The sequence below is a fragment of the Plantibacter cousiniae (nom. nud.) genome (genome assembly GCF_977070315.1).
This window is the reverse complement of the sequence record NZ_CDRVEU010000001.1, coordinates 57672-287380: the sequence shown is the minus strand read 5'-3', so window position 1 is coordinate 287380 and position 229709 is coordinate 57672. Positions and strand designations below refer to the sequence as shown.

Sequence of the window (229709 nt, the reverse complement as noted above, 5' to 3'; positions counted from 1 at the left end):
AGATGAACGAGATCGCCATCAGCACCAATGCGACGGTCACCGCCGGTTGCAGGACCTTGGTCCAGAATGCCAGCCAGTAGCGGCCATTGCTCAAGCCCTGATCAGCCAGGTAATGCGCGTAGCTCCAGAGGCCGCTGATGGACAGCGACTCGGGCGGCATGATCACCGTGCTCAGCAGTTGTGGGCTCAGCGCCACGTCCCAACGCTCGACCGGGGTGTTGATGACCTTGGTGCTGCCGTCATTGAAGTGCGTGGTGGTGACGTCCTTCAATTCCCAGTAATCGGTTTTGAAGTTGGCCTCTTTGGCAAAGCTGGAGGTCAGCATGTGGCGCTGATCGTCGAAACGATAACGTGTCACACCGAGCATCAGGCCATTGGGCTGTACCGTGTTGATGTGGATGAACTCATCGCCCTGGCGGTGCCACAGACCATGACGGGCGCTCTGCGCATCACCTGAGCCCTGCGCCAGCGAGCGCGCGGCCTGAGCCTGGTTCTCGGCGTAGGGAGCGACGTATTCGCCGACCAGCACGCCCGCGATCATCAGCAGCAGCATAGGCTTCATGACCGCCCAGACGATGCGCCCGATGGACACACCCGCCGCACGCATGATGGTCAGCTCGCTGCTGCTGGCCAGCGTACCCAGACCGATCAGGCAACCGATCAGGGCGGCCATCGGCAAGGTGTCGTAGACACGACGTGGCGCCGTCAGCATGACGTAGCTGAGGGCATCCGCCAGTGTGTAGGTGTCGCTGATATCGCCCATCTCGTCGATGAACGCGAACAGCGAGACCAGACCCAGAATGATGCCCAGAACCGCGAGAATCGCCAGCAGGACGCTTTTGCCAATGTATCGATCAAGCTTGACCACGAGTCACCTCCGTGACGCTGCGACGACTCGCCATCTTCAGACGCAGAGGCTCCCAATAGAACAGCAACAGGCCGATGGACAGGTAGATGGCATGCACCCACCACATCCCCAGACTGAGTGGCAGCTTGCCTTTCTCCAGCGAACTGCGCACCGAAATCAGAATGGCCAGGTACGACATATACAGCAGGATCGCCGGCAGCAGTTTCAGGTAACGGCCCTGACGCGGATTGACCCGTGACAGCGGAATGGCCATCAGTGTCACGATGAACACCGACAGCGGCAGCGAAATACGCCACTGCAACTCGGCCACGGAACGCGGTGCCGGGTTGCCGATCAGCTCGCTGGTCGGAATGGCTTCACGGTCGGTGATTTCTTCACTGATTTCCGGCTTGGGCAGCATCGCCCCGTAGGTGTCGTACTTGATCACGCGATAGTCGGCCGCCCCGGGATTGCCGTCATAGCGATAGCCGTTCTCGAGGATCAGGAAGCGACTGCCGTTGGGCCGTACCTCCTGGTGGCCCTTCTCCGCGACCAGCACGGTGATGCCGTTGTCCTTGCTCTTGTCGCTGGACATGCGCTTTTCAGAGATGAACACACCGGCCAGTTGCGAGCGGTCTTCCGACAGCTCCTTGGTGTAGGTGATGCGCGTACCGTCGCGCAGCGCCTGAAAACGGCCCGGCACCAGCGTGTCGAACTCGGTCATGGCGTCCTGCTGATTGATCAGCAGCGAAAACTGCGTAGCGCCCTGCGGAGCCAGGCTGAAGCTCAGCCAGGCAACCAGCAGACCGACCAGCGTGGCCGGCCCCATGGTGATGGCCAGCAGACGCTGCTGACTCATGCCGGTGGCGGCCAGTACGGTCATCTCGCTTTCCAGGTACAGGCGTCCGTACGCCATGAGGATGCCGAGGAACAGGCCAAGGGGCAGAATGACCTGCAGAAAGCCCGGCAGGCGGAAGCCCATGATCAGGAACAGTACGCCCGGATCGAGTGCACCGGACGCGGCCTGCGCCAGGTACTTGATGAAGCGTCCGCTCATGATGAAGACCAGCAGTACGGCGCTGACCGCACTCAAGGTAAGCAGCACTTCTCGGGACAGATAACGGAAGACAATCAAACCAGACACTCCAGAGTTGTCAGGCTCAGGCAGCCAAACAGGGAAAATTTGTGAGCCACGGCAACCAGAGCTTCACGCCGAAAAAAGGCGTGGGCCTCAAAAAATATGCGGCATTATCCTGTGATTGTGTGTTTCTGTCACTGCGCACCGGGGATAGTTCGCACATAGACGCCAGACAGGCAGCTCTGCGGGGTTGTCAGCAGTCGTGCAGCGGGGTCAAACTGCAAGGCTTAGCGCAGGCATCGCCCCTGGAAACACTCAGGCCATGCCGCGTACGACATTTATATTGCGACTCTCATCGTCTATTCGGGGACCCCACATGGAATTGGTTGTTAAAAGCGTAAGCCCAGAAACCTTGAAAACCGCAACGCTGGTGGTCACCGTCGGTGAAAGCCGTGTACTGGCCGGTGCGGCCAGGACGGTGGATATCCTCAGCGGCGGAGCCATTTCGCTGATCCTCAAGCGCGGCGATCTGGCCGGCAAGGTCGGCCAGAGCCTGCTGTTGCACAATCTGCCCAACATCAAGGCCGAACGCGTGCTGCTGGTGGGTACGGGCAAGGAAGACGAGCTGTCGGACCGTCAGTTGAAAAAACTCGTCGGCGCAGCGCTCACCTGCCTCAAGGGCCTGGGCGGGACCGATGCAGCGATCGCGCTCGATGACCTGGCGGTGAAAAACCGCGACACCTATGGCATGGCTCGTCTGCTGGTCGAAGCCCTGGCCGACGGTGAATACGTCTTCGACCGCTTCAAGAGCCAGAAGGCCGAAGTTCGCGCCCTGAAGAAAATCACCCTGCTGACCGACAAGGTCAAGGCGGCCGATGTCGAACGCGCGTCGACTCACGCTCAGGCAATCGCCACCGGCATGGCACTGACCCGCGACCTCGGCAATCTGCCGCCGAACATCTGCCACCCGACCTACCTGGGCGAAGAAGCCAAGGCGCTGGGCAAGGCACACAAGAACCTGAAAGTGGAAGTCCACGACGAGAAGAAACTGGCCGACCTGGGCATGGGTTCTTTCCTCGCGGTAGCACAGGGCAGCGCCCAGCCGCCGCGCCTCATCGTCATGAACTACCAGGGTGCCAAAAAAGGCGACCAGCCGTTCGTGCTGGTCGGTAAAGGCATCACCTTCGATACCGGCGGCATCAGCATCAAGCCTGCCTCGGGCATGGACGAGATGAAGTTCGACATGTGCGGCGCTGCCAGCGTGTTCGGCACCCTGCGTGCGGTGCTCGAATTGAAGCTGCCGATCAATCTGGTGTGCATTCTGGCCTGTGCCGAAAACATGCCGAGCGGCACCGCGACACGTCCTGGCGACATCGTCACGACCATGAGCGGCCAGACCGTCGAAATCCTCAACACCGACGCCGAAGGCCGTCTGGTGCTGTGCGATGCACTGACCTACGCCGAGCGTTTCAAGCCGCAGGCGGTCATCGATATCGCAACCCTGACCGGCGCCTGCGTCGTTGCACTGGGCGGCCACACCTCCGGCCTGCTGGGCAATAACGACGCGCTGATCAATCAGTTGCTCGACGCGGGCAAACAGGCCGATGACCGTGCCTGGCAGTTGCCGTTGTTCGATGAGTATCAGGAGCAACTCGACAGCCCGTTCGCCGACATCGCCAACATCGGCGGCCCGAAAGGCGGCACCATCACCGCGGCCTGCTTCCTGTCGCGCTTCACCAAGGCCTACCACTGGGCTCACCTGGACATCGCCGGCACGGCATGGCTGAGCGGCGGCAAGGAAAAAGGCGCCACCGGGCGTCCGGTTCCGCTGCTGACCCAATACCTGCTCGACCGCGCCGGCGTATAAAAAGAGACCCTGGCGTATCGACTGCTCAGTCGATACGCCTCCGGTTCTGGAACCCACATGACTCAAGTCGACTTCTACATCCTGCCCAGCGCCGATCCTGCGGCCCGCCTGGACTTTGCCTGCAAGCTGACGGAAAAGGCCTGGCGCCTGGGTCACAAGGTCTATCTGCATTGCAGCGATGCTGCGCAGCGTGAGGACCTCGATGCCCGGCTCTGGCGTTTCAGAGGTGAAGTGTTTCTACCCCATGGCGACGCCGAGAGCGATCACGATGCTGCCGTGGTACTGGGCCTGGGCGACGACTCGGGCGAACACAGTGACCTGCTGGTCAACCTCGACCTGAGCATTCCGGCCTTCTTCAAACGTTTCGCCCGCGTGGCCGAAGTCGTTGTCGAAGACCCCGCCATACGTCTTGCCGCACGCGAGAGTTTCCGTTCCTATCGCGAACAGGGCTATCCTCCGCAAGATCACCGACTGCAGCGCCTTTGAGGACACGATGGATACTTCAAAAAAAGCTGAATCCGCGCACTTGCTGAACGACCTCGAGTCGATCCGCCAACTGCTCGGCGATGACCCCGCTCACTCCCCCGTGTCGAACGACACGGCTCGTCCCGAAGGCCAGATTCCCCTGTTGTTCGATGTCGTCGGCGCTCGCCCCGACGCGGCGTATCAACAGGACTTCGACGAAGACGACATCCCGACGCTGACACCTGATGCCCATACAGCGCCCGCCCCGCAGGTGCAGCAGACAGCCCAGCCGCAAGCGCAGCCCAACCCTGATGCACTGTTACATCTGGACAGCGAGTTGCGCGCAGCCGCGCAATTGATCATGCAGGACGTGATCGACGACTTCGCCCCGCATATCGAAAACGAAATCAAGCGTCGGCTGGAGGCAAGGCTGGAGCGGCTATTGGCGCAGCAGCAGAAGTGAAGTTTCTGGCTCGGGACCCGCACCTCGGGTAACTGACTGCGAGCGTATCAGAGCCGCCAGCGGACCCTCGGACCACTCGCCGCCTACTGACTGATCTGCCAGTTGTGGCCCGGCACTTATGGCTTGTCGCTGGCCGTCAGGTCTATACTTACCGGTTTCCGAATCAATGCCACAGGTTCCCGCCGCGCATGGACAAGACTTACCAGCCGCACGCCATCGAAACTTCCTGGTACCAGACCTGGGAGTCCGAGAACTACTTCGCTCCGCAAGGCGTGGGTGACTCGTACACCATCATGATCCCGCCGCCGAACGTCACCGGCAGCCTGCACATGGGCCACGGTTTCAATAACGCGATCATGGATGCACTGATCCGTTTCCGTCGCATGCAGGGCCGCAATACGCTGTGGCAACCGGGCACCGACCACGCCGGCATCGCCACGCAGATGCTGGTCGAGCGTCGTCTCGAAGCGCAAGGCGTAAGCCGTCATGAACTGGGCCGCGAGAAGTTTCTGGACAAGATCTGGGAATGGAAAGCCGAGTCCGGCGGCAACATCAGCCGTCAGATCCGCCGCCTGGGCTCGTCCGTCGACTGGAGCCGCGAGCGCTTCACCATGGACGACGGCCTGTCCGAAGCGGTGAAGGAAGCCTTCGTGCGCCTGCATGAAGACGGCCTGATCTACCGTGGCAAGCGCCTGGTCAACTGGGACACCAAGCTGCACACCGCCATTTCCGACCTCGAAGTGGAGAACCATGACGAGAAAGGTCATCTGTGGAACCTGCGTTATCCACTGGCTGACGGCGCAAAGACCGCCGAAGGTCTGGATTACCTGATCGTGGCCACCACTCGCCCGGAAACCATGCTCGGTGATGCCGCCGTCGCCGTGAACCCGCAGGACGAGCGCTACAAGGCGCTGATCGGCAAGTTCGTCGAATTGCCTCTGGTAGGCCGCCGCATCCCGATCATCGCGGATGATTACTGCGATCCCGAATTCGGCACCGGCTGCGTAAAAATCACCCCGGCCCACGATTTCAACGACTATGAAGTCGGCAAACGCCACAACCTGCCGCTGCTGAACATTTTCGACAAGAATGCCAACGTATTGCCCGCCGCTCAGGTGTTCAACCTCGATGGCACGCTGAACGAAAGCGTCGACGGCAGCCTGCCTGCGGCCTACGCCGGCCTGGACCGTTTTGAAGCGCGCAAGCAGATCGTTGCCGCATTCGATGCCGCCGGGTTGCTGGTCAGTGTCGATGATCACGCCCTTAAGGTGCCGAAAGGCGACCGTTCCGGCACCATCATCGAGCCGTGGCTGACCGATCAGTGGTACGTCTCCACCAAGCCATTGGCCGAGCCTGCGATTGCCGCTGTCGAAGACGGCCGCATCGCGTTCGTGCCCAAGCAGTATGAAAACATGTACTTCTCGTGGATGCGCGACATCCAGGACTGGTGCATCAGCCGTCAGCTCTGGTGGGGCCACCGCATTCCGGCCTGGTACGACGAATCCGGCAAGGTTTACGTCGGCCGCGACGAGGCCGAGGTCCGGGCGAAAAACAACCTGGGGCCGGAAATCGCGCTGCAGCAGGACAACGACGTACTGGACACCTGGTTCAGCTCGGGCCTGTGGACCTTCTCCACACTCGGCTGGCCGGAAAAGACCAAGGCACTGGAGACCTTCCACTCCACCGACGTACTGGTCACTGGCTTCGACATCATTTTCTTCTGGGTCGCCCGGATGATCATGCTCACCATGCACCTGGTGAAGAACGAGGACGGTACGCCGCAAGTCCCGTTCAAGACCGTCTATGTGCATGGTCTGGTGCGCGACGGTCAGGGCCAGAAGATGTCCAAGTCCAAGGGCAACGTGCTTGACCCGCTGGACATCGTCGACGGTATCGACCTCGAAACGCTGGTAGAGAAACGCACCAGTGGTTTGATGCAGCCGCAACTGGCGAAAAAGATCGAGAAGCAGACCCGTCAGGAATTCGCCGACGGCATCGCCAGCTATGGCACCGATGCCCTGCGCTTTACCTTCTGCTCGCTGGCGTCCACCGGTCGCGACATCAAGTTCGACATGGGCCGCGTCGAAGGCTACCGCAACTTCTGCAACAAGATCTGGAACGCGGCGCGCTACGTACTGGACAAGGGCGAGGACTGCGGCCAGAACGGCGAAGCGGTCGAACTGTCGCTGGCTGATCGCTGGATCATCTCGCAGTTGCAACGCACCGAAGCCGAAGTGACCCGCCAACTGGATCAGTTCCGCTTCGACCTCGCTGCCCAGGCATTGTACGAGTTCATCTGGAACCAGTATTGCGACTGGTATCTGGAGCTGTCCAAGCCCGTGCTGTGGGACGAAACAGCGCCCGTCGAGCGTCAGCGCGGCACACGCCGTACGCTGGTCCGCGTTCTGGAAGTCGCGCTGCGTCTTGCGCACCCGTTCATGCCGTTCATCACCGAAGAAATCTGGCAGCGCCTCGCGCCGCTGGCCGGTGCGCAAGGCAAGACCATCATGCTGCAACCCTGGCCGGTGGCCAACGAAGCACGCATCGATCAGGCGGCCGAAGACGACATCGAATGGCTCAAGGGCCTGATGCTCGCCGTGCGTAACATCCGTGGCGAGATGAACATCGGTCCGGGCAAGCCGCTGCAACTGTTCCTCAAGAACGTCAGCGCCGAAGATCAGCGTCGTTTGAGCGAAAACGATTACCTGCTCAAGAAGCTCGCCAAGCTCGAATCCATGACCGTACTGACCGAGGGCGCAGAAGCCCCGCTGTCCGCCACCGCGCTGGTCGGTGACATGGAAGTGCTGGTGCCGATGGCCGGGCTGATCGATAAAGGGGCCGAACTGGCGCGCCTGGACAAGGAAATCCAGCGTCTGCAAGGCGAAGTGCAACGCGTCGGCGGCAAGCTGTCCAACGCCGCCTTCGTCGACAAGGCACCGCCTGAAGTCATCGCCAAGGAACGCGCCAAGCTGACCGAAGCCGAACAGGCACTGGGCAAGCTGGCCGAGCAACACGCGCGCATCGCCAGCCTGTAAGATGGCCAGAAAAGCCAGCCCGATTATGGGCTGGCTTTTTGTTATCTGAACTTCTGTACTGACTTATTCGCGAGCAAGGCCTGTCACGCCGAAGGCGACACGTCGCTTGCTCGCGAATAAGCCAGGCAACTCAACCTCACGGCTGACAATCGAATCCATGCCCGATACCCGCAAACCACCGCGCAAGAAGCCTCAGCGGCCAGCCAAACCTGCTGCGCCGCGTGAAAAGGCCACCTTGCACCCGCGCAATCGGCATCAGGGCCAGTACGACTTTGCGAAGCTGATCAAATCCAGCCCCGAACTGGCAGCCTTCGTGATCCTCAATCCTTACGGCAAGGAAAGCATCGACTTCGCCAATCCGCAGGCGGTACGGGTGTTCAACCGCGCGCTGCTCAAAGCGTTCTATGGCATTGCCCATTGGGACATTCCGGCCGATTACCTGTGCCCGCCGATTCCGGGGCGCGCGGACTATCTGCACTTCCTCGCCGACCTGCTGGCTGAAGACCATGAAGGCGTGATACCCCGCGGTGCATCCATCAAGGCGCTGGACATCGGCACCGGCGCCAATTGCATCTACCCGCTGCTGGGGCATAGCGACTATGGCTGGCAGTTCGTGGGTTCGGACATCGACAGCACCGCCATCGCCGCAGCCACCACCATTGTAAAGGCCAATGGCCTCAGCAAGGCCATCAGCGTGCGCCAGCAGGGCAATCGCAAGCAAATCCTGCTCGGGTTGCTCGACAGCAGCGAACGCTTCCACGTGAGCCTCTGCAACCCGCCCTTCCATGCTTCGCTGGAAGAAGCGCAGCGTGGCAGCCAACGAAAATGGCGCGCACTGGGCAAGGCGGATCCCAAGCGCAAGCTGCCGGTTCTCAACTTCGGCGGGCAATCTCAGGAGTTGTGGTGCGAAGGCGGCGAGATTGGCTTCGTGACCCAATTGATTCAGGAAAGCGCCACATTGCCGGGCCAGGTGGTGTGGTTCAGCACCCTGGTGTCCAAGGCATCCAACCTGCCGCCGATCCAGAGCGCCCTGAAAAAAGCCGGCGCGCTTGAAGTGAAGGTAGTCGAGATGGGCCAGGGCCAGAAACAAAGCCGCTTCGTGGCCTGGACCTTCCTTGACAAGGCACAACGCACACCCCACTGATAGGGCTATCGTGCCGCATCGACTATCGTGCGACGCCACGTCGGCAGGCCTTAATCTCGATTATCGTGCGACGCTCTGCGTCGGCATGCCGTTCTGGACGCTCTGCGTCCTCTCTTGAGTGTGCCGTGCGGCACAGATCTGTGATCAGACGCCCACAAAAAAGCCGTGCCCGGTTAACCGGTGCACGACTTTTTCACAGCAAGCGGTTGCTTACTTGTTGATCGAGTCGGTCAGCACTTTGGCTGGAACGAACTTGATAACTTTCTTGGCAGCGATTTCGATGGCAGCGCCAGTCGAAGGGTTGCGGCCAGTGCGAGCCGGACGCTCTGCAACTTTCAGTTTGCCGATACCTGGCAAAGTGATTTCCACGCCGTTTTCCAATTGGTCGGCAACAATTTGGCCCAATTGCTCAAGAGCATTACGCGCGGTGGTTTTTGGCGCGTCGATAGCTTCAGCGATATCGGCGATCAATTGGTCTTTAGTAAGAGCCATGGTGGTGTTCCTTCCCTATCAAATTCATTTGGATTGCAGAGCGCAACGTCGGCCCGTGGCCAGGCAACGAACCTGGCCACCCGCTAGCAGCCACGATTAATCGCGAAAGTGTAGATACTGAAACCGGGTAATGGTTCGACCTACGTGTGCGCTAACTGCATGCTTGACGCGCTAAGTGCGCAAGACCGCGCAAAACTAGCACAGAGCCGGGCAAATATCCGCCTCTACCTATCCTTTTGGTCAGGTTTTAATGCTAATTGCACAAAAAACACCCAGCAAACACTCGCTGCAGGCGAAAACCAGCCTGCCCCGGGCCATCAGGCGCATGCGTGCGTTACACTGGGCACCTTGCAATGAGCCGCACGCTCTTCACCTTTTTCAGCCGAGAAGCCCATGCCGATCCGTCACTGCATCGTCCACCTGATCGAGAAGAAACCCGACGGTACGCCCGCTGTTCTCCATGCACGCGACTCCGAACTCGCTGAGTCCCAGGCCATCGAGAACATGCTGGCCGACCTCAACGAAAGCTATAACGCCAAACAGGGCAAGGCATGGGGCCTGTTCCATCCCGAGTCCGGCGCACATCCATTCAGTGGCTGGCTGAAGGAATACATCGACGGTGGCAGCGACTTCACGGCGTTCTCGCGGGTGTCGGTCGAGCACCTGCAAAAGCTCATGATCTGGCACCTGGAGAACGTTAAATATTTGTGCTATGCCTTACAGACATTTAGACGCTCAGGCGCTTCAAAGGCTGCTTAAGGTCCCTTAGCTCTGCCTGAGAGCACGATAGGCGCCGATACTGGGGGCCGCAGATGGAACTTGTGTGGGCTACTGAAGATTTGGTGATCGACGGGCAACCCTATCCAGGATTCCCTATTCTGCTCTGGGGCTCGATGGAGAGTTGCGCACCCGCCAATCAGTTCTTCCGACACTACTTACTTCGTGGAGCTATTGGCTCCAAGCGGTCCTGGCCCAGTACCGGACGCGCCCTATACGACTTCTTCAGCTTTCTTGAAGCTCACAACATTAGCTGGCTCGACGTAGAGCGTGGCGAAGCCAAAAGCCTTGCCGCGGCCTATCGGGACTATTGCTTGACGACATGCAAGCTGGCACCGAACACCACTCGCCAACGCCTGACTTACATCTGCAAGTTTTACGAACATGCGCTGGAGAAGGGTTGGGTGAAACGTCTCCCCTTTGCCCACGAGGAACGCGCCGTACGGAGCAGAAAAACCTTCCTTCAACATGTCGACGGCAGCGGCGGCATGACTATGGCAAACGACGTGATGCCACGCAGGCAGAATGCTTTGCCCAAGTTTTTGAGCATGCCTGAGATCAAGTTGCTCTTGGCAGCAGCGGAAAATCCCCATCACCGAATGATGATGCGCCTCGCTTTGCATACGGGCCTGCGCCGGGAGGAAATCGCAACCTTCCCACTGGCCTATGTTTTCGATCCAGACAAGGCACAAGGAAGAGAGCGTAACCTGCGCATCTGTCTCGACCCCTTTGACGGAAGCGGCATGGCGACGAAGGGCAGCAAGCCGCGAACCATTTACCTCAGCCGCGCGTTCATCGCCGAACTCTATCGCTACGTGGCCAAGGTACGTGGGGAGCGCGTTTCACTGAGCAAGCCCCCGCAAAAAGCGCTATTTCTCAACCAATTCGGGGCCCCCTATGCAGAGGATGGCAAGAGCCTCAACCGGATCATCAGCGAAGCCGGTATGCGGGCTGGTATTAAAGTCCATACGCATATGCTCCGGCATACCTACGCTACGCACACGCTGGTCAGCCTTCAGCGGAACCCCGCGAACGGACTGGATCCCCTTGTGTTCCTTCAGGGACAACTCGGTCACAGCTCGATTCAGACGACTATGGTGTACCTGCATCTGATCAACGAAATGGCCGACGAAGCCGTGCTGGCCTATGACGATGAGTTGAACACACTGGCGGGGACAGCCTGATGAGCAAGCGCAAGGTGTTTATCATGACCGACCTCAGCGCTCCCCAGGTCGAACACCACCACGACGCGGCCGGCAATGTGACCATCCTGCCCCAGTCTATCTCTGAGATAAACAGTATCGTCGAGCTTGGACTGAATACGTCTAGGAGTCGTCGCTTCGACTTTGCTCGCTGGTACGGCGTCGGCATTGATACCATCACTTACGCATGTCAGCGCCAAATCGAACGCTTCATGGCCGGGCAGGATGGCGCCATCACCTCCACCACCGTGGCAGGCTACTGCGTAAATGGACTGCGCAACTTCCTCGACTGCTGCATGCTGCGGGCAATCGGTTTTGGCCGTGACTTACTTTTGACCGACATAAACCGGGACTTGATCGACGGTTACCTCGGGCATCTGGCGGGGCTAGGCGTAGCAACAACGTCTCAAAAGGCGCTTTACACGCAAACTAAGCCGGTACTACTTGCCTTGGGGCGACGTGGGCTGATTCCTCTGATCGCCTCCGGCGATATGGCCACCTTCCCAAGCACGCCCTTCCCGAATAGTAACCACAAGTTCAAAAGCGAGACCGCATTAACCAACACAGAACGACAAGCCTTCACTGCGGCATTGCGGCAAGCCATCAAACCGATATGGACCGAAGGCGTGTCTGTTACCGGCGAGCTGCTAGCCATCGCACTGTTGGTTGTGGCGCTGCACACCGGACGTAATAACACGCCACTCTTGGAAATGGGCCGTAACTGCCTACGCCCGCACCCGAAAGATGACACGGTATTCCTGGTTCTATGGAAGCGGCGAGGATACAACACCAGCAAGGTGGCGCTCCGCGCCGAGACGGACGTCGAACAGCTTCTTGAATCCACGCCGAGCGTAAGAACCAGCGTGGAATGTCTGATTCGTCGAGTGATGGTCTTGACCGAACCTCTGGATGCGGAGGCTCCGGCTGACCTCAAGGGCCGGGTATGGCTGTATCGCACTCGCGCCGCGAAAAATGTCGGCGACGTCACAGCATTGAATTCAGCAGCGGTGGCAGTCGCTGTAACCCGACTTGTAGCTAAATATAGTCTGACCGACAGCGATGGGGAGCCGCTGCGCATTAACATCTCACGCCTGCGCAAGACGTTCGCCAGCAGTATATTCGAGCTGACCGGCGGAGACGTCGCAACCACCGCCGCCGCACTAGGAAACACCCTTCAGATCACCGACCAACACTATCTAGCGCCCACTGAAGAGGCCCGTCGCAACTGGCAGTTCATGGGAGAGGTATTGGTACAGGAGTTACGGACTCGGACCATCGGTACAACTTATCGAGACACTCCCATGGGACGCTGCGCCGACCCGGAGAACGGCCACTACGCTCCTAAGCGAGAGGGTGCGACTTGTATGAACTTCATCAACTGCCTGCGCTGTAAGCACTACGCGGTGACCGCCGAAGATTTGTACAAACTGTTCAGTTTCTACTTTCGCGTGCTGTCCGAACGCTCGCGCATGGATAAAAGGCTCTGGGCACGGCAATACGCCCACATTCCCCGCTTAATCGATCACTACATCATTGACGAAGGGCTGAGGCGCGGCACTTTCAAAGCCGCAGCGGTGGAAGCCGCACGTGAGCATGCTCGCACCCAGCCACATCCGTTCTGGTCGATTGATCTGATCGATAGCCTGGAGGTATTTGCATGAACGACAACCTTCTAGCAGTACCGCTTTGGGACGCCGTCACAGCGCAACCTAGCGATGTGCGAGGACTCCACGAACGCGACACCTTAATCATTAGCGCGACCCAAATTGATGGGCTTTGGGTCATCCTCAGCCGGTATGGCGACGACATCTGGCAGCTCGACGGCTTCAGTAGCAACGTGCCGGCCTGCGAGAAACGAATGGATTTCAACCTCGTACCACTGGTGTTTCGAGCGGTTATGAAAGCGATGATGTACCGCTACCTACGACGTGGGCGCCGAGGGGGCTCGCGGCCTAAAGGTAGCTCAATGAAAAGTTTTTTCTACGCAACGCTGCCATTCTTACGCCATCTGGCGGCACTTAAGCTCAATCATGTTGGCGCGGTGACACCTATGGTCTGCGCAGTCTATGTGAATACCTGCAAGGCGTACCGGCAAATCAGCCGACATCATGGCAAGCCACTATCGCAACGTGGATTGGAAGACCGCTTAAAGGCAGTCGAAGCGCTCTATGAACTTAGTCAATACACCGACGACCGAATGCCGATGCACCCCTGGCCCGATACTTCCGCGAAGGCGTTGGCGGGGCTTACCCGTCTTGGCGCTCAAGAAAGCAAAACGCCACTGATGCCCGACGATCTGTTCTGCTCTCTATTCGAGCGAGCCTACCAGCAGGTTGAGCGCGGTCAACAACTGCTTGACCTTCGCGATGCACTACATGCGCTCACGGTGCAGCGAAAGGGGCAACCATACACAACAGTCAATGTTGCAAAGAACCGCCACCTGGATGCTCTTGGTTGGGAGGGTGGCCTGAAAACACTCAACAAAGCACTGATTGATTTGCGTACGGCCTGTTACATCATTCTGGCCAGCACCTCCGGCTGCCGCAACCACGAGCTGGCGAATGTACAATCGGGTTCGCACTTGCGCACCCAAGACAATCAGGGCACGGTCTTCCACTGGATGCGTTCAAGCTCGAACAAGACCGATGAGGGCATCCATCACTGGATGGTCCCCGAGGCGGCTGTACGCGCGCTGCGTGTGATGGAGCGCTGGGCCCTGCCATATCAGGCCATGATCACCGCCGAACTCCTGCGGCGACGCCGGTCTAACCCGTCTGATTCGCAGATCGTCGAGGCAAACAAACATCGCCATGCGCTCTTCCTCGGCGTGGCTCAGGGAGGCGACCAAGTACGCACACTTTGCAACGCTACTTGGAACTGCTACCTGAAGGCGTTCGTTAAAGATTGCGGGCTGAGCTGGAACCTTAGCAGCCATCAATTCCGCCGCAAGTTCGCCAACTACGCCGCGCATAGCCGCTTCGGTGACTTGCGCTACCTCAAGGAACATTACGCGCACTGGACGCTGGACATGACTTTACGCTACAGCATGGACGACAGCTGGGGGCAGCATCTGGATCTTGAGCTGTATACCGACATTCAGACCGAGTTGGATGGCATCAAACTCGGCGTGGTAGACGACTGGTTCGGTGACTCGCCTCTGGCCGGGGGCTATGGCCGCACCCTCAAGCAGTGGCAACGAGAGCCGCAGAACTTGCTGATATTCAAGGATCATGCCTCGATGTTGAAGTCCATTGCCGAGAGCACTGCAATTCGTAGCAATGGACATGCTTGGTGCACGGCGGACAATGACGGATGTATCGGCAATACCCTAGAGCGCACAAGATGCGGCAACTGCAATAACGCCGTGATCGGGAGTAGGCACACGGCGATCTACCAGCGGCTCTACGAGGAGTTGAAAGGTCTGCTGCATTGCCCAGACATTGGCGACGGCGGCCGCCAACGCGTTGAGCGCGACCTGACTCGATGCCATGACGTACTAACACAGTTGGGCATGCATCTGGAGACTCCGCTCGCATGAAGTCCACGAAAAAGCAAGCCCACTACAAGCCGGCTGAGGATCGCGAAAAGGATCTGCGGCTCGCCCTTTATCGTATCCAGAAAGGTCGCCCCCATTTCGGGGAAACCAAGATTACTATCGCCGCAGTCGCCCGCGAGGCAGGCGTATCAACAGCGTTGATCCACAACTACTACCCAAAGGTTGCTGAAGCTATCCGCGAAGCTCAGGGGCGGTCCAGTCGTACTGTACGTGATATGAAACATCACGACTTGATTGCTGAGCGCAAGAGATCCGCAGCCTTCCGTCATGAGATAGAGGAACTGCGGGCCAAAATCGCCAGTCTCGCGTCCTTCAACGAAATGCTATTGGACGAGAACCGTGTGCTCAAAGCCAAGGTGAGCGACAGTAAGGTGACGGATCTGAGTTCAGCGGCGTTTTAACTGATCAATGAGTTGAGTTGGCAAGCCTTTAATGATCAAGGTACCGGCGGCTTCGTCGTATTCGATCTTTTCGCCCAGTAAGTGCGCCTCGAAGCTGATCGACAGCCCTTCGGCGCGCCCGGTGAAGCGGCGAAACTGGTTCAGGGTGCGTTTGTCGGCCGGAATCTCTGGCGACAAACCATAGTCACTGTTTCGGATGTGATCGTAGAACGCCTTTGGGCGGTCCTCGTCGATCAGGCTAGAGAGCTCTTCGAGAGTCACCGGCTCGCCAAGCTTGGTCTGCGTGGTGGCGTAATTGACCAGGGTCTGGGTCTTCTCCCGCGCGGACTCCTCTGGAAGGTCCTCTTTTTCGACGTAGTCACTGAAGGCCTTCAGCAGAGTACGGGTCTCGCCCGGGCCGTCGACTCCCTCCTGACAACCGATGAAGTCGCGGAAGTACTCTGAGACCTTCTTGCCGTTCTTGCCCTTGATGAACGAGATGTACTGCTTGGAGTTCTGGTTGTTCTTCCACTCCGACAGGTTGATCCGCGCCGCGAGGTGCAACTGGCCGAGGTCCAGGTGGCGCGACGGGGTCACGTTCAGTTCGGCGTTCACCGCCACGCCTTCGCTGTGGTGCAGCAGGGCGATGGCGAGATATTCGGTCATGCCTTGCTGGTAGTGGGCGAACAGCACATGGCCGCCGGTGGAGAGGTTGGATGCCTCCATGAGCGTCTGCAAATGCTTTATGGCCACGCGGCTGAAGCTAGTGAAATCCTGACTACCGTCGAAATACTCTTTCAACCAGCCGCTGAACGGGTAAGCGCCGGACTCTGCATGGAAGAACCCCCAGGCCTTGCCTTGTTTGGCGTTATAGCTGTCGTTGAGGTCAGCCAGCAGGTTCTCGATGGCGACCGACTCGGCAAGCTCGGAGTCGCGGGCGTGGAGAACTGCAGGTGTGCCGTCAGGTTTTTTGTCGATCAGATGAACAATGCAATGACGGATAGGCATCAGAGCGTTTCCTGTATGGGGAGTTATCAAGAAAATCTGCACGGAGTAGACAGACGGAAGCGTTGCTTTAAGCGCGGTATCCACCGGCAGTGCAAGACGCGTTACGCCAACTATCATGGGGCAAGATCGGTAACTTTACTGTAACAGCGGACATCCTGCTGCCGAGGATGCCCCTCATGATGTGAGGGCCGCTCAGGACCTGCGGGAAATTAAGCCCCACATCAAAGCTCAGCGCCGGCTTAGTACCATTGGCCTGCCGCGTCATGGCGCTGCATATCGTCAGGCGCCAAGACTGGCATCTGCAACTGATAGCGACGCGATCCATTCCTGCGCTATTCTGAACATTCTCCCAATGGCCAAGTGCCCATCGCCGCTTCAAGGAATGAACCTCGTGCGTATTGAGTCTGTAAGCTTGTCTGGATTCCGCTGCTTTGGCCCGAACCCCATCACCGTAGATGTTTCGGTAGAAATCACGACCATTGTAGGTCCGAACGCAGCGGGAAAAACCGCACTCTTGCACGCCATGCTGAAGTTGTTTGGGGTGACTCGAGCACAGCGCACAATTCTAAGGTCAGATTTCCACTTAGGGCCTGATGATGACCCTGAGAGTCGTGATTCCAAGCACCTCTTCATTGAGGTTTCGATCGCTTTTCCAGAACTAAAAAATGGCACCGCAACCGCAGAAACGATCGCACCGTCGTTTAAGCATATGCTGATTGATCGCGCAGAAAAGCCGCCTATATGTCGTATGCGCCTAGAAGCGCAGTGGGATGACGACGGGACGGTTGAGGGCGAGGTCTCACAAGAGCTCTTCTGGGTCGATACGCTCGATGAACAACCGGAAAATGACAAACGCCACCCCGTCGCGGTGGCAGACCGTGGTCTGATCCAGCTTTACTACACGCCGGCCAGTCGTGATGCGGCCGCGCAGACCCGAGCGACTACCGGTGCATTAGCTGCTCGTTTGTTACGTGCGATTGAATGGTCATCCGATACGGAGGATGCAGTTCAAGAAGCCACAGAAAGCCTAACGGCTGCTTTCGAAGATGAATCTGCAATCGCCGCTATAACTAAAGCGCTTCAAACTCGATGGTCTGATCTTCACGATGAAGTTGTTGATACGAATCCTAGGCTTAGCCTAGTGAGCCGTCGCTTTGAGGACGTCGTCAACAAGATCGCTGTAGTGTTTGAACAGGGAGCCGATGGGCGTGAGCGCGGGATTGAGGCCCTCAGTGACGGTCAGCAATCACTCTTCTATTTTGCGCTGGCAGCAGCTGTATTTGACTTGGAGCGAGAGGTCGTCGCTGGTTCAGTTGAGGGCTTCCGTGACAATGCATTGCGTATTCCCGCACTCTCCATTTTCGCCTTGGAGGAACCTGAAAACCACCTTTCTCCCTATTTCTTAGCGCGCATCATTCGTCAGGTCCGATCTTTAACCGACCAGAGCCGCGCGCAGGCCATCATCACCAGCCACTCACCAGCAGTGCTCAGTCGCGTGAACCCGCGTGAGGTGCGTTACTGCCGATGTGAGCCTAAGACACGGGTCTCGACTGTCAAAAAGATTAGGTTTCCAGTCAACGAGGTAGATGCGAGCAAATTTGTTCGGGGAGCCATGCTGGCGTATCCGGAGCTCTATTTCGCTCGATTTGTACTGCTTGTTGAGGGAGATTCTGAAAGGATCGTTCTGCCAATTCTGGCCGAAGCGCTCGATTTGCTGATTGATCCGGCCTTCGTTGCCATCGTCCCCTTGGGAGGGCGCCATGTGCAGTATTTCTGGCGTTTGCTAAAACACCTGGGTATCCCTCATGCCACCTTGCTCGATCTAGACCTTGGCCGTGATGGCGGAGGGTTTGGTCGGATTAAAACCGCCATTCAAAAGCTAATTGAGTTTGACGTGCCAAAAACCGCAGTACTTAAGATTGATAAAGGCATTTTGAGTGATACAGATCTTGAAGAAATGCACGAGTGGTCAACTACTGGTGATCACGCAAACCTCCAGGCATGGATTAGCAACAACTTGAGGCCGCATGGTGTGTTTTTCTCTGCGCCTTTGGACCTCGACCTAGCCATGCTTCAGGCATTCCCTGACGCGTATGCGGGAATCATCCCAAAAGGAGGCGGACCGCGCATGGCTGAGGAAAAGGCCGCCGATGCTGTACTAGGCACCGCAGGTCCGGGACTCGGCGCTTACACAGGTCCGTTCGAAGTGTATAAAGCGCTGTTACCGGCTTACCGATACCACTTTCTCACCAATAGTAAGCCGGCCACCCATTTGGCAGCGCTATCGCGGGTAAAGCAGAAGGACCTACGTGAAAAAATGCCGGCAGTTCTAGCTGAGGTGCTCAAGCACATAGAAGCTTCATTGAGGCGCGACTAGTTATGGCCGTTTCGTCACTTCGAGTTCGACCAGAAGATTGGACGCCGATTGGGGTAAAATCTCTTGAAGCCAATGCTCTTAAAGTCGTCAGAGCGGGCATAAATCAATCCGTCATAGCTGGCCCAGGGGCAGGTAAAACCGAGCTACTGGCACAGCGTGCTGCCTTTTTACTCCAGACGGAGGCCGCACCAACGCCCCGGCGGATCCTCGCGATTAGTTTTAAACGCGACGCAGCCTCCAATCTAGCTGCTCGCGTCCGTAAACGTTGCCATAGCAGTCACGCCAGCCGATTCGACTCTATGACTTTTGACGCATTTGCAAAAGGGCTTCTGGACCGCTTCGGCCAAGCGTTACCCGAATTCTGGCGGCCACGCCCAGGTTACGAGATAACTACATACTACGAGAGAGATTATAGAAATTTTCTAGATCTAATTGCGGGATCTCCTCCAGGGGATATAGGTACGAAAGCCTCTCTGCGCGCGATTGGGGCGAAGTCGTTCGAGCGAAAGCACCTGCTGGGAGCCCCCCTACCCGTTGCGGCTTGGCCTAAGCCCGACGTCGCTCAATGGGCGATGGCGCGTTTTTGGCACTATTCACTACACGAAGGCAAGAAGAGTGTATTGACGTTCCCTATGATCGGCCGACTAGTAGAGCTCCTACTTCGAATCAACCCTATGGTGCGGGAGGCACTGCGACTCACGTATTCGCACTTATTCATGGATGAATTTCAAGACACAACTCAGGTTCAATACGATCTTGTGCATACAATTTTCTGTGGCACTGACACAGTCGTTACTGCTGTAGGTGACAACAAGCAGCAGATCATGCGCTGGGCATTGGCCATGGATGATCCCTTCTCCGAGTTTGACGCAGATTTTGGGGGACTTCGAACGACACTCTTCAACAACTATCGATCATCCCCTGACTTGGTTCGTATCCAGCACGTGCTAGCTCAGGCATTAGATTCAGGCGCGATGGAGCCGATATCCCAAACCGAAGGTACGATTGATGGGGAGAGCTGCGTAATCCTCGACTTTCGAAGCCCAAAAAATGAAGCGCGACATCTGGCTAAAACTATTTCAGCGGCCATTGCTGACAAGAAACTGCTCCCTCGCGATTTTGTCGTACTCGTTCGGCAGAAGGCCGGGGACTACGCAGATGTATTGAGACCAGCTTTTGAAGCTGAAGGCCTTTCACTAAGAAATGAGGCTGGAACTGCTGGACAAATCATGTTGCAGGAGTTGATGACCGAGGATCTGTCTAAGCACTTAGTTTCGCTTCTCCGTCTCGCAATGAACCCGCGCGCTGGACGCCACTGGTCTAACTGCCAGACATGGCTCGCTTTATTGCGCGGCGTGGCAGCCGATGAACCTGGCGCTCAGCAAAAACTAGCGACTGACTTGGACGCGTTCGCAAGAGCCCTCAGCGCGAACTACCCCACCCCTCCAGGCGATGAAGCTACATCAAGGTCATTGGTGACCGAGGTGCTGAACTTCTTAGGCCGTGAGCGTCTTAGCAGCTCCTATCCTAGCTATGCACACGGGGACTGGCTAGACACGGTTATAGATTCTGCAGTGAAACATTTATTAGATTGCTCTTTAAACAGTATCGACTGGTGCGCCACCCTAGATGCCTATGAAGGTCTCCACGCCGTACCACTTATGACCATTCACAAAAGTAAGGGGCTTGAATACCACACGGTCATATTCGTGGGCTTGGACGATGGTGCGTGGTGGAGCTTCTCTAATGATCAGATCGAAGCTACAGCAGGCTTTTTTGTCGCATTTACCAGAGCCAAGCAACGAGTCATCTTCACATACTGCAAGGATCGCGGTACTAGAACTAAAATCGCAACGCTTTACAATCTCCTAGAGCTAGCTGGAGTACGGATAACCTCTGTTTACTAGGCGTTAGTAGCAACGAAGTGGCGAAAGTGCGTTAGTCATAGCTAACGCACTGAATTATTATGGCAGGCCAAGAAATCACACCACAGATCAGGAGGCCTGTGCCGACTTGGCCGAAAACCCTTAGCGCATGCGATGGGTTTTAATTTTTTTTGTGCCTCTCTCTCGCTCAGCACCAAGGACTCCATCACAAACAAGGTTAGGTTCCTCATGCAGTTTTCAAGCGCATCACAAAAAGTCAAGCGATGAGTTTCCTGAGCTTCAACTACAAGTGGTTCGAAGCTATCAAGGAATAGACTCCTCTCAAGAATATACTCGTCATCTTGAAAGGTCCCAAAAATAGCCTCTAGAGATTCATCTAGTTTTTTAGCATAAGCTACAGTGTAATAACTCCCATGATGCACTAGGCGATTCCTGATGAGATTAAGCAAACTCCAGGTTTTTGAAAGAGTCTCAAAATTTGCAAAAAACTTACTACGCTCCGCTAGCTTAATCGTGAAAATATCAAAAATCTTCTTGGCTTCTAGGACCTCTCTCAACTGCCGGGAGATTGCTTCTGCCGCAGAAGACTTTTCTCCGCCTACTTTACGACCAATTTCATTCCAATGAAGCCTGCTCAAGGTTTCCTCAAATAGGCCAAAGTAGCTCAAGTAAGCCGAGGAATTCAGAGCCGCCAATATAAGCTCTCTATTAGATAGCCCTACCTCATTGGAGCGCTCCTCAAAAATGTTACTGAAAAATGTTCGACCCTCATTATCTTGAACCATTATGCCTGGGTCGATCATAGCTGCGCGGGAATAATCGCGGAATATTTTTCGCCTGTGCTCGGAGCGTTCTGGCAGTTTCTGGATAAATTCATTAACGTCAGTATCTATATCTTCCCGGCTGCAACCCTCATAAGGGCCTGGCGTTAAAACCCCCTGAGAAAATACAGCGGGAACGGTGATCAGCGTATAACTTATCAAGAAGTTTTTGTAGTAGTAAGGGTCATTTGACTTGGCAGGTAGAACATCACAAAGAAAACTTGCAATTGGAAGCATAAACCTTATCCCTAGTTTATTGGTTTCGAAATTCCCTGTCGCGCCATACCTTCACAAAGACAAACTAAGGCGCAACGCAGCTCACCAATCCATATTAAAGCATTTCCCGTGCAATAGGTTACTGATTGGTATCCGTCCGGCCAAGTCATCTAGTGGAAGAAAGCAACTGCCTCTTCCGATCAACGCACATTATGGCGATGGCTGAGGTCGTCTTTGATGATGCAACAAGGTCAAGCGGTGGCTGTGGAAGCCCAAGAGGCGTTTGTTTGGTTCGACACCAATGCAGTCGCCCACAACTCAGCAAGGGACAAGCCAGTTTGAAAAAATATTGTTTCACGTCTCTGAAGGCTTCGCGTTATGACTCCGTGACGGATAATAGTGACTGAGCCACCCTCTTCCTGCCTCAATGTGGAGGCCAAGCCATAAATACTATTGCTATATAAGTTCATTAGGGTTTCATGGTGCAGTGACAGAGCGATCAAGAAGAAAGAAATCGCTCACATCTGCGTCGTTGAACCAGAACCCGCGCCCTTCAGGCGTGCTGCCGTTTCTCCGACCTGCCCCATAGAGCGACGAAGTCAAGACAACCTGAATAAACTCCACCATCTTCTGCAGCTTTGCATCGGACTGGCTCACAAACCCTAAGGGCACGTTGTACCGGTCTGCGCTTGGCACTACCCATTGGTACGTCGCCGCGCCGAAGATGCCTGGGATCAGTAGAACTTCGAAACACTCCTGCTTGGGTTGGTATGGGCCAAGAAATACGCGACTGAAACCTGCATCGAGTAGATGACGTGCGCGCTTGACGAGGCGATCCCTATGTTCCTCTTGGCGGCAGGGCGCAATGGCAACGACTTCCAGCGTTGTGCCCAAGCTCTCTTTGAGCGCAGCCTGGATGCTGTCAATTAGATCGCGAACCAGGCTAGTGCGCCCCCATAGATCAGAGTCCGGGATAGTCCAGAAGATAGCCGCTGGCCGCTCAAATTTTGTAGCCCGCTTGGATGCAGCGAGGGCTTCACTCAGTCCATCCAAAAAACGGGACTGGCATTTGGGCATATACGGAGCACCAAGAAGCGCTTGGCTATTGCCAGCATCATACATTTCGCCGTTCGCCTGGCCATGCACATCGCGTACATACCGCCCAAAGTCAATCACCTGGTCTTTCCGCAGGCCGATTCGCCCGTCAGGTTTGATTAATGTGGTTCTCTCCCCACTAGCCTGCGCGGGCAGCAAATATCGCGAGAGCAGTTCATCGTCGAAGAGCTCAATGAAAGTGCGCAGGTGATTGGTCCGGGTTGAGAGGGCGGCGATCCGGTCGGATGTTAGGGTCCGCACCTGCGAGCGTAGTGACTCAGGCAGAAGTTCGAACTGCGTGTCGATTTCAAACGCGACGTTGCCCTCGACGTCTACTTCGAAGTGGACGGGAAGGGGGACGCTGAACGGGCGCCCAGCGCGAATCTCGTCCACTTTGTAGCAAGCGTAAGCGCGCTTGTTTTCATCTTCCTGTTCGAAGCGTTCGATATCGATGAAATGCTTGTGAAACGCGGCCTCTGCCCTATCAATTGTCTTGCCTTCTGTAGGGTCGTCAGTGTTCCAATTAAGCTCCAAGGCATTGTCCCAGTAGCTGCTCGATAGCGCCTTGGGCAGTGGCGTGTAACTCAACAGTTCGAAGACGGGTCGGCTTTGCCGCTCAGCGATTCTTGTGAAGCGCGGCATTCCTTCTGATGAGCCCGCGAAGCGCGATTCAGCATAGGAGGTTAATGAAATGCGTCCATGGGTCTCCCCAACGAGACCTTCCTCTCGCAAGAGTTCAAGCAGATTCCGGACCTCGCTCGCGGAGAGGCCAAAATACTCTCGCAGCGCCCCAACCTCCAGAGGACCGCTCAGGTGCAGTAAACGCACTGCGAAGTCCGTCATGACGGGAACCTGGCGGTCGATTGAGACATGACAACGCACGCTGAAAAGCTGCGCCGGAATCGCTACTGCGACGGTATTGAAACGCTCACGCATTGGACAGGCTCCGCTTCAATTCTTTGGATGGTACAAACGTGGCCAGTTTTTTCTCCGCGAGGCATTCGACTTCGTCGAGCACGCTTTTCATCGGTGTTTTCGTCCGGGAGCGCCACATCGCCGAGGAGGTCACGATCACAAGCCGGTCCTTTGCTCGAGACATGGCAACGTTGATGCGCTCTGGATCGCTTAAAAAACCAACGTTCTCGTTGGTGTCATTGCGCACAACCGAAAGCACGATGATACGATTTTCCTTGCCCTGGTAGCTGTCAACAGTACCCACTGAGAAGCAGTGACGAAGCCCGGATGCCCATTCAGCTTGCTCGAGCTTATTCAGGATCAAGTCGCGCTGATCTGAGTACATAGCGATGACTCCGATTATGGGCTCGTGGACACCTTCCTGCGCTTGGACCGCCTCCAAGAAATCAACTGAGGTTAGAATTGCTCGAACCACTTCCACCACAGCCAAGGCTTCCTGCTCGTTCACGAGCGCACCTTCGTGAGTACCAGCGGAACGGTGGAAAGCCTCTCGGCCCTGATCTTGGGTATCTACCCACACAACCTGCGAGGCGAGAAATTCGGGCAGCTTCTCGTACTCTGCCCCTGGAGGCGCACGTCCCACCTCAAGTGCATCCGCGTAGAAGCAGTGCGATACAAGTCGGTTGATGTGCTCCGCCATACGGTATTGCACGCGTAGTGTTCTTCCCACCGACTGGCCGTAATTCGATGAAAACGCACGTTGGAAATTGTTCATCCGCCGGAAGTCCTTTCGCTGCATCCCTAATAGGGCTGACGCTTGGTCCTCAACGGCGCGGGGGTACGACGGCGGCAGTTGTAAGTGATCGCCCACCAGTAGCACGCGCTTACCCGCTTGCATCGCGACAACGAGTTCCATCGGCGATGCCCGTGCGGCCTCGTCGACGATGACCCAATCGTAGGGAACTTCTGTGATGCCCAATGCCTGCTTGCCAACTCCTACGCAGGTGCCTGCCACAATGCTGGAGCTGCGCGCAAGGAAAGCTGTGTAGTTGGATCGTGGGCTACGTAGCACCTGGGAAAACTCCATCGACAGATGAGCGATCTGCTCTAACCGAGCGCATTTAGCCGGACTCGGTGAACCGTGCTGTTGAGCCAACGATTCGAGTTTTTTGCCTATTAAGCCACGTAGGCTGGCCGCGTCATTTCCGGTCGATGCCTGAATGCCGAACTGACGCTCCGCGACTTCGACGAACACCCGCCTGAGCCGTCGTAAATGCTCCTTAGCAGAGGAGTCCTTACTATCGGTCTCGTCTATCGCGTGTATAAGACGGTCAATACTTTGGAGCATCGGACCCAGTGCGATGTGAATCTTCGTTGCGGAGCGCACGTAGCCTTCTGGAAGTCCCATAGCCACGCCCGCTGCTCGCACACGATCCGTGATTTCTGCTTCGAAGCTCTCGCGGTAGCGCTGACGTAGCGAATCCTCTTGGACGTTACGGAGCCCGGGCGATACCATTGATTGAAGGCCGATGCGTACCATAGGCACATCCATGCTCGACGCGCGCAGCGAACCAGCCACCTTGTCCATGGCATTGTTCACGGCCTCATGAGATTGGCTAACTAGCAAGATGTTATGCGCGAGCCCTTGCGACAGCAACAGGTGAACAAACGACGCAATGAATTTGGTCTTCCCTGTTCCTGGCGGTCCCTGCAGCAGTGAAATTGGGCCATGGGACAGAGCGGTCCGCAATGCCTCTTCTTGGGAGGAGTTCAGTTCGTATTTGCTGAGGTCACCTAAGTCGATCGCGACGTGGCACTTCGGCATTCGTTCGGTGTCCGGATCGAAGTAGTCAACAAGTGAAGGAATAAGGCTTCCTCCCGCGAGCACGCGCTTCATTGCCGCGACCCGCCGCTCAGACGCTGCCTTTTCGAAGGTACCACGGACGTGCAAGGTGTCTCCTGCCTTCGGCGAGAAGCGTATATTCTTGGAGCGCACCCGCATGACGTCGCGCCCGAGGTCGGGTGAGACCCAGCCAACAGTAAACCATCGCTCGCTGCCGTCGATCGCGCCTACGCCGCGTTCCATCAGTTCGATGCCTTCACCCTCCGAGAAATCGAGTACGCCCGCCTCGCAGTTGAAGGGGATGAGCCACTCCTCGCTATCCGGCGAAAATTGCTTCGCCCCCTGCCGTACCGTAATCTTTATGACGTTCATCTCATCGGTATCGGATAGCGCGGTCCAGAGTGCTGTAGCCGATACTTTTTGCGAGGTCGAGCCCCCAGACTGGCGTGCGTAGGGGTCAACACCGAATACCGGCGCCGCGTCATTGCCTTCCAGATCGTCCAGAACATTCACGCGGTAGAGTTCGTACAGCAAACCGGCGAGTGCGGTGACGTCGGTCTCCTCCGCAAAGGTGACTTGAATCTCTCCGCTCAGAGAGAAGGCCTTGCTGCGGTGGGCACTGACGAAATCGATATGGTCGACATCCTTAACCGCGCAGCCAAGCACAGCGTCCTCTTTTGGGTCGTATTTGATGTAGAGTTCTTGCCGCACTCCGACGATGTTAAATCGAACGTGCCCAGTCTCGGGATGCCGGGTCGCGCGTACCGAGTATTCGCCATTGTTGGAGACCAAATCCAAAGACGAAGAATCATTACGACCGCGGCGCTTTAGGATTGCCTTGAACGTTGAGATTGAACGCTGCTTTGGGTATAGCTCGCCCTGCAGCGTTTCGGCGAGCAGGTCCAGCGGCGGCAATGTGTCTACCAGCTCAATGGCCCGGTTGACGTCGCTTCGCGTGGCCGCGAAATCCTCAGGCAACAGTGTCAATACAAGCGTGCACACTGCAAACGCGTCACGGTGAAGAGAGGATGCGCACTCCAGAGCCGGAGGCACCGTACCAACCGTTACTCCTTCGTCTCCATCGGCGCTTAGGTCTGGGATGTCTACCAGCACGACCTGCGGCAGCTGTGCCTCCGCCGTCTGCGACACGATGATGTTGTCCGCTTTCACATCGCCGTGGGACAGCCCCAAGATATGAAGACGCTGCACGGCATTAAGCACTGCGTGCGCGACGAGCGCACGATGCCGCCCCTCTGGGTTGTTTGACAGCCACTCGGTTAGCGTCTCACCTTCTGCCCATCGCGTTACCAACATTAAGCCAAACATGCTCAAGCCGAAATCCAAGACTTCCGGGGCTGCATCGAACCCTGACTGCCGCATAGACCTAGCCTGCTGAAGGAAAGCGAGCAGACGAAGACTGCGGGCTAGGTACTTCGGGTCGTACTTGAGTTGTGGCCAGCACTTCACCAGTACCCGCTCACCGTTCTGCTCCGACTCGTAAACCATCTTGGTGGGATGAGTCGAAATAGTATGCTTAATGGGGAAGGTTATCAGGCTGGCGTCAGTCTCGTAGCCCTCAAAATCTCCAGCACAGACGTCTGTTCCAGCATCAACCGACAAACAATCGTTCAACGCGTCGAGCGCCTCGGAAGCATTGCGATAGCGCGTTTTAGGATCCAGGTCCATGGCTTTTGCGTACCACGGCGCCAGAGCTGGGACGACGAGTGTAACTGCATCGTCGTAGACCGGTACGTTGTTGAGTCGCTCTAACTCTTGGCTCTCCAGCATCTCGTAGACCAGCACCCCAAGCAGGAATACGTCGCGAGCGAAGGGGTCAATTGAGCGAGCTTGTGCAGCGACGCCTTCATCTTCCGGCAGTTCGATAGACCCGGTTTCTAGCTCGATACGATGAACGCCTACGGTCTGTGCCTGGGGCACCCGCGCGGCAGCAAATGTAGACAGGATCACACGGGACGGTTCGACCACCCACAGCGTACGTTTAGTGATGTCGCGATGAGCAATCCCCAGTGCGTGTAGTTTCGAGAAGCGTGCCAGGATGCTTTTAGCCAGTAAGCGTCGATCTTGCTCGCTCTTGTTGCTGTTGCGCTCTAAGTGCTCGGAGAGACGTTCAATACCCGTAGGAAGTCGGTACGCTTCGATGAAGTTAGTAGTGATGTCGTCAGCCGTCGCCGAACCGACCGGTTCTAGCAAATCTTCGTGAAGCTCAGGGGCTTGGACACGTAGCGCCTCGTTCAAGCGTAGCTCGCGAAGGCCGATTGTCTGTCGCTCGACGGTGGACGTGCCGCCGGCGGCAAGCTCTTCAAAATTCCACTTACGCAGTAGCGCTTTTGAACTTCGGTTCTCCTGATGCTCGGCGAGGAACTCCGACCAAATATTGCGTGGGTGTACGTAGTCCGCCTGATCCTCAATCTGCTCAAAGCCATGCAGTACGGTGCGACGTTTGAGCACTGACGGGTTGAAATTAGAAAAAATGGTGTTGTACTTCTGAAGGTGTGGCAAGGGGTTTGCGGAGCGATAGGTCCATTTAGAAGGAATATCGGGGAAGCGCGTCTCGTAGCGTGTCCTTTCGGAAGCCGTACGAACGAACTCGGGGAGCGTTGTGACGAAGCGCAGCTGCTCATCTGGAAAGCTAATCAACCGGCACTTTGGATGACACAACACTACCAGCGACTCAATGAAGGGCACCTTCAGGGAAGGAATCTTCTCCTGAATGAGCTGCTTCAAAGCACGGGCCTTGTTGTCTGTTGTATCGACAGGCGACGGCATGGGAGCCCCGCGATGAAACCACTGACCGGACGAATACGTAATGTCGCCGGACCAGTTTTTTAACTCTACTACCAGGATCCTATTGCTTGTCAGCAACAGCAAATCGATATCGAGTGGTTGCTTGGAACCTCGCGTCACCAACCGAAATGCTGCATAGGCTCCCCATTCGCGGGGTAGCTTCGCTTCGAGCTCGCGCAAGGCGGCATGCTCGACCTCCAAAACTCCTCGAGGGCTGAGATAGTTGATACGCAAGAGACCTCCCTATCCTAATTTATTCGCCAGCCATCAACCCTTGAAGACTCGCTCAACACTTGCATTGTGCCATTACGCTCACGAGCTGTGCCATAACGCATTGGAAGACCTTTAGATCCGAATCAAGCACCAGGCATGCCATCTGAATGGAACAGACTCTACCTGACGGCAGCTCAAGCAGAATGGATTTCCGTGTAGCAGCCATCTTTTTAAGTTAAAGCCACTGACCTTCTCTCAAAAGAATTCCGAAAAATAGTTACATGAGGTAAATAACTGATTTACATTAGATAAACCACATATAACAGTTAGGGAGGTTCCGGAACTCATGGAAGAATCCAATCTGTCAGTGGGTGGCCACGTGCTGTTTGCCCATTATCAGCAAGGCATGACCGACTACCTGGCCATCGCCCTGCTGCACCACAGCGAAGGCGTGGCAGTGAATGCCGAACTGGACGTGACCCCGTCCCGACACCTGGACCTTGGCCAATTGCACCTCGCCGCCCGGATCAATATTTCCGAGTGGCAGAACAACAAACAGTCCAAGCAATACATCTCGTTCATCAAGGGCAAGAACGGCAAGAAGGTTTCCGAGTACTTCCGCGACTTCATCGGTTGCCAGGAAGGCGTGGATGGCCCCGGCGAAACCCGCACCCTGCTCAAGGCGTTCAGTGATTTCGTTGAAAGCGAAGACCTGCCGGAAGAATCGGCTCGCGAGAAGACCAAGACCTTGGTCGACTACGCCAGCAGTCAGAGCAAGATGGGCGAACCGATGGGCCTGGAAGAGCTGTCCGAGCTGATCGACGAAGATCGTCCGCGCGCGTTCTATGATCACATCCGCAACAAGGATTACGGCCTGTCCCCGGAAATACCGGCGGATAAGCGCACCCTCAACCAGTTCCGCCGCTTCACCGGCCGCGCCGAGGGCCTGTCGATCAGTTTTGAGGCCCACCTGTTGGGCGACAAGATCGAATACGACGAAACCGCCGGCACCCTGATCATCAAGGGGCTGCCGACGCAACTGACCGACCAGTTGAAGCGGCGGTAATCAACATGCTGCTGCGCACCCTGAAGAAGTTCGCCCTGATCATGCTGGTGGTGGTGATTTACCAGAACTGGGGCAGGATCGAGAATTTCGTCAACCCTCCCCCGGCAGACGTCGCGCAGCGCTACAGCCAGGCAAAAGTGGTGATGTACGCCACCGACTGGTGCGGCTACTGCAAGCAGACCCGGCGTTTTCTGGACAACAAGGGGATTGCGTATCAGGAGTTCGACATCGAGAAGTCGGAAGAAGGCCGCAAGGCCTATGAAGCGCTGGGCGGCAGAGGCATCCCGCTGATCGACGTCAACGGCACGCTGATCAGGGGGTTTGACCCGGATCAGATACTGGCGGCGCTGAAGTAGCCTACCTGACTATTGTGCCAATGCTCTGCGTCCTCCTTGCGACGCAGAGCATCGTAGAACCTCAGCGCTTCTCGATCCGATAGCCCATTCTCGGGAAGTGTACGTGCACGACACCTGCACGTTCGTCCTCGCGGCGCAGGATCAGTTCTTCGCGGCCGGTAAATACCAGCTCGCCCTCAACCGCTTCGACGCCATAGTCGACTGCAGAAACCGCGACCTTGTCGCCTGCCTTGAAGCCATTTGGATCGACGAAGGTTTCATCCGGCAACGACGCAGGCGTGGCGTTTCTGGCGATGTCGATGGCATCTGCCGAGCTCAGGTCGCTGAACGTGCCATGGCCAAAACCCAGCACACGATCGAGCCAGGCCCTGACACTCGGATAATCATCGACAAAGGGTGCAGTGACCGGCGTCTGCTTGAGAAACCACAATGTATGGGCGACCGAGAAATCGGCAATCGACGGTACGCCGAACAGGAAGTCACCGCCGTGCGAGAGTTGCAGTTCCAGACGCGACATCAGCGTAGGCCATTGGTGTTTGACCTGCTCCACAGGCGGGCGCGACGCAGTGCCGCCGTTGAACAGCGTCGAACGGTCGGCGACGAACGCCTTGGCGGCGTCTGGCGGCACCTTGGCAAAGCGCACAGCCATTGATTCAGGCTGAAACACCAGGCTCACGGCATGCATGAACAACACCGAATCGGCCCAGGCGGCCAGGCCGGCAACCGTGAACTCCTGCCCCTTCGGATAAAACGCCGGCGACGCTTTTTCCTGCTCCAGACGCCGCGCCATCAGCGCAGTGTCACAGTAGATGTCCGCACCCGCCTGCAACACCGGGGTTCTGCGATAACCGCCCGTCAATGCAGTCAGGTCAGGCTTGGGCATGATCGAAGGGATAGTCACCGAACGCCATGTGAGGCCTTTGAAGCCCAGCATCAGGCGGGCTTTTTCGGCGAACAGCGACGTGGGGTAGTGGTGAAGGATCAACTCGGACATGTTCAGCCTCTGTGCACATGGGAAAAACACAGCTTAACCCGCAGCACCCTGCCCGCACACAGCTTCAAACTGATGGGACGGCATCACGCTCATGGATCGATGACGTTGCGTAGCTGGCAGCCAACGCCTCTTTGGCGCTTTTTTTGAGCTTCTTGATCAGCCGCTCATGGCGCAACGCCTCGCCCTTGCTGGGCCATTGTTCAACGTAGACCAGTGCCATCGCCGGACTCGAAGAGAAAAAGCGCGCGCCCTTGCCGCTCTGGTGCATAGCGAATCGGCGCTGCGGATCATCACTGATGCCACAGTACAGCGAGCCGTTGGCAGCGCGCACCAGATAGACAAACCAGGGTTTGCCGACCGCCTGTTCGGCAGTCGGCGCACTCGCGGTGCTGGCAACCTCAGGCACGGCGATTCTCTGAAAAGGTCTTCAGACCCTTGAGCGCCTGAGCCCTCACGGCATTGCGTACCAAAGGCGTCCAGCCAAGCAACAGGCCCTTCAAACCCAGTGCCTGACGCGACCAGCGCCATATGTCGAAATGATCGTGATGCTCGCAGATCTTGCCATCGCGGAACACGAACCGGGCCTGAATATCGTTCACCACCGTGCGCCCGGTCTGGCTGAACAGGTACGTCGCCACCCAGTGCGCACTGCCAGTCTGGTCATCGGCTCGCACCTGATCGAAGACCACCGAGAAATTCTTCGCCCGGGAAGTCAGCATGCGCCACATGTCGCCGACCTGAGCGCCACGCAATTCACCAAAGGCCGGGTCGCTGAACAGCACGTCATCGGTATAACAGGCACTCATCGCCTCGGCATCCAGCTGCGCAAACGCCTCATAAAAGCGGGTGATCAGTGCGCTGTTGGCCTGACTTTGTTCCTCGTAGTTCATGCGTGCACATCCCTTGGCGAATTATCCGTGCACGATAAGCGGCGCCGCTGAAAATGGCGAGGGTTGATGGCGCATCAGCCATCACTTTTACCTGTCCGGATAACGATTTCGCGCTGCACTGAACGCCTCTGAATTTTCAATCACCCAAGTCCACAGCGGAATCATTTGTACCAGCAGCCCCATGCCCAGGTCGGTCAACGAATATTCCACCCTGAGCGGCTTCTCGCAGTAGTCATGACGGGTGATCAACCCGTCCTGTTCAAGCTGGCGCAAGGTATGAGTGAGCATGCGCTGAGTGACACCGTGCAGCTTTCGGCGCAATTCGGCATGGCGCAAAGGGCTGCTGACGCCGAGGGCATGTACCACGCCCAATGACCACCGGTTTCCGGCGTGGCCGAGAATATCGCGCTTGAGACCATCCTCATCATCGCTGAGCGCAGCACAGGCCGCTTCGGAGCGTCTGACCACTTCCTGCGCGTCCAGCCCGCCCGGTATCACCGATGTGCCTACTTTTTGTATGTCGACAGGCATGCCAGCATCTCTCCCGCCTGAATTGAAAGACTGTCCAAAGGGGTCACCATGCAAGCCGATAACGCAAACGTCAAACAACGCATTCTGGTAATAGGCGCAGGAGAGCTTGGGCTCGCCGTGCTGCGAGGGCTGGTCGAGAAAGCCGGAGCATATGACTTGAGCATTGCCGTGCTGCTACGCCAGAGCAGCTTGAGCACTCAAGCGCCCGCCAAGCGTGTGGAAATCGAAGAAATCCGCGCGCTGAACATTGCCATCGAAACCGCCGATCTGGCCGATGCCACCGTGGACGAACTAGCCACTGTCATGAAGCGCTATGACACGGTAATCAGTTGTGCGGGTTTTGCCGCTGGCCGGGGCACTCAACGCAAACTGACCGATGCGGCGCTCAAGGCCGGCATAAAACGCTACCTGCCCTGGCAATTCGGCGTTGACTACGACCTTATCGGCCGGGGCAGCCCTCAGGATCTGTTCGATGAGCAACTCGATGTACGAGAAAAGCTGCGCGCCCAGCAGCAAACCGAGTGGGTAATCGTTTCGACCGGTATGTTTACAAGCTTCCTGTTCGAACCCGCGTTCGGTGTCGTCGATCTGCAAGGCGGTCGGATCAATGCGCTGGGCAGCCTCGATACGGCCGTGACAGTCACCACCGCAGAGGACATTGGCAGGCTGACTGCTGCCATCGTGATGCACGAGCCGCGCATAGTGAATCAGGTGGTGTACACCGCTGGCGACACATTGACGTACGCCGGGCTGGCCGATCTTGTGGAGCGTGTCACGGGGCGCGACATCGAGCGGCACGTATGGAGTGTTGCGCAGTTGCAGGCCGATCTGACGGAAATGCCGGATGACAATCTGCGCAAATACCGGGCAGTCTTTGCCATGGGCCGAGGCGTGGCATGGGACGTCGCCCGTACCTACAACGCGAAATCAGGGCTGAGCGTCACCAGTGCCGAACAATGGGCCCTGGCCAATCTGGCTCAGACCTGAAGCAGCTCAAGCCCGGTCCTAACGATCAACAATCATCGAAAATCAAACCTTCTCGCTACTGACCTGCACCTGCAGCGCCCGACCGGCACCCATGCCCGCGATGATGGCGCCCAGCCCGAGTACCGCGAAGATCCAGCCAATCGCGCTCCAGCTGCCGGTCATGTCATGCACCACGCCCACGGCAAACGGGCCGGTCGAGGCGATGGTGTAGCCGAAGCCTTGCGCCATGCTCGACAGATTGGCAGCGACATGTGAGTCACGCGAGCGCAGGACGATCAAGGCCAGCGCCAGACTGAACGTGCCGCCCTGCCCGATCCCCAGCAGAATCGCCCAGCCCCACAGACCGCCGAGTGGCGCGTACAGGCAGCCGAACAGGCCGATCAGGGTCAGCGACATGACCAGCATAATCGCCAGACGCTGATCCTTGCCGCGTGTGGCCAGATAGGGCACCGCCAGCGCGCTGATGACTTGCGCGATGATCGAGCCGGACAGCAGCAGACCGGCCTGGGTCGGCGTCAGGCCGCGACCGATGAGGATCGACGGCAACCAGCCGAAAACGATGTACGACAGCGACGATTGCAGGCCCATGTACAGCGTGACCTGCCAGGCCAGTGGATCACGCAACAAACCGCGGACCCGGTAGACATCGCGATGCGTGCCATGCACCTCACGCGCCTGCGGAAGCCACAGCGCTGCGGCAATCAGCGCAGGAACCAGCCAGAAACCCAGGCCAATCTGCCAACTGCCACCAACGTACTGACTCAGCGGCACCGTCGAACCCGCTGCAATTGCTGCGCCCAGGCACAAGGCCATGGTGTAGACACCGGTCATGGCTCCGGCCTTGCGCGGGAAATCACGTTTGACGATACCCGGCAGCAGCACGCCGATGATTCCGATGCTCGCGCCCGCCAGCAGACTGCCGGAAAACAGCCCGATCTGGCCAAACAGACTGCGCACTGCCAGACCTGCTGCCAGCGTCAGAAGCACCACCAGAACCACGCGCTCACTGCCAAACCGGCGGGCAAGAATCGGTGCCAGCGGCGCGAACAAGCCCAGACACAGGACCGGCAAGGTGGTCAGCAGTCCGGCTTCGGCGGCGGACATGCCGAGGCTGTCTGAAACTGTATTGAGCAGTGGCGCAATGCTGGACAACGCTGGGCGCAGGTTGAGGGCAACCAGCACCAGGCCCAGCAACAGCAGCCAGGGGCGCTTCAAAGCAGAATGGGGTTGATCGGTAGTCGGTTGGGGGCTGGGTTGAGCCTTGGCAGTCATCAGTTTCTCGGTCATCAGGTATGTCGACCCTTTTCAGGGGGTCGGTATCCTGTTGGAGAATCATCGCGAATACAAGGTTCAGCGTAATTGCATACAACCCGAACAGCACCGACAGGCATAAAAAAACCGGGCACATGGCCCGGTTTCCTTGTTCAGCAGATGTCCACTCAGTGAATGATCTGGCTGAGGAACAGCTTGGTACGGTCGCTCTGCGGGTTATCGAAGAAGTCGTTCGGCGCAGCCTGTTCGACGATTTCGCCCTTGTCCATGAAGATCACCCGGTTTGCCACGGTACGGGCAAAGCCCATCTCGTGGGTTACGCACAACATGGTCATGCCTTCTTCAGCCAGACCGACCATGGTGTCGAGCACTTCCTTGACCATTTCCGGGTCAAGCGCCGAAGTTGGCTCATCGAACAGCATGATTTTCGGCTTCATGCACAAGGCACGGGCAATCGCCACACGCTGCTGCTGACCACCGGAAAGCTGACCCGGAAACTTGTGAGCCTGCTCCGGAATACGCACACGCTCCAGATAGTGCATGGCGATTTCTTCAGCCTTCTTTTTCGGCATGTTACGCACCCACATTGGCGCCAGCGTGCAGTTCTGCAGGATGGTCAGGTGCGGAAACAGGTTGAAGTGCTGAAACACCATGCCCACTTCACGGCGAATGGTTTCGATCTGCTTCAGGTCCGAGGTCAGCTCGGTGCCGTCGACAATGATACGGCCCTGCTGATGCTCTTCCAGACGGTTGAGGCAGCGAATGGTGGTCGACTTGCCCGAACCCGACGGGCCGCACAGCACGATACGTTCACCCTGACGCACATTCAGGTTGATGTCCTTGAGTACATGGAACTGGCCGTACCATTTGTGTACGCCCTCCATGCGGATCATGCCTTCAGCGCCCAGAGGCTTATTGATAACTTCACTCATCACAAAACTCCTAACGCTTGTGGCCTGTGTCCAGCTTACGTTCCAAATGCATGGAATAGCGGGACATACCGAAACAGAAGATCCAGAACACCAGGGCCGCGAAGACGTAGCCTTCAGTGGCCATACCCAGCCATGCCGGGTCGGCGGTAGCCTGCTTGACGCTGTTGAGCAGGTCGAACAGACCGATAATGATCACCAGACTGGTGTCTTTGAACAAGGCAATGAAGGTGTTGACGATGCCGGGAATAACCATCTTCAGCGCCTGCGGCAGGATCACCAGCCCCATGCTGCGCCAGTAACCCAGGCCCATCGCCGAGGCTGCTTCGTACTGGCCCTTGGGAATGGCCTGCATGCCGCCACGCACCACTTCGGCAATGTACGCGGACTGGAACAGGATGACGCCGATCAGCGCACGCAGCAGCTTGTCGAAGTTCATGCCCTCTGGCATGAACAGCGGCAGCATGACCGACGACATGAACAGCACGGTGATCAGCGGCACGCCGCGCCAGAACTCGATGAACGTCACGCACACCACGCGCACAGCGGGCATGTTTGACCGACGACCGAGCGCCAGAACTATACCCAGCGGCAAGGCACCGACGATACCCACGGTAGCGATCACCAGGGTCAGCATCAGACCGCCCCACTGGCTGGTCGGTACGTTGGTCAGACCGAACGCGCCGCCATGCAGCAGGTAGAACGCAACAACCGGATAGATCACCAGGAAGGCGATACCGTAGACAGCCTTGCGCGGAAACTTCGAAATGAACAGCGGCGCAGCGCCGACGATCGCCAGGATAGCGGTCAGGTCGACCCTCCAGCGCAGCTCATTGGGAAAGTAGCCGTACATGAACTGACCGAAGCGCTGCTCGATGAACACCCAGCAGGCGCCCGCCTTGGTGCAGTCTGCCTTGGTCGTGCCGACCCAGTTGGCGTCCAGCAGGGCCCAACTGATGATAGGCGGCACGACCAGATAGATCAGATACAGGGAGAACAGGGTCAGCAGGGTGTTGATCCAGCTGGAGAACAGGTTCTGCCGCATCCACGCCATCGGGCCGAACACTTTGCCCGGTGGTGGCATATCAGGTTTGAAAGTATGAGTTGTCATGCGCTTTTCCTCACCGCTCGATCAGCGCAATGCGCTTGTTGTACCAGTTCATCAGCAGGGAAATGCTGATACTGATCGCCAGGTACACACTCATGGTGATGGCAATGACTTCAATCGCCTGCCCGGTCTGGTTGAGCACCGTACCGGCAAACAGGGAAACCATTTCCGGATACCCGATGGCTGCTGCCAAAGAAGAGTTTTTCGCCAGGTTCAGGAACTGACTGGTCAGCGGCGGAATGATCACGCGCAGCGCCTGCGGAATGATCACCTTGCGCAGCGTCGGCCCAGGACGCAGGCCCAGTGAGCGGGCAGCTTCGGTCTGGCCGTGGCTGACCGACTTGATGCCGGAACGCACGATTTCAGCGATGAACGCCGCGGTGTAGATGGTCAGTGCCAGGGTCAGGGAGATCAGTTCAGGGATCAGCACCCAGCCGCCCGTGAAATTGAAGCCCTTCAATTGTGGCAGTTCCCAATGCACCGGGCTGCCGAAGATCAGCATGCTCAGACCGGGGATGACCAGCAACAATGCCAGGCCGACCCAGAACTTGTGAAACGGCTGACCAGTGGCTTCGAAGCGTTTGTTGGCCCAGCGCACCATCATGACGATGGCGATCACGGCAACAACCAGACTGACCAGGAAAGCCCAGGCGCCTTCGGCAGGCAACGCTCTGGGCATGTTAAGCCCGCGGCTGCTGACGAAGAACATGTCCAGATAACCATGCGCCTGACGCGGACCGGGCAGCGTGAGGAATACGGCGGTGTACCAGAACAGGATTTGCAGCAGTGGCGGAATGTTGCGGAAGACTTCGACATACACGGTGGCCAGCTTGCTGATCATCCAGTTCGGAGACAGGCGAGCGACACCAATGACAAAGCCCAGCAAGGTCGCCAGGACAATACCGATAACCGACACCAGCAAGGTATTCAGCAAACCGATGACGAACACACGGGCATAACTGTCCGCTTCGCTGTAGTCGATCAGGTGCTGAGCAATACCGAAACCGGCACTGTTCTCAAGAAAACCGAAGCCCGAGGTAATACCACGGTGTTGCAGGTTGGTCTGGGTGTTGTCGAAGATGAACCAGCCCAACGCGATCACCGCCACGACAGTGATGATCTGAAATAACCACGCGCGCACTTTCGGATCGCTCAGAGAGAGCTTTTGCTTGGGTGCGACGATTTGCTTTTCCATGAAATGCCCCAGGAAAAATCCAACAGAACAACGCCCGACAGGCTGGGAAGCCTGTCGGGCGCCGGGTCAATCAACGAATAGGTGGAGCGTACTGGATGCCACCGGCATTCCACAGGGCATTCTGACCACGCTTGATTTTCAGCGGGGTGCCTTCGCCCAGGTTGCGTTCAAACACTTCGCCGTAGTTACCGACCTGCTTGACGATCTGCACGACCCAGTCTTTCGGCAGCTTGAGGTCCTTGCCGTAAGTACCGTCGGCGCCCAGCATACGGGCTACGTCGGGGTTCTTGGTCGACTTGGCTTCAGCTTCAACGTTCTTGGAAGTGATTTTGGCTTCCTCGGCGTTGAGCATGGCGAACAGGGTCCAGCGAACGATCGAGAACCAGTCTTCGTCGCCTTTACGTACGACAGGGCCCAGAGGCTCCTTGGAGATCACTTCAGGCAGAACAATGTAATCGTCCGGCTTGGCCAGCTTGCTGCGCTGTGCGTAGAGCTGCGACTGGTCGGAAGTCAACACGTCGCAACGGCCGCCTTCCAGCGACTTGGCGCTTTCGTCAGAGGTGTCGAAGGTGATCGGGGTGTATTTCAGGCCGTTCGAACGGAAGTAGTCGGAGACGTTCAGCTCGGTGGTGGTACCGGCCTGGATGCAGATGGTTGCACCGTCCAGTTCCTTGGCGCTTTTCACGCCCAGCTTGTTGTTTACCAGGAAGCCGATACCGTCGTAGTAGGTAACGCCGGTGAACACCAGGCCCATGCCCGCATCACGGGAACTGGTCCAGGTGGTGTTACGCGAAAGGATATCGATCTCGCCGGATTGCAACGCGGTGAAGCGCTCCTTGGCGTTCAACTGGCTGAACTTGACCTTGGTGGCGTCGCCGAACACAGCGGCTGCAACGGCGCGGCAGACGTCAGCGTCGATACCGGTGATCTTGCCGGTGGAGTCCGGAACGGAAAACCCTGGCAGGCCATCGCTGACGCCGCACTGGATGAAACCCTTCTTCTGAATAGCGTCAAGCGTGGCACCGGCGTTGGCAGCCCCGGTCACACCGAATGCGGCCAAGGCGGTGACGACAGCCAGGGTAGATTTCAACATCTTCATTCAAAAACCTCCAGTTTGCTCTTTGTTGTGTAGGTGTCTCAGTCGCGTCGCACCTTTGTGAGGCGCTAATGACCCGTGCTGGCTTATTTTTGGGTCATGCAACGCTGGGCCTGAATCATGAATTGCCTGCAGGATCATCCCGTCATTCGTCTTCATCATTCAGAATCGGCCCCGTGGACTGAAACCCCATGATTTTCCCGGACCGGAGCGGTACAGGTTGAATCGTGCCGCGAATCCTGACGCATGGACTCCCGAGCTGCTTTTCGATCGCTATAAGTAATAGCCTTATAGTGTTACCGAACGATGTGAGCGACTCGACTCCAGTCCTGCTGTAGCAAAGCCCGTACCAGCATGCTGGCTAAGTCGAATTAGCGACAGGTCAAGACAAAAACTTGTAACCTTGCGACATCTTCTTTCATTTTTAATCTACCCGCGCACCTTATTAATGCGCTCAAAAAGAGCCCGCGCACACAAATGGAGCAGTCATGAGCGATTCTTTGATCATTGAACCTTCCAGCCCCGCCGACGCCTGCGTTATCTGGCTGCATGGATTGGGTGCCGACCGCTATGATTTTCTGCCGGTCGCCGAGGCGCTGCAGGAGTCGTTGCGCACCACCCGCTTCGTACTGCCTCAGGCACCGACGCGCGCCGTGACCGTCAATGGCGGTTATGAAATGCCCAGCTGGTATGACATCAAGTCCATGAGTTCAGAGGCCCGGGCCATTGATCATGATCAGATGGAAGCCTCGGCGCAGAAGGTGCTGGACCTGATCGAGCAGCAGCGCGACAGCGGCATCGACCCGGCGCGAATCTTCCTGGCCGGTTTTTCCCAGGGGGGCGCGGTGGTCTTGCACGCTGGCTACCGTCGCTGGCAGGGCCCATTGGGCGGCGTACTCGCGCTGTCCACTTATGCCCCTACATTCAGCAACGAGATGACCCTGTCGGCGAGTCAGCAACGCATCCCGGCCTACTGCCTGCACGGCAAGCACGACGCGGTTGTGCATTACCCAATGGGCCGCGCCGTCTACGACCACCTCACCGCCCAGGGTGTAACCGTTCAATGGCAGGAATACCCAATGGAGCATCAAGTGTTACCGGAGGAAATTCGCGACATCGGCGTCTGGCTGGCTGAACGGCTTCGCTGAAGCGCTCTGAGCCCCTTGCGACGGACCGCTTTTGTAGCTCGCCATGGATGGCACTACGCCGAGCACGGTTCTTGCTTTACACTGCTCGGCGTACATTCCTTAACCAATTGATGAGATGACCGTGCTCAAAGCACTTAAAAAGATGTTCGGTAAGAGCGAGGCTGAGCAGCCTGCGCCTACTCCGATAACCTCTATTCCCACCTCTCCCGCTGCCACAGGCGACACACCGGATCATGCTGTCCAGACTCAGGCTCTGGACACAACCAGCGAGCCCTCCAAAGCCAGAGCGCCGCGCACCGACAAGCCGAGGGCCGAGCGCCCGCGTCGCGAGCGCGTGACAAAACCGCCCGCGCCGGCCTGGAAACTCGAAGATTTCGTCGTCGAACCCCAGGAAGGCAAGACCCGCTTCCACGACTTCAACCTCGCGCCTGAACTGATGCATGCGATTCAGGACCTGGGTTTCCCGTACTGCACACCGATCCAGGCGGGCGTACTGGGCTTCACCCTCAAGGGCAAGGATGCGATCGGACGCGCCCAGACCGGCACCGGCAAGACCGCTGCGTTTCTGATCTCGATCATCGAACAGCTGACCCAGACGCCGCCGCCTGCAGAACGCTACATGGGTGAGCCGCGCGCGCTGATCATCGCACCGACCCGCGAGCTGGTGGTGCAGATCGCCAAGGACGCCGCCGACCTGACCAAGTACACCAACCTGAACGTCATGACGTTCGTCGGTGGCATGGACTTCGACAAGCAGCTCAAACAACTCGAAGCACGGCACTGCGACATCCTGGTCGCCACGCCTGGCCGCCTGCTGGACTTCAACCAGCGCGGCGAAGTGCATCTGGACATGGTCGAAGTGATGGTCCTCGACGAAGCCGACCGCATGCTGGACATGGGCTTCATCCCGCAGGTACGTCAGATCATTCGTCAGACGCCGCACAAGGGTGAGCGCCAGACCCTGCTGTTCTCCGCGACCTTCACCGAGGACGTGATGAACCTCGCCAAGCAGTGGACGACGGACCCTTCGATCGTCGAGATCGAATCGCTGAACGTTGCCAGTGACAACGTCGAACAGCATATCTATGCCGTCGCCGGCGCCGACAAGTACAAGCTGCTCTACAACCTGGTAACCGACAATGGTTGGGAACGGGTGATGGTCTTTGCCAACCGCAAGGACGAAGTCCGGCGCATTGAAGAGCGTCTGGTGCGCGATGGCGTGAACGCGGCGCAGCTGTCAGGCGATGTGCCTCAGCACAAGCGCATCAAGACCCTTGAAGGCTTCCGCGAAGGCAAGATCCGCGTGCTGGTCGCCACCGATGTGGCCGGTCGCGGCATTCACATCGACGGCATCAGCCACGTGATCAACTTCACCCTGCCCGAAGTGCCGGACGATTATGTGCACCGCATCGGCCGTACCGGTCGCGCCGGCGCCGATGGCGTGTCGATCAGTTTTGCCGGTGAGGATGACTCTTACCAGTTGCCCGCCATCGAGGAAAAACTGGGCCGCAAGATCAGTTGCGAGACACCGCCGACTCATTTGCTCAGGGCCGTGGTACGCAGCAACGCCTGATGCTTACTTCCAGCGATCAGCCGCTTGGTGATCGCTGTGACGACCTTCCACCCAGCGCGTGCCTTCTGACGTGTTTTCACGCTTCCAGAACGGCGCGCGGGTCTTGAGGTAGTCCATGACGAAATCACAGGCTTCGAACGCCGCCTGACGGTGCGCGCTGGCAACGCCGACGAACACGATCGGCTCGCCAGGCTCCAGCGCCCCTACCCTGTGCAACACATCGACGCGCAGCAACGGCCAGCGCTGTTCGGCCTCGGTAACGATTTTTGCCAGTGCCTTTTCGGTCATCCCCGGATAGTGCTCCAGAAACATGCCGGACACTTCGCGCCCTTCATTGAAATCCCGAACATAGCCGACAAAACTGACCACTGCGCCGATGCCGAGGTTGGCAGCATGCAGCGCGTTGACTTCAGTGCCTGGGTCGAAGGCTGCCGCCTGGACGCGAACGCTCATCATCAACCTCCTGTCACGGGCGGAAAGAACGCGACTTCATCGCCATCGGCCAACGGCTCGGTCGGCTTGCACAGTTCCTGGTTGCGAGCACACATCAGGTTCTGTTCGGCAAGCACCTGCCAGGCCTCGCCACGCTGCAGCAGCGTCTGGCGCAACGCATCCAGCGTAGCGAACTCGCCTTCGACGGACTCGTTGTCCACGCCCAGGACTTCACGGTAACGGGCAAAATACTGGACCTGAACCTTCATGACGATACCTGTGCCTGATCGGCAATGAAGTGACCGCTCTTGCCGCCCAGCTTCTCCAGCAGCCGGACCGACTCGATGACCATGCCCCGGTCTACGGCCTTGCACATGTCGTAAATGGTCAGCGCGGCAACGCTGGCGGCCGTCAGGGCTTCCATTTCCACACCGGTCTGCCCGGCCAGCTTGCAGCTCACGGTGATGCGCACGGCATCATCACCCTCCGCGGCGAGGTGGACCTTGATGCTGGTGAGCATCAATGGATGGCAAAGCGGGATCAGATCGCTGGTTTTCTTCGCCGCCTGAATACCGGCGATACGTGCGACGGCAAACACGTCACCCTTGGGATGACCACCGCTGACGATCATTTGCAGCGTCGTCGGCAGCATGCGCACAAAGGCTTCGGCCACCGCCTCACGGGACGTCACGGCTTTATCCGTGACATCAACCATATTGGCGCGACCCTGGGAATCGAGATGAGTGAGCACAACGTTACTCCTTGGCAGAAGCAAGAAGTGTAGAGGGAGTGGCAGTTACACGCTACAAGCCGTGAGCTGCAAGCAAGGAACCCATTCACACATGGGCTCCCCGCATGCATCTGATTTACAAATGACTCTCCGCGTATTCGGCCAGTATCGAGCGTGGCACGCCCTGCAGGGTGATGTGCACGCCGTTCGGGAAGTCCTTGAAGCGCTCCGTCAGGTAGGTCAGCCCGGAACTGGTGGCCGACAGGTAAGGGGTGTCGATCTGCGCCAGGTTGCCCAGGCAGACCACTTTGGAACCGGCACCGGCACGGGTGATGATGGTTTTCATCTGGTGCGGGGTCAGGTTCTGGCATTCATCGATCAGAATCAGACTTTGCTGGAAGCTGCGACCTCGAATGTAGTTGAGGGATTTGAACTGCAACGGCACCTTGCTGAGGATGTAATCGACACTGCCATGGGTGTTTTCGTCATCCATGTGCAGCGCTTCGAGGTTATCGGTGATAGCGCCGAGCCACGGCTCCATCTTCTCCGCCTCGGTGCCGGGCAGGAAACCGATTTCCTGATCCAGCCCCTGAACGCTGCGGGTGGCGATGATGCGCCGATAGCGCTTGGTGACCATGGTCTGCTCGATGGCAGCGGCCAGGGCCAGAATGGTTTTACCCGAGCCCGCAGCGCCTGACAGGTTGACCAGATGAATATCCGGGTCGAGCAACGCAAACAGCGCCAGCCCCTGATAGATATCGCGCGGCTTCAGCCCCCAGGCCTCCTGATGCAGCAAAGGCTCCTGGTGCATGTCGAGAATCAGCAGTTCGTCGTTCTTGACGCCTTTGATCCAGCCGACAAAACCCTGCTCATCGACAATGAACTCGTTGATATGAACCGCCGGCAGCATTTCAGTGAGCTGCACGCGGTGCCAGGTACGACCACGCTCCTGACGCGTATCGACCTTGCTGACGCGGTCCCAGAACGAACCGGTCATGTCATGGTAGCCACGCGACAACAGTGAAACGTCGTCGACCAGTTGGTCTGTACTGTAATCCTCGGCAGCAATGCCACAGGCGCGCGCCTTGAGGCGCATGTTGATGTCTTTGGTCACCAGCACGACGCTCAAGTCCTTGTTGCGCGCATGCAGGTCAATCAATTGGTTGATAATGATGTTGTCGTTCAGGTGCTCGGGCAGCAGGCTGTTGGGTTCCTCGCGTTTGCTCATCAAAATCGACAGGTAGCCCTTGAGCACGCCTGTACCACGATCGATGGGCACGCCCTTCTCGACTTCCTCAGGCGAAGCTTCGCCCAGGGTCTTGTCGATCAGACGGATGGCCTGACGGCATTCGGCAGCAACCGAATGTTTACCGGCCTTGAGTTTGTCCAGTTCCTCCAGAACCGTCATGGGTATGGCGACGTGGTGCTCTTCGAAGTTCAGCAGTGCGTTTGGATCATGAATCAATACGTTGGTATCGAGCACGTAAAGGATTGGCTGGTTGGTGGAAGGGGTGCGTCCGTGGTCATCCATACTCGCTCACCTTTGTAGAAGCCGGGCGACGCAGAACCACGACAGTACTGCGCCACGAAAAGGCCGCCGGATTCTCCCCTTCAGGCAGGGCAGAAATGTCGCTCAAGGTGGGTCTTGGAAGACGCCACCTGTGTTGCAGGTTTCGGCGGTCTGTATTCGTAATACAGCAAAAGGGATGACAGAAAAAAGCTCTTTGACAGTTTTTTGAAGTTTATTTCACAGCCTGACGAATAGGACTTGGCGGACGTACCCCGCACGTTTAAAGTCGGAAGTCCGCCCACGCCGAATCTGCCTTCATTCCCCTTCCGGCGCAGCCTCTTCACTGCTCTGCAGCCCTTGTTCTTCGGGCGCTTCAGAGATATTTCGGCAATCGTCCCAGATCAACTCGCTTTGCGCGGTATTGGCCAGCAGCAATGGCAGCGCCGACTGCGCCTTGTTGGCCACATCGTGGAATACCACCGTCCCTTTGCGCCAGAGCAGCATGAGTGTCAGTACACGGTCGCCCACCTGCTCTGCAGAAAGCCTTCCAGTGTCGTCTTCGGCGTCGATATTCCACAATGACACGCGCAAATGCTCGGTGCGGAAGAAGTTGCCGCTGTCGGCACGTCGATGGCCATAAGGAGGGCGAAACAGCGGCACGAAGTTGTCCGGCAACACCTGCTGAACCAGTGCCGCGCTGCGTTGCACTGAATTCTGCCAGTCCAGCCACTGACTGTGCGAACGGTACTCCCAGCCCTGGATGCCCACACACTGCTGGCGATACAGCGCCTGCAAACCTGCAACCGACGTGCTGTCGAGACGCTCCTGAAGACTCTTGCCCAGCACGAAGAAGGTGGCGGTCATTTTCTGCTGGCGCATAAAGTCAGCCAGCCAGTCGGTACCACCGTCGGCCGGGCTCGGGCCACTTTCGAAGTTGAGCATGAAGGTGCGATCCGGCATCTCGTCGCCGCTCATCTCATCGGAGTTGTAGCGTTCGATCTCGCTGCTGGTCTGCGGAAACAGGGCTGCCATGAACAGCAGCTCGTTCAGATAACGCTGGTGGAATGCGGCGCTGGGTCTGGCCCAGTTGGCGTAGAACGAATCGTTGGATACCTGGTATTCCTCGGCGCGCTGCCGGAACTGATCCATGTCCTCGACCAGCACACAGAAATTGGCGTCCTGCTCACAGCTCTTCTGTGCGTTCTGGTAGTTCTCCAGCAACCGCAGCCACAGCCGATGACGAACCACATTCAACGACGGCACGTTGACGAAGCGCAGGCCGAGGCGCTGCTTGAGGCCCTCCTCATCGAGCTTTTCGCTCAGGTACAGCTCGTGGGCAAAAGCGAGGATCTCCGCACGCGACGCGACGTCGAACAACCCCGGCGTCTCGAGCCGTTCAGGCCAGACGCTGCGGTCAATGGTGGCGATGACCGGCGCTGCCGCCTGCGCCTGAAGCCAGAACAGACCTGCACACACTGCTAAAACGATACGCAAACCCGATGTCCTCTCGATCAACCATTAACGTCATGACCAGCGCGCCACTATAGCTGATATGCGCCGGGCTTCTTATGTCGGCGCGCATACAAAGCCGCAGGTCATGCTGGCATCACCCGCGGAACGGTCTCTATTGCCACCATCGCTGGAGTCGCAGGCTGTCAGCCCCTAGAATCCACGGACGATAAAAGGAGACGATTTCATGCTGATGGTGATTTCCCCGGCAAAAACCCTCGATTTCGAGACACCGCCCACGACCGGCCGCTTCACTCAGCCGCAGTACCTGGACCATTCCCGGGTGTTGATCGAGCAGCTGCGTGAACTGACGCCGGCGCAGATCAGCGAACTGATGCACCTGTCCGACAAGCTGGCCGGATTGAACGCGGCACGCTTTGGCAGCTGGAACCCGGACTTCACCCTCGACAACGCCAAGCAGGCACTGCTGGCCTTCAAGGGTGACGTCTATACGGGCCTGGAAGCGGAAACGCTGAGCGAAACGCAGCTCGACTACGCGCAGGGCCACTTGCGCATGCTGTCAGGTCTGTACGGCCTGTTGCGTCCACTGGACCTGATGCAGCCCTACCGGCTGGAAATGGGCACCCGGCTGGCCAACGCTCGCGGCAAGGACCTCTACGCCTTCTGGGGCACGCGGATCAGCGAATGGCTGAATGAAGCGCTGGCAGACCAGGGCGACGACCTGCTGCTCAACCTGGCCTCGACTGAATACTTCTCTGCCGTCAAACGTTCGTCGCTCAAGGCAAGGATCATCGACACCGAGTTCAAGGACTTCAAGAACGGCCAGTACAAGATCATCAGCTTCTATGCGAAAAAAGCACGCGGCATGATGAGCCGCTTCGTTATAGAAGAGCGCATCAATAATCCCGAAGCATTACAAGCGTTCGATGCACAGGGCTATCGTTACAACCGCGAACAGTCGACCCCTGACAAGTTGGTGTTTTTGCGCAACATCGCAGAACACTAGATGATGTAACCGTCGTGTAACAGAGCGCTGTTACACGGCCTGTCCTACGATCCAACACCAAATGCCAACTTCATGACGCCAGACAAACGTCAACTTTTCGACTCGCCACTCACGTGCGATTTTTTCTTAAAAAAAAATCCATTTTTTTAACTAGTGGCGTTTCAGCTTTTTACAGTAGTGGCACTTTCATATTCACCCCTCTACACCCCTCGTAAATCGAGGCTTTTACGAAAAAAGCCATCATCTCGATACCCTCCCTGTGACAAATCGGATACCGCAAAATCTGCAAATCAGGACGAGTGGCCAGGAACTAAATACGAATTCATACGCTCCTACATCCCGTAACAATTCTGGGCTGACGTGTAAGAGATCACTTACAGGTCGCCTCGAAAAACGGGAAGTTACCGACAAGGAAGCCAGGCCCACGTGATCCTGGCGTCAGGTACCAGAACTAAACTCACATCACTAGTTGATGTTGTAGACAGGCGAAGCGCCGAACCGGTGTGATGCGCAGGATTCGAACAGGACGGCCCTGGCTTGCGCCAGAGGCATGCTTACCGAGGTCCGCCGTCAATCGTCGAACAAGGAGTGGTTTACTGCATCCAAGGAGAGCAAGGCCCTGACCGAACGGACAGGTTACTTGCCGCTTGCACTTAGTGTCATTTGAGTTCGCCTTACTTGTTTTGGGCACTCACTCATTAAATATGCCTGCGTTAGTTCCACGGCGTTGTTAGCCGTGAGGGATGGCGCGTGACATCTGCTGGCCAAAATTAATATCCAGCCAATTTATGGCGTGAAAAATCGAGGAGAATACGATGCGTATCAGCATATTTGGTTTGGGTTACGTCGGTGCAGTCTGTGCCGGTTGCCTGTCTGCCCGCGGTCACGAAGTAGTTGGTGTGGATATTTCCAGCACCAAGATCGACCTGATCAACAACGGCAAATCACCTATCGTTGAACCGGGTCTGGAAGAGCTGTTGCAGAAAGGTATCAGTACCGGAAAACTGCGCGGCACTACAGACTTCGCCGAAGCCATTCGCGCCACCGACCTGTCGATGATCTGCGTCGGTACGCCGAGCAAGAAGAACGGCGATCTGGAACTGGATTACATTGAATCGGTGTGCCGCGAAATCGGTTATGTCCTGCGTGACAAAGCCACTCGCCACACTATCGTGGTTCGCAGTACCGTACTGCCGGGCACTGTTGCCAACGTCGTTATCCCGATTCTGGAAGACTGCTCCGGCAAGAAAGCCGGTGTTGACTTCGGCGTTGCCGTCAACCCTGAGTTCCTGCGCGAAAGTACTGCGATCAAGGACTACGACCTGCCGCCAATGACCGTGATCGGCGAGTTCGACAAAGCGTCGGGCGACGTTCTGCAATCGCTGTACGAAGAACTCGATGCACCGATCATCCGCAAGGACATCGCTGTTGCCGAGATGATCAAGTACACCTGCAACGTGTGGCACGCCACCAAGGTTACTTTCGCCAACGAAATCGGCAACATTGCCAAGGCCGTCGGCGTCGATGGCCGTGAAGTGATGGACGTTGTCTGCCAGGACAAGGCGCTGAACCTGTCCCAGTACTACATGCGCCCTGGCTTCGCATTCGGCGGCTCCTGCCTGCCGAAAGACGTTCGTGCCCTGACCTACCGCGCCGGCAGCCTGGACGTTGAAGCTCCCCTGCTCAACTCGCTGATGCGCAGTAACACGTCGCAAGTACAGAACGCTTTCGACATGGTTGCCAGCTACGACACCCGCAAGGTTGCACTGCTGGGCCTGAGCTTCAAGGCCGGTACTGACGATCTGCGTGAAAGCCCGCTGGTAGAGCTGGCCGAAATGCTGATCGGCAAGGGCTTCGACCTGAGCATCTTCGACAGCAACGTTGAATATGCACGCGTTCACGGTGCCAACAAGGACTACATCGAATCCAAGATTCCGCACGTTTCCTCGCTGCTGAACTCGGACTTCGACCAAGTCATCAATGACTCCGACGTCATCATCCTCGGCAACCGCGATGAGCGTTTCCGCGCCCTCGCCAACAAGACCCCTGAAGGCAAGCGCGTCATCGATCTGGTGGGCTTCATGGCCAACGCCACCAGCGAAGACGGTCGTGCCGAAGGTATCTGCTGGTAAATCAGCCGCAAGCCACAAGCGCCAGGCTCCAGGCCACAGGCTCAAGCAATGTGCTTGCAGCCTGGGGCTTGAGGCTCGCAACTGACTTAGGGATACGATTATGCAGAGGCTCAAGCACGGCCTGTTACAGGCCGCAGGTTGGCTGTTCTATTTAAGTTTACTCATGGGCCTTGCCGCGGCATTGCCTACCAGTATCTTCGACTCACAGTCGAAGAACTTTATATTCCTGATTGGCGCCGTTGGTATCTGGCGCTACTCGATGGGGATCACGCACTTCGTGCGCGGGATGATTTTCCTGTACATCGTCTACCCGCACTTGCGCCGCAAGGTTCGCAAGCTGGGCAGCGCAGCAGACCCGTCCCATGTGTTTCTGATGGTCACCAGCTTCCGCATCGACGCACTGACCACCGCACAGGTCTACAACTCGGTTATCCGCGAAGCCATCGACTGCGGCCTGCCGACGACTATCGTCTGCTCGCTGGTGGAAATGTCCGATGAGCTGCTGGTCAAGAGCATGTGGGCGAAGTTCAACCCGCCGGAGCGCGTCAAGCTGGACTTCGTACGCATTCCGGGCACCGGCAAGCGCGACGGTCTGGCCTATGGCTTCCGCGCCATCTCGCGTCACTTGCCTGACAGCCGTGCCGTGGTTGCAGTGATCGACGGCGACACCGTGCTCAACGAAGGTGTGGTCGCCAAGACCGTGCCGTGGTTCCAGCTGTTCGACAACGTCGGCGGCCTGACCACCAACGAGTTCTGTGAAGTACGTGGTGGCTACATCATGAGCGAGTGGCACAAGCTGCGTTTCGCTCAGCGTCACATCAACATGTGCTCGATGGCCCTGTCCAAACGCGTGTTGACCATGACCGGTCGCATGTCGGTGTTCCGCGCAACCGTGGTAACCGACCCCGAGTTCATTGCCGACGTGGAAAGCGACTCGCTCAATCACTGGCGTCTGGGCACCTTCCGCTTCCTGACCGGCGACGACAAGTCCAGCTGGTTCAGCCTGATGCGCCTGGGTTACGACACGTTCTACGTGCCGGACGCAGCGATCAACACCGTGGAACACCCGCCCGAGAAGAGCTTCCTGAAAGCCAGCCGCAAGCTGATGTATCGCTGGTACGGCAACAACCTGCGTCAGAACTCGCGTGCACTGGGTCTGGGCGTACGTCGCCTGGGGATTTTCACCAGCATCGTACTGTTCGACCAGCGTGTGTCGATGTGGACCTCCATCCTCGGTCTGACCGTCGCACTGATCGCCAGCTTCAAGTATGGCGGCGCGTTCCTGTTGATGTATCTGCTGTGGATCGGCATGACCCGTCTGATCCTCACCCTGCTGCTGTCCCTCTCGGGACACAGGATCGGGCCCGCCTACCCGATCATTCTCTATTACAACCAGATCGTCGGCGCGCTGATGAAGATCTATGTCTTCTTCCGCCTGGACCGCCAGTCCTGGACTCGCCAGGACACCAAACTAAGCCGCGACATGGCCAGCTTTCAGGGCTGGTTCAACACGTGGTCGTCCCGAACCATGACTTTCTCGGCTGGCACCATCTTCGTCGCTGTGCTGTTGACGATGGTTTGACCGGGCCAACGGATTAATCGCTTAAGTAGGAAAAATAGCCATGAATACAGCCGTGAATGCGAACGTCGTACATGAATCCGAAGCCCAGCGCCAACACGCGCGGATCAAGATCCCTGCCAAGCTGCGCCTGCTGAATGATCAGCCCAACGCGCCACTGGTACGTGTCGAAGACCTGTCGGCCGGTGGCCTGAGCTTCGTTGCTCCGTCCGGGCAGAAATTCAGCGAAGGGCAGATCGTCAAGGGACGCCTGCAATTCATCATCGACAATCTTGGCCTGGCCATGGACGTCGATCTGCAGGTGCGCTCGATCGACAACGCCAGCAACCGCATCGGTTGCCAGTTCCAGAATCTGGAACCTCAGGACATCGCTACCCTGCGCCACCTGATCACCTCGCACCTGTCCGGCGAAGTCGTCACCCTGGGCGAAGTGCTGGCCACGCTGCAGCGCGATAACTTCACCAAGGCACGCAAGGTCAAGGGCAAGGACAGCGGCATGAGCGCCATGGGTCGCCTGCGCGCCGTGACCTTCAGCCTGGGCGTGTTCATTGTCGGTCTGGCCGCTTTCGGCTTCATCTTCAAGACGATCTACGGCCTGTACTTCGTCAGCCATGCATCGGCTGGTCTGGTCACCATTCCAAGCATGGACGTGACCATGCCGCGTGAAGGTACCGTACAAAGCCTGGTCGCCCAGAATGGCGAAGCCGCCAAAGGCGCGCCACTGGCGTCCTTCAACACCAGCATGCTGGAAATGCTCAAGGGCAGCCTGACCGGTGAAGACCTGCAGCCAGCCAAGATCGAAGAGCTGTATGGCAAGCAGATGAGCGGCACCATGACCAGCCCGTGCGATTGCGTCGTGGCTCGCCAGCTGGTTGCCGACGGTCAGTTCGCGTCCAAGGGTCAGGTGATCTTCCAACTGGTGCCACGCAACGCGCCGGCCACGGTTGAAGCTCGCTTCACCTATCGCCAGTTCAACGACGTCAAGCCAGGCACACGTGTCAGCTTCCAGATCGCTGGCGAAGACAAACTGCGCACGGGTCAGATCATCAGCAGCACCAACCTGAGCGACGCCGACCTGTCCACCGACATCCGTGTGCAGATCAAGCCTGACGAAAGCCTGAGCAGCTCGCTTGCCGGTCGCCCTGTCGAAGTGGTCAGCGATCGCGGCCCGTCCGTGAACTGGCTGATCGATAAAGCAATGGCTGCGGGTCTGTAACCATGAACAGCCCACTACGACGCCTGTCGACCCCCACGCTACTGAGCCTCGCCGTCGCGCTCGGCCTGAGCGGCTGTGCCGGCCTGCCTGATCAACGCCTTGCCAATGAAGCCCTGAAAAACGGCGACACTGCATTGGCGGAGCAGAACTATCGGCAGCTGGCGGACCTGGGCTACAGCGACGCGCAAGTCGGCCTGGCTGATATTCAGGTCGCGACTCGCGACCCGGCTCAGCTCAAGCAGGCCGAGGCTACCTACCGCGCTGCCGCGCAGACCTCCCCCCGGGCGCAGTCGCGCCTGGGCCGCCTGCTGGCTGCCAAGCCCGACGCTACCGAAGCCGAACATCGCGAAGCCGAAGGCCTGCTGAAAAAGGCCTTCGCCAATGGCGAATCCGGCACGCTGATCCCGCTGGCGATGCTGTATCTGCAATACCCGCACACCTTCCCTGAAGTGAATGCGCAGCAGAAGATCAGTGAGTGGCGCGCTGCCGGTTATCCGGAGGCAGGTCTGGCCCAGGTGCTGCTGTATCGCACTCAAGGCACATATGCTCAACACCTCGATGAGGTCGAGAGCATCTGCAAACAGGCGCTGTCGGCCACGGATATCTGCTACGTGGAACTGGCCACTGTCTACCAGACACGTGGCCAGGCCGAGCAGCGCACGGCCTTGATCGAAAAGCTCAAGAGCGACTACGCCGCTGGCCGCGTCAATGCTCAACGTGTGGACAGCGTCGCGCGCGTACTGGGTGACTCCACCATCGGTACGCCAGACGAAAAGACCGCTCAGCAATTGCTGGAAAACGTTGCGCCGGGCTACCCGATCTCGTGGGTCACGCTGGCCAAACTGCTTTACGACTTCCCCGAACTGGGTGACGTCAACAAGATGATGGAATACCTGAACAACGGCCGCGCGGCAGACCAGCCTCGCGCCGAGCTGCTGCTTGGACGCCTTTACTACGAAGGTAAATGGGTCACGCCCGATGCCTTCAAGGCCGAGGAGCACCTGAAGAAAGCCACCGCCACGGAAATCTCTGCCCATTACTACCTGGGTCAGATCTACCGTCGCGGCTACCTGGGCCAGGTCTACTCGCAAAAAGCCGTGGACGAGCTGCTGACCGCCGCCCGTGGTGGCCAGAACAGCGCCGACTTCGCCCTTGCGCAATTGTTCTCGCAGGGCAAGGGCACTATGCCCGACCCGGTCAACGCCTGGGTGTTCGCGCAACTGGCGCTGGCCAGTCAGACCCCGCAAGCGACCGAGCTTGCCGAGGCCCTCAATACACAACTGCCGCCTGAAAAGCTCGCCACCGCCAAAGACCTGTTGGCACGCGAGCAAAAAGTCCGGGGCGCTAACGCCACTCAGAACGCGATGGCATTGCAGGCCCTGCAAGAAGAAAAAGACGGTGAGGAAGCATTATGAAGTTGAATCCCCTGATGGCCGCCGGCATGGGCCTTGGCTTCACCCTGTTGTGGGCCTGCCCGACACTGGCAGCGCTGACCGAACAACCGCAAAATTTCGGTATCGAAATCAAAGCCACGGCGCAGGCCGAGGATGATCGCGATCTGGGCACCCGTTCGGGCGGCGACGTCAACGGTGTGGGCCTGGACCTGCGTCCCTGGGTCTATGGCGAGCGCGGCGACTGGAGCGGTTACGCGATGGGCCAGGTGGTCACCGCCACCGACATCATTCAGACCGACCCGCTGGAGCAGAGCAACAGCGACGGCAGCGGCACCCAGACTTCGCGTGGCACGGCCAGCGAGCGCGAAGCCGACAAGACCTACGCCGCACTGCGTGAGTTCTGGATCGGCTACAGCGGTTTCACGCCCTACCCTGGCGAGATCCTGAAAGTCGGTCGTCAGCGTCTGCGTAACGACGACGGTCAATGGCACGACACCAATATCGAGGCCATCAACTGGTCGTTCGATACCACGCTGCTGCGCGCTGAACTGGGTGCTGCCCAGCGTTTCAGCGAATACCGCACCGACCTGACCGAACTGGCACCTGACGACGAAGATCGCAAGCACCTGTTCGGCTCGGTGAGCTACCAGTGGACACCAGGCCATTGGGCCGGTATCCGTGCTCACCACAGTGCCGACGACGGCAAGCTCAAGTCGCAGGGCCAGGTGCTGGATGATCTGGACAAGACCTCCAATGGCGATCTGACCTGGGTCGGCCTGCAGGCTGACAGCGATGCCTACAACTATCGCAGCAACACCAATCAGCTCAACTACTGGGGCAGCCTGACCTGGCTGAACGGAACGCGCGACGAGATCGGCGTGACCTCCGCTCCCAACGACCAGTTCATCGCCGGCGAAAAGAACAGCCGTGACATGAATGGCTGGGCCACCGACCTGGGCCTGCGCCTGCGTCTGGACCCGCAATGGCAAGTCGGCGCCGCCTACTCGCGCGCCAGCAAGGACTACGTCCAGAACGGTCTGGAAAGTAACCGCTCCAACTGGACCGGTACGCGTTCGCGCATCCATCGTTTCGGTGAAGCCTTCCAGGGCGAAATGGCCAACGTGGAAACCGGCTCGCTGTTCGCCTCCTGGCAGATGAACGAGGAATACGACGCGTCGCTGATCTACCACAAGTTCCGTCGCGTGGACGGCAACACCGGTATCGGTGGCTCGGGCATCAACGCGGTGAACGACAACCAGAACGGTACGTTCAGCTCGCTGCCGCTGGAAGACGGCAGCAAGGACCTGGGTCAGGAAATGGACCTGGTCGTGACCAAGTATTTCAAGCAAGGCCTGCTGCCAGCCTCGCTGAGCCAGTCGTTCGATGAACCTTCGGCACTGGTGCGCCTGCGCGCAGGTGTCTTCAAGCCAGGCGACGCGTATCAGAACAACGTGGACAGCTACATGCACCGCGCTGTTGTCGACGTCATCTGGCGCTTCTGATGCGAACCGCCAAAGGAGTGCCAGAGATGAACAGTCATACAAGCAACGGGCGTAGCCGACACTGGCCGCACACCCTGCTCGAAAGCGCACTGCTGACCAGCGCCCTGCTGCTGGCCAGCGGTGTGGCGCTGGCCAACGCGCCTGTCGTACCCGACACACAGAAGGCGGTGGTCAAGGAGTTGCACCAGGCCAAGACCTACACCATCACCAGCCCGCCGACCGAGCCGTTGGAAATGGCCAAGCCGGTGTTGCCCGACCTCAAGGGCTACACCGCCGAAGCCGCCCTGAAAAAGATCGTGCGCAACAAACCGGGCAAGGTCACTGTTTCACGGATGATGGAAGAAACCGGCCTGAAGGAATTCATCGGCGGCGATAACAAGATGGCCGAATGGGTCAACCGTCAGCGCGGCATCCCCCAGGCCATCATGATTTCCGACGGCTACGTGAGCCTGCAGGACCTGGCCAGGAAGGTGCCCAAGCAGTTCCTCAACGAGGTCTCGCCAGGTGTCTATGTGGCGCGCCTGCCAATCCTGATCAAGGAAACCGGGATCTTCGAGATCGACAGCAAGACCAAGGAATTGCGTCTGTCTCAGGAAAAGGGCTCGTTCATCGTCAGTGAAGGCAAGATGCTGATCACTCACACTCAGGTCAACGCCTGGAGTGAAACCCGCAACAGCCTGGCGACCTATCGCAAGCCTGACGAGTTTCGCCCTTTCCTGCTGACCTGGGGTGGCTCGGAAACCTGGATCGCCAATACCAAAATGGCGAGCATGGGCTACGACCAGAGCAAGTCCTATGGCATCAGTATTTCCCAGTACACACCCAACACCGCGAAGATTCTCAAGCGTGCCGAACCGACGGGCTGGATCATCGATTCAGAGTTCTCGGACATGTGGTACGGCTTCTACTGCTATGAAACCCGCGACTTCGTGGTCAAAGGCAACACCTACCGCGACAACATCATTTACGGCATTGACCCGCACGACCGTTCGCACGGTCTGATCATCGCCGAAAACGACGTTTACGGGACCAAGAAGAAGCACGGGATAATCATTTCCCGGGAAGTCGACAACAGCTTCATCTTCCGCAACAAGAGCCACAACAACAAATTGTCCGGCGTGGTTCTGGACCGTAACAGCGTCGGCAACATCGTCGCCTACAACGAGATTTACCAGAACCACACTGACGGCATCACCCTGTACGAAAGCGGCAACAACCTGCTGTGGGGCAATCGCGTGATCGCCAACCGCCGCCACGGTATCCGCGTGCGTAACAGCGTGAATATCAAGCTGTACGAGAACGTCGCCATGGGCAACGGCCTGATGGGCGTTTACGGCCACATCAAGGACTTGAGCGACACTGACCGCGACATTGAGCTCGATCCGTTCGACGCTCAGGTCTCGCTGATCATGGTTGGCGGCGAACTGTCCAGCAATGGTTCCGGCCCGCTGTCCATCGACTCGCCACTGAGTGTCGAGCTGTATCGCGTCTCGATGCTGATGCCTACCAAAGAAGTCGGCATCAGCCTCAACGGCGTCCTCGGTGAGCGCCAGGACGAAATCCTCGACCTGCTGGTACGCCAGAAGAAAGCCGTATTGATCGACCCCGTCGAAAGCCAGACCGAGCTGCGGGAATGAGGAAGGGTATTGTTATGCACGCACATCTGATCAAGCTGTTGAGCCTGTCCAGCCTCACCGCCGCCTTGATGGCCGCCGCTGGTGTCGCTCGGGCAGACGACTCGCAAGCGCCGACGTTCAAGGCCGAGCCTTGCTGCTCGCTGTGCCCGGCCGCGCATGATGCGAAAAACTACACCACGCGCTATCAGCAGAACTTCACCACGCTGGTCCAGGCTCAGGGTGACTGGCTGTTCCGGACTCAGGAAGACCTGCGCACCGAGTTCGACACCACGCCTGCCGGCTATCGCCGCATGAAACAACTGCACGATGCGTTCAAGAGCAAAGGCGTCGAACTGGTCGTGGTGTATCAGCCGACCCGTGGCCTGGTGGATCGCAACAAATTGTTCCCGGCCGAACGCGACAAATTCGACTACGACAAGGCGCTGAAAAACTATCAGGCCATGCTTGGCCGCTTCAGCAAGATGGGCTACTGGGTCCCTGACCTGTCACCGTTGACCAACGAGCAGCAGGCGCATGACTTCTACTTCCGCGGTGACCAGCACTGGACGCCGTATGGCGCACAGCGTACGGCGAAGATCGTCGCCGAAACCGTGAAAAAGATTCCGGCCTACGGCGATATCCCCAAGCGTGAGTTCGAAAGCCATATTTCCGGGCGCATGGGCAAGACGGGCACTTTGCACAATATGGCAGGTCAATTGTGCGGTACCAGCTACGCGATCCAGTACATGGACCAGTTCACCACCGAGCCCAAGGGTGAGGCGGGCGACGGCGACCTGTTCGGCGATTCCGGTAACCCGGAAATCACCCTGGTCGGTACCAGCCACAGCGGCAAGAACTACAACTTCGCGGGCTTCCTGCAGGAATACATGGGCGCTGACGTGTTGAACGTGGCGTTCCCTGGTGGTGGCCTGGAAGGTTCGATGCTGCAGTATCTGGGCAGTGAAGACTTCCAGAAGCGTCCGCCGAAGATCCTCATCTGGGAATTCTCGCCGCTGTATCGCCTGGATCAGGAGACCATCTATCGCCAGATGATGTCGCTGCTGGACAACGGCTGTGAAGGCAAGCCTGCCGTCATGAGCGCCAGCACCACGCTTAAGCCGGGTACCAACGAATTGCTGGTCAATGGCAAGAATGGCATCAAGGACATTCGCAACGGCAGCAATCAGATCGACATCAAGTTTGACGACACCTCGGTGAAAGTCCTTCAGGCCAGACTCTGGTACATGAACGGTCGCCATGAGGATCTGAAAATCGAGAAGCCGGAAACGTCAGACACCGATGGACGCTTCGCCTTTGAATTGCGCGAGGATGAGGATTGGGCCGACCAGCAACTGCTGGCGCTGGAAGTCCAGGGACCGGAAGCAGGCACGGCACCACAAAAAGTCGAAGCCAAAGTATGCAAACGCAACGTGTTCCCGAGCGCTGCGACACACACCGCTCAAGCCGGACTATGAGGTGACTTATGCAGACTCCTAAACTGATACGCCCTACCCTGCTGTCGATGGCAATCCTGTCATCGATGGCCTGGGCCACGGGCGCGTCCGCCGCACTGGTTCCACCCAAGGGCTATGACGCCCCGATCGAAAAAATGAAGACGGGCGATCACAACTTCAGCTGTGAAGCCATTCCAAAGCCCTACACCGACAAGCTGGTCTTCCGCAGCAAGTACGAGGGTTCGGACAAGGCACGCGCAACGCTCAATGCGGTATCCGAAGAAGCGTTCCGCGATGCGACCAAGGACATCACCACCCTTGAGCGTGGCGTCAGCAAAGTCGTGATGCAGTACATGCGCGACGGTCGTCCGGAACAACTCGATTGTGCGCTGAACATGATGACCACCTGGGCCAAGGCCGATGCGCTGGAGTCGCGCGAGTTCAACCACACCGGTAAATCCATGCGCAAATGGGCACTGGGCAGCATGTCCTCCGCCTACCTGCGTCTGAAGTTCTCCGAGTCGCACCCGCTGGCCAATCGTCAGCAAGACGCGAAGATCATCGAGACCTGGTTCAGCAAGCTGGCCGATCAGGTGGTCAGCGACTGGAGCAATCTGCCGCTGGAAAAAATCAACAACCACTCGTACTGGGCTGCCTGGTCGGTGATGGCAACCGCTGTCGCCACCAATCGTCAGGACCTGTTCGACTGGGCCGTGAAGGAATACAAGGTCGCTGCCAATCAAGTGGACAAGGACGGTTTCCTGCCCAACGAGATGAAGCGCCGTCAGCGGGCACTGTCGTATCACAACTATGCACTGCCGCCGCTCGCGATGATTGCCAGCTTCGCCCAGGCCAATGGCGTGGACCTGCGTCCGGAAAACAATGGCGCCTTGAAGCGTCTGGGCGACCGGGTGCTGGCCGGCGTCAAGGATCCTTCGATTTTCGCTGAACACAACGGCGAGAAACAGGACATGACGGACCTGAAGAAAGATCCGAAATTCGCTTGGCTCGAACCGTACTGCTCGCTCTACACCTGCAGCCCGGATGTGCTTGAAGAGAAACACGAAAAGCAGCCATTCAAGACATTCCGTCTGGGCGGTGACCTGACCAAGGTCTACGACCCGACGCACGAGAAAGGCGACAAGGGCGATAACGACGGTTCGTGATTCACAGAGTTCTTTGTGGGAGCGGGCTTGCTCGCGAAGAGGCACGCCCAGGCGCTGAATCCGTAAGACCGGACCTCGCCTGAGCTGCCTCACCGACAAGCCGTAACGCGACGTGTTTTACCCCCCAATTTCAACGGGGGGTTTGGGGGGGCTTTAGCCCTTGAATGTTGGACAAACGGAGAGATAAGGATGGTTTTCTCATCCAACGTGTTCCTGTTCCTGTTCATGCCGATTTTCCTCGGCTTGTACTACCTGAGCGGGCAACGCTATCGCAATCTGCTGCTGCTGATTGCCAGCTATATCTTCTACGCCTGGTGGCGAGTGGACTTTCTGGCGCTGTTCGTCGGCGTGACCGTCTGGAACTACTGGATCGGTCTCAAGGTAGGCGCAGCAGGTGTGCGGACCAAGCCGGCACAGAAATGGTTGCTGCTTGGCGTGATAGTGGACCTGTGTATTCTGGGCTACTTCAAATACGCCAACTTCGGCGTGGACAGCATCAACGCAGCCATGACCTCGATGGGTCTGGAACCGTTCATCCTGACTCACGTGCTGTTGCCGATCGGTATCTCGTTCTATGTCTTCGAGTCCATCAGCTACATCATCGACGTTTACCGCGGCGATACTCCGGCCACGCGCAATCTGATCGACTTCGCTGCATTCGTCGCGATCTTTCCGCACCTGATCGCCGGCCCCGTGCTGCGTTTCCGCGATCTGGCCGACCAGTTCAACAACCGTACACACACGCTGGACAAGTTCTCCGAAGGTGCCACGCGCTTCATGCAGGGCTTCATCAAGAAAGTGTTCATCGCCGACACCCTGGCGGTGGTCGCCGACCACTGCTTCGCCCTGCAAAACCCGACCACCGGCGATGCCTGGCTGGGTGCGCTGGCCTACACCGCGCAACTGTATTTCGACTTCTCCGGTTACAGCGATATGGCTATCGGTCTGGGTCTGATGATGGGTTTCCGCTTCATGGAAAACTTCAAACAGCCCTACATCAGCCAATCGATCACCGAGTTCTGGCGTCGCTGGCACATCAGCCTGTCCACCTGGCTGCGTGACTACCTGTACATCACGCTGGGCGGCAACCGCGGCGGCAAGTTCGCGACCTACCGCAACCTGTTCCTGACCATGCTGCTCGGCGGTCTGTGGCACGGTGCCAACGTCACCTACATCATCTGGGGTGCCTGGCACGGCATGTGGCTGGCGATCGAAAAAGCGGTCGGTATCAACACCAAACCCTACAGTTTCAACCCGATCCGCTGGGCACTGACCTTCCTGCTGGTGGTCATAGGCTGGGTCATCTTCCGCGCTGAAAACCTGCATGTCGCCGGTCGTATGTACAGCGCCATGTTCAGCTTCGGCGAGTGGCAGCTGTCGGAACTCAACCGCGCCAGCCTGACCGGTCTGCAAGTGGCAACACTGGTGGTGGCGTATCTGACGCTGGCGTTCTTCGGTCTGCGCGACTTCTACCAGAACCGCGAAAAAGACACCGGCAAGAGCGCCAAGGCTGACGGTCCTGCGACCGCCCAACCGGGCACCATCAAGGCCGTTCCCGGCGATGCTCCCGGCAGTCTGCACCTGCCAGGCTACACCGTGGGCAGCGAAGCTCAGGTGCAGCCTGCGTACTGGGTTGCCGACTGGCCACGTTACGCCATGCGTGCACTGATCCTGCTGCTGTTCGTGGCTTCGATTCTCAAACTTTCGGCGCAAAGCTTCTCGCCGTTCCTTTACTTCCAGTTCTGAGGAGCCTGACATGACGCGTTCATTACGAATCCTCTACATCGCCATCTTCCTGGCCATTCTGCTGGTCCTGGGCGTCTGGTCGCTGCGCAGCTTCAGCACCTTCTCGACGTCGGCCGAGACCACTGTGCTCAACGGCAAATGGACCAAGGCGGCGGAAACTCATTACGACGATGAGTTCCCGATCAAGCGCCTGGGCACCAACCTCTGGGCGGCGCTGGATTTCAAACTGTTCAACGAAGGTCGTCCGGGCGTCGTGCTCGGCAAGGACCAGTGGTTGTACACCGACGAAGAGTTCGATGCGGTTGCCAACGGCGAGCAGAACGAAGCCGACAACCTGGCGATCATTCAGGGTGTGCGTGACGCGCTGGAAAAACAGGGCACCAAACTGGTCCTGGCGATCGTTCCGGCGAAGACCCGTCTGTACCCGGAACACATCGGTGACAACAAGCCTGCCAGCCTGCACACCGACCTGTATCAGCAGTTCCACGCTCAGGTCGCCAAGGCCGGGATCTTTGCCCCGGACTTGCTGGCGCCGCTGCAAGCTGCCAAGCAACAGGGCCAGGTTTTCCTGCGCACCGACACCCACTGGACGCCAATGGGTGCCGAAGTCGCCGCGCAGCAACTGAGCGCCGCGATTGCCCAGAAAACACCACTGGAAGGTGAACCTGAGCAGTTCGTCACACAAGCCAAAGGAACCGAAGCCTACAAAGGTGACCTGACTACATTCCTGCCGCTCGATCCGTTGTTCAGCAACATGCTGCCCAAGCCGGACGAGTTGCAGAAACGCAGTACCGATCCGGTAGCAGACGAAGCGGCAGGCGGTGACGCACTGTTCGCAGACAGCGACATCCCGGTGGGTCTGGTGGGCACCAGCTACAGCGCCAACCCTAACTGGAACTTCGTCGGCGCCTTGAAAGAAGCGCTGCGCAGCGATGTCGTCAACTACGCCGAAGACGGCCATGGCCCGATCCTGCCGATGCTCAAGTACCTGCAGACCGACGCCTTTAAGAACACCCCGCCGCAAGTGGTGATCTGGGAGTTCCCGGAGCGCTACCTGCCGGCACACAACGATCTTGGCGAGTTCGATCCGAAGTGGATCGCCGAGCTGAAGAAATCGCGTGACACCCAAGAAAACGTGGCGCTCAACGCCAAACAATCCGAGTCGCCCAACCGGGCGCAAAACTGAGAGGACTGACTCATGACTTTCAACACTACTGCCAACCGTTCGGCCGCAAAACGCATTTTCAAAACCTGCGCAATGGCCGCAGGTCTGGGCCTGATGTCCCTGCAGGCTTTCGCCGGTGACTCCGCCCTGTACGGCCCGACCGCACCGAAAGGCTCGACCTTCGTGCGTGTCTACAACGCCAGCAACGCTGAAATCAGCGCCACCGTTGGCAACACCAATCTCAACGAAGTGGCGCCACTGGGCAGCACTGCGTTCAGCTTCATGCCGCAGGGCGACTACACCGCCAAGCTGGGCAGCCAGAGCCTGCCGGTGAAACTGGCGGGTGATCACTACTACACCATCGTCAACAACGCCAGCGGCAAGCCACAGCTGGTCGAAGAGCCACCGTTCAAGAACAAGCAGAAATCCCTGGTTCGTGTGCAGAACCTGAGCGACAAGTCCCTGACCCTGAAAACTGCTGACGGCAAGACCGAAGTGGTCAACACCGTTGCGGCCAAAGGCACCGGCGAGCGTGAAATCAACCCGGTCAAAGTCAGCCTGGCGCTGTACGACGGCGACAAGAAAGTCACCGATTTGAAACCTGTGGCACTGGAGCGTGGCGAAGCCGCTGTGCTCTACATCACCGGCAGTGGCAGCAGCCTCTCGCCAGTGTGGGTCAAGCCACCGGTCGCTACCCGCTAAACGGATTATGCCGGTCGGTTCAGGGCATCAGCGTTGAACCGACCCGCGCGGAACAAGAACAAGACAGAAACGACAGACACCTCGTACGGCCCTAATTGAATGCTTTTGGAGAAACAAAATGATTCCAGTTATCTTGTCAGGCGGTAGTGGTTCACGACTCTGGCCGCTTTCGCGTAAACAATTCCCTAAACAGTTCCTGGCGTTGACCGGCGAGCACACCCTGTTCCAGCAAACCCTGGAGCGTCTGGTGTTCGAGGGCATGCAGGAGCCTATCGTGGTCTGCAACAAGGACCACCGTTTCATCGTCAACGAGCAACTCGCTGCGCTGAACCTGGAAACCCAGGCGATCCTCTTGGAACCGTTCGGCCGCAACACGGCACCCGCCGTTGCACTGACTGCCATGAAGCTGGTCAACGAAGGCAACGACGGCCTGATGCTGGTGCTGCCGGCCGACCACGTCATCGAAGACCAGAAAGCCCTGCAACGCGCACTGGCACTGGCGACCGTCGCCGCAGAGCGTGGCGAAATGGTGCTGTTCGGCGTACCGGCCAACAAGCCTGAAACCGGCTATGGCTACATCAAGTCCACCGCCGATGCCCTGCTGCCGGAAGGCGTCAGCCGCGTGTCGCAGTTCGTCGAAAAACCTGACGAAAAACGCGCCAAGGAATTCGTCGAAGCCGGTGGCTACTACTGGAACAGCGGCATGTTCCTGTTCCGCGCCAGCCGCTTCCTGGAAGAACTGAAAAAGCATGACCCGGACATCTACGACACCTGCCTGCTGACCCTTGAGCGCAGCGTGCAGGACGGCGACGCCCTTGAAATCGACTCCTCGACCTTCGCCTGCTGCCCGGACAATTCCATCGACTACGCGGTCATGGAAAAAACCCAGCGCGCCTGCGTCGTACCGCTGTCGGCCGGCTGGAGCGATGTCGGCTGCTGGTCGTCGCTGTGGGAAGTCAACGCCAAGGACGCCAACGGCAACGTCACCAAGGGCGACGTCGTCATCCAGGACAGCCGCAACTGCATGATCCACGGCAACGGCAAACTGGTGTCGGTGATCGGTCTGGACAACATCGTGGTCGTCGAAACCAAGGACGCGATGATGATTGCCCACAAGGACAAGGTCCAGGGCGTCAAGCAAATGGTCGCCACCCTGAACGAACAGGGCCGCACCGAGACCCAGAACCACCTCGAAGTGTACCGTCCGTGGGGCTCCTACGATTCGGTGGACATGGGCGGTCGTTTCCAGGTCAAGCGTATCTCCGTCAAGCCGGGTGCCTGCCTGTCGCTGCAGATGCACCACCACCGCGCCGAACACTGGATCGTGGTATCCGGTACTGCGCAGGTGACCTGTGACGAGAACGTGTTCCTGCTCACCGAAAACCAGTCCACCTACATCCCGATCGCCTCGGTCCATCGCCTGCGCAACCCAGGCAAGATCCCGTTGGAAATCATCGAAGTACAATCGGGCAGCTACTTGGGCGAAGACGACATCGAGCGTTTCGAAGACATCTACGGTCGCTCGAACGCGCTGGAAGCGGGTGTGAAGACGCAAACTATCGCTCGTTGATAGGGTTTTAGCTGCACGCTACAGGTAACACAGCCCTCGACAACTCTTTGCGTAGATTTATACGCAGAGAGTTGTCGGGGGCTTTTCATTTGCGCGACGTCCCCCTCCCTGGTTCTGTAGGATGTCCAGCATTACCTTTGCTGGAGACCTGCATGTTTATCGGCATCCTGTTGATCCTGACCTGGCTCATCCTTCTGCTCCGCTACCCGGCGAAGGCATTGCCCGTCTCGCTGGCTGCGGCGGTCGGGCTTGGGGCGGTGGCGGCCATCGTCATCTGGCAGGACAGCCGGGAAACACGCCAGCTTGAGCGTCTGGATATCCGCCTGAGTTACGATCCGCAAAACTGCCCGGCAGATCGTCCGTTGCAGGTCAGCATCACCAACACCAATCAGGTCACCCTGCAGGAACTGCGTTGGCGAATAGCGGCCTATGCACCTGGTGATTCAGTGAATCTGATCGACAACACCTACGCATCCTCACGCTATCGCGGCCCCGGTGAACTTCAGGCCAAAGGCACGTGGCAGGATTGCGTGCCGGTGCCGGCACTGCGCAACGGGTACCGCCCGCAAACCCTGGAATTTCGCGCAGAACATCTACAAGGCAGTTTCTCGGACTGACCACAAGGATCTCCCTCATGCCCATCGCTTTGATTACAGGCTGTTCCAGCGGAATCGGCCGTGCTCTGGCCGACGCGTTCAAGGCCACTGGCTATGAAGTCTGGGCCACTGCGCGCAAGACCGACGATGTCGCGGCACTCAGTGCAGCGGGTTTCATCGCCGTACAACTGGACGTCAACGACAGCTTGGCGCTGGAGCAACTGGCCGCCGGTCTGGAGCACAGCGGCCTGGATGTGTTGATCAACAACGCTGGCTATGGCGCGATGGGTCCCCTGCTCGACGGCGGTGTGCAGGCCTTGCAGCGACAGTTCGAAACCAATGTGTTTTCCGTCGTCGGGGTAACCCGGGCGCTTTTTCCGGCACTGCGCCGCAACAAGGGGCTGGTGGTGAACATCGGCAGCGTATCCGGTGTGCTGGTCACGCCGTTCGCGGGCGCTTATTGCGCATCCAAGGCGGCGGTGCATGCGCTCAGTGATGCGCTGCGTCTGGAGTTGGCGCCATTCGGCGTACAGGTGATGGAGGTTCAGCCAGGCGCGATCGCGTCGAGCTTTGCGCAGAATGCCAGCCACGAAGCCGAGCAGTTGATCAGTGAGCAATCGCCGTGGTGGCCGATTCGCGAAGGCATTCGTGCACGCGCCAGAGCTTCACTGGACAACCCTACCCCCGCCACAGCATTCGCTCAAGACTTGCTCAAGGCCGTGCAACACACCCATCCGCCACGCCTTCTGCGTCTTGGCAACGGCTCACGCCTGCTGCCGCTGATGGCGTGGGTGCTGCCCAAAGGGCTACTGGATATGGGCCTGAGAAAACGCTTTGGATTGAACACCGACTTGTGACGCAGAGCGTCACGAACTGCATTCCCACGCTGGAGCGTGCGGAACGATCACCTGCCTATCGTGCGACGCTCCGCGTCGGCATGCCGTTCTGGACGCTCCGCGTCCTCAAGCATCAGCCGTCTACCGGCCTGACAATCACCGTGCAGGTCATTCCCGCTGCCAGAAGTACGCCTTCAGGTATAGCGTCCAGATGGATACGCACCGGCACGCGCTGGGCCAGACGCACCCAGTTGAAAGTCGGGTTGACGTCGGCGATCAGTTCGCGGCTTTGCGGGTTGTCACGGTCGTAGATGCCGCGTGCAATGCTTTCGACATGACCCTTGAGCACCTCGCCGCTCATTAACTGCATATCGGCAGGATCGCCCACGTTCAGGTGCGGCAATTTGGTTTCCTCGAAGAAGCCGTAGACCCAGAACGAGTTCATGTCGACCACGGCCATCTTCGCTTCACCGATACGCGCATAGTCACCGCGATGGACATTGAGGTTGGTGACGTAACCGTCCACCGCCGCCAGTACCCGCGTGCGTGACAGGTTAAGCTCGGCCGCCTCCAGTTGCGCCTGGGCCAACTGGTAATCGGCCAGGGCCGAGGTGGCTACGTTACTCGCGTCGTCACGATTTTCCGCCGAGATGACCAGTTCATCCATGTCGGCACGCCGCCTGGCATTCAGTTTGCGCATCTCCCAGGTTGCCTTGCGTGAAGCCAGTAACGCCTGCGCCTGCTTTACGGCGATCCGGTAATGCTCCGGGTCAATCTGCATCAGCAAATCGCCACGCTTTACCCACTGGTTGTCACGCACCGGCACCTCGACCACAGTGCCGGACACATCGGCGGCCACGTTGATGATATCGGCGCGCACCCGGCCATCGCGGGTCCATGGGCTATCCATATAGTCGATCCACAGCGTACGACCGATCCAGAGCGCGACTGCCAGCACCAGCAACGTGGCAAACAGACTGAAGAACTTTTTCATCCAGAGATTTTTCCCGACTCAGGCGTCAACGATAAAGGGGCAGCGCCAACGCGCCGAAGATGCAGATAAACAGGCTCAGACGCAGCAAGGCCGGGTGCCAGAAATGCCGATACAGGTCAAAACCAGCCAGCAGACGATCCAGCGCCCATGCCAGAACCACGGCCAGCAGAAAGATCAGCGTGAGGGTCGGCATATACAGACCGTGGAAGGCTATTTCACGCGGCATGGGCGAGTCCTGAAGCGGCTCGCGCAACACCATAAGCGGCAAGCGGCGATTGCGGGTCCAGCAGTGACGTGCGGATAAAGTGCAGGTAGCTTTTTACCCGGCGCAGCACCGACGTATCGAAATGCGAGGCGAAGGGTTCATCGGCCTCCTGCACCCGCTTGATGGCCTGATCGACTGCCGAGAGACAGCGCTGCAGATTGACCGAATCAGGCTGGATGAACAGCCGCACCAAAGCGCGCCCCATGACTCGCAGCGCGATGCGCCAGGGCTGGTACTCGGCGTAGGCAGGGTGAATCGGCAGCAGCGCCTGTTCATGGCGCAGCTCGATAATGGCGTGGCCGATTTCCAGCACCACGAACATCCAGCGCAACAACTCGCGCTGAACCAGCGGTTTGCCAATCGCCAGGCCGTACGCCTGATGCATCAGGTCGCGGGTCTGGCTTTCGAAGCTTGAGCCCAGACGCTTGAGCGGCGCGCTGATCGCAAACACCACTTGATTGCGCAAGGCCTGTTCCAGGCGTTGCCACATCCAGCGGCTGTTGGGCGGCAGGATGATTGCTCCGGCAGCGGCACAGATCAGCATACCGACGACCATCGCGAGGTAATCGTTGATGAAGGTGTAGGGGTCGTAGACCGTCAGGTTGTCCGGCACCGAGCCCAGGCTGAAAAAAATCAGCAGCCCCAGTCCGTATCCCGTCCACTGTGGACGTGAGCCCAGGTATGCACCGAGCACAAACACCGGGGCCAGTAGCAGGCACAGCAACGGAAAACCGTCGATGTGCGGGAACAGAAAAAAGGTCTCGATAAATCCCGACAGCGCGCCGAGCAATGTACCGCCAGCCATTTGCAGCGACATGCGTCTGGGGTTGTGGGTGGTCGACGACAGAGCAACGGTGGCCGCCGAGGCCAGGACCATGCTCGCGCCGCTGGGCCACGCCGTCAGCACCCAATACACACTCATCAGACCGACCACGCAGGTCGCCCGGGCGCCGGCTGCCAGCGCGGTCATCCAGTGGGTACGCGGTACGAACGAGCCCTTCCACTGTTCACGCTCATGGCTGTGGTCGGCCAGTGATGCGTGGGTTCGTGCGTAGTCGAGCAACTCGCTGAGCAGGCGGTACAGCAGCTCGAACGAGGTGTGAAAGTCCAGTCGTTCGGCGTCGTTGGGCAGGGTGTGCTCCAACTCGGCGCGCAGGCTTCTGACCCGTTCGGGGAAGTGCGCCCTGCACGACTCCAGACGCGTGACCAGCAGCGCCGCGTCATCGTTGGTCAAGGCGCGGTCGGCGAATCCGTCGAGCAGCTCTGCAAGGTTTTCAAGGCCGGGATCGATATGCTTCAACACCTGATCGGCCTGTTCGAGACGCAAACGCTCGAGCAATTGGTGCAGGGCATTGAAGCGCGTGGTGACCGCCATGAATTCGCTGTTCAAACGGTTGAGTCGACCGTTGCGGCGACGCATGTGCGGGTCTTCGAATACCGTGACGCTGCGCAGCCCTTCAAGGCCGATGGCCTCGGCCACAAAACGTACATTGCCGGTTTCAAATTCAGTGCGTGAAATATCGCCGCGCAGGCCGTTGACCACGAAGCGCGCGAACCCGCCGAAGCGCAGATAAAGCGCGTTGCGCATCGCTGCGCTGGAGCTCTGCGGCAGCACCGCTGCGCTGATGGCCGTGGAACACAGGATACCCAGAGTGATTTCCAGTACCCGCCACACCGCCGACATGAACGAACCTTCAGGATGCGCCAGGGCAGGCAGCCCCACCATGGCGGCGGTGTACCCGGCCAGCACAAAACCGTACGCGCGAAAGTTGCGATAGCGCGCCGCACCGGCCGAACACAGACCGACCCAGAGCGCGAGGCTGCCGAGAAACGGCAGCGGGTTCTGCGCAAACAGGGCCATCAACAGCACCATCATCGCCGACCCGGCCAGCGTCCCCAGCAGGCGATAAAAACTCTTGGCGAACACCTGTCCGCTCTGTGGCTGCATGACGATGAACACCGTGATCATCGCCGTGTGCGGCTGCGGCAGTTCCAGGCGCAGTGCCAGCCAGTAGGTGAGGAATGCGGCGAGCAGCACCTTGAAGATGTAAACCCAGGTCACCCCGTCACTGCGCGCCCAGCTGTGTAATTCGCGACGCCACGGCAGGTCGGTGATGCGCTGTAGCGAGGCGATCATTGCCCGCCCCCGGACTTGGCAGCAGTGTCAGCGGAATGACCATTGGGATTGCCACTCTCGCCACCGTCACCGCCCAGCGCCACCACCAGCCCGGCGTAGGCTTCCAGCCGCGCGGCCTCGACCTGCTGCTGAATCTGCTGCTGGCGAAACAGCTGCGTGCGCGCATTGAGCACGTTCAGGTAATCGGTCAGGCCGCGCTGCCAGGCGATCAACGCGATGTCGTAGGTCTTTTGCGCAGACGCCACCGACTCGGCAGCGAGTGCCTGCTGCTTGTCCATCGAGGCACGCCGAATCAACTGGTCGGAGACACTTTTCAGCGCCATCACCAGCGTCTGGTTGTAATGCGCAACGGCCTGATCGTAAGCAGCCGACGCCTGCCCCAGTTCCGCCCGCAAGCGTCCAGCGTCGAAGATCGGCAGGCTGATGGCCGGCCCGACCTTGTAACCCAGTTTGCTGCCGGTCAGAAACTCCAGCATGCCGCCGCCCGTGGCCATGTAGCTCAGGCTGCCGACCAGATCGACATTGGGATAAAAGCCCGCATGCGCGACGTCGATACCGCGCGCCTGCGCCGCCACCTGCCAGCGAGCGGCCACCACGTCAGGCCGCTGGCCCAGCAGTTCGGCAGGCAATGTCGAGGGCAATGTGAGTGAGGTGTGCAAGGACAGCGCAGGCCGCTGCAAGGCCGCACCCTGCCCCGGCCCCTTGCCTGCCAGCGCGGCCAGCTGGTTTCGACCCAACGCGATGGCCTCTTGCAGCGCGTCGATCTGCCGATGCGCCTCAGGCAGCGGGGTTTCGGCCTGACTGACATCGAAGTGCGTACCGATCCCGCCCTTGAGGCGACGCTGCGCCAGGTCGAGTATCTGTTGCTGCTGGGCCAGTGCCGCCTCTGCGATATCCAGTCGGGCGTAGTCGAGGGACAGCTGGATGTAGGCGCGCACCACGTTTTCCTGCAATTCGAGCTGCGCCTGACGCTGCTCGGCAGCACTCACGTGCGCCAGATCAACGGCCTGCTCGCTGGCGTTGCGTTCACGTCCCCACAGATCCAGCGCGTAGCTCAGGCCCAGTGACGCATTGTTGTCCCAGGTGCGAGTATCGGCCAGCGCGCCGGGGCCATAAAACTGATCCTCGGGCCAGTCGTGACGCATCAGGCTGGCGTTGCCTTGCAGTTGCACAGCCTCGGCGGACTCGGCGACCTGCGCCATCGCTCTCGCCTGGCGCACACGAGCCGCGGCAAGTGCCAGACTCGGGCTGCCCAGCGTCGCCATCTCGACCCAGTGGTCCAGTTGCGCATCGCCGTAGGCACGCCACCATTGCGCTGCGGGCCAATGGGCGTCGAGGGCAGCGCTCTGAATCGCCTGATCCGTGGCCAGGCTGTCGGCGTGCAGGACAGTGCCCTGCGGTTTGATTCCATGTGTTCCGATACAGCCGTTGAGGACCAGCGTAAAAGCCAGGATACCGACGGGCCAGAGCCCTCTGATGATGCGACGCGGCACAGCTGCAAGTTCCCGAACGAAGGTGACACACCTTGAATGGCGGCGATTCTAGGCGGCGCTCGACGCGGCGATAAGCGGGGAGATTTGTGAATCTTTGTTACTGAAACGGCGATAATCCTTTGGTCTGGATACATGCATCCGTTACTTCATGTCACAATTTGCCATCTACTCAGAGAAGTACCCATGGACACCCTGCAAAACATGCGTGCCTTCAGCTGCGTGGCGCAAGCGGGCAGCTTCACTGCCGCCGCCGCCGTGCTGGACACCACCACCGCTAACGTCTCGCGCGCGGTCTCCAACCTTGAAGCACATTTACAGACGCGCCTGCTCAATCGCACCACCCGACGCATTGCCCTCACCGAAGCAGGCAAGCGTTATCTGTTGCGCTGCGAACAGATTCTCGCCTCGGTAGAAGAAGCCGAGGCCGAAGCCAGCGATGCTCATGCCCGCCCGGCCGGGCAGCTCAAAGTGCATTCGATGCCCGGCGTCGGCCAGCATTATGTGATCGACGCCATCGCCCGTTACCGGCGCAGCCACCCGGACGTCGCGTTCGATCTGACCATGACTCACCGCGTGCCGGACTTGCTGGAAGAAGGCTATGACGTGTCGATCGTGCTGGCCAGTGAACTGGCTGACTCGGGCTTTGTGTCTCAGCGCCTGGGCATTACCTACAGCATCGTGTGCGCGTCCCCCGAGTACGTGAAAACGTTCGGCATGGCCCACAAGCCTGCCGACCTGCTGAATCATGCGTGTCTGCGTCTGGTGAGCCCGGTGTTCCCGCTGGACAAGTGGCTGTTCGACGGCCCGGAAGGCCAGGAAATGGTCACCATCAACAGCTCGCCGCTGCTGGTCAACTCTGCGGATGCGATGAAAACTGCGATTTCCAGCGGCATGGGGATTGGCATTCTGCCGATCTACTCGGCGATCGAGGGGCTGCGCAACGGCACACTGGTGCGCGTATTGTCCGATTACCGCTCGCAAGAGCTGAACCTGTACGCCATCTACCCTTCACGCCAGTATCTGGATGCGAAGATCAGAACCTGGGTTGAATACCTGCGCGGTTCCCTGCCGGAAATTCTCGCTGCCGATGAAGCCGATCTGCATGTGCAGGCTCTCAAGTCATCGTACTGACATCGTACAACTGCAAAAAGCGGCTGCCAAAGAGCGGGGAGGAATGTTAGCGTGCTACTCATTCAACCGCTCGAGAGTGACTGCCCAATGAAAAAAACCGTACTCGCCTTCAGCCGTGTTTCTCCTGAAATGGCCGAGCGCCTGGCGCAAGACTTCAACGTGATCGTGCCCAACCCCAAACAGGGTGATATCAACGCGCAGTTTGCAGAAGCCTTGCCTGAATCCCACGGGCTGATTGGCGCAGGCCGCAAGCTGGGTCGCGAACAACTGCAGAACGCCACGAAGCTGGAGGTGGTGTCCAGCATTTCGGTGGGCTACGACAACTACGACGTAGACTACCTGAGCGAGCGCGGCATTCTGCTGACCAACACGCCGGATGTACTGACCGAAAGCACCGCCGACCTGGGCTTCTCGCTGATCATGAGCAGCGCTCGCCGGGTCGCCGAACTGGATGCCTACACCAAGGCCGGACAGTGGACGCGGAGCATCGAACCGCCGCACTTCGGCACCGATGTGCATGGCAAGACGCTGGGGATCGTCGGCATGGGTAACATCGGCGCAGCCATTGCCCGCCGTGGTCGTCTGGGTTTCAACATGCCGATTCTGTACAGCGGCAACAGCCGCAAGACCGAGCTCGAACAGGAGCTGGGCGCACAATTTCGCAGCCTGGATCAATTGCTGGCCGAAGCGGATTTCGTCTGCCTGGTCGTGCCGCTGAGTGAAAAGACCAAACACTTGATCGGCCGCCGCGAGCTGAGCCTGATGAAGCCCGGCGCCATCCTGGTCAACATCGCCCGCGGCCCGATCGTCGATGAACCCGCGCTGATCGAAGCGCTGCAGAACGGCACCCTTCGCGGTGCCGGTCTGGACGTCTACGAAAAAGAGCCGCTGAGCGAATCGCCGCTGTTCCAATTGAAGAACGCGGTGACCCTGCCGCACATCGGCTCAGCCACCACCGAAACCCGCCAGGCCATGGCCGACCGCGCCTACGGCAACCTGCGCAGCGCGCTGCTCGGTGAACGACCACAGGATCTGGTCAACCCGCAGGTGTGGAAAGGCTGAAGCCCGCGCCTCTGCCGATCTGCCGGAAAGGCACGATAGCCACCAGCTCAGGCCAGTTTGCCGCCGACCACGACGGCAACCGGTCTGATCTTCCTGAACACCAGCACGTTGCCGACCATCACCAGCACCAGCCCCAGCAAGGCAGCCAAGGTCCACTGATAGCCTTCCACCCAGGCGGAGATATTCAGCGCCACGACCGGGAACAGCACCGTGCAGTAAGCCGCACGCTCCGGCCCCATGCGCCCGACCAGGGTCAGGTAGGCAGTGAACGCAATCACCGAGCCGGGGATCACCAGAAACAGCAGTGAGCCTACGTAGCGCGTGTTCCATTCGAAGGTGAACGACGTGCCGCTCAGCAGGCAATACATGCCCAGTATCGTTGCCCCGTAGAACATCCCCCACGCATTGGTGGTCAGCGGACGCAGACCGGCTTTCTGCTGCAGGCTCGACAGCATGTTGCCCGCCGAGAAGCACAGCGTGCCGAGCAAGGCCAGTCCCAGGCCGATCAGGGTCTGCCGGCTCGCGCCATGCCCGGACATTTCAGGCCAGAACAGACAGGCCAGACCGATCAGGCCCATGGCGCCACCGGCCAGTACATTGCTGGCGATTTTCTGGCGAAAGAACACCCGTGCGTTCAGCGCATTCCACAGTGTCGAGGTCGAGAACACCACCGCGATCAGGCCACTGGGTATCCACTGGCTGGCCGTGTAGAAGCACATGAAGTTGACGCAGAACAGGCACACGCCCTGCGCCAGGCAAATCAACTGGCCACGACGATTGACCGGCTGCAGACGCTTGCTCAGCAACAGGAATGCAAACAGCACCAACGCTGCCAGGGCAAAGCGATAGACGATCGATACCGGAATCGCGACATCGCCGAGTTGAAGTTTCAGAGCGATCCAGGTGGTGCCCCAGATCAGCACGGTCAGCAGATAAAGCGAGAGGTTCATGGTGCAGGCTCCTTGATGAGCCATCAGTCTGCTGCGTGCCGGTCTGCCAGCGCTTGCACAATCTTGCGCATTTGCTTCAAGCGCTACTGGCAGCGGCGTCGCCAGCGAGTAGGATACAAATCCTAGAGGAATCGTCATGCCCACCATTGAATCCATCCAGGTCTTTCAGGCCCTGAACAGTTCGCCCAATGCCCATCTGGAGCAAAGCGCGCCGCTGGGCGACGGGTTGGTGGCGGCGTTGTGGAACAATCGGCATGACTCGCAGGAATATCACGCACCGACCCACCATACGCTGTCGTGCTATATCGAGGACGGTACCGGGACCTTTCGCCGCGGCAGACCCGACCAGAAAGGCGCGCCGGGCAAACTGTGCATCTTGCCTGCCGGCCATGAGTCCGCTTGGGTAGTGAATGGCGAGATCCGTCTGGCGCATCTGTATTTCAGCCCGGAACAGTTTGCGCTGGGCTGCGTGACCCTGTTGGACCGTGAGCCGCGCGAGATGCAACTGCGGGAAAACACCTTTCTGGAAGACCCCGCACAGGCGGCACGCTTCCGGCAGCTGATTCGCCTGAACTGGGCAGAACCCGGCGAGCGCCTGCTGACCAGCAGCCTGGCGCACGAGATGGTCAGCCATGCGCTGCTCAGCCAGGCTGGGCTGCGCGAAGGGCTGCGCTTGAAAGGCGGCCTGGCGCCGCACCTGCGCCGGCACCTGGTGGACTTCATCGAAATGCATCTCGCCGACCCGCTGAGCCTTGGCCAACTGGCCGGCCTGTGCGCGCTGTCGGAATACCACTTCGCACGCATGTTTCGCGAAAGCTTCGGCTTGCCGCCGCACCAGTACCTGCTGGCGCGGCGTATCGAGCGGGCGCGCCAGTTACTGCGCGGCACCGGCAAGCCGCTGGGCGAGATCGCGCTGGCCTGCGGGTTCGCCAGCGCCAGCCATTTCAGCAACCGCTTTCGTCAGGCCACAGGGGCGACACCGGGTGAATACAGAACGGCGTTAGGCCAATAACTGACCTACCGCGGCCAACGGGCTCAACAGCGCCCCACACCCCGCCAGTGCCAGCACCCAACGCGGACGGAACGACAGCAACGCAACCAGCAACACCGCGCTGCCCATCAGCGCAGCGAACCAGTACACCGTCCCCATCATCCAGCCACAGTCATGAACCGCAGCCCACGACGACAGTAACAGCGCCCCCCAGCCAGCCAGTTTGAGCAGCCGTCGCCGCTGTTCGGTCAACGGCCCCTTGAGCAGTTCACCGTAATGTCGGGCCATGGACAGACACAGGCACGTGAACCCCACATAACAGAGCAAGGCCGCCAGCAGCATCAGGGGGCCTCCTGAGGTACGACCGGCAACGAGACGCGGGAGGTTTTACCGGCAGGCGCAGCCTTGAACTTCAGCGCCGCCCAGCCCAGGAACAGCCCGGTGACCAGCACCGTCAGGTCAAAAGCCACCAACACCCGGTTTCCTGACATCAACGAATCCAGCAGATAGCGACCGCAGGTCAGCAGATCGAGCAACGGCAGACCGGCGAACAGCAGCGCGCCGAGCCACAGTTGTTCTCGCCATGCGCTACGCCCCTTGCGCAGCGCAGCATGCATGACTGACACGGCCCAAACCGTGAAGAACACGCTGACCTCCCAATCAGCACGCCCGACGAATCCGCCAGGCAGCAAACGATTGGCCCAGAAAAAGCTGGCCACGGCAATCATCAACCCGGACATGCTGGCAATGTTCAGCACTTCGACCACACGCAGTTCCAGCGGCAGCACGCCGGTCTTGGCGTGTTTGAGATGACGCTTGCCCAGCCACATCACCAACCCGGTGCCGATCATTGCAGTCCCGGCGACACCAAAAATGAAGTACAGCCAGCGCAGCAACGGTTCGGCGAAATGGCCCACGTGCAGGCCATACATCCCGCTTGAAATCAGCAGCGCCAGCGGGCGCTCGGGCACTTCGTTCAACAGTTCGCCGCTGGCACCGCTGAACGTCAGCGCCCCGCCCCGGTCCGGCACAATGCTGCCCTTGTCGTCACGCGTCAGCAGAATCGAAGCGGTGCTGTCGCCCGGATTATTAACGATAACCCGACCCACCTGACCGCTGTCCCATTTCGCATTCGCTGCGTTGACCAATGGCGCAAGCGCCACCAGCGGCGCAGCGGTGCCTTCGCGCTTGACCGTTTCCGGAAACGGATAGGCTTCGCTGTAGAAGGCCTGGACGGTGTCGTACTGGCTGAGAATGCTCGCGGGCATCACCATCGACATGAAGATCACCAGACTGCTGTAAGTGATCATCAGGTGAAACGGCAGCACCAGCACGCCCAGCGCGTTATGCCCGTCCAGCCAGGAACGCTGGCCCTTGCGCGGACGAAAGGTGAAGAACTCCTTGAAAACCTTCTTGTGAATGATGATGCCGGTGATCAGCGCGACCAGCATCACCATCGCGGCGCTGGTTGCCAACCAGCGGCCCCAGGGATATGGCATCTGCAGTTGATAGTGAAACCGGTAGAAGAAATCGCCACCGCGTGTGTCACGCGCCTGCACCTCACTGCCGGTCTGCGGATCGAGCAGCTTGCGTACGAAGTTGTTGCGCTGGCCCTGTTTGCCTTCGGGCAGCCAGCCGACCATCAGGCCGGGCGTGCGCTGATCGGGCAGACTGATGAACCAGCGCGTAGCCCCGGCGGCATGGCTTTGCAGATAAAGCTGAGCCTGTTGCACGCTGGCGTCTGCATCAAGGGCGCGCACCGGAATCTCCGGCTGCATCCAGTGGGTAATCTCGTCCTTGAAATAGGAAAGCGTGCCGGTCAGAAAAATCGCGAACAGCAACCAGCCAAACAGTAAACCGACCCAGGTGTGCAACCAGGCCATCGACTGGCGAAAGCCCTCCTTCACAGCAACCACCGACCACAGGCGTAGGCCGCGCCCAACAGTGCACAGGGCGTCAGCACCCCGACCCACGCCTGCAGCGCCGTGCGGCAGGCAAAACACCAGAGCACCGCGCCCAGATAGGCGAGAAACGAGAACATCATCCCCGTCACCACCGCTTCGGCGCGGGTAATCGGCAGCCATTGTGCGATGCAGGTACTGAACAACGACGCCAGCAGGTAACCGGCAAATACCGCAGCCAGTGTCCGCGAGACAATGGCAAGGCGATAGGCAGCCGTCACGCCCCTGGTTCTGGCTTTTGCCGTGCGCTTTTCCGGCAACGGGCGGCTTGCGGTGGTGACATCCATCAAAGGTTCTGCATTGATTCATGAAACCAGGGAAGCCGGTCACAAGCGGCCAGGAAGGGGTCGCAACAAAAGCCGGCGGTGTGCGCCATTCATCCCGGACGGGACAAATGAACCGCAATATTAATGATAAATATTCTCATACGCAAAAGAGTCTGCCAGAATCCACGCCATCAATGAGTCCCCGTGGATTGTTTCCCGTGATGCCCGTCGCCCACTCCGCTCTCAATCACACTGTCGAAGGCCTGTACAGGGCACACAACGTCTGGCTGACGACCTGGTTGCGGCGCAGGCTCGGCTGCCCGCACAGCGCGGCAGATCTTGCGCAGGACACCTTCATCAAGGTCCTGGGCGCACGCGATACGCCGCAGATTATCGAACCGCGTGCCTTTCTGACGACCATTGCCAAGCGCGTGCTGTGCAATCACTACCGGCGTCAGGACCTGGAGCACGCCTACTATCAGACACTGGCCGCACTGCCGGAGAGCGTGGCGCCTTCGGAAGAAGAGCGGGCGATCATTCTCGAAACCCTGGTGGAACTCGATCAACTGCTGGACGGCCTGCCGACCCTGGTCAAGCAGGCGTTTCTGCTGTCGCAGGTCGACGGTTTGAGCCATGGCCGGATCGCTGCCGAACTGGGTATTTCCATCGCCACGGTCAAGCGCCATCTGCACAAGGCCGCCCTGCGCTGCTATTTCGCCCTATGAACACCAACAGCGAGTCCCTGAACAAATCCGACATCTCGCCCGCCGTGGCACAGCAGGCCGTTGGCTGGCTGCTGGAAATGCAGGAGGGCACGCTGGATGCCCGCCGTCAGCACGCCTGGCAGATGTGGCTCAATGGCAACGTCGAGCATCAACGGGCGTGGGCGCACATGCAGCGGGTCAATCAGCGCCTGAGTGGACTGTCCTCGCCGCTGGCGCACGCGGCACTCAATGCGCCGAAGTCCGCCAGCCGTCGGCATGCGTTGAAGCTGCTGTTGCTGCTCGGCGCAGGCTCGGCAGTGGGCTGGAGCCTGCGCGAGCAGATCGCCCTGCAACCTTTGCTGGCCGACTACGACAGTGGCGTGGGTGAACAGCGCAAAGTGGCGTTGAGCGACGGCAGTCAGGTGCAGTTGAATACTGCCAGCGCGGTGGATGTGCGTTTTGATGCTCAGCAGCGCCTGATCGAACTGCTGCAGGGCGAAATCCTCATGACGGCCTCGGCGGACACGCGCCCGCTGAACCTGTTGAGTGCCGAAGGCTCGGTCAGGGCGTCGACAGGTGCCAGTCGTTTCAACCTGCGTCAACTGAATGGGCGCACGCAGTTGGCCGTGTTTGCCGGAGCCCTTGAAATAGTCCCTGCCGGCAAGAGCGGCCCCGGTTTGATGCTGCTGGCCAGCCAACAGGTGACGTTCAGTCGTGATGCCTGGGACAAGGTTCGTCCGCTGGACGCAGGCAGTGGCGCCTGGGCGGACGGGATGCTGGTGGCGTCGCGCATGAGGCTGGTGGATTTTCTCGCAGAGTTGGGCCGCTACCGCCGCGGTCGTCTCAATTGCGATGCGAAGGTTGCAGGGCTGCTTATTTCCGGCAGTTACCCACTGGCCGACAGCGAGCGCATCCTCGACATGCTCGAACGCGCCCTCCCGGTGCGCGTGCAACGCTTCACGCGGTATTGGGTGAACGTGCAGGCGCGGGTTTGATCGTGATTGCTCGTTTCCACGCCGGGTCCTCATGGTGACGTACACATCCTGAAGAGCCCGAAATACGGGACTGAAACTCCGCTGACTATCGTCCCCATGCTCCGCGTGGGAATGCCGTTCGTGACGCTCTGCGTCACACAGCGGTTTTTGGATGACAGCTGGATTTGCGCTGGCCGGCTAAAATGTTTCAAAAAGCGTGAGCCGTTTTTCGATCCTCGCGTGACAGACAGGGAAAGCCTCTCTCAACCTTCCGGTCAAAGGACTCCTGCATGTCAGCCCGCCCTACTCAACTTTCACCGCTGGTGCGCACATTGCGCCATGTCATTTTCGGTGCCAGCCTCTCGGTCGGCAGTCTGTCGATGGTGCAGGCTGCAGAGGTCGCACCCAAGGTGTATCACATTGCGCCGAGCGAGCTTGAAGCGGCGCTGAGCCAGTTCGGTCGTGAGTCTGGCGTGCTGATTTCGTATGGTTCGCAGATCACCAGCGGCCTGAAAAGCCGTGGCCTGGAAGGTCAGTACACACCTGAGCAGGGCCTCAACGCCTTGCTCGAAGGCACCGGCCTGCAGGCCATGGCCGATGGCAATAACGGCTTCACCCTGCAACCGGTCAATGCTATTGGCGCGCCGATCGAGCTGGGTGTCTCCACGGTGGTAGGCGACTGGCTGGGCGCGGCGCAGCAAACCAACGTTTTCGAACATCCCGGCGCACGTGACGTGATTCGTCGTGAGGAGTTCGAGCGGGTCGGAGCGACATCGGCGCGTGAAGTGCTCAATCGCATTCCGGGCGTCAATGCGCCGGACAACAACGGCACCGGCAGCCACGACATGGCGCTGAATTTCGGCATTCGCGGCCTCAATCCACGCCTGGCGTCGCGCTCTACCGTGCTGATGGACGGTATCCCGGTGCCATTCGCGCCCTATGGCCAGCCGCAACTGTCGTTTGCACCGATCAGCATGGGCAACATGGACGCAGTCGATGTGGTGCGTGGCGGTGGCGCAGTCCGTTACGGTCCGCAGAACGTGGGCGGCATCGTCAACTTCGTGACCCGCGCGATCCCTGATGCACCTACTCTCAAGGGCGGCATACAAACCGAGACCAGCCCGTCGTCCAGCCACGACGGCTTCAAGACCACCGGCAACCTGCTGGCCGGCGGCACCGCAGACAACGGCCTGGGCGGTGCGATTCTGTATTCCGGCGTGCGCGGCGGTGACTGGCGTGAACACAGCGATACCGAAATCGACGACCTGATCCTCAAGGGTAAATACCAGATCGACGAAGCCAACAGCCTCAACGCCATGGCACAGTACTACGATGGCGAAGCGCAGATGCCCGGCGGCCTGAGCGTCAAGGACTACGACGCCGACCCTTACCAGTCGACGCGCCTGAAGGACAAGTTCTGGGGCCGTCGCACGATGTTCAACTTCGGCTATCGCTACGAACAGGACGCGCGCGTCTTCACCGCCAACACGTTCTTCACCAAGACCCTGCGCAGCGGCTATCTGGATCAGGGCAGCTTCGTTTCCCTGTCGCCCCGCGAATACTGGGTACGCGGTCTGGAAACGCGCTTTTCGCAAGGCTTTGCGCTGGGCGAAACCTGGCATGAAGTCGGCGTTGGCTACCGCTACGTCAACGAAGCCGGTCACGAACTGCGCTACCGCGAACCGGTCACCGGCAACCTGCCGACCACCGCCAGCCGCAACGACCGCGACACACGCGGCGCGACCGAAGCGCATGCGTTCTACATCGACGACCGCATCGATATCGGCAAGTGGACCATCACGCCGGGCGTTCGCTACGAGATGATCGACACCGCGCAGAACAACAACCTCACCAACGCACGCTACCAGGGCGACTACAGCACTGCGTTGCCGGCGTTGAACGTGCTTTATCACCTGACCGACACCTGGAACCTGTACGCCAACACCGAAGGCTCGTTCGGCAGCGTGCAGTACAGCCAGATGCCTAACCGCGTCACCGGGGATGAAGTCAAACCGGAAAAAGCCCGCACCTGGGAACTGGGCACACGCTACGACAATGGCAACCTGCGGGCCGAGATCGGCGCATTCCTGATCAATTTCGACAACCAGTACGACAGCAACCAGACCAACGACACGGTGATCGCACGCGGCGAGACGCGCCATCAGGGCATCGAGACCAGCGTCAACTATGCACTGGAAGGCCTGAGCCCGATGCTGGCCGGCTACGATATCTACGCGACCTACGCCTTCGTCGACGCCACGATCCGCGAAGACGGCCCGAACAAGGGCAATCGCGTGCCGTTCTCGTCAAAGCACAAGGGAACGATGGGCGTCAGCTACACCGAAGGGCCGTGGAAGCTCAATTTCGACAGCTCCTTCCAGAGCGACCAGTTTGCCGACAACGCCAATACCTCGACTGAAAGCGCCGATGGCAGCACCGGCAAGATCCCTGGGTACATGCTGTTCAGCACCCGAGCCAACTACGATTTCGGCCCGCAACTGTCTGACCTCAACGTAGCGGTCGGGATGAAGAACATCTTCAACCGCCAGTACTACACCCGCTCGTTCGACGACAACAACCGCGGCAAATACGTCGGCGAACCGCGCACGGTGTACGTACAGACGTCGGTCGCGTTCTAGTTTCGGACGCCAGAGCGCGAGAGCAGTGTTCTCCCGGACACCTCTCGTTCCTCACGCTCCGCGTGGGAATGCCGTTCTGGACGCTCTGCGTCCGTTCCCGATTCGTAACCTCGCGCCAGGGCAGCCATTTTTTGCTGCGAAATATTTCTTACACATTGGGGTTGAATTGTCAGGCCATTGCCGCCAACACTGTGAATGAGCGCAAACGAAATCGATTCCGCAAGGAATCGTGCAGTCCAGCCTCGCACGAGCAAGCCCTAATAAGGATTAACTATGCAAATCCAGGTCAATAGCGATAATCACATCGAAAGCAGTATCCGACTGGAGGAGTGGGTTCGTACCACCGTTGAAAGCACGCTCGAACACTACGATGAAAACCTGACCCGCGTGGAAGTCCACATCCGCGACGAAAACGGCGACAAGCCTGGCCCGCACGACATCAAGTGCCAGATGGAAGCTCGCCCCAAAGGACACCAACCCATTTCTGTTTCCCACAAGGCCGATACGGTAGATCAGGCTGTGGATGGCGCTGCTGTAAAACTCGATCACGCCCTCGAGCATCTGTTTGGCAAACTGCGCGGCAAACGAGGCGCCGCACCGACCATCGCCGAACAGGATGAAGATCCGGTCAGTCCGGACGCGCTGCTCGAAGAAGAATTTCTGGAAAAAGAGCAGGAGAAAGAAGCCGCTCGTCTGACCTGATGCTTCACTGACACGTTTTGCAAGAAAAGGGCGAACCGGCAACGGTTCGCCCTTTTTGTTCGCCATGGGTTCACGCCCCAATCAGTACGCACCACAAACGCTCGCTGCACAGCTTTGGCCGCCTTGACCCGTCGCTAGCCTCGCAGCCATTTCGATCGCCGGGTGCCGTCCATCGAATTTAACATTCAGCGCCGTGCAGCCCGAGCGCTGTACCTGAGCACCATCGGCGAGCAAAAAAACATGCTGCTCGCTTCCATGAGCAGGCAAGTCAGCCAGTCATACCGACAAGCGTTCAACACTCATCCCGCAGCTCCGCAGCACGACGCTCAACGTCAGAACCTGGACAGTGGGCGAGTACGGTTTCGACCCCGTCTTTACGAATCTCTGACGTCAAGATTCGGTTGTCGGAGTGTCAGACAATCACTCGAAAAAGTCATAAGCAAAACGCATTCGCGAGACGGGCAGGCCATGTCCGGGAGCTGTTTTTCGCCCGGCTTGGAGAGCACTTTTCTCAACCGAACTGAACGGCTCGTCCTGTGGCAAAGCCAACCAGGAAGCGGCTGCGGAGTGCGCCCGCTCGGCGGCTTCTAGCGCATCGCCCCTGCAATATGGCCCGAACCATGCAAAGCCCTGTAGTACGCGCCACGAGGCAGGCCATCAGGACGGCCACTTTCTGGCGCGAACTGAACGTCGTGAATGCGTCAAAGCTTCTCTAAACGAAACCCTGTCATCAGCGCGAAAGACGACAGCAACACCGTCAGCAGCAAGCGCAGGAGTAACGCAACCGCTGATCAGTCGTCGAGAACCAAAAGGACTAATACCCGGTCAACTTATGCAGACCATTGAGCAGGTGAATGATATGGACAATCCTTTTCAGATGATCACGGACACGTTTCACCCTGACTATCGGGTGAATCTGAGCATTCAAGGGCTGGACGGCAGCATCATGCTGACCTTGTCCAACGAATGCGGCGTCGTTGCCAAGCGCTTGATCAGCGCTGCCCAACGCAATGACCCACAACGCCTGCGCAAGCTGATAGAAAGCGTGCAATTCGGCATCGCCATCGAACGTGGCGACAGCGCGATCAAGATTCTTGCAGCGATGACTGACGGCGCGACGCTGAAAAAGACACCTGTCCCGGCCAATGGTCTGTGGCCACAGAGCCAGGCAACGGTGAATGCCGGGGTTTGATGCATGCCTGCCCTTCCCCGCTGTGCAGTGCCGTTGTTGGCACTGCACAGAGCAAGACTATCCCGATGCCGCTCGATACTTTCCAGCCTGCTTGAACGGGCTTTCCCCCCCGTAAAACCGGCCTTTCGCTATCATTCCCCCTTCCTCCTCTTCAGCAAAAGTACAGATACATCCTGCTACAACAATCCTTGCGCAGAAACATTCGAGCGACTGGGCACTGAGCTCAGCGCCACTGCACCTGCGGTTGATTCCGAGGAGGCAACATGTACTTACGTTATGGGGTATTGATCGCATCACTTGCGATAGCGTCAGGCTGTGTCGAGGAGCGCGTGGTTCATGAACGGCCGCATGTCCATCACGAATACGTTGAAGAAGTGATCGCGCCACAACCGCCACCGGAACGCGTCGTCGAGGTGGAACCGGCGCCTCGTCCCGGCTATATATGGGCACGCGGTTACTGGCACTGGAACGGCCAGCGTTTCGTGCCGGTGCATGGCCACTGGGAAGCAGAGCGTCCCGGCTATCACTATGTACATCCGCACTGGGAAAGCGCCGGTGACGGCTGGCACTGGCGTGCCGGGGTCTGGCTGAACTGATTGGGCTCCTGTCCAGCAACATTGCTGGCGGCATCTTGCACAGATGCCGCCACTGCCTTCGATCAGATCTCGCCCTTTTCTTCCGTCACTGCACCTTTGACGGTGCTGGACGAATCGGGAATCTTCGCTGACGGGTACTTGTACGACGCATAGCGCACCACCAGAATCGCAAACGCCAGCAACAGGATGCCGCCACACAGGTAGATGATGCCGATGTCCGGCGGGTTGTGATGGGACACGTCGGAAATCAGCAGCCGGGTCAGTGCAGTGATCGCAACATAGATCAGGAAGCGCACGGGCATGTGGTTGGTCTTGAAATAAATCCCGGTCATCGCCCCCAGTTCGAGGTAGATGAACAGCAGCAGGATGTCATCGACCGTGACGTTGCCTTTCTCGACCATCCCCAGAAATGCGACCACTGACGCCCAGGCAGTGATCGCGCCGATCGCGAACAGGGCGAGAAAGTGGAAGCTCTCCACACACAGGTTGCCCAGTGACTCGGCCTGCGCATGTACGCGGTGTCTTATCTTTACTGCCCATTTATTCCCCATGACGCGTTACCTCTGAACCTTCGTTTATGCCGACCGGATGATGCCGGGTACTCGTGACACCCTTGTGGCCTGCTTTTTAAAGCAGGAACAGGGCCATAGGCTATGGTTGAGAGCGCGGCGGGTTGTCGCAAGGCACATTTGCAGCGCAAAAAAGATGCGTAAACGCCACTATTCAGGCGGGGCTTGATTGGCACATGGCTTTTACTGTATAAAAACACAGTAATCGAGAAATCGCTTCCGCTGTTGCGTCGCAGGCCAGCCTCCCTAAAGGTCTTCACGCAGTGCCCCGCTACACCTGACCGGCGCGCTGGTCATGCACGATCAATGCTTTGCATACCCGCTGGTCAGAGCACGACGCCCTGAACGTCCGGGTCTAGCCCTTTCAACACTGGATAAGACGACGAGGCCAAAATGGCTGTTGAAACCCTTTACCGCAGTACCCGCGATCTGGAGACTACTTTCGTGGACCGTAAACTCGCCGATGCGCACGACCAAATGCTCGAGCTGGCCGAGCTTCTCACCGACGTCCTGATCAAGAACGTGCCGGGGATCTCGGAGAAGCATGCAGAGGACGCGAGCATTTACATGGCCAAGAATCGCGCTGTGTTCGCCGCGGCGTTCAAGAACAACGCGACCGCGCTCAGCGAGCTGTCGGAACCGGCCGAGGCGAAAGACTGATTCCGCTGTGGGCTGCGACTCCCCTCATTGCGAGGGGGTCGCCAATCATTCTCATTTAATGGCTGGGCAATCACCCGTATTGCTGCTACAACTCAATACTGTATATGCCGCGCAAATTTGAACAGCATCTAAGCTAATTCCTAACATCCCGTCTGCCGCTCAGTGTGTCAAACTCGATACATAATCAAAGCTCCCAAGCGTCATTATATCAGCGTCATTTTTGTGAACCCCTTTTCTCTTCCTGTCATTAAACAGGCGTCAGGATTCTGCTGTAGTGACGTACACCTCGCTGCCGATATTTTTGTTGGAACTTTTTGCCATCATCCAGAATTACAGCGGATAACCCAGCACTCAAAACAGCAGGAAAGGCGTTACCAAAAGCCCCGGAAGACCCCGCATTCATTGGCCGAAGCGCCATTTTTCAAAAAATACAACCCTGTACTGACCGTGGTGAAAAACTAAAGTTCCTACCCATTGTTACTTTGAAAAATACTTAATAAAACGTTTTGCTTTATTATCTTGTTCTGCTAATAATCCCGACAATTCCGGGTAACAAGGCATATTGCTACATTCACACTGAAGTGAACATCGAGCCACAAACTCCGATCTTTCCGCCCGAGAAACTCATCAACTCGCAGTCTCACCAAGCTGTTCTCAGCTTGGTTTTTGCTGCTGTGCGGCGCGCTAAAGGCGCGGGAGGAAATAATGGCTGGTCTGCACCCCAGAATGAAGGTCCTTTCCATTTTCGGTACTCGTCCGGAGGCCATCAAAATGGCTCCCCTGGTCAGAGCATTGGCTGCAGAGCCGGGTATCGACTCAAGAATCTGCATTACCGGGCAGCATCAAAGCATGCTGCAACAGGTGCTGGACATGTTCGAGCTCAAAGCCGACTACAGCCTCGATGTGATGCGCCCGGATCAGACGCTGAATTCTCTGACGGCTGCGCTTTACGCGGCGATCGACCCGATTCTGGACGAGATGAAGCCGGACAAGGTGCTGGTTCATGGCGACACCACATCAGCGATGGTGGCGGCCATGTCGGCCTTTCATCGCCGCATCCCCATCGGCCACGTCGAAGCGGGTCTGCGCACCGGCGATATCCGTCAGCCGTGGCCTGAAGAGATGAATCGTCGCTGCATCGATCTGATTTCCGATCACCTGTTCGCGCCTACCGCCGAGTCGCGCCGCAACGTGCTCGGCGAACGCCTGCAGGGCATCTCGTTCGTGACCGGCAACACCGTGATCGACGCCCTGCACCTGACGGCCCAGCGAATCGACAGCAATCGCCAGTTGCGTCATGCCCTGGATCGCCAGTTTTCGTTCCTGGTGCCCGAGCGCAGGGTATTGGTGGTGACCGGGCATCGCCGTGAGAACTTCGGCGACGGCTTCCTCAACATCTGCAAGGCGCTGGGCGAACTCGCCAGGCGTGACGACATACAGATCGTCTACCCGGTGCACCTGAACCCCAACGTACTGGGGCCGGTGACCGAGCACCTGGGCGACCTGCCCAACGTGCACCTGATCAAACCGCTGGACTACCTGTCGTTCGTGCGCCTGATGCAACGTGCCCACGTCATCCTCACCGACTCCGGTGGCGTGCAGGAAGAAGCGCCGTCGCTGGGCAAGCCGGTGTTGGTCATGCGCGATGTCACCGAGCGCCCGGAAGCGGTCGCAGCGGGGACCGTGCGCCTGGTGGGCACGGAAACGGACGCCATCATTCGCGGCGTGAACGCCCTGTTTGACGACGACGCCCTGTGGCAGAACGCATCCCGCGCAGCCAATCCTTATGGCGATGGCAAAGCCAGCTCACGGATCGTCGATGCCCTGATGGGCCGTCCGGTGGATGAATTTGTCGCCGAGCTGCCGCGTCAGCGCCAGGACCCGGTGGACATGCAATTGGATACGCGAATCAAGCCTCAGCACGAACATGCAGAGTTGCGCTCGATGGCCAGTTAGCAAAAAGGACGCGCAGGCAGCGCAAACAAACCCTAAAACAATCCGCAGGAAGCAGTCCGCAAACGATACGGGCACCCGGTTCAGACCGAGTGCCCGAAAAACGTTGTAGCAGACCGGCAGCCTGTATCAAGACCCAATGGCCTTGAGCCTTTACCGAGATCTGCACGATGAAATCTTCCGTTGCCGTAAACATGGGCGCGTTTGGCGTACTTGCCTGCGGGATGAGCCTGCTGGCGCTGATGCCTGCATTCGCCCTGGCTGCCGAAAGCCCCCTGACCCAGGCGATCAACCGAATCACTGCCGACAATCGCCAGGAGCGCGTGATCGAGCTGAGGGAGCTGGGTATCGATCGCCCGATCATCCTCAATGCTACCGACGCACGCCGCGAACTGTACCTGCCGGTGCCGGCCAATGTGCCATTGACCGAGGCCACGCTGAATTTCGATGCCAGCTACCTGAACGGCGAGGCTGGCCGCAACACGCTGCTGCTGTCGCTGGACGGATATCCGGTACGCGCGCTGGGCCTCAATGAAGAACAGGGCAATGCCAGCGCGACGCTGGGTGTCGACAAGGCAGCACGGGAAAGCGGTTCGGTACGACTGGGGATCGCCTGGTCGTCGGTGATCTCGAAAGTGCTTTGCGAAGACGAACGTGCGATCGGCAACGTGTTGCGCATCGACCCGCACACGCGCCTGACGTACAGCTATGACGCCAGCCAGTTGCAGGATGTCGGCGCGGTATGGAATGCACTGCCCGGCAAACCCGGCCTGCTGGTCGCACCCGGCACATTGTCGAACGCCAGCTACGATGCCGCCTGGCGTCTGGGCGTAGCGCTGGAGCGCATCGGCAAGCAGGCACGCATCCTGCCGTTTCCTGCGGTGCAGGACAGCGTGGACCTGAGCGGCCTGACTATTCCAGCGGAACTCAAGCAGATTCCGGCGTTTGCAGGGCTAGAAGGCAAGGGCCAGTACACCCTGCGCGACCCGGCGGAAATCGGTGCATTGTTGATGCTTGGCCAGACACCTGCGTTGCAGGCCGACTTGGCGATCAGCGATCCACAGCTGCTCAAGGCCATCGACGACGCCATGGACGCTCTCCAGGCGCAGGTGCAGGGTCTGGATGCTTCGGCGGCCAGCGCACTGGGCCAGTGGCGCGAGCGTCACATCAAGAAGCCGCTCGCCAACAGCACCGGGGATGACGTGAGCCTGGCCCTGCTGGGCAATCGTGCGCTGCTGATGATCAAGCCGGAGTCGGCCAACAAGGCCATTGGCCTGTTCAGTTCGGCGTGGAACAAACTGGCGCGCAATCGTCAGCTGACCATTGGCGAAGAAGCCGCCATGCCGCTGAGCGAAGACGGTCGCGTCGCGCTGACCCGTCTGGGCGGCAAGCCCGGCACGGTGGATGTGCTGGCAAAAACCGACTGGAGCGCCTCGTTCCCGCTGGGCAGCGTTGCCTATGACGGTCGCGTACCGGTGACTGCGATGATCGATATCGCTGCCGCCCCGGGCGCATCGGGTACACCACCGGTTGCCACGCTGTTCCTCAACGATTACCTGATCGGTGCGATGCAACTGACTGCCGATGGCAAGAAAGAGCGCATCGAAGCCCGCATTCCGCAGTACGCACTGGCGGCGCAGAACGTCCTGCGCGTGTCCTTCCAGCGTCAGCCGGTCAGCAACCAGTGCCTGGAAACGCCGCAAGCGTTCCCGATCTCGGTATTGCCGACCAGCCACATCGTGCTGGACAAGGTCACGCCTGACGAAAACTTCTCGGGCATGGCGGCACGCTTCGCCACCGACACGCAGATCATGGTGCCCAAGGGCTACCTTGAGCGCCCGGCCAGCAGCCTGCCGCAAGTCATCCGCATCGCCAGCGCTTCCGGCGTTTCGCCGTTGCGTGCACAGCTCAGCGTCAGCGATGACGCCAGCGTCGCCGTGACACCGGCCAAGGCGTTCCTGGCCTTCGAACTGCCGGTCAAGGACGGGGCCGAGTCGGTCAAGGCCAGCAACGACGGGCACCTGCTGATCAACCACAAAGAACAGACGCTGCTCGACCTCAAGTCGCTCAACCACCTGGCTTCGCTGCAAGTGATCGAAGCCGGCGGCCAGCACGGCATGGTCTATCGCTCGTTGGGCGGTCAGGCCCCGGTTTTCGAACGTCCGTTACTGCTGGAACGTGGCAACGCCGCGGTGCTGGCTGACAGCGGCCCGATCGCCACCTTCGACGCCAAGGACCCGACCGGCAGCCAGATGATCGAGGAGGAGGAAAGCACCGGCATCGACGCCTGGCGCAAACCATCGCTGCTGTGGCTGATCCCGGCCGGCATCGTACTTTTTCTCATTCTGTTGCTGGCTGGCCGTAGCGCCCGTCGCAATCGCTCGTAACAGGCCGCCGCAATGACGTCGCTCTATTGGCCTTACTGGCTGGCCCATTACTACAGCGTGCTGGAAGTCGCGACGATCGTTGTCGGGCTGATCATTCTGGTATCGAGTATCGATGACCTGTTCATCGATATCTGGTACTGGTCGCGGCGGCTGTACCGCAAGTTCACCGCCGAACGTCGCTACCGGCCACTGACTGCCGAGCAGTTGATTGCCCGCGACGAGCAGCCGCTGGCAATCATGGTCCCGGCCTGGCTGGAATACGACGTCATCGCGCCGATGATCGAAAACATGGTGTCGACGCTCGACTATCAGAACTACGTGGTGTTCGTCGGCACCTACATCAACGACCAGCGCACCATCGATGAAGTGGAGCGCATGCGTCGCCGCTACAAGCAGTTGCACCGCGTGGAGGTGCCGCACGCCGGCCCCACCTGCAAGGCCGACTGTCTGAACTGGGTGATCCAGGCGATTTTTCTGTACGAAAAGACTCACGCCGTACAGTTTGCCGGGACCATCCTGCACGACAGCGAAGACGTGCTGCACCCGCTTGAATTGCGCCTGTTCAATTACCTGCTGCCGCGCAAGGACATGATCCAGTTGCCGGTCGTGTCGCTGGAACGCAACTGGTACGAATGGGTGGCCGGCACCTACATGGACGAGTTTGCCGAATGGCACGGCAAGGATCTGGTGGTACGCGAAAGCATGACTGACACCGTGCCTTCGGCTGGCGTCGGCACGTGCTTCTCGCGGCGTGCACTGATGGTGCTTGCGGATGAAAACCAGAACCAGCCGTTCAATACCGAAAGCCTGACCGAGGACTACGACGTCGGCGCGCGATTGGCTAAGTACGGCATGCAGGCGATCTTCGTACGTTTCCCGGTGCAATTTCGGGTGCTGCGCAAGTCCTGGTTCCGCAAGCCTTATGAGTCGACGCTGGAAATGCCGCTGTGCGTGCGCGAATTCTTCCCTGACACCTTCCGCACCGCCTTTCGCCAAAAGGCGCGCTGGACGTTGGGTATCGGCTTGCAAGGCTGGGAGCAAATGGGCTGGACTGGCTCGTTGGCCAACCGTTACCTGCTGTTTCGGGATCGTAAGGGCGTGGTGACATCGTTCGTCAGCATCCTCGCTTACTTTATCCTCATTCAATTGCTGGCGTTGATTGTGCTGCGCTCCAGCGGACTGTGGAACACCAGCTTTCCGACCCCGTTTGAAACCACAGGTCTGATTCAGTACCTGCTGGTGGCCAACGGCATCGCGTTGCTATGGCGAATCCTGCACCGCTGCTACTTCACTACCGTGCTTTACGGCTGGCAGCACGGTTTGCTGTCGATACCGCGCATGGTGGTCGGCAACTTCGTCAACTTCATGGCTGCAGCGCGCGCCTGGCGGATGTTTCTGGTGGGCAAGGTGCTCAACCGCAAGCTGGTCTGGGACAAGACCATGCATGACTTTCCGTCTTCCGACCTGATTGCCGTAGCGCCACGCCGCCTGGGTAGCGTGCTGCTGTCCTGGCAAGCCATCAACGACGAAAAACTGCAGACCGCACTGGCTGAACAACAGACCCGTCAGCTGCCGCTGGGCAGGATTTTGCTTAGCCACGGCTGGCTCGACGATGAAACCCTGGCTGAGGCCATCGCTTTTCAGAACGACCTGCCACGGGTATTCGACATTGCCGGCAAACGTGCGACAAACGATGTGCTGGCCGATGAGTTCTGCCTGCGCTGGCGTGTCGTGCCGTTGCAAATGAATGCGCTGGGTCGCCAGGAAATTGCCGTGGCCAGCCCGCTGCCGCCTGACGGTCTGCAACAGATTACCGAGCAACTGGGTGCCGAGCCGGTGCAGTTGATTGCCCGTGAAAGCGACATCGTCGCGCAGTTGCGTCAGCTTCAGGTGGTCGAGGGTCAGCCGCTTCCAGCCAGAGCGCCACTGCTCGGCGATCTGCTGATCGAGCAAGGCCTGCTGGACCGCGAAGTGTTCCAGAAAGCCATGCTCGGCTACCGCCCGCATGTGCATGGCCGGATCGGCGATTACCTGGTCGACATCGGCGTGCTGTCCAGAGAAACCATCGAACAGGCTGTGGCACGTCAGCACAACCATTACCGATCTGACGATCAAACGGAGCAGCCACTATGAAGCGCCCCTTCATCCTGTCGCTGCTGGTGAGCGGCCTGGGTCTTGTTGCACCGCTCAGCCAGGCGGAAACACTGCCCTTGCCGTTGACCGGACCCGCCTATGCCATCGCCAACGAAGCCTACATGGCCTACAACCGCAAGGACTACGACCTGGCCATCGCCAAGGCGCGCGAAGCGTTGCGTCAGCGTGCGGATGCCGATCAGTTGCGTGATCTGATTGCCCTGGCAGAACGTGACAAATACCGCCGCGATCACCCGGCCCGCTTCCCCAAGGCGCGCCCCAAGCCTGGCTACCTGGAAGGCAATCAGGCGCTGCGTGCCTACGCCAACCGCGACTACGACGGCTCGGCCAGTCATGCACGCAAGGCCATTGCCCAGGCACCTAAGAATCTCGATTACCGCATGATGCTGATCGAGGCGCTGCAACGTCAGCAGCGTCTGGACGAAGCGCAGGCAGCGATCAACGAGGCCGAGCAGGCACTGGGGCCGCAACAGGTCCTGACGCGTCGTCGGCAGGCGATTCAGGAGCAGGTGGCGGTCGACAAGGCAGCCACTGGCTATAAAGCATTGGCACGCGGCGATAACGACACCGCAGTCAGCGAGGCGCGGGAGGCTGTGCGCAGTTTTCCCAAACAGATGGCCTACCGCAAACTGCTGGTCAGCGCATTGATCGCTCAAGGGCAGTATGCCGAAGCGCGCTCTGCGGCCACCGAAGCGCTGGCGCTGAATGGCAACGACGCCACCCTGCTCGTCCAGCGCGGACAAATGCGTCAACGCCTGGGCGATCAGGACGGTGCACGTCAGGACTTCGCTCAGGCAATGGCGGTCGGCAACCTGCCGCTGCGTGAGCAGGCCTCGTTGTATGCCGCCATGGGCCAGCCGAGTGAAGCACTGCAACGTCTGCAGCAAGCTCGCGATGCGGGCGAACTGCAACCCGGCGATGAAGTGCAGATTGCCTATTTCCTCAGTCAGGCGGGCGATGATCAAGGCGCACTGGATACGTTCAAGCGTGTCGACCGTCAGTCCGGTCTCAAGCCCCGCGAAGTACAGGATGCCGCCTACAGCGCGATGCGCACATCGGATGATGCGCAAGCCATCGCCTATTTCACACGCGTCCTCGATTATCAGCAGACCGGCGATCTGCAGATGCCCGCGCAACAGGTGTTCGACACCCGACGCGCCGTGTCTGATCTGTCCCGTGAATGGGGCCTGACCAACACCACGACTTATCGCGGTGCCAGCACCAGCAGCGGCCTGAGCGGCGCGCCCGGCGGCAGCAATGACAGCGTGCAGAACAGCACCGAAGTGTTCTGGCGCCCCTTCGGTTACCGTAACGCGCGCTTCGTCGAGCTTTACGGACGCGTCACCGACACGCTGTGGAGCAAGGAAGGCGACTCCGACACAGGCGCGGACGCCTTGCAGGGCGCGCTCGGTATACGGGTCAAACCGTTCAGCGCAGTCAACGTGATCGGCGCCTTCGAACGTACCTTTCCGCTGGGCAACTCGAACGCCGACGGCGACTGGCTGGTGCGCCTGGGCTACGGCTCGAGCATCGGCACCGACCTGCGCGTCGATGTACCGAGCTGGTGGACTTCGCAGCTGTACGCTGAAGGCGGGCGCTATCTGCAGGACAAGCGCAACTATTTCAACAGTGAATGGCAGGTCGGGCGCAGCTTCCGTCTGGACAGTATCAGCCCGCGGCTGGTGGTGTTTCCCCACGTAGTCGCCGCAGTGGACTACGATTCAAAGATGCGCAGTGAAGTCGACAGCCTCGGCCGTAGCAGCACATCATCCGGTAACGCTGGCGGTCTTGGTGTCGGTACGGGCGTGCGTTACTGGTTCCGTGAAGACAAATACAAGGCACCGCAGTCGTATGTCGATTTCTCCGTGCAATATCGCGAGAAGGTATTTGGCGATGACCGTGCAGAAGGCGTCTTCGCGCGCATGACGTTCTCGTGGTGATCCACGCCCGTCATCCATCAGGGAGTAATGTTTGAAGGCTCTGGCCGCACTGCTGCGACAGGCAACATTGATCAAGACCTCGGTGGCCGCCCTGCTGGTGGGGGCGATCGCCCTCGGCACCAGCGAGCTGTATCTGCTGATCCAGCCCAAGGGCCCGGGGGTTGTCGGCATCGTCTGGCAACCGGATAACGCAACGGTAGGCATAAGCGGCAACTGGGACAGGCTCGGCGCACGGCAACTGCTCGTGCAGTGGACGGCGGTCGATGATCAGGCGTTCATACCGGGCACCCCGATGACCAGTGTGCCGGTGTTGCCGGACTGGACACGGATCGGCAAGGAGCCGTGGGCCCAGGAAGTGATCCTCGGACTGGCCGGGTACTTCAGCGAAACCCGCTCGCGGGACAATATCGAGCAGCTGGCGGTACTTTCGGCGCAACTGGCCAAGGTGAAAACGCCGCTCAATGTCACCGGCTGGTACTTCCCCGCCGAGGTCGACCCCAGCTGGAGTCGTGCCAAGGAGTTACCGGCACTGCTGGCGAAACTGCCCAGACCACTGTGGATCAGCGTCTACGACGGCGCCAATATCGGGCCCGCCGCCACAGCGGACTGGCTGAAAACCTGGCTGCCGGACGATATCGGTGTGTTCTTTCAGGATGGTGTGGGCGTCTATGCCCGCACCGCTCCGGTTGCCCGCACCTACGCCGACGCCCTGCGCAAACGGCTGGGCAAGAATCGCGTCAGAATCATCGTCGAAGCCTTTCGCCCGCAGATAGGCGGCGGCTTCCGCCCGGCAACGGCGGCCGAACTGAAACCGCAGATTGCAGCTTTCGATGGCTATCCGCTGTACCTGTTCGACGGTCCTCACTATGTGACACCCGACCTGATAAAAGCCCTGAACAAGTAGAAACACGTGGCGCTGGACGAAATTCGCGCACAGGGCTACAAAGAGTCTTCGCATTGGATTTCGAGCCGCACGGAGTGGTCCATGACGCCACGTCAGCATTGCCTGGCCTGCCTGCAACAGACACCGCCCTCGGTGTTTGAAGCTGCGTTATGGGTGTCGACCGAACATGACGCACATTTCGAGTGGCATGAGGTAATGAGCGAAATGGCCCAGTTGCAGCGCCAGATAAATTCAGCGCTGCCTGTCCTGCCTGCGCCTGAACTTGCCCAACCGCTGTTACGGCAACTCAATGCCCTGGGCTTTCAGCAGAATGACTGGAACCCTCCCAAACCCGATTCGGCCCTTCTGCACAAGATCGTGCTGCAGCGTCGAGGTCAGCCACTGGGGCTGGCAATGATTGCGCTGGAGATCGCACGGCGCCTGGACATTACCCTGGAAGGCGTGAATTTCCCGGGTCACTTCCTGTTGCGCGTGCCGGGTGCCGATCATCTGCTCGACCCCTGCAGCGGGCGCAGGCTCTATCCCGCTGACTGCCGTGAGCTGTTGATCAGGCAGTTCGGCCCGACCATGCAACTGCGCGCCGAGCATATGACTCGCGCCACCCCGACCAGCATGCTGCAACGGTTGTCGCGCAACCTGCGGCATCTGCACCAGATCAACGATAATGTTCTTGCGGCGCTCAAGGATGCCGACCGCATCGTCGAACTGGGCCAGGCCACCAGCAGCGATCACCTGGCCCGCGCCAGCCTTTATCAGTTGCTCGAATGCCCGCAGGCCGAACGTTTCGATCTGGAACGCGCGCTATTGCTCAGTGAAGACCCGATGCAAAGACTCCAGCTTGCCGAGCGCCTGAGCCGCTTACCGTTAAACCACCGCGTTCATTGAGCAACCTGCTCATTCGCTGCGAATTGTTACCCGCCAGGTAATGCTGCATATCCTGTGCGGGGATTTTTCAGGCGCGTGATGGCGGTTAACCTGCGCGCGTTAAATCGACGTGGATTTGCAAGCTCCCTTGATCCTGCGTTTTGTTTGGCCGCCGTGCAGGTCTCTGTGCAGCGGCCTTTTTTATTGCCCGCAGATTAATACTCTCCGCGTTTATATCGTGCAGCCTGCCTCAGCCCTTGGCATCCGGCGTTCTTTTGATCAGCCCCTTGTTTTCCATGTCCTTGATCTTGCGCATCTCGTAACTGTCGCCCGACTCGGCAAACACCTGAAGATTCTGCATGATATGGATGGTCCTGATGTAATCAGGCAATAGCGCCTTGGCATAGGGATCGCCGCTCAGCGCCTTCTCTTTCATATCGATGATCCGATTGGCAAAAAACTCCAGCGCGTTGATTTCCTTGCTGGGGTCGACCAGTTTGCCTTTCTTGTCGAACTCATCGCCTGCGCGACTCATCAACTCGGCGGTGTGATTATCGATCATGCCGAACTTGTATAAAATCATCCCCGCTCTGTTGAGATCCTTGGGGGTTATCTGTTCGGGATTGAAGCCCTTGAACAGCGGCTTCATCTTGCGCTTTTCCATCGCCAGCGCATTGAGCGCAATCGAATTTTCACCCACCTCCTGAAGCACCTGGGTTACCTGTGCCGCAGCCTTCTTGACCTTGACTCGTTCAGGAGGCGCGGCGACGCTTACCGGTGGAAGTTCTCCCCATATTGATTTGGCCATGTGTCACTCCAGATATGAATGTGTTCGAACTTCATATCGGAGTGGAAGATGCTTAATTAATAGACCTGCAAAAATCCATACTCGACCTACAGGGCAAAAAGACAGTTCTTACATAACACAGTGAAACTTCCCATATACAATTAAGCAACCTGCTTAAAGATGCGCACACGTTCAACAAACACTCTCGTCTTGCGTCAGCTAGCAAAGGCGGGTTATTTAACGTACTTCTGCAGGTTGACCATCATCTCTTTCAACGCTTCGCCAGTGTCGGCAGGATGCGCTGCGTTGGCGAAATCACCAATCGCCTGCCACTGCTGCGCAACGTCTTGCGGGCTGAAACCTGTCTGCGGGTCGAAGCAGGCCCCCTGACTGCGCTGCCAACGGACCTTGCCGATCCAGCCGCCGCCCACTTCGAACAGGTCGCCACTGCTCTGACATTGTTCGCTGCACAGGTACACCACCAGCGGGCTGACCAGTTCGGGCTTGAGCAGCTCGAAGACATTAGCGGGGATCAGGCCCTCGGTCATGCGTGTGCCGCCCGTTGGCGCTATGGCGTTGACGAAGATGCGGTTCTTGCGACCTTCCAGCGCAAGGGTGCGGGTCAGCCCGTAAAGCCCCAGCTTGGCCGTCGCGTAATTGGCTTGCCCGAAGTTGCCGTAGATACCGGACGTCGATGACGTAAAGATCACCCGTCCGTAGTTCTGCTCGCGAAGGTAAGGCCAGGCGGCATGGGTGACTTTGTAAGCACCCTCGACATGGACGCGATAGACCAGATCCCAGTCGGCGTCCTGCATGTTGGCGAAGGTCTTGTCACGCAGGATGCCCGCGTTGTTGACCAGCACATCGATGCGCCCGAATGCGTCCAGCGCATGCTGCACGATGTGGCCGCCCTCGGTCACCGAATCATGATTGGCTATCGCTGTGCCGCCTGCCGCGCGAATCTCGGCGACGACGCGATCTGCGGCAGACGCGCTGGCACCTTCGCCATGCGCCGAACCGCCCAGGTCATTGACCACCACCCGCGCGCCATGTTTCGCAAACAGCAGCGCATGAGCCCGACCCAGCCCACCCCCTGCGCCGGTCACAACCACGACTTTATCGTCAAAACGTACTGACTCACTCATCGCTGGCTCCATGCCTCAGGAATACGTTGCGATGAGTGTCGTCCACGTCCGGCACAGCCACAATCAACACTGCTGTGCTGAATCATGCCCGATAAAGACGCGCGATGTTTTCAGCCCAGGTCCTTGATGAACGCTTCCAGCCAAGGCTCGGCGTCGGTTTCCGGGGTGACGCTTTCGCTTCCGTCCAGACGCAACATATCCTGGACTTCGGTAACGCCCATTTCAGCGAACAATTCGCGCATCTGCTCACCGCCCGCGCAGAAGGTGTCGCCGTAACTGGCATCGCCCAGTGCAATCACCGCGCCGGGCAAGCCGCGCAGTTCGCCTGGTAGACCGTCGCGCAGCGCTGAATAAAGAGGCATGAGGTTGTCGGGCAACTCACCCATGCCGGTGGTCGATGTCACGGCCAGGATCGCCTGAGGCTCGAAGGCGAGCAACTCCGGCAACATGAGCCGGGGATTGACGAGCGTCTCATGGCCGGCGGCACGCAACAATGCAGCGGCGTGTCTGGCGACTTCCTCGGCCGATCCGTAGACCGTTCCACACACGATGGCGACTTTCATGGTTATTCCTGCAGCAGCTTAAAAAAGTGAAACATTATGCCTTAGAATGCCGTCTGAATTTTCTACGGACCATTCTGCCTTCGGTCTGCCCGGAGAAACACAGCAGAGTTGAAACACTTGAATGAAAAAATATGATGAATGGTCCGAACACATTACGGAATCAATGGTCTTTGTTCTCAATAACCGGTTAGACCGAGCCTCCGCCCATGCAACCTGATTCACTACTCACCCAGGCTGAGCTGGATTTTATCCAGAGCATGCACCGCAACCCTCAGCTGAACGTACGTGACAGTACGCGTAGCCTGCTGGTCAACGGTGGCATCCAGATTCAGGATCTGCTGACCAGACTGGCCGCTCATGAGCAGGTCACGATCCATGCGCAGTTCGAGAATCAGCAGATGAATTTCCCGCTGCATCTGGTCGAGGACGAATTCCACGCACTGCATCTGGAGCTCGGCGCGCCGAGTATTTTCGAGGAAGGCCCGAAGATCCGCCCATGGCGGCTTGTGCTGGAAGAACCCATCCCTCTCGAAACAGAAAAGGGTGCATTGACGGCACTCTGGGTTCATGAGTTGTCGTTCAAGGGTGTGTTGCTCGAGTACCGCAAGGAAGGCAAGCTGCCGAGAAACTTTTCCGCCTGGTTCAACCCGCCGGGTCAAGCGCCCATTCCGATGCGCGGCAAGCTGGAGCGAATGATCGGGCAAAACGTCGGTGCCTATCATTTCAGCAAGCATGGCAAGGACGATGCCGAGCGCTTGCGCCAGTACATCCTGCAAGAGCATCGTCGCAAGCATCCATCCTTGCACAAGTAACCTGCCTGCCCGACAACGCTCTACCGGTCTATCAGCGTTTCAGGAATAATCCTTGCTTGCTGTTCAAGTGAAGCTGTCGCGACCCACCATCCCGGATCGCGGCATGTGATCTCCCTACCCGGGAATTTCACGCCTCTACCGGAGATATACAATGTCTACCTCACCCGTCACCTTGATGGTTGCACGCCGCGTGGCGCAGGGTCGCTACCATGAAATGATGGCCTGGCTGCACGAAGGCGAACAGTTGGCCACGGACTTTCCAGGGTATCTGGGTTCAGGGGTACTGGCGCCGCCGCCCGGCGACGACGAATTTCAGATCATTTTCCGCTTCACCGATGAGCACACCATGCACGCCTGGGAGCATTCCGCCTCCCGACGCTCCTGGCTGGTGCGCGGCAGCGGTCTTTTCGCACAACCTTCGGAGCATCGGGTCAGCGGCATCGACGGCTGGTTCGGCGCAATCGATCAGCGTCCGCCACGCTGGAAACAGGCTGTCGCGATCTGGCTGGCGTTTTTCCCCGTGTCGCTGATCTTCAACTTTCTACTCGGCCCGTTGCTCAATCATCTGGACCTGTTACCGCGCATCATGATCAGTACAGCGGTGCTCACCCCGCTGATGGTCTACCTGTTCATCCCGCTGTCCACGCGCCTGCTCGCACCCTGGCTGCAGAGCACGCCTGCACCGGCACGCCCTACGCAATCACCTTCCCCTCGCTAGACTCATAAAGACCTGTACACCTTTACACCTCGGTACAGGTCTTGGTCGCGTCCCAGCCCCGCTCGTTCCCTCAGCCTCCCCGTGCTCAGCGCCTTCGAGCACTGCCTCGGCGAGTTTCATGATGTCCAGGGTTGTACAAAAAAATTCTCTGGTATAACTTTGCCTGTAAACCGGAAGAAACAATCGACCGTACAATCCCCGTCCACTACGGATAACCGATACGTGAGCTGTCGATGGCAATGTCTTCTGCACCTATCCTGATCACCGGCGCCAGCCAGCGCGTGGGCCTGCATTGCGCCTTGCGTCTGCTGGAACACGGGCAACGGGTGATCATCAGTTATCGCACCGAGCACGAAAGTGTGACGGAACTGCGCCAGGCTGGCGCGGTGGCCATCCACGGGGATTTTTCCTGCGAAGCCGGCATCATGGCTTTTGTCGAGCTGTTGAAAACCCAGACCTCAAGCCTGCGGGCCATTGTCCACAACGCTTCCGAGTGGCTGGCAGAAACACCGGGCGATGAAGCCGACAACTTCACACGCATGTTCAACGTGCACATGCTGGCGCCCTACCTGATCAATCTGCATTGCGAGTCGTTGCTGACCGCCAGTGAGGTCGCTGACATCGTGCATATCAGCGATGACGTGACCCGCAAGGGCAGCAGCAAGCATATCGCCTACTGCGCAACCAAGGCCGGCCTGGAAAGCCTGACGCTGTCCTTCGCCGCCAGGTTCGCCCCACTTGTCAAAGTCAACGGCATAGCACCGGCGCTGTTGATGTTTCAACCCAAGGATGATGCGGCCTACCGCGCCAACGCCCTGGCCAAGTCGGCCCTGGGCATAGAGCCTGGTGCAGAAGTGATCTACCAGAGCCTGCGTTACCTTCTGGACAGCACCTATGTCACCGGCACAACACTGACCGTAAACGGCGGACGGCACGTCAAGTAAGCCGCCCCGAGGATCATTCTGATGAGTTCGTCCCTGCCCCAGCACTATCGAGACATTCTGCTCGGCCTTGGTGAAGATCCAGACCGCGAAGGTCTCCTGGATACGCCGAAACGCGCCTCTAAAGCCATGCAGTATCTGTGTCATGGCTACACCCAGAGCGTCGAAGAGATCGTCAATGGCGCCCTGTTCGCCTCAGACAACGATGAAATGGTCATCGTCCAGAACATCGAGTTGTACTCGCTTTGCGAGCACCACCTGCTGCCGTTCATAGGCAAGGCGCATGTGGCGTATATTCCGACCGGCAAGGTACTGGGCCTGTCGAAGATCGCACGCATCGTCGACATGTTTGCCCGCCGTCTGCAGATTCAGGAAAACCTGACCAAACAGATTGCTGATGCGATTCAGAAAGTCACCGGAGCCGCCGGTGTGGCTGTGGTCATCGAAGCCCAGCACATGTGCATGATGATGCGCGGCGTCGAAAAGCAGAATTCAACCATGAACACGTCAGTGATGCTGGGGGCCTTCCGTGACTCGAGCACCACACGCATGGAGTTTCTGCAATTGATCGGACGGAGCAGACAATAATGGCAAGACTCGAACCTGGCACCGCGCGCATCCGGGTCAAGGACCTGCGCCTGCGTACCTTCATCGGCATCAATGAGGACGAAATCCTCAACAAACAGGACGTGCTGATCAACCTGACGATTCTCTATGCCGCTCAGGAAGCGGTCCGGGATAACGACATCGAGCATGCCCTCAACTATCGCACCATCACCAAGGCCATCATCCAGCACGTCGAGGGCAATCGCTTTGCCCTGCTGGAAAGACTGACCCAGGAAGTGCTGGATCTGGTGATGAGCCACGAGGCGGTGACCTACGCTGAAGTGGAAGTCGACAAGCCGCATGCCCTGCGCTTTGCCGAGTCGGTATCGATCACGCTCGCCGGTCAACGCTGAAACTCTTATCATGACCTCAACCGTCTACTGAAAAGAGCCCGTCATGACCGAGCAAGAACGCCTCGAACTCGAAGCCGCAGCCTTCCGCCGACTGGTCGCGCATCTGGACAGCCGCAAGGATGTCCAGAACATCGACCTGATGAACCTGTCCGGCTTTTGCCGTAATTGCCTGTCCAAGTGGTACAAGGCCGCCGCTGACGAAAAGCACATCGACCTCAGCCTCGATGATGCGCGTGAAGTGGTTTATGGCATGCCGTACAGCGAGTGGAAAGCCCGCTATCAGAAAGAAGCGAACGCCGAACAACAGGCGGCGTTCGTCAAGGAAACCAAACAACATGACTGATCTGAATTCCCTGCGCACCCACCTGCGCAGCGGCGAGCATGCGTTTGCCGACACCCTGGCGTTCATCGCCGAAGGCTACGACTACCAGCCTCAGGCCTTCAGAAACGGCGACGTCGACAATGCTGCCGGGCAAAACGAAGGGTCGTGCAAGACGCTGGGCCTGGCGCTACTGGAAGGCTTGACTGACGAGGAGGCACTGCTGGCGTTCGGCGAGCATTACCGCTCGGTACAAGCCACACCTGAAGGCAGCGACCACGGCAATATCCGTGCGCTGATCGCGAATGGTCTGGCGGGTGTGAAGTTTGAAGGCGAGCCGCTCAAGCGCAAGGCTTAATCGGCTGGGTTGAAATCACATCGTTCTAGTGCCCATACCTGGGCACTCCACGCTATACACGCGTCCTGGTAAGCCCGGAAAACGGGGTTAAACACAGCATGAGGCAGAGTACAGCCCACTGTGGGAGTGAGCTTGCTCACGAAGGCATCGGTTCAAACACCCTGTTCCTGGGGGATGTGCTGACCTCTTCGCGAGCAATGCGGATCGCTCCCATATGATTTGTGTATAGCGACGAGCGCTTGGGCACGAGAGCAAATCAGAACGATACGTCAGCCAGCCCGTCCAGGTAGCGCTCGACGTCCAGTGCCGCCATGCAGCCGGCACCGGCCGAGGTAATGGCCTGGCGATACACGTGGTCAGCCACGTCGCCGGCAGCGAATACGCCTTCGACGCTGGTCGCCGTGGCGTTGCCTTCACGGCCACCCTGCACAACCATGTAACCGTCTTTCAAGGCCAGCTGACCGTCGAACAACGAGGTGTTTGGTGTGTGGCCGATCGCGATGAACACACCGTCGACTTTCAGCTCGCTGCTGCTGCCGTCGTTGTTCTTCAGGCGCGCACCGGTCACACCCATGTTGTCACCCAGAACTTCGTCCAGTGTGGCGTTGAGCTTGAGTTCGATCTTGCCCTCGGCGACACGTGCGTGCAGCTTGTCGATCAGGATCTTCTCGGCACGGAAGGTTTCGCGACGGTGAACCAGGGTCACCTTGCTGGCGATGTTGGCCAGATACAGCGCCTCTTCAACCGCCGTGTTACCACCACCCACCACTGCGACTTCACGGTTGCGATAGAAGAAGCCATCGCAGGTGGCGCAGGCAGACACACCCTTGCCCATGAACGCTTCTTCCGATGGCAGGCCCAGGTAGCGGGCGCTGGCGCCGGTGGCAATGATCAGAGCATCGCAGGTGTAGGTTGCGCTATCGCCCTGCAGGCTGAACGGCTTGCCAGCCAGGTCAACGGAATTGATGTGGTCGAAGACAATTTCAGTCTCGAAACGCTCGGCATGCTCGCGCATGCGTTCCATCAGCGCAGGACCGGTCAGACCGTGCGGGTCGCCTGGCCAGTTATCAACTTCTGTAGTCGTGGTCAATTGGCCGCCAGCCTGCATGCCGGTGATCAGCAGAGGCTTGAGGTTGGCGCGAGCGGCGTAGACCGCAGCGCTGTAACCGGCAGGGCCGGAACCGAGAATGATCACTCGGGAATGACGTACGTCTGACATGACACACTCCTATCGACCGACCGTTTACGCCGCGGTCGGGATGGCTGGATAAAAAGGACCACCGAAACGCTTGGGGAAGCGTCGTTTGGTTCGGCAGGTCCTGAAAATTCTGACCTGAAGGACAGGTCCTAGATTGCCGAACAGCCTATCGGGGCCGCAGAGGTTAAGGAAATATCGTTTCACAATCCACCCTATAGGTCACTTCTATAGCGCGGGCGCTTGAAAGCGGCGCCATCCGGATATTCTTCGTCGCCAAGGATACGCCACAAGTCTGACATGCTCAAAAACCGTCGGCGCTCCGCTCTTTCATGGCCATCACAAAGCCGGTAAGGTCACGCCTTTCAAGCACTCGGAGACTCCCATGCCCGCTCCCGCCCTTACCGGCCCGCAATACCTGAGAGAGGGCCTGAAACTGGTCCTCAGCCCTGGCTTGCGCTTGTTCGTTCTACTGCCATTGAGCATCAACGTGGTGTTGTTCTGCGGCCTGATCTATCTGGCGGTGCACCAGTTCGAGCTGTGGGTCGACACCTTCATGCCGACCCTGCCCCACTGGCTGAGCTTTCTCAGTTATATCCTCTGGCCACTGTTCGTGGCGCTGGTGCTGCTGATGGTGTTTTTCACTTTCACCATGGTCGCCAACATCATTGCCGCACCGTTCAACGGGTTTCTGTCCGAAAAGGTCGAAGCCGTGGTTCGTGGCGTAGACGAATCGCCCGATTTCAGCTGGGCCGAACTGGTTGCCATGGTACCCCGCACCCTGGCCCGCGAAGCACGCAAGCTGGGCTACATGTTGCCACGCATGCTCGGCCTGTTCATCTTGTCGTTCATCCCGGTCGCCAACATCATCGCCGCCCCGCTGTGGCTGTTGTTCGGGGTGTGGATGATGGCGATCCAGTACATCGACTACCCCGCCGACAACCACAAGCTGGGCTGGAACGAAATGCTCGGCTGGCTGAAAAGCAAGCGCTGGCAAAGCCTGAGCTTCGGCGGCATTGTCTACGTCGCCTTGCTGATCCCGGTGGTCAACCTGCTGATGATGCCCGCGGCAGTGGCCGGTGCGACATTGTTCTGGGTGCGCGAGCGCGGGGCGGATGCGTTGCCGGTGACCCACGTACGAGGCTGAATGCCGACCTGCCGGGCCGCGCCATGCGGTTCGGCACACCTGAAGAAAAATCACACGCATATAAATATGCACCGCAACTCACCCCGCCAACCAAGGCTAAATGGGGCCTCAATCAATCCGTTCATGTGAAGCCAGCTTCCATGAAACTCAGCGACACATGAACTTAACAAGGAAGTTAAATCATGAATGTTCAAGTAAATCCTGCTGCACTGACCACCGACAACGCAACCGTTCAGGAAAAGATCCGCGCCTTTCTGGTCAGTGAACTGGCCGAATGGTCGATCAATCCGGACGACGTATACATCAACGGTGTAAATAACCCGGAAGAACGTTTGGTCATCAGTTCCAGCTCCCTGACTGCAGAGGCAGCCAACCGTGTTTTCGAGAAAGACGCTCCGTCTTACTCTACTCGCACCGCAGGCCTGTTCAGCGTGGCGTATTCGTATGCTGATGAACATCGCCTGGCTGCTCCGGACTTGGCCAAGGTGGGTGAAGTGATCGGCCAACTGGTCAGTGACCTGGGCTGAATGCTCTGATTGAATGGCCGAGTGACAACAAAGCCTGAAAAAGTGCCGAATAGATAATGGATGATCTGTTCGGCACTTCCATTGGCATCAATAGCATCTACCCTGCAGCAGACGCAGAGAGGTAGGTCGGTATACTCATCAACCAGATTACACACCCGGCAAGAATCCATATGCCATTGGCCCATGTCAATCTTGAGTTGGTACTTCCATCTGGATCAAGCGCCGCAGCATTCATCTTCGACTGCACCAGCATTAAATTAAATGTTTGCGCAGTGGCCAGCAGAACGGCCCATACCAGCCAGCCGCCGACCGGTTTGAATTGCATATGCCCGGAAACACCTTGCGAAAGCACCATCCCCGCAATAGTCAACGCCAGCAACACCAAGCCGCTAATCGCCCAGTACGCCATGTGACCACGCCCCTGTCGCCGCAGACTTTTGTCCACAGTGCGAAATAGTGGAAAGGCGTAAATAACGGCGAAGATCACACGCGCAACGGGCCACACCTTACTGCCTGAAAATTTCTTGTTCAGCGACCAGTTTCGATAAAACCAGTAAATCGCGAAAAAGCCCGATGTCAAAAGATACAGAATGAAGAATTTCTTTAGAGACACGACATAAAATTCCGGACCTCTACTGTCCGGTTCATCTTTTTCCAGGCCGGCTTTCGGTGGCGCATACATTAAATCTGACATTTCATATCCCTTTGAAAAGAGAGCGGATGCTATCAGACGAATCAAAACCCTGCAAAAAAATATAGCTACAAAGAAGCTTCCTACAAACAAAAGCCTCAAGCCTTACAACCATTACCAAACTCGTCTACCTAACAGTCGGCAAGCGGTTGCCGCTAAAGAACAAACATTACCAGCGTTTCAAAAAATTTCATGTAGGTCGTCTCTGTAGGTAAAAAAAATTAACACCCTGCCCACTCGGTTCAAGCGTGTAGGACCAAACTAATGTATCAATATTGGCATTACGCTTGCTCTGTTGCGTCTAGACAACAGGAGCATAGAGCAATGGAAAACATCGTAAATACCGCAACAGTCAAACCCATCAATACCAACCGACCTGCAGGTCTCGAAACACTCCCGCAATCGCGATCAGGTAGATTTGCTCAGATATTGAGCCAGAGGGTCGAAGACCTTACAGCGACCGAACCTGCCACTCTGGGCAAACATATCCAGCCCCGCTCGACCTTTTTTATGGAAAACATGAGCCTTGAGCAGCTCAGATCTGTGGTCGACGACAAGGGATTTCTGCCAAAACCTGCAGCCATGGAGCGAATCGCCGACCCTAAAAATCGCCGAGTGAGATGAATCGGGGCGGTTGATGTGAAGCCACTTGAAGTTCACACAACCGCCACATAACCGAAATGTAACCGAAATGTAACCCGCCGAAACTGCTCCCATGAGCCAAATTCTTAATGTCACCCTGATTACTGAAACCTTCACTCCCGAGATCAACGGCGTTGCCAATACCCTGGGGCGTCTTTGTGAAGGGTTGCGGTTGCGCGGGCACCGGGTCGAGCTGGTGCGGCCACGTCAGAACGACGAGATCGGCGCGGGCGCTGCGGAGGACCTGCTGCTCTGCCGGGGCTGGCCGATACCGGGTTACCCGGGGTTGCAATGGGGTCAGTCTTCTATGCACAAGCTGTTGCGCCGCTGGCAGCGGCGTCGACCGGATGTGTTGTACATCGCCACTGAAGGCCCGCTGGGTTTGTCGGCGCTACGGGCAGCTCGGCGCTTGGGAATAGCGGTGATCAGCGGCTTTCACACCAACTTTCCACAGTACACGCAGCAATACGGCATGGGGTTTATCACTCGGCTGCTGACCCACTACCTACGCTGGTTCCACAACCGCTCGCGCATGACGCTGGTGCCGAGCATCAGCCAGAAGGTGGAACTGGAGCGGCGCGGCTTTGAAAGGATCGAGTTATTGTCTCGTGGTGTCGACAGCCAGATGTTCAACCCGTCCAGGCGTTCGCAGGCTCTGCGCGAAAGCTGGGGCCTGCAAGCAGGTGATATCGGCGTCATACACGTCGGCCGCCTGGCACCCGAGAAAAACCTGGGCTTGCTCAAAGCCAGCTTCGAAACCCTAAAGGACAGTTACCCGCAACGTAATATCAAACTGATTGTTGTCGGCGATGGACCGCAGCGCCAGCAGCTTGAGGAGCAGATCCCGGATGCGATCTTCTGCGGCACTCAGCGCGGTGAAGTGCTGGCCATGCACTATGCCTCGGCAGATATGTTTCTGTTCCCCAGCCTGACCGAAACGTTCGGCAACGTGGTCCTTGAAGCGCTGGCCTCAGGCCTCGGCGTGGTCGCCTACGATGAAGCCGCAGCCGGGCAGCACATCCGCCATGGCCACAACGGTGCGTTGGCCATGCCGGGTGACGAGGCGGCATTCATCGACGCGGCGCGCTGGTTGCTGGAAGACAGCGAAACATTGCGCCGGGTGCGCCTCAATGCTCGTCAACACGCCAGTCGCCAAGGCTGGACGGCGATAATCGATCAGTTCGAACGGCAATTGCGTGAGGCCTGCCCGGGCGAAAAACCTGTAAATGCCAAAGAGATCAGGCCGGTAGCCAGCAAGAAGATCAGACCAGTGTCATCAGTGCCTCTCGACTGAAAGGCAGGATGTCCTGCTCGCGGCCCTCGCGCACTTTCAATGCCCAATCCGGATCGACCAGCAGCGCACGTCCCACCGCCACCAGATCGAACTCGTCGTTGCCCAGCCGCTTCAGCAGATTTTCCAGGCTGGCCGGCTGAGCGACCTTGTCGGTGTTGACCATGAACTGCAGGAACTCGCCGTCCAGTCCGACGCTGCCGACAGTAATGGTCGGTTTGCCGGTCAGCTTGCGCGTCCAGCCCGCCAGGTTCAGGTCGGAGCCTTCGAACTCAGGCTCCCAGAAACGCCGGGTAGAGCAATGAAAGATATCCACACCAGCGTCGGCCAGAGGCTGCAGAAACTCGCCCAGCGCCTCGGGCGTTTGTACCAGACGCGCGGCGTAATCCTGCTGCTTCCATTGTGAGAAACGGAAGATGATCGGGTAGTCCGGGCCCACTGCGGCGCGCACGGCCTTGATCAGTTCGAGGGCAAAACGTGAGCGGTTGGCGAGGCTGCCGCCGTACTCGTCGCTGCGCTGATTGCTGCCTTCCCAGAAGAACTGATCGACCAGGTAACCGTGAGCCCCATGAATTTCGACACCGTCCATGCCAATTGCCTTGGCATCGGCGGCAGCCTGGGCGAAGGCCGCCACGACTTCGTCGATGTCCTGCTTGCTCATGCCATGCACCAGCACCTGACCGTCCTTGACCTTCTCCATCGGCCCGTAGGCAGGCACGCTGCCATCCGGCTCGGTGCCAGGACGGCGAACTGCGCCGACGTGCCAGAGTTGCGGAACGATGCTGCCGCCCTCCGCATGTACTGCCTCGACCACATTGCGCCAGCCGGCCAGTGGCGCGTCACCGAAAAACTGCGGGACATTCGGATAACCGTTGGATGCCTTGTGATCGACCGTCGTACCTTCGGTGATAATCAGCCCGACACCTGCCGCCGCGCGCCGCCGGTAGTACTCGACGACCTTCGAGTTGGGCACGTGCCCTGGCGAAAACGAACGGGTCATGGGGGCCATGACCACACGCGATGACAGCTCCAGGCTGCCAAGACGGAAAGGCGTGAACAAGGCTTCTGCCGACATGCGCAACTCCTGTGAAATGGTCGATTGCCATCAGGCGCGCAGAGTATCGCCGGGCGTCTGCGGTGGCCCAGTACTATTGATCTGGCTGATTTGAGTTCAGAAGCGACGAGCGCGCAAGAAAGCCGGGCGAATGCGAAATGCTACCCCGGCTATACGATCAGCTTTGCGCCAGGGCCTTTTCAATGGCCTGGATCACGGCAGGATCATCCGGAGTGGTACGCGGAGAAAAACGTGCGCTGACACCACCGTTCTTGCCGACCAGAAACTTTTCGAAGTTCCAGGTGATATCCCCGGGAAACTCGGCACCCTCGCCCGCCAGCAAACGGTAAAGCGAGTGACGATCAGGGCCGTTGACGTCGAGTTTTTCACCCAGCGTAAACGTCACGCCATAGTTGAGCTGGCAAAACTCGGCGATCTCTTGCTCGGTACCTGGTTCCTGCCCGGCAAACTGGTTGCACGGCAGACCCAGTATCTCCAGGCCTTGGTCCTTGTACTGCTGATAGAGGTTTTCAAGTGCCGCGTACTGCGGTGTCAGCCCGCATTTGGACGCGACGTTGACCACCAGAACCACTTTGTTCCTGAAATTCGCCAGCGGCAGTTCCTGGCCACCCAGCGCTTTCAATTTGATGTCGTGAAAAGCACTCATGAGAACCCCTTTTGAAACAAGTCGCCCCAGGCTACAACCCGAAAAAAGGCACCGTGACCGCACGCGTAACGAAAGTCGTCATCGCAGAACAGCCAGGGCGCCTTTTCAGTGCCTGAGCTTAGCAGCACAAATCAGTGTTGATGGCCGCCTTCACCATGAACATGACCGTGCGCCATTTCTTCTTCACTGGCATCACGGATGGCCACAACCTTCACGTCGAAGTTCAGACGCTGACCCGCGAGCGGATGGTTGCCGTCAACGGTGACATCGTCGCCTTCCAGATCACGGATAGTCACGATCTGCATGCCGCCATCCGGGCCGGAAGCGTGAAACTGCATGCCGACTTCGAGCTTGTCGACGCCTTCGAACATGCTGCTGCTCAGGGTGCTGACCAGTTCGGCCGAGTACTCACCGTAGGCGTCTTCGGGCTCGACGGCAACGTTCAGCTGGTCGCCTACTTCCTTGCCTTCCAGTGCCTTTTCCAGGCCCGGGATGATGTTGCCTGCACCGTGCAGGTAAACCAGCGGCGCACCACCGGTAGAACTGTCGATGACCTCACCAGCGTCGTTGGTCAGGGTATAGTCAATGGAGACAGCCTTATTGGCGGCGATCGGCATGGGGACAAGACCTTTTGCTTAAGATTGAAGAACGGGCAAGTTTAACCAAGCAATCGCCCGAAAGCGAACGCAACTCTGACGGACGGCCCGCTTTGAAAGGTTCAATCGTTATCGATCTGAGACAGGACGAGCACGGGCACTGGTTCGCGCTGCTGTCGTGCGGCCACACCCAGCACCTGCGTCATGATCCTCCGTGGCAGTCACGCCCTTGGGTACTCGACCCTGCACAGCGTCAACAGATGACCGGTAAAGCCTTTCGTTGCGGCTGGTGTGCGAACGCCGCAGATAACGATAGTCTTGCCGCAGAGAAATCGCGTTAGACGGTTTCCGGACTTTTTCGGTCGGCAGCGCTTCCCTATGTGCTGCGACCCCTTGCACTGCTCAATCGAGAAGCCAGTATGCAGACTTTTTTTATCGCTCCCACTGACTTTGGCGTGGGGTTGACCTCCATCAGCCTGGGACTGGTGCGCACGCTGGAGCGCGCCGGCTTGAAAGTAGGCTTTTTCAAACCGATCGCCCAGCCACACCCCGGCGATCTGGGCCCCGAGCGCTCGACCGAACTGATGGCTCGCACCCACGGCCTAAAGCCGCCCAAGCCTCTGGGGCTGGCGCATGTCGAGCGCATGCTCGGTGATGGTCAACTGGATGAACTGCTCGAAGAGATCATCAATCTTTATCAGCAGGCAGCGGTCGGCAAGGATGTGCTGGTAGTCGAAGGCATGGTCCCGACCCGCAGCGCGAGCTATGCCGCGCGGGTCAATCTGCATTTGGCCAAGAGCCTGGATGCCGAAGTCATTCTGGTCTCCGCCCCGGAAAATGAAGTGCTCGCCGATCTGTCGGGCAGGGTCGAATTGCAGGCCCAGCTGTTTGGCGGCCCCAAGGACCCCAAGGTGCTGGGGGTGATACTCAACAAGGTGCGCACCGAAGAGAGCATGGAAGTCTTCGCCTCGCGCCTGAAAGAGCACTCGCCGTTGCTGCGCAGTGGCGACTTTCGCCTGCTGGGCTGCATTCCGTATCGCGCCGAACTCAACGCACCGCGTACCCGCGATGTGGCCGAGCTGCTCGGCGCGCAGGTGCTGAACGCAGGCGACTACGATCAGCGCCGCATGACCAGAATCATCATTTGTGCCCGTACCGTGCTCAACACGGTTCCGTTGCTCAAGCCGGGTGTGCTGGTGGTGACGCCGGGTGACCGCGACGACATCATCCTGGCGGTGAGCCTTGCAGCCATAAACGGCGTACCGCTGGCCGGCCTCCTGTTGACCAGCGATACCGTGCCCGACCCACGCATCATGGAGCTGTGTCGCGGCGCGCTGCAGGCGGGGCTGCCGGTGCTGTCGGTCAGCAGCGGCTCGTATGACACGGCCAATCGCCTGAATCAGTTGAACAAGGAAATCCCCATCGATGACCGCGAGCGCGCGGAAAACATCACCGATTTCGTTGCCAGTCATCTGGACGCCAACTGGCTGCACCAGCGCTGCGGCACGCCCCGCGAGCTGCGCCTGTCGCCCGCGGTGTTTCGCTATCAGTTGATCCAGCGCGCGCAGGCGGCCAACAAGCGCATCGTACTGCCTGAAGGCAACGAGCCGCTGACCATCCAGGCCGCCGCCATCTGCCAGGCGCGCGGTATCGCGCGTTGCGTGTTGCTGGCCAGACCCGAGGAAGTGCACGCCGTTGCGCAGGCGCACGGCATCGAGCTGCCGCAGGGGCTGGAAATTCTTGATCCGGACTTGATTCGCGAACGCTATGTTGCGCCGATGGTGGAACTGCGCAAAAGCAAAAGCCTGAATGCCCCCATGGCCGAGCAACAGCTCGAAGACCCGGTGGTGATCGGTACGGTGATGCTGGCGCTGGACGAGGTAGACGGGCTGGTGTCCGGCGTCATTCACTCCACCGCCAACACCATCCGGCCAGCCCTGCAACTGATCAAGACCGCGCCAGGCTGCACGCTGGTGTCTTCAGTGTTCTTCATGCTCTTTCCCGAGCAGGTGCTGATGTACGGCGACTGCATCATGACCCCCCATCCGAGCGCCAGCGAGCTGTCCGAGATTGCCTTGCAGAGCGCCGATTCGGCCACTGCGTTCGGCATCTCGCCGCGCGTGGCGATGATCAGTTATTCCAGCGGCAACTCGGCCAGCGGCGAAGAGGTCGAGAAGGTCCGCGAAGCGACGCAACTGGCACGCGAAACCCGCCGCGATCTATTGATCGACGGGCCGCTGCAGTATGATGCGGCCGCCAACGAACAGGTCGCCCGACAGCTGGCTCCGGACAGCGCGGTCGCAGGACGCGCCAACGTGTTCGTGTTCCCGGACCTGAACACCGGCAATACCACGTACAAGGCGGTGCAACGCAGTGCCGACTGTGTGAGCCTCGGCCCGATGCTGCAAGGACTGCGCAAACCGGTAAACGATCTGCCGCGCGGCGCGCAGGTCGACGACATTGTCTACACCATCGCGCTGACAGCCATACAGGCCGACACGCTGTCCTGATACCTGACACGAGTGCCGCAGAGCAGTCTGCGGCTTCCGATAACTTGCGGAGCCATCTCCTTCATGGATTTCCTGCCTGCCCCGTTACGCGGCGTCATTGCCTCGCTGTTGCTGGCGCTGAACACCATCGTCTGCTGCACGGTGCTGTTCGCGGTCACGATCCTCAAGATCTGCCTGCCCTTCTCTGCGGCACAGCGTTTCACCGACTGGTTGATGAGCCATATCCATGAAACCTGGATCGGCAACAACAATGCCTGGATCAAACTGCTGTGCCACACCCGCTGGCACTTGAGCGGTCTGGAAGGGCTGGATTACCAGCACTCGTATCTGGTCACCAGCAATCACCAGAGCTGGGTCGACATCATGGTCTTGCAGTACGTGCTCAACCGGCGTATTCGCCCATTGAAGTTTTTCCTCAAGCAGGAGTTGATCTGGGTTCCGGTGATCGGTCTGGCGTGGTGGGCGCTTGGCTTTCCATTCATGAAGCGCTACTCCAAGGCGTACCTTACCAAACACCCGGAAAAGAAAGGCAAGGACCTGGAAACCACCCGCCGCACCTGCGCGAAGTTTCGCCATAACCCGGTGGGGATTTTCAACTTCGCCGAAGGCACGCGCTTCACGGCCGGCAAACACGCGCAACAGAACTCGCCGTTCCGCCACCTGCTCAAGCCCAAGGCCGGCGGCATTGCTTTCGTGCTGGATGCGATGGGCGAACAGCTGGAATCGATCATCAACGTGACCATCCATTACCCTGGCGGACAACCCGGCTACTGGGACCTGCTGTGCGGTAACGTGAGGGAAGTGGTTGCGCACTTCGAAGAGATCAAAATCCCGCAGCAGTTTCTCGGCAAAAATTACGACCAGGACGACGAATACCGCCTGGAATTCCAGCAGTGGATCAACACGCTCTGGGAAGAGAAAGACCGGCTGCTGGACAGCCTGCATGAGCAGTATCCGGCGCAGCATTGATAGTGACTCGTGGGAGCGGGCTTGCTCGCGAAGAGGCCATCACCTTCGCGAGCAGGTTAGCTCCCACTTCTTTGCCCCGCCGTCAACCAGCCTGCGAGCGGAGCGGCATTGATCAGTACTGCTGACCCGGAATCGGCTTGAGGTTTACCTCGACACGGCGGTTCTGGGCGCGACCGTTGACGTCGGCGTTGCTGGCAATCGGTTGGTCAGGCCCTGCACCGCGCACTGACAGGTGCGATTGATCGACGCCTTGCGAAGTCAGGTAAGTCGCGACGCTCTGGGCACGCTGTTGCGACAGGTCCATGTTGTGCTGGCGGCTGCCGGTGCTGTCGGTGTACCCGACAATTTCAATGTTGTTCTGGTTGAACTGTTTGAGCGAACTGGCCAGGTTGTTGAGCGGCGAATAGAAGCTGCTGGCAATGGCCGAAGAGTCCGTCGCGAAGGTGATGTTACCCGGCATGATCAGTTTGATCTGGTCACCCTGACGCTGTACCTCGACACCAGTATTGGCCATGCTCTCGCGCAACGCAGCTTCCTGCTTGTCTGCGTAATAGCCGTAACCCGCCGATGCGGCACCCGCCACTGCAGCGCCGATCAGGGCACCCTTGCCGCGATGATTGTGATCGATGGCCGCGCCAGCGACCGCACCCGCCAATGCGCCGAGCCCGCCGTACTTGGCCGTTTTGCTCATACCACCGGAGCTTTGCGCCTGGCCTTGATTGTCATAGGGATTGGATGTTGCACAGCCGGAAAGCATGGCTACGGCGGTGGCAACAATGATCAAACGACGCGAGGTAAACATTCAGGAGCTCCTGGTTTTGACGAACGCTGGTAACCGGATTAGAGCATACCCGCTATCAAAAATTCCTTAACCCGTGCTGAACCGCCCGTCTTGCGGGCTTCTGCGCGCATCGCTCAGCGACGCTCCTCGCGAATGTAAGGTTCACCCAGCGCACCGGGCTGGCTGCTCGATTGCCGCTTGCCGCTCGCCACCCAGACCATGACCAACAGGGTGACCGCGTAGGGCGTCATCAGGACGAAATACTGAGGCAGGCGCACGCCGGTTGCCGCCAATTGCGGAATCAGTGCCTCGATCCCGCCGAACAGCAAGGCGCCAGCCAGCGCACGCCAGGGCGACCAGCGTGCAAATATCACCAGCGAAACCGCAATCCAGCCGCGCCCGCCAGTCATGTCGGCGATCCACATCTTGGTGCTGAGCACGGCAATGAAACCGCCGGCCAGCCCCATCAACGCAGAACCAACGAAAATCGCTGCCAAGCGGTAACCAAGTACGGAAATACCTGCGGCATCGGCGGCCTGCGGGTTCTCGCCGACCGCGCGCAGACGCAGCCCGGTGCGCGTACGATCCAGCAGCCAGACCACCGCGATGAAAATCACCACGGTCAGGTACACCAACGGGTTCTGCACAAAGACCCGGCCCACCACAGGCAGCTCGGACAACGGCCACAGCTCGACCGCCTGCAAGCCGCTGACCGGGCGGTTGGTCCAGCCCAGCAGCGTGCCCAGCAACCCGGTCAAGCCCTGACAAAAGAACACCAGCGCCAGCCCGGCGATCACCTGATTGATCCGCAGCACCAGCACCATCAGCGCGAACAGCAACGACACCAGACCTGCCGCCGCCATCGACGCCAGCAGCGAAAGGCCAGGCGAGCCGAGGCTCAACTGCATGCCGATGCCCGCCAGTGCGCCGACCAGCATCAGCCCTTCGACGCCCAGCGCAAGTACACCGCTGCGCTCGATGAGGATCAGGCCCAGCGCTGCCAGGGCGAACGGCACGGCAAAATCCGGTGCGCTGCCCAGCCAGTGGGAAATAAGCTCCATCAACGTTCTCCTGCCTGAATGCGCCGCAGGCGATGGCGGATGAAAAAGTCCGAGGACGCGACGCAGATCACCAGAATCGCCTGGATCAGTTGCACCATCGAAAACGGAATCTGATAGAACACCTGCAGATTGCGTCCGGCGACGAACAGCATGGCGATCAGCAGCGCGACCACGGTTGCGGCCACTGGGTTGTTGCGGGCCAGAAAAGCGATGAGAATCCCGGAAAACCCGTAGCCCTGATAGAACGACTGGGTAAGGCGCCCCTCCTGCCCCGAGGTCACGACAAAACCTGCGAGCCCCGCCAGCGCGCCCGACAGCAGCACGGTGCCGATGATCATCTTGCGCACCGGGACGCCCACGGCCCCGGCGACCTTGGGGTTGGCATCGACGAAGCGCAGGTACAACCCCGCTCGCGAAACACCAACGAACCACAGGGTCAGACCGGTGACCAGCAGCGCCAGAGGGATCGCCGCGTTATACCCGGCAAACAGGTCGGGCAGCCGCTCGAAGCTCTGGAACGCGGGAGAATAGGGAAAGTTGTCTCGCGGGTCCTTCCAACTGCCGTACACCAGGTGCAGGAGGAAATTGGCGGCGATGTAATTGAGCATCAGCGTCGAGATGATTTCGTTGACCTGCCACTTGAGCTTCAGCAGCACCGGGCCCAGGCTCCACAGCAATCCGCAGATAACGGCTGCCGCCATCATCAGCGGCAAACGCAAGGCCTCCGGCCCCACCTGAAACAGCGAGATCGCCGTAGCGCCAATCGCCCCCCAGATCATCTGGCCTTCCAGCCCCAGGTTCCAGAAACGCGCTCGAAACGCCATGCACCCGGCGAGCCCGACCATGATCATCGGCGATGCCTGAAACAGCACTGCCTTGAAGTTTTGCCCATCGAACACCGTCTGCACGACGAATTCGTTGAGCAACTCGTCAGCAGGCACGCCAGCAAGAATCAGAATGGTGGTGCAGATCGCCAGCCCGATCAGCAACGCCAGGGCAATGATCAGCGCCTGCAATAGCCAGCCGGTCTGCTGACGAAGTTCCAAGGTGTAGCGCCGCGCCAGCAACGGTTGCCGTGCGGATTTCATCGGATGTACTGATTCAGTCATGGCTCACCATCGCTTTGCCGATGGCTTGCCGGTCGGCAGGGTGCGCGAACTCGGCGACGATGCGCCCGCCGTTCATCACGCCGACACGGTCAGCCAGGGCCAATACTTCGTCCAGATCCTCGCTGATCACCAGCACCGCAGCGCCCGCGTCCCGAGCCGCTCGCAAGCGGGCATGCACCGCCTGTGTGGCACGCACATCCAGGCCCCGGCTCGGGCTGTGCACCAGCACTAATTGCGGGTCACGGCTGAATTCGCGGGCGATCACCAGTTTCTGGGCGTTGCCTCCCGACAACAACGCAGCTTTCTGATCGAGAGAGCGCACGCCCTGTACGTCGAAGTCCGCCACGGCGCGCTGCGCATCCTGTTTCAGACGCTTATAGCCCAGGCGCCAGAAAGAGCCGTATTGCCCGCTGTGGAGGTTGCCGATGGCAAAGTTCTCGGCCACCGACAGCGACCCGGCCAGCGCCGCGCCGTAGCGGTCGGCCGGGATCGAGGCAATGCGCAACTGCCGACGCTGATCGGCCGACGCGCCGCGCAGATCGCCAAACCCGGCCATGTGGATTTCACCCTCAGTGGCTTGCGGAAGCCCCATCAGGGCGTTGGCCAGTTCAGCCTGACCATTGCCGCCCACGCCTGCGATGCCGTAAATCTGCCCGGCGTGCAGGCTCAGGTTGACACCGTTGAGCGTACTGCTGCCGACGCTGCGCAAGTCCTTGACCCGCAAACGCACCTCGCCGGGTGTCGACGGTTGATGTTCGGCAACCGGCACCGATTCACCTACCGTGAGCTGCACCAGTTGCTCGACACTCACCTTCTGCGGGTCAAGGGTTTGCACGGTGCGCCCGCCACGCATCACGGTTACCCGGTCGGCATAGCGTTTGACGTCAGCCATCTTGTGCGTGACCAGAACCACCGCCGCGCCTTGTCGGGCGAATGCCTGAACAGTCAGCAGCAGACGCTCGGCCTCCTGATCGGTCAGCACTGCTGTCGGTTCATCGAGGATCAGAATCCGCGCACCGGCCAGCAACACCTTGAGGATCTCGACACGCTGCTGCTCGGCGACTGACAGGCTGTCGACGGTACGCGCCGGATCAATCGCAAAACCCAGCGCCTCGGCCTTGCCGACAATCTCCTGTTCCAGCGCACGCAGACGCTTGCGATAGCTGCCTTCGCCAGGTTGCTCGGGCAGCGCCAGGAGAATGTTCTGCGCCACCGTGAACGGTTTCACCAGCTTGAAGTGCTGGTGGACCATGCCGATCCGGTAACGGCTGGCGTCCCTCGGTCCCTGAAGCTGAACCGGGTTGTCGTCCAGCAGCAGGGTGCCGGTTTCCGGTGCGTACAGCCCGGCGGCGATGTTCATCAGTGAGGACTTGCCTGCACCGTTTTCGCCCAGCAGCGCATGCACTTCCCCCCAACAGGCGGTGAAGTCGGCATCGATCAGCGCCTTGAAGCCATCGAACGATTTGCTGATGCCGGTGAGTTGCAGCGCATTGACCTGACTCATTGCTGAGTCTTCACGCCTTCGACGAACCAGTCCATTTTCCACAGGTCCGGGTCAGACAATTGCTGACCGGCCGCCACTCGCTCCTTACCGTCACGATCGGCCAGCGGACCGCTGTAGATGATTTTCCTGCCGGCCAGCAGCTCGGCGCGCTCGGCCTCGATCTTCTTGCGGTCTGCATCGGAAATGATCGTGTCCGCAGTCAGCTTGATATCGGTACCGCCCTGCTGCATCGACAGCAGCGCGCCATTGGCAGGCGGCGTCCAGTTGCCGGCAATGATTTTCTTCAGCTCCGGCCCGAGGAAGCGATCCCAGACCCACAGCGAAGAGCAGACCGTCGCCTTGGGAGCGAACTCGCTCAGGTCACGATGGTGGCCGGTGCCATGAATGCCCCGCTCCTGTGCGACGATCTGCGGTGTCGGGCTGTCGACGTGCTGACCGACCACATCGGCACCGTTGTCGATCAGCGCCATGGTGGCCGCGCGCTCCTTGACCGGATCGTTCCATGCACCGGTATAGACCACGTTGACGGTGGCCTTCGGATTGATTTGCCGGGCGCCCAGTTCATAGGCATTGATGGTCCAGTTGACCTGGCCGAACGGGTTAGCGGCGACGAAGCCCAGCTTGCCGGTCTTCGAGGCCGCACCAGCGGCCATGCCGCACAGGTACTGGCTCTCGTAGGTACGCCCGTAAAACGATTCGAGGTTGGGCGCATTGGTGGTGCCCGAGCCATTCAGGAACGCGACTTTCGGGTATTTTTTGGCCAGTGCAAGAAAGGTGTCGGAGTAGCCGAACGCAGTGCCGACGATGATGTTGGCACCGCGTGCGATGAGGCGGTCGACCACCGGCGTAATGGCCGCGGCGTTCTCGGGCACGCTCTCGACGTACTGGATCTTGGTGTCCAGATCCTTTTCAAGCTTCACACGTGCTTCGTCGAAGGCCTGAGTCCAGCCGCCATCATTGCGCGGGCTGATATACACCATGGCGATTTTCGGCTTCCCTTCGAGGGTCAATCCTTCAGCCTGAGCGAGGCCGACCGCTCCCAACGCTACGGCCGCACACAATGTCCCGGGCAACAGTTTCTTGTACATAGACGTTTTCCTGAGGGTAATGGCCGATGAGGACCGCACACGCAGGCATTAGCAGCATCCATGCCAGTACAGGAAAAACGCTACGGAACAACGACCTGACGCCATCGAGACGAATAAAACAGATCAAATGGTCTGAATCAGAGCACTTGGTTTGTGCAGGACGTCCGAGCACTGCGCAGGCGGGGTGCGCGGGTCAGGGCCGGCGCACCCCGTTCACACCTTGCGCGGCAGGATCCCGTCCAGAACCATGCTGCGCAGGCTCGCCAGCACTTCTTCGAAAAACGCCGGATCATCCAGCGTCTTGCCGGTCACGGCCTCGACCTGAGTGCAGAAGTCGGCGTAATGCTGAGTGGTCGCCCACAGAGTGAAAATCAGGTGATGCGGGTTGATGGGGGCCAACTGGCCGCTATCGATCCAGTGCTGAATCACCGCCACCTTGGCCTGCACCGTGTCACGCAACGGGTGCTGCAACTCGCCCTGAATCAGCGGTGCGCCCTGCATCACTTCCATGCAGAACAGCCGTGATTCGGCCGGATGATCGCGGGACATCTCCAGCTTGGCCTTGATGTAGGCGCTGATCGCCTGCACCGGCTCCTTGTCGGCGGTGAAGTACACCAGCGGGCTCAGCCATACCTCGAGCAACTGGCGCAGCACGTTCAGGTACAGGTCGTCCTTGCTGCTGAAGTAATACAGCAGGTTGGTCTTGGAGACGTCCGCCAGGCTCGCGACCTGATCCAGGCTGCTGCCGTGCACGCCATAGCGGGAAAATATCTCCAGCGCCGCATCGAGAATCAGCGTGCGCTTGCCTTCCATCAGGCGCATGCGCCGCTTCAGGGATGTCGCACTGGGTTCGCGGGTCGTCTTGACCACGGTCTCCGGCTTGACCTTGCGTACGCGCTTGTTCGCCGGGTCCGCCAGGGGAGGTTTCTTGTTCACGCACATCCATCCAGTGATGCCGAAATGAGCGGGCATCTTAACGGGCGCAGCTGTTTTGTCGATACGGATTGCCTGCGCCGTCAGCCCTGCCCCATCTGCGTGCGCCCTGCACAAACCAAGTGCTCTGATTCGGACCAAATGGTCTGAAATAAACCATGAAAACTTTCAACCCTTTGAATAAAAACAACAAAATTTTCTGGCCCGCTTAATGCAAAAGGTGATCAAGAGACGATTGAAAGACGATTCAAGTGCCGCCAGTCGCCCTTGGCACGCATCGACCCACGCAGAGAGGCCTCATATGGACATTGGTATCTTCATCCCCATCGGCAATAACGGCTGGCTGATTTCCAGCAATGCTCCGCAGTACATGCCGACCTTCGAGCTGAACAAACAGATCGTGCAGAAGGCCGAGGGCTACGGCTTCGACTTTGCGCTGTCGATGATCAAATTGCGTGGCTTCGGCGGCAAGACGCAGTTCTGGGAACACAACCTGGAGTCGTTCACGCTGATGGCCGGCTTGGCCGCAGTGACCAGCCGGATCCAGCTGTTCGCCACCGTTGCCACCCTGACCATCCCGCCCGCCATTGCCGCACGCATGGCCTCGACCATCGATTCGATCTCCAATGGCCGCTTCGGGATCAACCTCGTCACCGGCTGGCAGAAGCCGGAATACGAGCAGATGGGCCTGTGGCCGGGCGACGAGTTCTTCCACACCCGCTATGAATACCTGGCCGAATACGCTCAGGTTCTGCGCGACCTGTGGGCCACCGGCAGCAGCGACTTCAAGGGCGAACATTTCAGCATGCAGGACTGCCGCGTCAGCCCTCGCCCACAGGCCGACATGAAGCTGATCTGCGCCGGTCAAAGTGAAGCGGGCATGGCGTTCTCGGCGCAATACGCTGACTACAACTTCTGCTTCGGCAAAGGCGTCAACACCCCCACGGCCTTTGCGCCAACCGCACAGAAACTGATCGAAGCCAATGAAAAGACCGGCCGCAACGTCACTTCCTGTGTGCTGTTCATGATCATCGCCGACGATACCGACGAAGCTGCACGGGCTCGCTGGGAGCACATCAAGGAGGGTGCCGATGAAGAAGCGATCGCCTGGCTGAGCGAGAAAGGTTCGGCGGATAAAAGTGCCGGTTCCAATCTGCGGCAGATGGCCGACCCGACCTCAGCGGTCAACATCAACATGGGCACGCTGGTGGGGTCGTGGGCCACAGTGGCAAGAATGCTCGACGAAGTCGCCAGTGTGCCGGGGACCCAAGGCGTGATGCTGACGTTCGATGATTTCGTCAAAGGGGTCGAAGACTTCGGCGAGAAAATCCAGCCGCTGATGACCAGTCGCAAGCACATTGCGCAACTCAAGGAGGTGGTCTGATGACGACCTCGGTAACCGTCGCAGGCGTTGACCTGCCGGACGTGCAGCCCGCCCGCGAGCTACCCGCCCGTCCCGAACCGCTGCGCATGAAACCCGGCGAAACCGCGCTGGTGGTAGTTGACATGCAGAACGCCTACGCATCGCTCGGCGGGTATCTGGACCTGGCCGGGTTCGATGTCAGCAGCACCGGGCCGGTCATCGCCAATATCAACAAGGCCTGTGCCGCCGCACGTGCGGCAGGCATTCCGGTGATCTTTTTCCAGAATGGCTGGGACCCGGCCTATGTCGAGGCCGGTGGCCCCGGCTCACCTAACTGGCACAAGTCCAACGCCCTGAAAACCATGCGCAAGCGCCCTGAACTCGAAGGGCAACTGCTGGCCAAGGGTGGTTGGGACTACCAGTTGGTCGACGAGCTGACGCCACAGCCTGGCGACATCGTGGTGCCGAAAATCCGCTACAGCGGCTTCTTCAATTCCAGCTTCGACAGCGTGCTGCGCAGCCGCGGCATTCGCAATCTGGTGTTTACCGGCATCGCCACCAATGTCTGCGTCGAGTCGACCCTGCGCGACGGTTTTCATCTGGAGTATTTCGGCGTGGTACTGGCTGACGCGACCCATCAGGCAGGCCCCGAATTCGCTCAGCAAGCCGCGCTGTTCAACATCGAAACCTTCTTTGGCTGGGTTTCCAGCGTCGATGACTTCTGCACCACTTTCAGCCCTGTCGGGCAACCTTCGTGAGGACACCAGTATGACCAAAAAAGCGATCATCCCTGCCGGCACCAGCAAACCCATCGCGCCGTTCGTTCCGGGCTCCATGGCCGACGGCGTGCTCTATGTCTCGGGCACGCTGCCGTTCGACAAGGACAACAACGTGGTACACGTCGGCGACGCCACCGCGCAGACCCGTCACGTGCTGGAAGCCATCAAAACCGTGGTCGAGACCGCGGGCGGGACGATGGACGATGTCACGTTCAACATGATCATGATTCGTGACTGGGCCGACTACGCCAAAGTCAACGAAGTGTATGCCGAGTATTTCGCGGGCGAGAAACCGGCCCGTTACTGCATCCAGTGCGGCCTGGTCAAACCCGAGGCGCTGATCGAAATCGCCAGCATCGCCCACATCGGCTGAATCGCGACTGTGGGCAGTTGACGCCCACCCGGAGAAAACCCATGTTCCATGAGTTTCATGCCTGCCAGCATGCCGATGCACCGACCCTGGTGCTCAGCTCCGGGCTGGGCGGGTCCGGTCGCTACTGGGCGGATGACCTGGCACTGCTGACCCGCGATTACCGCGTGCTCGTCTACGACCATGCCGGAACCGGACGCAGCCCTGCGGTGCTGCCGGCGGATTATTCGACCCGGCACATGGCTATCGAGTTGCTGGCCCTGCTCGACTCACTCGGTATCCAGCGTTGCCATTTCATGGGCCATGCGCTGGGCGGCCTGGTGGGTCTGGAACTGGCCCTGCTGCGTCCGGAACTGTTGCAAAGTCTGGTACTGATCAATGCCTGGAGCAGCCCGAACCCGCACAGTGCGCGCTGCTTTTCAGTGCGCAAGAAACTGCTGTTGAACAGCGGACCGGAGGCCTACGTACAGGCTCAGGCGCTGTTCCTCTACCCGGCGGACTGGATCGCCGCCAACGGCCTGCGGCTCGCCGATGACGAAGCCCACGCGCTGGCGCATTTTCCCGACACCGACAACCTGCTGCGGCGTATCCATGCCCTTGAAACCTTCGACGTGGAGGCCAATCTTGCACGCATCCACACCCCGACCCTGTTGATTGCCAACCGCGACGACATGTTGGTGCCCTGGCAGCAATCCCGGCACCTGGCCAGCGCTCTGCCGAATGCAACGCTGGCGCTGCTGGACTATGGCGGCCATGCCTCGAACATTACCGATCCACAGCCCTTCCAACGCGCCTTGTTCGATTTTCTCGGCACACAACCCTGAAAGGACTCATCTCATGACTACTTCCTCTGCAGCTCCCACCATTCTGCCTATCGCTGCTGTCAGCCAGCTGGCGTTTCGCGAGGCGATGTCCAGCCTGGCCGCCGCCGTCAACGTCATCACCACCGATGGCCCTGGCGGACGTGCCGGCTTTACCGCGACCGCCGTGTGCAGCGTGACGGATCAACCGCCGACGCTGCTGGTCTGCATCAACCGCAGTGCGTCGGTGTATGACGCCTTCATGGAAAACAGCACGTTGTGCGTCAATACGCTGGGCAACGGTCAGCAGGACTTGTCCAACCTGTTCGGCGGCAAGAGCTCACAGCAGGAACGCTTTGCCTGCGGCCAGTGGGAACCCGGAGTGACCGGCGCGCCGATCCTGGACAGTGCGAAACTGGCGCTCGACTGCAAGGTGAGCCAGTCGATCAGCGTCGGCACGCATGACATCCTGTTCTGCGAAGTCGTGGATATCAGGCATCAGAGCGGCGCAGACGCATTGGTGTACTTCGCCCGTCGCTATCATCACCTGCCGAGCGAAACGCCAGTGTCATGAAGGCTTTGCCGGCTGACTGGCGGACTTTCAGAATGGACCCACCGGAATGCACCAAATAGACATGATTTTTTGCGACACCTCCGTATACTGGCATTGTGAGATCAGGATGATCCTTGCAGTCAATGAGGTGAAGTCATGTCGGTCCATAGCGCCTGCATCCTGCTGATACCCGCCAGCAGCCCATCGTATGCTCGTCGCGCTTACCCGCCGCCTGGCATGCCTATGCACGCGGGTGGCTGAGCATGCTGAAGAAAATACCTGTGGCTGAGCTTGCCCTGGGCATGTACATCCACAAAATCTGCCGCCGCTGGACCAATGATCCATTCTGGATAGGCCTGGTCGAAGTCATGCTCGATGACATTGAAGTGCTCAGGCGCATCCAGCAATCGGGCACCCAGGAAGTCTGGATCGAAACCGGCAAAAGCCGTGTACTGGCACCCGGGCCCTCGGCCGCCTCGACAGCGCCATCGGCCAGCGACGATACGACTCCGACCAGTCTCGAAAAGGAAGTTCTACGCGCCAGGGTGATCTGTGGACGGGCCAGAGATGCGGTCATGTCCATGTTTACCGAAGCGCGCATGGGCCGGGCCATGGATGTCGGCAATGTGCAGTTGCTGGTGGAAGAAATCTCCAACTCGATCCTGCGCCATCCGCACGCGCTGATCAGCCTGTCACGCCTGAAGACATCCGACGAATACACCTACATGCACTCGGTGGCGGTCTGCGCGTTGATGGTTGCGCTGGCCAAACGCATGGGCATGCCTGACGATCAGGTCCGTGAGGCCGGTGTGGCCGGGCTGATGCACGATGTCGGCAAAATGATGATCGCCCCGGCGGTGCTCAACAAACCGGGCCGCCTGACCCGCGATGAATTCGAGATCATGAAGGCCCACCCCGAGCTGGGTGTGAAGATCCTCATGGAGACGCAGCCCGTGGCAGCATCGGTGATTGACGTCTGCCTGCATCACCACGAAAAGGTCGACGGGTCGGGCTACCCGCATGGCCTGAAAGGCGACCAGATCAGCATCTTCGCGCACATGGGCGCGGTCTGCGATGTGTATGACGCGATTACTTCCGATCGCCCTTACAAAAAGGGCTGGGGCGTTGCCCATTCGATTCGCGAAATGGCCTCGTGGAAAGGGCATTTTGACGATGTGGTGTTTCAAAGCTTCGTCAAGACCGTGGGTATTTACCCGATCGGCACACTGGTACGCCTGGAGAGCGGGCGCCTCGGCGTGGTGGTCGAACAAGGTCAGGCATCGCTGCTGAAACCGAAAGTGAAGGTGTTCATGTCGGCGCGCACCGGCAAGACGTTCGCCGCGCAAGTCATCGACCTGACTTGCCCTTCCGACCCGGACGGGATCGTCAGAATCGAAAAACCCACCGACTGGGGGCTGGAAGAAGTCGATACGCTGTGGGCGGGCAGCCCGGCCTGAGCGGCCCGGTGAACGCCACCGCCGTCAACCCAGCAAGCCCAGCGTCTTGGCCCTCGCCACCGCTTGAGTACGACGCTCGACCCCCAGCTTGCTGTTGATATGACTGGCGTGGGTCTTGACGGTGTGCAGAGAGATGAACAGCTGCTCGCTGATCTCCTGATTGGAGCAGCCCTGTGCAATCAGTTGCAGCACTCCCAGTTCACGCACGCTGAGGCAATCGCCGCCATGTGCCGGCTCGTGCAACGGCGTGCAACAGACCGGGAGTTTTTCCAGCAGCGCAGCTCGAACCCGACAGGGTGGCAGTTGCAGCAGTTGCTCATGCAGCCACTGGGGGTGCTCGGCAATCAGCGCCTTGAACGGTATCAGTGCGCCGCCGGACGCTGCGGGCAGGCTGCGCAGCAACAATTCCCGCGCCTCATCGCGTCGCGCCTGGCTCAGCAGCAGGCCGATCTGCTGGGTCATGGCGATCAGTCCCAGCAGTTTCGCCCCCACCTCCTGAACGCGCAGCTCAAGCGCCCGCAAGCGCCGCTCGCAGGCAACGCCGTCACCCTGTAGTCGTTCGAGTACGGCACGCTGCAACTCGATGTGTTGCGGCAATTGTGGATGGCATTCGGGGGCCGCAGCGCCGAGACCGCCGTTGTAGGTTTGCGTCAGGCGCAGCAGCCACGGTTCGGCAAGGTCCATGCGCCCCTGCAACAGCCACAGCTCGCATTTGACCAGGGTAATCATCGCCAGGTAGTAGATCGGCGGCACGTCCCAGATGTGCATCAGACGTTCGGCCTCGGCAAGCTCGGCGAAGGCTTCGGCAAAGCGGCCGGCGCAGCCTTCCATGGTGGCGATCACGCAATGACCGATCAGCACGCTGATGTCGCGACAGGCGCGCGCCTCGGCCAGGCCGGCCAGTAATAACACCCGCCCCTCGTCCACCTGCAGGCGCAGGGTCAGCAAGTAGCCTTCATACAGCGTCAGACGCGCGCGGACCGCGTACAGCCGAACGGTGGACAAGCCTTTGAGGCGTTGCTGCCCCTGCCGTACTTCCTCGAGCGCGCGCAGAATCTCGCCCCGTGCGTGCAGGACTCGGGCGCGGTCGTAATGCGCCAGCGCCTCGAACAACGGATTGGCGACCCGCTGAGCCAGCTCCAGCGCATCACGATTCAACACGCGGGCGCGCCACAGATCACCGTTGGCAACCGCGAGGTTGGCCAGTGTCGACAGGCACACCAGCCGCTGCCCATAGCGTTTTTCCGGCAGGCTCAGCAGGGCTTCGGTGCAATAGCGCTGAGTCTTTTCGCTGTCTCCACGGCCACGGGCGATGATGCCGCTGAGCGCCAGCCACTGGGCGAGCATGGATTTCTGAGCCGTGGCCGAGGGCGCCGGCAGAAACCGGCTCAGTTGATTGGCCAGTTCTTCGGCGGCATCCAGCTGGCAGGCCAGCCCCAGCGCCCAGGCGTAGAGCACGATCAGGCGTGGCGTGCTGGTCAGCAGGTCATCCGGCAAATCCATCTTCCAGCGCAGCAGCATGCCGACGTTCTGTTCGGCCAGCAGTTGCTCTTCCGAGAGGTTCTGCACCAGATTGGCCGCCACATCCAGATGCCCGGCGCGTAACGCCTGCTCGACCGCTTCGTCCAGTTGGCCCTGAGCGCTGAACCAGCGGCAGGCATTGAGGTGCAGACGGGTCGGTGGTGCACCGGCCGCCTGACGCGCGCGCAACAGATCGGAAAACAGATGGTGATAGCGAAACCAATGGCCCTGCTCGTCCAGCGGCACCAGAAAAACCTGATGCGCCTGCAGATAACCCAGCATCTCAACACTGTCATGGCTGTCCCGCGCGGCGTCGCACAGCTCGGCGCAAAAGCGTTCCAGGCAGGCGGTGTCATAGAGAAACGCCTGAACATCGGCAGGCAGGCAGTCGATCACTTCTTCAAGCAGGTACTCACGAATCAGCACCTCACTGCCGCGCAGCGCCTGGGACAAGGCGCTTTCGTCGCCGGCTTCGGATGCCGCCAGCAACCAGAAGCGTAGCCCGGCGACCCAGCCTTCGCTGCGCTGAATCAGGCTTTGCAACGCCTCGCTGTCGAGCGACCCGCAGTGCCGCTCCAGCACTGCCATGGATTCGGCGTGCGTGAGGCGCAGGTCCTGTTCGTTGATTTCCAGCAACTGCCGCGTCAGACGCAAGCGTGCCAGATGCCAGTCCGGGCGCTGTCGGCTGGTCACCATCACCACCAGCCCGGCCGGCAGATGATTGAGAAGGAACTGCAGGCAGCGATCGAGTACCGGTCCCTGGGCCAGATGATAGTCATCGAGCACCAGCAGCAGCGGCTTGCTCAGTATCAGGTGCATGGCCAATTCGTCGAGCAGGCCGTCGAGCCACTCCTCGAAGGCAAAGGGCTGGTGGCGCTGGCGCATCTTCAGCAGGCTCATCGCCTGCACGCCCAGTTGCGGGAAGAACTGTTGAAGGCTGGCCAGCAAACGCTCGAGAAAACGGCCCGGGTCGCTGTCCCGCGCGCTCAGACCCAGCCATACGTTTTGCCAGTTGTCCGGCAACCCCTGACAGAACTCGACAGCCAGCGAACTCTTGCCGAACCCGGCCGGGGCGCAGATCAGCAGCAGTCGGCCGCCAAGCCCCGCATCGAGACGCTGACACAGGCGCGCACGGGGAACATAACCCTCAGGCAGAGGTGGACGGAAAAATCGTCCTTCCAACGCAGGAATCGCGCCGTCTGCAAACCCTTGCATTCGGGACAGATCAGTCATGGCCGGCTCGTGTAGGAATCGTTGTTTCGGCATCGCGGTGTTCGGAGACTAGCGGGTAAATCGCTACTTTTGAAAGGCCATCACCGAAAAGACTGTAACAAAATTCCTACAGCTTATAAGGCCGCGTTCCACAACTGAAAAAGCCCCGGTCAAGGGGCTTTTCAGGCGCACAAGGCAGGCGCTGCGCTACAGCGTGTATCGATCAGGTATCAACGAACCCCTTCCTGACGCAACGCGTTGGGGGTGAAGTCGCTGGTGCCGGCCGTGAAGCCGAACTCGTAGGCTTTCTTCTCTTCGTTCTTCATGCCCAGCGCCACGTAGCGACCCGATTGCAGGTCGTACAGTGTTTCTACCGCGTACCACGGCACTTGCTTGTCGTAGTAGTTTTCCGAGTGTGCCTCGGCCACGCGCCACAACTGACCACGCCCGTCGTAATGGTCGATGACGGCAGCCTGCCAGGTGTCTTCATCGATGAAGAAGTCACGCTTGGCATAGATATGACGCTGCCCTTCCTTGAGGGTAGCGGTCACGTGCCAGACGCGGCGCAGTTCGTAACGGGTCAGGTCCTGGTTGATATGGCCGGCCTTGATGATGTCGGCGTACTTGAGCGTCGGATCGTCCAGCTTGTGGCTGTTGGCGGCGATGTACATTTCCTGCTTGCCGATCAGTTTCCAGTCATAGCGATCCGGCGCACCGTTGTACATGTCGAGGTTGTCGGACGTGCGCAGCCCGTCGGACGCGGTGCCCGGCCCGTCATAGGACACCTGCGGCGCACGCCGGACGCGGCGTTGACCGGCGTTGTACAGCCAGGCCGAACGCGGCTCCTTCACCTGATCGAGGGTTTCATGCACCAGCAGCACGCCACCGGCCAGACGCGCCGGGGCGGTGACTTCCTGCTTGAAGTAGAACAGCACGTTGCCCGGATTTTTCGGGTCGAAATCCCTCATCTTGTCGCGAAACACGAACTGATCGGAGAAATACACCAGGCTGTAGGAGCCGTTGGGCTGTGGCGTGGCCTGGGTGACCAGACGCTTGACGCTGCCGCCCCGGTAGCGGGTGATGTGGTTCCAGATGACCTCGACACCGCTGGCCGGGATCGGGAACGGGATGGCCGTGTCGAAGTTTTCCAGACCACTGCCGCCGCCGACCAGCTTGGTGGTGGTGGCATTCTTTTTGATCGCGGCGAACACGTCATCCGGCACGGTGGCACCGCGATGGGTCGGGTACACCGGAATCCGGTAGCTGTCCGGGTAACGCTTGAACATCGCGTATTGGCCCGGCGCCAGCTTGTCCTTGTACTGCTCGACATTGGCCGCAGTGATGATGAACAGCGGTTTTTCACTGGCATACGGGTTGGCAAGGAAACCCTTGCTGTCCACCGCCCCGGCGTTTTTCGGCATCGGGCTCCAGGCTGGAATGGTGTTGGCCGCATTACCGGCCTTTTCCGCGCCCATCGGCGTCAGCGAGGTGCCCAGCTTTGCCGCTTCGGACTCGGATACCGCAGCCATCACCCCTGTCGCCAGCAGCGACAGACCCAGAACCCCGGCTTGCAACAGACTTTTTGTTATTTTCATGTTCATCGTCATCCTGAAAACCATGTTCTTAGAAGTTCATGCCGAAGCTGAGCGCCACGAAGTCCCGGTCATCGACCGTGGTGTACTTGCCATCAAAGAAGTTGGTGTAGGAAAGATTCGCGGTGTAGGTGTTCTGGTACTCGGCATCGAGCCCCAGGCTGACGGCCTTGCGCCCCTCTTCGAAGTTGCCGCCAGGGCCGGGTGAATAACCTTTGACGTCATGCGACCAGGCCACGCTCGGCTTGAGGTTGACCCCGGCAAACACGCTGTTGTAATCCCAGATGGCACGCGCGCGGTAGCCCCAGGAGTTGGCAGTGGTAAAGCCGTCGTCTTCGCAATAGCGGGTCAGGTTGTTCTGCTCGGCACCGGTCAGCGTGCCGGCGTTCAGCGTTGCGCATTGACCGCCAGGCAGCGGCCCAGGGCCATACACCGGATCGCGTCCGTAACGGATTTTGGAGGTGCTTTCGAGCCCGCCCACGTGCGTCCAACCCACTTCACCGACCACCGTCAGACGCTCTGCGCCCATGACCTGATCGAAGAACTGGGTAAATGTGGTCTGCATCTGGGTGATTTCTTTGCGGCGATAACCGGCTTGATCCGTATTCGGCTGACCGCTGAGCAGCGACACGTTGGGGTTGAGCGGCGAAATGCCCGAATAGAGGATGTCGGTGGTGTTGACCTGAATCGGTGCGTTGGGGCGGTAGCTGATCTCACCGCTCCACGCCGTGCCGGTGGGCAGCGTGGTCGAGAAGCTCAGGCCGTACAGGCGAATGTCTTCGGGGTACTCAACGTAGTAACTGGAGTTGCCCGCCACCACCACCGGCAGCAGGCTGGGGGCCAGCGCGGCGGCCGTGCTGGCAGGAATGCCGTTGCGAACCAGCGAACCGACCAGCCCTTGCGGACTGAACGAAGCGGCCGAGCCGCCGCGCCCGCTGAAAATCGGTGCACGGCTGTGGTAATTCATCATGTACGCGCCGAACTCGGTATCCAGCGGTTCGAAGTTGTAACGCAAGGCGAAACCGAACTGGCCGCTGTCGCGCGCATCGCGGTCAGGGCCTCGACGCACCACCGCGCCCTCATCCGGGTTGCCGAACACCACGCCCTGCTGCGACAGCGAATTGAACACCGCACCGCGCGCGCCGGCTGGCAAACCGGCCGCCGTCAGCGAGCTGTTCAGGCCGCTGCGGCTGCGCAAGACCGCCAGGTTGTTGTTGCAGCCATCGGCAATCACATCGGGTTGCGAGAAGAAGGTGCCGCAGTTGTCGACGACCGTCTGATCCCATTCCAGCTGGTAGAAACCTTCGGCAGACAGGTTGTCGGTCAGGCTCTGGGACAGGTAGAACATGTTGACCGGAATCAGGCCTTCCTTGATTTCCGAACCGGGCCGCCGGAACGCCGAGACATCGATCGGGTTGACGCTGTTGATGCCGCCCTGAATGAAGGTACTTTCACCCCAACTGATGACCTGCTTGCCGAAGCGCACCGCGCCGGGCTGATCGGCAATCGAATAGTTGTGATAGACGAAGGCGTCGAGCAGCTGGAACCCGGACGACTTGGCGCCCTCTTTGCGGCCCGAGTCGCTGATGTCCTTGAACTCGCGGTTTTCATCCTTGAGTTCGAAGTCGTACCAGTATTTGCCGCGCAGGAAAACGCCGGTGTCGCCGTATTTCAATTCCAGATCATGAATGCCCTTGAAGATCTTCGAAAACGTCTCCCCACGCTTGAAGTTCAAGTGACCGTCATCGGACGTCTGCGACAGACCACGCCCACCGTTGTTGGCGCCGATCAGGTTCTTGTTGGGATTGGCAGTCGACCAGCTCGCGCCCACCGACAGCGAGGAGTCGAAACTGCCTTCGATCTCGCCAACGTTAAAGGTCACGGCAAAGGCCGGGCTGGCGAGCGATGAGGCAAGGCTGACAGCCAGAGGCAGCCTGGCCCGACGCCAGAAGGGGGATGTGCTTGTCATCGACGCTACTCCTTGTGTTTTATTGTTATGGCGGTGGGGAAATCCAGAAACGAATCAGTCATCGAATCAACACACACGCCAGGTCCGCTCTTGCCATTCCCGGTGCTGACTATAGCCAGCACACTCTGACGCTAGATCCCTCTAAAGTGTGATTTGCACGACCAACGCCTCTGGACCGCCCGTTTCCGGGAGGCCGCCAAAAAACATGTGGCGGGGAGGATGGCGTAATTTGCAAATTTGGCAAGTCACAGAGCAGGACCTGCAGCGCAGACACGTGCCGTCGCCGACGGATACGGCACGCCCGAGGTGTCAGAGGGTCGACAGAAAGGCACTGTTGCTGCTTTGCCACTCCACGATGTCCAGGCGCATGCGTTTCTTGTCCAGCTTGCCGACGCTGGTCTTGGGAATTTCGGTAACAAGCGCGATCTGGCTGGGAATGGCCCACTTATTGATATGACCTTGCTCGACAAACGGCTTGAGGTGTTCCTTCAAACCCTTGGCGTCGAGCTGGTGGCCATCGCGAATCACCAGCAAGGCAAACGGCCGCTCTCCCCATTGCGGATCGGCGATGCCGACCACTGCCACCTCGCGCACTGCCGGGTGGCGACTGCACAAGTCTTCGAGCTCCAGCGAGGAAACCCATTCGCCACCGGTCTTGATCACGTCCTTGATACGGTCGCGAATGTCGATGAACCCCATGCCGTCCAGCGTCGCCACATCGCCGGTGTGCAGCCAGCCGCCCGCCCACAACTCGGCACCTTTTTCGGGCTCGCGAAAGTAGCTTCCGGTCAGCCAGGGCGCACGCAAAACCAGCTCGCCTTGGGTTTCGCCGTCGGCCGGGAGGAAGTTGCCCTGTTGATCGATGATGGCGGCCTCCACCAGCATCCCCGGCACGCCGGCCTTGATCCGGTAGGTGATGCGCTCGTCTTCACTGCCCGCTTTCAACTCCTCGTTGATGTGCGCTACGGATATGAGCGGTCCGGTTTCGGACATGCCGTACGCGGCAGTGAGCTGGATACCCTTGGATTTGGCGGCCTGATACAGGCTGCGGGTCAGGGAGCTGCCGCCAATGATGATCTTCCAGCCGCGGAAATCGACATCCTGGGCAGACTTGGCGTTCAGGAGCATTTGCAGGATGGTCGGCACGCAATGAGAGAAGGTGACTTTCTCCCTGCGCCAGAGCTCTACCAGCAACTCGGGATCGTAGCGGCCGGGGTACACCTGCTTCAGACCAAGCATGGTTGCGGCATAGGGAATGCCCCAAGCGTGCACGTGAAACATCGGCGTGATCGGCATGTAGACGTCATCGGTGCCGAGCAGCCGGGTGCTGTCGATACAGCCCATGATGGTCGCCACGCCCATGGTGTGCAGCACCAGTTGGCGGTGGGTGAAATACACCCCCTTGGGGTTGCCGGTGGTGCCGGTGGTGTAAAACGTGGTGGCGACCGAGTTTTCGTCGAAATCCTCGAACACGTATTCGGGGCTGGCCGCCGCCAGCAGGGTCTCGTACTCGCCCACGAGGTTGGGCAGCTCGGCGGTCTTGTCTGGCAAATCGGTCAGCAGCAGGGTCTTTTCGACCGTATTCAGATGTTCGGACATCGCCTGATACAGCCCGGTGAACTCGCTGTTCACCAGCACCAGACGGTCATCGGCGTGATTGATGGTGTAGGCGATCTGCTCGGGAGAAAGCCGCACATTGACGGTGTGGATGACCGCGCCAATCATCGGGATGGCGAACATGCACTCCAGGTAGCGGTGGCTGTCCCAGTCCATCACCGCCACGGTGTCGCCGGCTTTCACGCCCGCCGCGGTCAGTACGTTGGCCAGGCGGCAGATGCGTTCGTTGAGGGTAGCGTAGGTGTAGCGGACCGAATCACGGTAGATGATTTCGCGCGTCTTTTCATAACGACTGCCGGACAGCAGCAGGCGCTTGATCAACAGAGGGCACTGATAAGCGCCATCGGCGGGCGGAAGAACGCGAGTCTGTAACATATGAAGCCCTTTTCAAAGTCCACAGGCGTGGCTGGAAATATGGACTCTAGGGCCTCGGGCTGCCAGTGAAATCAGTAAAAGGGATGATTTGGCGAGACGCCCCGTGCTGTCTGCAAGGGGCGTCCGGGTTGCTGCATATGCTCGGTGTCAGGCGTCCTGAATTCAGGTTTCAGCGGACCTCGGTCAGCGCCAGCTTGATGCCCAGCGCGATCAGCACGCCGCCCATGGCCCGGTCGAACCAGTGCCCCATGCGCGCGAATCCTGCGCGTACCCGGGCCTGGCTGAACAGTCGCGCCACCAGACAGAACCACGCCGCCGTCGCCACCGCGAGATACACGCCGTAACCGCCCTGCACCAGCAATGGCGTATGCGGATTGATCACCACGGTGAACAGCGAGAGGAAGAACAGCGTCGCCTTGGGGTTCAGGCCATTGGTGACGAAACCGCTGATGTAGGCACCGCGCGCTGTGCGCTCGCCGGGCGTGGCCTTGATGGCGGCATCGCCCGTCGCGGCGGCCGGTTTGGCGCGCAACGCCTTGATGCCGATGTACAGCAGATAGGCAGCGGCTGCCCATTTCAGCGCGTTGAACAGCACGATGGACTGGGAAACGATAATCCCGATCCCCAGCAGCGAATAGCCCACATGCAGAAAGATCGCCGAGCCGACGCCCAACGCCGCCCAGGTCCCGGCCTTGCGCCCATGAGTCACGCTTTCACGCACCACCACCGCGAAATCCGGGCCGGGACTGGCAACCGCCAGCAAGTGAATCAGCGCAACGGTAAGAAACTCTGCCCAGTACATGTGGGACCTCCTGGAGGATTGACGTCTGACCCAGCAGATTACGCTGTCTGGTGTGTCCGCAACAGGTGCCCGCATTGATGCGACGCAGGGCTTGCTCTAGCTATCGTGCGACGCTGGAGTCTGGGGAACGATCATCGCAACTATCGTGCGACGCTCTGCGTCGCATGCCGTTCCGGACGCTCCGCGTCGTCTTGGCCCATATCCTGTTAGACTGCGCGCTTTTTCAGGAGCCATTCCATGGACCCGCGCAGTGAAGTGTTACTCCGTCAGGCCGAGCTGTTTCAGGGCTCGCTGTTGTTGGTCGGGCTGCCCGCCGATGACCTGCTCGGAAAACTGCCGGATGCCCGTGGATGGTGCTGGCACGCCGGTGATCAGGCGGCTCTGGATGCGCGTTTTGAAGGGCGTGTGGATTTCGGCGTCGAAGCGCCACAGACTGCTTTTGAAGCCGCCGTGCTGTTCCTGCCCAAGGCACGCGATCTGACCGACTACCTGCTCAATGCGCTGGCCTCGCGACTGGCCGGGCGCGAGCTGTTTCTGGTCGGCGAGAAACGTGGCGGTATCGAAGCGGCTGCCAAGCAACTGAGCCCGTTCGGTCGCGCACGCAAGCTGGACAGCGCCCGCCACTGCCAGCTGTGGCAGGTGACGGTCGAGCACGCACCGCAAGCCGTCAGCCTGGAAAACCTCGCCAAGCCCTACCAGATCGAATTGCAGGACGGCCCGCTTACCGTCGTCAGCCTGCCCGGCGTGTTCAGCCATGGCCGCCTCGACCGTGGTTCAGCCCTGTTGCTGGAAAACATCGACAAGCTGCCCAGCGGCAACCTGCTCGACTTCGGTTGTGGCGCCGGAGTGCTGGGGGCGGCGATCAAGCGTCGTTACCCGCACAACGAAGTCATCATGCTCGATGTCGATGCCTTCGCCACCGCCAGTTCGCGCCTGACCCTGGCCGCCAATGGCCTGCAAGCCCAGGTGCTGACCGGTGACGGCATCGACGCAGCACCGATGGGGTTGAACACGATTCTGAGCAACCCGCCGTTCCATGTCGGCGTTCATACCGATTACATGGCAACGGAAAACCTGCTGAGAAAAGCCCGCCAACATCTTAAATCAGGCGGCGAACTGCGCTTGGTGGCGAATAACTTCCTGCGTTATCAGCCGTTGATCGAAGAGCACGTCGGGCAGTGCGAAGTCAGGGCGCAAGGCAACGGTTTCAAAATCTACAGCGCCAAACGCCCCTGAAATAAGCACTTGCCGAAACGTTTTCGCGGAGGCAGAATCCGCTCCGTCCTAGGGGAGTAGTCTCCCACGAGCGCCATGCTCGTCCGGCACGTATCAACATACTTGGTCCTCAGACCATGGTACGTGCGACCCGGAATCCGCTCAGACGGATCGGTGGTTTGACAAGACCTATGACACGAACACCTTACCCGGGGCGGGGAGGTCGTACGTGTCATAGCCGTGTCGGCCCGCCCCTTAGGAAACCTGATGCTGGAATCATTCTTAATCCCTACCGCAGTGGTCGCACTCGCCGAAATCGGTGACAAGACGCAGTTGCTCGCGCTCATTCTCGCTGCGCGCTTTCGCAAGCCCTGGCCGATCATCGCAGGCATCGTTGCCGCAACGCTGGCCAACCATGCAGCAGCCGGCGCTGTAGGTGCCTGGTTCAGCAGTTATCTGTCAGACGCAGTGCTGCACTGGATACTCGCCGCCAGCTTTACCGCCACGGCGCTGTGGACACTGGTTCCGGACAAGATGGACGATGACGAAGCCAGCACGGCACGCAAGTTCGGCCCGTTCATGACCACGCTGATTACGTTCTTCATCGCTGAAATCGGTGACAAGACGCAGATCGCCACGGTGATGCTGGCGGCGCAGTATTCCTATTTGTGGCTGGTCATTCTGGGCACCACGGTGGGCATGCTGCTGGCCAACGTGCCGGTGGTACTGGCGGGCAATTTCGCCGCCGAGAAACTGCCGCTGACCCTGATCCGCCGACTGGCTGCCTGCGCGTTCTTCGTGCTGGCGCTGGTGGCGGTTTACAAGGCAATGCAAGTCAGCGGCTGGGTGTAATGCTGGCCCGTAGCGTTGCAAAGACACTCGCAACGCTACGGGCGACTCATTCACTCAGGATTTGGGGGCAGCCTGATACAGCGGCATGACTTTCGGAATCGCAGCCTGCAACGAAGCGATGCGACTTTCCGAGGCCGGGTGAGTGCTCATGAACTCAGGCTGCGAACCACCGGAGTTCTGGGTCATCTTCTGCCACAGGGTGATCGCCGCATTCGGGTTGTAACCGGCACGTGCGGCCAGTTCCAGACCGAGCAGATCGGCTTCGTTCTCGTTACTGCGGCTGTTGGGCAGTGTCAGGCTGTAGTTGACCACGGTATCTGCCAACGCCAGGCTGTCCTGTCCCAATCCCAGCAAGGCACCTGCGCCCTGCTTGGCCATTGAAACGCCGTATGCCTTGGACATCGCTTCACGCCCGTGCTCGCGCAGGGCATGGGCGATCTCGTGGCCCATGACCGCAGCGATTTCATCGTCGGTCAGCTTGAGGGTATCAATCAGACCGGTGTAAACGAAAATCTTGCCGCCAGGACCACAATTGGCGTTCAGCTCGTCGCTCTTGATCAGGTTGACTTCCCACTGCCACTGCGCCGAATCAGGCCGCAATTTGGGCGCCTGGGCAATCAGTCGATTGGCGATTGCATGAACCCGCCTGGCATTGGCGCTGGTGGTGTCCAGCACCCCTTTGCTGGTCGCCTCGCCAACGGTCTGCTGGTAGGACTGGGCGTACATTTTGTTGACTTCATCCGTGGAGAGCATGCTGAACATGTACTGTTTGCGCTCCACACCGACCGAGTCGCCACTCGTGGTATTGACTGCCTGACACCCGCCGAGCAGCAACGCAGCGCTCAAGGCACAGAAGGCAAATGAAGGACGCATGGTGTATCTCCTTGTGTGTAAAACGGTCAGTCCCGGGGCAGACCTCTGCGCCAGATACCGGCCAACTGGCATCTTGGTCTTTGACAGGGGTGGATGGTTCCCGCAGGTGTGTCCAGTTTGTATCAGATGTACTTCAACGCGGATATCGGATTTGTCCGATTCGGTGTTTTTTGCCGTCCCCGCCTAGCTTAATGGCGTGAGGCACTCGGGCGCATTCAGCTTGGGATCGTTGACCAGATTGGCCAGAGGCCGTTCGCGCAGCGCCGTCTGCGGGGCAGCCAGTAACGCTTGCAACGTCGGCAGCGGCGTGTCGGCGGCCAGCCAGTCTTTCTGGCCCTTGGCATCCAGAATCAATGGCCGACGCTGGGTCGCAGCTGCCTGGGTGACCACCGCGACGCTCAGGTACGTATGCCCCTGCACCGGATAGGCTTCCCAGATGGCGGCGAAAAACAGCGCGGCGCCCTCCCCCGGCGTCAACCAGAACGGACGCTTGCGCACCGTGCCGCGCCATTCGTAAAAGCCGTTGGCGGGGAGCAGGCAGCGGCGATGGGTAAAGGCGTCACGAAACATCGGCTGCTCGGCCACGGTTTCGGCGCGGGCATGGGCGGGCGTTTTCGACAGGTCGGTGAGCCAGGCCGGCGTCAGGCCCCAGCGCGCGCGCACCAGCTCGATACCGTCAGCGTTTTCGGCGGCGCGCATGATCAACACCCAGTCGGCTGGCGAAATGTTCCATTGCGCCTGCTGATCGGCAGGAAAACCGGGCAAGGCGGCAAAGGCAGGGGTCCAGCGAAACAGGGCGTAGCGTCCACACATGGGGGCTAATCAGACTCTTTTAAGGTGCTCAGCACACCAGTACATCGGGGAAGTCGTCCGGCTCATCGCCAGACAGAGGCGAGGCGCTATTGTACGCAGTGATCAACGCTCGTGCGCGAGCGACCTGCGCATCTTCGACCTTGAGTGCCAGCAGCCCCAGCCCCGGCAGCTCGCCCATCGCCCCGAGCAGATCGCGACCGGCCAAATGCGCCTTGATGCCTTCACTGGCGAGCATTGCCAGCAGCAACTCGGCCTCCATCAGGTTCTCGGGCTCGTAGATCTTCTGCATCACTCGTTCTCGCTGCGAACGTCCAGATTCCAGTCTTCGCCGTCGGTCTGCAGGTCGAAAATGATCGGGCGGCAACAGACCGGACAGTCTTCAATGTACTGTTGATCGCCACCGGAAAGGTCCAGTACGGCTTCGACAGGTTCGCCGCAATAAGGGCAGTCGTAACTCTGTAATTCCTGCATCACGGTCTCCGGGATCAGTTATGCGTATAATTGACCCATTCTTCAGAAGGCAGTTTTAACAAATCCGTCTTCTTTTTACCCTATTCGATTCAAACAAGAGAGCATGATGGGCGAATTTGATGCCATCCGACCTTACAACGATGCAGAAGTCCCCGCCGTCTTGGCACGTCTGCTGAGCGACAAAGCCTTTCTCGCCATTCTGACCCGATTCCGCTTTCCCCGCCTCGCGGGCGCATTCGGCTGGCTGCTGCAGCCTACCCTGGCGCGCAAGCTGCGCCGCGAGTTTGCCGGTATCGACTCGGTCGCCACGCTGCAGGACAAGGTCGAATATTACGTCGACCACACGATCGAACGCGCCACGGACGGGGTCACCTACACCGGCGTCGAACAGCTGAAGTCCGGTTGCGCCTACCTGTTTCTGGCCAATCATCGCGATATCGTCATGGACCCGGCGTTCGTCAACTACGCCGTGTACCACGCAGGCCTGCCCACTCCGCGCATCGCGATTGGCGACAACCTGCTGCAAAAGCCATTCGTCAGCGACCTGATGCGCCTGAACAAGAGCTTCATCGTGCATCGCTCGATCATCGGGCGACGCGAGAAAATGGCGGCTTATCAACTGCTGTCGGCGTACATCAATCACTCGATCACCAAGGACTGCCAGTCGATCTGGATCGCTCAGGCCGAGGGCCGCGCCAAGGACGGTGACGACCGTACCGAGTCGGCGATCCTCAAGATGTTCCACATGAGCCGCAAGGATGAGCCGTTTGGCGACGTGATCCGTTCGCTGAACCTGATCCCGGTGTCGATCAGCTACGAATATGATCCGTGCGACAGCGCCAAGGCCCGCGAGCTGTACATTCGTGCGACAACCGGCGTCTACACCAAGACGCCGGGCGAAGACGACGTGAGCATTGCCCTCGGCATCACCGGCTATAAAGGCCGCGTGCACGTGAACTTCGCACCGCCGATCACCGAGTATTTCGAGGACACCAAGCAACTGGCCATCGAGATGGACCGGCAGATTCTCGGCGGCTATCGGCTGTTCCCGGTGCATTACCTGGCTTACGCGCAGTGGAGCGATGCCGATCCGGCGCTGGAAGTGCCGAAGGCTGACGCCCTGTTCCCGGCCGATGAACTCGAACGCGCCAGGGAGGAGTGGGAAAGTCGCCTGGCTGGCACGCCGATCGAGCACCGCCCTTACATGATTCAGCAATACGCGACACCGGTGCGCAACCAGTACCGCGTCAAGGCAGGGCTGGCGCTTTAAGAATCGGAACGTCTATCGCGCCCATGCTCCGCGTGGGTACGCCGTTCTGGATGCTCTGCGTCCGGTCTTGAGCGCTTCAGCGCGCCGTGACGCAGAGCGTCACCCAAGGCATTTCCATGCTGGAGCGTGAGGAGCGATAGGTGTGCTGGAGAGCACGTGTCATGCCCATGCTCCGCGTGGTCATGCGCCCCCGAAATATTCTGCATGACAATTCTCTGCCGCTGTCACCCCAGCGTCATACTTCGCCTGCATTGTGTGGCTCCTCGAGAAACGGACTTCCCTCTCTTTGGAGCTTGTCATGCTGCATGCAAAAAATCAGGATCGCCTTTATCTCATTGCCCCAAGCGATGAGCAGCAGGAGTTGATCGGCGGCCTTGCCTTCAATGTTCAGGACCGCCACTGGTTGGTCTACTGCGCACTGGGCGGGCATGTTCATCATGATCTGCCGGATCTGGATCAGGACACGGGGTTGAGTTTTCTGGACTTTTACCAGCAGGCAGCCTGATACCAAACCCGGGACAGCAAAAAGCCCGGCCCCCTCAACAGGGGCCGGGCTTTTTTTATCGCGATGGTTAGAGGCTTACTGCGACAGGGTCGAACCGATGGTCGGGTCCTGGAACACACGGGTCAGTGCGTCGCTCAGCACGTCGCTCACCAGCTTGGTGTTGGTTTCCTGATTCGGCGCCATACCGAAACGCTGATCCAGCGATGCGGCGTAACGACCACTGTAGGTGCGACCGTTATTGCGCACGTCAGCGCGGAACGTCGAGCTGATGGTGGCTTCAGTCACATACAGACCTTCCTTGGGCGACTGGTACTTCAAGTCAGCGAGGGTCACGGTCAACTGCGGAGCGCTGCCGCCCTGGGTCGGCGTAAAGCCCAACAGGCGCACGGCGGCTTCAGCCTGGGCCTGGAGCTTGGGAACGATATCGGCACCGTTGACGCTGATCGAACTGGTTTCCGGGTACATGCCGCCGCGCGTGCCCAGTGTCGGGCCAGGACGGCCGTCGACGACACGCACCACCACAGGCTGCCCGCGCCCTACCGGCGCCAGCTGCGCGTTGAGCTTGGGCGTGGGGCTGAGTTGTTGTGGGCTGTGGGCGCAACCCACCAGGGTCAAACTGCTTACAGCAAGCAAACCGAACAAAATGCGACGCAGCATGCTCATTTCTCCATGGGCCAGACACTGAATGTGCCGCAGTATAGCGGCCTGTAACAGCCGCTAACCAGAGGCCACTGACCGTTAAACCTCGGACATTCGACACGCATCGGGGTTCACGCAGCAACGCAGGGCGAGATTCATCCGGCACGGTGTAATCATGGCGTCACATCCACGCGGCAGACTCGCCTCCATCGCACAGACGCTCATTCACGTCACAGGAGCTGCGCCATGAATCTGTTCCGGTCTCTGTTCACTGCACGCCCCCAGCATCGCCACTACGCGCGTATCGATCAGGCAGGCATCTGCCGTGCATTCAAACACTGCGCGCAACGTCCGACCGGCGTGGAATGGGTTGAAGTGACCGAGCAACGGATTAGCTGGCTGAATCGACCACTGCCCGCCAGCGCACGCGTGACACAGCGTAGCGAACGCTCAACGCGCGGCCAGTTGCTCACCGCCTGACCGGAGAGCGAATAAAAGTCATTTAAAGCGATCAATTCCTGCCATTTCATCGCTATAATCTCCCCCCGATTATAAGGACGTCTCCTGATCGGGCCTCGCAGCACTGCTAATCGCCGTATTAGCGCCTTCGTAATGCCCACAGAGAGCCGCCCACACAGGTCATTTGCGCACTAGTGTGCTCGATGAAAGGTGAAGAAAGCTCGAATCGAATCGAACCTTTCCCGCCCGTCAGCGCCTCACTCTTTATGCTCCTGACCTGCCAGCGCTGTCATCGCAGCCATTTCGAGGTTTGGTTCGCGTTCCCAAAAGGACGTGAAAAACGGGTTTCACTACTTCACAAGAGTGTGGCGAGCAAATGAATAGGTACGCGTTTGTAAATGCACCATCAGCGTCTGAACCGACTCTCTTGAACAGGACTGACCGCGACTGCGCCTCCATGACCGGAGCCTGACGCCATCGGCAGGAGCCAATTGCACAAGGGGCTCCCTGACGATGGTCGAATGGCCTCGCAGGCCTGGAAATGCGTTCATGAAGCAATGATGAACCATGACCGGACCTGACCGGGACCTGCGCTTTGGATGCGAAAAATTGCGAAGAATCGGTCAGGCGATCCTGGCAAGGCGCACGAGGGTAGACATTTGATCCAGCCCACGAACACCTGGCAACCAGCCTCAGGATCGTATGCCGTCAATTTGGTGCTGCAGATTTTGGAGACGCGTTAATGGCGCATAAAGAAGCAGTCGATGTAGTACTGGTCGGAGCGGGCATCATGAGTGCCACTCTGGCGGTATTGCTTAAAGAGCTCGACCCCGGCATCACGCTGGAAGTCGTTGAGCTGATGGATTCCGGTGCTGCAGAGAGTTCCAACCCGTGGAACAACGCCGGCACCGGCCACGCAGGTCTGTGCGAGCTGAACTACACGCCGCCTGCGGCTGATGGCTCCATCGACATCAAGAAAGCGGTGCACATCAACACCCAGTTCGAAGTCTCGAAACAGTTCTGGGCCTATCTGGCACGCAAGGGCACCTTTGGTTCAGCCAGATCGTTCATCAACCCAGTCCCGCACCTGAGCTTCGTGCAGGGCGAAAAAGGCATCTCGTTCCTCAAGACCCGTTTTGAAGCCATGAGAAAGCATCACGCCTTCTCTTCGATGGAATATACCGAAGACAAGGCAAAGCTGGCCGAATGGATGCCATTGATGATGCCAGGGCGGCCTGCGGACGAAAAAATTGCCGCAACACGCATGATGAACGGCACCGACGTCAACTTTGGCGCGCTGACCAATCAACTGCTCGGCCATCTGACCAGTGCTCCAGGCACACAGATCAAGTACCGCAGCCGGGTGACCGACCTGACCCGCAACGGCGCTGGCTGGACCGTCAGCGTCAAGGACGTGAATGGCGGCGGCACGCGTGAGATAGATGCCAAATTCGTGTTCCTCGGTGCCGGTGGCGCAGCGTTGCCGCTGTTGCAGTTGTCGGGCATCGAAGAAAGCAAGGGCTTTGGCGGCTTCCCGGTCAGCGGTCAGTGGCTGCGTTGCGACAACCCGGAAGTGGTCAAGCATCACCAGGCCAAGGTCTACAGCCAGGCCGCCGTGGGTTCGCCGCCAATGTCAGTGCCGCACCTGGACACCCGCGTGGTCGATGGCAAGAAATCCCTGCTGTTCGGACCGTATGCCGGCTTCACCACCAAGTTCCTGAAACACGGCTCGTTCCTCGACCTGCCGCTCTCGGTACGCGTGGCCAACATCAAACCGATGCTGGCGGTGGCGCGCGACAACATGGACCTGACCAAATACCTGGTCAGCGAAGTGATGCAATCAATGGAGCAACGCCTGGAATCGCTGCGCCGCTTCTATCCGGAAGCGAAAGCCGAAGACTGGCGTCTCGAAATCGCCGGTCAGCGCGTGCAGATCATCAAGAAAGACGCGAAAAAAGGCGGCGTGCTGCAATTCGGCACCGAGCTGGTCTCCGCAAAAGACGGCTCATTGGCCGCCCTGCTCGGTGCGTCACCGGGTGCATCGGTGACCGTGTCGATCATGCTTGAGCTGCTCGAACGCTGCTTCCCGGAGAAAACCCGCACGGAATGGGCGACCAAGCTCGAAGAGATTTTCCCGGCCAGGGAAAAGATCCTCGAAACCGATGCGCCGCTCTACGAGCGCATCAGCGCGCAGAACGACGAGGCGCTGGAGCTGGTCGAGAAAAGCAGCCAGGAACACAGCTTCGCCTGACCCTACCGCTGCTGCTGTGCTGTAACAAAAAGCCCCGTGAGCCTTTACCAGCCACGGGGCTTTTTATTGGGTTTATTGCAGGTGCCGGTCAGAGGCTTCCGGACAGTACGGCAATGTGCTCCGGGCCAATTCCGCAGCAGCCGCCAATGTGCGTGGCGCCGCGCTTGACCCAGTCTGCCGCCCACTGCTGATAGCCCTGCGGGTCAAGGTCTTCACGCAGCTCATCCAGACCGTCGTTGGCCGTGGCGTCCTTGGGTTGCGGCGGGAAGGCGTTGGCATACGCACCAATGGCTATGTCGACGTTCAACGACTTGAACACCTCACGCGCCGCGTCGATTGCGCCGCCGATCACCTCTGGCTGGCTGCAGTTGAACAGCAGCGTGGCGACCCCCATTGCTGCGGCGGCCCTGGCGGCATCGGCGACCGGCTCGCCTGAGCGCAGACGCGGAGTTTCGTCAGTGTCCTCATCCTGCAGGGTAAACGACAGCCAAAACGGTTTTCCGTCATTGGGCAGCCCGGCGCGGATGGTCTGCGCTTCGAGAATGCAGCTCTGGGTTTCGGCCAGCCACAGGTCGACATACGGCGACAGCCCGGCAACCAGTGGTTTCAGCACATCGGCAGCCTGCTCCGGCTGATACAGGTCAGGGCGATAGGAGCCGAACAGCGGCGGAATGGAGCCCGCCACACGGGCGCGTCCGCCAGAGGCATCGGCCGACTCACGCGCCAGTTGCCCGGCCAGCGCTGCCAATGCCTGACCTTCGCGCGCAAAACGTTCTTCGCCAATATGAAACGGCACGACGGCGTAGCTGTTGCTGGTGATGACCTGAGCACCACTTTCGATATAAGCGGCGTGTACCGCACTCACCGCTTCGGGTGCTTCACTCAATGCCAGAGCCGACCACTCCGGCTGGCGAAACGGGGCTCCGCGACGCTGCAGTTCACGGCCCATGCCGCCATCGAGAATTACAGTTGTGCCTTGAGTCATATGTGATCTGCTTATATGTATATGAAAAAAACTCATTATGAGTCAGTCTTGTATAACGTATTTAATACGGCCCTTTCATCAAACTACAAACACTTTTTCAGGGGAAATCTGTGAATTATCGCGCTCTGCTGGGCATCGGCCTGGTCACTCTGGCGGCCTCCACACACGCTATGGCCGGCGCCACGCTGGATCGCGTGCAGAAAAACAAAGAGCTGGTCAACGTCCTCATGGAAAGTTACCCGCCCTTCTCTTTCCTGAATGACAAGAATGAACTGGACGGCTTCGATGTCGACGTCGCCAAGGCCGTGGCGCAGAAACTGGGCGTCAAGTTGCGCCTTGAAACGCCGTCCTGGGACGTGATCGCCGCAGGCCACTGGAGTGGCCGTTATGACATCTGCGTCTGCTCGATGACACCGAGCAAGGCCCGCGCCGAAGTGTTCAACTTCCCGGTCGAGTATTACGCCTCGCCTGCGGTGATCGTAGTCAACGCCTCGGATGATCGTATTCATTCGGCCAAGGACCTGAGCGGCAAGAAGGTCGGTCTGACCAGCGCCTCCAGCTATGAAAGCTATCTGAACAAGAATCTGGTCATTGATGGCGCCGAAGACAAGCCACTGCAGTACCCGTTCGAAGACGTACAGATCGCCCCGTACGACAACGACAACGTGGCCTTTCAAGACCTCGGGCTGGGTGCTGGCAAGCGGCTGGACGCCATACTCACCAATCTGGTGACCGCAAAACCGCGCCTGGATCAGGACAAGCGCTTCAAACTGGCGGGCGAGCCGCTGTATGAAGAACCCAACTCGGTGGCCATCGAAAAAGACGATCCGGAATGGGACGCCAAGGTTCGCCAAGTCTTCGCCGAACTCAAGAGCGACGGCACCCTGAGCAAGCTGTCGCAAAAGTGGATCGGTGCTGACATCAGCAAATGACTTCCTTTCAGCCCCAGCGCCCACCCGAGCAGGCCGAGCAGAGCCTGCTCAAGCGAGTTTTCGGCTTCCGCACACGGCTTTACCTGACCTGGCTGGCCATGTTTGTGCTGTTCGCCGGTTTCTTCCTGAGCTTCGATCTGAAGCTGTCGATCATCCTCGACAAACTGCCGAATCTGATCGGGCTGCATCTGGCCCCCAACGGCTTTCTGCAGGGCGCGGCGCTGACATTGTTCGTGTCAGTGTGCTCGATCGTGGTCTCGGTGGCGCTCGGCTTTGTCACGGCACTCGCGCGGCTTTCCAGCAGCGCGGTGGCGTTCGGCATCGCCAGCTTTTACGCCTCGTTCTTTCGCGGCACGCCGCTGTTGATCCAGATCCTGCTGATCTATCTCGGCCTGCCACAACTCGGCATCGTGCCCGGAGCCATCACGGCGGGGGTGATCGCGCTGTCGCTCAACTACGGAGCTTACCTGAGCGAGATTTTCCGTGCGGGCATCATCGGCGTCTCTGCCGGACAGCGTGAAGCCGCGCTGGCCCTGGCCTTGCGCCCGGCGCAGATCTTCTGGCGCGTTACCCTGCCCCAGGCCATGCGCACGATCATTCCGCCGACCACCAACCAGTTCATCTCCATGCTCAAGGACTCCTCACTGATTTCAGTGATGGGCGTCTGGGAAGTGATGTTTCTGGCACAGTCTTACGGCCGCTCCAGCTATCGATACATCGAAATGCTGACCACCGCAGCGGTGCTGTACTGGATCATGTCGATCGGGCTAGAGTTGTTGCAGTCACGATTGGAGCGGCATTACGGCAAGGCGTATCAGGCGCGCAAATGACTGCAGCTTTCGTCCGTACGCTTTGCGTGCGGTGCAGCGTAGCCGTGTGACGCAGAGCGTCACGAAATGCATGCCAACGCGGAGCATTGGCACGATAGGTGTTCTCTGGTGCGCCTCTCGTTCCTCACGCTCCGCGTGGGAATGCAGTTCCGGACGCCCTGCGTCCAGCCCTGGCAATGCGGAGCCTTGGCAGGATAGTCAACCGCGGGCTTTTTCGATCAGTTCGATGTACTCATCAGCGTTACGCTGATCCTTGATCAGGGCGATGAAGTCGTTGCCGTGCTCGTCCTTGCCGTCGAAGTCATGGCCCGCGTCCTTGAAGAACACCAGAAAGCGTTCGAAATCGTTGATGCGCAGCCCACGGTAGGCCTTGATCAGCTTGTGCAGCGACGGCGAGGTAGCATCATACGGCTCGAAATCGAGGAACAGTTTAATCTGCTCATCGCCGATCTCATCGCCAATCAACTGCTTCTTATCTTTACGCATTACAGGCTCCAGCAGGTCGCAGACACTTTCACGGTCGGGCAGTTTACCCTCCGGCGAGCGCCGCGCTCAACGCGCACGTGCAGAGGTGGTGTGCAGATCAGCCCAGATGTGCCCGTTGGCATAACTGAGAAACTGGCAATAGACCTTCTCGTTGCGCAGCAAGTCCACCAGCACACGGTATTGGGACAGCGGGTAATAAAGCGTCAACGTGCGCGACGGCTCATCATAGGTCGGCTTTTTAAGGCTTTTGCTATCACCGCCATCGAAGTGCACGAGCACCTGGGAGATGGACGCGCCCTTGTTCAGCGACTTGCCCTTGAGGCGCAGCGACAAGGGCGAGGTGACCGGAATCGGCTGCTGACTCGACTGCCGCTGGTTACCGGCAACGATGGTGTATTCGGTGACACGCATCAACTGTTGCTGCTCGGGCACACCTTCGCGCAGGCTCAGGTCGTCAGGCGGCAGGTATTGATCGTGCATGGGGCTGGCCGAAACCGGCGCAGCAGGTGCGGCAACTGCCAGACCAGACAACAGCACCAACGCCACGGCGCCGGGAATCAGTAGCTTCATTGAGGGTTTCCATATAATTGCGAATCGACGACCGCCCCTGTTCGCAGAAGCGGCCGTCAGAATGCCTTACATCCCTTTGACCGCATAGATACCGGCAGCGTTACGCCAGTAGCCTTTGTAGTCCATACCGAAACCGAAGATGTAGCGGTCGATGCACGGCAGGCCGACGTAGTCGGCTTTCAGGTCCGGACGGGCCTTGCGGTCGTGGTCCTTGTCGATCAGCACGGCGGTGTGCACGGCGCGGGCACCGGCGTGTCGACAGAAGTCGATGATGGCACCCAGGGTGTGACCTTCATCGAGGATGTCGTCGATGATCAGCACGTCACGGTCCATGAACGAGACTTCCGGCTTGGCTTTCCAGAACAGATCACCACCGGTGGTTTCGTTGCGATAACGCGTTGCGTGCAGGTAGGACGCTTCCAGCGGGAAGTTCAGGTGGGTGAGCAGCTTGCCGGAGAAAATCAGGCCGCCATTCATGACGCAGAACACGACAGGATTGCGCTCGGCCAGCTCGGCATTGATCTGCGCGCCGACGCGGGCAATGGCCGCATCCACTTCGGCCTCGGTGTACAGGCAGTCAGCTTCGCGCATGACTTGACGGATATGCTCGAGATCAGCGGACATGACGCTCTCCAGGTAAGGCAGTTTGAGAAAAGCGGGCAAAGGTACGCATCCGTTCAAGCCAGAGCAAGTGATTCTGGACTAACGTTGCGTGTGTCTTGCAAAAGCCGCGAACGTCGAAGCTTCGTAACGATACTGCACGTGCTTTAAGACAGTAACAGCTGAATAGATTAACCTAGACCGATTTTTGCCCCGCTGGAGCCTTTCCCCATGCCCATTCGTGAGATCCGTCACCCGCTGATCCGCCACAAGCTCGGCCTTATGCGCCGCGCCGACATCAGTACCAAGAACTTCCGTGAGCTGGCTCAGGAAGTCGGCGCGCTGCTGACCTACGAAGCCACGGCCGACCTGACCCTGGAAAATTACGACATTCAAGGCTGGGCCGGTACGGTGTCAGTCGAGAAGATCGCGGGCAAGAAAATCACCGTCGTGCCGATTCTGCGCGCCGGTATCGGCATGCTGGACGGCGTGCTCAGCCTGATCCCGGGTGCCAAGGTCAGCGCGGTCGGCGTGGCCCGCAACGAAGAAACCCTGCAGGCACACACTTACCTGGAAAAACTGGTCCCGGAAATCGACGAGCGCCTGGCGATGATCATCGACCCCATGCTGGCCACCGGCAGCTCGATGGTCGCCACCATTGACCTGCTGAAGAAGGCTGGCTGCAAGGAAATCCGCGCCATGGTTCTGGTCGCGGCGCCCGAAGGTATCGCTGCCGTAGAGCAAGCGCACCCGGATGTGATGATCTACACCGCCTCCATCGACGAGCGTCTTAACGAACACGGCTACATCATTCCGGGCCTGGGCGATGCCGGTGACAAGATTTTCGGCACCAAGCAGAAGGACGCGTAACCCGATGACGCAGCAGGAGTTCAACGATCCACTGTGGCGCACGATTCTATCCGGCGCGCAAATGCTGTTCGTGGCCTTTGGCGCGCTGGTCCTGATGCCGCTGATCACCGGGCTCGATCCGAACGTGGCACTGTTCACCGCAGGCCTGGGCACGCTGTTGTTCCAGATCGTCACCGGGCGTCAGGTGCCGGTCTTTCTGGCCTCGAGCTTTGCCTTCATCACCCCGATCATCCTCGCCAAGGGCCAGTTCGGTCTGGCCGCGACCATGGGCGGTGTCATGGCGGCAGGCTTTGTGTACACCTTTCTCGGTCTGGCCGTGAAGATCAAGGGCACCGGTTTCATCGACCGCCTGCTGCCTCCTGTGGTGATCGGGCCGGTCATCATCTCGATCGGTCTGGCGATGGCGCCGATTGCAGCCAACATGGCGATGGGCAAGTCCGGCGATGGCGTGCAGTTGATTCCTTATCAGACCGCCATGCTGATTTCGATGCCGGCCTTGCTGACCACACTGATTGTGGCGGTGTTCGGCAAAGGCATTTTCCGTCTGGTGCCGATCATCTCCGGCGTGCTGGTGGGCTTCGCGCTGTCGTTCTACTTTGGTGTGGTCGATACCAAAAAGATCGCTGACGCCGCCTGGCTGGCCTTGCCGCACTTCACCGCACCGGAATTCAACTGGCAGGCGATTCTGTTCATTGTCCCGGTCGCCCTGGCACCGGCCATCGAACACATCGGCGGGGTGATTGCAGTCGGCAGCGTGACCGGACGCGACTACCTGAAAAAGCCGGGCCTGCACCGCACGTTGTTCGGCGACGGCATCGCCACCACCGCTGCCGGCCTGTTCGGCGGCCCGCCCAATACCACCTACGCCGAAGTGACTGGCGCGGTGATGCTGACCAAGAACTACAACCCGCAGATCATGATCTGGGCGTCGTTCTTTGCCATCATCCTGGCGTTCATCGGCAAATTCGGGGCGCTGCTGCAGAGCATTCCAGTTCCGGTAATGGGCGGCATTCTGTGCCTGCTGTTCGGTTCGATTGCCGCAGTGGGCATGAACACCCTGATCCGCCACAAGATCGACCTGGCCGAAGCGCGCAATCTGGTGATTGTCTCGGTCACGCTGGTGTTCGGGATCGGCGGCGTATTGATCGGCACCGGCAACGGACCGAACGATTTCGGCCTGAAAGGCATTGCCCTGTGCGCCGTGACCGCCATCGCCCTGAACCTGATCCTGCCGGGCAATGACAGCTGGAAGAACAAGCAACTGGATGATCAGTTGCCTTGACGCTTCACTTCTTGACTATCGTGCCAATGCTCCGCGTTGGCATGCAGTTCTGGACGCTCTGCGTCCTGTCCTGAACATGGGGTGCGGCGCAGATTTGTGACGCGGAGCGTCACCCAGGGCATTCCCACACTGGAGCGTGAGGAACGATAAGCGTCTGGAAGAACACTATCGTGCCCATGCTCCGCGGTTCAGCGCATCACAACATCAACGGCGCACGCTCGCACAGCCTGTTCAGCTCTTTCGCCCAGTTGGGGTCGTCGTTCAGGCAAGGGATCAGGATCAGTTCCTCTCCCCCCGCTTCCTTGAACTGCTCGGCACCGCGGTCACCGATCTCTTCCAGTGTCTCGATGCAATCAGCGACGAACGCCGGGCACATGACCAGCAGCTTCCTGACACCTTTCGCCGCCAGTTCATCCAGATGCGCTTCGGTGTAGGGTTCGATCCACTTGGCGCGCCCCAGACGTGACTGGAACGACACCGACCACTTACCGTCAGGAATGCCCATACGCTTGGCGAACGCCGCCGCCGATTGTATGCACTGCGCGCGATAGCAGGTGGCGAGCACTTCGGCGGGTGCGGTCATGCAGCAGTCGTCCTTCAGGCAATGCTTGCCGGTCGGGTCGAGCTTGTGCAGGTGCCGCTCGGGCAGACCGTGGAAGCTCAGCAGCAAATGGTCATAAGGTTGCTCCAGATGCGGCCGCACGCTTTCCACCAGTGCACTCAGGTACTCGGGCTGATCGTAGAACGGCTGCAGAACCGAGAACTGCATCTTCAACGATTTGGCGCGCACCACGCGTTTGGCTTCTTCAATGACCGTGGTCACCGTGCTGTCGGCGAACTGCGGGTACAGCGGCGCCAGGGTGACTTTCTTGAAGCCCTGCTCTGCCAGCCGCGTCAGCACGGTTTCGATGGACGGCTCGCCATAACGCATGGCCAGTTCGACCGGCCCGTGCGACCACTCCTTTTTCATCGCCTGCTGCAGACGCTTGCTCAGCACCACCAGGGGCGAACCTTCATCCCACCAGATGGACGCATAGGCGTGTGCGGACTGCTCGGGCCGCTTGATCAGAATCAGCGAGACCAGCAGCCTGCGCACTGGCCATGGCAGGTCGATCACATAAGGATCCATCAGGAACTGGTTCAGATAGCTGCGCACGTCTGCCACTTGAGTAGAGGCAGGCGAACCCAGATTGACCAGCAACAAAGCGTGATCGGTCATGCAACATCCTATTCATTTCAACAGCGTTCAGTGGCGACCCAGCAAATCCTGCAAGGCGGTGTCGAGTTCGGTGTACTTGAATGTAAAACCAGCTTCCTGCAAACGCTCCGGCCGTGCACGCTGACCACCGAGCAGCAATACCGAAAGCTCGCCCAGCAATACTTTCAGGGCCAGCGCCGGCATGGGCATGAATGCAGGCCGGTGCAGAATGCCGGCCAGGGCCTTGGCAAACTGACGATTGCGCACCGGTGACGGCGCACAGACATTATAAGGACCCTTTGCTTCATTCAGATTCAACAGAAAATCAATCGCGGCGATTTGATCCTGGATGTGAACCCACGGCATCCACTGCCTGCCATTGCCGATCGGCCCGCCCATGCCGAATTTGAAAGGAGGTAACAGACGCTGCAGAAAACCGGCACGATCGGACAGCACCAGGCCTGTGCGTATCAGCACCACGCGCACGCCCAGCGCCTCGGCGCGTTGTGCGGTTTCTTCCCAGGCGTTGCACAGCTGGCTGGCAAAGTCTTCCTTGGCAGGCAGCGAGGTTTCGTCGATTTCGCGCTCGCCACTGTCGCCATACCAGCCGACTGCAGAGCCGGAAATCATCAGCGCGGGTTTTTGCTCGCGAGTGCCCAGCCATTTCAGCAGTTGCTCGGTCAGGCCGACGCGACTGTCCCACAGCAACAGGCGGCGCTTGCGGGTCCACGGACGATCCGCAATGGGCGCGCCCGCCAGGTTGATAATTGCATCCACCGGCTGCGTACCCAGCTCATCAAGGCTGGCAATGCCACGCACCGAAGGGCCGCACAGCTCGACGACGTCGGCGGGTTTTCGGCTCCATACCGTCAATTCATGGCCTTGAGCAGACCAGAAACGGCAGAGCGCTCGTCCTATCAAACCAGTACCACCGGTCAGCAATATGTGCATGGCAGATAACCTCGCGTGGCGTAGGTGACAATTGGGTAGTCTTATTTTTACCAGTGACGCTGTCCGTGACGCTGGTCCGGAAAACGAAACTGTCAGCTGAACCATAGGCCACAGCAGAATGAAACGCAGCCTCGAGGCCTTTGCCCGAGTCGCTGAACCGTTCGACCTTGCCAGTGGCAATGTGACTCAACCGCTAAATTCTAAAACCACTGCAAGTTATACCAAACAAGAAGATTGTACAGGTTTTAACTACGGCGTAGTCTGTACAGACAAGGTAACGAGGCCCCTATGACTGTCCCTATCGCAATCATCGGTACCGGTATCGCCGGACTCTCCGCAGCCCAGGCGCTGACATCCGCCGGGCATCAAGTGCACCTTTTCGACAAGAGCCGCGGCAGCGGCGGTCGTATGTCCAGCAAGCGCAGCGACGCAGGTTCGCTGGACATGGGGGCACAGTATTTCACCGCCCGTGACCGACGCTTTGCCACCGCAGTCAAGCAGTGGCAAACCCAGGGTCACGTCGCCGAGTGGACACCCTCGCTCTATAACTTTCATGGCGGCAGGCTCAGCCCCTCTCCGGACGAGCAGGTGCGCTGGGTCGGCACGCCTGGCATGAGCGCCATTACCCGGGCGATGCGCGGCGATCTGCCGGTGTCGTTCTCGTGTCGCATCACTGAAGTGTTCCGTGGCGAACAACACTGGAACCTGCTGGATGCCGAAGGCGAAAGCCACGGCCCTTTCAGCCATGTGATCATCGCCACCCCGGCCCCTCAGGCCACTGCCCTGCTGGCTGCTGCGCCGAAACTGGCCAGCGTCGTGGCAGGCGTGAAGATGGACCCGACCTGGGCCGTGGCGCTGGCCTTCGAAACCCCGTTGCAGACGCCCATGCAGGGTTGCTTCGTGCAGGACAGCCCGCTGGACTGGCTGGCCCGCGACCGCAGCAAACCTGGTCGCGACGCCACGCTCGATACCTGGGTGCTGCACGCCACCAGCCAGTGGAGCAGGCAGAATCTCGACGCTTCCAGAGAACAGGTCACCGAACAGTTGCACGGTGCATTCGCGGAATTGATCGATTGCACCATGCCCCCGCCAGTGTTCAGCCTCGCCCACCGCTGGCTGTACGCACGGCCTGCCGGCTCTCACGAATGGGGTGCCTTGTCGGACGCCGATCTGGGCATTTATGTCTGTGGCGACTGGTGCCTGTCCGGGCGCGTGGAAGGCGCATGGCTGAGTGGCCAGGAAGCAGCGCGCCGACTGCTGGAGCATGTGCAATGAATCAGATCAACCCGCGCAAGCTGCTGCTGTCGAAATGGACAGCCGCCACCCCGCTCAACCGGGAAAAGCACTTCCTGGTCACCGAGCTGTTCAAGGACGAAGAAGGCACTGTGCTGGAAATCGAACTGCAGGCTGTGCTGACCCAGCGCAGCGAGCGGCTGCCGTGGCAGGTGTTGCAACAGGCGGATACCTGGCGAATGGGCTGGAAGTAGCTTTTACCGCCCTCTACAAAGAATTTGACTTGTACAGTTACACCCCTATGATGAAGACAAGTTGTACAGCACGAACTATCTGTACAAGTCTTCTGTAGAGGTGACTGATGGCGACGTCCGTAATCGAAAAACCCAAACTCGGCATCAGTGCCTGCCTGATGGGTGCCGAGGTTCGCTTCAATGGCGGACACAAGGAATCTCATCTGTGTACGCAGGCGCTGAGCAAGTATTTCGATTTCGTCCAGGCGTGCCCCGAAGTCGCTATCGGCATGGGCATCCCCCGCGAGCCGATCAGGCTGGTAGGCGACGCAGAAAATCCAAAGGCGCTCGGCACGGTCAATCGTGACCTGGACGTTACCGAGGCATTGGCGGATTACGGCATACAGATGGCCGATGAGCTGGGCGATATATGCGGTTACATCTTCATGCACAAATCCCCGTCCTGCGGTCTGGAGCGCGTCAAGGTCTACCGCGAAAACGGCGCTCCGGTCGATGGCGGCGGTCGCGGGATCTATGCGCAGGCCTTTTGCGAACGTCATCCCGATCTGCCCGTTGAGGAAGACGGCCGGCTCAACGATGCGGTGCTGCGCGAAAATTTCGTCACCCGCGTGTTTGCCTATGCCGCCTGGAAACAGCTGTTGAAAGAAGGCATCACCCGGCGCGCCCTGACCGAATTCCACTCGCGCTATAAATACCAGCTGATGGCCAATGATCCGGTGCAGTACAAGGCGCTGGGCAAGATGCTCGGCAGCATGGGCCGCACCGACCCGAACGAAATCGCGCCGCTGTACTTCAGCCAGCTGATGGCGGCCTTGAAAAAGTGCGCCACGCGCAGTACGCACACCAACGTCCTGCAACACCTGTGCGGTTATTTGAAACAAACCATTACCAGCGAGGACAAGCAGGAAATCCAGCAGGTCATCGCCCAGTATCACCAGGGCATCGTGCCACTGATCGTGCCGCTGACGCTGCTCAAGCATCATTTTCGCCAACATCCGGACCCATATGTGGCACTGCAGGTGTACATGCAGCCCCACCCGGAAAACCTCAGCCTGCGCAATGCGATTTGACTCATGAATGAAACAGACACAGACGTGCCGGGCGACTGGCTGCCGATCCGCGAGGTCGCACGACAGACAGGCGTCAACGCCGTCACCCTGCGCGCCTGGGAGCGGCGTTACGGACTGATTGTCCCGCACCGCACCGCCAAAGGTCATCGGCTGTATTCGGACGAGCATGTGCAGCGCGTCATGAAGATTCTGACCTGGCTCAACCGTGGCGTGTCGGTCAGTCAGGTCAAGGGCCTGATCGACGACAATCGCCAGGACGCTCTGCCGCCGACCAACGACTGGGACGCATTGCGTCAGACCTTGCTGGTCGCGATCGGCGAGCTGGCCGAACGCCGGGTCGATGACGTGTTCAATCAGGCGATGTCGCTGTACCCGCCGCGCACACTGTGTGAACAGTTGCTGCTGCCGCTGCTGGCCGAACTGGAACGGCGCTGGCAAGGCAAGTTCGGCGCACAACTGGAGCGCACGTTTTTCTACTCCTGGCTGCGCAGCAAGTTCGGCGCGCGCATCTATCACAACAACCGTCAGCTCAATGGCAGCCCGTTGCTGCTGGTCAATCAGTCCGATCTGCCGCTGGAGCCGCATCTGTGGCTCGCGGCCTGGCTGGTGAGCAGCGCCGATTGCCCGGTCGAGGTGTTCGACTGGCCATTGCCGGTCGGCGAGCTGGCGCTGGCAGCCGAATACCTCAAGCCACGCGGCATATTGCTGTATTCCAGCAAGTCGCTGAACGTGACCCAGCTGCCACGATTGCTGGCCAATATCACCTGCCCTGTCGTGCTGGGCGGACCAACGGTGCAGATCCATAATGCCGAGTTGCTCGTACAGGCCAACGAGATATCTGGACTGACCCTTGCCCATGACGTACTCAGCGCTCAGATCGAGCTGGGCAAGCTCGGACTTATCTAAGGACTTCTCATGCAACTGATCTGGCTGCGCAGCGACCTGCGCGCTCAAGACAACACTGCCCTGACCGCCGCCATGGAGCGCGGTCCGACGCTGGCGGTCTACCTGCTCAGTCCCGCGCAGTGGCGCAGCCATGACGATGCCGACTGCAAGGTCGACTTCTGGCTGCGCAACCTGGTCGAGCTCGAGAAAGCGCTGGGCGAGTTGAATGTTCCCTTGCTGATCCGCGAGGCGGACACCTGGGACCAGGCGCCTGAAGTGCTGGCAAAGCTGTGCACACAGTTCAAGGTCGAGGGCCTGCACCTCAATCAGGAATACGGCATCAACGAGACCCGTCGCGACCAGGCAGTGCAGAAGGCGATGGAAAAAGCCGGTGTGCACTTCAACAGCTATCTCGATCAGCTGTTATTCAAGCCCGGCAGCATCCTGACCAAGACCGGCAACTATTTTCAGGTATTCACCCAGTTCAAGAAGGTCTGCTACACCCGACTGCACGAGGCCATGCCGCACCCGGTGCGCACCCCGAAAGCGCAGCCGGCACAGTCGATAAAAAGCGATCCGATTCCCGATCAGGTCAAGGGCTTTGCCACGCCAGCGAAAGCGTTGCGTGACCTGTGGCCAGCCGGTGAGGCGGAAGCCAGAAGGCGCATGGACGCGTTCGCCGACGAGCAGATCAGCTACTACAAGGACGAACGAGATTTTCCGGCCAAGCCCGGCACCAGCCAGCTGTCGGCCTATCTGGCGGCCGGGGTGATTTCGCCGCGCCAGTGCCTGCACGCGGCCCTGGCCAGCAATCAGGGCGAGTTCGAGACCGGCAACGTGGGCACCGTGACCTGGATCAACGAGCTATTATGGCGAGAGTTCTATAAACACACGCTGGTCGGCTACCCGCGCGTCTCGCGTCATCGCGCCTTTCGCCCGGAAACCGAGGCGTTGAAGTGGCGCGATGCCCCCGAAGAGCTGCGCGCCTGGCAAGAAGCGCGCACCGGGCTGCCGATCATTGACGCAGCGATGCGCCAGTTGCTGGAAACCGGATGGATGCACAATCGGCTAAGGATGGTCGTTGCGATGTTTCTCACCAAAAACCTGCTGATCGACTGGCGCGAGGGCGAGCGCTTTTTCATGCGCCACCTGATCGATGGCGACCTGGCCTCGAACAATGGTGGCTGGCAGTGGAGCTCGTCCACCGGCACCGACTCGGCGCCCTACTTCCGTATTTTCAATCCGTTGTCGCAGTCGGAACGCTTCGACCCCGAAGGCGTGTTCATCAAACGCTGGCTGCCGGAACTGGCGGATCTGAATAAAAAGCAGATTCATGACCCGTCGTTAATCGGTGACCTGTTTGGCGCGGCTGACTACCCGAAACCCATCGTCGACCTGAGCAAAAGCCGCGCCCGCGCCTTGGCAGCGTTCAAGGCCCTACCGGCTCGACAGCCGGCCGCAGGAGTCGAACATGGCTGATTTCCTGCATCGCTTCGCCGAAGGTTTTGCCGCGCTGAACAAGGACAACCTTGACCAGGTTGCCGAGCTGTACAGCGAAGACGTGTCGTTCAGCGACCCGATGCACGATATCCACGGCCTTGCCGCCATGCGCCGCTATTTCGGCGAACTGTACGCCAACGTCCAGGACCTGCACTTCGACTTCCACGCCTTCGACGAGGTGCGCCCCGGCGAGGGCTATCTGGTCTGGACCATGAGTTATTCGCATCCGCGTCTAGCCGCCGGCCGGACAATTCAGGTAGAAGGCTGTTCGCACCTGAAGTGGCGCGACAAGGTTTATCGGCACCGGGACTACTTCGATGCCGGTGCATTGCTCTACGAACATCTGCCCATCATGGGTCGGGTCATCCATTGGTTGAAGAAGAGGTTGGGATGAGCACTCCTGTTGCACGACGCATCTGGTTGACCGGGGCAAGCAGCGGCATTGGCCTGGCGCTGGCCAAAGAACTGCTCAACGCCGGTCATCGGCTCGCGCTGACCGCCCGCACGCTTGAGCCATTGCAAAACCTCGCGAACGTTTATCCCACGCAGGTGCTGCTGGTGACCGGTGACATCACCGACCCCGAGCAAGTCAAGGCGATTGCCGGCGATATCGCGCAGCAATGGGGAGCCCTGGACACCGCCATCTTCAACGCGGGCACCTGCGAATACATCGATGCCCGGCAGTTTGAAGCGGCCATGGTCGAACGCGTGGTGCGCACCAACCTGCTGGCCAGCAGTTACTGCATCGAGCACGCGTTGCCGCTGCTGCGCAAAGGTCATCAACCGCATCTGGTCGGCGTCGCCAGTGCGGTGACCTACCTGGCGCTGCCCCGCGCCGAAGCCTACGGCGCGTCGAAGGCCGGCCTGCGTTATCTGCTAGAAGCCCTGCGTCTGGATCTGGCCAGCGAAAACATCGACGTGACGGTGGTCAGCCCTGGATTCGTCGACACGCCGCTGACGCAGAAAAACGATTTCCCCATGCCGATGCGCTGGCCGGTCGAGAAGGCCGCCAAACATATCGCCAGCAAACTGGGGCGCAACAAACGCCCCTTGGATATCGCCTTTCCGGCGTTGTTCATCTTCAGCATGAGCTTGCTGGCCCTACTCCCGGCACGCGCCCGACTGGCCCTCGGCAAACGCATGGCGCGCAACGAATCGTCGAATAAGGACGCGCAATGAAGATCGCAGTCATTGGCAGCGGGATCGCTGGCCTGACCAGTGCCTACCTGCTCAACCGCGCGCACGAGGTGACCGTGTTCGAGTCTTCGGACTGGATCGGCGGGCACACTCACACGGTGGACGTACAGGTCGAGGGCCGCGCCTACGCCATTGACACCGGTTTCATTGTCTTCAACGACTGGACCTACCCCAATTTCATTCGCCTGCTAAGCCAGTTGGGTGTCGGCTTCAAGCCCGCCGAAATGAGCTTTTCGGTGCATGATCCGCGCACCGGCGTGGAATATAACGGCAACAACCTCAACAGCCTGTTCGCCCAGCGCAGCAATCTGCTGTCGCCACGGTTCTGGGGCATGCTGCGCGATATCCTGCGTTTCAATCGCCAATCGGTCGATGATCTGGAAAGCCAGCGCATCGCGGCGGACACCACGCTGGGCGAATACCTGAAGACCGGCGGTTATGGCCAGCGCTTCATCGATCATTACATCGTGCCCATGGGCGCGGCGATCTGGTCGATGTCGCTGGCCGACATGCTCGGCTTCCCGTTGCAGTTCTTCGTGCGTTTTTTCAAGAATCACGGCCTGCTCTCGGTCACCCACCGCCCGCAATGGTGCGTAATTCAGGGCGGCTCCAGAAGTTATGTGGAACCGCTGACAGCCTCTTTCCGCGAGCGCATTCGTCTGTCGTGCCCGGTCACACGTGTCGAGCGTGACAGCGAAGGTGTGACGCTGCACAGCGCCATGGGCAGCGAACGTTTCGACAAGGTGGTGTTTGCCTGCCACAGCGATCAGGCCCTGGCCCTGCTAGCGCAGCCATCGAGTGCCGAGCAGTCGATTCTCGGCGCCCTGCGCTATGCCGAAAACGATGTGGTGCTGCACACCGACACGCGACTGCTGCCCAAGCGCAAACTGGCCTGGGCGAGCTGGAACTACCGCCTGGGCGGCGGCGAACAGCAGTCGGCCGCCGTTACCTATGACATGAACATTCTGCAAGGGATCGAGAGCGACACGACGTTCTGCGTCAGCCTAAACCAGACTGCCGCCATCGACCCGGCCAAAATCCTTGGCCGCTACCGCTATGCCCATCCGCAATACAGCCTCGGGGCGATTGCTGCACAGGCGCGCTGGGAGGAAATCAACGGTGTCGATCACACTTGGTACTGCGGCGCCTACTGGGCCAATGGCTTCCACGAAGACGGCGTGGTCAGCGGCCTGCGTGTCGCCCAAGCCTTTGGTGAAACGCTGTGAACAGCGCCCTCTACAGTGGCTGGATCAGCCACCGGCGGTTTGCACCGCGCGCCCATGAGTTCACCTATCGGATAGGCCTGCTCTATATGGATCTGGATGAGCAGGACAGCGTGCTGGGGCTTTCCCCACTGGCAGGTCGGGGGCGTTTTGCGCCGTTCTCGTTTCGTGAGCGAGACTATTTGCCAGAGCTGACCGGGCAAGGGCTGACGCTCATCGAGGCGGTCCGCGAGCGGGTCGGCAAAGCGTTGGGCCGCATTCCGTCGGGTCGCGTCTGCCTGCTGACCCAGGCACGCAGTTGGGGCCTGTCGTTCAACCCGGTGAGTTTTTTCTACTGCCATGAGGCCGACGGCACACTGGCCGGCATTTTGTGTGAAGTCACCAACACCCCGTGGGGCGAGCGCTACAGCTACGTGCTGCCCGCCACCGGTGAAGGCCATCAGCATTTTGCCGTGGCCAAGGCCTTTCATGTTTCCCCGTTCCTGCCACGTGATCTCGAATACCGCATGAGCTTCAGCCAGCCCGCCGAACGGATCGGTGTACACATGGCTGACTGGCAAGGCGAGCTGAAAATGTTCGACGCCACGCTCAATCTGACCCGCCAGAATCTGAACCGCAAGACGCTACACCGCTATCTGATCGCTTATCCATGGATGACCGCGAAAACCTGTCTGGCCATTTATTGGCAGGCCATGCGCCTGCTGGTCAAACGCATACCCATCTTTTCCCATCAGGCCGCTGACGGCGAGTACCGTGCTGCCGCCGCGCAATCCAAGGACTCACTCCATGAAAAGCAGTAGCAGTAGTTTTTCTGCCAATCTGGGCACCAATGGTTTGACAGCCAACCTCTTGCGTCGAGGCGTGCTGAGGCAACTCGCAGGACTGCGTAACGGCCAGTTGGTAGTAATCGAACGGGGTGAGCGCCATGTGTTCGGCAAGAACGGCGCACTGATTCAGGCTGAAATCCACATTCTCGATTCGGCAGCCTGGGGCATGGTCGCCAGCAACGGTTCCATCGGTGCGGGTGAGGCCTTCATTCATGGCTACTGGACGACACCAGACCTGACGGCGGTGGTCCGGGTGTTTGTCAGCAATCTGGATGTGCTGGATGCGATGGAGGGCGGAATGGCACGCCTGACCCGCCCGCTGATTCATGCGCTGCACTGGCTCAACCGCAACACGCGCGAAGGCTCGCAGAAAAACATCGCTGCCCACTACGACCTGGGCAACACGCTGTTCGAGCAGTTTCTCGACCCGACGATGATGTATTCGGCCGCGCAGTTCCTCAGCGAAGACGACACGCTGGAACAGGCGCAGTTGAACAAGCTTGAGCGTATCTGCCAGAAACTTGCCTTGAAACCCACCGATCACCTGCTGGAAATCGGCACCGGCTGGGGGAGCATGGCTATTTACGCTGCGCAGCACTACGGCTGCCAGGTGACCACCACGACCCTGTCCAAAGAACAGTTCGCCTACACCGAGCGACGGCTGATCGAACTGGGCCTGCAGGATCGCGTGACGCTGCTGCTGACCGACTACCGTGACCTGACCGGTGAGTATGACAAGCTGGTGTCCATCGAGATGATCGAAGCGGTCGGCCATCGCTTTTTGCCCACGTACTTCAAGCAATGCGCGAACCTGCTGAAAAGCAACGGCATGATGCTGTTGCAGGCGATCACCATCCGCGAGCAGCGTTACGCACAGGCCAAACGCAATGTGGACTTCATCCAGCGTTACATTTTCCCCGGTGGCGCCCTGCCCTCGGTGGCGAAGATGCTCGACATCGTCGGCAGCGATACCGACATGAACCTGCTGCACATGGAAGATTTCGGCTTGCACTACGCACGTACCCTGCGCCTGTGGCACGACAACTTCAAAAACGCTCACGGCAAACTCGCTGAACTGGGTTACGACGAGCATTTCCTGCGCCTGTGGGAGTTTTACCTGTGCTACTGCGAAGGCGGCTTCCTGGAGCGGACCATTGGCACCGCGCAACTGCTGCTCGCCAAGCCCGAAGCGCTGCGCGACCCCTTGCTTGGGCGCTTCAATGCTTAAATCCATCGCCAATGCGCTGTTGTTTCAGATCGGCTGGTTCGCCTGCGTACTGGGCGGCAACAGCTTCTGGCTGCTGATCGCCATCGGCGTCCTGGCGGTGCATTTTATGTGGATCAGCTCATGGGCAGCCGAAGGCCGGCTGATTCTGACCGTGACCTTGATCGGTATCGTGCTGGACAGTGCCTTGATGACACTCGGCGTTTTTGATTTTGGCACGGGCGGCTATCTGTTGCCGCTGTGGCTGGCGCTGTTGTGGGCGGTGCTGGGCACCACGCTCAATCATTGCCTGGCCTGGACGGCGAAGCCACTATGGCGCGCAGTCGTGCTGGGCGCTATTGGCGGCCCGATGTCGTACTATGCCGGCTCGCAACTGGCACAGGTCCATCTTCCCCTTGGAGTGTGGCCAGGCATGCTGGTGCTGGGCCTGGTCTGGGCGGGTGTATTTCCCCTGCTGCAATGGCTGGCAGCCCGCGCCGCCAGACACTCGGGAGAACCGCTCTGAACGCTACACTCATTCCGCTCGCAGAGATCCACGGCGAAGAACCCGCAGTCACGTGTTCGACCTGCGCAGCCTGCTGCTGCCAACTGGAAGTGATGCTGATCACCGATACGGGCGTGCCTGAGCGTTACATCGATACCGATGAGTGGGGTGGCGAGGTCATGTTGCGTCTGGATGACGGCTGGTGCGCTGCGCTGGATCGCAACACGATGATGTGTACGATCTACGAGAAACGCCCGTTGATCTGTCGTGAATTCGAAGCGGGTGCGGAAGATTGCCTGAATGAACGCAAAGGGATTGCGACGGCTTATCTTTGATCAGTGTTGCCTGGTTGATAACTATCGTTCCCACGCTCCGCGTGGTAATGCATTTCGTGACGCTCCGCGTCACACGGCGGTTCTTCGACATCAGGTGAATTGGTGCCCGACTCAGGTCACCTTTTCGCCCCTCGGCGAGTTACTTTGATGAGGCCAAAGTAACCAAAGCCTTTCGCTCCTGTTTCCGGCCCGACTTCGTCGGGTTCCTTCGTCCTGACACTGATCCGGGGGCCGCCGCAACGGGCCATCCTTGGCCCGGTGCGGCTTGCTCGGCGTCCTGCCTCGCATCCCCCGGATCAGCGTCAGAACTCAGCCGTCACTAACGTCGCACTCTGCGTTGTCAGTACCATCGCGATAAAAAAGCATTTTATGCGCAATGGCTTTGGGCAGGGCATTACGTTGTGCTGCAGCGAAGCGTTGGCACGAATGCCAGTCAAATCAGAACGGCATCTTGTAGTGCAGTGCGTAGCTTTCTATACCGTCGTTCGGCTCTTTGATGCCGGCGTTGGAGTAGTGGGTCGCACGGATACCGACTTCATGCCCGCCCGCGAAGCGCAGACCAAAACCGATACGGTCTTCGAAGTTGAAGGCAGAACCGAACTTGCGGTCTTCAACCTGGGTGTTGGAGAACACCGAGACGCCGATACCGGCTTCTACGTATGGCTTGACGTTGCCGTTGCCGAATTCGTAGACCAGAACAGGGGAGAACGACAGGCTGTGGTTATCCTTGTAGTCCTTGCCATCCCAATAGGTGTAAGCGCCATCCCAGTAGCCTGTCAAACGGCCGATGTCGCTTTGCAGCCAGGTTTTATCCCAATCGAACTGCACGCCCAGACGATAAGTCATGGTCGACTCGCCGGTCTGACCGACCGAAAACTCAACACCATCAGCCTGCGCGATTGAAGCTTGCCCTGCCAAAGCGGCCGCAATCACGGCCAGGCAAAAGAGTCTCTTCATGAGAAACGTCCTAAATATATTAAATTGTACGAAAAGTGTTGGAATTCATCAGCCGCTTTTATAGAAGCCGCGGAGGCGACGTTAGTTCACCCCAAAAGCGCCTTTTTTCACGTTTTTTTTACAAACGGAAGCTTCTCACATCGCCGACGTTTTGCGACAAAAAAGGTAGGATTTTTCTGAAATTGTCCGGTATGTCACTAGACCAATACACAGTGTCGCGCGCGACACCACTGGCAAGCAGGCCGGACCGTGCCAAAAGACGCTGCAGCTGTCGCGCCACTGCGGCTCCGGTGTCGATCAGCGTGACCGATTCGGGGAGCATTTGGCGCAGCAATGGCTTGAGGAACGGGTAGTGCGTGCAGCCCAGAATGATCGTGTCACAGCGTGCTGCCAGTAGCGGCTCTACATAGTGCTGCAGCAACTGACGGATTTGCGGGCTGACCAGATCGCCGGTTTCGATCAGTTCGACCAGCCCGGGGCACGGCTGGGTCACGACCCGCACATCGTTGGCAAAACGGTCCAGCAAGGCCGCAAAGCGGGCGCTTTGTAGCGTTCCGGTGGTCGCCAGCACACCGACGACACCGCTGCGGGTCGCCTCGGCAGCCGGTTTGACCGCTGGCTCCATGCCGACAATCGGCCAGTCCGGGTAGCGCTGACGTATGTGCGACACACCTGCTGCCGTGGCCGTGTTGCAGGCGACGACCAGCGCCTTGGCACCCTGCTCGCGGAAAAACCCGGCAATCGTCAGGCACCGCTCGATGATGAATTCGGGAGTCTTTTCGCCGTAGGGAATGTGCCTGCAGTCCGCCAGATACAGCAGCGACTCGCTGGGCAACAGCTGACGGACTTCATTGAGCACTGACAGACCGCCAACCCCGGAATCAAAGATTCCGACCGGCGCATCGTTGCCATGGCTCATATGAACGTCAAGCATGCTCACCCTTTACACTGGCCGGACCACAGACGCTGCACGCCGGGTCTCGCTTGACCTTCAGTTCACGAAAACGCGTGCTCAAGGCGTCGATCAATAACAGTCGACCAACCATGGGTTCGCCAAAACCGGCCAGCAGCTTCAATGCTTCCAGCGCCTGCAGGCTGCCAACCAGACCGACCAGCGGCCCGATGACCCCCGCTTCGCTGCAGGTCAGCTCGGCTTCGCTGCCATGCCCGTACAGACAATGGTAACAAGGGCTGTCCGCACGACGCGGATCGAACACCGACAACTGCCCTTCGAGCCGGATCGCCGCTCCGCTGACCAATGGCTTGCCGGCAGCGACACAGGCGGCATTGACCGCTTCGCGGGTGGCGAAATTATCCGAGCAATCCAGCACCAGATCGACAGCCTGCACCGCCGCGTTCAGTGAGTCGGTATCCAGCGCTGCGCGATGAGCGACAAGGGTGATCTCGGGATTGATCGCGCTGAGCCGGGCGATGGCCGAATTCACCTTGGCCTGCCCGATGCTCTGAGTGTCGTGGATGATCTGGCGTTGCAGGTTGGTCAGGTCGACGTGATCGAAATCCGCCAGATGCAGCTCACCAACCCCTGCGGCGGCCAGATACAGGGCCACCGGCGAGCCAAGCCCGCCGACGCCCACGATCAGCGCACGACTTTGCTTGAGTCTTAGCTGGCCGTCGATATCGACGTGTTGCAGCAGAATCTGGCGACTGTAGCGCAGCAGCTCCTGGTCACTCAGCACGGCTTGCATCCGAACGTGATGCGCTCATGCTCGCCCAGATCACGGCGCGTCTGAATACGCTCGAAGCCCTCGCGAATCAGCAGTTCACGCACCGCAGGCCCCTGATCGTAGCCGTGTTCCAGCAGCAGCCAGCCATCCGCATTGAGGTGTGCAGGCGCCTGTCCGATGATCGTGCGCAAGTCATCCAGCCCGTCAGAACCGGCCACCAGCGCACTACTCGGCTCAAAACGCACGTCACCAGCCGACAGATGCGGATCGGCGTCGGAGATGTACGGTGGATTGCTGATGATCAGGTCGAACTGTCGACCTTGCAGGCCACTGAACCAGTGACTTTCGAAGACTTCGGCGTTATTCAGTTGCAAACGCTGCCGGTTGCGTTCGGCAAGGGCAACGGCCTCTGGCACACGGTCAACCGCGGTGACCTTCCATTGCTGGCGTTCGTTGGCCAGCGCCAGCGCAATCGCGCCGGTGCCGGTGCCGAGGTCCAGCACCTGAGCGGGTGCGAACGCAGGCACCAGTTCCAGAGCGGCCTCGACCAGCATTTCGGTCTCGGGACGCGGGATCAACGTGTGCGGCGCGACTTCCAGATCAAGCTTCCAGAAGCCCTGCTGGCCGAGAATGTAAGCGACCGGCTCGCCCTTGCGGCGGCGCTCCATGTAACCGGCGAATGCCACCGCGGCTTCGGTGCTGACGATGCGCTCGGGCCAGGTGTGCAGAAAACTGCGCGGTTTGCCCAGCGCTGCCGCAAGCAGCAACTCGGCATCAAGGCGTGCAGTCGGTGAATCGGGAAGCTCGGCGCTTCTGAGTACACTTGCGATGATGGTCATTTACTCACCCAGTGCCGCAAGTTGATCAGCCTGATATTCAGCGAGTAGCGGCTCTATCACTGCATCGACCCCGCCCGCCAGAACTTCATCCAGCGAATACAAAGTCAGGTTCACGCGGTGATCCGTCACTCGCCCCTGAGGGAAATTATACGTACGTATGCGCTCGGAACGATCGCCCGAGCCGACCAGCAGCTTACGTTCGCTGGCGATGGCATTGGCCGCTGCGCTGGTCTGCTGATCATTCAGTTTGGCAGATAGCCAGGACATTGCCCGGGCTCTGTTCTTGTGCTGCGAACGCTCTTCCTGACACTCGACGACAATACCCGACGGCAAGTGGGTAATGCGGATCGCCGAGTCGGTCTTGTTGACGTGCTGACCACCGGCACCTGAAGAACGATAGGTGTCGACCCGCAGGTCGGCAGGGTTGATCTCGATCGCCTGCTGCTCGTCAGGCTCCGGCAACACCGCCACCGTACAGGCAGAGGTATGAATACGGCCCTGGGATTCGGTCTCCGGCACACGCTGCACACGGTGCGCGCCGGACTCGAATTTCAGCTTGCCATAGACGCTGTCACCCTCGACACGCGCGATGACTTCCTTATAGCCGCCATGCTCGCCTTCGTTTTCGGACAGAATCTCGACCCGCCAGCCACGCCGCTCGGCGTAACGCGAATACATGCGGAACAGGTCGCCGGAGAAGATCGCCGCTTCATCGCCGCCGGTGCCCGCGCGGATTTCCAGAAACACGTTACGACCGTCGTTCGGGTCCTTGGGCAACAGCATGCGCTGCAATTGCGCTTCCAGCTCGACCAGTTGCTGCTTGGTTTCGCGAACTTCCTCGACGGCCATTTCACGCATGTCCGGATCGCTGTCCTTGAGCAGCGCCTGTGCGCCCTCCAGGTCACCCTGCACCCTGAGCAACTGCGCGTAGAGCGCAACGACCGGCTCCACTTCAGCGTATTCACGGGAATAGGCGCGAAAGCGTGTCTGATCGCTGATGACTTCCGCGTCGCCGAGCAGCGCGGTCAGTTCCTCGAAACGGTCGCTGAGCACATCCAGCTTATTGAGCAGTGAAGCTTTCATTGCGGGGTTTTATCCGTCGAGCCCTCACCGAGGGCAAATAGTTCCTGGGCCATGGCCAGCGCATCGACGCGACCTTCGGCAGACAGCTTCTTGAGCTGCACGCTCGGTGCATGCAGCAATTTGTTGGTCAGGCCACGCGCCAGCTGGATCAGTACGTCCTCGGCATTGCTGCCGTTGGCCAGCATACGTTGCGCCTTGCTCAGCTCTTCGTCACGCAGCCGTTCGCTTTGCTGACGATAGGCACGCAGCACATCGACTGCGGCCAGTTCGCGCAGGCGCGACATGAAGTCCTCGGCACCCACGCTGACCAGTTGCTCGGCGGCCAGCGCCGCGCCCTGACGGCTCTTGAGGTTCTCTGCCACCACTTCATGCAGGTCATCAACGCTGTACAGGTAAACATCGTCCAGCTCGCCGACTTCAGGCTCGATATCCCGCGGTACGGCGATATCGACCATGAAAATCGGTTTGTGCTTGCGCAGCTTCAGCGCACTTTCCACGGCGCCCTTGCCCAGAATCGGCAATTGACTGGCCGTCGAGCTGATCACGATGTCGCTGTTGACCAGTTCCGCCGGGATGTCCGACAGCAGCACCGCGTGCGCGCCGAACTCGGCGGCGAGCATGCTGGCGCGTTCCAGCGTACGGTTGGCGACCACGATACGCTTGACGCCCAGATCATGCAGATGCCGGGCGACCAGCGTAATGGTCTCGCCTGCACCGATCAACAAGGCCTGGCTGCGTTGCAGGTCACTGAAAATCTGTTTCGCCAGGCTGACTGCGGCAAAGGCCACAGAGACCGGGTTCTCGCCGATGGCGGTGTCGGTACGCACCTGTTTGGCGGCGCTGAACGTCGCCTGGAACAGTCGACCGAGCAATGGCCCGACCGTGCCGGCTTCGCGGGCAACCGCGTACGCGGACTTCATCTGGCCGAGAATCTGCGGCTCGCCGAGCACCAGCGAATCGAGCCCCGAGGCGACACGCATCATGTGCCGCACGGCAGCGTCATCTTCGTGCACGTAAGCACTGGCACGCAGTTCTTCAAGACTGAGGTGATGATAATCGGCAAGCCAGGCAAGAATACTGTCCGCGCCGAGGTGCTCGTGTTCGATGTACAACTCGCTGCGGTTGCAGGTCGAGAGGATCGCAGCCTCGCGGCTTTCCGTCAGTTGGCAGAGCTGCTGCAATGCCTCGACCAGCTGTTCCGGGGTAAATGCCACACGCTCGCGAACGTCGACCGAGGCGGTCTTATGGTTGATACCGAGTGCAAGGAAGGCCATTCAGGGTCGCAGGTGGTGACGTGAAGCCGGTAATTGTCCTACTTCGATAAGCTCAGAACAACCACCACATATTATTGTCCCACTACAATCGCTCGTCGCAGACCGTGCTTTCGGGTCCGCGACACTGCAAACACACGCATTGCATCAGTTTTTCCGACGGCTGTGGGTTTTGCCAACAGCCTTGTGTCATGATGCTCACACCGCAGGTAAGCCGCCCTTCTTATATATGAATAGATCCTCCGCGTTGTTCCTTGCTCTCGCCTTTCTGGGCGGCTGTCAGTCCATGACTCCCGCCTCGTCACAGCCTGTCCCCGCTCAAAAGGACGCCCCGCCCGCGCCTGAAGCCAAGCCGCAGGTTTATGGCTCGTTCACTCAGGACACCCTGGTCAGCCTGTTGAGTGCGGAGCTGGCTGGCCAGCGCAACCGCTTCGACATCGCCCTGGACAACTACGTGACCCAGGCGATCAAGACCCAGGACCCGGGGGTCTCGGAGCGCGCTTATCAGATCGCCGAATACATGGGCGCTGATCAGTCGGCGCTGGATACCGCATTGATCTGGGCGAGGAACGCACCGGGCAATCTTGAAGCGCAACGCGCCGCCGCCATTCAACTGGCGCGCGCCGGACGTTACGACGATTCGCTGGTGTACATGGAGAGAGTCCTGCAAGGCCAGGGCGACACGCACTTCGATTTCCTGGCCCTGTCGGCGGCCGAAACAGATCCGGACACCCGCAATGGTCTGCTCAAGAGCTTTGACCGATTGCTGGGCAAATACCCGAACAACGGTCAGCTGATTTTCGGCAAGGCGCTGTTGCTGCAACAGAACGGCGATTCCGAACAGTCGCTGAAACTGCTTGAGGACAATCCGCCTAAAGAAGGTGAAATCGCGCCGATTCTGCTGCACGCCCGTCTGCTGCAAAGCATGAACCGAGGCAAGGAAGCGGTGCCCCTGCTGGAAAAAAGCATCAAGAAATACCCCGACGACAAGCGCCTGCGCCTGACCTATGCGCGCATGCTTGTCGAGCAGAACCGCATGGAAGACGCGAAAGTGCAGTTTGCCGCACTCTTGCAGCAGTATCCGGATGACGACGAGCTGCGCTTCTCGCTGGCCCTGGTGTGCCTTGAAGCCAAGGCTTGGGACGAAGCGGCGGGCTATCTGGAAGAACTGATCGCCCGTGGCGCGCATGTCGATTCAGCGCACTTGAATCTGGGCCGCATCCACGAAGAGCGCGATGACCCGCAAAGCGCGCTCAACGAATACGCTCAGGTAGGCCCCGGCCCGGACTTCCTGGCGGCGCAATTGCGTCAGGCCGATATTCTGGTCAGCAACGGCAACGGTGCCGAAGCCGCCAAACGGCTGTCCGAAGCCCGCGCCGAAGAGCCCGATTATGCCGTGCAGCTGTACCTGATCGAAGCCGAAACCCTGACCAGCAATGATCAACTGGATCGTGGCTGGCAGGTATTGAATCAGGCGCTCAAGCAATACCCGGATGACGCCAACCTGCTGTATACCCGCGCCATGCTGGCTGAAAAACGCAATGATCTGGCGCAGATGGAAAAAGACCTGCGGACCATCATCAAGCGCGAACCGGAAAACGCCATGGCGCTGAATGCGCTGGGCTACACCCTTTCCGATCGGACCACGCGTTATAGCGAAGCCCGCGAACTGATCGAAAAAGCCCACCAGATCAGCCCTGACGATCCGGCAGTGCTCGACAGCCTTGGCTGGGTGAACTACCGCCTGGGCAATCTCGACGATGCCGAGCGCTACCTGCGTCAGGCACTCGAGCGCTTCCCCGACCACGAAGTCGCCGCTCACCTGGGCGAAGTACTCTGGGCCAAGGGCGAGCAGCGCGAAGCCAAAAAAGTCTGGGCCAAGGCCCTGGAACAACAACCCGACAGCACCGTCCTGCGCAGCACACTGCGACGCTTGACCGGATCAGAGACCCTTTGACGTTATGTTTTTGCGCCATGTAATCGTATTCAGCCTCATCGCCCTGCTCACCGGCTGCGCCGGCCTCACCTCCCGCGAAGCCGTTCAGGGCAAGGGTGACCCCGCGCAATGGCGCGAGCACAAACAACAACTGAGCAGCCTCGATGGCTGGCAGATCAACGGTAAAGTCGGTATCCGCGCACCGAAAGACTCCGGCAGCGGCACCCTGTTCTGGCTGCAACGCCAGGATTACTACGATATCCGCCTGTCCGGCCCGCTCGGCCGTGGTGCAGCGCGACTGACCGGCAGGCCCGGCGCCGTGGTGCTCGAAGTCGCCAATCAGGGCCGCTACGAAGCCACCTCGCCAGAATCACTGCTGCAGGATCAACTGGGCTGGAAGCTGCCCGTGTCCCACCTCGTATGGTGGGTACGCGGTCTGCCGGCACCGGACAGCAAAAGCAACGTGACACTTGATGGCGACAGCCGGCTGGCCAGCCTTGAACAGGATGGCTGGCAGGTGGAATACCTCAGTTACGTCGAGCAGAACGGTTATTGGCTGCCAGAGCGCGTCAAGCTGCACGGGCAGGACCTGGATGTCACGCTGGTCATCAAGGACTGGCAGCCTCGCAAACTGGGGCAATGACCATGAGCACGCCACAACTGGTTTTGCCTGCCCCGGCAAAACTCAATCTCATGCTGCACATTCTGGGACGTCGCCCTGACGGCTATCACGAACTGCAGACGCTGTTTCAGTTTCTCGATTACGGCGACGAACTGGGTTTTACCGTTCGCGAAGATGGCGAGATTCGCCTGCAGAGCGATGTTCCCGGCGTTCCGCATGACAGCAACCTGATCGTCAAAGCTGCCCGAGCCCTGCAAAAACAGTCCGGCTGCACACTGGGCATGGATATCTGGCTGGAAAAACGCCTGCCCATGGGTGGCGGTATCGGCGGCGGCAGCTCGGATGCAGCGACCACCCTGCTGGCCCTGAATCATTTGTGGCAGCTCGGTTGGGATGAGGATCGTCTGGCGCAACTGGGGCTGACGCTGGGCGCCGATGTACCGGTTTTTGTGCGTGGACATGCCGCTTTTGCTGAGGGCGTCGGCGAAATTCTCACCCCGGTGGACCCGGAAGAACCGTGGTATTTGGTGCTCGTTCCGCAAGTCGCTGTAAGTACAGCAGAAATTTTTTCAGATCCGTTGTTGACACGCGACACGCCGCCCATTAAAGTGCGCCCCGTTCCCAAGGGAAACAGTCGAAATGACTGTAAGGCGGTTGTAGAGAGGCGTTACCCAGAAGTACGTAACGCTTTGAATTTGTTAGGTAAATTTACCGAAGCAAAATTAACCGGAACTGGAAGTTGTGTGTTTGGGGCCTTCCCAAACAAAGCTGAAGCTGATAAAGTCTCGGCCCTTCTTACAGAGACCCTTACGGGGTTCGTAGCGAAAGGAAGCAACATCTCGATGTTGCATCGTAAGCTGCAAATTCTGTAGCAGGAATTGAGTGCCAGGCACTCGATTGATTCAATACAGGGGCGTCGCCAAGCGGTAAGGCAGCAGGTTTTGATCCTGCCATGCGTTGGTTCGAATCCAGCCGCCCCTGCCATTTTCTACACTCATCCAGGTTACCCTCAGCCTCTAGGTACTGCGCGTGTCCAAGATGATGGTCTTTACGGGGAATGCCAACCCCGATCTCGCTCGGCGTGTAGTACGTCAGCTGCATATCCCACTGGGTGATGTTTCTGTTGGAAAATTTTCCGACGGTGAAATCAGCACTGAGATTAATGAAAACGTCCGCGGTAAAGACGTCTTTATCATTCAGCCGACCTGCGCACCCACGAACGACAACCTGATGGAACTCGTCGTGATGGCTGATGCCTTCCGTCGCTCCTCAGCGTCCCGAATCACTGCTGTGATTCCCTACTTTGGTTATGCCCGCCAGGATCGCCGTCCGCGCTCCGCACGTGTTGCAATCAGCGCAAAAGTTGTCGCTGACATGCTGACCGTGGTGGGAATCGATCGTGTACTCACGGTTGATCTTCATGCTGACCAGATTCAGGGCTTCTTCGACATTCCGGTAGATAACATCTACGGCTCCCCCGTTCTGGTGGATGACATCGAAGATCAGCGCTTTGAAAACCTGATGATCGTTTCCCCGGATATCGGCGGTGTCGTGCGTGCACGTGCTGTCGCCAAATCCCTGGGTGTCGATCTCGGGATCATCGACAAACGCCGTGAGAAAGCCAATCACTCCGAAGTGATGCATATCATTGGTGATGTCGAAGGGCGTACCTGCATTCTGGTTGATGACATGGTCGATACCGCCGGCACGCTGTGCCACGCGGCCAAGGCCCTGAAAGAGCATGGTGCTGCCAAGGTCTTCGCCTACTGCACACACCCTGTGCTGTCGGGTCGGGCGATCGAAAACATTGAAAATTCCGTGCTGGACGAACTGGTGGTGACCAACACCATCCCGTTGTCCGCCGCCGCTCAAGCCTGTGGCCGTATCCGTCAACTGGATATTGCCCCGGTAGTCGCCGAAGCGGTTCGCCGCATCAGCAACGAAGAATCGATCAGCGCGATGTTCCGTTAACTGACATCACGCAGACGAAAAGCGCCCCGCCCTGACATCCGGTCAGGGCGGGGCTTTTTTGCCCATACCATCCGAGCGCTGGTCGCAAACGCAACGGTGGATGTGGTTAATTTGGAGATACAACATGAACGAATTTACCCTGAATGCAGAACAGCGTTCCGACCTGGGGAAAGGTGCGAGCCGCCGCCTGCGTCGTCTCGCTAGCCTGGTTCCAGCTGTCGTCTACGGTGGCGACAAAGCCCCCGAGTCCATCAGCATGCTGGCCAAGGAAGTTGCCAAACTGCTGGAAAACGATGCGGCCTACAGCCACATCATCGAGCTGAACGTTGGTGGCAAGAAGCAAAACGTCATCATCAAGGCGCTGCAACGTCACCCGGCCAAAGGCCACGTGATGCACGCTGACTTCGTGCGCGTTATTGCTGGCCAGAAACTGACCGCAATCGTGCCGATCCACTTCCTGAACGAAGAAGCTCCGGTCAAGAAAGGCGGCGAGATCTCGCACACTACCACTGAACTGGAAGTGACCTGCCTGCCGAAAGACCTGCCAGAGTTCATCGAAGTTGATCTGGGCACGCTGGAAGTAGGTGACAACGTTCACCTGTCCGAACTGAAAGCCCCTAAAGGCGTTGAGTTCGTCGCTTTGGCACACGGTACTGACCTGGCAATCGCCAACGTCCACGCACCGCGTATCGTCAAAGACGAAGAAGAAGGTGAAGCTGAAGAAGGCGCTGCCGAGTAATTCATTACTTGGTAACGTCGGAGTTGCTCAGGAGACATCGCGAGCGATAGCAGGCAAAGCGGGCGAGATCGCTGAGTTTACATCATGGTAAATGAGCAGTTTTCGTCCACATTGCCGCTGTCGTCAGCGGTTCAACCCTCAACTCCAAAGGAAGAGCCCCTGTCGTGACCGCCATACAACTGATCGTGGGCCTGGGAAATCCAGGCGCCGAATACGAACAGACCCGGCATAACGCAGGGGCTTTTTTTGTTGAGCGTATTGCTGCGGCGCAACGAGTCAATCTCGTTCCCGAGCGCAAATTCTTTGGCCTGACCGGGCGCTTCACGCACCAGGGTCAGGATGTTCGTCTGCTGATTCCCACCACTTACATGAACCGCAGCGGCCAGGCTGTCGCGGCACTCGCCGGCTTTTATCGCATCCCGGTCGAGTCGATTCTGGTGGCGCATGACGAGCTTGACCTGCCTCCAGGCGTCGCCAAACTCAAAGTAGGCGGCGGCCATGGCGGTCATAACGGGCTGCGCGACATCATTGCGCAGCTCGGCAATCAGAACACATTCCATCGCTTGCGGCTTGGCATTGGCCACCCGGGCGATGCCAGCAAGGTATCCGGCTTTGTCCTGGGTCGAGCGCCACGCGCCGAACAGGAAAAACTGGACGCCAGTATCGACTTTGCCCTCGGCGTGCTGCCGGATATCTTCGCCGGTGAATGGAACCGGGCGATGAAAAACCTGCACAGCCAGAAGGCCTGACATCACTCGAGGGGAAACACCATGGGATTCAATTGCGGCATCGTCGGCCTGCCTAACGTCGGCAAGTCCACCCTGTTCAACGCCCTGACCAAATCTGGTATCGCGGCCGAGAACTTCCCCTTCTGCACCATCGAACCGAACAGCGGCATCGTGGCCATGCCCGACCCGCGTCTGGCGGCCCTGGCAGCCATCGTCAACCCGAAACGCATCCTGCCGACCACCATGGAGTTCGTCGACATCGCAGGCCTTGTGGCAGGCGCTTCGAAGGGCGAAGGCCTGGGCAACAAGTTTCTCGCCAACATCCGCGAGACCGACGCCATCGCCCACGTGGTGCGCTGCTTTGAAGACGAGAACGTGATTCACGTTTCCAACAGCGTCGACCCCAAGCGCGATATCGAGATCATCGACCTGGAACTGATCTTCGCCGACCTCGACAGCTGCGAGAAGCAACTGCAAAAGGTCACCCGCAACGCCAAGGGCGGCGACAAGGACGCAGTGGTCCAGAAAGGCCTGCTCGAGCAGTTGATTGCACACTTCAGCGAAGGCAAGCCTGCACGCAGCCTGATGAAGAGCATGAGCAACGACGAGAAAGCCACCATCCGTGGCTTCCACCTGCTGACCACCAAGCCGGTCATGTACATCGCCAACGTCGCCGAAGACGGTTTCGAGAACAACCCGCTGCTGGACGTGGTCCGCGCCATCGCCGAAGAAGAAGGCGCAATGCTGGTGCCGGTCTGCAACAAGATCGAAGCCGAAATCGCCGAGCTCGATGACGGCGAAGAAAAAGACATGTTCCTCGAAGCCCTGGGCCTCGAAGAACCCGGCCTGAACCGCGTAATTCGCGCTGGCTACGAAATGCTCCACCTGCAGACCTACTTCACCGCAGGCGTCGAAGAAGTCCGCGCCTGGACCGTCCGTGTCGGTGCAACCGCACCACAGGCCGCAGGCGTGATCCACACCGACTTTGAAAAAGGCTTTATTCGTGCCGAAGTCGTGGCCTATGACGACTTCATCCAGTTCAAGGGTGAGTCAGGCGCCAAGGAAGCCGGGAAGTGGCGTCTGGAAGGCAAGGAATACATCGTCAAGGACGGTGATGTGATGCATTTCAGGTTTAACGTGTAAACCAAAGGAAGCGTCCGGCGGGATCTCGGCAAGTGCAGATCCCCCTATCACGAAAGCCCCATTATCTGGGGCTTTCGCGTTTTTATGCACGGCCATGCTCAAGCGCTCCACCCTATCGCAGGCACCCTCAAATTTTTGATGGGGATGTCTGTTTTTCTATGTAAAATGTCGTTTTTTAACCGTCGCTCATCCACGTCATTTAAACATTCACGTTTAACGCAGCAGATGTCTGAAAGGCGGCAGCCGATTAGCGATTGTTTCCACGGACCGGGCAGAGCCTTGTCATAACCCAAGGTAGATACTCTTTTGAAGATCTTAGTAACAGGCGGTGCAGGCTTCATCGGTTCGGCGGTCATCCGGCACATCATTGCCAACACAACCGACTCCGTCGTTAACGTCGACAAGCTGACCTATGCAGGCAATCTAGAATCGCTGCAGTCAGCTGATCAAAGCGAGCGCTACGCGTTTGAGCATGTCGATATCTGCAACCGCGAAGACGTGGATCGGGTTTTCAAAGAGCATCAGCCCGATGCCGTGATGCACTTGGCGGCCGAATCGCATGTTGATCGCTCGATCACTGGCCCTTCGGAGTTTATCCAGACCAACATCATCGGCACCTATACCCTGCTTGAATCTGCGCGTGGCTACTGGAGCCAGCTGGACGAAGCACGCAAGGCCAACTTCCGCTTTCATCACATTTCCACCGATGAAGTGTACGGCGACCTAGAAGGTCCGGAAGATCTCTTCACCGAGACAACCCCTTACCAGCCAAGCTCACCCTACTCGGCCAGCAAGGCCAGCTCCGACCACCTGGTACGCGCCTGGAGCCGCACTTACGGCCTGCCTACTCTGGTGACCAACTGCTCCAACAATTACGGCCCGTGCCATTTCCCCGAGAAGCTGATCCCGCTGATCATTCTCAATGCGCTGGAAGGCAAACCGCTGCCTATCTACGGCAAAGGTGATCAGGTTCGTGACTGGCTCTACGTAGAAGACCACGCCCGCGCATTGTACAAAGTCGTCACCGAAGGCGAAATCGGCGAGACCTATAACATCGGTGGTCACAACGAGAAGCAGAACCTCGAAGTGGTCAACACTGTCTGCGCCCTGCTCGACCAGTTGCGTCCGGACTCAGCCCATCGCCCGCATGCCAACCTGATCACTTATGTGCAGGACCGCCCGGGCCATGACCTGCGCTACGCTATCGATGCCAGCAAGATTCAGCGCGAGCTGGGCTGGGTGCCTGAAGAAAGCTTCGAATCCGGCATCCGCAAAACGGTGCAGTGGTATCTCGATAACCCCGAGTGGGTTGCTCATGTAAAGAGCGGAAGCTACCAGCAATGGATCGACAAGAACTACACAGCGCGCGCCGATAAATGATGAAGATTCTTCTGCTGGGCAAAAACGGCCAGGTGGGTTGGGAGTTGCAACGTTCACTCGCTGTAGTGGGTGAAGTAGTGGCTCTTGACCGCCATACCGTATCGACGGCCTATGGCGACCTTTGTGGCGATCTGTCTGACCTGGAAAGCCTGCGCAATACCATTCGCAGCGTGAAACCTCAGGTTATCGTCAACGCCGCAGCCTATACCGCTGTCGACAAGGCTGAAACAGAGCGCGAGCTCGCGCATACGGTCAATGCCCTGGCCAGCCAGGTCCTGGCAGAAGAAGCGCGCACGCTGGACGCCCTGTTGGTTCATTACTCGACCGACTATGTGTTCGACGGTTCGGGCGACACCGCCTGGAAAGAAAGCGATGCGGTGTCGCCGGTCAACTATTACGGCGCAACCAAACTTGAAGGCGAGCGACTTATCGCTGCCTCAGGCTGCAAGCACCTGATCTTCCGTACCAGCTGGGTTTACGCGGCACGTGGCAACAACTTTGCCAAAACCATGTTGCGCCTTGCAAAAGATCGCCCGACGCTCAATGTGATCGCCGATCAGATTGGAGCGCCTACAGGTGCGGAGTTGCTGGCCGACATAGCAACGGCAGCCCTGCTTCAAACGCTGGCGAAGCCGGAGCTTTGTGGCATCTACAACTTGGCACCTGCCGGCGAAGTGTCATGGCATGCCTACGCGCAGTATGTGATTGATTTCGCCCGCGCCAACGGGGAACCCCTGGCGGTAGAAACGATCAATCCCATCGGCACGATCGAATACCCTACACCCGCGCAACGCCCTCTGAATTCGCGTCTGAACACAGAAAAGCTGCGCCACAATTTTTCTCTGCACCTGCCTGACTGGCAAAGTGGTGTAGCCCGAATGCTCATGGAAACTCTGAACAAATGACCACCATTAATCGTAAAGGCATCATCCTGGCCGGCGGCTCGGGCACTCGTCTGCACCCGCTCACCCTTGGCGTATCCAAGCAGATGCTGCCTATCTACGACAAGCCGATGATTTTTTACCCTCTTTCAGTGCTGATGCTGGCGGGGATGCGTGAAGTCCTGATCATCTCGACACCAGAAGACTTGCCAAGCTTCCGCAAGCTGCTGGGTGATGGCAGCCAATACGGTATTCAGCTGACTTATGCTGAACAACCTACCCCTGACGGCCTGGCACAGGCGTTCATCATCGGCGAAGAGTTCATCGGTGAAGATCCTTGCTGCCTGATTTTGGGCGATAACATCTTCTACGGTCAGCACTTCTCCGACAACCTGCGCTCGGCCAGCCAGCAGACCAGCGGCGCTACGGTCTTCGGCTATCACGTTTCCGATCCTGAGCGCTTTGGTGTTGTCGAGTTCGACGAAACCGGTCGCGCCTTGAGCATCGAAGAGAAGCCTGCAGCACCGAAGTCGAGCTATGCAGTAACCGGCCTGTACTTCTACGACAAGCAGGTCGTCGAAATCGCGAAGAGCATCAAGCCTTCCGAACGTGGCGAACTGGAAATCACTGATGTAAACCGTGCCTACCTCGAGCAGAAGAGCCTGACCGTAGAAATTCTCGGTCGTGGCTTTGCGTGGCTGGACACAGGTACTCATGAGTCGCTGTTGGAAGCGAGCCATTTCGTGCACACCATCGAGCAGCGTCAGGGCTGGAAAGTTGCCTGCCTGGAAGAGATCGCCTACACCAACGGCTGGATCACGGCCGCTCAGTTGGGCGAACAGGCTCAGAAGCTGAAGAAGACCGGCTACGGCCAGTATCTGCAGAAGTTGCTGGGTCTGGGCTCGTTCTAAGACTGCAAACCTCTATCCAATACCGCAAGGCTGCGAACAGTATGTCATCTGCTTTTCCCACGGTAGCCGTGCTGTTGGCAGCCTATAACGGTATGGCGTGGATAGAGGCGCAACTTGATTCAATCCTGAAGCAGAAAAACGTCTGCGTCAGCGTGTTCATCAGTGTCGATACCTCCACGGACGGCACTGAAGCATGGTGTGCCGACTACGCTCAGCACCATGCGAGTATCTCCCTGCTGCCGCCTGCCGGACGATTTGGCGGAGCGTCACGCAACTTCTTTCGCTTGATTCGGGATGTCGACTTCTCGACATTCGATTACGTAGCGTTCTCAGATCAGGATGATATCTGGCACCCGGACAAGCTTCAGCGCGCCGTAGCGGCTTTGGCGCCGGGTCATCATGATGCCTATTCCAGCAATGTCACCGCATTCTGGCCGGATGGGAAGCGCTTACTGCTGGACAAGGCTCAACCTCAGGTCCAGTGGGACTATCTGTTCGAAGCTGCAGGCCCCGGCTGCACCTATGTGATGAATCGCCGGCTTGCAGATGCCTTCAAGTCATCACTCCTTTCCCACTGGGATGCAGCTCAGGCCGTCAGCCTGCACGACTGGTACTGCTACGCATTTGCTCGCAGTCACGGCTTCCGATGGCTTATCGATCCGGTTTCCGGCATGGACTACCGTCAACATGCCAACAACCAGGTTGGAGCCAATACCGGACTTGCTCCACTCATCAGTCGACTGAAAAAAATTGCTGATGGCTGGTGGGCCGGGCAGGTATTGCTCATTGGCCGTTTGACCGGAAACAACCAACTGCATACTGCGGGGAAGCACGGGAGTACACGGCTGTCGTTCCTGAAACTCGCTTTCAAGGCACCGCAATGCCGCAGGAGACCGCGAGACAAGATTTTCTTCGTTATTGCGTGCCTGGCAGCAATGCTAAGCAAGCCTTGACTGCCAAATAGCCACTCGTACCCTATCAGGCCCAGCCAGAGCGATATAGCCTGATTAAACCAGTGATCAGGCATCGCAACCTTCTGAAAATACGGGTTTTCAACATCTGCGCCCAAAGCCAGAGAGGACTTCAGCCGCCGCATGGCCGGGCATCGGTCACAGCACCGAAACCGCTTAATTTCGCTGGGCACCGAATGTTCTCCGGCGGCGGCTTATGTTAATGTGCAGGCCTTTGTTTTCGGTATCAAAAGCGCAAAGAAGCCGGTGTAAACGGGGTGAGCGGAACCAGCCTCGGAAGGTGGGGTCACTTGTACCGCCCAACCAAGGATGACAAGGCTCCAGTCACCCATACGGCCATGAGCTCAGATACCGGACGCGCTTCAATTCGTAAAACCGTCCTGCCATGAAGACCTTGTGTTGCTCATCGTCGGAACCTACGTCGGAAAACTACAAATAGACGATGCATGCCCCGCGCGCCCCAGTCATAACAGAACTACCCCCCTTATCCAGCGCAGACATTTTCCGCCCAGGTGGACAGTCTATGGCGCACCCGACGCCCATGAGCCTCGGTATCGTAAAACGCGTTTTAATGGCGCAATCAAATTTCATGGCGCAGGCTTTTTTCAACACACGCCTGCCCCAGCCAGGGCCTTATGAGCAGACCCTGATGAGCATCCCGGAGATACGTTACCTATGAATGCAACACGCCTCGCCATTCCAGACGTCATCGTATTTGAGCCCAAGGTTTTCGGAGACGATCGCGGTTTTTTCTTTGAAAGCTTCAACCAGAAGGCATTCGAAGAGGCCGTTGGGCGTTCTGTAACGTTCGTTCAGGACAACCACTCGCGTTCGGTGAAGGGCGTTCTTCGCGGTTTGCATTACCAAATTCAACAGCCACAGGGCAAGCTGGTCCGAGTCACCGTCGGAGAAGTCTTTGACGTTGCGGTCGACCTGCGCAAGAGCTCCCCGACCTTCGGCAAATGGGTAGGACTGCATCTCACCGCCGAAAACAAAAAACAACTGTGGATTCCGGAAGGCTTTGCCCACGGCTTCGTTGTACTGTCCGAAAGCGCCGAGTTCCTTTACAAGACCACCGATTACTGGGCGCCTGAACATGAGCGCAGCCTTGCCTGGAACGACACCACTGTGGGCATCGACTGGCCATTCGGCGAAGCGCCCTCTCTGTCCGCTAAAGATCAGAAAGCCGTCGTATTCGAAGACGCCGAGGTGTTCGCTTAATGAACCCTCATAAAACCCCCTCGGCAGGCCCTTTACGGCTCGTCAGTAGCCTGTGGACCAACCGCTCATTGATCTCGCAAATGACCAAGCGAGAAGTCATTGGGCGCTACCGTGGCTCGGTGATGGGCCTGGCGTGGTCATTCTTCAATCCGGTTTTGATGCTGGCGGTATATACCTTCGTGTTCTCTGAAATCTTCAGCGCACGTTGGGTCGGAGTCGATACCGGCAAAGGCGGCTTCGCTATTCTGCTGTTCGTCGGGATGATCGTGCATGGCTTGTTTGCAGAGTGTGCGAACAGAGCACCTTCTTTGGTGATGAGTAACAGCAATTACGTCAAGAAGGTGGTGTTTCCTCTGGAGATTTTGCCGGTTATCACCTTGGGTTCGGCGCTCTTCCACAGTTGCATCAGCCTTATTGTGCTGGTGATCGCACAACTGTTGATCTCGCACACGCTTTTCTGGACGGCGCTGTTGTTTCCGCTGATTCTGGTGCCGCTCATTCTCGGCACACTGGGTATCAGCTGGTTTCTCGCATCCCTGGGTGTGTACTTGCGCGACGTCGCGCAGGTCATTACGGTTCTGACAACCGTTCTGCTGTTTCTGTCGCCGGTTCTTTACCCGGTGGCGGCGCTTCCTGAGGTCTATCGCCCTTGGCTGCAGATGAACCCGCTTACCTACATTATCGAAGAGAGCCGTAGCGTACTGCTGTTCGGCAACCTCCCGCACTGGGACAGCCTGGGTATCGCCATCGTGATTGGCGCGGTAATTGCTGCAATGGGGTTCTGGTTCTTCCAAAAAACACGTAAAGGATTCGCTGATGTCATCTGATCAACCGGTTATCAGCGTACAAAACGTCTCGAAGTGTTTTTACACGTACGACAAGCCCCACGACCGCTTGAAACAAGCCTTGGTGCCTAGAATTCAGCGCTGGTCGGGACAGCCGACCACTACTTATGGCAAGGAATTCTGGGCCCTGCGCGACGTCAGCTTCGACGTCGGCAAAGGCGAAACAGTCGGCATCGTGGGCCGCAATGGTTCAGGCAAGTCAACCTTGCTGCAGATCATCTGCGGAACATTGAACCCGACTGTTGGCGAGATTCACACGCGTGGCCGGGTCGCGGCCTTGCTGGAGCTCGGTTCGGGCTTCAACCCCGAGTTTACCGGCCGCGAAAACGTTTATCTGAACGCTGCTGTACTTGGGCTGACGCGTGACGAAGTGGACGAGCGTTTTGACGCGATCGCCGGCTTTGCCGATATTGGCGAGTTCCTTGATCAGCCGGTCAAATCCTACTCAAGCGGCATGGCCGTACGCCTGGCGTTTGCAGTCCAGGCCCAGGTCGATCCGGAAATCCTTGTTGTAGACGAAGCACTTTCCGTTGGCGATGCACGATTCCAGGCCAAGTGCTTTGAGCGCCTCAGGCAGTTGAAAGAAAATGGCACCAGTATCCTGCTCGTCACGCACTCCAGCGAACAAGTGGTCACCCACTGTAATCGCGCGATTTTGCTGGAAAAGAGCAGGATCGAGATGATTGGCGAATCGCGCCCGGTCATCAATCGCTACACGGACCTCCTGTTCGGGCGTGAGAAGAGCCCTATCACCGACAGGAGTCTGGACCTCGCCGAAGCAGAGCGGGTGGAAACCGCCCCCGTCGAAGCCGACAAGATAGCGCTGCGCTTTGATGAAGACGTGTACGCCAGCAGGCCTGGTTATAACCCTCATGAGTACCGTTGGGGGGATGGCGCTGCAACACTGCTCGACTTCCATATGAATGCATCGGGAAGGGAGTTTCCCAACAGCGTTGAATCGGGCGAGGAAATCGTTCTTGATCTGGCCCTGCAATTCAATCGTACAGTGGTCAACCCGATTATCGGCTTTACGATCAAGACCAAAGAGGGTGTCACCGTATACGGCACCAACTCTTACATGCAGGATTGCGAGGGCACAGGCCTGATCGGCAGCGCTGGCAAACAGGCAAAAGCGCGAGTGAAATTCAGAAACGCGCTGGCGACCGGTGATTACTTCATTTCCATCGGTATCGCCTCTCGGCAAAGCGAGGACATCGTGCCTCACGACCGACGCTATGATTCGATACATTTCGTCGTAGAACCTACTCCGAAGCTTCTGGGCCTGATAGACCTGGCGGCCTCCATGGAAATTGAACCGGTACTTGTTGATGTTTGAGCTTGATAGATATGGCTACCTCCGTGATACAGACACATCTGTATGGGTGCGGACTGATTATCAGGGCATTGCCTACAGTGACGGCGATAGCTCGGAAAATGAGCTGGCGAAGATCGTTCGTGACGCAAGCGATGTCTCCGTGCTGTCGAGCGAGCTTCCGCACTACTGTACCGACTGGCCAAAGCTCTATCACCTTAGTTCCACCCGCGGAAATATCTTTCGCCCATTCGAGCATCTTCTAAAAGGTAAATCAGTTCTCGAAATCGGTGCGGGTTGCGGTGCGATCAGCCGCTACCTCGGTGAGGTGGGTGCTAACGTGCTCGCGCTGGAAGGTAGCCCGCGCCGAGCTGCAATCGCAGCGAGCAGAACACGTGATCTTGATAACGTCACGGTGCTTGCTGAACGATTCGATGACCTGAAGATTGATCAGCAATTTGACGTAGTAACGCTCATAGGTGTACTCGAATACGCCAGCATGTTCAGCAATGACGAAGATCCTGCACTGGGGATGCTGAAACGAGTTAAAAAGCTGCTCAAACCTGACGGACATCTGTTTATTGCCATTGAGAACCAACTTGGCCTCAAATATTTTGCCGGCGCGCCAGAGGATCACGTTGGTGTCGCTATGTACGGTATTGAGGGCCGGTATGTCGGCCGCCAGCCTAAGACATTTGGCCGCAAGGGCCTAGATCAGTTAATAGCCCTAGCTGGCTTTGCATCATCAAGCTTTTTATCGCCTTATCCCGACTACAAAATTCCCAACTCCCTGATCACAGAGAACGGTTTCAAAGCCGATAATTTCGACGCTGCTGCATTGGCCTGCCAGAACACTCGGAAAGATCCACAATTACCATCGACCACTACATTTAACCTCGAAAAAGCTTGGCCGGTGGTGATCGAGAATCATCTGGGCATGGATCTCGCAAATTCGTTTATAGTCGTCGCTTCATGCCAGCCGTACGATGCAGTCCCCAGAAATGTCCTAGCGTATCACTACAGTACAGGGCGCAATGCAGAGTACTGCAAAGCAACGGTTTTCGTCGATACCAGTGAAGGCATAGAAGTCCAATACCAACGTCTAAGCACTATCGAAGCGGCAGACGACAGTGATGCCCCGTTCAGATTCATCCTTCCTGCAGCTCATGGTTACGCAAAAGGCAACTTGCTCAGCCTGCAATTTCTTGAAGCCTCAACAACGAAAGACTGGTCAGTTGAAACGTTTACCCCTTTCCTGAAGACCTATCTAGATTGCCTGAGCCAGCTCTTGGATGCTGAAGAAAGCGCTACTGAACTGGACAAAGTAGACGTTCGTTTACCTGGCCATTATATTGACGCAGTTGCACAAAATATCATTATTGACAGTGAAGGCAAGCCACACCTCATCGATATCGAATGGGAGATGAAGGAAGGCGTCGAGCTTGGCCATCTACTAATGCGGGGCCTGCTGCTACTGATAGCGAATAAAGTACCCTTTTACCCAAGCATGACCATGATCAACAGGCGTGATTTTATTCTTGAGTTGATTGGCAGTGCAGGCCTTGAGATCAACGAGCAGGATCTGAACCGATATGCGCTACTAGAGGCCATGTTCCAAGAAAAAGTCACCGGTCGCGAAGCTGCGAGTTTTCTTAATTGGTCACCAGAAGCGACCATTCAGAAAATGGGATCCCTGGGAGACAAAACGCCTAGGGTGGCGACGCTCTATATAGGTGATTCGGCGGGCGGCTTCAAAGAAGAGCGGACGATAAGTCAATTTGTACACGATGGACGTCAGACCTTAGTGTTCACAGTTCCAGCGACCTACCGATGCGCGGCACTTCGCTTTGATCCCACCAATATTCGTCAATCTTTTTCGGTAGACGCAATCACCATTTATGACGCCAATTCGGAAGCATGGTCATGGCGTGACAGTGCCAGCGCATCTCTAGACTCTTCGGGCACCACCACATTCGTTAACGACGTGAACGACAGCACAATGTTCATGGCATTGGATGATGACCCGCACATCGTGCTTCCGGTTGATCTCAATTCGCTATTAGCCGGGAAGTCGTTCAAAATACAGATTACGTTCACTTTATTCACGGAAGGTCAGGTCGCTGAGCGACTCCTTCAACAGGAAGAGGAGCTCAAGCTGGCGCTTGGGTCTATATCGGAATTGAATCTTAAAGACCGCTCAGCTTTAGACGCCGTTGAGGTAGCGAACCTTGCGTTAGAGGACAATCATCGCCTGGCTCTGGAAGAGCTCAAGGCTGAGAATCTGGCGGTGCAAGACGAGCATCGTTTAGCCCTCGAAGAGCTTGAAGCTGCGTACCAAGCGGCCAAGGAGCATCACAGATTGGCTCTTGAGGAGTTCGAAGCTGCACAGCTTGCCTCTCAGGAAAGCCATCGAGCCGCGCTGGAAGAACGGGAGGCTGCAAATCTGGCGATTCAAGAAAACCACCGTATTGCTATGGAAAATCTTGAGACGGCAAACCTTCAGGTTCAAGCAGAGCACCGTCAGGCGTTAGCGGATATTGATGCCGCTACCCGAGAGGCGCAAGAGAAGCATAATGCCAAGTTAACAGAGCTTGAAATTGCGATTTTGGCAGCTCAGGAAAATCACCGTCTGGCACTTGTAGACAAAGATACGCATGTTCACAACTTGAACCTGCATATCATCGCGATGCAGTCTTCGTACAGCTGGAAAGCCACTGCCCCACTGAGGAAGATAACCAGGTCATTTTTCCGTGCAAAACGTCTTGCCGCGTCGATTCCACTGATTGTTCAGCGAGGAGGCGGACTTTCCAGTACAGCGAAGAAGGCCTACCAAGTGTGGCGTCTCAGGGGACTCGCAGGTGTCATCGCACAGGCTCGCTGGGTTCAAGGTGAAGCTCAACATGCGTTCGTCGGAAGCGAAACGCGTGAAGTGCCCGATCGACACGATTATTCTCGATGGGTCCAATATTATGACACGTTGGGCGAAGCCGAAATCAATCGTATCAACGAGCACATGAATCGCTGGATTGAGTACCCGCTTATTTCCATCATCATGCCGGTGTATAACCCACCACTGGATCTCCTGCGTGAAGCAGTGGACAGCGTGCGCTCACAGCTTTATACCAATTGGGAACTGTGCCTCGCTGACGATGCATCGACAAATCCTGCGGTGATCGAGTACCTGAAATCTTTGAAGGCGCAAGACAAGCGCATCAAAGTTGTTTTCCGTGGCAGCAATGGCCACATCTCGCAGGCAAGCAACTCGGCACTTGGCGTCGCTAAAGGTCTTTTTGTTGCGTTAATGGACAATGATGACCTTCTGCCTGCTCATGCGCTTTACTGGATTGCTCGCACCATTCGCGAAAACCCAGATGCAGGATTGATCTACTCGGACGAGGACAAGATTGATACCGAAGGGAACCGTAGCTCGCCATACTTCAAGTCAGACTGGAACGAGTTTCTGTTTCGTTCGCAAAATATGGTTTGTCACCTTGGAGCCTATCGTCGTGATCTCGTCAATGAAGTCGGGCAGTTCCGCGTAGGTTTCGAGGGTGCTCAGGATTATGACCTCGCCTTACGTTGCATAGAAAAACTTAAACGCGACCAGATTATTCACATTCCTCGAGTGCTTTATCATTGGCGCATACACGCTGGCAGTACAGCCATGGCTGGCGACGAAAAGCCTTATGCTGCATTGGCGGGAGTTAAAGCTCTTGATGAGCATTTAGAGCGTCAAGGTCGGATTGGCTCGACAGAGTTGCTACCTACAGGACAGTACCGCGTGCACTACAACCTGCCGACAACGCTGCCTCTTGTAACACTTGTCATACCGACAAGGAATGCTCACGCATTGGTCAAGCAGTGTATCGACAGCATCAAAGGCCTGACAACGTACAAAAATTACGAAATCATTCTGATTGATAACGGCTCTGACGATCCCGAATCGCTGGAATACTTTGCTCAAATCGATCAGGAAGAAAACATTCGCGTACTTCGAGACGATGGGCCGTTTAACTACTCTGCGCTCAATAATGGTGCTGTGCGTATCGCCAAAGGTGAGCTAATTGGTCTCATCAATAACGATATTGAGGTGATTACACCTGAGTGGCTCAGCGAGATGGTGTCAATTGCTTTGCAGCCGAAGGTCGGTGCGGTAGGCGCAAGGCTTTGGTACCCAGACAACAGACTCCAACATGGTGGTGTTGTGGTGGGTATAGGTGGTGTTGCAGGCCATGCACACAAGTATCTTCCAAAAGGTGCACATGGCTATTTCTGTAGAGCGGAGCTAATTCAGGAGTTCTCGGCGGTCACGGCCGCATGCCTGATCATTAAAAAGTCAATTTTTGATGAGGTAGGCGGGTTGGATGAGCAGCATTTGAAGATAGCATTCAATGATGTGGACTTCTGCTTACGGGTTCAGGAAGCTGGGTATCTCAACGTCTGGACACCTTTCTCTGAGTTGTACCACCATGAATCGGCGACGCGCGGTCTGGAGGACACGCCTCAGAAACAGGAACGATTTGGACATGAGATTCGCTACATCAAAAATCGCTGGCCGAACATCCAGGTGGATTACGCCTACAGCCCGAACTTAACCCTTGATCACGAAGATTTCGGTCTGGCTTGGCCTCCAAGGTTCAAAAATTGATCGCAGTCGCCAAAAACATTCAATACAGCGCTGTGACATTTTCTGCAGCCTTAAGGGTCACCCGTGTTTCAAACTAATCATTCAGATCATCAAACAGGCTGGTCCAGCACTCGTTACCAACGAGTGCTGGCCACTACCTATTTCATCCTTCTGTCGGTTTGGTCGGCGGGAATTGCCTTTAATGGCGCACCTGATGAGTCAACGCACTTTTTTTTGCTGGAATACCTGAAATCGTTCCATTCCCTGCCAGCAGCCAGTGCGCCGACTCAAGCGTTTACAGGTAGTACATCGGGATACACTTGGCAACCAGGTGAGTTCTGGTATCACGGTCTGCCATTCCCGCACGTCATTGGTGCACTGATCAGTTCATACAGCTTGAGCTGGATGTTACCGAGCGATCTGGGCTATCTAGCTGCAAGATGCTTTAACTGGATACTGGGCGCAGTATTTATCTGCGCCTTGTTTCGTATCGCAAACCGGGCAGGCATGTCGAAAAAAGCAGCTGCCCTTGCAGCGCTGATCATCTCACTGATACCGCAGGTCTCCTTTGTTTTTTCTTATTTCAACAGTGACGCCTACGGACTGATGAGCGTTGCACTGCTTATCAGTGCGCTGCTGGGTTTTCTGAAAGCACCGAATAAATTGACCGCCGTATGGCTAGGCGGCGCGATAGGGCTGATGTTTCTAGCGAAGTTGTACTTGCTGCCTGCCTTGGTTTTCGTCGTGGTGATGCTCGCTGCGCAGCATTTTTTCAGAGACAAAATTCTGAAACAGCGCGTTGTGCCGATGCTAACAGCTGCCGTAATTGTTTCACTGCCCATGCTGCTTGTTACCTATCTTAAATTTGGGGAGATCTCCGGAATCTCCGGGCAGATCGACTTTGTTGCACTGCATAAAAATAACCCTGCTGCAGGCTTTGGGACCTGTTATATCCGGTGCTCGGGGCATCTGTTAAACATGGAGAATGTCATTCCGTGGCTCAACCTCACATTGACTAGCTACTTTTCGACCACTGGCTGGATGAATATATTTTTACCATCGACCTATTACATGGGCGCGGCAGTATTGTTCATCTCGATTGTCATCATGGCAACGATACAGACAGCTCGTATTTATTCACGTGATAGCAAGCCGATATTTCTTCTGAATTTTCTGCTGCCGCTGATCATGATACTGGGTCTGTTCCCGTCAATTATTTTGCTCAGTATGCTGGCCTCTCAGAACTCCTTGCCTCAACCGCAAGGTCGATATCTGTTCGTGACAATTCCTTTTCTGACGCTGCTCATTGCTTTTGCAACCATGAGCAGAGCTCGTGCCAGAAACGCTACTTCGTCTGTTAGAAATGCCAGGTTAAGCCAGTTTCACGTGAAGTGCCTCATCGCAGTGGTGATATGGATGGCCTGGACAAATATGGCGGCTTGGAAAGAAAACACGCTTAGCTCGAGCAACATCCAAAAATCGGCCATCGGAAAGTCAGTGACCGAAGCTGTTATAGAAAGTAATGCGTCCAGAAAACCGGCTACCGACAGCCTCAGTGCAGCGCAGTTGGCAAACCGGCTGTCGTTGAATAATGGGGAGTTTTTCCTGAAAGCCCCCTTGGAACAGGTCCGCGCAATGGGCACCCTCGACGAAGTTCGCAAAACTTCAGAAGGCTGGATACTTAGGGGATGGAGTGTTCCTCCACAGACAGACGGCTTGCCTGAGTACATCATTGCTGTAGAAGCTGGAAAAATTGTGGGCGCATTCAGAGTCGAGGGCAAGCGACCGGATGTCGCTGCAGCGTTGGGCAACAAGTCTGCCCTTCGCAGCGGCTATGAAGGCACTGTTCCTGCTTTGTCAAGCCCCGACAAATGTGATTTGAAACTTTATACTGTCAGCTCAACCTTCAAAGTTTTCGCCATGCCTGATGTGTGCGAGTTCATCAGTCGTTCGTCTTACTGATTATGGAAATTCCAATGGAAAATATTCCCCTTTTCTCAGCTACCAAAGCCAACGCCGGACTCGACTTCACCACGCCTTTAAAGGCTGTTCTGGACAGCCACTGGTACGTCTTGGGTAATGAGGTAAAGCTTTTCGAAGAAGAGTTCGCAGCGTATGTCGGTGTGCAACACTGCATTAGCGTGGCCAACGGCTCCGACGCACTGGAGCTTGCACTCAAGGGCTTGGGCATCGTCGTCGGTGACCGCGTAGTCGCCGTAGCGAACGCCGGCTTCTATGGCAGCACTGCCATCCACGCAGTAGGCGCAGTGCCTGTTTACGCAGATGTCGATCCTGCAACATTGACCCTTTGCAAAAACTCTCTGGAAACCGTGATTGCCAAGGAAAAGCCGGCGGCCATCATCGTTACGCATCTGTACGGTCAGTTGGCGAATATCGAAGAGATCGTACAAATCGCTTCCGCAGCAGGTATTCCCGTTCTTGAAGACTGCGCTCAGTCGCACGGCGCACGACGCAGTGGCAAGCAAGCGGGTAGCTTTGGCACCATAGCCTGCTTCAGCTTTTACCCCACCAAGAATCTGGGCGCGTTAGGTGACGGTGGCGCAGTGGTTACCGGGGATGACGCTCTGGCAGCACGCATTCGCCAGCTTCGCCAGTATGGCTGGGACCAGAAGTACCGCATTGCCATCCCGGGCGGTCGCAATAGCCGGCTCGACGAGATGCAAGCTGCAATCTTGCGCGTCAAGTTGCCTCATCTGGACACCTGGAACGAGCAGCGCCGCTCCATCGCCAAGCGTTACAACGAAGCGTTTGCCGGTCTGGACATTGAACTTCCATGCTCGGTGTCGGAAGACTACGTTGCACACTTGTATGTGATTCGTGCGAAAGACAGAACTGCACTTGCCGCTGCGCTTAAAGAGAAGTCCATCAGCACAGATATCCACTACCCGATTGCCGACCATAAGCAGCCGGCTTACTCGGCAGCCCCTTCCGTGGCTCTGGACGTAACCGAGCGTACATGTGATACCGTCATCTCCCTGCCCTGCTTCCCAGGCCTCAGTGACGACGAGGTTGATCGCGTCATCGCTGCGGTCACTGCGCACTTTTCCAAGGAGATATGATTTTGCTGACGTTGGTCATTCCCGTCTATCGTAATGAGAGCAATCTGCCCGACTTGCTCGTTGCTGTGACGGCGCTTGATGAGCAGCTCGGACACGACCTGGAGGTCGTGTTCGTTGTGGACGGCAGCCCTGATCGCTGTTACGAAATACTCAGGGAACAACTGCCGTCACAATCGTTCAAGTCCAAGCTGATTCTGCTGTCCAGAAACTTTGGATCATTCATGGCGATCCGTACGGGTCTGCAGCATGGCAGTGGCGACCGTTTTGCGGTAATGGCTGCAGATCTTCAGGAGCCGCCGGAACTGGTTCTGGAAATGAACACGGTACTGATGCGCGGCGATATCGACGTTGTGGTTGGTGTACGTGAGGGTCGTCAGGACCCATGGGCAACACGTACGGCTTCAAAGATTTTCTGGGGATTTTATCGTCGCTATGTCATTCCTGAAATCCCGCCAGGCGGCGTCGATATGTTCGCCTGCAACAAGGCTTTTCGGGATACTCTGCTGACCCTTGAAGAGCGTCACAGCTCTCTCATCGCGCAGATATTCTGGATGGGCTATCGCCGCGAGGTAGTTACCTATACCCGGCAGGAACGGGTTCACGGTACGTCTGCGTGGACACTGCGTAAAAAAGTCAATTACCTGATGGACAGCGTATTCTCCTTCACGGATATGCCTATACGTATATTGACCCGCGTCGGCGCGTTCGGCTCTACATTTGCAGCGCTGTTCGGTGTGTTCACACTGATCGCCAAGCTCGAAGGCAGAATTGAAGTACCCGGCTACGCAATGATCATGCTGGCCATCACATTCCTCGGCTGTTTGAACCTGCTGGGATTGGGCATCGTCGGCTCTTATGCATGGCGCACTTACGAAAATACAAAGAATAGGCCCTTGGCCATCCCGATGCGGATCGAGGGATTTGGAGAAACACATGAGCAGCGGTAAGGATTTCTTTGTTCACAGCCATGCGCTGTGCGAGTCCGAGAATATCGGCAAAGATTCGCGGGTATGGGCGTTCGCACATATCCTGCCAGGCGCAAGCCTCGGTAGTGAATGCAACGTCTGTGACAACGTCTTCATCGAGAATGACGTTATCATCGGCGATCGGGTGACGCTGAAATGCGGTGTACAGGTATGGGACGGCATTACCATTGAAGACGATGTCTTCATCGGTCCTAACGCCACATTTACCAATGACCTGTTCCCACGCAGCAAAGTCTATCCACAGAGTTTCGCGCGTACCATCATCAGAAAAGGCGCCTCACTGGGTGCTAACTGCACGATTCTTCCGGGTATCACCATCGGCATCAACGCCATGGTCGGCGCAGGTGCCGTCGTTACCCGCTCTGTGCCGCCTAACGCTATAGTCGTAGGTAACCCGGCCAAGATCATTGGTTACGTGGACGCCAAGCCTGTCAACGCCAGTAGCGAGACGCACCCGGAAAAAGCCGCACCAGGAGTAACCGCCACGTCGGTGAAGAACGTTACCCTGCACACCATGAATGAAGTCGCGGATATTCGCGGTAGCTTGTCGGCGGGCGAATTCGAGCGTTCGGTACCCTTCAAGTCCGAACGTTACTTCTTGGTCTACGACGTACCGACCGCCGAGACTCGAGGCGAGCACGCACACCGTATCTGTCACCAGTTCCTGGTTGCCGTGAAGGGCTCGGTTCATGTTGTAGCGGATGATGGTGTCAATCGTGAAGAGTTTATTCTCGACAAGCCGAATCAGGGCATCCACCTGCCGCCGATGACGTGGGGTATTCAGTATCGCTATTCTCAGGACGCCGTGCTGTTGGTATTTGCGTCGCATTACTATGATGCCGGGGACTACATTCGTAACTACGAAGAATTCAAATCCCTGATCGCAAACGCTGAATAATGGCACGATGATGAATCAGGCTGTTTCAAAATTCTTAAAACAGGATTTTGCCCGATTCCTGATGTCAGGCGGTTTCAACACCGCCCTGACCTACGGACTCTACCTCGTTCTGTTAATGTTCCTATCCTACAACATAAGCTATACGATTTCTTATGTGTCTGGAATATTACTAGCCTACATCATGAATCGGTTTTTTGTATTCAAGAGCCATCAGGGACTGCGCTCAGTCATTTTATTGCCGCTTATATACGCTTTCCAGTATTGCTTGAGCTTGGCCATACTTTGGTGTTGGGTTGAACAACTTAAACTGGATGCAAGGTTGGCACCATTGGCAGCAATAGCACTGACACTTCCCGTTACGTTTATCCTTTCAAAACTTGCCTTTTCGGCCGGACCTGCGTCACGGTAGTGCAAGTCTTCTAAACGTAGATCCCACACACTCTGTATTTCACCTTGAAGAGCGTGCAACCCTATAAAACCTTGATGCGTCTACAGTGATGCCAATGCCCAAGGGAGAAGCACCAACTGCTTTGGATTGGCCGTTCAGGATTCGAGATGTGTAAAAAGTTGGCTCGTTTATAAACCAATATCTAAGGAAAAACCATGTACAAAACCCTTACGGCCATCTGTTTTCTTACCCTCCTATCAGCCATCATCTCTGGGTGTGATAAGAAACCGGATAATGCATCAAGCTTGCCAAATGCCAAAGTCACTCACTATTCATTCGACAAATGCAATATTGATTCGATCGCGGGAAAAACAGGGGCGAGCATCTACGTCAATCGAGAAGTGGTTGAGTTTAATGGGTGGGCCTTCGACCCAATAAAAAATGAAGCCCCCAAAGAAATCAGGCTCCGCCTGACGGGCTACAAAGGCGCTCCCGACACGTTCAAAGACCCGGTCATTATTGATCGTCCCGATTTGGTAAAGGCATTCAAAAACGACAAGCTTCTGAAGTCCGGATTCTCATTCAAAGCAGACCTGTCTTCATTTGAATCAGGCGGCTACAGCGTGGTTTTAGAAATACCTGGAGAAAACTCGTCTAGCCTATGTCAATCTAAAGTCTTGCTCGTCATCAAATAACCAGAAAGCACTTCGCCTCCTTACGACAGCTATACCTTCAAGGCCGAAAACTATGGACAATGCAACAAAAGAGCGAACCCTAAACAGCTTTATGCTGCTATTGATATCGGCTACTTTTGTCGTGGGGAATTTTCTGTGGCAGGGCCATGATGGATTTAACCTTTGGGATGAAGGCTACCTGTGGTACGGCGCTCAACAGATCATCAAAGGAGAAGTACCAGTTCGAGATTTCATGGCCTATGACCCAGGTCGCTACTACTGGTCCGCGGGATTCTTTGCGCTTATGGGTGACACAGGCATCGTAGCCCTGCGTGCAGCCGTTGCAGTGTTTCAACTGCTAGGTGTCTATGCAGGGCTCTGGACAATTTCCATCGCGCTAAGATCTAACACGACAAGAAGACTTGCTTATCTGTGCATCGCGGCTATCACCCTCATGGCCTGGATGTATCCGCGGCATAAGATCATTGACATGTCCCTCTCGATGATCGTAGTCGCCAGCCTGACTTATCTGCTGTTGAGCCCTAACACGAAACGTTACTTTTTTCTCGGCGTCATCGTCGGCATCGCTGCCGTATTCGGCCGTAACCACGGTGTGTATGCCGCTGTTGCAAGTCTGATAGCCGTGGGTTGGCTGGCAATTAAATCACCGACGCCCGATAACCGTTTGACGGACATTGTGGCTTGGGCCGCAGGTGTAGCAGTTGGCTATCTTCCCGTATTAGCCATGTGCCTTTTTACACCAGGCTACTTTACAGCGTTCATCGATACGATTGTCTTCATGCTTGAGCAGGGTAATACGAACTTACCTCTTCCGATACCTTGGCCCTGGACGGTGGGTTTTGGTACTGCCGGAGTCGTCATCGAAACAAGATGGTTCCTGATCGGGCTGTGCTTCATGGGGTTGATAGTATTTGGAAGTGGTGCACTGGCGTGGGTATTCAAAGAGCGAATCAAGGGGCGCGCTGTGCCTCCAGAACTTGTGGCCGTTGCCTGCGCAACGCTGCCTTATGCTCACTATGCTTTCGCTCGAGCAGACGTGGGGCATCTCGCACAGGGAATATACCCTTTACTCTTGGGTATCTTTATTACTCTAGGGACACTTCACTCAGAAACTTTAAAGTGGGCACTGGCCATACTTACGAGTGTCGTCAGTTTATTCATTCTTGCCGCTTGGCAACCCGGGGTCCTTGCTCGCACCCAAGACGGATGGACCTCGGTAGAGGTGTCCGGTTCGAACCTATCCATGGACCCCAGCACGGCTGAAGCGGTACATCTTCTGAGGGATCTGACCAATCGCTATGCTCCAGCGGGCAGAAGCGTACTGGTGTTACCTTTCTGGCCGGGAGCTTATCCCTTGCTGGGGCGCAATGCGCCGCTCTGGGAAATTTACGCACTCTCGCCTCGAAGCGAGGCTTTTCAACGAGCTGAAATTCAACGCATAAAGAAGGCTGATCCCGGTTTCGCATTAGTCTTCAACATGGCGATGGATGGACGAGAAGAACTCAGATTCTCCAATTCGCATCGTTGGATTGAAGAATACATTCACACCCATTTTGAAGCGGTCACGAACTCACCTAACGCGGCTTATCAGATATACAAGGCACCTGATAAAACAGAGGCTCACTGATTTACGTAAACGCCGAAACTCGTTCCGCTTGCATTAAATGTTCGTAACGGTTGAGGGGGACTTGTTGCTCTCCCTCACACTCTGTCTAGGCACACCGCCAGGATCAGGCTCAAATTGCCCTGTACAGTCTGCCGGTAGATCCCCGCTTTTCGAAGCGTGAACACACGTTTGAACAACCGCTGCCTGCGACCGCTTTCAAAGTAACCCAGCACGTGCCGACTTTCCTCGGTGAGCACACACTCCATATCCTTGAGGATCGCCACGTTGGCATCGTTCCACTCGGCAAATCGCCCTGAAAGCATCTTTCGAAATCGTATCAGCCTTTCTCGAGTGCTCGCATTGGCGCCGATCAGGTTTCCGTGGTGTTGGCGATAGTAGAGGCAGGGGTCGGCGTCATAGAACACCTGACCGCCGCATCCGGTCACCAGAAGATAGGTGAGCCAGTCATGCGCGATCAGAGGAGCGTGTTCAGGCAATTTGGCCAACAAACCACGGGTCGCCTGATTGATCAGCATGGTATTGGCGCCTGCCAGGCTCTGAACCAGGGCGTTTTTAAAAGAGGGCGTTTTTTTGAACAGCGGAGAAACCCCAATTACCTTCAAGTCTGCATCGACCAACCGGGTTCTGGAGCAGTAAAGCGCCGGCGTATCGGGCTTCAATAGCTCAAGGCGCCCCACGCTTCTCTCCAGCTTGTCACTGAACCAGACGTCATCCTGATCACTGAACGCAAAATAGTCGGCGTCTATTTCAGGGCGTTGAACCAGCGAGACAAAGTTCTCCGCAAAGCCCTTGCAAGGCCCGCTGAAAATGACCAGCCGCTCGCGCCCCCAGCGGGCCTGGTAGTCGGACAGTATGTCAACGGTGTCATCAGTCGATGCATCGTCGGAAACATAAAGAACCCAATTGCGAAAGGTCTGAGCAAAAAACGATTCGAGCTGCTCACGAAGATACGCAGCCCCATTGTACGTGCACATCAAAATGGCGACGCGAGGGCGACCTGACGCCTCGGATAAACCTCGACGCCGTAGCGGGTTGGCACCGTCCGCCCTGTGTTTTTCGGTGAGCTGCGTTCTCAAGAAACCTTTCGCCTGCAAAAACCGCGCATTTTACGCCTTGTATCGACTCCCGTCAGTTATCAAATGATTGAATGCCTATCCGTTGATCCAACTTTTATACGTCCCCCCACTAAAACGGAGAAACCGGCGGTTTTCACCACGCCGGCTCTTCGTTCTGATGCGGCAAACTACCCAGTTATCCCAACCGGAACCGCGCCGTATTGTCATTCAACGCCCGACTGCCCTGACTCAAGGTATCCGCCGCCTGATTGACTGCGCGGGCACCTTGCAGCAAACGCCCTGCGGCCTGATCGACCTGCTGGATGTTGCTGCTCACTTCATCAGCGGTCGACGCCTGTTCTTCCACGGCGGTCGATATCTGCGCCAGCGTATCGGTCACACCCTGCACTGCCGTGGCGATTTCGCCCAGGCGGACGCCCAGCCCGGTCACCGACTGCGCATCGTTGACGGCTTGCCCGCAGGCCGCTTCCATCAGGTTGACCGCCTGCGTCACGGTGGAGCGCAAGCTGTCGACCGTGCCGGCGATCTGGGCGGTCGAGGCCTGGGTACGCTGGGACAGGCTGCGCACTTCATCGGCAACCACCGCGAACCCGCGCCCTTGTTCACCGGCGCGTGCCGCCTCGATGGCTGCGTTGAGGGCCAGCAGGTTGGTTTGTTCGGCGATGCCGCGAATGGCATCCACCACCGATTGAATCTGCTGACCCTGCTCGCTGACCCGACCCAGCGCGGCGGCAGTTTCGGTCAGCCGCTGATTGAGTTGCTGGATACTGTCAGTGGTGCGCTGGCTGTCCTGACTGCTTTGCTGAGCAATCTGACGCGTCTGCCGAGCGCTTTCCGATGCCTGCTCACAGCTTCTGGCCACGCCTTGGGAGGTGGCGGCCAGCTCGGTGGCTGCTGCGGCGATCTGACTGATCTGTTGTTGCTGGTCTTCGACCTCGCTCAGCGTTCCGCTGGACTGGGCATTCAGCGTCAGCACCGCATCGCCGACGCGAACCGTTTCCTGATTGACGCCCAGCAGGCTGGTACGCAGTTGCACCACCGCGACATTCAGCGCGCGGCTGATGGCAGCAAGCTCGTCACGGCCCTGCACAGCCACTTCCACACACAGATTGCCGTCACGCATGGACTCAGCCAGCGTGGTGATGCCTTTGGCGCTATTACGGATCGAGGATTGCAGACAGGCGAACAGATAGATTGCCATGATCACCAGGACACAGAAGATCACTGCCATCGGGATGAACTCGGTGTTGGAGCTCTCGTGGTAGTAATCGAGACGCCCATTGAGCGCGTCAAGCGATTGCCTGCGCAAATCTGCCGTGCTGCCGGTCAGGGTGTCGATGCTCTTTTCGAACTCTTCAGGCTTGAGCTTGATGCTGCCGCCGAAAACACCGTCATCAATGACCTTAAGCTGTGTCTCCAGCACTTGTATTACTGCAGCGTACTTGTCCGCCCAAGGCTGCAACTGCTCGGGAAGCTTGGACAGCAGCAGGCCGGCAGCCTTTTGCATCTGATCCTTGGAGTCATCGATGCGACCGCGCAGATCACGCATTTGCAGACGGCTCTGAAGACTGAACTGACCCGATGCCACCGACGTCTGCCCGACACTCGACAGACGGCCGATACGCTCGATCAGGTCCGGCACTTGCTGGGTGGAGAGCTGCATGAGCATGTAGGTTTCAAGCCAGGGGTCGAGAATCAAACCGCTGTCCATCGCGATCTGCTCGCGCAGCGCCTGGACCAAGTTCAGCACCGTAGTGAATCGGTCATAGCCATCAGGCCACCAGCCCACTGTGCGCAATGATGCCGTGTCCAGACCGGTGACAGCGGCTTGAAGCGTCTTGAACCGGTTCATGGTATCGACAGGCGCCTTTTCCTCGACCAATGCGGCCTGAACGCCTTCCAGCGCCTTGGCAATGCGAGGGATCCCCGCATCGACGTTGGCCATCGCCGCCTTCGCTGCCGGGGTCGGCTCGCGCAGGATATCGGCGGCTTTCCAGCGTGCGGCATGATCGCGCTGGGCGGACAGCTCGATGTTCAGATCGTCGAGCGCCAGCAACTGACGCACGCCGGATTGCTCCCCGGAAATGACATCGAGCTTGTTGCTGTACTCCTTGGTGATGACCCACGCGCTGCCCGCCAGCGGCAACATGAACAGCAGGAACAAGACCTGAAACTTGCGAGCAAAACCAAAATGTCCCATCAGGCGCATGCCTGGTGACAAAAGACTGTTCATGTCCTGCGACTCCCCGTGAACACCTGCCAGATCTGCACAAACAGAGGCGATGCCTTTTGTTGGAAAAACACTAGCAGCAAAATGCCATGTTATTGTTTCAATGACGATACGCGTCGCCTCAGATTGGTACGCAAAGTGTCGCCATTCGTTGTTTTTGGCGTCAAAAAGCTTCTCAAACGAGCTATCAGGCACAACCAAGCAAGAACCGGACCGCCCAGCCGACGGGAAAAGCGCTTTACGGCAGTCATTTTCTCATCCCGTAAAAGCTCGAAACCAGGCGCAAGCTTTTGCAGCAGTGGCTCGCGATTTCAGCAAGCCGCGAAAAGATGTGGATCGAAGAGTTGATTCCGATGCTCGGTAAGCAGGCCTAGCAGGCCTAGCAGGCGCAAGGCTCACAGAAGCCAAAAAAGCCGCAAGCTGGCCAGCGCGCTGCACCCGGACCGTGAACAGGATGCCGATGAGCGCGAACGGACAACGGCGCTAAGGCCTGACTCAGGGAGCGAAGGGAGATGGCCGAGTGCTATTCGATGACCTGAAGAAACTCGACACCCTGTTCCGGTAAGCGCCCGGAAAGACGTTCCGACAAGCGCTGCCACCTAACCGGTTGATCGCACGCAATTATTTTTCACAACAACGCTTGACACATATGCGTTCTCCGAGAATAATGCGCGCCACTTGGCTACATAGCTCAGTTGGTTAGAGCATAGCATTCATAATGCTGGGGTCCGGGGTTCAAGTCCCTGTGTAGCCACCAAGTACCTGTTTACAGACGTCTACATCTGTCTATAAACAACCCCAAGAAGCCCGCCTCGTGCGGGCTTTCTTATTTCTGGCTATCTCTCCTTGTATCCCCCTATATCTACCCACCGTGTATCCCAGCGTGTATCCTTTGAAAATAGTTGAACCGAAGGGATACAAACCGTGAAACGGTCCGAAATCAAGCGCCGACCGCTCTCCGACACCGCTCTTGCAGGCCTTGAGCCGGACTTGAAGGAGTACCGCGAACTCGACGCCAATGGCCTGTACTTTCGAGTGAAACCTGACGGGCAAAAATCCTGGCAACTGCGTTACAAAAAAGCAGACGGCAAGTGGTCCTGGCTGGGGCTGGGCGGATACCCCGAGGTCAGCGGCGCATCGGCCAGAGCAAAGGCTGCAGATCTTCGCGCCGATACGGCCGAAGGCCGAAACCCGATGGTGACCAAGCAGGCGCGCAAAGCGGCTGAAGCCCAAGCAGCAAACGATACGTTCGAGACGCTGGCACGTGAATGGCAGGCCTCGCGCATCGGCGGCTGGGATGCAGGCACGGCCAAGCGGATCATGGGAGCACTTGAACGCCATGTGTTTCCCACCTTCGGCCGGCGCCGGTACACCGGCATCCTGTCAATGGAGTGGATGGAGCTGCTCCGGGGTTTGGAGCAACAAGGCATTCTTGAGCAGATGAGCCGAGTGCGCGCTTATTGCAAGGATGTCTACGATCTGGCTCGCGTGACCGGCCGTGCCGTGAACAACCCACTGGAGGGAGTTCACAAATTCCTTTCCAGCGGCAAAGCCGAAAACTACGCCCACGTCTCAGCCGAAGAGCTGCCCGCCCTTCTTCGCGCGATCCAGTCATACCCGCATGCCAAAGACGTGCAGCTGGGTCTGAGACTGCTCACCCTACTGGCGGTGCGTCCTAGCGAGCTGCGCGAGGCACAGTGGTCCGAGTTCGATCTGGAAAAGAAGCTGTGGACCATCCCAGTTGAGCGCAAGGGCCGCAAAAAAGGTCGAGAGCACCTGGTGCCGCTTTGCCGTCAGGCCATTGAGTTGTTGGAAGAGCTACGCCCTATCACCGGCGCGTACCCCCTGCTCTTCCCCGGACGCAGCGACCGAACCAAACCGCGCAGTGACACCGTATTCCTGATGGCACTGCGCCGGATCGGCTATGAAGGCCGCCAGACTGGCCACGGCTTTCGCCATATTGCGAGCACCACGCTCAATGAACACGGCTTCACGGCCGACCATATCGAGGCGCAGCTCAGCCACAAGCCTCAGGGTGTCCGTGGCGTTTACAACAAGGCGCAGTACCTAGCCCAGCGCACGACCATGATGCAGTGGTATGCGGATCACCTTGATGGCCTGGCTGGAGGCGTGATTATTCAAGGTGCCTTCGGCCAGAGGGCCTGATGCGCGCCTTTCTGGAACAGGGCGACGGCCGAGAGCCTGAAAGGACAAACTGGCACTAGGTCGCCAAATCAATAGGAGTTTTGTGTGAGATATCTAGAAGATTCCGAGCCGGTAATTTTTGAGGATCGGCTTCACTACATGATTAGGTTTGACCCGAGACCCGAAGGGACGCCATACAACGACTACGACCCTTTCAGCCCATATTATTTCTGTCCTGACGGCATGGGCTTCGGCATCGTCTACCAAGACATTGTCGAGCTTCTAAAAGATCTCACCACAGGTGAGGTCGCCGAAATTCGCCGGAGCATTATCAGCTTCATCGATGATGCTGGAGAGCAGTACCGCGCTTACCTTGAGGATGCGTTACCGGGGCGGGACGCCGACGACTACGACGTCACAGCTAAATACATGAGAGAGAACCGGCAGTACGAACTTCTAAAAATGTTCACCCCAAAAAAAATGGAGCTTTCCACTGGAAATACTTTTTCTGAGACTCAGCTCTGGGCGGTGTATGCGCTAGAGGAATTCCAGCTTGCACTTGATTGCGCATCAACACCTCCGTTTGCTGACGACCGAAAGGCATTGGCCGAAAGTGGATACATCGAAGATATGCTCGAAACTGCCATGCCTGGGATTGTCAGGGAACAAAGCGATTTAGATAAAGCGCGCCGAGCTGTACACCGACAACGTCATACGATGATGGACGCGGGTATGCGACTCGTTCTGGCTACGAAGCACATTCAGTATGCATTGGTTTTGTCCCATTCAAATGTTGTTCAACAAGAGCGCGCAGATGCGCTCGCAAAGAAAGATAGCCGCATGAAAGGGTTGAATGAAATCAACCGGCTTAAAGAGCAGGCTATGGAGAAGGCTCTGAGCTTCGCTGAGTCGCGTTGGAATGAAGACGTAAATCAGTCCATTAGAATCGGAGACATGGCCGTCACCGTTTATCGATGCCTTGTGGACATAGGACTTCATATGGCTCTGCCTGATACTAGCGAGCGTCTGAAAGAGTGGATCAAGCCAGTCGCACCCGCATATGCAAGAAAAGGTGGCCGGAGCAGAAAACCACCTATCCGTAACGGATAACCATGTTTCCGTTATGGATAACCCTATACCCAATACGCCTGGCATTTTTTTTTGATTTTGGCTTTTCAGCAATCTGTCTCCCGTCATCTACAGAAATAACGGGAACACGCCATGCAAAGCATTCACACCCCGAAACAAGGCCCTGCTACCTCGGCCCAGAACTTCGATCCGGCAATCACCCTGATTCGCATGCCGGATCTAGAGGCTATCACCGGTCTCGCCCGCCCCACAGTGTACAAACGCCTCAAAGACGATCCGACCTTCCCCCGGCCTGTGCCTCTGAGCAACAGCAAGTCGCGTGGCTCGCCAGTAGGTTTTGTGCTGGCAGAAGTACAGGCATGGGTTCGCCAGCGCATCGCGCTGCGCGGGGAGGCTGCATAAATGACAGACAAAAAAAAGGCCGACCAACAGGCCCGCCTCGAAATATCTCAAATCAAGAATACCAGCATCAATGCTCAGAACGCACGGTTTATACAGCGTCTTCGCTTGGGGTCGATTGACACCTTCACCGCAATGCGCGAGCTGAATATCTGCCGACCAGGCGCGCGCATTTGCGACCTGCGCAACGCCGGGTATCGGATCGACACAGCCCGGATAGTCCTCACTGATGAATGGGGGCGCACCCATCGTGGTGTTGCCTTGTATACGTTGATGTCCGAACCGAGGTCCGCCGCGTGAATCCCTTCGACTGGCTCTACTGCATCTGCCTCGCTGTTGTTCTCGCAGTGTCACAGATCCCCCATTGCCAAATAGTCAAACTGCGCCCTCTCGACTCAGAGATGAGTGCCGGAGCGCTGCTGGCCGAGACACTATCAAAATGACATCATCATTCATGATTAGCGACCGGCGGTCGATAACTGAGATTGCACGTAAGCGCTTCCGCGGTTATTGTCCTTCCCGTCACATTGCTGACAACGACCTTGGCGGGTCGAACGATTTCAGGCGCAACAGCGCCCCCATTACGATTGCAGGCGCTTTTTTTGTGCCCGCATTCTCGTGTTATGGCGGGTTGCGCAGGAGCACCCTCGGGTGCGCCGGGTTCCTGAATCACCGGTCCGCCAATCTTGCGCAACTCGCCACCCCTCTCTGCTTGGCGGCAGGCTGTGGTGGCTCTCATGATTCGGGAGCTACACCCATGAAACACGCCTTCATTCCGTCCGCACTCAGCGCACTTGCTCACCGCCGCATGGCCTTGAGCGCTCTCCGCGCAAACTCATCCCTTGCTGTACGACTCAACCGCTACAACTCCCACATGGACCGCGCCCGCGCTCTGGAAAATGCTGGGGGTGCACAATGATCGTCTCGAAAATAAAGCACTGCCACCGCTGCAATCCATCAAGTTCGGCGCTCGCGACGATATGAACCACCTGATCCAGGTGATTCAGGGCGGCGATAGTGGTGAGGGCCTGGCGCTGGCCGCCGATCTGGCTCTGGGGGTAGAGCGTCTTTGCGCTCGTCTCGACGTTGCAATCAATGACGGCGAAGACCCTGTCAGGGGACCAATTGCCCAACCTATTCGAACCTGGCGCACCGCTCGCTCCAAAGTCACCTGCTCACCTCACGCTGCACTGATTCAATGCCGATGGGCTGAACGCTCTTGAATGAACGCCAGTGAGGGACGGCTCACCGATTCGTTCATGCGCGCCACGATTTGGCTTGCTCACGTTTCGTGGCGCGTGGCACAGTGCGCCACACCTCTGTCACGCCAAAAGCGGAAGGCCTGGTTACTAGGCGGCAGGTTGCGTCAGAGACGGGTGATTTATGTACGGTCTGTTTACTCCTAGACAATAAGCGCCTCACTCAGTCCAAAAAGTTATTCAAAGTAAGCTTTGGAGCAGTGTGATATGGAAGTTGGCAGCCGCAATAATGATAAAGCAAAGCCCAGCGAAGAGCGCTTTTCAATCTCATATGATGCTCCTGAGGATATTCTTGAAAATCATGAGATAGATGCAAAAGAGCTCGGCGATGCTATACTAGGAATGAGCACACTAATTGAAGAAACTGCAAAACTAGTTGGCAAGGGCTCTGCCGAAGTAAAGCTTAAAGTAACTACCCCAGCGAAAGAAGGTTCTCTTGTAGTAGTTTTTGCTTTAATGGCAAACCCAGTTACTGCAGCTAAAGTTTTAGCAATTCTCGGGCTAGCAACTCATGCTTCCGCTTTTGCAGGCAGCACGGTCATAGAGCTGATAAAAAAAATCAAAAACAGAAAAATCATTTCAGTGATTATCAATGGCGATGATGAGTACGCCACTATAAAGACCACTGACGGCGAGTTCAAGGCAGACAAAACTGTTGCTCGATTAGTAAGCGATGGCAAAGTTCGCGAAGCTCTACATAAAATAGTTCAGGTCCCTCTCACAGGTAAAGAGGGGGCGGTTTTCAAGGTACTAGACTCCGAAGAAAAACCAGTTGTCAGCGTGACCACTGAGGATGTGGATGATTTCTCCAGGCTGCCCGTAGGCTCGCTAGAAGAGATTACGTCGGAAACAATCACTGCCACAGTGACCTTTTCTCAAGTCAACTTCGGTTCCAAAAAAGGATGGCGTATCGTGTTGCCGGACGGTGATGAGCACCCAGCCACTTTGGCCGATGAAGCTTTTCTTGAGAAGGTGACAAAGAATCAGCAGTCCTTCCAGAAAGAGGATCGTTATCAGGTAAAGTTAAAAACCACAGTTACTCATCGCCCAACGAGATCAACAATTGATCGTGTTATAATTGAAGTAGTTAGAAACTGGGACGCCCCCAACCGGAATCGGTGAGACTGCCATGAACCCACAATATTTAGCGCTCGCTGTAGCAGCAGCTTGCATAATATGGCTTATCCCTTTCACATCAAAACTCGGGCGTCTCTACGCCACCTACCTCTACCGAAAGTACTTTTTTCGAGAAGACATTTACGTCACTTACAAGGTTGGCGACGTGATTTCCGCGAGATATTTGATTCGAAAAAATGCGGATGGATCAATTACTCAAAAGAAACTTTCCGACACGGAAGTGAGTGAAATGCCATGAGCGAGCCTAGCCAACCCAAACCTCACAGCCTCACGAGTGTAACTGCTTCGTTTACCACGCTAATAATCTGTGCCACTTCTTTTATTCCTGTGGAGTGGCTCACTATTGAGGCGAAAACAGCGCTTCCTATACTCGCGGGGTTAGTCAGTCCATATCTTGCTGCATATGCTATGAGAGGTTTTCAAAAAATCAATTTAGATCCAGATTTAATTTCATATCAGACGAGATTGGAATCAGACTTAGCTAGACAAAACAAGCTATTAAAAACAAAGAACTTATCAGGAGGTCCACGAAACAAACTCATAGAGCTAAGAGACGACACCATCATCCGACTAGCGACTGCGCATCAAGATTTCAGTAGCGGATCGCTTGCAGTATCTCCTCCGCCGCCCGATTAAGCCCAGACAGGCTGTCGTTTTACCTACTGCTCCTGTCACGCCGGCGTTCCCTGAATCAACTGCTCTGATCAAAGCGCTCAGCTGAGGCTTTATGGCCTAGCTCGGCCTCCAAGCCACGCTCCAAATGCAGTTCGGTCACATATACATAGGCCATCACAGACCCAGGGGCCGAACATGTAACACACCACCGATCTGCATCACATCTGCTAACGGGCTCGTTGAGTCTGAGATTTGATGAGGGGCGTGCGCGACGAATTGATGGCAAGGTAGAATCACCCGTCATCTATGGAGGGTTGTACTGTGCGTAATTTGGCGATAACTGGATTGATTTGCCTCTCGGCCATGACGGCATCTGCGCCAGGGCTCGCGGCGATTAGCGATACATCAATCGCGGCATGCTCAGCAATAAAAGGCGACGTTCAGCGACTGGCATGCTTCGACAAGATTGCCGATGACGCAGGGCTCGCGGAGAAGACAACGCCAACTAAAACCGAGGGATCGGGGAAGTGGTACACCGCGACCAAGACCGACCCTTTGAACGACAAGCCTGTTTACACGGCGGCTTTAGGGTCTGAAGGCGGCACGGGCAGGTCGGTAGAAAGCGTGGTCATGCTTGCACGCTGCGCCGACGGCAAGACTGAGCTTTTCGTTAACTGGTCTTCATTCATCGGTACTGACGACACAGACGTTACCTATCGCATAGGCAAAAGCAAGGCCATTACCAGGTCTTGGCAGATATCCACTGACAACACTTCGACCTTCTATCCGGGCTCTCCGATCAAGGCTATGAAGGAAATGATGGAGTCAGACAAGTTTATCGTTAACGTAACCCCATATAGCGAAAGCCCGGTCACGGCGATCTTTGACATCTCAGGCGCAGAAGCGGCGTTTGCAGATATCAGAAAAGGATGCAGTTGGTAATTTCAATCTGAAGCCTCGTCAGAGCCCGCCACTGAGCGGGCTCGTGTGCTACCAGCACCGACCTCTTCTCTTGACCTTCTGCTCAGGCGCGGCTTGGACCTGACAAAACCTGACATGTAAGAGGTCGATGCGAAGCTCGCGGCCAGATTTACATAAGCAGCTCGCACTGGTATCCAGCTTGGTATCCACGCTTTTGCAGCTGTTTCCAAGGGTTGAATTATCGCTCTGCGAAAACCAACCCCATGAATGAGCCCTCACGCACCTTGGTCACGCAGATGATATCGGTTGACCTGTTAGCAATTGTTAAGGTTTGGCGTGGTTTCCAATGAGGTAACCAAGGCGGTAACCAGAGGTGGTAACCACTGCGGTAGCGCATACAAGGCCCTGTCGGCAGAGCAGCAGCGCCTGCAAAAAATCACCTGGGCCGACCAGCAGGCAGCAGCGTTGGACAAGGCATCATCTGCCCTCGATGACTACGCCTACAAGGTAGAACGGGGCATCACCCTCGGGCCGTTTGCCGATCAGTACAGCTCCGGGGTGATCTTGTCTTCGTTGCGCTGCGCTGCGAGCGCATCCAGTTGCGACTGGTACTGTTCCTGGATGCCGAATTGCTCCTGCAGCCTGGCGCGCTGCTGGTCGCCCATGCCGAGCCCTGAAAGGCTGTTGCTCAGTCCGGTCCGGTCTTTGGCGAGCTGGCTATTCAGGTTCGACTGAAAGGAAAACAGCTTCTGGGTTTCCTCGGTGGCCAGCTTGCGAAGTTCGTTTTCCTTCTCCAGCGCGGCGTTCTGCTTCTGCTGCGCAAGGTTCAGATCGGCCATTGCCAGAACCTGCTTCTGCGCGGCAGTGAGAGTCTTTTTCTCCTTGAACTGGGCGATTTCGGTTTCAAGTTCGACGAGCTTCTTCTGCTCGGCACCGATGGACCTGGTTGTGCCGTCCTGTATCAGCAACTCACGGCTTTGCTGCTGCAGGACCGCATAGCGCTGCCTGGCGTCATCGAGTAGCTTCGTGCCGGCGTCCTCCTGGAAGGCCTTCGTCTTGCCGGCGTTCTTGTTGACCGTAGTACCTTGCTCGATCTGAGACGTTCTTGCATCAACCATTTGCTGGGGAGTCAGGCGAGCCGGAGCGGTCTTTTTGACCGTAGAGCCCACTGTTAGAAGGGCGGCACCGGTCAGGGCCTGCTGTTTCGTCTGTGGCAGCAAAAGCAGGTTTGTGCCCTTGCTCAGAGTGAGCGCCTTGTCTATGACGCGCTGCATCTGGTTTATCTGCTTGTTGGCGCTGGCCTCGGCGGCCTTGGCTGCCTCTTCGTGGCTCTTCTTGACCGCTGCAGTAGCGTCTTCTGCTGCCTGCTGCTGGGTGTACAAGGCGACAAGCTGGGCCTTAAGTGCAGCCTGCTGGACCTTGTCCGCCTCCTTGACCGCGCTTTCATACTTTCTCAGAAGGTCGGTTTGCTCGGCCACAATGCTGGATTGAGCGGCCTGCTCCTTGGTCAGCCCCATTTTCTGGGCCAGCAGGGCGGCTTCGGCCTTCGCGTTTGCACCGATCAGGTCGCGTGATTCAGTCAGTTTTGCGATGTACTTTTCCCACTCAGCGACTTGCGCCTTCGTCTGAGAGCCTGAACCGCTCTGACTTATCGTGAGATTCCCAGTGCTTTGCGATATTGCCTTCGTGGCCGCATCGACGGTGCCCAGCTTCGTGGCCAGGTCTGCGGCCGAGGCCGTATTCGTCTGTTGCGTTGCGGCCAGCTCGGCCAGCTTACGAATGAAATCAGGGGTCGCGTTGCTGTTCGTCTGAATCCACTGTGTGACGCTGTCGAGGCTTCGCTTTCCTGATTCGACCTCGGCAATCATGCTGCGGAACGCCAAGCAGACCGCCGCACTGAACGCAGCGCTACAAAGCCGTCTCGCCATGCAGCGCCAGTATTACACCGACGTGGACAGCGCAGAGCAGGATTGGGTGCTTGGCGCGAGTTCGGCGATGCAGACCTACCTGGAGCAGTCGCGCAACGTCGCAGGACAGACAAACCAACTGTTCACCCGTGCCTTCGGCAACATGGAAGACGCGGTTATCCACGCTCCACTTTTCGATGATGCTCAGGAGGTCGTGTAGCGCATCTTTCCGAGTTTTGATTACCAGTGAGCGCTGATACTCCAGCTGAGCAATTCTTCTCTCTTCCTCCCAACGTCTCCGCTCCAAATCTGCCTCTCGATGAGCTTCCGCAAGTCTGGGGCCCAAGGAGGTAGCGCTGCTAATCAACGAATGTACGATTTCATCGATCTGCTTCGAGAGGCTTACATTTTGCTCCGTCCAAGTTTGTGTCCAATCGACCAAAGGGTAAGGGCTGTATGCTCTGAGGCAGAGTCGTTTAGTTGGAGCTCGATCAGTAATCACCTGGTAGCGCGCAGCTCTGGTTCCGCTCCACAGTCCTGGCCTGAGCTTTCTAGCCTCGCTTACAGGCATGTACTTACCGTCGATATAGACGACCTCTTTGTCGGCCGTTTGCTCATAGATCGTCAGGCCGATTGCTAGCTCACCGATAAATACCAGAGTTGGCCGAGCGGGTGCCCAATTGCTTGTTTCAAATACCGAGCGTATTAGCCGGCCCTCTTCCTCATCGAGAGCCTTGCGCGCGTACCCGGCCTGACCACAAGCGACGGAAACCCGATGTTGATAGTCGCGAAAACGGGTCGCTATTTTCTGAAGGATCATCGCCGCCATGCGAAGAGTAGGCTCTGTAACTACGAGGTCAGGTAGATTTCGTTTCTTTGGCTTGAGATAACCGTCGCCCGCTACCCTGCCATCGGTGAACGAATCTAGCGATCCCATCACCATCAAACGGCTATCACTTCGGCCTTTCAACGCAGCATCAACGGGCGCAGCTCCCTTACTGCGGAGTAGCTGATCACCCTTCCTCCACTCGGCAGGGTCTCCAACCCTCAACTTTGGGAGAGGCGGAATACTCAGCTTTTGTCCCGACTTCTTTCTCGCCCAATAACCCCGGGGTGGACAAGGTACGTTCAGGCGGGCACAGACCCGTGACAGAAAAACCGCTGATACTCCGTACTTGGGAGCGAGGGAAAGCATGGGCGTGGCCCATACTTCGGCGTAGAGAGTATCTCTATGAACGCGGTCCTGATCCATCCCACTGCCCTTGTGTTTCGACGTGCGAGCATTCCGTGATTACGCTCGCATCTTTCATAGTAATCGTCAAAACGCTTTCCTCCAGCCAGCCATATCTACAATCCATCAGTCGGCTAGCTCGTTGCTTCAGCGCGGCTTCTTCAGTAAGTTGAGACTGTCGAGAGTTCGTTTTTTCGACCGGTTAGCCTGGTATCCATTAATCATGGCGCTCGCTGCGACAGGCTGACCGTTACTATTCCCTAGCTGTAACGCTGCTATGCGATCAGGTCCTTTCTATTGACCGACGATCAAAATGCGGTTGCCCTGCCCATAATTGTGCGCAGGAAGTACGCACGTTTGGTACGCATTCGTGTACATACTGGCAGCAGTTTCGCACAGAGGTACGCACTTCCGATTAGCAACCACCAAGGCGCGAACCAGGCCGCTCGCCTGTTATCAAAACTATGGTTGCCAGGCGATGGTTTCCACTGTGGTTTCCACCAGAACGTAGATGCTTTGACTGGCAACCTCGGCGCCGCATAGCACATTGTCCGACAGTGCCATTGCGCGCCTCCAATGGGAAAGCAGCTATGATTGGCCATCCGACCTCAAGGGAAAGCAAATGACGAGTATTGTCTGGGGTCGCCATCCCCAAGAGGCTTACGACAACCCTTATGAGCATGAAGCCCAACAACAATTCCTGAGGGAATGCGACGCCTTGCTTCGCGAAATAATAAAACGCCTCAGGCCGCACACGCTGAAATACCATCGCGACGAGCAGTCACTGCAGAAGGCAACTTGGCTGATCACCATGGACTTGCTGGCATCACTCCTGGACTGCGTGGCCTTACTGAAGGAAACGCGGCACCGGCCAGTTGCTCGGGTCTTCCGGGACGCGGTTGAAGCAATCGACGTGATGCGCTTTTTGCACGCGGAATCCCCAAAAGCCGAGTTGGCTTTGAAGAAGTGGTACGCAAACAAGACGATTTCTCACGGTGAAATCCGAAAACTGATCGAAGCATTAGACGGCGTGGACGCGGCCATGGAACGAAGAATCTTCTATCAGGAACTATCTAAGTTCACTCATCGAACTTATCGAGCACTTCTCCACAGCATTTCACTCGGTCGGGACGATCTAATGGTTCACGATAGCCACGGTTCCGGTCTCTTAGTTCTACCGCAAACCATAGCTGCCTACATGGCCGTGCTGGGCGACATAACAATTCAGGCGAGTGGGAGCGTCAGCTCTACCGGACTGCTCTCCCCTGATGAAGTGGTTGAGGCATGGGGTGTGGCTTTGGAGATCCATACGGTCCCACGACGCTTCGCAATGCGTGTAAAACTTGGCCCTCCACTTTGACCATGCTTTGACGAAATGTGAGACAGGCATGAGACGGAATCCGCAGTGGGTGGGCGTCCGGGGCATATTCAGCCCGGGCTGCGTCAAAGTTGCCGCCTGGCCATCTCTTATCCATGGCAGACCCGAGACGGATTCTGTACAGGCTCTGGACGGATTGCGCGGCAACGGGAAGGCTGCCGAAATCCTTGACAACCCTTGACAACTCTAGACGGAGCCTCGACGAAATTTTAGTCAGGTCTTGACGGATTCAGCAGGCGCCACAAGCAGCTTTAACACTGAAAGGCACGCAGGAAAAGGCTTTACGGGCCCTTGCTCAGCTTGGCCAGCGCCGGCCTCATCGAGGATTCAAGAAATGGCCTCCAGGCCCACGCTGGCGGGATGGGGTGGTGAAATACCGGGCCAGATAAATCCTTAGCGCGCCAAGTAAAACGAGACAGGCCCTAGACGGATTTTCGCCGATGGGTCTCGTTTGAATTTCCCCCAGCTTAAGCAATATGCCGCCCCCAGCATATAAGGCGGCGTGCTTGCGACCGGTGCTCGTCAAATATTTACCAGAGGGGACGACTAGTTAGCTCTGGACCAGCAACTGTTCGCCTTGACACCTCGCCAAGCTGCCGGTTGCAAAACCCAGCCAGACTGGCTTTTTGCTATTTATGGGCTAGCATCAGTGATTGCCACGCAGGTCGTAACAATAAAACACGTTAATCAAAGAAAAAAACACCTCTCAGCATCCATTGGGGCAAGCTGGAATTTTAATTACTGCCCCCTATAGCACAATATTCCTAATAAAATGCAAGGAGCGCCACATGCAATACGTAGCATGCTTAAGGGTAGGGCAAAACGATATAAAAGCTCTCACCAATCTGGAGGCTGACAGGAGAGATGTATTTACTCCTCTCTTGGATATGAGAGGAGATGACGACCGACACTTACAGACATTTTTGGCAAACTGGACTGGTCACCCGTTTTTCCTAGATGTATCTAGAGTAAGAAAAGATGTCGGAGAGGACTTCATTGGAGGCAACGACCTTCACAACGCCAATGAGGCCTTCGAAAATAAGCAGCAGTTTTTTCTAAACACTCAACTTACAAACAACCATGTAATCCCAGTAATATCATGGACCGACGATGATCCGCAGAGAGATGTTATTCAGCTGGCTCTTTCTGCAGAGCGAAACTTCAACCAAATTGCAATTCGAGTCTTCTGCCCTGAAAAACCCACCTCTGCATCCTGGGCCAGACTTTTATCAATCCTAGATTCTCTAAACCTGCCTAACTTCGCGCATGTGATACTGGATTTCGGAGCAACCTCTCCAGCAAGTACAGCTGCCGGCTCTGAATTCAACCATTCACTAAAACAGCTTAACGATTACAACTTACAAAGCTTAGTACTGCTTAGCACTTCATTTCCTATCGACAAACCAGCGTCTAATACTTCCCGATCTTCTGCTTGTTATGACGTCGCTTGGCAATCAAACATTGACCGTAACGGCATAAATCCTAGCCCCACATATGGCGACTACGCAGCAACAAATCCGACCGCACCTATGGAGTACATTCCAGGGATGCCAGTGCTACCATTCGGTTGTTATTACACACCAACGGAATGGTGGCAAAGACGGAAAGGAGGAAATAAAGAATTTGTAAACTATATCGAAATAGCACAAGAGGTTAGAAGCCTACCAGGTTATCACGGTGATGACTTCTGTTGGGCCACTCGTGAATACTCCCGAATTGTTGCGACCTCTACTGGATACGGCAATAATGGAACATGGAACGGCTATAGAATCAATCAGCATATATGCGCAATGATCTTATCTATAACCGACGACGTTAATGAAGAGTTTGACGAATTAGATTTTGACGACCTTGTCTAAGAATATCGACTCTTAAGAGCTCGCAAAACGCAAGCTCTAATATCTGCCAAAGGAAGTGCGTCGCTAACTTTATGGCGCACATCCTTAATCAGGTCCTTCCCACGGACATTGATACCGAAGCTCTTAGCTAGGGAGTCGAGTTCGTCACGCCATAAAAAACCAGTCAAATGGAATTTATCCTGCGACCTATTTGACTTGGCGCTTCTTACCATCGCCATCCCTGAGTAATCGTCCACTACCAGTATTCCTACAGTGGGGATAGAAACTTCTAGCGCCTTAATTAAGTGTTTCGAATGACAGCAAAGCCATACCTCATCAAAACAGGCTAAATAAGCTTCTTGCTGACCTCCCCACCTACTCAAAGTATCCGCGTGAGACTTTATCTCAAATGCGCTCAACTTTCCGTTGGCATGAACGAGGTCAGCCCGCCGAGCCTTATCAATAAAGCAGAGCTCTTCAATGAAGACATCCTGAGCATCATGGGGCATCACTCTCGTGATCCACTGCTTAAGGAGAGGTCGTATTTCGGTTGGATTTAGCATGGAGCGATTATAGCCTTCGATTTTGAAGTATTCACAGTGGATCTGACGGGTGCTCGACGAGAGGATGCCGGCGCCCTTTCAAGCCGAGGAGCTACAGCACCACCAAATCTTATCGCGCCTCAGCAGGAGCCAAACCCTAGCATCCAGGAAGGCTGGCCCGGTAATACTCATCCGGTCGAGATAATACGTGAAATGAGCGCGCCCGAATGACCACTACCCTGATCCGGGGTGCTGCTTGCGCGAGGGAATGGCAAGAACGCCTCAGCGGCGCCAGCACCATCGCCGCATGAGTGTGGAGATGACTCCTCAAAAGTGAGGAGCGAGATAATCGAGCTATTTTCGCACAGAGTCATTAGAAGAATGGTGGTAATAGCAACGCCTTGCACCGGCGGCGGGTTTAGCAAGATGGTGTTACCGTTCGTCGGGGATGGAGCAACGAACCTCGACTGTTTTTTGGGTCTGCGCAAAACCGGCCGGAAACACCCCAGCAGAGAGCAGCTTGTATCCCCACATGTATCCCTTTGAATAAATAATATAAACATAACCAATAAATACAGTTGCTTACATTCTCAGTTCAAATGCCTGTGTACCACCAAGTACCGATTCACAGTTTTCTTCTGATCACTGTGAATCAACAAGAAGCCCGCCTCGTGCGGGCTTTCTTGTTTCTGGCCTTCCCGCTTTGTCACACCTCTTATGCCCCCAGCCCTCCTGCGTGTGCTTAAAGCACGCCTCCGGGATTTCAGGACGTCGTCGGGAGACGGGTTTCCCTAGCAAGCGCCAACCAGGCCTCGGCCGCAGGTGACAAGTGCGCGTTCTTGCGCCATGCCAACACCATATGCCAATCCGTATCCGGCTCGTCCAGCGCAACCAATCGAATCCCGTCGTGATAGTGCTTCTGCGCCAGCATCCTCGGCAAAAATGCGACACCCAGCCCTGCCGAGACCAGATCCACAATAAAGTCGACCTGACCACTGCGTGCAGTCACTTTGGGCGTAACACCCTTGCGGTCGCAGGTCAGTTTGATCATGTTGTTCAGTGCAAACCCCGCCTCGAAGAGGATAAACGGCGTTTCGGCCAGGTCTTCAATGACGACTCGTTTGCGCTTGGCCAATGGATGGTTCTCTGCCATGACCACCACCACCGGCTCGATACGCACATCCTGGTAATCGAACTCTTCACTGAACGAGTTCATCTTCAACAGTGCTGCCAGCTCGACTTCTCCTGAAGCCAGGCACTCATGCAGTTTGCTCGCGCCGTGTTCGGTGAGCTGAATATCGATATCCGGATAGCGGGCGCGGTATTGAGTGAACATGGCGGCGAAAAGCGCACCACTGCCCACGGGTGGCAGACCGATGCGCAACACGCCGCCCTTCAAACCACGCAGGTCATTGAGCTCGGTCAGCAGATCGTTGCGCTCGGCCAACAGGGTTAAGGCGCGGCGGTAGACGATTTCACCGGCGGCGGTCAGCTCGCTGCGGTGGCCAATGCGGCTCAACAGCGGCGTGCCCAATTCGTCTTCAAGGGTCTTGACGGCCTTGCTGACGGTGGACTGAGTGAGCGATACCACGTCAGCGGCCTGGGAGAAGCTACCCTGACGTACCACTTCGACAAAAGTGCGTAATGTTCGAAGGTTCACAAGTATTCGATTTCCGACTGAATTCAAGTTGTATTAGTTGTTTTGATCATAGTCGGTTTTTCCGTAATCTGAACCTGCCGCTCACCCCTGGCGGCCTTGGTTCGTAGATTTATTCGCTCAGGAAAACGTCATGATTATTTCTTCGGCATCCGATTACCGTGCAGCGGCCAAACGCAAACTCCCGCGTTTTCTGTTTGATTACATTGACGGCGGTGCGTATGCAGAGCACACGCTGCGTGCCAATGGTTCGGACCTGGCCGATATCAGCCTGCGCCAGCGGGTCCTGAAAAATGTCGATAACGTGAGTCTTGAAACCAGGCTGTTTGGCGAATCCCTGGCCATGCCGATTGTCCTCAGCCCCGTGGGTTTGAGCGGAATGTATGCGCGCCGCGGTGAAGTTCAGGCAGCCAAGGCCGCGGCGAACAAGCGGATTCCATTCTGCCTGTCGACGGTGTCGGTGTGTTCGATTGAAGAGGTAGCGTCGCAGAGCAAGCAGGCGATCTGGTTTCAGCTGTACGTGCTCAAAGACCGTGGTTTTATGAAAAACGCTCTGGAGCGTGCCAGGGCAGCCGGCGTCACGACGCTGGTCTTTACCGTCGACATGCCAACGCCCGGCGCGCGTTATCGCGATGCGCACTCGGGCATGTCCGGGCCTTATGCCGCGCCTCGACGCATTCTGCAAGCCATGACCAAGCCGGACTGGGCGCTGAATGTCGGCCTGCTCGGTCGCCCTCATGATCTGGGCAATATCTCCAGATACCTGGGCAAGGCCACCACGCTGGAAGATTATGTGGGCTGGCTGGCGAACAACTTCGACCCGTCCATCAGCTGGAAGGATCTGGAGTGGATTCGTGAGTTCTGGGAAGGCCCGATGATCATCAAGGGTATTCTCGATCCGCAGGATGCCAAGGATGCGCTGAGTTTTGGCGCGGACGGCATTGTGGTATCCAACCACGGCGGACGTCAGCTGGATGGCGTGCTGTCCACCGCCAAGGCCTTGCCGCCTATTGTTCAGGCGGTCGGCAGTGACCTGACGGTGCTGGCCGACTCCGGCATTCGCTCGGGTCTTGATGTGGTGCGCATGCTCGCTCTTGGCGCCAAAGGCATGTTGCTCGGACGCTCGATGGCCTATGCGCTGGGCGCCGATGGGCAGCGTGGCGTCGAGAATATGCTGGATATTTTTGCCAGGGAAATGCATGTGGCGATGACGTTGACCGGGGTGACATCGATTGAGCAGATCGACGAAAGCATTCTGGTTAAAGCAGTTGCTTGAAGGCCGGGACTGGATCGTTACTCGAGTCGGCCTTTCGACGAACTGCATTTTTCACTCTGAATGCCTGGTCTATGCTCGAAAATGATGGCTCAAGACGAGCCAGCATTTCTCTTGAAGGAGCGAAGCATGCGTAAACTCGTACTCTCAATGACTGCCGCCCTCTTCCTGGCGGGTGCTGTAGCGCCCGTGGCCTTAGCAGAGAGTGAGCTTGAAAAGGGTGTCCGACACGATAACCGTGAGCTGGATAAAGGTGTTGATCATGACGCCAAGGAAGTGGACAAAGGTGTGAAGCACGACGCCGACGAGGTCGACAAAGGTGCGAGGCATGACGACAAAGAGCGTCACAAGGCTGACAAGCATATCGATAAAGAAGTTAAAAAAGATCTCTGACCAAAAAGCCTGCCATTGAGCAGGCTTTTTTATGGGCGGATGACGCTGTAACGTCCGGCGGGTTTGATAAAACACCTACGCACAGGTGCTTCTAGCCCTCACCCTTACAGACCGGGCCATCTACTCAGGGCAAGTGGCCCGGCCTCTGTCACTGGATGTACGGTCAAATCTTGAAACTGTCGACCAGTTGTTTCAAACGTCCGGCCTGTTGCGAAAGCGCAGCACAATCCTTGAGCGTTTCATTAAGGTTGGCCACGCCTTGTTGATTGAGCGTGTTGATCTGATTGATATCGATATTGAGTGTTTCGACAACAGCGGTCTGCTCTTCTGTCGCCGCAGCGACGGATTGATTCATGCCGTCGATATCGCCAATGCGCCGCGTTACATCGCGTAGACGACTACCGGCCTGATTGGCAACTTCGACACTTTCCTGACTCGACGTCTGACTTTCATTCATGTTGAGTACGGCGTGCTGAGACCTGCCGCCTTGACCGGGCTGGCGATCGTTACCACCAGGCCACCCACGGAAGCCTGATAAGGCGCGCTGAGAATGGTTTTGCCCGCGTCGACAGTGGACTTGTACCAGGGCCGCTGGCGAGGGTCGTAGCCCGCAGGCATGTCCACGTTGGGCCGCTGAGTGAACGTGCCTTTGCTGTCACCGACATAGGTGAACTGGAAGGTCGATACCAGCGCAGACTGCGATACCAGCCCGCTGAGATCGGAATTGACCCCCTGAAAGGCTACGTTCTGGGTGAGATTTTCCAACACCAGAATGCGTCCGCTCAGCCAGTTCTGGACGCTGATGGCAGTCAGCTGACCCGCTTGACCCACGGAGGACTCAAGGTTCTGGTTGATCGTCTTACGTTGCAGGTAATCGTTGTAAAAGGTGAACAAGGCGAACGCCAGCACCACTACACCGGCCGCGGCCAACAGGATCTTATGACGAAACTTCAAATTCATGACAAGGCATCTCAAAAGGACTGCTAGAAGAAAGCTCAGATGCCAGAGCAACTTGCGACACAAAAAATGTCATGCCCTGCACACACAATGAACCTACAACGAATAGGGTTTTAATCGCGTAAACACAGCCAATAGCGTGCCTTTCCCGTGAAATGCTGCGCTGTACTCCAATGACGTTGGCAGTGCTTTATAACGGTGTGCCGACGCAATTGATATGCCTGAAAAAAATACTCGGCGCGCCTTGGAACTTTCTTTATTTTTTATTTCAGCTTGGCCGGTCCCTGCCGATAGCGTCTGTATACCTCACCCTGCCCTGACCTGTATGCCATACCTTTCAGGGATAACACCGTTTCAATGGCAGTTGTTGGAGAATTCAATGAGTAGCTGGTTTGCAAACATCAGCGTGAATATGAAACTGGCCCTTGGGTTCGGTCTAGTACTTGTTTTTACAGCCATTCTTGCATTGACTGGCTGGACCAGCATGAGCGGGCTGATCAATCGCAGCAACTGGATGAGTGACATTACTTCACTCAATGCCCAGTTGACCAAACTGCGCGTGACACGCCTCCAGTACATGGTGGCCGACGGCGACGAGAAGGTTGCCGAAACCGTGCAGACTTCGCTGGACAGCTTCAAGGCGTATCAGGAAAAACTTCGGGCCTCGTTCAAAAGTCCCGAAAACGTGAAAATGCTCGATCAGTTGGGCATCGTGATCGCTGACTACCAGAAGTCCCTCAACAACATGCGCAGTGGCTACAAGGCCAGCACTGCGGCTCGTGATGAGCTGACGACCCATGCTGTCAAAAGCCTCGCGGTATTCGAGCAGCTTGTGACTGAAGTCAAAAACATGGACCCGGCTGACGCCAACCGCTTCGAGCAGTACCGACTTGTCACCGACGCAAAAGATGACTTGAGACTCGCACGCTATGAAGTGCGCGGTTACACCACCAATGCCACACCCGAGACCGAGCAGGCAGCCGTCTCGAAACTGGATGCGGCCATCAAGGATCTGGATGCGCTCAAGGCAACCTTCAGCGGCACTCAGGCCGATCAGCTCAGGCAGCTGGAAACCTCGTTGATGGCGTACCGGGCGACCTTGCAGAACTTCAAGGCCGCCACGGGCACGATTGTCCAGGCGCGCAAGGAAATGACCACGCAAGGCCAGGATATCGTCAAGATCAGCGAGGACATGTACAAGCTGCAACTGGATCGCCGCGATCAGGAAAGCGCACAGGCGCGTACCACTCAGATCGTCTGCACACTGCTGGCGATCATTCTGGGCATCATCGCCGCAGTCATCATTACCCGGCAGATTACCCGTCCTCTGCAGGAAACCCTGGCGGTGGTCGACCGTATCGCATCCGGTGACCTGACCCAGACCCTGGCCGTGACACGTCGCGATGAGCTCGGCGTTCTGCAGCAAGGCATCCAGCGCATGGGCACCACGCTGCGCGAGCTGATTGGCGGTATTCGCGACAGCGTCGTACAGATCGCCAGTGCCGCCGAAGAACTGTCGGCGGTTACCGAACAGACCAGCGCTGGCGTCAACAGCCAGAAAGTCGAAACCGACCAGGTCGCCACCGCCATGCACGAGATGTCGGCGACGGTTGCAGAAGTGGCGCGTAACGCCGAACAGGCCTCGCAAGCCGCTTCCAACGCCGACCGCGAAGCGCGTGACGGTGACAAGGTGGTGGGTGAAGCGATCGCCCAGATCGAGCGACTGGCCAACGAAGTGGGTCGCTCGGCCGACGCCATGACTCAGTTAGAGCAGGAAAGCGACAAGATCGGCAAGGTGATGGACGTCATCAAGGCGGTGGCGGAACAGACCAACCTGCTGGCGCTCAACGCTGCTATCGAAGCAGCGCGTGCGGGTGAAGCCGGACGTGGTTTTGCGGTGGTTGCCGACGAAGTCCGCGGCCTGGCACAACGTACACAGCAATCCACCGTGGAGATCGAAACACTGGTCGCTGCGTTGCAGAGCGGTACGCGCCAGGTGTCCAGCATCATGCTCAACAGCCGCGAACTGACCGTCAGCAGCGTGACCCTCAGCCGTAAGGCTGGCACGTCGCTGGGCAGCATCACGCAGACGGTGTCGAGCATTCAGGCGATGAACCAGCAGATTGCCGCCGCCGCTGAAGAGCAAAGCGCGGTTGCCGAGGAAATCAGCCGCAGCATCGTCAACGTGCGCGATGTCTCCGAGCAGACCGCTTCGGCCAGCGAAGAAACCGCTGCGTCCAGCGTCGAACTGGCGCGCCTGGGCGGGCAATTGCAAACGATGGTCAGCCACTTCCGGATCTGATCACCCAGCGTTGACATCAAGCCCGGTCTTTACCGGGCTTGATTGTTTCTGCACTCCTGACAGTCACGCCTGTGGCGGCTGCCCGTTGGACGCCGACAGGCCGCCATCGACCGGCAGGTTGACGCCGGTCACGAAGCGCGCGTCGTCACTGGCCAGGAAAGCGATCACGTCGCCGACGTCTTCGGCTTCACCCGGGCGACCCAGTGGGATGCGCTCCATGAACTTGGCCATCAACGCTTTGTCACCGAGCATATCTTCGGTCAGCTCGCTGCGGGTCAGTGAGGGGCAGACGGCATTCACGCGCACGCCGTCAGCACCATGGTCCATGGCCAGCGAACGAGTGAAGTTGGTGATCGCGCCCTTGGCCGCGTTATAGAAACTCATGCCCCAGTCGCCGCCCAGACCGGACACCGACGAGACGTTGATGATGTTGCCTTTGCTGGCGATCAGTGCAGGCATGGCGGTGCGGGTGCAATAGAACACGCCGTCCAGGTCCACGGACATCAGCTCTTTCCAGTCCTCTATGCCCAGCTCGGTCACTTTGCCGGACTTGACGATGCCGGCATTGTTGACCAGCACATCCAGGCGCCCGAAGCGCGTCGCCACTTCCTTGAACAGCGCTTCCACGTCGCTCGGGTCGGCCATGTCCGCGGCTCTGACCAAGTGCCCTTCGCCCTTCAGTTGGGCGGCTACTTTGGCCAGCTTGTCGTGATTGCGGCCGACCAGCACGACGCTTGCGCCTTCCTCGGCAAAACGTTTGGCGGTCGCTGCGCCGATTCCGGAACCGGCACCTGTGACGACGACGACTTTCTGGGTGAAACGATTCATTCGGCAGTCTCCAAAAAGTAAATGGGATTATCGGGTGGACTGCACACCCGGCCGCCGCGTTCACTCGCATTTAATTTTGGTATCAGTGGCGCTGTAAATGGCCGGTGAATCGTTAAACCTCGACCATGGGTGCGTTGACAACGCCGCAGCGGTCTGCAAATAATCCCCACGGTTGTACGACAACCTATAACGCCAAAAATAAAAACAACACCGAGGCCAGTCCATCATGAACACTCTCGCCGCGCCTGCTCGCTCGATCAGCAAGGGCTCAATCATTGAAGCCCTGATCAGTGACGTATTGTTTACTGAAAACTCGCACTACCAGACACCCTTCTCGATTAACAACATTCGCTGAAACACAGCGAACGGTACTCGGCCGCCTGCAGGTCGAGGCCATGCCTGGCGACAGGCATCACGTAATCCTCGAAGGTGTCGGCCGCCGCTTGCGCGGGGCCAGGAAAGGGGACGGTTTCACTAAACAAGGGAGCACAACAATAATGACATCTCACACTACCCGCTCACGCATCCTGCTGGGCTTCGGCGGTATGACGCTGATTTTCCCGATGCTCGGCATGGCCGAAGGTTTCGTCGACGACACCAAGGCCACGCTCACCCTGCGTAACGCCTACTTCAACCGTAATTTCACCAATCCTGCATACCCGAGCAGTGCCGCGCCACAGAGCAAGGCCGAGGAATGGACACAAAGCTTCATTCTCGACGCCAAGTCGGGCTTTACTCAGGGTGTGGTGGGTTTCGGGGTTGATGTGCTGGGCCTGTATTCGCTCAAGCTCGATGGCGGCAAGGGTACGGGCGGCACTCAGCTGCTACCGATCCACAGCGACGGGCGTCCGGCCGATGATTTCGGGCGTCTGGGCGTGGCGGGCAAGGCGCGGGTTTCCAAGACCGAACTGAAGGTCGGCGAGTGGATGCCGGTGCTGCCGATCCTGCGCTCCGATGACGGTCGTTCGTTGCCGCAGACGTTTCGCGGTGGTCAGGTCACGTCCAAGGAGATCGACGGCCTGACGCTGTATGGCGGCCAGTTCCGCGGCAACAGCCCACGCAACGATGCGAGCATGGAAGACATGTCGCTGAACGGGCGAGGCGCATTCACCTCGGACCGCTTCAACTTCGGCGGCGGCGAGTATGTCTTCAACGACAAGCGCACCCAGGTAGGCGTCTGGTACTCGGAACTGCAGGACATCTATCAGCAGCAATTCTTCAACCTGCTGCACAGTCAGCCGCTCGGCGACTGGACCCTGGGCGCGAACCTGGGTTACTTCATCGGCAAGGAAGACGGCAACAAACTGGCCGGCGACCTGGATAACAAGACGGCCTACGCGCTGCTCTCGGCCCGCTATGGCGGCAGCACCTTCTATGTCGGTCTGCAGAAGCTGACGGGCGATACCGCGTGGATGCGCGTCAACGGCACCAGCGGCGGCACCCTGGCCAACGACAGTTACAACTCCAGCTACGACAACGCCAAAGAGAAATCCTGGCAGCTGCGCCATGACTACAACTTCGCGACGCTGGGCGTACCCGGCCTGACCCTGATGAACCGCTATATCAGCGGCGACAATGTGCACACCGGCAACATCACTGACGGCAAGGAATGGGGCCGGGAGTCTGAACTGGCCTACACCGTCCAAAGCGGTGCGCTGAAGAATCTGAACGTCAAATGGCGCAACTCCAGCCTGCGTCGTGATTTCAGCACCAACGAATTCGACGAAAATCGCGTGTTCGTCAGCTACCCTATTTCGTTGCTCTGAAAGCGTGGCAGAGCCTGTTGGCCACGGCAGGTTTTGCCTTGTTACAAATGTATCCGGCCAAGTGCGTGCACAGCCCGTTTTTAGACCTTGGCCGCGTTGACAATCAGCGTATGCGGTGCCGATAATCCGGCAAGTCATACGACAACAGATGACAAAAATAACAATCGGGACTTCTCTCATGGCATCGGCTCATACCACTCAAACTCCCTTCAATCGCCTCCTGCTGACCGGCGCGGCAGGTGGCCTGGGCAAGGTATTGCGCGAAACTCTGCGCCCTTACACAAAAGTGCTGCGGCTTTCCGACATTGCCGAGATGGCGCCCGCTGTCGACGGCAGTGAGGAAGTTCAGGTCTGCGATCTGGCCGACAAGAACGCCGTGCACCAACTGGTCGAAGGCGTCGACGCGATCGTGCATTTCGGCGGTGTGTCGGTCGAACGCCCGTTCGAGGAAATCCTCGGCGCCAATATCTGCGGCGTGTTCCACATCTACGAAGCCGCCCGCCGGCACGGCGTGAAACGCGTGATCTTTGCCAGCTCCAACCACGTGATCGGTTTCTACAAGCAGACCGAGACCATCGACGCGCACTCCCCTCGCCGCCCGGACAGTTACTACGGTCTATCCAAGTCCTACGGCGAGGACATGGCCAGCTTTTACTTCGATCGCTACGGCATCGAAACCGTCAGCATCCGTATCGGCTCATCGTTTTCCGAACCGCAAAACCGCCGAATGATGAGTACCTGGCTGAGCTTTGCTGACCTGACTCAGTTGATCGAACGCTCGCTGTACACGCCAGACGTGGGCCACACCGTGGTCTACGGCGTCTCGGACAACAAGACCGTCTGGTGGGACAACCGCCTGGCCAGCAAACTGGATTACAAACCGAAGGACAGCTCGGAAGTGTTCCGCGAGAAGGTCGACGCCCAGCCGCTGCCGGCAGCCGATGACCCGGCAATGCTTTACCAGGGCGGTGCCTTTGTGGCTTCAGGACCGTTCGGCGACCAATAAGCAGCGCTTTCCCCTCGCAGCACTCTGGAGACACGAACCGTCATGGATGCCGAACTGATTGTCGATGCACAGAACGCCACCGGCGAAAGCCCGGTCTGGAGCGTGCGTGATCAAGCGTTGTACTGGGTGGATATTCCCAAGGGCGAGTTGCATCGCTGGGATTTCAATCAGGACAGCACGCGCAGCTGGAAAGCGCCGCAGATGCTGGCCTGTATCGCCGCCGACAATCGGGGTGGCTGGGTGGCGGGGATGGAGAACGGAATCTTTCATTTGCAGCCCTGCGAAGACGGCAGCCTGATCAGCACGCTTCTGGCCAGCGTCGAACACGCGCAGGCAGGCATGCGCTTCAATGACGGCCGCTGCGACCGACAGGGTCGTTTCTGGGCGGGCACCATGTTTATGGACATGGCCGCAGGGGCGACGGTGGGGGCGTTGTATCGCTACAGCGCAGGCCAGACCACGCTGAATGCACAACTCAAGGACTTCATCGTCCCCAACGGCCTGGCGTTCAGCCCCGACGGCAAGGTCATGTACCTGTCCGACTCGCACCCCGGCGTGCAGCAGATCTGGGCCTTCGATTACGACACCGACAGCGGCACGCCGCGCAATCGCCGCCTGTTCGTTGACATGAACCATCACCTGGGTCGTCCCGACGGTGCGGCGATCGACACCGACGGCTGCTACTGGATCTGTGGCAACGACGCAGGCCTGGTTCACCGCTTCACCCCCACCGGCAAACTCGACCGTTCACTGGTCGTGCCGGTGAAAAAGCCAGCCATGTGTGCCTTTGGCGGCCCCAATCTGGACACGCTGTTCGTAACGTCCATTCGCCCGGGTGGCGATATTAGCGATCAGCCACTGGCTGGCGGCCTGTTCGCCCTGCGACCTGGGGTTCAGGGCCTGGAGGAACCCACGTTTCAGGGCTGACAGCGCCCTGCCGAAAATCCCGTAGCTCTACCAAAAATAACAAAATCGGAGATATCCATGGACTTCAAACACAAGCTTCTCATCGCAGCACTTCCGCTGGCCTTCTGTGTGTCAGGCATGGCCCACGCTGATGTCAAAATCAAGTTCGCCGAGGTTCACCCTGCTGGCTATGCGCCGGTCGTGGCAGAACAGAACATGGGCAAGAAACTCGAAGAACAGTCCAAGGGCGAGATCAGTTTCAAGATGTACGCGGGTGGCGTACTCGGCTCCGAGAAGGAGGTCGTTGAGCAGGTGCAGAGCGGCGCCGTGCAGATGACCCGCGTCAGCCTCGGCATCGTCGGCCCGGTAGTGCCGGACGTCAACGTCTTCAACCTGCCGTTCGTGTTCCGTGATCAGGCGCATATGCGCACCATCATCGATGGCGAGATCGGCCAGGAAATTCTCGACAAGATCACCAACTCGCAATTCAACATGGTCGCCCTGGCCTGGATGGATGGCGGCACCCGCAACCTGTACACCAAAAAGCCCGTACGGCAGATTTCCGACCTCAAAGGCATGAAAATCCGTGTACAGGGCAACCCGGTGTTTATCGAAACCATCAACGACATGGGCGGCAACGGCATCGCCATGGCCACCGGCGAGATCTTCAGTGCCCTGCAGACCGGCGTCATTGACGGTGCGGAAAATAACCCGCCGACGTATTTCCAGCACAACCATTACCAGAACGCCAAGTTCTTCACCATCACCGAACACCTGATCCTGCCCGAGCCCATCGTGATGGCGAAAACCACATGGAACAAGCTCAACCCCGAGCAGCAAGCACTGGTGAAAAAGCTGGCGCGTGAAGCGCAGATGGAGGAGCGAGCGCTGTGGGACAAGTCGTCAGCCGATGCCGAGACCAAGCTCAAGGCCGCTGGCGTGGAATTCATCACGCTGACGCCTGAGCAGAAGAAAGCCTTCTACGACGCGACTCAACCGGTCCGCGACAAATTCGGCGCGCCTTACAAAGATCTGATCAGCCGCATCGAAGCGGTCCAGACCAATCCGGCACTGGCTGCACCCAGTACCCCAGCGGCCCAATAAGCCTGTCCGATTACGCAGCGGGGACGAGCACCAGCTCGTTCGCCGCCGCAGTGGTGAGCCTTATGAAAAATACGCTTTTTCGCATCAACGACACGCTTTATCGGGTCTGCATCGGCATTGCCGGTCTCTCGGTGTTGATCATGACCCTGATCATCCCCTGGGGCATCTTTGCCCGCTACATCCTCGGCAGCGGTTCCAGTTGGCCTGAACCCACCGCCATACTGCTGATGGTGGTATTTACCTTCTTCGGCGCCGCCGCCAGTTACCGGGCCGGTGCGCACATGGCCGTGTCAATGGCTGTGGAGCGCATGCCGCAGCAGGTGCGCAGAGCCGCCAGCGTGGTGGTGCAGATTCTGATGGGGATCGTGGCCCTGTTCATGATTTTCAAAGGCTTCAAGCTGTGCGCCACCACCTGGAATCAATTCGTCGGCGAACTGCCGTTTCTGCGCGTCGGTATCTCTTATCTGCCGATTCCTCTCGGCGGCCTCGTGACGCTGGTCTTCGTTCTGGAAAGGCTGTTGCTGGGTGACCAGAGTCATCGCGCGGTCATGCATTTCGACGTCGTTGAAGAAAGCGAAGGTGCCGCATAAATGGACGCTTTTATACTGTTGGGCAGCTTTATCGCGCTGATCCTGATTGGCATGCCGGTGGCCTACGCGCTGGGCCTTTCAGCCCTGATCGGCGCCTGGTGGATCGACATCCCGGCCGATGCACTGATGATCCAGATTGCGGGTGGCGTGAACAAATTCTCGCTGTTGGCGATTCCGTTCTTCGTGCTGGCCGGAGCAATCATGGCCGAAGGCGGCATGTCGCGACGTCTGGTCGCGTTTGCCGCAGTGCTGGTGGGCTTCGTGCGCGGCGGCCTGTCGCTGGTCAATATCGTGGCTTCGACCTTCTTCGGCGCGATCTCGGGTTCCTCGGTGGCCGACACGGCCTCGGTGGGTTCGGTGCTGATCCCGGAAATGGAACGCAACGGCTACCCGCGAGACTTCTCGACGGCAGTGACCGTGAGCGGCTCGGTGCAGGCGCTGCTGACACCCCCCAGTCACAACTCGGTGCTCTATTCGCTGGCGGCAGGCGGCACGGTGTCGATTGCGTCTCTGTTCATGGCCGGGATCCTCCCGGGTCTGCTGCTCAGCGCAGTGATGATGGGCCTGTGCATGATCTTCGCGCGCAAGCGCAACTACCCCAAGGGTGAAGTGATCCCACTGCGCCAGGCGCTGAAAATTGCCGGTGAAGCGCTTTGGGGCATGATGGCCATGGTCATTATTCTCGGCGGCATTCTGTCGGGGATTTTCACGGCCACCGAGTCGGCAGCCATTGCCGTGCTATGGTCGTTCTTCGTCACCATGTTCATCTACCGCGACTACAAATGGCGCGACCTGCCCAAACTGATGCACCGGGCGGCACGCACCATTTCCATCGTGATGATCCTGATCGGTTTTGCCGCCAGCTTCGGTTACATCCTGACGCTGATGGAAATCCCGATGAAGATCACCACCGCGTTCCTGACCCTGTCGGACAACCGCTATGTGATCCTGATGTGCATCAACGTGATGTTGCTGCTGCTCGGTACGGTCATGGACATGGCGCCGCTGATTCTGATCCTGACACCGATTCTGTTGCCGGTCATCGTCGGCGTTGGTATCGATCCGGTGCACTTCGGCATGATCATGCTGGTCAATCTGGGTATCGGGCTGATTACCCCGCCGGTGGGCGCGGTGCTGTTTGTCGGTGCCGCTGTGGGTAAAGTCACCATAGAAGCGACGGTAAAAGCACTGGTGCCGTTCTATGTTGCGCTGTTCCTGGTGCTGATGCTGGTGACTTACGTTCCTGCCATCTCGTTGTGGCTGCCGAGCGTCGTGCTCTGACGTCTCCAGTTGCAAGGCTGCCGGAGCGCTTGAAAGCGCTCCGGCATGCACCTCTGTTGTCCAGCCAAGGAGGCTGGTTTGCGTATGTCTGCCCCTGCCCTGTTTCCGCGCCACATTGCCGTGCTGATCCTGGCGCTGCTGGCCTGCTCGTTTGCCGGCAACCACATCGCGGCACGCATTGCCTTCGATCATGACACCGGCCTACTGCTGGCCATTCTCTGTCGCTCCGGCGTGACCTTGCTGGTACTGACCAGTCTGGTGCTCTGGCAGCGCGAAAGGCTCAGTCTGCCCGCCAGCACCTGGCGCTGGCAGCTGCTTCTGGGGCTGCTGATCGCCACGCAGAGCTTTTGCATCTACTCGGCGGTAGCGCGTATTCCGGTGGCCCTGGCCTTGCTGGTGGTCAATGTCTCGCCGATCCTGCTGGCGTTGCTGACCTGGGCATTGGGCGGTGCCCAGCCAACGCGGCGCGCAGCCGGCCTGATGGGCCTGATTCTGTTTGGCCTGACGCTGGCGCTGGATGTGCCACAGCGCCTGTCGAACCCCGGCAGCAGCGAGCCGCAATGGCTGGAGGGTGTCGCCTACGCGTCGACCGCGGCGGTGGTGTTCGCCTTTGCGCTGTGGATTACCGATAACAAACTGGCGGGCATGCGCGGCAGCGTACGCAGCATGCTGACCATGGCCGTGGTGTTTGTCGTCGCAGCCATCGCCGGCAGCAGCGGCGTGCTGCCCGGCGGCGTGGGTCTGCCAAAGAGTTCTGTCGGCTGGACCGCACTGGCCAGTCTGGTGGTTTTGTACGGGTTGGGTTTCTCGCTGCTGTTCATCTGCATGGCACGGCTGGACATCGCCCGCAACGCGCCAGTGATGAACATCGAACCGGTGGCCAGCCTGCTGTTTGGCTGGCTGATTCTCGATCAATTGCTCAGCAGCGGTCAGGTGGTCGGCGGGCTGATCGTCGTCAGCGGCATCGTGCTGCTGACCTGGCGTCGCGCCCAATCGCCTGACTCTCAATCATCCAGAAAGGCTTTGAAGCATGTCCACGAACGTACTGACCCTTGAAGATGGCCTGACCCGCCTGACACTGGCCCCCGACATCGGCGCCAGTATCGTCAACTGGATCGTCCTGGCCAGTGGGCAACCCCTGCTGCGCCCCAGCGACGAACAGGCTCTGGCGGCCGGGACGCCTCGTCGGCTGGCCTGCTACCCGCTGGCACCCTGGTCGAACCGGATCGGCAGTGGCGGCTTCGACACGCCCGATGGCTGGCTCGCACTGCCCCCCAACAGCGCCAACGACCCGCTGCCGATCCATGGCAGCGCCTGGCAGCAGGCATGGACCGTCATCGAGCAGAGCGCAGAGCAGGTCTGCCTGCAACTCGACAGCCAGACGCCATTCGCCTACCGCGCGCACCTGCGCTACACCCTGCACGACGGCAAACTGAGTATCGAACTGACCACCACTCATCTGGACAGCCGCGCCATGTGGCACGGCCTGGGCTTGCACCCTTACCTGCCACGCACGCCTCACACACGCTTGCAGGCCAAAGCTGCGCAGGTCTGGCTGTGCGACGAGGCAGGTTTGCCGAATGAGTTGCAGGATCTGCCCGCCGAATGGGACTTCCAGCACAGCAACAGGCTGCCCGAAGCACGGCTGGACAACGGCTTCACCGGCTGGGACGGCCACAGCGTCATCAGCCAGCCGGACCTGGGCTATGAACTGCACTGCCACGCCACCGGCAGCGAGTACTTTCTGGTGTTCTGCCCTCCAGGACTGAATTTCTTCTGTTTCGAGCCCGTCAGCCACCCGGTGAATGCCCATCATTTGCCTGGGCATCCGGGGTTGAAGCTGTTACAGCAGGGGGAGTCGATGGAGCTAAGGGTCAGTCTGCATCACAAGCCCTTGTAGCAGGCTGTTTCATGCCTTCCCTGGCCATCTGTTACTGGGCAATCACCAGTGTTGAAAGACCCCTAACGCTGGTTACGCCGGTCGTCTTGGCGCAATCGTTGCTCAACGTGGACTCGATATCGCCAAGTACAAATGTACTCATCGCCTTGGCATTCTTGTACCGGCCATCGACGATTTTTCCGACACCCACAATGGTCGTATTCAGATTACCGATATTATTGAGCGTCGCACTGAACTCGTAAGTACTGGTGGCGCCATCGCTCCAGTTGATGACCCATGTAATAGTCGGCGTTTGCAGCAGCAACGACTGACAGGAAAAATTCGCCTGAAAGTTTTGACTGGACGAAGCGCTGACTGCCAGAGGAAATGAAGGAGAAACACAGGGCCCCCAGTTGCTTGTCGTCGAGACATTGACCAACTGATCGGTGTTGGTCAGTCCCGGCGACCAGTCGGCAGTGTGAGTCCCTGTCAGACAGGTCGCCAGGTTCGCAACCTGAGCCTGTGATCGCTCAGGCGCAAAAATAAGCCCCATGTAAACGATGATCAACAACAGGGTGGCCAGCGAAGATGAAACGCGTGCAACGTGAGTATCCATGTTTGTCTCCATGACATTGATGACATCCAGAACACAAAGTAATCATTTAACGTTAATGACTCTACTGTCAGAAATGACAGTGACCAAAGACGGCAAGATCTGGCCCGCGGCCACTGCCATGGCCGGATCTGCAAGTCAAACCGCCACTCATCACATCCTGTGATCCACTCCCCACCCCGTTACGTAACACCTCTGCATAGCGAACCAAACCCACACGATGGTGATCAGAAGGTGGATCATGCGCATAACTGCCAGTCTCAGGACCTTCTGTCACTTGTCCCCCTCTCACAGCGAATCGACAATCACCCGACTTTGGATCGATGAAGTCACCGCCGTGGCCCGCCAGAGGGACCGCGATAGCTTCATGCGCATTTACGATCACTTCGCTCCGCGCCTGTTGCGCTACCTCACCGGGCTGAATGTGCCGGAAGGTCAGGCCGAAGAGTTGGTGCAGGAGGTGCTGCTCAAACTGTGGCACAAGGCCGACTCGTTCGACCCGGCCAAGGCCAGCCTGGGGACATGGTTGTTTCGCATCGCACGCAATCTTTACATCGACAGTGTGCGCAAGGACCGTGGCTGGGTGCAG

The 229709-nt window shown here is 58.2% G+C and carries 210 protein-coding genes, 2 tRNA genes and 1 riboswitch (2 of these 213 cut by a window edge); of the genes, 137 read left to right on the top strand and 75 right to left on the bottom strand.

The annotated features are described in order from the left end of the window. Together lptG and lptF are read right to left on the bottom strand one after the other, a co-directional pair. Window positions 1–868 carry the 5' portion of an LPS export ABC transporter permease LptG gene (gene lptG / locus ACW55A_RS01305; protein WP_003433604.1) on the bottom strand. Its footprint begins 194 nt before the window's first position, so 868 of the gene's 1062 nt are visible here — the first part of the coding sequence; its start codon is at window positions 866–868; its stop codon lies off the left edge, out of view. Further along, window positions 855–1982, bottom strand: coding sequence for an LPS export ABC transporter permease LptF (gene lptF / locus ACW55A_RS01300; protein ID WP_003316899.1), 1128 nt, complete (start codon window positions 1980–1982; stop codon window positions 855–857). Before lptF ends, lptG begins: the two co-directional genes overlap by 14 nt. A gap of 319 nt (window positions 1983–2301) precedes the next feature. Between lptF and ACW55A_RS01295 the strand changes: the two genes are divergently transcribed. The 5 genes from ACW55A_RS01295 to rlmF all read left to right on the top strand — a co-directional run bounded on the left by ACW55A_RS01295 (window position 2302) and on the right by rlmF (window position 8899). After that, window positions 2302–3792 carry a leucyl aminopeptidase gene (locus ACW55A_RS01295; protein WP_003365340.1) on the top strand — a complete coding sequence of 497 codons (1491 nt, stop codon included), beginning with the start codon at window positions 2302–2304 and terminating at the stop codon, window positions 3790–3792. A 57-nt stretch (window positions 3793–3849) separates the two neighbouring features. Then, the gene (locus ACW55A_RS01290; protein WP_002552284.1) at window positions 3850–4278 is read left to right on the top strand and encodes a DNA polymerase III subunit chi; all 429 of its coding nucleotides are present in this window, start codon (window positions 3850–3852) and stop codon (window positions 4276–4278) included. Window positions 4279–4285: 7 nt separating this feature from the next. Beyond that, the gene (locus tag ACW55A_RS01285; RefSeq protein ID WP_003433605.1) at window positions 4286–4720 is read left to right on the top strand and encodes a hypothetical protein; all 435 of its coding nucleotides are present in this window, start codon (window positions 4286–4288) and stop codon (window positions 4718–4720) included. A 188-nt stretch (window positions 4721–4908) separates the two neighbouring features. Further along, entirely contained in the window at window positions 4909–7755 is a 2847-nt protein-coding gene (locus ACW55A_RS01280; RefSeq protein ID WP_046236830.1) for a valine--tRNA ligase, read from the top strand. Window positions 7756–7912: 157 nt separating this feature from the next. After that, window positions 7913–8899, top strand: a complete 987-nt coding sequence (gene rlmF / locus ACW55A_RS01275) for a 23S rRNA (adenine(1618)-N(6))-methyltransferase RlmF (RefSeq protein WP_455807872.1) — start codon at window positions 7913–7915, stop codon at window positions 8897–8899. Between the two features lie 210 nt (window positions 8900–9109). Here rlmF and ACW55A_RS01270 read toward each other — a convergent pair whose 3' ends face one another. Beyond that, window positions 9110–9391, bottom strand: coding sequence for an HU family DNA-binding protein (locus ACW55A_RS01270; RefSeq protein WP_002552279.1), 282 nt, complete (start codon window positions 9389–9391; stop codon window positions 9110–9112). Window positions 9392–9784: 393 nt separating this feature from the next. Between ACW55A_RS01270 and ACW55A_RS01265 the strand changes: the two genes are divergently transcribed. Genes ACW55A_RS01265 through ACW55A_RS01245 form a run of 5 tightly spaced genes read left to right on the top strand, consistent with a single transcriptional unit; the run spans window position 9785 to window position 15327 of the window. Next, the gene (locus ACW55A_RS01265; protein ID WP_498810355.1) at window positions 9785–10150 is read left to right on the top strand and encodes a nucleoid-associated protein; all 366 of its coding nucleotides are present in this window, start codon (window positions 9785–9787) and stop codon (window positions 10148–10150) included. Between the two features lie 53 nt (window positions 10151–10203). Next, a complete protein-coding gene (locus ACW55A_RS01260; RefSeq protein WP_498810353.1) occupies window positions 10204–11352 on the top strand; it encodes a tyrosine-type recombinase/integrase in 1149 nt (382 codons plus the stop codon). Then, complete coding sequence (locus ACW55A_RS01255; protein ID WP_498810351.1) at window positions 11352–13031, top strand: hypothetical protein; 1680 nt, start codon at window positions 11352–11354, stop codon at window positions 13029–13031. Before ACW55A_RS01260 ends, ACW55A_RS01255 begins: the two co-directional genes overlap by 1 nt. Continuing rightward, window positions 13028–14908: a site-specific integrase gene (locus ACW55A_RS01250; protein ID WP_498810349.1), complete on the top strand. Its 1881-nt coding sequence runs from the start codon at window positions 13028–13030 to the stop codon at window positions 14906–14908. Before ACW55A_RS01255 ends, ACW55A_RS01250 begins: the two co-directional genes overlap by 4 nt. Next, the gene (locus ACW55A_RS01245; protein ID WP_410934881.1) at window positions 14905–15327 is read left to right on the top strand and encodes a coiled-coil domain-containing protein; all 423 of its coding nucleotides are present in this window, start codon (window positions 14905–14907) and stop codon (window positions 15325–15327) included. Before ACW55A_RS01250 ends, ACW55A_RS01245 begins: the two co-directional genes overlap by 4 nt. Here the strand turns inward: ACW55A_RS01245 and yejK (ACW55A_RS01240) are convergent. Continuing rightward, a complete protein-coding gene (gene yejK, locus ACW55A_RS01240) occupies window positions 15313–16314 on the bottom strand; it encodes a nucleoid-associated protein YejK (RefSeq protein WP_410934882.1) in 1002 nt (333 codons plus the stop codon). The two genes, ACW55A_RS01245 and yejK (ACW55A_RS01240), sit on opposite strands and share 15 nt — an antisense overlap. Before the next feature lie 391 nt (window positions 16315–16705). Between yejK (ACW55A_RS01240) and ACW55A_RS01235 the strand changes: the two genes are divergently transcribed. Both ACW55A_RS01235 and ACW55A_RS01230 read left to right on the top strand, forming a co-directional pair. Further along, window positions 16706–18691, top strand: a complete 1986-nt coding sequence (locus tag ACW55A_RS01235) for an ATP-dependent nuclease (protein WP_498810346.1) — start codon at window positions 16706–16708, stop codon at window positions 18689–18691. 2 nt (window positions 18692–18693) lie between these two features. After that, a complete protein-coding gene (locus ACW55A_RS01230; RefSeq protein WP_122686222.1) occupies window positions 18694–20598 on the top strand; it encodes a UvrD-helicase domain-containing protein in 1905 nt (634 codons plus the stop codon). Window positions 20599–20639: 41 nt separating this feature from the next. Here the strand turns inward: ACW55A_RS01230 and ACW55A_RS01225 are convergent, their stop codons facing one another. From ACW55A_RS01225 to ACW55A_RS01215, 3 genes are all read right to left on the bottom strand, one after another. Then, window positions 20640–21635, bottom strand: a complete 996-nt coding sequence (locus tag ACW55A_RS01225) for a hypothetical protein (RefSeq protein WP_498810344.1) — start codon at window positions 21633–21635, stop codon at window positions 20640–20642. A 456-nt stretch (window positions 21636–22091) separates the two neighbouring features. Then, window positions 22092–23645 (bottom strand): hypothetical protein, encoded by a 1554-nt coding sequence (locus tag ACW55A_RS01220; protein WP_410934890.1) that lies wholly within the window; start codon window positions 23643–23645, stop codon window positions 22092–22094. Next, window positions 23638–28506, bottom strand: coding sequence for an AAA domain-containing protein (locus ACW55A_RS01215; protein ID WP_498810342.1), 4869 nt, complete (start codon window positions 28504–28506; stop codon window positions 23638–23640). Before ACW55A_RS01215 ends, ACW55A_RS01220 begins: the two co-directional genes overlap by 8 nt. A 298-nt stretch (window positions 28507–28804) precedes the next feature. On the opposite strand from ACW55A_RS01215, the gene yejK (ACW55A_RS01210) reads away from it, so the two are divergent. Further along, the gene (yejK, locus tag ACW55A_RS01210) at window positions 28805–29551 is read left to right on the top strand and encodes a nucleoid-associated protein YejK (protein ID WP_498810611.1); all 747 of its coding nucleotides are present in this window, start codon (window positions 28805–28807) and stop codon (window positions 29549–29551) included. 5 nt (window positions 29552–29556) lie between these two features. Then, window positions 29557–29907: a glutaredoxin family protein gene (locus tag ACW55A_RS01205; protein ID WP_455807873.1), complete on the top strand. Its 351-nt coding sequence runs from the start codon at window positions 29557–29559 to the stop codon at window positions 29905–29907. Between the two features lie 61 nt (window positions 29908–29968). On the opposite strand, the gene ACW55A_RS01200 is transcribed toward ACW55A_RS01205, so the two are convergent. The 4 genes from ACW55A_RS01200 to ACW55A_RS01185 form a co-directional block, all read right to left on the bottom strand. Then, window positions 29969–30901 (bottom strand): glutathione S-transferase family protein, encoded by a 933-nt coding sequence (locus tag ACW55A_RS01200; protein WP_122241542.1) that lies wholly within the window; start codon window positions 30899–30901, stop codon window positions 29969–29971. Window positions 30902–30965: 64 nt separating this feature from the next. Further along, window positions 30966–31307: a GIY-YIG nuclease family protein gene (locus tag ACW55A_RS01195; RefSeq protein ID WP_003365356.1), complete on the bottom strand. Its 342-nt coding sequence runs from the start codon at window positions 31305–31307 to the stop codon at window positions 30966–30968. Beyond that, window positions 31300–31791 (bottom strand): nuclear transport factor 2 family protein, encoded by a 492-nt coding sequence (locus tag ACW55A_RS01190; protein ID WP_003365358.1) that lies wholly within the window; start codon window positions 31789–31791, stop codon window positions 31300–31302. Before ACW55A_RS01190 ends, ACW55A_RS01195 begins: the two co-directional genes overlap by 8 nt. 87 nt (window positions 31792–31878) lie before the next feature. Then, window positions 31879–32322, bottom strand: coding sequence for a winged helix-turn-helix transcriptional regulator (locus tag ACW55A_RS01185; RefSeq protein ID WP_003365360.1), 444 nt, complete (start codon window positions 32320–32322; stop codon window positions 31879–31881). A gap of 48 nt (window positions 32323–32370) precedes the next feature. Between ACW55A_RS01185 and ACW55A_RS01180 the strand changes: the two genes are divergently transcribed. Then, complete coding sequence (locus ACW55A_RS01180) at window positions 32371–33309, top strand: aromatic alcohol reductase (RefSeq protein ID WP_003433615.1); 939 nt, start codon at window positions 32371–32373, stop codon at window positions 33307–33309. Between the two features lie 42 nt (window positions 33310–33351). On the opposite strand, the gene ACW55A_RS01175 is transcribed toward ACW55A_RS01180, so the two are convergent. The 5 genes from ACW55A_RS01175 to ACW55A_RS01155 form a co-directional block, all read right to left on the bottom strand. Further along, window positions 33352–34596: a CynX/NimT family MFS transporter gene (locus ACW55A_RS01175; RefSeq protein WP_003365364.1), complete on the bottom strand. Its 1245-nt coding sequence runs from the start codon at window positions 34594–34596 to the stop codon at window positions 33352–33354. A 152-nt stretch (window positions 34597–34748) separates the two neighbouring features. Next, window positions 34749–35513, bottom strand: coding sequence for an amino acid ABC transporter ATP-binding protein (locus ACW55A_RS01170; RefSeq protein WP_003365366.1), 765 nt, complete (start codon window positions 35511–35513; stop codon window positions 34749–34751). Window positions 35514–35523: 10 nt separating this feature from the next. Then, entirely contained in the window at window positions 35524–36621 is a 1098-nt protein-coding gene (locus tag ACW55A_RS01165; protein WP_003433619.1) for an amino acid ABC transporter permease, read from the bottom strand. Between the two features lie 10 nt (window positions 36622–36631). Next, complete coding sequence (locus tag ACW55A_RS01160; RefSeq protein ID WP_003365371.1) at window positions 36632–37813, bottom strand: amino acid ABC transporter permease; 1182 nt, start codon at window positions 37811–37813, stop codon at window positions 36632–36634. Window positions 37814–37883: 70 nt separating this feature from the next. Beyond that, window positions 37884–38912, bottom strand: a complete 1029-nt coding sequence (locus ACW55A_RS01155) for an amino acid ABC transporter substrate-binding protein (RefSeq protein ID WP_003365373.1) — start codon at window positions 38910–38912, stop codon at window positions 37884–37886. 485 nt (window positions 38913–39397) lie between these two features. Between ACW55A_RS01155 and ACW55A_RS01150 the strand changes: the two genes are divergently transcribed. Both ACW55A_RS01150 and rhlB read left to right on the top strand, forming a co-directional pair. After that, entirely contained in the window at window positions 39398–40057 is a 660-nt protein-coding gene (locus ACW55A_RS01150) for an alpha/beta hydrolase (RefSeq protein ID WP_003365375.1), read from the top strand. Window positions 40058–40178: 121 nt separating this feature from the next. Further along, entirely contained in the window at window positions 40179–41630 is a 1452-nt protein-coding gene (rhlB, locus tag ACW55A_RS01145; protein WP_003433621.1) for an ATP-dependent RNA helicase RhlB, read from the top strand. Between the two features lie 3 nt (window positions 41631–41633). Here rhlB and moaE read toward each other — a convergent pair whose 3' ends face one another. The 5 genes from moaE to ACW55A_RS01120 all read right to left on the bottom strand — a co-directional run bounded on the left by moaE (window position 41634) and on the right by ACW55A_RS01120 (window position 45796). Beyond that, window positions 41634–42083 carry a molybdopterin synthase catalytic subunit MoaE gene (moaE, locus tag ACW55A_RS01140; RefSeq protein ID WP_003365379.1) on the bottom strand — a complete coding sequence of 150 codons (450 nt, stop codon included), beginning with the start codon at window positions 42081–42083 and terminating at the stop codon, window positions 41634–41636. A gap of 2 nt (window positions 42084–42085) precedes the next feature. Continuing rightward, window positions 42086–42331, bottom strand: a complete 246-nt coding sequence (moaD, locus tag ACW55A_RS01135) for a molybdopterin converting factor subunit 1 (RefSeq protein WP_003365381.1) — start codon at window positions 42329–42331, stop codon at window positions 42086–42088. After that, a complete protein-coding gene (gene moaC / locus ACW55A_RS01130) occupies window positions 42328–42813 on the bottom strand; it encodes a cyclic pyranopterin monophosphate synthase MoaC (protein WP_455807876.1) in 486 nt (161 codons plus the stop codon). Before moaC ends, moaD begins: the two co-directional genes overlap by 4 nt. Before the next feature lie 115 nt (window positions 42814–42928). After that, window positions 42929–44323, bottom strand: a complete 1395-nt coding sequence (locus tag ACW55A_RS01125; RefSeq protein ID WP_003365383.1) for a PhoH family protein — start codon at window positions 44321–44323, stop codon at window positions 42929–42931. Window positions 44324–44617: 294 nt separating this feature from the next. Then, window positions 44618–45796 (bottom strand): polysaccharide deacetylase family protein, encoded by a 1179-nt coding sequence (locus ACW55A_RS01120; protein ID WP_455807877.1) that lies wholly within the window; start codon window positions 45794–45796, stop codon window positions 44618–44620. A gap of 202 nt (window positions 45797–45998) precedes the next feature. On the opposite strand from ACW55A_RS01120, the gene yaaA reads away from it, so the two are divergent. The 15 genes from yaaA to ACW55A_RS01045 all read left to right on the top strand — a co-directional run bounded on the left by yaaA (window position 45999) and on the right by ACW55A_RS01045 (window position 65473). Further along, a complete protein-coding gene (gene yaaA, locus ACW55A_RS01115; RefSeq protein WP_455807878.1) occupies window positions 45999–46778 on the top strand; it encodes a peroxide stress protein YaaA in 780 nt (259 codons plus the stop codon). Between the two features lie 815 nt (window positions 46779–47593). Beyond that, window positions 47594–48910 (top strand): nucleotide sugar dehydrogenase, encoded by a 1317-nt coding sequence (locus ACW55A_RS01110; RefSeq protein WP_003365389.1) that lies wholly within the window; start codon window positions 47594–47596, stop codon window positions 48908–48910. A gap of 100 nt (window positions 48911–49010) precedes the next feature. Then, on the top strand, window positions 49011–50492 hold the full coding sequence (alg8, locus tag ACW55A_RS01105; RefSeq protein WP_002552255.1) for a mannuronan synthase: 1482 nt from the start codon (window positions 49011–49013) through the stop codon (window positions 50490–50492). A 40-nt stretch (window positions 50493–50532) separates the two neighbouring features. Next, window positions 50533–51705 (top strand): alginate biosynthesis protein Alg44, encoded by a 1173-nt coding sequence (locus tag ACW55A_RS01100; RefSeq protein WP_003365396.1) that lies wholly within the window; start codon window positions 50533–50535, stop codon window positions 51703–51705. 2 nt (window positions 51706–51707) lie between these two features. After that, a complete protein-coding gene (gene algK, locus ACW55A_RS01095; RefSeq protein ID WP_003433625.1) occupies window positions 51708–53120 on the top strand; it encodes an alginate biosynthesis TPR repeat lipoprotein AlgK in 1413 nt (470 codons plus the stop codon). After that, window positions 53117–54601 carry an alginate export family protein gene (locus ACW55A_RS01090; protein WP_003433626.1) on the top strand — a complete coding sequence of 495 codons (1485 nt, stop codon included), beginning with the start codon at window positions 53117–53119 and terminating at the stop codon, window positions 54599–54601. The genes algK and ACW55A_RS01090 overlap by 4 nt, the downstream gene beginning before the upstream one ends. Window positions 54602–54627: 26 nt before the next feature. Continuing rightward, window positions 54628–56238, top strand: coding sequence for a mannuronan 5-epimerase AlgG (gene algG / locus ACW55A_RS01085; RefSeq protein WP_003433627.1), 1611 nt, complete (start codon window positions 54628–54630; stop codon window positions 56236–56238). Window positions 56239–56252: 14 nt separating this feature from the next. Continuing rightward, window positions 56253–57692: an alginate O-acetyltransferase AlgX-related protein gene (locus tag ACW55A_RS01080; RefSeq protein ID WP_455807879.1), complete on the top strand. Its 1440-nt coding sequence runs from the start codon at window positions 56253–56255 to the stop codon at window positions 57690–57692. Window positions 57693–57700: 8 nt separating this feature from the next. Continuing rightward, window positions 57701–58837: a mannuronate-specific alginate lyase gene (locus ACW55A_RS01075; protein ID WP_003365409.1), complete on the top strand. Its 1137-nt coding sequence runs from the start codon at window positions 57701–57703 to the stop codon at window positions 58835–58837. A 189-nt stretch (window positions 58838–59026) separates the two neighbouring features. Beyond that, window positions 59027–60583 carry an MBOAT family O-acyltransferase gene (locus tag ACW55A_RS01070; RefSeq protein WP_003365411.1) on the top strand — a complete coding sequence of 519 codons (1557 nt, stop codon included), beginning with the start codon at window positions 59027–59029 and terminating at the stop codon, window positions 60581–60583. Window positions 60584–60593: 10 nt separating this feature from the next. After that, entirely contained in the window at window positions 60594–61769 is a 1176-nt protein-coding gene (locus ACW55A_RS01065; RefSeq protein ID WP_455807880.1) for an alginate O-acetyltransferase, read from the top strand. A gap of 12 nt (window positions 61770–61781) precedes the next feature. Then, entirely contained in the window at window positions 61782–62450 is a 669-nt protein-coding gene (locus ACW55A_RS01060; protein ID WP_054080674.1) for an alginate O-acetyltransferase AlgF, read from the top strand. Between the two features lie 118 nt (window positions 62451–62568). Further along, entirely contained in the window at window positions 62569–64020 is a 1452-nt protein-coding gene (locus tag ACW55A_RS01055; protein ID WP_268950320.1) for a mannose-1-phosphate guanylyltransferase/mannose-6-phosphate isomerase, read from the top strand. A gap of 152 nt (window positions 64021–64172) precedes the next feature. Next, on the top strand, window positions 64173–64637 hold the full coding sequence (locus ACW55A_RS01050) for a multidrug transporter (protein ID WP_455807881.1): 465 nt from the start codon (window positions 64173–64175) through the stop codon (window positions 64635–64637). 17 nt (window positions 64638–64654) lie between these two features. Continuing rightward, the gene (locus ACW55A_RS01045; protein WP_455807882.1) at window positions 64655–65473 is read left to right on the top strand and encodes an SDR family oxidoreductase; all 819 of its coding nucleotides are present in this window, start codon (window positions 64655–64657) and stop codon (window positions 65471–65473) included. 112 nt (window positions 65474–65585) lie between these two features. On the opposite strand, the gene ACW55A_RS01040 is transcribed toward ACW55A_RS01045, so the two are convergent. From ACW55A_RS01040 to ACW55A_RS01025, 4 genes are read right to left on the bottom strand one after another with little or no spacing between them, the layout of a single operon-like run. Continuing rightward, window positions 65586–66446: an efflux RND transporter periplasmic adaptor subunit gene (locus ACW55A_RS01040; protein WP_003365423.1), complete on the bottom strand. Its 861-nt coding sequence runs from the start codon at window positions 66444–66446 to the stop codon at window positions 65586–65588. Window positions 66447–66471: 25 nt separating this feature from the next. Next, window positions 66472–66672: a DUF1656 domain-containing protein gene (locus ACW55A_RS01035; protein WP_003365425.1), complete on the bottom strand. Its 201-nt coding sequence runs from the start codon at window positions 66670–66672 to the stop codon at window positions 66472–66474. Beyond that, window positions 66662–68848 carry an FUSC family protein gene (locus ACW55A_RS01030; RefSeq protein ID WP_455807883.1) on the bottom strand — a complete coding sequence of 729 codons (2187 nt, stop codon included), beginning with the start codon at window positions 68846–68848 and terminating at the stop codon, window positions 66662–66664. Before ACW55A_RS01030 ends, ACW55A_RS01035 begins: the two co-directional genes overlap by 11 nt. Beyond that, window positions 68845–70341 (bottom strand): efflux transporter outer membrane subunit, encoded by a 1497-nt coding sequence (locus ACW55A_RS01025; protein WP_455807884.1) that lies wholly within the window; start codon window positions 70339–70341, stop codon window positions 68845–68847. Before ACW55A_RS01025 ends, ACW55A_RS01030 begins: the two co-directional genes overlap by 4 nt. Window positions 70342–70524: 183 nt before the next feature. On the opposite strand from ACW55A_RS01025, the gene ACW55A_RS01020 reads away from it, so the two are divergent. Beyond that, window positions 70525–71472 (top strand): LysR family transcriptional regulator, encoded by a 948-nt coding sequence (locus tag ACW55A_RS01020; RefSeq protein ID WP_003365431.1) that lies wholly within the window; start codon window positions 70525–70527, stop codon window positions 71470–71472. A gap of 87 nt (window positions 71473–71559) precedes the next feature. Beyond that, window positions 71560–72534, top strand: a complete 975-nt coding sequence (locus ACW55A_RS01015) for a 2-hydroxyacid dehydrogenase (protein WP_054080669.1) — start codon at window positions 71560–71562, stop codon at window positions 72532–72534. A 47-nt stretch (window positions 72535–72581) separates the two neighbouring features. On the opposite strand, the gene ACW55A_RS01010 is transcribed toward ACW55A_RS01015, so the two are convergent. After that, window positions 72582–73484 (bottom strand): DMT family transporter, encoded by a 903-nt coding sequence (locus tag ACW55A_RS01010; protein WP_003365436.1) that lies wholly within the window; start codon window positions 73482–73484, stop codon window positions 72582–72584. A 136-nt stretch (window positions 73485–73620) separates the two neighbouring features. On the opposite strand from ACW55A_RS01010, the gene ACW55A_RS01005 reads away from it, so the two are divergent. Continuing rightward, window positions 73621–74496, top strand: a complete 876-nt coding sequence (locus ACW55A_RS01005; protein WP_024663438.1) for an AraC family transcriptional regulator — start codon at window positions 73621–73623, stop codon at window positions 74494–74496. Here the strand turns inward: ACW55A_RS01005 and ACW55A_RS01000 are convergent. The 3 genes from ACW55A_RS01000 to ACW55A_RS00990 are packed head-to-tail and all read right to left on the bottom strand — an operon-like array spanning window position 74485 to window position 76723. Then, window positions 74485–74817 carry a DUF3325 domain-containing protein gene (locus ACW55A_RS01000; protein WP_003433638.1) on the bottom strand — a complete coding sequence of 111 codons (333 nt, stop codon included), beginning with the start codon at window positions 74815–74817 and terminating at the stop codon, window positions 74485–74487. The genes ACW55A_RS01005 and ACW55A_RS01000 overlap by 12 nt on opposite strands. After that, complete coding sequence (locus ACW55A_RS00995; RefSeq protein WP_498810325.1) at window positions 74817–76382, bottom strand: PepSY-associated TM helix domain-containing protein; 1566 nt, start codon at window positions 76380–76382, stop codon at window positions 74817–74819. The genes ACW55A_RS01000 and ACW55A_RS00995 overlap by 1 nt, the downstream gene beginning before the upstream one ends. Then, window positions 76379–76723, bottom strand: coding sequence for a DUF3649 domain-containing protein (locus tag ACW55A_RS00990; protein WP_003365446.1), 345 nt, complete (start codon window positions 76721–76723; stop codon window positions 76379–76381). Before ACW55A_RS00990 ends, ACW55A_RS00995 begins: the two co-directional genes overlap by 4 nt. A gap of 200 nt (window positions 76724–76923) precedes the next feature. On the opposite strand from ACW55A_RS00990, the gene ACW55A_RS00985 reads away from it, so the two are divergent. The 6 genes from ACW55A_RS00985 (at window position 76924) to ACW55A_RS00960 (ending at window position 83509) form a co-directional block, all read left to right on the top strand. Further along, window positions 76924–77427: a sigma-70 family RNA polymerase sigma factor gene (locus ACW55A_RS00985; RefSeq protein ID WP_498810323.1), complete on the top strand. Its 504-nt coding sequence runs from the start codon at window positions 76924–76926 to the stop codon at window positions 77425–77427. Continuing rightward, window positions 77424–78401, top strand: a complete 978-nt coding sequence (locus tag ACW55A_RS00980; protein WP_455807886.1) for a FecR domain-containing protein — start codon at window positions 77424–77426, stop codon at window positions 78399–78401. Before ACW55A_RS00985 ends, ACW55A_RS00980 begins: the two co-directional genes overlap by 4 nt. A 269-nt stretch (window positions 78402–78670) precedes the next feature. Further along, window positions 78671–81019: a TonB-dependent Fe(3+) dicitrate receptor FecA gene (fecA, locus tag ACW55A_RS00975; RefSeq protein WP_455807887.1), complete on the top strand. Its 2349-nt coding sequence runs from the start codon at window positions 78671–78673 to the stop codon at window positions 81017–81019. Window positions 81020–81292: 273 nt separating this feature from the next. Further along, the gene (locus ACW55A_RS00970) at window positions 81293–81721 is read left to right on the top strand and encodes an HPF/RaiA family ribosome-associated protein (RefSeq protein WP_003365451.1); all 429 of its coding nucleotides are present in this window, start codon (window positions 81293–81295) and stop codon (window positions 81719–81721) included. 859 nt (window positions 81722–82580) lie between these two features. Continuing rightward, window positions 82581–82913 carry a DUF3509 domain-containing protein gene (locus ACW55A_RS00965; RefSeq protein WP_032609541.1) on the top strand — a complete coding sequence of 111 codons (333 nt, stop codon included), beginning with the start codon at window positions 82581–82583 and terminating at the stop codon, window positions 82911–82913. A gap of 263 nt (window positions 82914–83176) precedes the next feature. Beyond that, entirely contained in the window at window positions 83177–83509 is a 333-nt protein-coding gene (locus ACW55A_RS00960) for a YXWGXW repeat-containing protein (RefSeq protein WP_003365453.1), read from the top strand. Window positions 83510–83571: 62 nt separating this feature from the next. On the opposite strand, the gene ACW55A_RS00955 is transcribed toward ACW55A_RS00960, so the two are convergent. Further along, window positions 83572–84060 (bottom strand): phosphate-starvation-inducible protein PsiE, encoded by a 489-nt coding sequence (locus tag ACW55A_RS00955; protein WP_003316964.1) that lies wholly within the window; start codon window positions 84058–84060, stop codon window positions 83572–83574. 411 nt (window positions 84061–84471) lie between these two features. Here ACW55A_RS00955 and ACW55A_RS00950 point away from each other — a divergent pair, with 411 nt between their 5' ends. The 7 genes from ACW55A_RS00950 to ACW55A_RS00920 all read left to right on the top strand — a co-directional run bounded on the left by ACW55A_RS00950 (window position 84472) and on the right by ACW55A_RS00920 (window position 94961). Further along, on the top strand, window positions 84472–84738 hold the full coding sequence (locus ACW55A_RS00950) for a YebG family protein (protein WP_003365454.1): 267 nt from the start codon (window positions 84472–84474) through the stop codon (window positions 84736–84738). Between the two features lie 705 nt (window positions 84739–85443). Next, window positions 85444–86694, top strand: a complete 1251-nt coding sequence (gene wecB, locus ACW55A_RS00945) for a non-hydrolyzing UDP-N-acetylglucosamine 2-epimerase (protein ID WP_003365455.1) — start codon at window positions 85444–85446, stop codon at window positions 86692–86694. Between the two features lie 167 nt (window positions 86695–86861). After that, window positions 86862–89078, top strand: coding sequence for a cellulose biosynthesis cyclic di-GMP-binding regulatory protein BcsB (locus ACW55A_RS00940; protein ID WP_032609504.1), 2217 nt, complete (start codon window positions 86862–86864; stop codon window positions 89076–89078). A 12-nt stretch (window positions 89079–89090) separates the two neighbouring features. Beyond that, the gene (locus ACW55A_RS00935) at window positions 89091–91211 is read left to right on the top strand and encodes a glycosyl transferase family protein (RefSeq protein WP_003433646.1); all 2121 of its coding nucleotides are present in this window, start codon (window positions 89091–89093) and stop codon (window positions 91209–91211) included. Further along, on the top strand, window positions 91208–93172 hold the full coding sequence (locus ACW55A_RS00930) for an NfrA family protein (protein WP_455807888.1): 1965 nt from the start codon (window positions 91208–91210) through the stop codon (window positions 93170–93172). Before ACW55A_RS00935 ends, ACW55A_RS00930 begins: the two co-directional genes overlap by 4 nt. A gap of 31 nt (window positions 93173–93203) precedes the next feature. Further along, window positions 93204–94076: an alpha-amylase family protein gene (locus ACW55A_RS00925; protein WP_498810318.1), complete on the top strand. Its 873-nt coding sequence runs from the start codon at window positions 93204–93206 to the stop codon at window positions 94074–94076. An 81-nt stretch (window positions 94077–94157) separates the two neighbouring features. Beyond that, a complete protein-coding gene (locus ACW55A_RS00920) occupies window positions 94158–94961 on the top strand; it encodes a SirB1 family protein (RefSeq protein ID WP_003365462.1) in 804 nt (267 codons plus the stop codon). Between the two features lie 229 nt (window positions 94962–95190). On the opposite strand, the gene ACW55A_RS00915 is transcribed toward ACW55A_RS00920, so the two are convergent. From ACW55A_RS00915 to ACW55A_RS00905, 3 genes are all read right to left on the bottom strand, one after another. Beyond that, complete coding sequence (locus tag ACW55A_RS00915; RefSeq protein ID WP_003365464.1) at window positions 95191–95748, bottom strand: hypothetical protein; 558 nt, start codon at window positions 95746–95748, stop codon at window positions 95191–95193. A gap of 212 nt (window positions 95749–95960) precedes the next feature. Further along, a complete protein-coding gene (locus tag ACW55A_RS00910) occupies window positions 95961–96872 on the bottom strand; it encodes an SDR family oxidoreductase (RefSeq protein ID WP_003433651.1) in 912 nt (303 codons plus the stop codon). 110 nt (window positions 96873–96982) lie between these two features. Then, window positions 96983–97435 (bottom strand): flavodoxin, encoded by a 453-nt coding sequence (locus ACW55A_RS00905; RefSeq protein ID WP_129485349.1) that lies wholly within the window; start codon window positions 97433–97435, stop codon window positions 96983–96985. A gap of 206 nt (window positions 97436–97641) precedes the next feature. Here ACW55A_RS00905 and ACW55A_RS00900 point away from each other — a divergent pair, with 206 nt between their 5' ends. The 7 genes from ACW55A_RS00900 to ACW55A_RS00870 all read left to right on the top strand — a co-directional run bounded on the left by ACW55A_RS00900 (window position 97642) and on the right by ACW55A_RS00870 (window position 101542). Then, a complete protein-coding gene (locus ACW55A_RS00900) occupies window positions 97642–98247 on the top strand; it encodes a hypothetical protein (RefSeq protein WP_003365472.1) in 606 nt (201 codons plus the stop codon). Between the two features lie 151 nt (window positions 98248–98398). Beyond that, the gene (locus tag ACW55A_RS00895) at window positions 98399–98965 is read left to right on the top strand and encodes a putative antibiotic biosynthesis monooxygenase (RefSeq protein ID WP_003346204.1); all 567 of its coding nucleotides are present in this window, start codon (window positions 98399–98401) and stop codon (window positions 98963–98965) included. Between the two features lie 233 nt (window positions 98966–99198). Continuing rightward, on the top strand, window positions 99199–99909 hold the full coding sequence (folM, locus tag ACW55A_RS00890; RefSeq protein ID WP_003433655.1) for a dihydromonapterin reductase: 711 nt from the start codon (window positions 99199–99201) through the stop codon (window positions 99907–99909). A 21-nt stretch (window positions 99910–99930) separates the two neighbouring features. Next, window positions 99931–100494 (top strand): GTP cyclohydrolase I FolE, encoded by a 564-nt coding sequence (folE, locus tag ACW55A_RS00885; protein WP_003346200.1) that lies wholly within the window; start codon window positions 99931–99933, stop codon window positions 100492–100494. Then, a complete protein-coding gene (folX, locus tag ACW55A_RS00880) occupies window positions 100494–100865 on the top strand; it encodes a dihydroneopterin triphosphate 2'-epimerase (RefSeq protein WP_003316983.1) in 372 nt (123 codons plus the stop codon). The genes folE and folX overlap by 1 nt, the downstream gene beginning before the upstream one ends. A gap of 43 nt (window positions 100866–100908) precedes the next feature. Further along, window positions 100909–101208: a DUF1244 domain-containing protein gene (locus tag ACW55A_RS00875; protein WP_003365478.1), complete on the top strand. Its 300-nt coding sequence runs from the start codon at window positions 100909–100911 to the stop codon at window positions 101206–101208. Further along, a complete protein-coding gene (locus tag ACW55A_RS00870; RefSeq protein WP_248672218.1) occupies window positions 101201–101542 on the top strand; it encodes a HopJ type III effector protein in 342 nt (113 codons plus the stop codon). Before ACW55A_RS00875 ends, ACW55A_RS00870 begins: the two co-directional genes overlap by 8 nt. A 256-nt stretch (window positions 101543–101798) precedes the next feature. On the opposite strand, the gene trxB is transcribed toward ACW55A_RS00870, so the two are convergent. After that, window positions 101799–102761: a thioredoxin-disulfide reductase gene (trxB, locus tag ACW55A_RS00865; protein WP_003316986.1), complete on the bottom strand. Its 963-nt coding sequence runs from the start codon at window positions 102759–102761 to the stop codon at window positions 101799–101801. A 361-nt stretch (window positions 102762–103122) separates the two neighbouring features. Here trxB and cysZ point away from each other — a divergent pair, with 361 nt between their 5' ends. Both cysZ and ACW55A_RS00855 read left to right on the top strand, forming a co-directional pair. After that, window positions 103123–103884, top strand: coding sequence for a sulfate transporter CysZ (gene cysZ, locus ACW55A_RS00860; protein ID WP_455807891.1), 762 nt, complete (start codon window positions 103123–103125; stop codon window positions 103882–103884). A 182-nt stretch (window positions 103885–104066) separates the two neighbouring features. Continuing rightward, on the top strand, window positions 104067–104411 hold the full coding sequence (locus ACW55A_RS00855) for a hypothetical protein (RefSeq protein WP_455807892.1): 345 nt from the start codon (window positions 104067–104069) through the stop codon (window positions 104409–104411). A gap of 97 nt (window positions 104412–104508) precedes the next feature. On the opposite strand, the gene ACW55A_RS00850 is transcribed toward ACW55A_RS00855, so the two are convergent. Then, window positions 104509–105105: a hypothetical protein gene (locus ACW55A_RS00850; protein WP_103735722.1), complete on the bottom strand. Its 597-nt coding sequence runs from the start codon at window positions 105103–105105 to the stop codon at window positions 104509–104511. A gap of 321 nt (window positions 105106–105426) precedes the next feature. Between ACW55A_RS00850 and ACW55A_RS00845 the strand changes: the two genes are divergently transcribed. Together ACW55A_RS00845 and ACW55A_RS00840 are read left to right on the top strand one after the other, a co-directional pair. Beyond that, entirely contained in the window at window positions 105427–105726 is a 300-nt protein-coding gene (locus ACW55A_RS00845) for a hypothetical protein (RefSeq protein WP_065349137.1), read from the top strand. Window positions 105727–105817: 91 nt separating this feature from the next. After that, window positions 105818–107038, top strand: a complete 1221-nt coding sequence (locus ACW55A_RS00840; protein WP_096107227.1) for a glycosyltransferase family 4 protein — start codon at window positions 105818–105820, stop codon at window positions 107036–107038. On the opposite strand, the gene ACW55A_RS00835 is transcribed toward ACW55A_RS00840, so the two are convergent. The 3 genes from ACW55A_RS00835 to ACW55A_RS00825 all read right to left on the bottom strand — a co-directional run bounded on the left by ACW55A_RS00835 (window position 107007) and on the right by ACW55A_RS00825 (window position 109373). Continuing rightward, on the bottom strand, window positions 107007–108110 hold the full coding sequence (locus ACW55A_RS00835; RefSeq protein WP_455807893.1) for an NADH:flavin oxidoreductase: 1104 nt from the start codon (window positions 108108–108110) through the stop codon (window positions 107007–107009). The genes ACW55A_RS00840 and ACW55A_RS00835 overlap by 32 nt on opposite strands. 157 nt (window positions 108111–108267) lie before the next feature. Continuing rightward, on the bottom strand, window positions 108268–108756 hold the full coding sequence (locus ACW55A_RS00830; RefSeq protein WP_065349136.1) for a glutathione peroxidase: 489 nt from the start codon (window positions 108754–108756) through the stop codon (window positions 108268–108270). Between the two features lie 131 nt (window positions 108757–108887). Next, complete coding sequence (locus ACW55A_RS00825) at window positions 108888–109373, bottom strand: FKBP-type peptidyl-prolyl cis-trans isomerase (protein ID WP_003365497.1); 486 nt, start codon at window positions 109371–109373, stop codon at window positions 108888–108890. A gap of 14 nt (window positions 109374–109387) precedes the next feature. Here ACW55A_RS00825 and ACW55A_RS00820 point away from each other — a divergent pair, with 14 nt between their 5' ends. The 3 genes from ACW55A_RS00820 to yihG all read left to right on the top strand — a co-directional run bounded on the left by ACW55A_RS00820 (window position 109388) and on the right by yihG (window position 112831). Continuing rightward, complete coding sequence (locus tag ACW55A_RS00820) at window positions 109388–109693, top strand: DUF3565 domain-containing protein (protein ID WP_003365499.1); 306 nt, start codon at window positions 109388–109390, stop codon at window positions 109691–109693. A 78-nt stretch (window positions 109694–109771) separates the two neighbouring features. Next, the gene (gene pta / locus ACW55A_RS00815) at window positions 109772–111862 is read left to right on the top strand and encodes a phosphate acetyltransferase (protein ID WP_498810309.1); all 2091 of its coding nucleotides are present in this window, start codon (window positions 109772–109774) and stop codon (window positions 111860–111862) included. 63 nt (window positions 111863–111925) lie between these two features. Next, window positions 111926–112831: a 1-acylglycerol-3-phosphate O-acyltransferase, YihG family gene (gene yihG / locus ACW55A_RS00810; protein ID WP_455807894.1), complete on the top strand. Its 906-nt coding sequence runs from the start codon at window positions 111926–111928 to the stop codon at window positions 112829–112831. 112 nt (window positions 112832–112943) lie between these two features. Here yihG and ACW55A_RS00805 read toward each other — a convergent pair whose 3' ends face one another. The 6 genes from ACW55A_RS00805 to rutR form a co-directional block, all read right to left on the bottom strand. After that, on the bottom strand, window positions 112944–113633 hold the full coding sequence (locus ACW55A_RS00805) for a YiaD family glycine zipper/OmpA-like lipoprotein (protein ID WP_003433676.1): 690 nt from the start codon (window positions 113631–113633) through the stop codon (window positions 112944–112946). A gap of 113 nt (window positions 113634–113746) precedes the next feature. Beyond that, window positions 113747–114673 carry an ABC transporter permease gene (locus ACW55A_RS00800; RefSeq protein ID WP_096136852.1) on the bottom strand — a complete coding sequence of 309 codons (927 nt, stop codon included), beginning with the start codon at window positions 114671–114673 and terminating at the stop codon, window positions 113747–113749. Further along, the gene (locus ACW55A_RS00795; protein WP_042930348.1) at window positions 114673–115782 is read right to left on the bottom strand and encodes an ABC transporter permease; all 1110 of its coding nucleotides are present in this window, start codon (window positions 115780–115782) and stop codon (window positions 114673–114675) included. The genes ACW55A_RS00800 and ACW55A_RS00795 overlap by 1 nt, the downstream gene beginning before the upstream one ends. Further along, a complete protein-coding gene (locus ACW55A_RS00790; protein ID WP_498810305.1) occupies window positions 115775–117286 on the bottom strand; it encodes an ABC transporter ATP-binding protein in 1512 nt (503 codons plus the stop codon). The genes ACW55A_RS00795 and ACW55A_RS00790 overlap by 8 nt, the downstream gene beginning before the upstream one ends. Next, window positions 117283–118374, bottom strand: a complete 1092-nt coding sequence (locus tag ACW55A_RS00785; RefSeq protein ID WP_003365515.1) for a BMP family ABC transporter substrate-binding protein — start codon at window positions 118372–118374, stop codon at window positions 117283–117285. Before ACW55A_RS00785 ends, ACW55A_RS00790 begins: the two co-directional genes overlap by 4 nt. Before the next feature lie 213 nt (window positions 118375–118587). Next, entirely contained in the window at window positions 118588–119310 is a 723-nt protein-coding gene (gene rutR, locus ACW55A_RS00780; RefSeq protein WP_499140184.1) for a pyrimidine utilization regulatory protein R, read from the bottom strand. Window positions 119311–119608: 298 nt separating this feature from the next. Between rutR and rutA the strand changes: the two genes are divergently transcribed. The 6 genes from rutA to ACW55A_RS00750 all read left to right on the top strand — a co-directional run bounded on the left by rutA (window position 119609) and on the right by ACW55A_RS00750 (window position 124629). Next, the gene (gene rutA / locus ACW55A_RS00775) at window positions 119609–120691 is read left to right on the top strand and encodes a pyrimidine utilization protein A (RefSeq protein ID WP_044309916.1); all 1083 of its coding nucleotides are present in this window, start codon (window positions 119609–119611) and stop codon (window positions 120689–120691) included. Further along, complete coding sequence (gene rutB / locus ACW55A_RS00770; protein WP_044309915.1) at window positions 120691–121428, top strand: pyrimidine utilization protein B; 738 nt, start codon at window positions 120691–120693, stop codon at window positions 121426–121428. The genes rutA and rutB overlap by 1 nt, the downstream gene beginning before the upstream one ends. A 10-nt stretch (window positions 121429–121438) precedes the next feature. Beyond that, on the top strand, window positions 121439–121822 hold the full coding sequence (gene rutC / locus ACW55A_RS00765) for a pyrimidine utilization protein C (protein WP_003365523.1): 384 nt from the start codon (window positions 121439–121441) through the stop codon (window positions 121820–121822). Window positions 121823–121863: 41 nt separating this feature from the next. Next, window positions 121864–122643 carry a pyrimidine utilization protein D gene (gene rutD / locus ACW55A_RS00760; protein ID WP_455807896.1) on the top strand — a complete coding sequence of 260 codons (780 nt, stop codon included), beginning with the start codon at window positions 121864–121866 and terminating at the stop codon, window positions 122641–122643. 13 nt (window positions 122644–122656) lie between these two features. Next, entirely contained in the window at window positions 122657–123193 is a 537-nt protein-coding gene (rutF, locus tag ACW55A_RS00755; RefSeq protein WP_455807897.1) for an NADH-dependent FMN reductase RutF, read from the top strand. Between the two features lie 242 nt (window positions 123194–123435). Further along, window positions 123436–124629, top strand: a complete 1194-nt coding sequence (locus tag ACW55A_RS00750) for an HD-GYP domain-containing protein (protein ID WP_498810302.1) — start codon at window positions 123436–123438, stop codon at window positions 124627–124629. A 24-nt stretch (window positions 124630–124653) separates the two neighbouring features. Here ACW55A_RS00750 and ACW55A_RS00745 read toward each other — a convergent pair whose 3' ends face one another. The 5 genes from ACW55A_RS00745 to ACW55A_RS00725 all read right to left on the bottom strand — a co-directional run bounded on the left by ACW55A_RS00745 (window position 124654) and on the right by ACW55A_RS00725 (window position 133717). After that, entirely contained in the window at window positions 124654–127383 is a 2730-nt protein-coding gene (locus ACW55A_RS00745) for a winged helix-turn-helix domain-containing protein (protein ID WP_455807898.1), read from the bottom strand. A gap of 209 nt (window positions 127384–127592) precedes the next feature. Next, complete coding sequence (locus ACW55A_RS00740) at window positions 127593–128957, bottom strand: DUF1329 domain-containing protein (RefSeq protein WP_003365535.1); 1365 nt, start codon at window positions 128955–128957, stop codon at window positions 127593–127595. A 28-nt stretch (window positions 128958–128985) separates the two neighbouring features. Further along, window positions 128986–130923: a DUF1302 domain-containing protein gene (locus tag ACW55A_RS00735; RefSeq protein WP_003365537.1), complete on the bottom strand. Its 1938-nt coding sequence runs from the start codon at window positions 130921–130923 to the stop codon at window positions 128986–128988. A gap of 309 nt (window positions 130924–131232) precedes the next feature. Further along, a complete protein-coding gene (locus tag ACW55A_RS00730; protein WP_003433695.1) occupies window positions 131233–132915 on the bottom strand; it encodes a fatty acid--CoA ligase in 1683 nt (560 codons plus the stop codon). Between the two features lie 169 nt (window positions 132916–133084). Further along, entirely contained in the window at window positions 133085–133717 is a 633-nt protein-coding gene (locus ACW55A_RS00725; RefSeq protein WP_003433697.1) for a LysE family translocator, read from the bottom strand. A 237-nt stretch (window positions 133718–133954) separates the two neighbouring features. Between ACW55A_RS00725 and ACW55A_RS00720 the strand changes: the two genes are divergently transcribed. Both ACW55A_RS00720 and ACW55A_RS00715 read left to right on the top strand, forming a co-directional pair. Beyond that, window positions 133955–134953, top strand: coding sequence for a methyltransferase (locus ACW55A_RS00720; RefSeq protein ID WP_455807900.1), 999 nt, complete (start codon window positions 133955–133957; stop codon window positions 134951–134953). Window positions 134954–134991: 38 nt separating this feature from the next. Beyond that, window positions 134992–135130, top strand: a riboswitch (yybP-ykoY riboswitch). 69 nt (window positions 135131–135199) lie between these two features. Beyond that, entirely contained in the window at window positions 135200–135784 is a 585-nt protein-coding gene (locus tag ACW55A_RS00715; protein WP_003365548.1) for a TMEM165/GDT1 family protein, read from the top strand. 54 nt (window positions 135785–135838) lie between these two features. On the opposite strand, the gene ACW55A_RS00710 is transcribed toward ACW55A_RS00715, so the two are convergent. From ACW55A_RS00710 to ACW55A_RS00695, 4 genes are all read right to left on the bottom strand, one after another. Beyond that, window positions 135839–136657 carry a M48 family metallopeptidase gene (locus tag ACW55A_RS00710; RefSeq protein WP_044309908.1) on the bottom strand — a complete coding sequence of 273 codons (819 nt, stop codon included), beginning with the start codon at window positions 136655–136657 and terminating at the stop codon, window positions 135839–135841. 183 nt (window positions 136658–136840) lie between these two features. After that, a complete protein-coding gene (locus ACW55A_RS00705; protein WP_003365552.1) occupies window positions 136841–137470 on the bottom strand; it encodes an SOS response-associated peptidase in 630 nt (209 codons plus the stop codon). Window positions 137471–137498: 28 nt separating this feature from the next. Continuing rightward, window positions 137499–137759: a putative signal transducing protein gene (locus ACW55A_RS00700; protein ID WP_003365554.1), complete on the bottom strand. Its 261-nt coding sequence runs from the start codon at window positions 137757–137759 to the stop codon at window positions 137499–137501. Then, on the bottom strand, window positions 137759–137941 hold the full coding sequence (locus ACW55A_RS00695; RefSeq protein WP_002552181.1) for a CPXCG motif-containing cysteine-rich protein: 183 nt from the start codon (window positions 137939–137941) through the stop codon (window positions 137759–137761). The genes ACW55A_RS00700 and ACW55A_RS00695 overlap by 1 nt, the downstream gene beginning before the upstream one ends. A 106-nt stretch (window positions 137942–138047) precedes the next feature. On the opposite strand from ACW55A_RS00695, the gene ACW55A_RS00690 reads away from it, so the two are divergent. Further along, window positions 138048–139211: a 1-acyl-sn-glycerol-3-phosphate acyltransferase gene (locus ACW55A_RS00690; RefSeq protein ID WP_032609513.1), complete on the top strand. Its 1164-nt coding sequence runs from the start codon at window positions 138048–138050 to the stop codon at window positions 139209–139211. Between the two features lie 298 nt (window positions 139212–139509). Next, complete coding sequence (locus tag ACW55A_RS00685) at window positions 139510–139716, top strand: hypothetical protein (RefSeq protein ID WP_498810297.1); 207 nt, start codon at window positions 139510–139512, stop codon at window positions 139714–139716. 75 nt (window positions 139717–139791) lie between these two features. Here the strand turns inward: ACW55A_RS00685 and ACW55A_RS00680 are convergent, their stop codons facing one another. Then, the gene (locus tag ACW55A_RS00680; protein ID WP_003365560.1) at window positions 139792–140373 is read right to left on the bottom strand and encodes a YajG family lipoprotein; all 582 of its coding nucleotides are present in this window, start codon (window positions 140371–140373) and stop codon (window positions 139792–139794) included. Between the two features lie 228 nt (window positions 140374–140601). Between ACW55A_RS00680 and ACW55A_RS00675 the strand changes: the two genes are divergently transcribed. Together ACW55A_RS00675 and mqo are read left to right on the top strand one after the other, a co-directional pair. Next, the gene (locus tag ACW55A_RS00675) at window positions 140602–140835 is read left to right on the top strand and encodes a hypothetical protein (protein ID WP_003365562.1); all 234 of its coding nucleotides are present in this window, start codon (window positions 140602–140604) and stop codon (window positions 140833–140835) included. Between the two features lie 721 nt (window positions 140836–141556). Next, entirely contained in the window at window positions 141557–143065 is a 1509-nt protein-coding gene (gene mqo, locus ACW55A_RS00670; RefSeq protein ID WP_455807902.1) for a malate dehydrogenase (quinone), read from the top strand. Window positions 143066–143153: 88 nt separating this feature from the next. On the opposite strand, the gene ACW55A_RS00665 is transcribed toward mqo, so the two are convergent. After that, the gene (locus ACW55A_RS00665; RefSeq protein WP_044309903.1) at window positions 143154–144050 is read right to left on the bottom strand and encodes a homocysteine S-methyltransferase family protein; all 897 of its coding nucleotides are present in this window, start codon (window positions 144048–144050) and stop codon (window positions 143154–143156) included. Window positions 144051–144160: 110 nt separating this feature from the next. On the opposite strand from ACW55A_RS00665, the gene ACW55A_RS00660 reads away from it, so the two are divergent. Beyond that, complete coding sequence (locus ACW55A_RS00660; RefSeq protein WP_003365572.1) at window positions 144161–144982, top strand: ABC transporter substrate-binding protein; 822 nt, start codon at window positions 144161–144163, stop codon at window positions 144980–144982. Continuing rightward, a complete protein-coding gene (locus ACW55A_RS00655; RefSeq protein WP_003365574.1) occupies window positions 144979–145812 on the top strand; it encodes an amino acid ABC transporter permease in 834 nt (277 codons plus the stop codon). The genes ACW55A_RS00660 and ACW55A_RS00655 overlap by 4 nt, the downstream gene beginning before the upstream one ends. Before the next feature lie 198 nt (window positions 145813–146010). Here ACW55A_RS00655 and ACW55A_RS00650 read toward each other — a convergent pair whose 3' ends face one another. The 3 genes from ACW55A_RS00650 to ACW55A_RS00640 all read right to left on the bottom strand — a co-directional run bounded on the left by ACW55A_RS00650 (window position 146011) and on the right by ACW55A_RS00640 (window position 147492). Beyond that, window positions 146011–146298 carry a PA4642 family protein gene (locus ACW55A_RS00650; protein WP_455807903.1) on the bottom strand — a complete coding sequence of 96 codons (288 nt, stop codon included), beginning with the start codon at window positions 146296–146298 and terminating at the stop codon, window positions 146011–146013. Between the two features lie 66 nt (window positions 146299–146364). Beyond that, window positions 146365–146868, bottom strand: coding sequence for a hypothetical protein (locus ACW55A_RS00645; RefSeq protein WP_003365577.1), 504 nt, complete (start codon window positions 146866–146868; stop codon window positions 146365–146367). Between the two features lie 66 nt (window positions 146869–146934). Further along, entirely contained in the window at window positions 146935–147492 is a 558-nt protein-coding gene (locus ACW55A_RS00640) for a hypoxanthine-guanine phosphoribosyltransferase (protein WP_003433705.1), read from the bottom strand. A gap of 207 nt (window positions 147493–147699) precedes the next feature. Here ACW55A_RS00640 and upp point away from each other — a divergent pair, with 207 nt between their 5' ends. Further along, window positions 147700–148338 carry a uracil phosphoribosyltransferase gene (gene upp, locus ACW55A_RS00635; protein WP_003365583.1) on the top strand — a complete coding sequence of 213 codons (639 nt, stop codon included), beginning with the start codon at window positions 147700–147702 and terminating at the stop codon, window positions 148336–148338. A 4-nt stretch (window positions 148339–148342) separates the two neighbouring features. Beyond that, entirely contained in the window at window positions 148343–149620 is a 1278-nt protein-coding gene (locus ACW55A_RS00630; RefSeq protein ID WP_003365584.1) for a uracil-xanthine permease family protein, read from the top strand. 196 nt (window positions 149621–149816) lie between these two features. Here ACW55A_RS00630 and hemH read toward each other — a convergent pair whose 3' ends face one another. Together hemH and ACW55A_RS00620 are read right to left on the bottom strand one after the other, a co-directional pair. Next, window positions 149817–150839 carry a ferrochelatase gene (gene hemH, locus ACW55A_RS00625; RefSeq protein ID WP_024661430.1) on the bottom strand — a complete coding sequence of 341 codons (1023 nt, stop codon included), beginning with the start codon at window positions 150837–150839 and terminating at the stop codon, window positions 149817–149819. A 27-nt stretch (window positions 150840–150866) separates the two neighbouring features. Next, window positions 150867–151769 carry a TIGR01777 family oxidoreductase gene (locus ACW55A_RS00620; protein WP_065349116.1) on the bottom strand — a complete coding sequence of 301 codons (903 nt, stop codon included), beginning with the start codon at window positions 151767–151769 and terminating at the stop codon, window positions 150867–150869. Window positions 151770–152057: 288 nt separating this feature from the next. On the opposite strand from ACW55A_RS00620, the gene ACW55A_RS00615 reads away from it, so the two are divergent. From ACW55A_RS00615 to ACW55A_RS00560, 12 genes are all read left to right on the top strand, one after another. After that, a complete protein-coding gene (locus ACW55A_RS00615; RefSeq protein WP_003365592.1) occupies window positions 152058–153044 on the top strand; it encodes an NAD(P)/FAD-dependent oxidoreductase in 987 nt (328 codons plus the stop codon). Then, complete coding sequence (locus ACW55A_RS00610; RefSeq protein ID WP_002552164.1) at window positions 153041–153256, top strand: TIGR02450 family Trp-rich protein; 216 nt, start codon at window positions 153041–153043, stop codon at window positions 153254–153256. The genes ACW55A_RS00615 and ACW55A_RS00610 overlap by 4 nt, the downstream gene beginning before the upstream one ends. 107 nt (window positions 153257–153363) lie before the next feature. Further along, window positions 153364–154326 (top strand): YbgA family protein, encoded by a 963-nt coding sequence (locus ACW55A_RS00605; RefSeq protein WP_498810290.1) that lies wholly within the window; start codon window positions 153364–153366, stop codon window positions 154324–154326. A gap of 3 nt (window positions 154327–154329) precedes the next feature. Continuing rightward, the gene (locus ACW55A_RS00600; RefSeq protein WP_044309899.1) at window positions 154330–155232 is read left to right on the top strand and encodes a MerR family transcriptional regulator; all 903 of its coding nucleotides are present in this window, start codon (window positions 154330–154332) and stop codon (window positions 155230–155232) included. Window positions 155233–155241: 9 nt separating this feature from the next. Beyond that, window positions 155242–156690, top strand: a complete 1449-nt coding sequence (gene phrB / locus ACW55A_RS00595) for a deoxyribodipyrimidine photo-lyase (protein ID WP_044309898.1) — start codon at window positions 155242–155244, stop codon at window positions 156688–156690. After that, on the top strand, window positions 156683–157105 hold the full coding sequence (locus ACW55A_RS00590; RefSeq protein WP_003433711.1) for a nuclear transport factor 2 family protein: 423 nt from the start codon (window positions 156683–156685) through the stop codon (window positions 157103–157105). Before phrB ends, ACW55A_RS00590 begins: the two co-directional genes overlap by 8 nt. Further along, window positions 157102–157890 (top strand): SDR family NAD(P)-dependent oxidoreductase, encoded by a 789-nt coding sequence (locus ACW55A_RS00585; protein WP_003433712.1) that lies wholly within the window; start codon window positions 157102–157104, stop codon window positions 157888–157890. The genes ACW55A_RS00590 and ACW55A_RS00585 overlap by 4 nt, the downstream gene beginning before the upstream one ends. After that, the gene (locus tag ACW55A_RS00580; RefSeq protein ID WP_455807905.1) at window positions 157887–159134 is read left to right on the top strand and encodes an NAD(P)/FAD-dependent oxidoreductase; all 1248 of its coding nucleotides are present in this window, start codon (window positions 157887–157889) and stop codon (window positions 159132–159134) included. Before ACW55A_RS00585 ends, ACW55A_RS00580 begins: the two co-directional genes overlap by 4 nt. Next, window positions 159131–159931 (top strand): DUF1365 domain-containing protein, encoded by an 801-nt coding sequence (locus tag ACW55A_RS00575; RefSeq protein WP_455807906.1) that lies wholly within the window; start codon window positions 159131–159133, stop codon window positions 159929–159931. Before ACW55A_RS00580 ends, ACW55A_RS00575 begins: the two co-directional genes overlap by 4 nt. Continuing rightward, window positions 159918–161186, top strand: a complete 1269-nt coding sequence (locus ACW55A_RS00570) for a class I SAM-dependent methyltransferase (RefSeq protein WP_498810287.1) — start codon at window positions 159918–159920, stop codon at window positions 161184–161186. Before ACW55A_RS00575 ends, ACW55A_RS00570 begins: the two co-directional genes overlap by 14 nt. Beyond that, window positions 161179–161688 (top strand): DUF2878 domain-containing protein, encoded by a 510-nt coding sequence (locus ACW55A_RS00565; protein WP_003365611.1) that lies wholly within the window; start codon window positions 161179–161181, stop codon window positions 161686–161688. The genes ACW55A_RS00570 and ACW55A_RS00565 overlap by 8 nt, the downstream gene beginning before the upstream one ends. Continuing rightward, window positions 161643–162002 (top strand): YkgJ family cysteine cluster protein, encoded by a 360-nt coding sequence (locus tag ACW55A_RS00560; RefSeq protein ID WP_044309893.1) that lies wholly within the window; start codon window positions 161643–161645, stop codon window positions 162000–162002. The genes ACW55A_RS00565 and ACW55A_RS00560 overlap by 46 nt, the downstream gene beginning before the upstream one ends. 438 nt (window positions 162003–162440) lie before the next feature. Here ACW55A_RS00560 and ACW55A_RS00555 read toward each other — a convergent pair whose 3' ends face one another. From ACW55A_RS00555 to hemA, 6 genes are all read right to left on the bottom strand, one after another. Continuing rightward, window positions 162441–162959: an acyloxyacyl hydrolase gene (locus ACW55A_RS00555; RefSeq protein WP_002552154.1), complete on the bottom strand. Its 519-nt coding sequence runs from the start codon at window positions 162957–162959 to the stop codon at window positions 162441–162443. 118 nt (window positions 162960–163077) lie between these two features. Continuing rightward, window positions 163078–163893, bottom strand: a complete 816-nt coding sequence (gene murI, locus ACW55A_RS00550) for a glutamate racemase (protein WP_455807907.1) — start codon at window positions 163891–163893, stop codon at window positions 163078–163080. Beyond that, on the bottom strand, window positions 163886–164656 hold the full coding sequence (locus ACW55A_RS00545; protein WP_455807908.1) for a molybdopterin-synthase adenylyltransferase MoeB: 771 nt from the start codon (window positions 164654–164656) through the stop codon (window positions 163886–163888). The genes murI and ACW55A_RS00545 overlap by 8 nt, the downstream gene beginning before the upstream one ends. After that, window positions 164650–165483: a peptide chain release factor N(5)-glutamine methyltransferase gene (prmC, locus tag ACW55A_RS00540; RefSeq protein WP_187598535.1), complete on the bottom strand. Its 834-nt coding sequence runs from the start codon at window positions 165481–165483 to the stop codon at window positions 164650–164652. Before prmC ends, ACW55A_RS00545 begins: the two co-directional genes overlap by 7 nt. Next, complete coding sequence (gene prfA / locus ACW55A_RS00535) at window positions 165484–166566, bottom strand: peptide chain release factor 1 (protein WP_003404940.1); 1083 nt, start codon at window positions 166564–166566, stop codon at window positions 165484–165486. It lies immediately after the preceding gene. After that, window positions 166563–167840: a glutamyl-tRNA reductase gene (gene hemA, locus ACW55A_RS00530; RefSeq protein ID WP_003433718.1), complete on the bottom strand. Its 1278-nt coding sequence runs from the start codon at window positions 167838–167840 to the stop codon at window positions 166563–166565. Before hemA ends, prfA begins: the two co-directional genes overlap by 4 nt. A 283-nt stretch (window positions 167841–168123) precedes the next feature. Between hemA and ACW55A_RS00525 the strand changes: the two genes are divergently transcribed. The 23 genes from ACW55A_RS00525 (at window position 168124) to ACW55A_RS00415 (ending at window position 194798) form a co-directional block, all read left to right on the top strand. After that, window positions 168124–169794: a tetratricopeptide repeat protein gene (locus ACW55A_RS00525; RefSeq protein WP_058416420.1), complete on the top strand. Its 1671-nt coding sequence runs from the start codon at window positions 168124–168126 to the stop codon at window positions 169792–169794. Between the two features lie 10 nt (window positions 169795–169804). Then, window positions 169805–170416 carry a lipoprotein insertase outer membrane protein LolB gene (gene lolB, locus ACW55A_RS00520; RefSeq protein WP_498810280.1) on the top strand — a complete coding sequence of 204 codons (612 nt, stop codon included), beginning with the start codon at window positions 169805–169807 and terminating at the stop codon, window positions 170414–170416. 2 nt (window positions 170417–170418) lie between these two features. Continuing rightward, window positions 170419–171267, top strand: coding sequence for a 4-(cytidine 5'-diphospho)-2-C-methyl-D-erythritol kinase (gene ispE, locus ACW55A_RS00515; RefSeq protein ID WP_498810278.1), 849 nt, complete (start codon window positions 170419–170421; stop codon window positions 171265–171267). A gap of 37 nt (window positions 171268–171304) precedes the next feature. Further along, a tRNA-Gln gene (locus ACW55A_RS00510) sits at window positions 171305–171379 on the top strand. A 54-nt stretch (window positions 171380–171433) separates the two neighbouring features. Beyond that, window positions 171434–172366, top strand: a complete 933-nt coding sequence (locus ACW55A_RS00505; RefSeq protein ID WP_004419135.1) for a ribose-phosphate pyrophosphokinase — start codon at window positions 171434–171436, stop codon at window positions 172364–172366. Between the two features lie 124 nt (window positions 172367–172490). Next, window positions 172491–173105 carry a 50S ribosomal protein L25/general stress protein Ctc gene (locus ACW55A_RS00500; protein WP_003365632.1) on the top strand — a complete coding sequence of 205 codons (615 nt, stop codon included), beginning with the start codon at window positions 172491–172493 and terminating at the stop codon, window positions 173103–173105. A gap of 164 nt (window positions 173106–173269) precedes the next feature. Beyond that, window positions 173270–173854, top strand: a complete 585-nt coding sequence (pth, locus tag ACW55A_RS00495) for an aminoacyl-tRNA hydrolase (RefSeq protein ID WP_003317127.1) — start codon at window positions 173270–173272, stop codon at window positions 173852–173854. Between the two features lie 21 nt (window positions 173855–173875). After that, window positions 173876–174976: a redox-regulated ATPase YchF gene (ychF, locus tag ACW55A_RS00490; protein WP_003433722.1), complete on the top strand. Its 1101-nt coding sequence runs from the start codon at window positions 173876–173878 to the stop codon at window positions 174974–174976. Window positions 174977–175282: 306 nt separating this feature from the next. Continuing rightward, window positions 175283–176356 (top strand): dTDP-glucose 4,6-dehydratase, encoded by a 1074-nt coding sequence (gene rfbB / locus ACW55A_RS00485; RefSeq protein WP_498810276.1) that lies wholly within the window; start codon window positions 175283–175285, stop codon window positions 176354–176356. Continuing rightward, window positions 176353–177261: a Rossmann-fold NAD(P)-binding domain-containing protein gene (rfbD, locus tag ACW55A_RS00480; protein WP_499140174.1), complete on the top strand. Its 909-nt coding sequence runs from the start codon at window positions 176353–176355 to the stop codon at window positions 177259–177261. The genes rfbB and rfbD overlap by 4 nt, the downstream gene beginning before the upstream one ends. Continuing rightward, complete coding sequence (gene rfbA / locus ACW55A_RS00475) at window positions 177258–178148, top strand: glucose-1-phosphate thymidylyltransferase RfbA (RefSeq protein WP_455807911.1); 891 nt, start codon at window positions 177258–177260, stop codon at window positions 178146–178148. The genes rfbD and rfbA overlap by 4 nt, the downstream gene beginning before the upstream one ends. A 41-nt stretch (window positions 178149–178189) precedes the next feature. Then, window positions 178190–179101 (top strand): glycosyltransferase family 2 protein, encoded by a 912-nt coding sequence (locus ACW55A_RS00470; RefSeq protein WP_455807912.1) that lies wholly within the window; start codon window positions 178190–178192, stop codon window positions 179099–179101. Between the two features lie 693 nt (window positions 179102–179794). Beyond that, complete coding sequence (gene rfbC, locus ACW55A_RS00465) at window positions 179795–180340, top strand: dTDP-4-dehydrorhamnose 3,5-epimerase (protein WP_003365650.1); 546 nt, start codon at window positions 179795–179797, stop codon at window positions 180338–180340. Then, window positions 180340–181167, top strand: coding sequence for an ABC transporter permease (locus ACW55A_RS00460; protein ID WP_498810273.1), 828 nt, complete (start codon window positions 180340–180342; stop codon window positions 181165–181167). The genes rfbC and ACW55A_RS00460 overlap by 1 nt, the downstream gene beginning before the upstream one ends. After that, window positions 181106–182521 (top strand): ABC transporter ATP-binding protein, encoded by a 1416-nt coding sequence (locus ACW55A_RS00455; protein WP_498810271.1) that lies wholly within the window; start codon window positions 181106–181108, stop codon window positions 182519–182521. The genes ACW55A_RS00460 and ACW55A_RS00455 overlap by 62 nt, the downstream gene beginning before the upstream one ends. Then, window positions 182514–187145, top strand: a complete 4632-nt coding sequence (locus ACW55A_RS00450) for a glycosyltransferase (protein ID WP_498810269.1) — start codon at window positions 182514–182516, stop codon at window positions 187143–187145. The genes ACW55A_RS00455 and ACW55A_RS00450 overlap by 8 nt, the downstream gene beginning before the upstream one ends. A 63-nt stretch (window positions 187146–187208) precedes the next feature. Then, window positions 187209–189086, top strand: a complete 1878-nt coding sequence (locus ACW55A_RS00445) for a glycosyltransferase family 39 protein (protein WP_498810267.1) — start codon at window positions 187209–187211, stop codon at window positions 189084–189086. 14 nt (window positions 189087–189100) lie between these two features. Beyond that, window positions 189101–190204: a DegT/DnrJ/EryC1/StrS family aminotransferase gene (locus ACW55A_RS00440; RefSeq protein ID WP_003365660.1), complete on the top strand. Its 1104-nt coding sequence runs from the start codon at window positions 189101–189103 to the stop codon at window positions 190202–190204. Between the two features lie 2 nt (window positions 190205–190206). Next, window positions 190207–191151 carry a glycosyltransferase family 2 protein gene (locus ACW55A_RS00435; RefSeq protein ID WP_498810266.1) on the top strand — a complete coding sequence of 315 codons (945 nt, stop codon included), beginning with the start codon at window positions 190207–190209 and terminating at the stop codon, window positions 191149–191151. Further along, on the top strand, window positions 191138–192088 hold the full coding sequence (locus tag ACW55A_RS00430) for a WxcM-like domain-containing protein (RefSeq protein ID WP_498810264.1): 951 nt from the start codon (window positions 191138–191140) through the stop codon (window positions 192086–192088). The genes ACW55A_RS00435 and ACW55A_RS00430 overlap by 14 nt, the downstream gene beginning before the upstream one ends. Before the next feature lie 7 nt (window positions 192089–192095). After that, entirely contained in the window at window positions 192096–192497 is a 402-nt protein-coding gene (locus ACW55A_RS00425; protein ID WP_003365666.1) for a GtrA family protein, read from the top strand. Window positions 192498–192691: 194 nt separating this feature from the next. Next, window positions 192692–193171 (top strand): hypothetical protein, encoded by a 480-nt coding sequence (locus ACW55A_RS00420; protein WP_054080637.1) that lies wholly within the window; start codon window positions 192692–192694, stop codon window positions 193169–193171. A 52-nt stretch (window positions 193172–193223) separates the two neighbouring features. Then, the gene (locus tag ACW55A_RS00415; protein ID WP_161428589.1) at window positions 193224–194798 is read left to right on the top strand and encodes a hypothetical protein; all 1575 of its coding nucleotides are present in this window, start codon (window positions 193224–193226) and stop codon (window positions 194796–194798) included. A gap of 74 nt (window positions 194799–194872) precedes the next feature. Here the strand turns inward: ACW55A_RS00415 and ACW55A_RS00410 are convergent, their stop codons facing one another. Continuing rightward, window positions 194873–195874 (bottom strand): glycosyltransferase family 2 protein, encoded by a 1002-nt coding sequence (locus tag ACW55A_RS00410; RefSeq protein ID WP_080480122.1) that lies wholly within the window; start codon window positions 195872–195874, stop codon window positions 194873–194875. A 175-nt stretch (window positions 195875–196049) separates the two neighbouring features. Next, window positions 196050–198107, bottom strand: a complete 2058-nt coding sequence (locus ACW55A_RS00405; protein ID WP_058396844.1) for a methyl-accepting chemotaxis protein — start codon at window positions 198105–198107, stop codon at window positions 196050–196052. Window positions 198108–198784: 677 nt separating this feature from the next. Here ACW55A_RS00405 and ACW55A_RS00400 point away from each other — a divergent pair. The 8 genes from ACW55A_RS00400 (at window position 198785) to ACW55A_RS00365 (ending at window position 205690) form a co-directional block, all read left to right on the top strand. Further along, window positions 198785–198861: transfer RNA gene (locus ACW55A_RS00400), tRNA-Met, on the top strand. Window positions 198862–199028: 167 nt separating this feature from the next. After that, complete coding sequence (locus tag ACW55A_RS00395; protein ID WP_498810260.1) at window positions 199029–200270, top strand: tyrosine-type recombinase/integrase; 1242 nt, start codon at window positions 199029–199031, stop codon at window positions 200268–200270. An 84-nt stretch (window positions 200271–200354) separates the two neighbouring features. Then, the gene (locus ACW55A_RS00390; RefSeq protein ID WP_498810258.1) at window positions 200355–201359 is read left to right on the top strand and encodes a hypothetical protein; all 1005 of its coding nucleotides are present in this window, start codon (window positions 200355–200357) and stop codon (window positions 201357–201359) included. Between the two features lie 111 nt (window positions 201360–201470). Next, a complete protein-coding gene (locus tag ACW55A_RS00385) occupies window positions 201471–201740 on the top strand; it encodes a helix-turn-helix transcriptional regulator (protein WP_024650047.1) in 270 nt (89 codons plus the stop codon). Then, window positions 201741–202037 carry a helix-turn-helix domain-containing protein gene (locus tag ACW55A_RS00380; RefSeq protein WP_024670095.1) on the top strand — a complete coding sequence of 99 codons (297 nt, stop codon included), beginning with the start codon at window positions 201741–201743 and terminating at the stop codon, window positions 202035–202037. A 608-nt stretch (window positions 202038–202645) separates the two neighbouring features. Beyond that, a complete protein-coding gene (locus ACW55A_RS00375; protein ID WP_498810256.1) occupies window positions 202646–202960 on the top strand; it encodes a hypothetical protein in 315 nt (104 codons plus the stop codon). 243 nt (window positions 202961–203203) lie between these two features. Continuing rightward, window positions 203204–204118, top strand: a complete 915-nt coding sequence (locus ACW55A_RS00370; protein ID WP_498810254.1) for an LAPAL motif-containing putative phage structural protein — start codon at window positions 203204–203206, stop codon at window positions 204116–204118. A gap of 951 nt (window positions 204119–205069) precedes the next feature. Next, on the top strand, window positions 205070–205690 hold the full coding sequence (locus ACW55A_RS00365; protein ID WP_024650034.1) for a type VI secretion system-associated protein TagO: 621 nt from the start codon (window positions 205070–205072) through the stop codon (window positions 205688–205690). A gap of 521 nt (window positions 205691–206211) precedes the next feature. On the opposite strand, the gene ACW55A_RS00360 is transcribed toward ACW55A_RS00365, so the two are convergent. After that, window positions 206212–207537 carry a hypothetical protein gene (locus ACW55A_RS00360; protein ID WP_498810252.1) on the bottom strand — a complete coding sequence of 442 codons (1326 nt, stop codon included), beginning with the start codon at window positions 207535–207537 and terminating at the stop codon, window positions 206212–206214. On the opposite strand from ACW55A_RS00360, the gene ACW55A_RS00355 reads away from it, so the two are divergent. The 3 genes from ACW55A_RS00355 (at window position 207536) to ACW55A_RS00345 (ending at window position 212044) form a co-directional block, all read left to right on the top strand. Beyond that, window positions 207536–207796 carry a phage tail tape measure C-terminal domain-containing protein gene (locus ACW55A_RS00355; RefSeq protein WP_498810250.1) on the top strand — a complete coding sequence of 87 codons (261 nt, stop codon included), beginning with the start codon at window positions 207536–207538 and terminating at the stop codon, window positions 207794–207796. The genes ACW55A_RS00360 and ACW55A_RS00355 overlap by 2 nt on opposite strands. Before the next feature lie 1633 nt (window positions 207797–209429). Continuing rightward, a complete protein-coding gene (locus tag ACW55A_RS00350) occupies window positions 209430–210167 on the top strand; it encodes a hypothetical protein (RefSeq protein WP_104721011.1) in 738 nt (245 codons plus the stop codon). A gap of 806 nt (window positions 210168–210973) precedes the next feature. Then, a complete protein-coding gene (locus ACW55A_RS00345; protein ID WP_498810248.1) occupies window positions 210974–212044 on the top strand; it encodes a beta family protein in 1071 nt (356 codons plus the stop codon). On the opposite strand, the gene ACW55A_RS00340 is transcribed toward ACW55A_RS00345, so the two are convergent. Further along, window positions 212041–212586 (bottom strand): sce7726 family protein, encoded by a 546-nt coding sequence (locus ACW55A_RS00340; RefSeq protein ID WP_498810247.1) that lies wholly within the window; start codon window positions 212584–212586, stop codon window positions 212041–212043. The two genes, ACW55A_RS00345 and ACW55A_RS00340, sit on opposite strands and share 4 nt — an antisense overlap. A gap of 742 nt (window positions 212587–213328) precedes the next feature. After that, the gene (locus tag ACW55A_RS00335; protein ID WP_455807917.1) at window positions 213329–214225 is read right to left on the bottom strand and encodes a LysR family transcriptional regulator; all 897 of its coding nucleotides are present in this window, start codon (window positions 214223–214225) and stop codon (window positions 213329–213331) included. Window positions 214226–214355: 130 nt separating this feature from the next. Between ACW55A_RS00335 and lldD the strand changes: the two genes are divergently transcribed. Both lldD and ACW55A_RS00325 read left to right on the top strand, forming a co-directional pair. After that, window positions 214356–215498, top strand: coding sequence for an FMN-dependent L-lactate dehydrogenase LldD (lldD, locus tag ACW55A_RS00330; RefSeq protein ID WP_455807918.1), 1143 nt, complete (start codon window positions 214356–214358; stop codon window positions 215496–215498). A 126-nt stretch (window positions 215499–215624) separates the two neighbouring features. Next, window positions 215625–215888, top strand: a complete 264-nt coding sequence (locus ACW55A_RS00325) for a hypothetical protein (protein ID WP_003365686.1) — start codon at window positions 215625–215627, stop codon at window positions 215886–215888. A gap of 163 nt (window positions 215889–216051) precedes the next feature. Here ACW55A_RS00325 and ACW55A_RS00320 read toward each other — a convergent pair whose 3' ends face one another. Together ACW55A_RS00320 and ACW55A_RS00315 are read right to left on the bottom strand one after the other, a co-directional pair. Further along, complete coding sequence (locus ACW55A_RS00320) at window positions 216052–216345, bottom strand: methyl-accepting chemotaxis protein (protein WP_498810244.1); 294 nt, start codon at window positions 216343–216345, stop codon at window positions 216052–216054. Continuing rightward, window positions 216342–216848, bottom strand: coding sequence for a cache domain-containing protein (locus ACW55A_RS00315; protein WP_498810242.1), 507 nt, complete (start codon window positions 216846–216848; stop codon window positions 216342–216344). The genes ACW55A_RS00320 and ACW55A_RS00315 overlap by 4 nt, the downstream gene beginning before the upstream one ends. 376 nt (window positions 216849–217224) lie before the next feature. Between ACW55A_RS00315 and ACW55A_RS00310 the strand changes: the two genes are divergently transcribed. Beyond that, the gene (locus ACW55A_RS00310) at window positions 217225–219147 is read left to right on the top strand and encodes a HAMP domain-containing methyl-accepting chemotaxis protein (RefSeq protein ID WP_003433742.1); all 1923 of its coding nucleotides are present in this window, start codon (window positions 217225–217227) and stop codon (window positions 219145–219147) included. A 63-nt stretch (window positions 219148–219210) separates the two neighbouring features. Here the strand turns inward: ACW55A_RS00310 and budC are convergent, their stop codons facing one another. Then, on the bottom strand, window positions 219211–219975 hold the full coding sequence (gene budC / locus ACW55A_RS00305; protein WP_498810240.1) for a meso-2,3-butanediol dehydrogenase: 765 nt from the start codon (window positions 219973–219975) through the stop codon (window positions 219211–219213). A gap of 226 nt (window positions 219976–220201) precedes the next feature. On the opposite strand from budC, the gene ACW55A_RS00300 reads away from it, so the two are divergent. The 9 genes from ACW55A_RS00300 (at window position 220202) to ACW55A_RS00260 (ending at window position 228528) form a co-directional block, all read left to right on the top strand. Continuing rightward, on the top strand, window positions 220202–220330 hold the full coding sequence (locus tag ACW55A_RS00300; RefSeq protein ID WP_256332995.1) for a hypothetical protein: 129 nt from the start codon (window positions 220202–220204) through the stop codon (window positions 220328–220330). Window positions 220331–220472: 142 nt separating this feature from the next. Next, complete coding sequence (locus tag ACW55A_RS00295; protein WP_003433746.1) at window positions 220473–221741, top strand: OprD family porin; 1269 nt, start codon at window positions 220473–220475, stop codon at window positions 221739–221741. A gap of 178 nt (window positions 221742–221919) precedes the next feature. Further along, the gene (locus ACW55A_RS00290; protein WP_054080629.1) at window positions 221920–222747 is read left to right on the top strand and encodes an NAD-dependent epimerase/dehydratase family protein; all 828 of its coding nucleotides are present in this window, start codon (window positions 221920–221922) and stop codon (window positions 222745–222747) included. Window positions 222748–222789: 42 nt separating this feature from the next. Next, the gene (locus ACW55A_RS00285) at window positions 222790–223674 is read left to right on the top strand and encodes a glucurono-1,5-lactonase (protein WP_024663310.1); all 885 of its coding nucleotides are present in this window, start codon (window positions 222790–222792) and stop codon (window positions 223672–223674) included. 57 nt (window positions 223675–223731) lie between these two features. After that, a complete protein-coding gene (locus ACW55A_RS00280) occupies window positions 223732–224757 on the top strand; it encodes a TRAP transporter substrate-binding protein (protein WP_455807922.1) in 1026 nt (341 codons plus the stop codon). 62 nt (window positions 224758–224819) lie between these two features. After that, the gene (locus ACW55A_RS00275) at window positions 224820–225347 is read left to right on the top strand and encodes a TRAP transporter small permease (protein ID WP_455807923.1); all 528 of its coding nucleotides are present in this window, start codon (window positions 224820–224822) and stop codon (window positions 225345–225347) included. Beyond that, the gene (locus ACW55A_RS00270) at window positions 225348–226628 is read left to right on the top strand and encodes a TRAP transporter large permease (RefSeq protein WP_003433753.1); all 1281 of its coding nucleotides are present in this window, start codon (window positions 225348–225350) and stop codon (window positions 226626–226628) included. Between the two features lie 84 nt (window positions 226629–226712). Continuing rightward, window positions 226713–227684, top strand: a complete 972-nt coding sequence (locus tag ACW55A_RS00265; RefSeq protein ID WP_455807924.1) for an EamA family transporter — start codon at window positions 226713–226715, stop codon at window positions 227682–227684. Next, the gene (locus tag ACW55A_RS00260; RefSeq protein ID WP_455807925.1) at window positions 227659–228528 is read left to right on the top strand and encodes an aldose 1-epimerase; all 870 of its coding nucleotides are present in this window, start codon (window positions 227659–227661) and stop codon (window positions 228526–228528) included. Before ACW55A_RS00265 ends, ACW55A_RS00260 begins: the two co-directional genes overlap by 26 nt. 31 nt (window positions 228529–228559) lie before the next feature. Here the strand turns inward: ACW55A_RS00260 and ACW55A_RS00255 are convergent, their stop codons facing one another. After that, window positions 228560–229123, bottom strand: coding sequence for a hypothetical protein (locus ACW55A_RS00255; RefSeq protein ID WP_128774863.1), 564 nt, complete (start codon window positions 229121–229123; stop codon window positions 228560–228562). Window positions 229124–229397: 274 nt separating this feature from the next. Between ACW55A_RS00255 and ACW55A_RS00250 the strand changes: the two genes are divergently transcribed. Next, window positions 229398–229709, top strand: partial view of a sigma-70 family RNA polymerase sigma factor gene (locus ACW55A_RS00250; protein ID WP_003408535.1) — the 5' portion only. Its footprint extends 261 nt past the window's final position; only the first 312 of its 573 coding nucleotides appear in the window; the start codon lies at window positions 229398–229400; the stop codon falls past the right edge of the window.

Excerpts from the sequence above, each read along its gene's own strand:
- ACW55A_RS00870 (WP_248672218.1), top strand. The coding sequence starts at position 101,201 with ATGACTGATCTGAATTCCCTGCGCACCCACCTGCGCAGCGGCGAGCAT.
- ACW55A_RS00590 (WP_003433711.1), top strand. The coding sequence starts at position 156,683 with ATGGCTGATTTCCTGCATCGCTTCGCCGAAGGTTTTGCCGCGCTGAAC.
- ACW55A_RS01070 (WP_003365411.1), top strand. The coding sequence starts at position 59,027 with ATGGTTTTCTCATCCAACGTGTTCCTGTTCCTGTTCATGCCGATTTTC.
- ACW55A_RS00990 (WP_003365446.1), bottom strand. The coding sequence starts at position 76,723 with ATGGATGTCACCACCGCAAGCCGCCCGTTGCCGGAAAAGCGCACGGCA.
- ACW55A_RS00685 (WP_498810297.1), top strand. The coding sequence starts at position 139,510 with ATGCTGCATGCAAAAAATCAGGATCGCCTTTATCTCATTGCCCCAAGC.
- ACW55A_RS01220 (WP_410934890.1), bottom strand. The coding sequence starts at position 23,645 with ATGCGTGAGCGTTTCAATACCGTCGCAGTAGCGATTCCGGCGCAGCTT.
- ACW55A_RS00905 (WP_129485349.1), bottom strand. The coding sequence starts at position 97,435 with ATGAAAGTCGCCATCGTGTGTGGAACGGTCTACGGATCGGCCGAGGAA.
- ACW55A_RS00895 (WP_003346204.1), top strand. The coding sequence starts at position 98,399 with ATGTCTACCTCACCCGTCACCTTGATGGTTGCACGCCGCGTGGCGCAG.
- ACW55A_RS00275 (WP_455807923.1), top strand. The coding sequence starts at position 224,820 with ATGAAAAATACGCTTTTTCGCATCAACGACACGCTTTATCGGGTCTGC.
- hemH (WP_024661430.1), bottom strand. The coding sequence starts at position 150,839 with ATGACCGATCACGCTTTGTTGCTGGTCAATCTGGGTTCGCCTGCCTCT.
- ACW55A_RS00325 (WP_003365686.1), top strand. The coding sequence starts at position 215,625 with ATGCGTAAACTCGTACTCTCAATGACTGCCGCCCTCTTCCTGGCGGGT.
- ACW55A_RS00875 (WP_003365478.1), top strand. The coding sequence starts at position 100,909 with ATGACCGAGCAAGAACGCCTCGAACTCGAAGCCGCAGCCTTCCGCCGA.
- lldD (WP_455807918.1), top strand. The coding sequence starts at position 214,356 with ATGATTATTTCTTCGGCATCCGATTACCGTGCAGCGGCCAAACGCAAA.
- ACW55A_RS01260 (WP_498810353.1), top strand. The coding sequence starts at position 10,204 with ATGGAACTTGTGTGGGCTACTGAAGATTTGGTGATCGACGGGCAACCC.
- ACW55A_RS01165 (WP_003433619.1), bottom strand. The coding sequence starts at position 36,621 with ATGACAACTCATACTTTCAAACCTGATATGCCACCACCGGGCAAAGTG.
- rutD (WP_455807896.1), top strand. The coding sequence starts at position 121,864 with ATGTTCCATGAGTTTCATGCCTGCCAGCATGCCGATGCACCGACCCTG.
- ACW55A_RS00350 (WP_104721011.1), top strand. The coding sequence starts at position 209,430 with ATGACGAGTATTGTCTGGGGTCGCCATCCCCAAGAGGCTTACGACAAC.
- ACW55A_RS00385 (WP_024650047.1), top strand. The coding sequence starts at position 201,471 with ATGCAAAGCATTCACACCCCGAAACAAGGCCCTGCTACCTCGGCCCAG.
- ACW55A_RS00930 (WP_455807888.1), top strand. The coding sequence starts at position 91,208 with ATGAAGCGCCCCTTCATCCTGTCGCTGCTGGTGAGCGGCCTGGGTCTT.
- ACW55A_RS00405 (WP_058396844.1), bottom strand. The coding sequence starts at position 198,107 with ATGAACAGTCTTTTGTCACCAGGCATGCGCCTGATGGGACATTTTGGT.
- hemA (WP_003433718.1), bottom strand. The coding sequence starts at position 167,840 with ATGGCCTTCCTTGCACTCGGTATCAACCATAAGACCGCCTCGGTCGAC.
- rutB (WP_044309915.1), top strand. The coding sequence starts at position 120,691 with ATGACGACCTCGGTAACCGTCGCAGGCGTTGACCTGCCGGACGTGCAG.
- ACW55A_RS00950 (WP_003365454.1), top strand. The coding sequence starts at position 84,472 with ATGGCTGTTGAAACCCTTTACCGCAGTACCCGCGATCTGGAGACTACT.
- ACW55A_RS01225 (WP_498810344.1), bottom strand. The coding sequence starts at position 21,635 with ATGCTTCCAATTGCAAGTTTTCTTTGTGATGTTCTACCTGCCAAGTCA.
- ACW55A_RS00290 (WP_054080629.1), top strand. The coding sequence starts at position 221,920 with ATGGCATCGGCTCATACCACTCAAACTCCCTTCAATCGCCTCCTGCTG.
- ACW55A_RS00650 (WP_455807903.1), bottom strand. The coding sequence starts at position 146,298 with ATGCGTAAAGATAAGAAGCAGTTGATTGGCGATGAGATCGGCGATGAG.
- ACW55A_RS00295 (WP_003433746.1), top strand. The coding sequence starts at position 220,473 with ATGACATCTCACACTACCCGCTCACGCATCCTGCTGGGCTTCGGCGGT.
- ACW55A_RS00970 (WP_003365451.1), top strand. The coding sequence starts at position 81,293 with ATGCAAATCCAGGTCAATAGCGATAATCACATCGAAAGCAGTATCCGA.
- ACW55A_RS00525 (WP_058416420.1), top strand. The coding sequence starts at position 168,124 with ATGACTCCCGCCTCGTCACAGCCTGTCCCCGCTCAAAAGGACGCCCCG.
- ACW55A_RS01280 (WP_046236830.1), top strand. The coding sequence starts at position 4,909 with ATGGACAAGACTTACCAGCCGCACGCCATCGAAACTTCCTGGTACCAG.
- ACW55A_RS01045 (WP_455807882.1), top strand. The coding sequence starts at position 64,655 with ATGCCCATCGCTTTGATTACAGGCTGTTCCAGCGGAATCGGCCGTGCT.
- folX (WP_003316983.1), top strand. The coding sequence starts at position 100,494 with ATGGCAAGACTCGAACCTGGCACCGCGCGCATCCGGGTCAAGGACCTG.
- ACW55A_RS00560 (WP_044309893.1), top strand. The coding sequence starts at position 161,643 with ATGGCTGGCAGCCCGCGCCGCCAGACACTCGGGAGAACCGCTCTGAAC.
- ACW55A_RS00580 (WP_455807905.1), top strand. The coding sequence starts at position 157,887 with ATGAAGATCGCAGTCATTGGCAGCGGGATCGCTGGCCTGACCAGTGCC.
- upp (WP_003365583.1), top strand. The coding sequence starts at position 147,700 with ATGCCCATTCGTGAGATCCGTCACCCGCTGATCCGCCACAAGCTCGGC.
- ACW55A_RS00705 (WP_003365552.1), bottom strand. The coding sequence starts at position 137,470 with ATGTGTGGACGCTACGCCCTGTTTCGCTGGACCCCTGCCTTTGCCGCC.
- ACW55A_RS01060 (WP_054080674.1), top strand. The coding sequence starts at position 61,782 with ATGACTTTCAACACTACTGCCAACCGTTCGGCCGCAAAACGCATTTTC.
- ACW55A_RS00615 (WP_003365592.1), top strand. The coding sequence starts at position 152,058 with ATGACTGTCCCTATCGCAATCATCGGTACCGGTATCGCCGGACTCTCC.
- ACW55A_RS00655 (WP_003365574.1), top strand. The coding sequence starts at position 144,979 with ATGACTTCCTTTCAGCCCCAGCGCCCACCCGAGCAGGCCGAGCAGAGC.
- ACW55A_RS00355 (WP_498810250.1), top strand. The coding sequence starts at position 207,536 with ATGCTGCGGAACGCCAAGCAGACCGCCGCACTGAACGCAGCGCTACAA.
- ACW55A_RS00440 (WP_003365660.1), top strand. The coding sequence starts at position 189,101 with ATGGAAAATATTCCCCTTTTCTCAGCTACCAAAGCCAACGCCGGACTC.
- ACW55A_RS00710 (WP_044309908.1), bottom strand. The coding sequence starts at position 136,657 with ATGCGTCCTTCATTTGCCTTCTGTGCCTTGAGCGCTGCGTTGCTGCTC.
- ACW55A_RS00320 (WP_498810244.1), bottom strand. The coding sequence starts at position 216,345 with ATGAATGAAAGTCAGACGTCGAGTCAGGAAAGTGTCGAAGTTGCCAAT.
- ACW55A_RS00855 (WP_455807892.1), top strand. The coding sequence starts at position 104,067 with ATGAATGTTCAAGTAAATCCTGCTGCACTGACCACCGACAACGCAACC.
- ACW55A_RS00960 (WP_003365453.1), top strand. The coding sequence starts at position 83,177 with ATGTACTTACGTTATGGGGTATTGATCGCATCACTTGCGATAGCGTCA.
- ACW55A_RS00315 (WP_498810242.1), bottom strand. The coding sequence starts at position 216,848 with ATGAATTTGAAGTTTCGTCATAAGATCCTGTTGGCCGCGGCCGGTGTA.
- ACW55A_RS01050 (WP_455807881.1), top strand. The coding sequence starts at position 64,173 with ATGTTTATCGGCATCCTGTTGATCCTGACCTGGCTCATCCTTCTGCTC.
- ACW55A_RS00730 (WP_003433695.1), bottom strand. The coding sequence starts at position 132,915 with ATGTTACAGACTCGCGTTCTTCCGCCCGCCGATGGCGCTTATCAGTGC.
- ACW55A_RS00340 (WP_498810247.1), bottom strand. The coding sequence starts at position 212,586 with ATGCTAAATCCAACCGAAATACGACCTCTCCTTAAGCAGTGGATCACG.
- yaaA (WP_455807878.1), top strand. The coding sequence starts at position 45,999 with ATGCTGATGGTGATTTCCCCGGCAAAAACCCTCGATTTCGAGACACCG.
- ACW55A_RS00630 (WP_003365584.1), top strand. The coding sequence starts at position 148,343 with ATGACGCAGCAGGAGTTCAACGATCCACTGTGGCGCACGATTCTATCC.
- ACW55A_RS01295 (WP_003365340.1), top strand. The coding sequence starts at position 2,302 with ATGGAATTGGTTGTTAAAAGCGTAAGCCCAGAAACCTTGAAAACCGCA.
- ACW55A_RS00605 (WP_498810290.1), top strand. The coding sequence starts at position 153,364 with ATGGCGACGTCCGTAATCGAAAAACCCAAACTCGGCATCAGTGCCTGC.
- fecA (WP_455807887.1), top strand. The coding sequence starts at position 78,671 with ATGTCAGCCCGCCCTACTCAACTTTCACCGCTGGTGCGCACATTGCGC.
- ACW55A_RS00785 (WP_003365515.1), bottom strand. The coding sequence starts at position 118,374 with ATGTACAAGAAACTGTTGCCCGGGACATTGTGTGCGGCCGTAGCGTTG.
- ACW55A_RS00430 (WP_498810264.1), top strand. The coding sequence starts at position 191,138 with ATGAGCAGCGGTAAGGATTTCTTTGTTCACAGCCATGCGCTGTGCGAG.
- ACW55A_RS00910 (WP_003433651.1), bottom strand. The coding sequence starts at position 96,872 with ATGAGTGAGTCAGTACGTTTTGACGATAAAGTCGTGGTTGTGACCGGC.
- ACW55A_RS01230 (WP_122686222.1), top strand. The coding sequence starts at position 18,694 with ATGGCCGTTTCGTCACTTCGAGTTCGACCAGAAGATTGGACGCCGATT.
- trxB (WP_003316986.1), bottom strand. The coding sequence starts at position 102,761 with ATGTCAGACGTACGTCATTCCCGAGTGATCATTCTCGGTTCCGGCCCT.
- rfbA (WP_455807911.1), top strand. The coding sequence starts at position 177,258 with ATGACCACCATTAATCGTAAAGGCATCATCCTGGCCGGCGGCTCGGGC.
- ACW55A_RS00955 (WP_003316964.1), bottom strand. The coding sequence starts at position 84,060 with ATGGGGAATAAATGGGCAGTAAAGATAAGACACCGCGTACATGCGCAG.
- ACW55A_RS00665 (WP_044309903.1), bottom strand. The coding sequence starts at position 144,050 with ATGACTCAAGGCACAACTGTAATTCTCGATGGCGGCATGGGCCGTGAA.
- ACW55A_RS01020 (WP_003365431.1), top strand. The coding sequence starts at position 70,525 with ATGGACACCCTGCAAAACATGCGTGCCTTCAGCTGCGTGGCGCAAGCG.
- ACW55A_RS01090 (WP_003433626.1), top strand. The coding sequence starts at position 53,117 with ATGAAGTTGAATCCCCTGATGGCCGCCGGCATGGGCCTTGGCTTCACC.
- ACW55A_RS01110 (WP_003365389.1), top strand. The coding sequence starts at position 47,594 with ATGCGTATCAGCATATTTGGTTTGGGTTACGTCGGTGCAGTCTGTGCC.
- ACW55A_RS00720 (WP_455807900.1), top strand. The coding sequence starts at position 133,955 with ATGGACCCGCGCAGTGAAGTGTTACTCCGTCAGGCCGAGCTGTTTCAG.
- ACW55A_RS01160 (WP_003365371.1), bottom strand. The coding sequence starts at position 37,813 with ATGGAAAAGCAAATCGTCGCACCCAAGCAAAAGCTCTCTCTGAGCGAT.
- folM (WP_003433655.1), top strand. The coding sequence starts at position 99,199 with ATGGCAATGTCTTCTGCACCTATCCTGATCACCGGCGCCAGCCAGCGC.
- ACW55A_RS01175 (WP_003365364.1), bottom strand. The coding sequence starts at position 34,596 with ATGACCGAGAAACTGATGACTGCCAAGGCTCAACCCAGCCCCCAACCG.
- ACW55A_RS00450 (WP_498810269.1), top strand. The coding sequence starts at position 182,514 with ATGTTTGAGCTTGATAGATATGGCTACCTCCGTGATACAGACACATCT.
- ACW55A_RS01250 (WP_498810349.1), top strand. The coding sequence starts at position 13,028 with ATGAACGACAACCTTCTAGCAGTACCGCTTTGGGACGCCGTCACAGCG.
- budC (WP_498810240.1), bottom strand. The coding sequence starts at position 219,975 with ATGAATCGTTTCACCCAGAAAGTCGTCGTCGTCACAGGTGCCGGTTCC.
- ACW55A_RS00620 (WP_065349116.1), bottom strand. The coding sequence starts at position 151,769 with ATGCACATATTGCTGACCGGTGGTACTGGTTTGATAGGACGAGCGCTC.
- ACW55A_RS01080 (WP_455807879.1), top strand. The coding sequence starts at position 56,253 with ATGCACGCACATCTGATCAAGCTGTTGAGCCTGTCCAGCCTCACCGCC.
- ACW55A_RS00265 (WP_455807924.1), top strand. The coding sequence starts at position 226,713 with ATGTCTGCCCCTGCCCTGTTTCCGCGCCACATTGCCGTGCTGATCCTG.
- ACW55A_RS00260 (WP_455807925.1), top strand. The coding sequence starts at position 227,659 with ATGTCCACGAACGTACTGACCCTTGAAGATGGCCTGACCCGCCTGACA.
- ACW55A_RS00840 (WP_096107227.1), top strand. The coding sequence starts at position 105,818 with ATGAGCCAAATTCTTAATGTCACCCTGATTACTGAAACCTTCACTCCC.
- ACW55A_RS00255 (WP_128774863.1), bottom strand. The coding sequence starts at position 229,123 with ATGGATACTCACGTTGCACGCGTTTCATCTTCGCTGGCCACCCTGTTG.
- ACW55A_RS00940 (WP_032609504.1), top strand. The coding sequence starts at position 86,862 with ATGAAATCTTCCGTTGCCGTAAACATGGGCGCGTTTGGCGTACTTGCC.
- ispE (WP_498810278.1), top strand. The coding sequence starts at position 170,419 with ATGAGCACGCCACAACTGGTTTTGCCTGCCCCGGCAAAACTCAATCTC.
- ACW55A_RS00965 (WP_032609541.1), top strand. The coding sequence starts at position 82,581 with ATGGACAATCCTTTTCAGATGATCACGGACACGTTTCACCCTGACTAT.
- phrB (WP_044309898.1), top strand. The coding sequence starts at position 155,242 with ATGCAACTGATCTGGCTGCGCAGCGACCTGCGCGCTCAAGACAACACT.
- ACW55A_RS01150 (WP_003365375.1), top strand. The coding sequence starts at position 39,398 with ATGAGCGATTCTTTGATCATTGAACCTTCCAGCCCCGCCGACGCCTGC.
- ACW55A_RS00920 (WP_003365462.1), top strand. The coding sequence starts at position 94,158 with ATGACGCCACGTCAGCATTGCCTGGCCTGCCTGCAACAGACACCGCCC.
- ACW55A_RS00565 (WP_003365611.1), top strand. The coding sequence starts at position 161,179 with ATGCTTAAATCCATCGCCAATGCGCTGTTGTTTCAGATCGGCTGGTTC.
- ACW55A_RS00915 (WP_003365464.1), bottom strand. The coding sequence starts at position 95,748 with ATGGCCAAATCAATATGGGGAGAACTTCCACCGGTAAGCGTCGCCGCG.
- ACW55A_RS00835 (WP_455807893.1), bottom strand. The coding sequence starts at position 108,110 with ATGTCGGCAGAAGCCTTGTTCACGCCTTTCCGTCTTGGCAGCCTGGAG.
- ACW55A_RS01290 (WP_002552284.1), top strand. The coding sequence starts at position 3,850 with ATGACTCAAGTCGACTTCTACATCCTGCCCAGCGCCGATCCTGCGGCC.
- ACW55A_RS00750 (WP_498810302.1), top strand. The coding sequence starts at position 123,436 with ATGCTGAAGAAAATACCTGTGGCTGAGCTTGCCCTGGGCATGTACATC.
- ACW55A_RS01205 (WP_455807873.1), top strand. The coding sequence starts at position 29,557 with ATGCTGCTGCGCACCCTGAAGAAGTTCGCCCTGATCATGCTGGTGGTG.
- ACW55A_RS01065 (WP_455807880.1), top strand. The coding sequence starts at position 60,594 with ATGACGCGTTCATTACGAATCCTCTACATCGCCATCTTCCTGGCCATT.
- moaD (WP_003365381.1), bottom strand. The coding sequence starts at position 42,331 with ATGAAGGTTCAGGTCCAGTATTTTGCCCGTTACCGTGAAGTCCTGGGC.
- ACW55A_RS00700 (WP_003365554.1), bottom strand. The coding sequence starts at position 137,759 with ATGCAGAAGATCTACGAGCCCGAGAACCTGATGGAGGCCGAGTTGCTG.
- ACW55A_RS01040 (WP_003365423.1), bottom strand. The coding sequence starts at position 66,446 with ATGAAAAAGTTCTTCAGTCTGTTTGCCACGTTGCTGGTGCTGGCAGTC.
- ACW55A_RS00985 (WP_498810323.1), top strand. The coding sequence starts at position 76,924 with ATGCCCGTCGCCCACTCCGCTCTCAATCACACTGTCGAAGGCCTGTAC.
- alg8 (WP_002552255.1), top strand. The coding sequence starts at position 49,011 with ATGCAGAGGCTCAAGCACGGCCTGTTACAGGCCGCAGGTTGGCTGTTC.
- ACW55A_RS01100 (WP_003365396.1), top strand. The coding sequence starts at position 50,533 with ATGAATACAGCCGTGAATGCGAACGTCGTACATGAATCCGAAGCCCAG.
- ACW55A_RS01005 (WP_024663438.1), top strand. The coding sequence starts at position 73,621 with ATGCCCACCATTGAATCCATCCAGGTCTTTCAGGCCCTGAACAGTTCG.
- ACW55A_RS00285 (WP_024663310.1), top strand. The coding sequence starts at position 222,790 with ATGGATGCCGAACTGATTGTCGATGCACAGAACGCCACCGGCGAAAGC.
- prmC (WP_187598535.1), bottom strand. The coding sequence starts at position 165,483 with ATGACCATCATCGCAAGTGTACTCAGAAGCGCCGAGCTTCCCGATTCA.
- ACW55A_RS00745 (WP_455807898.1), bottom strand. The coding sequence starts at position 127,383 with ATGACTGATCTGTCCCGAATGCAAGGGTTTGCAGACGGCGCGATTCCT.
- ACW55A_RS00610 (WP_002552164.1), top strand. The coding sequence starts at position 153,041 with ATGAATCAGATCAACCCGCGCAAGCTGCTGCTGTCGAAATGGACAGCC.
- ACW55A_RS01190 (WP_003365358.1), bottom strand. The coding sequence starts at position 31,791 with ATGAACTACGAGGAACAAAGTCAGGCCAACAGCGCACTGATCACCCGC.
- ACW55A_RS01285 (WP_003433605.1), top strand. The coding sequence starts at position 4,286 with ATGGATACTTCAAAAAAAGCTGAATCCGCGCACTTGCTGAACGACCTC.
- ACW55A_RS00935 (WP_003433646.1), top strand. The coding sequence starts at position 89,091 with ATGACGTCGCTCTATTGGCCTTACTGGCTGGCCCATTACTACAGCGTG.
- ACW55A_RS01155 (WP_003365373.1), bottom strand. The coding sequence starts at position 38,912 with ATGAAGATGTTGAAATCTACCCTGGCTGTCGTCACCGCCTTGGCCGCA.
- ACW55A_RS00415 (WP_161428589.1), top strand. The coding sequence starts at position 193,224 with ATGGACAATGCAACAAAAGAGCGAACCCTAAACAGCTTTATGCTGCTA.
- ACW55A_RS00740 (WP_003365535.1), bottom strand. The coding sequence starts at position 128,957 with ATGAAAATAACAAAAAGTCTGTTGCAAGCCGGGGTTCTGGGTCTGTCG.
- ACW55A_RS01255 (WP_498810351.1), top strand. The coding sequence starts at position 11,352 with ATGAGCAAGCGCAAGGTGTTTATCATGACCGACCTCAGCGCTCCCCAG.
- ACW55A_RS00460 (WP_498810273.1), top strand. The coding sequence starts at position 180,340 with ATGAACCCTCATAAAACCCCCTCGGCAGGCCCTTTACGGCTCGTCAGT.
- algG (WP_003433627.1), top strand. The coding sequence starts at position 54,628 with ATGAACAGTCATACAAGCAACGGGCGTAGCCGACACTGGCCGCACACC.
- ACW55A_RS00800 (WP_096136852.1), bottom strand. The coding sequence starts at position 114,673 with ATGGAGCTTATTTCCCACTGGCTGGGCAGCGCACCGGATTTTGCCGTG.
- ACW55A_RS00555 (WP_002552154.1), bottom strand. The coding sequence starts at position 162,959 with ATGAAGAGACTCTTTTGCCTGGCCGTGATTGCGGCCGCTTTGGCAGGG.
- ACW55A_RS00830 (WP_065349136.1), bottom strand. The coding sequence starts at position 108,756 with ATGAGTGCTTTTCACGACATCAAATTGAAAGCGCTGGGTGGCCAGGAA.
- rutF (WP_455807897.1), top strand. The coding sequence starts at position 122,657 with ATGACTACTTCCTCTGCAGCTCCCACCATTCTGCCTATCGCTGCTGTC.
- ACW55A_RS01170 (WP_003365366.1), bottom strand. The coding sequence starts at position 35,513 with ATGAGTGAAGTTATCAATAAGCCTCTGGGCGCTGAAGGCATGATCCGC.
- moaE (WP_003365379.1), bottom strand. The coding sequence starts at position 42,083 with ATGAGCGTTCGCGTCCAGGCGGCAGCCTTCGACCCAGGCACTGAAGTC.
- ACW55A_RS00980 (WP_455807886.1), top strand. The coding sequence starts at position 77,424 with ATGAACACCAACAGCGAGTCCCTGAACAAATCCGACATCTCGCCCGCC.
- rutC (WP_003365523.1), top strand. The coding sequence starts at position 121,439 with ATGACCAAAAAAGCGATCATCCCTGCCGGCACCAGCAAACCCATCGCG.
- ACW55A_RS00280 (WP_455807922.1), top strand. The coding sequence starts at position 223,732 with ATGGACTTCAAACACAAGCTTCTCATCGCAGCACTTCCGCTGGCCTTC.
- ACW55A_RS01200 (WP_122241542.1), bottom strand. The coding sequence starts at position 30,901 with ATGTCCGAGTTGATCCTTCACCACTACCCCACGTCGCTGTTCGCCGAA.
- ACW55A_RS01245 (WP_410934881.1), top strand. The coding sequence starts at position 14,905 with ATGAAGTCCACGAAAAAGCAAGCCCACTACAAGCCGGCTGAGGATCGC.
- ACW55A_RS00790 (WP_498810305.1), bottom strand. The coding sequence starts at position 117,286 with ATGAGTCAGGTCAATGCGCTGCAACTCACCGGCATCAGCAAATCGTTC.
- cysZ (WP_455807891.1), top strand. The coding sequence starts at position 103,123 with ATGCCCGCTCCCGCCCTTACCGGCCCGCAATACCTGAGAGAGGGCCTG.
- ACW55A_RS00805 (WP_003433676.1), bottom strand. The coding sequence starts at position 113,633 with ATGTTTACCTCGCGTCGTTTGATCATTGTTGCCACCGCCGTAGCCATG.
- ACW55A_RS00345 (WP_498810248.1), top strand. The coding sequence starts at position 210,974 with ATGCAATACGTAGCATGCTTAAGGGTAGGGCAAAACGATATAAAAGCT.
- rlmF (WP_455807872.1), top strand. The coding sequence starts at position 7,913 with ATGCCCGATACCCGCAAACCACCGCGCAAGAAGCCTCAGCGGCCAGCC.
- ACW55A_RS00380 (WP_024670095.1), top strand. The coding sequence starts at position 201,741 with ATGACAGACAAAAAAAAGGCCGACCAACAGGCCCGCCTCGAAATATCT.
- murI (WP_455807907.1), bottom strand. The coding sequence starts at position 163,893 with ATGCTTGACGTTCATATGAGCCATGGCAACGATGCGCCGGTCGGAATC.
- ACW55A_RS01000 (WP_003433638.1), bottom strand. The coding sequence starts at position 74,817 with ATGCTGCTGGCGGCCTTGCTCTGTTATGTGGGGTTCACGTGCCTGTGT.
- rfbD (WP_499140174.1), top strand. The coding sequence starts at position 176,353 with ATGATGAAGATTCTTCTGCTGGGCAAAAACGGCCAGGTGGGTTGGGAG.
- yihG (WP_455807894.1), top strand. The coding sequence starts at position 111,926 with ATGGATTTCCTGCCTGCCCCGTTACGCGGCGTCATTGCCTCGCTGTTG.
- ACW55A_RS00585 (WP_003433712.1), top strand. The coding sequence starts at position 157,102 with ATGAGCACTCCTGTTGCACGACGCATCTGGTTGACCGGGGCAAGCAGC.
- ACW55A_RS00845 (WP_065349137.1), top strand. The coding sequence starts at position 105,427 with ATGGAAAACATCGTAAATACCGCAACAGTCAAACCCATCAATACCAAC.
- ACW55A_RS00715 (WP_003365548.1), top strand. The coding sequence starts at position 135,200 with ATGCTGGAATCATTCTTAATCCCTACCGCAGTGGTCGCACTCGCCGAA.
- ACW55A_RS01075 (WP_003365409.1), top strand. The coding sequence starts at position 57,701 with ATGCAGACTCCTAAACTGATACGCCCTACCCTGCTGTCGATGGCAATC.
- algK (WP_003433625.1), top strand. The coding sequence starts at position 51,708 with ATGAACAGCCCACTACGACGCCTGTCGACCCCCACGCTACTGAGCCTC.
- wecB (WP_003365455.1), top strand. The coding sequence starts at position 85,444 with ATGGCTGGTCTGCACCCCAGAATGAAGGTCCTTTCCATTTTCGGTACT.
- mqo (WP_455807902.1), top strand. The coding sequence starts at position 141,557 with ATGGCGCATAAAGAAGCAGTCGATGTAGTACTGGTCGGAGCGGGCATC.
- ACW55A_RS01015 (WP_054080669.1), top strand. The coding sequence starts at position 71,560 with ATGAAAAAAACCGTACTCGCCTTCAGCCGTGTTTCTCCTGAAATGGCC.
- ACW55A_RS00600 (WP_044309899.1), top strand. The coding sequence starts at position 154,330 with ATGAATGAAACAGACACAGACGTGCCGGGCGACTGGCTGCCGATCCGC.
- pta (WP_498810309.1), top strand. The coding sequence starts at position 109,772 with ATGCAGACTTTTTTTATCGCTCCCACTGACTTTGGCGTGGGGTTGACC.
- ACW55A_RS00270 (WP_003433753.1), top strand. The coding sequence starts at position 225,348 with ATGGACGCTTTTATACTGTTGGGCAGCTTTATCGCGCTGATCCTGATT.
- ACW55A_RS00795 (WP_042930348.1), bottom strand. The coding sequence starts at position 115,782 with ATGACTGAATCAGTACATCCGATGAAATCCGCACGGCAACCGTTGCTG.
- ACW55A_RS01055 (WP_268950320.1), top strand. The coding sequence starts at position 62,569 with ATGATTCCAGTTATCTTGTCAGGCGGTAGTGGTTCACGACTCTGGCCG.
- ACW55A_RS00900 (WP_003365472.1), top strand. The coding sequence starts at position 97,642 with ATGCAACCTGATTCACTACTCACCCAGGCTGAGCTGGATTTTATCCAG.
- prfA (WP_003404940.1), bottom strand. The coding sequence starts at position 166,566 with ATGAAAGCTTCACTGCTCAATAAGCTGGATGTGCTCAGCGACCGTTTC.
- rfbC (WP_003365650.1), top strand. The coding sequence starts at position 179,795 with ATGAATGCAACACGCCTCGCCATTCCAGACGTCATCGTATTTGAGCCC.
- ACW55A_RS00505 (WP_004419135.1), top strand. The coding sequence starts at position 171,434 with ATGATGGTCTTTACGGGGAATGCCAACCCCGATCTCGCTCGGCGTGTA.
- ACW55A_RS00695 (WP_002552181.1), bottom strand. The coding sequence starts at position 137,941 with ATGCAGGAATTACAGAGTTACGACTGCCCTTATTGCGGCGAACCTGTC.
- ACW55A_RS01035 (WP_003365425.1), bottom strand. The coding sequence starts at position 66,672 with ATGCCGCGTGAAATAGCCTTCCACGGTCTGTATATGCCGACCCTCACG.
- ACW55A_RS00680 (WP_003365560.1), bottom strand. The coding sequence starts at position 140,373 with ATGCTGCGTCGCATTTTGTTCGGTTTGCTTGCTGTAAGCAGTTTGACC.
- ACW55A_RS00645 (WP_003365577.1), bottom strand. The coding sequence starts at position 146,868 with ATGAAGCTACTGATTCCCGGCGCCGTGGCGTTGGTGCTGTTGTCTGGT.
- ACW55A_RS00300 (WP_256332995.1), top strand. The coding sequence starts at position 220,202 with ATGAACACTCTCGCCGCGCCTGCTCGCTCGATCAGCAAGGGCTCAATC.
- ACW55A_RS01265 (WP_498810355.1), top strand. The coding sequence starts at position 9,785 with ATGCCGATCCGTCACTGCATCGTCCACCTGATCGAGAAGAAACCCGAC.
- ACW55A_RS01010 (WP_003365436.1), bottom strand. The coding sequence starts at position 73,484 with ATGAACCTCTCGCTTTATCTGCTGACCGTGCTGATCTGGGGCACCACC.
- ACW55A_RS00735 (WP_003365537.1), bottom strand. The coding sequence starts at position 130,923 with ATGACAAGCACATCCCCCTTCTGGCGTCGGGCCAGGCTGCCTCTGGCT.
- ACW55A_RS00640 (WP_003433705.1), bottom strand. The coding sequence starts at position 147,492 with ATGTCCGCTGATCTCGAGCATATCCGTCAAGTCATGCGCGAAGCTGAC.
- ACW55A_RS00420 (WP_054080637.1), top strand. The coding sequence starts at position 192,692 with ATGTACAAAACCCTTACGGCCATCTGTTTTCTTACCCTCCTATCAGCC.
- ACW55A_RS01125 (WP_003365383.1), bottom strand. The coding sequence starts at position 44,323 with ATGGATGACCACGGACGCACCCCTTCCACCAACCAGCCAATCCTTTAC.
- rutA (WP_044309916.1), top strand. The coding sequence starts at position 119,609 with ATGGACATTGGTATCTTCATCCCCATCGGCAATAACGGCTGGCTGATT.
- ACW55A_RS01185 (WP_003365360.1), bottom strand. The coding sequence starts at position 32,322 with ATGCCTGTCGACATACAAAAAGTAGGCACATCGGTGATACCGGGCGGG.
- ACW55A_RS00360 (WP_498810252.1), bottom strand. The coding sequence starts at position 207,537 with ATGATTGCCGAGGTCGAATCAGGAAAGCGAAGCCTCGACAGCGTCACA.
- ychF (WP_003433722.1), top strand. The coding sequence starts at position 173,876 with ATGGGATTCAATTGCGGCATCGTCGGCCTGCCTAACGTCGGCAAGTCC.
- ACW55A_RS00425 (WP_003365666.1), top strand. The coding sequence starts at position 192,096 with ATGATGAATCAGGCTGTTTCAAAATTCTTAAAACAGGATTTTGCCCGA.
- ACW55A_RS00690 (WP_032609513.1), top strand. The coding sequence starts at position 138,048 with ATGGGCGAATTTGATGCCATCCGACCTTACAACGATGCAGAAGTCCCC.
- ACW55A_RS00470 (WP_455807912.1), top strand. The coding sequence starts at position 178,190 with ATGTCATCTGCTTTTCCCACGGTAGCCGTGCTGTTGGCAGCCTATAAC.
- ACW55A_RS00675 (WP_003365562.1), top strand. The coding sequence starts at position 140,602 with ATGAATCTGTTCCGGTCTCTGTTCACTGCACGCCCCCAGCATCGCCAC.
- ACW55A_RS00825 (WP_003365497.1), bottom strand. The coding sequence starts at position 109,373 with ATGCCGATCGCCGCCAATAAGGCTGTCTCCATTGACTATACCCTGACC.
- ACW55A_RS00725 (WP_003433697.1), bottom strand. The coding sequence starts at position 133,717 with ATGTACTGGGCAGAGTTTCTTACCGTTGCGCTGATTCACTTGCTGGCG.
- ACW55A_RS00500 (WP_003365632.1), top strand. The coding sequence starts at position 172,491 with ATGAACGAATTTACCCTGAATGCAGAACAGCGTTCCGACCTGGGGAAA.
- ACW55A_RS01270 (WP_002552279.1), bottom strand. The coding sequence starts at position 9,391 with ATGGCTCTTACTAAAGACCAATTGATCGCCGATATCGCTGAAGCTATC.
- ACW55A_RS00850 (WP_103735722.1), bottom strand. The coding sequence starts at position 105,105 with ATGTCAGATTTAATGTATGCGCCACCGAAAGCCGGCCTGGAAAAAGAT.
- ACW55A_RS01030 (WP_455807883.1), bottom strand. The coding sequence starts at position 68,848 with ATGATCGCCTCGCTACAGCGCATCACCGACCTGCCGTGGCGTCGCGAA.
- ACW55A_RS00310 (WP_003433742.1), top strand. The coding sequence starts at position 217,225 with ATGAGTAGCTGGTTTGCAAACATCAGCGTGAATATGAAACTGGCCCTT.
- ACW55A_RS00370 (WP_498810254.1), top strand. The coding sequence starts at position 203,204 with ATGGAAGTTGGCAGCCGCAATAATGATAAAGCAAAGCCCAGCGAAGAG.
- ACW55A_RS00570 (WP_498810287.1), top strand. The coding sequence starts at position 159,918 with ATGAAAAGCAGTAGCAGTAGTTTTTCTGCCAATCTGGGCACCAATGGT.
- ACW55A_RS01180 (WP_003433615.1), top strand. The coding sequence starts at position 32,371 with ATGCAAGCCGATAACGCAAACGTCAAACAACGCATTCTGGTAATAGGC.
- folE (WP_003346200.1), top strand. The coding sequence starts at position 99,931 with ATGAGTTCGTCCCTGCCCCAGCACTATCGAGACATTCTGCTCGGCCTT.
- yejK (WP_410934882.1), bottom strand. The coding sequence starts at position 16,314 with ATGCCTATCCGTCATTGCATTGTTCATCTGATCGACAAAAAACCTGAC.